Genomic DNA, 167703 nt, shown 5'->3' on the forward strand with positions numbered 1-167703 from the left:
ATAAACGGCCGGGCCCGCTACAGCATAGCGGGCCCGGCCGTTTATATATGCTCAGATATATATAACTTGCGGAAAGCATGGCATCAGAAATGAAAGACAAGAAATACAGCCCGGCACCCTGGAAGGTGCTGAAATCAGAGATGGTGGTGGACGAGAAGTGGTACAAACTGCGCCGCGACCACGTGGCGCTGCCCAATGGCCTCGAGATGGACGACTACTATGTGAGTGTGCGCCCGAACGTGGTGCTCACTTTTCCGCTCACCGAAGACAACCACGTGATATTTGTGCGGCAGTACAAACACGCAGCCGGCGGCATTTTTGTGGAACTTCCCGGTGGCGTGGTGGATGAGCATGAAATGGACCCCGCCGAATCCGCCAAACGGGAGATGCTGGAGGAAACGGGCTATACTTCCGATGAGGTGGAGTTGCTGCTGGAGGTAACCGACAACCCCACCAAGGACACCAACAGGATGTACTATTTCCTGGCCCGCAATGTGCGCAAAGTGGCTGAGCAGGACCTGGACGAATCGGAGGCGATAGAGGTGCTGAAGGTGCCGCTGCATGAGGTGGAGCAGATGATCCTGAACGGGCAGTTACAGGTGGCGGGCACCATCGCCCTGTGCCTGCTGGCGTTGCGGAAGTTAGGGGAATAATAGGCCCGGGAAAGATCAAAAACAGACGTTAATGTTTTGTCATTCCTGAAAAGCTCTACCAGAAGCGGAGAATGCGCGGCGGCAGCAGGGGTATATATACCGCTATTCAAAGCCACCGGGCATTGGGGCCTTTCTATCCGGTACGCCTGATCATTATTTCATTCTGATGGCCTTCTCATTTATGAACAAGCTGCTAGGCGGCTTGTTGTTAGGAGTAAAACCGTGGTAGTTTATATAGGCCTTTAAATTTTTAACTCTCTTGGCCAGGGTATCTCTATAAAAAATACAGCGTCAGGAACATTCAATAAAAAAACAGGCGTTATGTAGACACATTAAATGTATGTACATATAATTGTGCTACCTTTGCGTATATATAGCCAGTGTGCAGCGCTGGTGGAAGCTATATGAGCCTTTGTATAATTTAAGATGATGATAACGACAGAAAATAAAATCGCGATAAATAATTTGATTGAAGAGCGCAGAAGCCCCCGTGCTTTTGAGGACAGGGAAGTAACGGAAGAGCAGCTGGAGTTACTTTTCGAGGCGGCACGTTGGGCGCCGTCTGCCATGAACGAACAGCCGTGGCGGTTTATATATGCCACAAAGGAAGACACCGTAAACTTCAACCGTTTGTTCAGCTGCCTCGTGGAAGGAAACAGCTGGGCCGAGAAAGCCTCCGCCCTGTTTGTTACGGTGGCAAAGCAGACCTATGATGCGAGTGGAAAGCCAAACAGCCATGCCTGGCACGATGTAGGTCTGGCAACCGGCAATCTGCTGCTTCAGGCTACAGATTTAGGGCTGCACGTGCACCTGATGGGCGGCTACAATGCAGCCAAAGCGCGCGAGGTACTCGGCATTCCGGAAGGGTATGAGCCGGTAGCGATGGGTGCCGTAGGCTACGCCGGAGACCCGGAGACTCTTACGGATGCCCTGAAGGCGCGCGAAGTGGCCCCGCGCACCCGCAAGCCGCTGGACGAGCTAGTTTTTAAAGGCAGCTGGAAGCAGCAGTAAGAGCCGTTCTCTCTATTAAAAGGAAGTGTTTTCAACACCTGGATCACGCTATAGAAGCCGCGTCCGATTAAGAAATGCTGAAATAAATTTCTCTCATTGATGAAGCAAAAGCGCCCCGGCCTATAGCCAGGGCGCTTTGCTCTAGCGGTGGTGCCGCATCACGGCAAAGGGAAGCGGAGCCCACAAGGCTGCTTTTACGCCTGCGGCCTTTAGTGCTTGATTCACCCAGTTGTTGCAGTTCTTCAGGATATAAAATTTGCCGTGCGCCTCGTAAAACGTGTCCTGCCCGGAGTAGCCGGAGGCGGTGATGTGGCGGTAATTTCCATTCCCTTCCTGGAAAGAGGCATCGATGTACTGCACCAGTTGCCGGTACTGCTGCGGCGAGAGCAGGATGGGCCGCTGCCGTTTGGTGGGCACCAGTTCGGTGGCGATATACGCCACGTGCATGGCAGATGGCGTTGGCCAGAGCGTGGCGCGCAGTGCCACTCCTAAGGTCAGGTCACTCCATGCGGGGGTTTTCATGTAAAACTCCCGGTCCCCCCAACCAAAGGAAAGATGGGTGTAGCTGCTGTCTGCGCTGGCAAAATGCCTTAGCGGCACCTTCTCCCGCCAGTCTATATAGGGAGTGGCCACGGGCAGCACAAGATCGGTGTGCACGCCGTTCGAGGTCACGAATATCTCTACCTGCCCGTCGTCTGGCGGAGCCTGGGCAAAACTGCTGTTCACAGGGATGCTGCTCAACACGAAGGCAGATAGGAGGAAGAGTAGCGCCGCACCCGCCACACCCCCGGCCGCCCAGAGCAGGAAGGACAGTATTTGATTAAGCATCCGCCTCATATAGCAGCATACGGGAAGTGCGCCACTTTGAGATTAGGAACCAAGGATAACCTGTGCCGTGGCGGGTGCCGGAACCGTCTTATTTGCCAAATTCAGCATTTTTATAGAGATTGTAACTTATTTCAAACGCAGGATTACCTTTCCTTAATCAAAGAGAATATGATAGACACGCTAAAGCGAAACCTCGCTTTGCTATTCGTGCTGTTGTGCGTGCAGGTGGCCCAGGCACAGGGGCAGTTACAGTCTCCTGCGCAGTTTCTGGGCTACCCGCTGGGTAAGCAGTTCACCACCCACAGCCGCATTCTGGACTATGTAAATTACCTCTCCGCGCAGGCACCGAACCGGATGAAGGTGCAGCCTTACGGGGAGACTTACGAAGGCCGCCCGCTGGTGCTGGCCTATGTCGCCTCGGACCAGAACCTGCCCCGCCTGGAGCAGATCCGGGAGAATAACCTGCGCCAGGCAGGACTGGAGAGCGGGCAGGTGCAGGGAGACCAGCCGGCGGTGGTGTGGCTCAGCTACAACATCCACGGAAACGAATCGGTGAGCTCGGAGGCGGTGATGCAGGTGCTGTTTGACCTGGTGGACCCGGGCAATGCGCAATCGAAGGAATGGCTGCAGAATACGGTGGTGATACTGGACCCGGTGGTGAACCCAGATGGGCGCGAACGCTATGTGCAGTGGTACAAGCAAGCGTCTAACCGGGGCGGAAACGCCTCCCGTTATGCCTGGGAGCACTACGAGCCGTGGCCGGGCGGCAGGCCCAACCACTATTACTTCGACCTGAACCGTGACTGGGCCTGGCAAACGCAGATAGAATCGAAACAGCGCCTGCAGGTATATAACAACTGGCTACCCCAGGTGCACGCCGACTTCCACGAGATGGGGGCCGAGGCTCCGTATTACTTCTCGCCGGCAGCGAGGCCATTCCATGAAAGTATCACGCCCTGGCAGCGCCAGTTCCAGAACACCATCGGCGAGTACAACCGGCAGTCGTTTGACAAAAACAACTGGCTGTACTTCACCCGTGAGAGCTTCGACCTGTTTTACCCAAGCTACGGCGACACCTACCCCACCTACAACGGGGCCATCGGGATGACCTATGAGCAGGGCGGTTCTGGCAGAGCCGGGTTAGCCTATCATAAAGAAGACGGCGACACGCTTACGCTGACAGACCGCATCGCGCACCATGTGGCAGCCAGCCGGGCCACCATTCAGGCAACGTCCGAAAAGGCCGACCAGCTGAAGCAGGAGTTCCGTAAGTACTACGAGAACAGCCTGCAAAGACCGGGCGGTGACTACAAAGCCTTCGTGATGAAAGCGGGCAACGGAAGCGACGGAAACCTGAAAGCGCTGACCGAATACCTCGACCGGCAGGGTATCCGGTACGGCTACGCCGGCAAAAGCAACTCCGTGAAAGGCTACAACTACAGCAACGGCAAAACAGAGAACGTGCGGCTCGCCCCGCAGGACGTCGTGATCAGCATGTACCAGCCCAAGTCGACGCTGGTGAAGGTGCTGTTTGAGCCGAACGCCCGCCTCGAGGACTCCCTGACATATGATATCACGTCCTGGGCCTTGCCCTATGCCTACGGCGTGCAGACCTACGCCCTGAAGAACCGCATCGACGTGAATACCAGCAAGCCAGCCGCTCCGGCTACGGATGCTATCACCATCGCACAGCCCTATGCCTACCTGGCCCGCTGGACAAACCTGCAGGACCTGAAGTTCCTGACGGCGCTGCTGCAGCAGGATGTGAAAGTGCGGCAGGCAGAGAAGCCTTTCGAAACCGAAGGGCAGCAATACGGGCCGGGTACCCTCATCATCACCCGAAACGGGAACGAGGCCATGGGGGATAAGCTGGATACTGTTGTACGGCAGCTGGCACAGCAGTATGGCGTAACCCTTGGCGCCACCGGCACCGGCTTTGTGAGCAGCGGGTCTGACTTCGGTTCCGGGAATGTGCGCTTCCTGAAGCAGCCTAAAGTAGCCTTGCTCTCCGGGGAGGGTGTTTCTGCCTATGGCTTTGGCGAGGTATGGCACTTTTTCGAGCAGCAGATTGGATATCCCGTCACGGTGCTCAACACGTCCTACTTTAACACGGTGCCGCTCCACGAATTTGACGTCCTGATTCTGCCGACCGGCTCCTATGGCCGGGTGCTGGACGAAGAGACACTGGGGAAAGTGAAGGACTGGGTAAGCGCCGGCGGCAAGCTGATTGCCATGGAAAGCGCAGCGGGTTTCCTGGCGGGGAAAAAGGATTTCAACCTGAAAAAGAAAAGCAAGGAAGAAGACAGCAGCAAGGAAAAAGCAAAGGCCAAAGAGGAAGACCCCTACAAGCACCTGCGCACCTGGGGGGAGCGCGAACGTGAATCGCTGCAGGGAGAAGTGCAGGGCAGCATTTTCAGGGTAGACCTGGACAAGACCCACCCGCTGGCCTTCGGCTACGGCGATACCTATTATGCCCTGATCCGGTCTGCTGACACATTCAGCTTCCTTGAAAACGGATGGAATGTGGGCGTGCTGAAAAAGGACAACTACGCCACAGGTTTTGTAGGGGCCAACACCAAGACAAAACTACAGGACGCCCTGATTCTGGGAACGCAGGACATGGGCCGGGGGCAGGTCGTTTATTTAGCCGATAACCCCTTGTTTCGCGGGTTCTGGCATGGCGGCAAGCTGCTGTTCGGCAATGCCGTGTTCCTGGTGGGGCAGTAAAGGTTTGATAGGTTTATCGGTTGAGAGGCGCTCGGTACATGTTCCGGATAGCTTACCATATAGGGCTTTCCACTAACCTTCCCGCTTGTCTTTCGGCCTAAACGTGTGAAGCGGCAGAAGCATGCCCCCCGAACGGGTGCTGCGTTAAAAGTGGCGATCTTCGTCTTTTATACCGTAACTATATGCATTTGATTATCACCCAGCCGGAGGCTACAGAGCACAACAGTTTTTTCAGCACCTATGTGACGTTGGCCCAGACCAATGATTTAATAGAAGGGCTCACCGCCAGCTCTGTCTATAGCATGGGCATGTTGGAGGGGCTGTCGGAGGAGCAACTGCTGTACCGGTATGCAAAAGGGAAATGGAGCATCAAGGAGGTAATGGTGCACCTGATGGACACCGAGCGGATTTTCGCATACCGTGCCCTGCGTTTCGCCCGCGGGGACAAGACCGAACTGCCGGGCTTTGAGCAGGATTTATATATAAACCCCTCACAGGCAGACGCCCGCCCTGTAAACGACGTACTGGCAGAGTACATCGCCGTGCGTAACGCCACCATCGCGCTTTTTAAAAGCTTCAGCGAAGAAGCCCTTATGCAGACTGGGATCGGTAGCGGCATAAAAATGAGCGTGCGCGCTCTGGGCTTTGCTATCCTGGGCCACGAGGTGCACCACCTGAAAATCATCCGGGAACGTTATTTGGCATCCAGAGGCAATGGTCTGCTTGATAATCGCAACGCCTATATATAACGGGTAAAACATTATGTATATAGATTGCCAAAACCTGAAAACGTTAAAGGAATCCTTAAAACAAGGGATTAATCCGGCTACGGCGCTCAAACAAGCCTTTATAAGCTGAAGCGACGACGGTATCTGATATAAGCCAAAAAAACATGCCCGTTACCACCTCTCACATGCCACAATCCAAGCGCAGAATTTACCTTATCGTAGGGATTGGTTTAGTAGTGTGCGTAAGCGCCCTCATATACCTACTCTTTTCTGATGCCCGCTCTGTAGATTGGACGGTGCATTACAAAGGAGTAGGCACCGGTTCTTCTCCCAGGTTGGTGGACCTGAACCGGGACGGGATTCTCGATGTGGTGATGGGGGCGGGGGGAGCAGAGAACCAGCCAACCGATACAGCTGTTGTTGCCCTGGACGGTGACACAGGCAGGTTACTCTGGCATGTTGCCGGCCGGAATCAGGTAGTGGGTTCGCCGCTTTTTTATGATGTATCGGGAGACGGAGTGCCGGAAGTGTTCATAGGTGGGCGCACAGCTGAATTGATGGCCATAAACGGGGAAACCGGAGAGGTGCTGTGGCGTTTTTTCCCTTATGACAATGCCGTGAATCCAGCTGATTCGGGCATCTATAACTTCTATAACCCGCAGCTTATCCCGGACCAGGACCTTGACGCCAAAAAAGACCTGCTGATCTCAAACGGCGGCGATTACACTGTGAAAGCCCATGACGCCCGGAGGCCTGCAGGCAAGCTGATGGTGATCAGTAGCGGAAATGGCAAAATCCTGGCGGAGGCGGAAGTGCCGGACGGCAGGGAAACATACCTCTCGGTGGTGAAGGCAAGCCTGAAAAACAACGGAACGCAGGACATTATCTTCGGAACAGGAGGAGAGACCATGGGTGGAAACCTCTATAGGACTACCTTAAACGATGTGCTCAAAGGCGATATCTCGGGTGCGGTGGTGCTGGCCACCGCTGAACACAAAGGCTTCATCGCCCCGCCTGCGCTGGCCGACCTCAACGGAGACGGTATATATGATATCATCGTGAACTCAGTGGATGGAAGAACCATGGCCATAAACGGGGATACGGATTCGCTGCTTTGGAGCGTGGCGCTGCCAGGCACGGAAATTTACTCCAGCCCGGCCATCGGTTATTTTAATGGGGATGAGGTGCCGGATGTTTTCACCAACTACAGCATCGGGGTGTGGCCCATGATCAAGCGGTCTACCCAGCGGATGCTGGACGGGAAATCAGGGGAAGTGCTGGCCACCGATACCCTGGGGATTTTCTCATATGCTTCTCCGGTGGTGGCTGACTTTAATAACGATGGGTATGATGATGTGCTGATGAGTGTCAACAGCCTGATCCGCCTGCACCTTTACAACCCTAATAAGAACCACATCAGCCAACTGACGGTCTTCGATTTTCAGGAGGACGTTACTTACCAGGTGGGCGACACCTTGTTTGGCAGTAACGTGGCCAGCACGCCCTGGCTCGGGGACGCGGACGGAGACGGCAAAATGGAAATCGTGACCAGCACCATAGAACTGAACGGGCAGCACAACGAAATCGACTTACCCACCAACCTGCGGGTGTTCCATATCGAAACCCCTTACTCCGTCAGGAAAGAGATCAAGTGGGGAAGCTATATGGGGAGCAACTTCGATGGCGTTTTCAAGAAGGAATAGAAAGCAGCCAGACCCACCGCTCACAGAGAGGAAGTGCTGCCCGAGCCTATATAGGTTATATATAATATAGCTGCTGAAAAAGGGGCAGTCCATGGCTTCAGTGTCCGCAACCCTAAAGCCGGGTAGCGAGACAGACTTCTTTGGAACAGCCTGGAATAAGGCAAGGCCATATTTAGCAGAAGTATCCTTATATTGTCTTTTTATGATGCTAAAAAACTGACGCCCGATGCACCTGACGCGTAGAAACTCTGGCCTGCTACTGGCACCCCTGCTGGCCCTGCTGGTTTGGTGGCTGACACCAGTTTTAGCCTATGAGGCACGTACGGTTGCCACCATCATGGCTCTCTGCCTCGTCTTCTGGATGACCGAGGTCATCCCGCTTTCCATGACCGCTTTCCTGGGCGTGCTGCTGGCGGTGCTGGTAGGCGTAGCCGATATAAACACCGCTTTTCAAAACCTGGGCCATCCCATCATCCTGCTGTTTATCGGCAGTTTTCTGCTGGCCCGCTCCATGACGCGCCACGGCCTCGACAAGCGCATTGCCTTGTTTATCCTGTCGCGCCCTTTTTTCCAGAAGAGCCTGTTCCGGCTGTTTCTGGGCTTCTCCTCTATTTCTTTCCTGCTCTCGATGTGGGTGAGCAACTCAGTGACGGTCGCCATGCTGCTGCCGCTGATGCTGGGGGTGACGCAGCTGGTATGCCAGCCAGAAAAGGGGAGGAGCCCAGCCGTGTTCTTCCTGTTGGGCATTGCGTACAGTGCCTCCATCGGGGGGATCAGCACCATCATCGGCTCTCCACCCAACCTGATTGGCGTCAACTACCTCGAGCAGCAAGGCATTACCATCGATTTCCTGCAGTGGATGCTGCTGGCGCTGCCCATTTCCCTGAGCATGTATGGGGTGATGGTGGTTTATATGCACTACTTTCTGAAGAAATGCAGTTACAACCAGAGCACCGTGCAGGTTTATGTGGCGAAGCATCAGCAGGAACGCCAGAGGCTGATGAAGGGCGAAAAAGTGACGATGGGCGTGTTCCTGCTGGCTGTTGTGCTGTGGCTCTCTCCGGGCGTACTTAACCTGCTGGGTCTGGAGCGCGGTTATGCGTTCATGAGCACCTACTTTGCTGAAAGCACAGTGGCCATCCTGGCCGCACTGCTGCTCTTCCTGATTCCGCCGGGAAAGGAGAACAACGGCGAAGGGACGCTTACAGCAGGAGATTTGGTAAAGATTGACTGGGATACCATTCTCCTGTTCGGCGGCGGCATGGCCTTGGGGCAGCTGGTGGTTACCTCCGGGCTGGCTGATGTTATCGGCCGCAGCATCACCTCGTTTGTCGATCCTGAACAACAGGTGCTGCTCGTGTTTGCGCTGGTAGCAATGGTGCTGCTCCTGACGGAGGTAAGCTCCAACACGGCAATTGCCATCACGTTCGTGCCCATCATTATCGGGGTGTTGCAAGGACTCGGTTTGCCGCTGCTCTACCCGGTGCTGGGAGTGGTGGTGGCTTGTAGCTTTGCCTTTATGTTGCCTATTGCCACGCCCCCGAATGCCATTGTTTATGGCAGCAAGCAGGTGCCTATCGGTGATATGGTTCGGGTGGGCGTACTGCTGAATGCTGTCGGGGCTATAATTATCACCGGCTGGGTGCTGCTCTATATGGGCTGAGCAAAACAGCAGAAGTTATGTATTATGGCAGCTGATGTACCTTTCGTTCAGAATATGTATAGCTTTACGCTTCAACCTTAATGCTCATCTTTGCAAGCTCTATATGCAAAACCGCCGGATTTACCGTATTGTCGTGACTGTTGCCTGTTTCCTCTTCGCAGGGCTCAACGCATATGAAATTATAAAGGGGGATTACACTGCCTTAGATGTCTTCCTGCTGGTCGTTTTCCTTGTTTTCGGCATTACCTATACCTATATACTCCTGCGGAAAGACAAAGGGATTTGAGGAATTTATAATTTAGCGGGCATAAAAGAAAAACCTGAGAGTCTACACTGTTCCTTCTGAACAACCAGACCCTCAGGTTTTCAACTTTTAGCCAAAGGTATCTATTTGTACGGAAGCTGCTTAGGCGTGGTTGCATTCCTTTATAAAATGAATAAATTTTTGTTGCCTGTTACAAAGCCGGTGATTTAAATTGAATAGACGCTCTATATACAACACCATGCTTCCTGTTGCCCCTGCCTATTTAAGATTACATGTTATGGAGCAATATTATATATAGTCGTACCTGTACTTTGGTACAGTTTCTAAGATGCTTCGTTTACAGGGGCGTATTTATTCCTTCTATAGGAACTGTAGCATCACAGTAAGCAGGAGATAAATAATTTCGGGGTACGGATTTTTAAGTATAATTATAGTGCATGACATAAACTATTGCTGAAAAGCCAGCCTATAACTGGTCAAAGTAAGAAGAAACTGGTTTTTCTTCTGCATGAAGTTATGTCACTGTCTATAAATTATTTTATTCATTATAAATCTATATCTGAGCTTTATAGGACATAAAAATTGGCTGAAATATTATTTCAACAGTATAATATAATATTAATTTAAAATTGTAATTTTTACTTAAGAAAAGGTCTATGTCCCTATCAGAGCTATATGAAACCGATAACTATTGCTTCCTTAAAAGATAAGTTCAGGAAAAACTATTATGATTTATTAGGTAAATCAGCTGATTATGGCCCTTTTCAGCAGAGAATCAGGCACAGGCATACCACATTCTGGAATGCCCGTGACGCAGAGACGGTCCGCAATTCCGCTGTTTCCGCGGGTGACCCGCTGGAGAAGTGGCGGGACGTGGAGCACTGGCAGCGCAAGCTGAGCAACAAGCGCAACTCGCGCGAGTTCGCCCGGATGCACGGCTGCCGGGTGCCCGAACTCTACTGGGGGGGGCGGGAGCCTGAGGCACTGGACTTCTCCGCCCTGCCCGACCGGTATGTGATCCGGCCCACTATCGGGCACTCCTCGGGCCTGGTGTTCCTGATGGACCGGGGGGTGAACCTGATGGACAAGAAGGCCTACAGCCCCGGGACGGTCCGGGGCATCCTGAAAGAGGCGCTGCGGCAGAACGCGGACCTCGAGTTCCTGGTGGAGGAGTTCCTGCGGGACGAGCGGGGGGAGTACCGCATCCCCGACGACTACAAGTTCTACACCTTCAACGGGGAGGTGGCCAGCATACAGGTCATCAACCGGCTCGGGCCGGCAAAAGGGTTTGACAGTTGCTATGACGAGCATTGGAATCAAATTCCGAACATCAGCACCTATTATCCGCAGGCAGAAACCCAGCCGCCTCCCGCGTGCCTGCACGAGCTCCTCCAACAGGCGAAGCTGCTGAGCAGGTCCTACGGCATCTTTGTCAGGTCAGATTTCTATTCAACAGACAAGGGACCTGTTTTTGGCGAATTTACGCCGACCCCTGGCTTGGGAAGGACCTTTACTCCGGCAGCTGAAAAGTTGTTCGTGGACTATTGGGAAAAGTATTGCCCAGGCATGATTTAAGCTGCTTAGCTAAAACCTATACCGGGTCCACGTCGGCCACCACCCGGATGCCTTTGAAATCGGGGAGAAGCTTGAGGTTGAAGATCGCCTGCGCCACCTGGTGCTTGGCGGCTTTGAGGTTGGTGTTCTCCCGCGGCAGCTTGATGTGGATCTCCTGCAGAAACAGGTTCCGGATCTTGAAAATATACGGCACCTCCGGCCCCAGCACCTGCTGCTTGCCCATGCGGTCCGACAGGTCTTTGGCCAGCACGATGGCGGCATTTTCTGCGATAGGCTCCTCGGCATGCTTCACTGTGATCTTGATCATGCGCACGAAGGGCGGGTAGCTGAAACGCAGGCGCTCCTCAATCTCGTGCTCGTACAGGCTCAGGTAATCGTTGTTGCGCACCTTCCGGAAGATCGGCTGCAGCGGGTCGCGCGTCTGGATGATCACAGCGCCGGGCTTGCTCTTGCGGCCAGCGCGGCCGCTTACCTGCACAAACAACTGGTACGCCCGCTCATGCGCCCTGTAATCCGGGAAGTTAATGATGGTGTCTGCGTTCAGGATGCCCACCAAGCTCACGTTCTCAAAGTCAAGGCCTTTGGTGACCATCTGCGTGCCCACCAGCACGTTGGTGCGGCCCGTCTCAAAATCCGCGATGATCTGCTGGTAGCTGTTCTTTTTCTTAGTAGTGTCCAGGTCCATGCGCTGCACTTCGGCTTTGGGCAGCAGCAATTTCAGCTCGTCCTCCACTTTCTCTGTGCCGAAGCCCATGCTTTTGAGCGTGGTGGCCCCGCAGGCGGGGCAGTCGTGCGGCATGCGCTCGTGGTATCCGCAGTAGTGGCAGCGCAGTTCGCTGTTGTATTTGTGGTAGGAGAGGCTCACGGCGCAGAACTTGCACTTGGGTATCCAGGAGCACTCGTCGCAGGAGATGAACGGGGCGTAGCCGCGGCGGTTTTGGAACAGGATCACCTGCTCGTGGCGCTGCAGCCGCTCCTCGATGGCCGTGAGCAGCTTGCCTGAGAAGTGGCTGTGCATGGCCTTGCGCTGCTGTTCCTCGCGCACGTTCACCAGCTCGATCTCCGGCATCTGGGCCTGCCCGAAGCGCTTGCTCATGGTCACCAGGCCCCAGCGGCCGGTCTTGCAGTTGTAGTAGCTTTCGATGGAAGGCGTGGCCGAGCCGAGCAACGTTTTGGCACCCTGCAGGTTGGCCATCACCAAGGAGGTTTCGCGGGCATTGTAGCGCGGGGCCGGATCGTATTGCTTGTAGCTGGCCTCGTGCTCCTCGTCCACGATCACCAGGGACAGGCTGTGGAAAGGCAGGAAGATAGACGACCGCACACCCACCACCACCTGGAAGCGCCCCGACAGAATGCCCTGCCATACCTCGGCCCGCTCGTTGTCGGAGAACTTAGAGTGGTACACGCCCAGTTTCTCTCCGAACACCTTCATCAGGCGCGTCACGATCTGGGCGGTGAGCGCAATCTCGGGCAGCAGGTACAATACCTGTCCGCCGCCTTCCAGCGCGTGCTTGATCAGATCTATATATACCTCGGTTTTGCCGCTGCCCGTTACGCCGTGCAGCAGCACCGTGTCTTTCTCCTTGAACAGCCCCAGTATCTCGTCCTTCGCCTGCAACTGGTGCTCCGAAAGCGCCATCGGTAACTGCTGCGGTTCGTTGTCCAGCGGGAAGCGCGACACAATCTGGTCGAACTGCTCCAGCACGCCTTTTTTGATGAGCGTGTTGATGGAGGAGGCGGAGAGATGCGGGTTTCCGGTAAGTTCGCTTTTCTCGATGCCCCTGTAGTTCAGGTGGATGTCCTGGTGCACCGGCACCTTCTGCAGGTAGTTCAGCAGGATGTCGAGTTGCTTGGGCTGCGGCGTGAGCTGGTTGAACAACTCCTCCAGCATGCCTTCTTCCTGCACAAAATGCTCCGTCAGGCGCACTTTCTTCACCACCTTCGGTGAGAACTTGTCGCTGACCTGCTCATATATGATGATCGCTTCTTTCTGAATCAGCGACTTGATGAACTTATGGTAGTTCCGGAGCTGCAGCAGGTTGCCCACTTCTGTAAACGTGAGCGCCTGGTTCTGCTGCAGCGCGAAGATGATCTTCTCCTCCTGCGGGGCAAAGATGATCTCGTCCTCCTCGGGGTTGTAGTGCGGGTGCAGCTGTATCCGCGACTCGCTGCTCAGCTTCAGGGCTGAGGGCAGCGCGGCGTTGATTACCTCGCCCAGCGTGCACATATAGTAGTCGGCCATCCACTTGAAGAGCTTCAGCTGCGGGCCGGTCACGATAGGGGTGTCGTCGAGCACATCCAGTATATACTTGGCCTGGTAGTCAGCGGGGGCGTTTTCGTGGATGTCGGCCACAATGCAGCTCAGCACCTTCTTGGCTCCAAACTGCACGATCACCCGCACGCCCACCAGCACCTCGTCGTTCATCTCGAACGGGATGCGGTAGGTATATAGCTTGGGCAGCGGCAGCGGCAGGATCACATCGGCAAACAAGGTGACACGGTCCGTGGCCGGCTCGGGCGGAAAGTTGAAGTTCAGTAGCTCTGACAAGGGTGAATCTGTTTGGCCTTCTTATACAAAGGTCGGAAAAAATGGCGACAGTGTAGCATCTCATTCTGCCCGAAAGGCAGGGCCGGTAGATGATCAAAAAGTCTTATCTTTAGGAGGAAAGGGTGGGGCTGGGAACGGTTCATGAGATCAATCAACCTAAATATATAGAAGACTATGTTCAGGAAAACTTTGTTTACGGCGATTTTTTTGCTGCTGAGCCTGTGCAATGCCCTGCTCGCGCAGACGAACACGCTGCGGGTGGCGACCTACAACATCCGCTACGACAATAAAAGCGACACTGTGAATGCCTGGGCCAAACGCCTGCCCGTGATCGCGGACCTGGTGCGGTTTCACGAATTTGAGCTATTCGGGACGCAGGAAGTGCAGCACCACCAGTTGCTGGGTGTGGCCAAAGCGCTGCCAGCGTACGGCTATATCGGGGTGGGGCGCGATGACGGGAAGCAAAAAGGCGAATACGCGGCTGTTTTTTACCAGAGGGATAAGTTCGACTTGCTGAAGCAGGGGCACTTCTGGCTCTCCGAAACACCGGATAAGCCGGGCAAAGGCTGGGACGCGGATTATCCGCGCGTGTGCACCTGGGGCCAGTTTAAGGAAAAAGACACGGGCTTCAGCTTCTACTTTTTCAACGTGCACTTCGACCATATGGGGGAACTGGCGCGAAAGGAGAGCGTCAAGCTGATGCTTCAGAAGGTAAAGGAGATAGCCGGTACTGCACCTGTGATTCTGCTGGGGGATTTCAACTTCAGCCAGAAAGATGAGAAGTACGCAGCCATGAGTGCTTCGGGATTCTTTAAAGACGCTTACCAGCTGGCAGACGTGCGTTTAGCGCCAAGGGGCACCTTCAACAATTTCGAAGCTGACGCGAATACCGACGAACGGATTGACCATATATGGCTGAGCGAAGAATTCGGAGTGAACCGCTACGGCATCCTGACCGCAACCTACGGCGATGGCAGGTTTCCCTCCGATCATTTCCCGGTGATGGTGGAGGTGACTTATAAGGCAAAGAAGTAGTTAAGTGTTGGCGGCGCTAAAACGGGCAGAGGCGCCAGATAGGACGCTTCTGCCCGTTTATATATGGCTTCTTGATTTTGTATAGGGTATGATATACCTGTACTTTCTTCTTGAATAAATTTAGTGTTTCTGCAGGATAAGGGTCAGAATTCTGGGAAGCTGGCTTCTGTCGTTGTCGTCAAAATACTCGTTGATGTCTACCAGCGACAGGCCGTGTTGCTTTGCGGCCTGCACAAAATCCGAGACGTGGTGGATGAAACAAGTGACTACCTGCCGCCCCGCTTCGGTATCGAATCTTGCTTTGGTGCCAGCGTATTGTTTAAACGGATGCAGCTCGCCAATATATACATACCCACCTGCATGCAGCGCATTGGATGCTTCGTGGAAAATGTGACCGAGGTTTTCGATATGCTCCAGCACCAGGCTGAAGCTTACGAGGTCATATAAGCTGTCTGCGAAGGACCAAGCCTGCGTAACGTCGGCCTGCACGAAATGAACGCGGTTAGAGTTGATCTTCGCCTTCGCCTTTGCCAGCATTTCTTCTGATAAATCTACAGCCGTTACCTGCTTTGCCTGCTCCAGCAGCCACAAAGTGTTCTTCCCGGTGCCGCAGCCGATCTCCAGGCAGTTCTCAAAAGTGATTTCAGCTAAAGACGTGCGCAACGCGTGCCCTTCCAAATCCCTTGTCTTGTTCTGGTTGGTGTCGTACTGGGCAGCCCATATATTGTAGGCTTTTTTTGGGTCCATAGGGGGTAAAGAGTTATGTTTTTGTGAAATGGAGGCCTATTACTTGCAAGGGAAAACACTTGCAAGTACTTAGAAAGTAATCAGTTAAATTGAGTATTAGTCATAAATTCAATCAATTTTTTATCTAACTCTACAAGTTTCTTTCTGTTGTCTGTGTACAATTGATTTAAGATACATTCAAGGGTTTCCAGCATGAAAACTAATTTCTCTCTTGTCAAATTTTCTCTTGGATGACTTCCTATATTTCCTAATTTTCTTAGATTATTGAGTACAGCTTTTAAATCTTCATTAGGATACTTATCATGAAACAACTCAATGCGTTCGTATAAATTATAAGTTGTTACTTTACCTTTATTTTTTCCACTCATCGGTATATGAGTTTTATCAATACCATTATCATCCATTACAACTTCCAAAACTGAACGTATTTTCATGCCACAGCAATCAGCATTTCTCCAGAATATACTGAAAGCTTCCTCCAATTCTCCTTCCAAAGCGCTTGCTTCAGCTTTAAATGAATAGCTTTTAATATCAAACAAATTTAGTGTTGGAATTATGTCGTAAATAGTTATTTTGTCATGATGCACAGGAAACTGAGTTACCTTTCCTTGACAAATTCCTTCTTCAAGCTTTAGTACAGAATTTTTATCACCAACAAATATTGAAATATCTCCGCATTCCGGATTTGAGCAAATAAACCCTGCTGAGAATCTTCTGTGAATCTTTGTCTTAAACCCATTAACTTCTTCTGTAAATTCACTCCGTGAGAATTCTGATTCTGATTCAAAATATTTGCTTTGGTCCAATAATTTTACACCTTTCTTGCAGCACTCACACCTGAATGTTAAATGCTCAATTTTTGAAAGGTTATCTAATAAGATGTCTTTTTCTATCATTGCACAGATTCTCTAATATATCTATTTAGAGCTTATTACCAGCTACCTTATTTCAGCATCATTTGTTTAATGAGTCTATATATAAGCCCTACTTCACCTGCGCTTTATCTACCCGCATTGGTGTGTCCTCTCCGTTGACCACGCCTTCTGAGGCGAGGGCGATGGCTTTGATCATGTTGGTGAGGTGGGCCATGTCCAGTTGTTCCAGCTCGTCGTTCACGGTGTGGTACGTTTTATCCTGGTCTATCTGCACCGAGGATATGGTGTGGGCCGGCACACCCAGGCGCGCCAGCGTGGCGTTGTCGGAGCGGTAAAACAGGTTTTGCTCAAGGTAAGGGTCCGGGTGGATGCTGTAGGCGGTGCCCTCCAGCCTTTTCTGCATCAGCTGGCCCAGGTCGGAGCGCTCGAAGCCGGTGAGGTAGGCGGTGTTCGGTCCGAACTTAGAGGGCTTTCCCACCATTTCGATGTTGAACATGGCCACGATCTGATCCGGGTTCAGCTGCTCCGAGAAGTATTTGGAGCCGAAGCCGCCCATCTCTTCTGCCGCGAAGGCCACAAACAGCAAGGTGCGCTCCGGTTGCGGTTGCTGCCTGTAATACTCTGCCAGCAGCATCATGGCGGTGGTGCCGGCGGCATCGTCATCCGCGCCGTTGGCGATGCTGTCGCCATCCAGCGCTTCCTGAATCCCGATATGGTCGTAGTGCGCCGAGAACACGACGTATTCGTCTTTGCGCTTCCCCTCAATCATACCCCCGACGTTGGTAAGCTGCAGCTTTTCAATTTTGTTCTCCACTTCAACCGCGTAGCTGGAGGCGGTTTTCTGATCGGTCAGGATAAACACTTTGCTGCCGCCCTCGCCGAGCTGCTGTTTCACGCTGCCGCTGCCCAGGTAGTGCTGGTAACGGCCGAATAGCTCCTCGTGCTTCGGGTGCACCAGCACCAGCACATCCTCCGGAGCGTCACTCAACTCACCCATTACAGCCCTTAAATCGTCCTGCGCGCTCACCGTCACCACTTTCTGTTTTCCCTTCTTCGGCCACTCCAGCTCTTCTTTGTCGGTGATGGCGAAGACGTGTTCCGGCTTCAGCTTTTTGCCGTTCAGTTTTACTTCCTTTTCCTGTGGCATTACGCGGTACATAGCAAAAGTCTGCTTCAGATCAGTCTCGCCAGGCAGGGGTTTTAAGCCGATGCGCTTGAACTCAGCCTGAATAAAGTCGGCAGCTTTCTCAATCCCGGACGTGAAAGAAGCGCGGCCCTGCATGTCGTCTGCGCTAAGGGTCTGCACGATACGGGTTGCCTCGGCTTGCGTAATGGGAGCCAGGTCCTGAGCAGAGGCGGCAGTGGTGAAGCCGCAGGCAAGCGCAAGCAGGCAAACTCTAAAAATGTTCATGTTAAATAGGTCTAAAGCGGATGAAAAATCGGGACCGTCCAAAGATGCCCGAAAAAAAACAGGAAGTTCTTTCGTGTTGAGTATGATACAGTAAAAGCCATATCCCCGTGGTTGCCTTGCACGATATTCCTGTATAGTGCCGGAGTCAAAGCATATCTTATTACAGACGCCAGGCATGCACAAAAAGCTGGCTTTATATGTTTCTATAAATGGGCCGCTACTGCTCCTCTTGCTGCAGCCACTCCCGCTGCAGCAGGCTATATACCTCCAGGTCGTGGAAGCGCCCGTTGAGGTACTCGCCATCCCGCTGCACCCCTTCCAGGGTGAAGCCCAGTTTCCGGGGAATGTTGCTGCTCCGGAAGTTGCCGGCCCCGGCCTTTATCTGAACACGGTTCATGCCCATCTCCCCGAAAGCATATTGCAGCAGCGCTTTGCAGGAGCGACGCATGATGCCGCGGCCTTGCAGGTCGCCGGAGAGCCAGTATCCAAGTTCCGATTTGCGGTTTATATGGTCGATGCCCTTAAACCCGACAATGCCCGCTATGCTTTTCTGATACAGGATCACATACACTTCCTCTGCAATATTCTTGGTGTCCGTCACGGCCCTCAGGTACGCCTTCGTGTCTAGCACCGACTGGCTGAAGTCGATAAAGGGAAGCCACTCGCGGAGGTAGGCCCGGTGCGTGTCGATGATGCGGTATAAAAAGGGGGCATCCTCGACGGAGGCCAGTCGCAGGTAAAGGTTATTGTCCACGGCGATCGTGGTGGTATGCGGGCTTATTTTCATAGGTTTGGGCGGGTATCGGGTTTTTGTCTACAGCCAAAGCATTACTGCAATTTATATAGCGACACGATAAATGGCGCATGGCTTCATCCTCTATATTGCTTCATCCTATATAACCACAGATTCAGGGCATCTAGTTTGTCGATACAGGAGCAACGGGTCATTACAGGTTCTGCTTTTTCAGCTCGGAAACGGCATGGTTGGCGGCTCTCGCCGTCAGGGCCATATATAAGATGGATGGGCTCTGGTTGCCGGTGCTCGTCATGCAGGCGCCGTCGGTCACATACACATTTTTGCAGTGGTGTAGCTGGTTCCATTCGTTCAGCAGGGAGTTCTTCGGGTCTTTCCCCATGCGCACGCCGCCCATTTCATGGATGTCCAGCCCGGGGGCCTGCTTGCTGTCGTGTGTGCTGATGTCGGTGCAGCCTGCCTTCTCCAACATCTCCCGGCTTTGGGTCAGGAAGTCCTTTATCATCTTCTCATCGTTGTCGTCATACCCCACTGAAGTCACGAGCAGAGGAATTCCCCACTGGTCTTTCTTGTCGCTGCTTAAGCGCACATGGTTGCTTTCCTTCATGATGGTTTCGCCCTGCATGTACATATAGACCCGCCAGTCGGCAGCGGGCTGCGTCAGCAGTTCCTTGTAGTCTGCCCCAATGCCCACCTCTTCCGGCACCTGGCTGGTGCGCGGCCTGTACCCGCTCATGAACGTGGTAAAGCCCCCGACGTAATCCGTGTCCTGCTGGTGCAGGTTCCGGTAGTTGGCGATGATCGGCTCGGTGGGGTTGCGGCCATAGTAGTACTTGTCTTCGAACCCGGGCACGGCGGCACCCGCGCTTCCCCGGTATATATGGAAGCCGACGTGCTTTCCCAGCAGCCCGTTGTCGTTGCCCAGGCCAGCCGGGAAGCGGTTGCTGGTGGAGTTGAGCAGGATGAGGTTGCTGTTCAGCGCGGAGGCGTTCAGGAAAATAACCTTGGCGAAATATTCCGTGACTTCTTTGGTGTTCGTGTCGATCACCCGCACACCGCTGGCTTTTCCTTTCTGCTCGTCATATATAAGCGAGTGCACCACCGAGAAAGGGCGTATGGTGAGGTTACCTGTTTTGGCCGCCCAGGGCAGTGTGGAGGACACCGAACTGAAGTAGCCGCCGTACGGGCAGCCGCGCATGCACAGGTTTCGGGCCAGGCACTTGCCGCGGCCCTGCTGCAGGTGGATGTCCTGTGGCTGCGAGAGGTGCGCCCACCGGCCCTGCACCAGGTAACGGTTGCCGTAATGCGCCAGAAATCTCTTCTGCAGTGCCTTCTCCACGCAGTTCAACTCAAAAGGAGGGAGGAACTCTCCATCCGGCATGGCCGCCACGCCGTCGTCGTTGCCGCAAACCCCGATAAATTTCTCGACATGAGAGTACCACGGCGCTACATCGTTGTAGCGGATGGGCCAGTCGAGGCCGTAGCCAAAGCGGGCGGGGCCTGTGAATTCGAAGTCGCTCCAACGCTGGCAGGCGCGGCCCCAAGTAAGCGATTTTCCACCCACCTGGTACCCCCTGATCCAATCGAAAGGTTTTTCCTGGACATAGGGATGGTCTTTGTCTTTGATGAAAAAGTGGGCGGTGTCTTCCCCGAATCCGGCGGCCTTGCTGATCAGCGGGTTGTCCTCCAGGAACTCCCTTGTCATTCTGCCGCGGTGCTCAAACTCCCAGGGGTGCATGGTGGCCGTGGGATAGTCTTTGTTGTGTTCGATGTCCCTTCCGCGCTCCAGCACCAGGGTTTTCAGCCCCTTTTCACACAGCTCCTTGGCAGCCCATCCGCCGCTGATGCCCGATCCGATGACGATGGCGTCGTATGTCTGCTGCGCGGCACCGGGACCGTTCACGTTGACTTTATCTATAGTTTCCTGCATTAACTGCTTTCCTTTTCAGTTTATCACCCTGGTTTGCTTCAGGTAAAAGCATAAAGTAAAAAAATATTGCCGGATTATGTATGTTTTGAACCCGGAATTGTTGCGCACCGCCATCCTTGCCCGTTTCGGTGACGGCTGCGTATAGGCTTTCGAGGACGCAGGCAGTCACATTTATATATAAAGTTACATGGATATGAGACCGAACATCTTGATTGTGCCCGGCCTGGGAAACTCCGGCCCGCAGCACTGGCAAACGCTGTGGGAGCAGCAGCACCCGGCATTTTTGCGCGTAGAGCAGCACGATTGGGAAATGCCTGCCTGCAGGGACTGGGTCGCTGCCCTGGATGAGGCAGTGATGCGGCACGAACCGGCGCAGGTTGTCCTGGTTGCGCACAGCCTGGCCTGCGTGGCGGTAGCTTTCTGGGCGAATCAACACAAGCGCCCGATCAGGGCTGCCATGCTCGTGGCGCCCGCTGACTCGGAGGCCGATGGCTTCCCGGCAGGGAGCACGGGGTTTACGCCCATTCCGCTGGCGCCGCTCCCCTTTCGGAGCCTGGTGGTGGCGAGCACCACCGACCCCTATATAACTGACGTGCGGGCCCGGCAGCTGGCGCAGGCCTGGGGCAGCGACTTTGTCAGCATCGGCGCGGCAGGCCACATCAACGCCGATGCCGGATTTGGGGAATGGGAGGAGGGGCTGGAATTACTGCAGCGGATTAGTTAAGTACCAACACATCAACAAACAGCAGGCATACCTTTGTCTCTGCGGGAGCAGTATCCAAGGGGTGTGGATATATCAGTTTATCTGCTTCCGGAAACCGCCCTGGCCGCCCCGCTTTCCCTTGTCGCTGCCGGGCGTTCTGCTTCTGAAGCCGCTGTTGCTGCCTTTCGAACTGCCTCCCTTGGCCGCTATCGCCTTTAGCTGTGTTATTTCCTCGGGCGTCAACTCGCGGTATTCCCCTGGCTGCAGACCGCCAAGGTGCAGCGGCCCGATAGCAGGGCGAATGAGGCGCAGGGTGGGGTACCCGACGGCGGCAGTCATGCGGCGCACCTGCCGGTTCATGCCCTGAGCTATTTTGATCTCCACCCAGCAGGTGGGAATGTTCGCCCGGAAGCGGATGGGGGTGGAACGCTCCCACACCTGCGGCTCCTCCTCTAAAAGCCGCACTTTGGCCGGGGCTGTTTTTGTCTCCTTGATGCGCACCCCCAGGCGCAGCCTGGTCAGAGCTTCCTCCGTCGGGATGCCCTCTACCTGCACCCAGTAGGTTTTCTCCACTTTAAACTGTGGGTCTGAGAGGCGGTGCTGCAGCGTTTTGTCATCGGTGAGCAGCACGAGGCCCTCGCTGTCGTAATCGAGACGGCCGACGGGGTATATATCGGGTACCTCCACGTAATCTTTCAGCGTGGCGCGGCCGGCCTCGTCTGTAAACTGCGTGAGCACCTCGTACGGTTTGTTCAGGATGTAGTATTTCAAGCAATTAGAAATTAGGAATGAGAGATTATGAATTAGGCTGCGCCTGCTGTTGCACCCAGGTTGCCTTCAGCGCCTCGAACTCGGGGAGCAGCAGCGAGAAAAGCACCGAGTCTTCCAGCACGTCGTTCACCATATAGTGGTTCCGGAGGAGGCCTTCTTTTTGAAAGCCGTAGCGCTTGAGGAGCTGCAGCGACGGCACGTTGCGTGGCGAAACCAGCGCTTCCACCCGGTACAGGCCCATGTGCTCAAACCCGAAGGCAAGCACCGCGCGCAGGGCCTCCGTCATCAGGCCTTTGTTCTTGTGCGCGTCGCTTGTCATGGTATAGTCCACTTCCGCTCTTCTGTGCGAGGGCACCCAGGTATGGAAATCGCAGCGCCCGACCACCTGGCTATCCCGCTTGTCCAGCAGGTGAAAGTTTTTGAAGGAGGTGAAATATGTGGTTGTCCCTTCGTCGAAGCGCCGTTTCGCCTCCTTGAATTCCGCCTCGGTTGCCAGGCCGAGGTAAGCCTTGATTCCCCGCTCGCTGCACGACCTGAACAGCTTGTTATATATAGCAGGGGTCAATTCCCGGAGAATCAGGCGCTCTGTTTCGAGCAGCGTAGGGGGCGGAAGCATTGTCAGCATTTGGGTAAAGGGACAAAAAAAGCAGGGCACATGCGTTGAATAATAAGTAGGGTCAGGCTCATATTACGGCTATAACCTGTGATTCAAACCAAAAGGGCATATAGCATTCAAATGAATGTGGTTGCGCTAATCGGGAAAAACCAACAGCCGTTTGATATGTAACACGAGCATTAAATGAACCATGAAGCCGTTCAACCACCCAAACCATCAATAACTGCCATTGTACTTTCGCACGAACCACTCCACGCACACCAGCCCCAGGATCAGGAAAAACAACCACTTCAGGTCTACCAGGTCAACCAGCTCTTCGGAGCTGTAGATCACGTCTTTGTGATCAGAATTCCGGATATCCTCCTCCAGCTGCTGCAGTTGGGAGGGGTAATATAAATTAGAGTTCGTGTTGCTCGCCAGCTGGAAGAGCAGGTTATGGTCGGCCACGGCGTTCAGTGCTTCCAGTTGCAGTTCCTCCACTACAAACTCGCCCTTGTCCTGCTGCTGCTGCCCGTTTATGCTGGCCGAGGCCGTATAGGTGTAGCGCCCTCCGGAGAGGGTGCCGATGTTCACCCCCGACTGGTTCTCGCCGTTCGCAAAATTAAAGCTCCTTGTTTCGTTGTCTTCACCCGTGATGCGGAGCGTGATGTTCTGGCCATATATAGGTTCCAGCGCCTCGTTGTAGGCCTCCGCGTTGAACAGGATCTCGTCGGAGCTGGTGTATTCCTCCTGCGTCGGGTATACGTTCAGGCGCTTTTTGTTGCGGGGCGCGCTCAGCAACTGAATCAGGTTGGTAACGAGCTTATTATATACCTCGGGCTGCTCGTTGTTGGCGGCCTCCGTAATGCGCCACTGCCAGGTGCCGGAAGCAAGCAGGGTAGCGTTGCGCTTGTCGCCGGAGGTTTGCACCGCCAGCAGCGGCTTGCTGGTGCGCACCCTGCCCACCTGCTGATAGAGCACCACTTCGGTGTTCGGGGCGACGCGCACCTCTCCGTACGGCACGTGTGCCGGCGGGTACTGCAGCAATCTTTCGGAGGCGGCCTCAGGCAGCTTAAAGGTCGTGAAGTTGCCGCTGGCCACCGCCGTCACCTCGTCTGTCTGGCCACTGGCGCTGATGTTCAGCCCCACGTTCAGGCGGTTGTAGGCGTTCAGGTCGCTTTGCGGCCCAAGGATGTAGAGGGCGGGCAGGTTTTTCTGGCGCACCAGGGCAAGGGCGTCCTCGCCACCCACGGCGCGGCCAGGCAACTGGTGCAGCACCGCCACATCATAATCCTGCTGCTTGAGCGTGTTGAGCCCGGGTATATAGAGCTCGGTTTCGTAGTTTTCGTTCGTCTCGATGGCCGCCCGCAGCGCACTGATGTCGGGGTGCGGGGCGGCGGCGGCGATCAGTACTTTTATCTTGCCTTTCACCACGTCTATATAGGCGTGCTTGGTGTTGTTGAGGGTGGTGAACTCTGCCTGGAGCGGTATCACCTGCACCTCGTAATGGCGCTTGCCCAGCCCGGCGGCCAGCACCTGAAACGGCACTTGCTGCACCGGCTGGTTGGGGGCGAGGGTTACGGTTTTGCGGTCGATGGTTTTGCCGTTTTCCTGCAGCACCACGGTCGCGGCCGTGCCACCGAAGCCTTCCTGCTGCAGTTCCACCTCCAGCGGAAAGCGGCTGCCACTGTAGTTTACCTTGTTGTAGCGCAGCGATGCCACCAGCACGTCCTTCTTCGGCACGGTGTCGCCCACGGCCACCGGGTAAAGGGTGAAATTGTAGTTGGCGTAGGCGGGGGAGATTCCCTGGTTCACGATGCCATCCGACAGCAGCACCACGCCTGCCAGGTTCTGCTCCGCAAAATCGTCCTGCACCTCTGACAGCAGCTGGCTGAGGTTGCTTGTTTCGGCGGCGTACTCGATCTCCGTGATGTCCTGCGGGCTTTGCCCTGCCGCCAGGGTGCGTACCTGCGTCAGGTAGCCTTCGCGCTGGAGTTTTTCACGCAGGGCCTGCAGCCCCTGTGTCGCCTGCTGCAGCTGCACAGAGTCAGAGAACAGGGAAACCGACTGCGAGTTATCCACGGCGAAAACAATGGTGGGCTCTACCGTGGTGTTGGCCACATAGCGCACCAGCGGCCCCAGCAGCAGAAAACAAAGGAAGCTGACCACCGCAAAGCGCAGCCCGGCCAGCATATAATTGATGGCCTTCGGCCAGGGCGTGCGCTTGCTATATAGCAGCCATGCATAGAGCAGGCCGGCAGCCAGGCAAGCCAGCAGCAACCAGGGCGAGTACGTGGTGATGAGTTTGAAGGAATTCAATTTTTATGAATTACGAGTTCCGAATGAGTTTTGCTTTGTGCCATACAATGGCTTGGGCCCTATATAACGGGAGAGCCATGATTCTATTTTCTCGCCTAAAAATACGGACTGTGTACAGGAAGCGGAAAGGATATTTATATACGGATACTAAAGATAAAAGAAAAAGACCAATGCTGCTAACGCAAATGTCAGCGCATCGGTCTTTCATATGCCCCAATCGGGTGGAGGCGATAAACCACCTCTCCTTCATTATCCCAATTCGTAATTCGTAATTAATTTCGTAATTCGTAATTAATTAGGTCAGCATGCCGCCATCTACCTGCAGCACCTGGCCGCTGATATAGGAGGACTGGTCGGAGGCCAGGAAAACCGCCGCGTTGGCCACATCCTCCGGCGAACCGCCGCGCTTGAGCGGGATCGCCTTGCGCCACTCGTCCACCACCTTCTGGTCCAGTTCGGCGGTCATCTCGGTTTCGATGAAGCCCGGGGCGATGGCGTTGCAGCGGATGTTGCGGGAGCCAAGCTCCAGCGCCACCGATTTGGTGAAGCCGATAATGCCAGCCTTGGAGGCGGCATAGTTGGCCTGGCCTGCGTTGCCCTTGATGCCCACCACCGAGGTGATGTTGATCAGGGAGCCTTGCTTGGCGCGCATCATATGCTTGGTGGCGGCCTTGGTCACGTTGAACACCGACTTCAGGTTGGTGTTGATCACCGCATCCCATTGCTCCTCGTTCATGCGCATCAGCAGCCCGTCGCGGGTGATGCCGGCGTTGTTGACCACGATGTCCAGCTTGCCGAACTCCTTTACCACGTCCTCCACCAGCTGCTCTGCCTGGGCGGTGTTCGCGGCGTCGGAGCGGTAACCTTTCGCCCTGCCGCCGCCTGCCGACAGCTCCTGCTCCAGTTGCTGGCCTTTCTCGACGCTGGAGAGGTAGGTGAACGCCACCTGGGCACCCGCCTCCACAAATTTTTGCGCGATGGCACGGCCTATCCCTTTGGATGCCCCGGTTACCAGGGCCACTTTTCCTTCTAATGCTTTCATAGGGGCCAAAGATATAAAAGTTTTCATTATTTGGCAGGCGCAGAAAAATACGGGCGGGATTAAGTTTTAACTGGCTGGGGATTTGATTCTTACAGCTCCGGTTACGTTATTATATATACCCGGGAGTTGTGCGTGCAGTGCTATCATGTATAGCGGAAGCTATATGTTAACCTGTTTATAATCTGAATATTGTCTTTGGCTATGTTTTTATTTGTAATGGTTAAAGCCTATTTTCGTGACAGTTTTTCAACCAAAGGTATTACGTGATGTTAAAAAGCAGCAAAGGACTTGCCATCCTCATCGCTTTGTTGGTGTTGGTTTTTTTTACGGCGGAATATACGCTGCAATTCAGTACCGAGCGCCTGATGGCCCAACCGCAGGAAGCCGCGCCTGAGCCAGAAGCAGACGTGGTTGAGGAAGAGAAAGCGCCGGCCCCCGTTATCTACGGTATCCCCACCGATTCGCTTGAGATTGTAGAGGCTGAGATAAAGCGCGGCGAAAGCCTCTCTGCCATTCTCTCGGGCTACAACATTTCCCCTGTGCAGATAGACAAGCTGGCCAGAAAGTCGAAAGAGGTGTTTAACCTGCGCCGCATCGCTGCCAGGCGCAGCTATATCCTGCTCCACGGCCTCGATTCCGCCCAAACCGCCCAGTACTTTATATATGAGCCAAACCAGCTGGAGTACATTATATATGACCTGCGCGGCGACATGTGCGTGACGAAGGTGAAGCGGGAGATGGAGGTGCTGGAGCGGACGCTGGCAGGCGAAATCCAAAGCTCGCTTTTCGAGTCGATCGTGGCGGCGGGGGGCTCGCCCCAACTGGTGAACAAGTTCGCGGACATCTACGCATGGCGCCTCAACCTGAACCGCATCCAGCCCGGCGACAAGTTCAAGCTTATATATGACGAGAAGGTGGTAAACGGTGCCACCATCGGTTTCAGCAACCTGAAGGCCGCTTATTTCGAGCACAACGGCAAGCCGCTCTACGCCATCGCCTTCGACCAGGGAGACGGCACCAGCTATTACGACGAGAACGGGACGAGCATGAAAAAGGCGTTCCTGAAGGAACCGCTGGAATACACCCGCATCAGTTCGCGCTACACTAAAAGGCGCTTCCACCCGGTGCAGAAGCGCTACAAAGCACACCTGGGCACTGACTATGCCGCCCCGCGCGGCACCCCTATCCGCACGGTGGGCGACGGCGTGGTGCTGGAGGCGCGGTATACCCGCGGCAACGGCTACTACGTCAAAATCAAGCACAACAAGACGTATACCACCCAGTACCTGCACATGTCTAAGTTTGCGAAGGGCATGCGGCCCGGCAGGCGCGTGAAGATGGGCCAGACGATCGGCTATGTGGGCAGCACGGGTCTGGCCACCGGCCCGCACCTCTGCTACCGGTTCTGGCAGAACGGCCGCCAGGTAGATGCCCTGCGCGTGAAACTGCCGCTGGCCGAGCCCATCAGAAAGAAACATGAAGCAGCATTTGCAGCCGTGAAAGAAGAGACAGTGAAGCGGATGGAGGCAATTGATCCGGACGGCGGCGGGCAGAATCTGCTTGCAACCGGAAGCGCAGCGCAGCCGGATGGGGTATAGAATAGCCGGGGTATAGGAAGCAATAAGAGGCGCAAACAAATGCGCCTCTTTCTTTTTTTACCGCCTTCGGAACAAACGTTTTCTGCTGCTGCAGCTCACCAGCAGCAGATTTAGTAGCATTCTCCACACCCAACTCCACGCATTCAGTTAAAAGCCGGGGCCCGTAACGCCGTGGGTTTTGCAGTGTTAGGATTTAGGTTTATTTTTGCTCAATCAACTATATAAAAAGAGACTATGGCATCAAAATACGATTTAGTAGTGGTTGGTAGTGGCCCGGGAGGCTACGTGGCGGCTATCCGTGCGTCGCAGCTGGGCCTGAAGGTGGGCGTTATCGAGCGTGAGTCGCTGGGTGGTATCTGCCTGAACTGGGGCTGTATCCCGACCAAGGCACTGCTAAAGAGCGCAAATGTTTTTGAATATATCAATCATGCCGCTGATTATGGCATTACCGTAGGAGATGCGTCTGTAGACTTCGGTGCGGTGATAAAGCGAAGCCGCGGCGTGGCCGACGGCATGAGCAAAGGCATCCAGTTCCTGTTCCGCAAAAACAAGATCGATGCGATCATGGGCACCGGCAAGGTAACAGGCAAAGGCAAAGTTGAGGTGACGAACGCCGACGGCAAAAAGGAAACGATAGAGGCAACCAACATCATACTGGCAACAGGAGCCCGCTCGCGCGAGCTGCCGAACCTGCCCATCGACGGCAAGAAGATTATCGGGTACCGTCAGGCGATGGCGCTCGACAAACTCCCGGAGTCAATGGTCGTGGTGGGTTCCGGGGCGATCGGAGTGGAGTTTGCCTACTTCTACAACGCCATGGGCACCAAAGTGACCGTGGTGGAGTTTCTTCCGAACATTGTGCCGGTAGAGGACGAAGAAGTTTCCCGCCAGCTGGCAAAGTCTTTCAAGAAGGTGGGCATCGACATCATGACAGATTCTGAGGTGGCCTCTGTGGACACGAGCGGCAAGCTCTGCAAAGTGAAGGTCAAATCAGCCAAAGGCGAGCAGACCCTGGAGGCGGAGATCGTGCTTTCGGCGGTAGGCATCCAGACAAACCTTGAGAACATCGGCATCGAGGAACTGGGCATTAAAGTAGACCGTGGCCGAATAGTGGTGGACGAGTTCTACAAAACAAACGTGGACGGCATTTACGCGATCGGTGACATTGTGCCGGGGCCGGCGCTGGCGCACGTGGCCTCCGCGGAAGGCATTATCTGCGTGGAGAAAATAGCGGGTCACCATCCGGAGCCCTTAAACTACGGCAATATCCCGGGCTGTACGTACTGCTCGCCCGAGATCGCGTCAGTGGGTATGACAGAGAAAGCAGCCCGTGAGCAGGGGCTGGATATAAAAGTAGGCAAGTTTCCGTTCTCAGCCTCTGGTAAAGCCAGCGCGGGCGGCGTGAAAGACGGCTTTGTGAAAGTGATTTTCGACGCCAAGTACGGGGAGTTCCTGGGCGCGCACATGATCGGGGCGAACGTGACCGAGATGATTGCCGAGGTAGTGGTTGCCCGAAAACTGGAGACAACCGGCCACGAGATCATAAAGTCGGTGCACCCGCACCCAACCATGAGCGAGGCAATCATGGAAGCCGCCGCCGCCGCATACGACGAGGTGATACACCTATAGCAAGGGATATATAAATTCAGCAGCGAGGCTGGTCAATGTTTTGACCAGCCTCTTTTGTTGAGCCAGCCGGTTTTCCAACTAACAGTGGCAGCTTAAAGAGCTACTGACAAGGCAGGCAAGCACTTTTAGACAATGATTCCATACTTTTACGTACTTTTCCAGTCACATTTGTATGAATTCATGTATACGGTCCGTATAAATATGTGCACAACAGATAGCATTCTAAGTATTTATTACTATTTCTGACAGCTTTATCTGAACTTAAAGCTGCAGCTTACTCTTTTACAGTAACTATACCCTCTCACTCCACTTCGCCTACAGCACGGGTCGTGGTTGGTTTTTTTCTCGCACACAAGCACCCCATATGAGTCTCAAAGGCAAAGTAAAATTCGTATCCAAAGATAAAAATCTCTTTTTCGCCACCTTGCGCAAACGGGTAGACAATTACTTCGAGGAGAACAAGATATCGAAGACAGCCAACACGGCCATGGTGGTGAAAAGCGTGGTGCTGCTGCTTTGCTATATACTGCCCTTTGTGGCGCTCCTGGTTTTTCAGCCGGCGTTGCCGCTGAGCCTCCTGCTCTGGTTCATAATGGGTTTGGGCGTGGCTGGCATTGGGATGAGTGTGATGCACGATGCCAACCACGGCGCTTTTTCGAGCAGCAAACGCGTAAATTCCCTGATGGGGAGTACCCTGAACCTGGTGGGCGGCTCTACCTTCAACTGGAAGCTGCAGCACAACATCCTGCACCATACCTACACCAATGTGGTGGAGATGGACGAGGATATACAGGACAGGCTGGTGCTGCGTTTCTCACCGCACACACGGGTGAAATTCTTCCATCAGGTGCAGTGGCTGTATGCCTTCCTGTTCTATGGGCTGCTGACGCTGTACTGGGTGCTGGCGAAGGACTTTGTGCAGTATAGCCTCTTTATCAGAAACGGGGTAAATGCAAACTCAGCCGCTGAAAACAGAAGCTGGCTCCTGAAGCTCATCACCATGAAAGTGCTTTATTTTTCCGTGATGTTTGCGTTGCCGGTGTTTATCCTGGGTATCCCATTCCTGGAGGTGTTGCTTGGCTTCCTGTTGATGCATTTCGTGGCGGGCATTATCCTGACGGTGGTATTCCAACTGGCGCACACGGTGGAGGGCACAAGCCACCCAAGGCCTGATGCGAACGGAAACATCGAGAACGACTGGGCCATACACCAGATGAACACGACCGTGAATTTTTCGCGCAAAAGCAAGTTTATCTCGTGGTATGTGGGCGGCCTAAACTTCCAGATCGAGCACCACCTGTTCCCGCGCGTCTGCCATGTGCACTACCCCGCCATTGCCGACATCGTGAAAGAAACAGCGGCCGAGTACGGGGTCCCTTACCTCGAAAATGAAACATTCGGACAGGCGGTTCGCTCGCACATCGCCACCCTGCACCGTTTCGGCAGGCTCCCGGATCTAAACGAGGCCATTGGCTAATTAGCGGGCGAAACAGAGACTTTGGAAAAGCCGGTGCCTGAAAACCTGCTTCACCGCAACCATACGGTAGGCTGTGGCGCTGCTGCTTTTACAATCTGATGGGAGCATGCAGGAAGCTACCGCTTGTTCTGCAGAACTAACAGTTGTAGGTGCCCGTTTGCAGGCAAGGGCCGGGAAGATATCCCTGAACTTATCTTCCCTTCGCTGGTTTGCACACCGGGCGTGCCTGTTTAGAATTCATTTCTCTGCTGGCAACCCGTTTTTCTAATATATCAAGCATATTTAAATGAAGCTTAAAGGCAAAGTAAAATTCGTAAACAAAGACAAAAGCCTGTTTTTCCCAACGCTACGCAAGCGTGTAGACGCTTACTTTACAGAAAACAACCTTTCCAAAACAGGAAACTCCCAGATACTGACAAAGAGCATCGTCCTGCTGCTTTTATATATCGTGCCATTTGTACTCTTGCTTGCCTTTACACCAAACCTGGGCGCCAGCCTTATGTTGTGGTTCGTGATGGGAATAGGGGTTTCAGGTATTGCCATGAGCGTGATGCATGACGCCAACCACGGCGCCTTCTCCAAAAGCAAGACACTTAATTACCTGATGGCGCATTCAGTAAACCTGCTGGGTGCCTCTGCCTTCAACTGGAAACTGCAGCATAACATCCTGCACCATACTTATACCAATGTGGTGGAGATGGACGAGGATATAGACGACATGGTATTCATGCGCTTCTCGCCGCACACCAACGTGAGGTTTTACCATAAGCTGCAATGGGCCTACGCGTTCTTGTTCTATGGGCTGCTGACGCTGTACTGGGTGCTGCTGAAAGATTTCTTGCAGTTCTTCCGCTTCATCAGGAGCGGCGTGAATGCAAACTCCAAGGCGCAGAACAGAATAGCTTTCACGAAGATACTGGCCTTTAAGGTGCTGTATTTCTTTTCGATCCTGGTGGCGCCAACGCTACTGTTTGGCATTCCTATCTGGGAGGTTGCCGTGGGCTTTCTGCTGATGCACTTCGTAAGCGGTATTATCCTCTCTACTGTGTTCCAGTTGGCACATACCGTGGAGGGCACAAGCCACCCGCTGCCCTGTGAAAGCGGTATCATTGAGAATGACTGGGCGATACACCAAATGAACACCACGGCGAACTTTTCGCGCAAAAGCAGGCTTCTCTCGTGGTATGTGGGCGGCTTGAACTTCCAGATCGAGCACCACCTGTTCCCGCGTATATGCCACGTGCATTACCCTAACATTGCCGATATCGTGAAAGAAACAGCCGCAGAGCACGGCATTCCCTACCTTGAGAGCGAGACGCTGGCGCAGGCGGTACGGTCGCACCTGAGCACGCTGCACCGCTTCGGCAGGCTGCAAATGCCCAACCTGAACGAAGTGATGGCTTAAACGGGACCCTATAGAACAGCAGCGGCGGAGAGTAAACCTCTCCGCCGCTGCTGTTCTTATCAATAGGTTCCTGCGTTGTGCGCAGCTTCTTCTGTTTCAACGTGTAATCTCACGCGTTACCTATCGTCATTCTTTCTGTCGTTGTAACGTTCGTACCGTTTTCGGTCCTTCTTCTTGTCTTTTTTACGGCCTATGGCGCCACCTGCAGCAGTACCGGCGGCCCCACCTATAATTGCACCGCTGGTGCCCCCGACAGCAGCGCCTGCAGCGGCACCGGTGGCCCCGCCAACGGCCGCGCCTTTGGCTTTTCTACTCCAGCCATCCCCGCCGGCACAACCAACCAGCAGGAAAATTGAAAGCAACATAGCTATCGGGAATCGTAAGTTTTTCATAGGGCGTCTGTTCTGAGGATTAGATACTTTTACGTTTCTTTCAAAGCAGTTGTTTTTACTGTTTGCTATATAAATACTTGGCAGACAGGTTTTAACGGTGAATGGGAGGGCGAGTGGGTTTTCGCTTAGGGGAGAAGAAGCTACGCTTCTTAACAAGCTTGAAATTATGCTAAAACGCCTGGTTTCAGCGCTTAGGTTATCGGGCAGATACCGGGGCAATACATAACTTCTGGCAAGTTATATACACGAATTCTGTAATGCTGTGTAGCTTTGCATCATGAATAGCGTAACCGTTTCTCCCTGCACCGAGGCAGATTTGCATACCCTGCAGGACATCGCCATCAACGCCTACGGCGACCACTACCTCTACCTCTGGTACGATGGCGGCAAGTGGTACATTGAGAAGTGCTTTAGCGATGCCGCCCTAAAAGCGGAACTGGCCGACCCGAACGCCGCTTTTTTCCTCATTTACATGAAAGGGGAGTTAGCCGGTTTCCTGAAGCTGAACGTAGACAAGGCTTTTGAAGGCGGAAGCGCCGAAGAGTGCCTGGAAATGGAAAGGATTTACCTCACAAAAAGTGCCTCGGGCAAAGGCGTGGGCAGGCAGGCGGTTGAGTTTACAGTGGATTTTGCCAGGCGGCGAAACAAGCGCAGGATATGGCTGAAGGCCATGGACAGCAGCAAGTCGGTGGACTTTTACGAGCAGAACGGCTTTGAGAAGTGCGGCACTTATCGCCTCGACTTTGAAGCTATGAAACCGGAATACAGGGGTATGTACGTGATGCAGCGCTGCCTGTAAGAATATAAAACCTTGATGCGCCGCTGCGTGTTATAACTACTACGTATGACTACAAGCTTACCAGGAAAGCGAACTGTATTGGACAACATACTCGACATTTTCATCATCGGCGCAGGCCCCATCGGGCTGGCCTGCGGGCTGGAGGCACAGCGGGCAGGGCTAAGCTACCTGATCATAGACAAGGGCACCCTCGTGAACTCAATCTATCACTATCCCCTGAACATGACCTTTTTCTCCACCTCCGACAGGCTCGAGATAGGCGGCATCCCCTTTGTATCCATTCACCCCAAGCCGAACCGGATGGAGGCGATGGAATACTACCGCCGCGTTGCCGATTCGCAGCAGTTGAAAGTGCAGCTGTTTGAGGAGGTGCGTCACCTGGAGCAGGAAGGTGAACTCTACCGCATCAGCACGAGCAAAGGGACGTATATGGCGCGGCACGTCATTATTGCCGTGGGCTTTTACGGCCTCCCGAACATGCTCCACATTCCCGGCGAGGACCTGCCCAAGGTACGGCACTATTACTTCGATCCGCACTATTACTTCCGCCAGAAGGTGGTGGTGATCGGAGCCAACAACTCCTCGGCGGATGCGGGCCTGGAAACCTGGCGCAAAGGAGCCGACGTGACGCTGGTGGTACGCCAGCCAACCCTGGGCAGCATCAAGTACTGGACCAAGCCCGACCTTGAGAACCGCATCAAGGAAGGTTCAATTAAATGCTACTTTTCCTCCAGCCTCACCGAGATACGGGAGCGGGAGGTGGATATTCAGACACCGGAAGGGAAGATCACGATTGAGAACGATTTTGTGCTGGCCATGACGGGTTACCAGCCCGACTTCAGCTTTCTGCAGAAAATCGGGGTGCGGCTGTCTGATGACGAGAAATGCTACCCGCAGCACGACCCGGAGACGATGGAGACGAACCTCCCCCATGTTTACCTGGCCGGCGTGATCTGCGGCGGCATGGACACGCATGTCTGGTTTATCGAAAACTCCCGGGAGCATGCCGTAAAAATCGTAAAGCATATCGCCCGGAAGGCGAGAGCGGAAGAACAACACCCACAAATATAAACAGCACTAACTGCAATTATAGACAACTGAAACATACAGAGCATATGAAAATAGCCATTATAGGTGCCAGCGGAAACATCGGTTCCCGGATAACACAGGAAGCCTTGAGCAGGGGGCATGATGTGACTGCCATTGTCCGTAACCCTGAGAAAGTAACAGAAGAGAGCGTGAGCCTGACCGTGAAGGAAGGGGACGTGCAGGACGTGGATGGAATGGCCGGATTGCTGAAGGGCCATGATGCCGTGGTGGTGTCTTACAGCCCGGGATGGGAGCCAGGCACCGATTTCAGCCAGCACGTGGAAGTGGCACAGAAGGTGCTGCAGGCCACAAAACTGGCAGGCGTGAAGCGTATACTGAATGTAGGCGGCGCCGGTAGCCTGTACGCCGACCCGGAGCAGGGCATACAACTGGTGGACACCGAAGAGTTCCCGGAGGCCTGGAGAGGCGGTGCAGCGGCACAGCGGGACTCGCTGAACGTGTACCAGGAAGAGCGGGAACTGGACTGGACTTTCCTCAGCCCTGCCATTATCATTGAGCCGGGCGAGCGCACGGGCAAGTTTCGCTACAATACCGATAGCCCTGTGTTTGATGAGCGGGGCGAGAGCAGGATTTCGCGGCAGGATTTTGCCGTCGCCGTGCTGAACGAACTGGAGGAGCCACAGTATATCCGGCAGCGCTTCACGGTAGGGTACTAAGACTGTCGCTGCGATTTATATATGACGGGGCAACCTGTTGCAAAGGACCACCCATTGCATCTCCTATATAGGTATAGGGGGATCAAAGGTGGTCCTTTTGCGGTTATACCATGATTTTGATTTACACCCGATTATGGGGTGTGGTCTCGCGGCCGCAAATGAAGCCCTTGCCGTTCCTGCGCCTGAAAAAAGAGCAGTAGGATGTGACGCAGCAGTAGTGTACCTTTGTGTTCTTCAACAGCTGAATAGAACTATATCCCCGTTTTATGAGTTGAGGTAGAAACACAGGTCGGGAATGGCCCTTGTGCCTATATAAACATATCAGAGGCACTTCTTCAGATTCCGGCCAATCACCGTAAAGGCAGCGCACAAAGTGCTGCGCGGTTTCTTTTGAAAAACCAATTAATGACATTCGAGAATCTTAACCTCATTGAGCCAATCCTAAAAGCTCTTAAAACAGAAGGATATACCACCCCAACGCCTATCCAGGAAAAATCAATACCGCTCATACTCCAGAGAAGAGATATTTTGGGCTGCGCCCAGACGGGAACAGGTAAAACGGCTGCTTTCTCTATTCCGATCCTGCAGTTGCTGTCAGAAAACGGCGGACAGCAGGAGCGGGGAACGCGCAAGATAAAGGCGCTTATCCTGACGCCGACACGCGAACTGGCCCTGCAGATTGCCGATAGCCTGACGTCTTACGGCAAACACACAGGCCTGAAGCACACTGTCGTTTTTGGTGGCGTGCCACAGCGGCCGCAGACCGACGCTTTGCGTGCCGGAATAGACATACTGGTGGCCACACCAGGCCGCTTACTCGACCTGATGGCGCAGAAATACGTGCACCTGAGCCAGATCGAGATGTTCGTGCTGGACGAGGCGGACCGTATGCTGGATATGGGTTTCATAAACGACGTGAAGAAGGTGCTGAAAGTGCTGCCGGAGAAAAAGCAGACGCTGTTCTTCTCGGCCACCATGGCACCGGAAATAAAGAAACTGGCCGATACTATTCTGGTGAACCCGGCGCAGGTGGAGGTTACCCCGGTTTCTTCCACAGCCCACACCATCAAGCAGGCAGTTTACTATGTGAAGAAAGGCGATAAAAAAGACCTGCTCATTCACCTGCTGAAGGATGGCGCTATCGACCGCGCCCTGGTATTTACACGCACCAAGCACGGAGCTGACCGTGTAGCCCGCGATGTAAGCAAGGCCGGTGTGCAGGCAGAGGCCATTCATGGCAACAAGTCGCAGAACGCACGCGTGCGTGCCCTGAATAACTTTAAGAACAGCCAGACACGTGTGCTTGTCGCGACGGATATAGCCGCCCGCGGCATCGATGTGGACGATCTCTCGCATGTGATCAACTATGAGTTGCCGAACGAGCCGGAGACCTATGTGCACCGCATTGGCCGGACAGGCAGGGCGGGAGCCAGTGGCGTTGCCCTGTCTTTTTGCGATGGCGAGGAAACATCTTACCTGGTGAGCATCCAGAAGCTGATCTCTAAGTCGGTTCCGGTCATCGACAACCATCCGTACCCGATGACAGCCAAAGACTTTGCCGAGGCAGCCAACGCAGCAAAGCAGCAGAAGAAAGGCGGCGGTGGTGGCCGACGTCCTTCCGGTGGCGGTGGCGGCCGGCCAGCCGGCGGGCCGCGAAACGGAGGCGGCAATAGCCAGGGCAACCGAAGCGGTGCGCCCCGAAGCGAAAACCGCAGCCGAAACAGCTTTGCCAGGTCAAACTAATAAAGCATACTGAACCACATTAAACAAAGAAAGCCTGCCAGTTTTAAACTGGCAGGCTTTCTTTGTTTAATGTGGTGGCGCCAATTGCTCAAAAGATAAACTTATCCCCGGCTAAAGTTCTCACAGATAGAGAATGTGTTGTAAAGGGAAAGGCGTTGTGCTGGTAAAACACAGTTAAAATTACTTAGGTGAGGGAACAATAAAACCTGTCATGTTTTACGAAGACCTATCATAAAATCTATTATCTCTAAATCCATCGGGTTGATTATTGACTACGTTTAAGATTACTTTCACCCTTGCCGAATGCCTCTATATTAGTATTTTATCTATATATGAATCTTGTTTACCAACTATAAGTATATTAAAATTATAAAAAATTATATTTTTTCTTTGCCTGTTTAATAGTATTGGTAAAGATTTAACTTTTTCTACTCTCCTTACTAAAGCAACTTTCTTCGATTTGTTTTAGTCGCCTCTTCTAAACTGGTTATTTGATTCTCTTCGATTTAAACTTGTCTATAGATGATGAAAACAAATCTAATTCATATTAAAATGTTGTTTAAACAACATCCTTTTTTGCTCGTCTTTCTGCTTTTAATTGTCTATTCCCATATAGCTGTAGCCCAACCAGATTGTGGTTGGGTAGATGGTATAAATAACCAACCTGTAAGTTGCATGGGTGAGAACGTAACAGAAGATTTCAATTTGGATGACGGTGGGTTTACCTCCGATGACTTTGTATGGAACGCTTCTGAGGGTTACTGGGAAGCAATAATTGACAGGCCTATTAGTCGTAGTGAACCAGATACGTACACGATTACATCAGGCGTCTATACCATTACCGAGGATGGTTATGTCAATTACGGATTTATTTTTTCTGGGCCAAATAGAATAGGCATTTCAATTATAGATGCTAACACAGGTGAGGTCCTTGCCGGTTGTGATCCTACCGGGGGCATTCTTTACAATGACCAAAGAGGATACTTTATTACGTGTTTAAGATTTCCATACCCAGGAACAGATGATGACTTATATGCGGGTAGGGAAATCCAATTTGTAACAACTTTTCATGTTTATGGTAGAGGGTTCACAAGAGGAAGAAGCATTATCTACGACAATTTTTCTGTAGGGGGTAGTGCGACGGAAGTAGGGGGTGCTTCTGCTCTTTTAAGCAACGCCACCAGTAGAAGCCTGTTGCAGAAGAAAGGTTTATCGCAGGCAACAGGTGAACTCGCCGATTTTACTTTATACCCTAACCCGGTGAATGACCGGGCGACATTATCATTCGATAAACAACTTTCCGTAAGCGCAGTTTTATCTTTGATCAGGGCCGATGGAGTTCTGCTCCGGACGCTTAAGTTAGAGAAAGGCGCGGTTACCACCCAACTGGATCTTTCAAGCGAAAAGCCAGGTTTATATATTGTAACGCTGCAGGATGCAAGCGGCAGAAGAACCGTCAGCAAATTGTTTAAATACGACTAAAGGGAAATAATTAATAGCTTTCAGTGATTAAAAATCCGGAGACAGCTTTCTCCAAAGAAAATTAGCGACTTGCATAAAATGACAATAATCATAATAATATGATTATTGTCATTTTATATTTAATAATTTACACATACCTTCAGCTTGATGATTCTTCTTTAAACAGGCATCTCCTGTTTTTTTCTGCTCGCATATGTAAATATATTTTAGCTATGAGTCATGAAGCATCCTTTCCACAATACCATTCGCAATACAATAGCATTATTGTTAGCATTTCTGCTAATAAGACCACCTCTCTATGGACAGGAATTATTAGAACCTGATGATATACCTAAGTTTGTTAATCCTTTACCAATTCCTTCTGTTATTGATGCTACTAACGCTGGCAATAAATCTCTTGCTATAACCATTTCTCAGTTTAAGCAGGACCTTGGCTTGGGGCTGAAAGACGAAGATGGCAACCCTGTGCTGACCACCGTATGGGGGTACAACGGCCAGTATCCGGGTCCTACCATTCTCGCCAAAAAAGACCAGCCTATAAATGTGAAATGGCTGAACAGACTGGTGAACGAGGCCGGAGCGCCTTTGCCGCATTTACTACCGGTCGACAAGTCCATTCATTGGGCAGACCCGGGAGGGCCAGGCGTGCCTATTGTTACTCACCTGCATGGCGGACACACAGAGTCAGAGAGCGACGGCTTGCCCGGCGCCTGGTATACCCCATATGCCCAAAACAAAGGGCCTCAGTTCATTAAAGGCGAGCACATCCCTTACCATTATGACAATGACCAGGAGGCGGCCACGCTGTGGTACCATGACCATGCACTGGGTATCACACGCCTAAACGTATACGCAGGCCTGGCAGGCTTTTACCTGCTGACTGATGGCTTTGAGAACGGTTTGAGGAAAAGCAAAAAGCTGCCGGACCCTCTTTACGACATAGGGTTGGCCATACAGGATCGTATGTTCACCACTGACGGCCAATTGTTCTATCCCTCTGACCCTGAAGAGGGTGGCGAAAACGCTATGTCAGGAGCAAATCATTCGTCACAGGAGCATGATGTACCTAATCCCAGCGTTTTACCGGAGTTTTTTGGTGATGTGATACTGGTGAATGGCAAAGCCTGGCCCATATTAAATGTTGAGCCACGGCAATATCGCTTCCGTCTGCTGAACGGTTCAGACTCCAGGTTTTATAACCTGAAACTGACGGAAGGAGTGAAGATATGGCAGATTGGGTCTGATCAAGGCTTCCTTAACAAGCCAGTGGAGCATGATGCATTGTTAATTTCACCCGGTGAGCGCATGGATGTGGTGATTGATTTCTCAGGTGCAAACCTGTGGAAGAAAACCATCATTATCACAAACGATGCCAGTACGCCATTCCCGGATGGAGATCCTGTTGACTCGGATGACAGCCCGGTACAGATCATGGCCTTCAAGGTTGATGTTCCCTTGAATAAAGCATACCCACTAACCCATATACCGGCATCGTTTCACAAACCGCTTCCCAAAATACCGACTGCCACCAATGTCAGAAAGCTGATCTTGTTTGAAGGAACGGATGAATATGGCAGGCTCAAACCTATGCTCGGCACTGTGGAGGACGGTGCCATGGAGTTTATGGACCCGATCACAGAAAACCCTGCCCTGAACGGCTCAGAAATATGGGAAATACATAACCTCACCCCCGATGCCCATCCTATTCACCTGCACCTGGTCTTCTTCAGGGTACTCAACTCTCAGGAGTTCACGGGCGATGTAGACGATACAGGACGTCTTGCAAACATAGAACTCGTTGGGCCGCTTATAAAGCCGGAGCCAGGGCAGGACGGAAAGAAAGACACCTATCCGATCGCACCCGGAGAAGTGACCAGGCTGATCGCCACATTTGATCGTGAGGGGCATTATGTCTGGCACTGCCACATCCTGTCGCATGAAGATCACGAGATGATGCGGCCGTATTATGTGGGCAATTTGCCAGATAACTTGCTGGCCAGCCAGAGCCACGAACTAAAAGTCTTGCATGAGGACGACTCCGGCATTGGCGTGTTCAGTGTATACCCAAACCCTTTCTTCGACTCAGCGACCTTGCAATTCAAAATGACTGAGTCGAGTGCAGTAGCGGTTCGCATATTTGACCTGAGTGGCCGACTGGTGCGGGAGGTGCCGGAACAGCAATTGCCTATAGGTCAACACCAGCTTGAGCTAAGTGGCGTGGGTATGCAGGCAGGCATATATGTATGCGAGGTAGAGGTAAATAACAAGTTATACCGCAGCAGGCTCGTGCTGGCTAAATAGCTAGTGTATCCTAAAGATGGAAAGCCCCTTATAGAGGGCTTCCCATCTTTATCTCAATTGTTAGCCCCTGCTTTGACTGCCGTGTGCTGCCGTGTCCGGCTCACCATATAGACCCCGGCAAAGATCAGCAGCGCGTACAGACCTTTCTGCAGCGTGAAGACATCCTTCCCAAAACCGATCGCTATCAGGATGGCCAGTACAGGCTGCAGGTATATATAGGCCCCGACCAGTGAAGCGTTGGCGTAGCGCAGGGCCCACGTGTTGAGCAGGTAGGCCAGGATGGTGACGGCCAAAACCATAAACGCGATCGCGAGCCAGATGGAGGTGGGGAAGGTGCCATAGGCAGGGGCGAGGAGCTGCCGCCAGCCGAATGGCACCACAATCACGGCGCCTACCGCGAAGATGCGGCTGACGATGGTAACAGCCTTGTATTTCTGCATCAGCGGTTTCACCAGCACCAGGTACATCCCGAAGGAGACGGCATTGAGAATAATCAGCAAATCGCCGTAGATGTTGCCTGGGGTGCCCTCTCCACGGGAATTATTGATGAGAAGCAGGGCGCCCAGGCATGCTGTCACGATGCCGGTTACTTTACGCCAGCCGACCCTTTCCTTGAGGAGCACCGCCGAGAAAAGGAGCACCGCCACCGGGCTGATGACCATCAGCAGCGCCGCGTTGATGGGCGCTGTCAGGTTGAGGCCCCCGAAAAAACAGAGCTGGTTGATGGCGATGCCCGTCACGCCGCAGGCAATGGACCGCAGGTTGTCGGCCCGGCCCACTATTTTCTCCTTCACGACCAGCCTTGAAAACACACCGAAAAACAGCGCCGCCGACACCACCCGAATCACAATCAACCCGAACGGCCCTACATAAAAAGGCATTACTTCCTTGGCGATGCTATAGTTGCTCCCGTAGATCAGCGCCACCAGCAGCAGCGCCCCATGCACCTGCACTTGTTTATTCATGCCGTAAAGGTAAGTGCTTTTGCTTTTGGGCCGTATACAGGGGCATTATGAATGCTAAACTCTTCAAATCATGCTAAAAGGAATACCGCTGACGGTGCGGAGATCAATAGAGATTATGGGGCTGTTCTTTTTGGGGTGGCTCATCGTGTTGGGGAAAGGCATCCTGGCCCCGTTGCTCATGGCTTTTTTCCTGAGCATCATGCTGCTGCCCATTTACCGTTTTTTCCGGGCAAAGCGTTTTCCTGAGTCGCTCTCCATTGGCACCAGCCTGTTCGTGCTCATATTGGTGTTGGGTCTCATTATCTGGTTTTTCTCCTATCAAATCAGTAACCTGGTATCCGATTTCCCGGTCATACAGGAGAACGTGACGCAGCACCTGAAGGCTCTCAGCGCCTGGATTGAAGACATCTCACCGGTGTCTACAGAGGAGCAGACAAGCTTTATAAGCGAGCAGAGCAACCGGATTCTGAGTTATGCCGGTAACATGCTCAGCGGGGCCGCCCTTTCCATCACGGGCATTTTTGTATTCCTGGGCCTGGTGCCCATCTATATCTTCCTGCTGCTCTTCTACAAAAACCTGCTGCTGCGCTTTGTCTTTTTCTGGTTCCCCAAGGAAAACCACGAGAAGGTAGAGGGGGCCATGCGGGAGATGGAAGTCATCATCAAAAGCTACCTTTTTGGGCTTCTGATCCAGATCAGCTATATAACCGTGCTGCTCGGTGGTATCCTGATGATCATCGGCATCAAGCACGCGCTGCTGATCGGGGTGATATTCGCCTTCCTGAACCTGATCCCGTATGTAGGCGCCTTGCTGGGCAACATTATCGGGGTGCTGATCACGCTGGCCTCCTCTTCAGAGCTCTGGCCCATCGTCACGGTGCTGGGTGTGATCGCGGCGGTACAGTTCCTGGACAACAATATCCTTATGCCACGCATCGTGGGGTCCAAGGTGAAGATAAACGCGCTGGCGTCCATCGTCGGGGTGATCGTGGCCGGGGAAATCGCGGGGGTGATCGGCATGTTCCTCTCGTTACCCATTATCGCCGTGCTTAAAATCATATTTGACCGAGCCGAGAACTTCAAGCAGTGGGGAGTCCTTTTTGGGGATGAGCGACCTTCCCGCAGCCCGATGGAGGTACCCGCCCTGCGGCAGGACAGCGAGCAGGTAGACCGGCAACTGGAACGGGAAAATGATATAGAGCCGTCTGCTAAAACAAAAAGCTAAGTTCTCCTATCAGAGGGAGTTGCCGGGACGAGCGATCCGTTTTCTTTTCAGATCAAAAGAAAGCATGTGAATGAACCTGCGCCGGTGTTGCTATATATCAGGCACAGCAGTAGGGGATATATAAACAGCAGGAACAGGGCCTGATCTGGCACCGTTTCCTGCGCTTTATATATCCCCTTCGCTCTATGGAATTTACTTGCTGGACAGCTGGCTCTCCATAATAGCCTGGTAGACCAGCACCCTGAATTTGTCGCTCAGGTCGCCGTAGCTGTTCGGGAATTTGTTGGTGTAGAGCAAAGCCACGATCCCTTCTTTCGGGTCTACCCAGTAGGTGGTGCCGAAGATACCGCCCCAGTCGTAAGTGCCTACCGAAACCGGTAACTGGGCGGCGCCTTTTGCCGTGGCAATGCCGAAGCCTAAGCCAAACTTATTATCGCCCATGTTCAGTTCCCCGATTTGGTTAGTGGTCATGAGCTGCACTGTAGCGGGGCTTAACAGGCGCTTCCCGTTGTACGTCCCTTTGTTTAGCAGCATCTGCAAAAACACTGCGTAGTCATATATAGTGGAGGACAGGCCTGCTCCCCCGGAATAGTACGACCCTTCCTCCTTTGGGAAGTCAGGCGATAAACGGCCCTGCGCGGCCGTCGGCTTCAGGGTTTTGTTATCGCCTTCAGTGTAGAGCTTCACCAGCCGGTTCTCCTTTTCATCAGGCAGGTAGAACCAAGTGTCATTCATGCCGAGCGGGTCAAAGATGCGCGCCCTGAGAAACTGATCAAGCGGTTGCCCGGAAACTACTTCTATCAGATGGCCAAGTACATCCGTGTTCAGGCCATAGGTAAATCGTTCGCCGGGCTGGTGCACGAGCGGCACCTTGGCCAACGCCGCCATGGCATCGGAAAGCTTGTCGTGCGGGGTGCCGATGCCGCTGGGGATAGCGTGCTTGGCGTAGATGGCCACTGCCTCGGCGCCCCCGATGCCAGGGTAGCTGATGCCGGAGGTATGGGTGAGCAGGTCCCGGATCGTGATCTGCCGTTTGGCCGGCACCGAAGTAAATGTGGTGTCCTCCTTGTTGAACGTGTCCAGCACTTTCATGTCCCGGAAGGCCGGGAGGTATTTCGAAATGGGGTCATCGAGCAGAAACTTTCCCTCCTCAAACAGCATCATCACCCCTACGCTAGTGATGGCCTTGGTCTGGGACGCGATCCGGAAAATGTCGTCGCGATCAAGCTTGTTCTTTGCTTCAGCGTCGCTGTACCCCACGCTTTTATAATAAACAATCTTGCCGTCACGGGCAATCAGCGCCACGGCGCCCGGTATATAATTCTTGTCCACATATTCCTGCAGTACCCGGTCCAGGCGTTGCAGGCGCTCTGCGCTTATGCCCGATTTCCCGGGTTTGGCCTCCTGTAAAACGGATTTGGCGGGCTTTTGGGCAAAGGAAAGGCTGATGCTCAAACAGAGCGCCAGCGTCAGGGCGGGTTTATGTAACATCTAGCTTCATTATATAGGTGATATCAGAGGTAAGATAAGGATAAATAGCGCATACTTTCAGTTTACATTTTGAATTTTTGGTGTGCTTGCTATGCAGCTTGGGCTGATCAGTAATGCCTTGGCACCGACTTACTGACGAGGCACAGCATCTCCTCTTGAAACAAGAGGCCCTCATCCCTTACCTCTTTGCCTTCAAATCCGTAGCTTTGTCTTTCACCGAACCCGGAGTTTTAGACAGCCGATGAACCATCCGAACATACCGCTTGCCGAGCGCATGCGCCCCCATAACCTGGACCAGTACTACGGCCAGAAGCACCTTGTTGGCCCCAGCGGCATCCTGCGCCGCTATATAGAGGGCGGCGTGATCCCGAGCATGATTTTGTGGGGCCCGCCCGGCGTGGGCAAAACTACATTGGCCAACATCATTGCCAACCAGATGAAGGTGCCGTTTGTAGCCCTGAGTGCTATCAACTCCGGCGTGAAAGACATCCGCGAGGTGATTGAGCAGGCCCGGAAGCGGCAGGGCACGGTGCTGTTCATTGACGAGATTCACCGCTTCAACAAGTCGCAGCAGGACGCGCTGCTGGGTGCCGTGGAGAAAGGAACGGTTACGCTGGTGGGTGCCACCACCGAGAACCCCTCGTTTGAGGTGATCTCTGCTTTGCTCTCGCGCTGCCAGGTATATATACTCAAGCATTTAACAAAGGACGAACTGGTCGAACTGGTGGACAAGGCGCTGGAGCAGGACGAGTGGATCCGGCACCGCAACGTGCGGATTGAGGAGTACGAGGCGCTGCTGACCATCTCCGGGGGCGATGCGCGTAAGCTGCTGAACCTGCTCGAGATCGTGGCCGAAGCCCAGGCAGGCGATGAGGTGGTGCTGACAAACGAACTGGTGAAGCAGGTGGCGCAGCAAAACATCGTCATGTACGACAAATCGGGGGAGATGCACTACGACCTGGTGTCGGCCTACATAAAGTCCATCCGGGGCTCTGACCCGAACGCGGCCGTGTACTGGCTGGCCCGCATGATCGAGGGCGGCGAAGACCCCAAGTTCATTGCCCGCCGCCTGCTCATCGCTGCCTCCGAGGACATTGGGCTGGCCAACTCCAACGCGCTGCTCATGGCCACGTCCTGCTTCCAGGCGGTGCAGATGATCGGCTATCCCGAGGCGGAAATCATCCTGTCGCAATGCACCGTTTACCTGGCCACCTCGCCCAAGAGCAATGCCTCCTACAAGGCCATCAAGCAGGCGCGGGCGCTGGTGCAGCAAACGGGCAACCTGCCGGTGCCGCTGCACATCCGCAACGCGCCCACCAAGCTGATGAAGGAGATCGGCTACGGCAACAACTACAAATACGCCCACGACTACGAAGGCAATTTCGTGCAGCAGGAGTTTATGCCGCAAGAGCTCAGCAGCACCGCCTTTTACCAGCCCGGCCAGAACGGCCGCGAGAACGAGATGCGCAAGCAGCTGCAGGCGCAGTGGGGGAAGAAGTATGGGTATTAGAAGTTAAAGAGTTATAGAGTTAGAAAGTTGAAAAGTTAGAAAGCTGTAAGCGTGTTGATTTGAAGTGTGAGGGAAGGGCGCAGTTTATATATAAGCCGTGTACGTATCAGGTACTAACCTCTCTAACTCTCTAAATTTTTAAATTTTTAACTTTCCCACGTTTGTCTATAAAAAGGGAGGGTTGGTCGAGAAGGTGTGATTCGGCTGAACAAATTGCCTTATTTTTGTATATTGCTATGGAGACGCACTGCATTCCGTCTTAAAAACCGTACAAATAATTAACCCATATACAACATGCTAAGTTTTCTGAAATATGTGCTGGGCACGATAGTAGGCCTGTTCATATTCTTTTTTATCAGTTTCCTGATTTTACTCGGTATTGCCGCCAGCTCGGCCTCCGCTGATGAAGTAACCGTGGCCGAAGGCTCTGTGCTGGAACTGAAGCTGGACAAACCCATCTCGGAGCGCGACCCTGATAACCCCCTGGCTGAGCTTGGCTTCTCGTTCGGCGCTTTCGCCAGCACCGATGGGCTGGACCAGATAAAAGCAGCTATCCGGCGCGCGAAGACGGACGATAACATCGAGGGTATTTTCCTGAATATGACCTTTGTGGATGCCGGCATGGCGAAACTGGAGGAGATCCGGAACGAGCTGATCGAGTTCAAGAAGTCCGGCAAGTTCGTCGTGTCCTACACCGACCTGGCGACCGAGAAGGCGTATTATGTAGCGTCCGTGTCCGACAAAATCTACCTCAACCCCATGGGGACTGTGGAGTTTAACGGCATGAGCTCCGAAATGTATTTCTTCAAGCGCCTGCTGGACAAGCTGGACATTGAGGCCCAGATCTTCAAAGTGGGTACGTACAAAAGCGCCGTGGAGCCTTTCTTCTTAGAGAAGGCCAGCGACGCGAACCGGGAGCAGCTGAACTCCTTCCTGAACTCCATCAACAATTACCAACTGGAGCAGATCGCCAAATCACGCGGTGTGGAGATGGCAGAGCTGAAGAACGTGCAGGACAACCTGCTGGTGCGCGACCCGGAGGACGCCCGGAAGTACAAGCTGATAACCGATATCGGGTACTTCGACCAGGCGATCAGCTTCATGAAAGAGAAAACCGGCATCGAAGACGAAGATAAAATAGAGCTGGTGCAGCTCGATAAGTACAAAAAAGTAAAAGATAACATCAAGGTAAGCACATCCAAGAACCGCATCGCCGTGATATATGCCGAGGGCGACATCGTGGACGGGGAAGGCGACGAAGGCAATATCGGTAGCCGCCGTTTTGCCGATGCGCTGCGCAACGCCCGCCTGGACGAGAACGTGAAGGCGGTGGTCCTACGCATCAGCTCCCCGGGCGGCAGCGCCCTGGCATCGGACGTTATCTGGCGCGAGGTGCAGCTTACCAAAGAAAAGAAGCCGGTCATTGCCTCTATGTCTGATGTGGCTGCCTCAGGCGGGTATTATATCGCCATGGGCTGCGATACCATCGTGGCGCATCCCAACACGATTACCGGCAGCATCGGAGTGTTCGGCGTTATCCCGAACATGCAGGGCTTTCTGAATGACAAAATGGGCATCACCGTGGACCACGTGAACACGGGTAAGTTCTCTGACACCCCGACGATTACCCGCCCCATGACGGCGCAGGAGCAGGAGATCGTGCAGACGCAGATCGACCAGATATACGAGACTTTCACCAGCAAGGCAGCCAAGGGCCGGAACATGACCCAGGACAAGTTGAAAGAGTACGCATCCGGCCGCGTCTGGTCTGGCATCGAGGCGAAGCAGCGCAACCTGGTGGACGTTTACGGCGGCCTGGAGGAAGCCATCGCCATTGCCGCTAAAAAAGCCAATGTAGAGGATGATTACCGCCTGAAACCACTGCCCGCCCGCAAGTCATTCTTCGATGAGATATTCAGCAGCTTTGGGGCGCAGGCAAAGGAGCAGTCGATCAAGTTGGAGCTTGGCGAGCTGTACCCGTACTATAAGCTGTACAAAAAGGTGAGCAACCTGCACGGGATACAGGCCCGTATGCCTTACGACCTGAGCGTGGAGTAATCAATTTATAGATTATTGCATGCCGGGAAACCGGATTTGCATAAGCATTTCATTCAACCAGTTCAGTAAAACAACAGAAGCTGTAAAACCGCTCCCAGGCATGATGCCCGGGAGCGGTTTTTTAATTTTAAGTCAGCGCTATTTTTTGCAATTTTGGCCGCGCCTCAAACGTTTGGATGCCGGTTACAGGACCTAAGTCCATCTAACTTCGTCGCTTTAGGGTTCACTTGTTCAGCATTTTTTATTATAAAATCATATATGATGCAGCAGTTACACGCCACCACTACCTATATACAAGAAAACACAGGCGGCTTTGTGCCTGAATTCGGAATCATACTGGGCACGGGCTTAGGAGCGCTGGTGAAGGATGTGGAGGTACAGTATGCCTTGTCCTATGCCGATATCCCGCACTTCCCGGTTTCTACGGTAGAGAGCCATTCTGGCAAGCTGATCCTGGGGCTGCTGGCTGGCCGGAAGGTGGTGGTCATGCAGGGGCGCTTCCACTATTACGAGGGCTATACCATGGAGCAGGTGGTGTTCCCGGTGCGCGTGATGAAACTGCTGGGCGTACGGCAACTGATTGTTTCGAATGCAGCAGGAGGCCTAAACCCAAGTTTCAGCACTAGCGACCTGATGGTGCTGACAGACCATATTAACCTGCTGCCCACCAACCCGCTGATCGGGCAGAACCTGGATGAACTGGGCCCGCGCTTCCCGGACATGAGCGAGGTTTATGATGAGCACCTGGTGCGGGAGGCCATGGTGGTGGCCGAAGACAACGGCATCTTGCTGCAGGAGGGCGTGTATGTGAGCGTGCCGGGGCCGATGCTGGAGACAAAAGCGGAGTACCGGTACCTGCGCACGATCGGGGCTGACGCGGTCGGCATGTCTACCGTGCCGGAGGTGATTGCGGCGCGGCATATGGACATGCCGGTGTTTGCCATTTCCGTGATCACGGATATGTGTACCCCCGATAGAATTAAAAAGGTGGCGCTGTCAGACATTCTGAAAGCCGCCGCCTTAGCCGAACCCCGCATGACCCTGCTCATCCGGGAGCTGATCAAGCGGATTTGACGCAGGAAATTGCTGCGGCCATATATAAGTCAAGCGTAAGGATGTATCCTGCAGACCCCGCGTCGTGCGTAGCTCCCGCGAGCGTCCGAAGCTACAATCCTGACTCGCGGGAGCTGCGCACGACGCGAGGTTTTTCATATTGTTATTTGATAATGACAACCTTTCGGTCGAACGCGAGATTTGTGAAGATACCCATGCCACCCTGCACAGACGACCTGATTTTTGATGGCTGCGCGAAGGGGTTCCCGTTGGCGTCCTTCGCGTTGGAGGTGGAGACCAGGAAATCATAATACTGTTTCTCCATGTTATACAGCGTAACGATCACCGTGTCACCCGGATCATAGAAGTAAGTAGACCCAAAGGAGACGCGCGTGCCGTTGGTCAGGTTGTCAGAGGTTTTGATATCCTGCTCCGTGCCGTTGTTCAGGCTGTCGCGGTTGGTCATATAGCGATAGTAATTGCTGGTGCTGCCATCGTCGTAGAAAGATGTGAGCAACAGCGCCTCTTCGTCATCCTCATCAAAGCGCCATTCGATGGTATCGATGGGCACAGCAGGCAGTATGGTGGTGATGCCTGTGATCCTGCGGCCCTTGTCGTCCGAAACCTCCAGGCTATACACGTCTCCGGGCTTTCCTTCCATCACCTCCGAGGCACTGTGGGTATATATAAAATTAGCCTGCTCGTCCAGCTTCGGCTTGTACTCTAACTCAATGCGGCGCCCGTTGTGGGTAATATAGGCCTTTGCGTCCGGCACGAGCGGGGCTGTAGGAGGGTCGAAGTAACCGGAGCTCTCGTGCACCGCAATGCGGTAGGGCTCGCCCGGCACAAGGTAACCCTCCACAATCAGCACGGGTTCATGCGCCGGCAAGGCAACGTCTATATCCTTGTTTAAGTCGCAGCCATAGAGGAGGGCCGCAAGCGGCAGCAGCGCGTAAAGCAGGTGCTTTGGGTTCATCAGAATTTGAAATTATAGGTAACAGAGGGTATGATGGGGAACAGCGACACCTGCTTTGCCTGGAAACGCACCACGTCCCGCCTTTCCTTGTCTTTTACCTGGTCGAAATACACAAAGTAGGGGTTGCGCCGGTTGTAGGCATTATATACGCTGAAAGTCAGGTCGGCCTCACCACGCTTTGGCCTTAGTTTCAGCACAGCACTCAGGTCGAGGCGGTGGTAAGAGCTGAGCCTGTAGGAGTTGCGGTCTTCGTATATCGGCACAATGGAAGTGCCCTTGCCCTCCACATCCTGAAAGGCCATGCGGGCAACCGGTATGGAGTAAGGGTTACCGGAACTGAAAACAAAGCTCCCCGTCAGGCTCAGGCGCTTGTTCAGCTGGTGCAGCAGCACCAGGCTCAGGTCGTGGCGGCGGTCGTAGCGGGTCGGGAACCAATTGCCGTCGTTGATGTCGTCGAGGTCGTTGCTCCCGTCAAACTTGCGGTAAGTCCAAGAGAGGGTGTAGCCCACCCAGCCCGTCGTCTTGCCCTTTATCTTCTCCAGGTAAATCTCGTTGCCGTAGCTGCGCCCCAGGCCGAACAGGAATTCTTTCTGCAGGCTGTCGTTCACAAACAGGTTAGCTCCGTCCCTGAAGTCCAGCTGGTTGCGCATCCATTTATAGTAGACCTCGTTTGTGAGCAGGTACCGGCCCCGGCCGAATAACTTGCTGAACCCGGCCGCCACCTGTTGCGAGCGCTGTGGGGCTACCCCTGCGGTAGAGGGGTACCAGACGTCGGTGGGAAGCGACGCGCCCGAGTTAGAAACCAGGTGGATGTACTGCTTCATGCTGGCGAAGCTGGCCTTGACGGAGGTGCTTTCGTTGAGGTTGTACTTGACGGCGGTACGCGGCTCAAAGGCTATATAGGTGGTGTCGCTGCGGAAGCCTGACAGGCGCAAGCCATAATTAACCGACAGTCTGGCGTTTACCTGGTAATCGTCGGAGGCGTAGGCGCCAAACTCCACGCCGCTATAGGTAGTGCCAGCCCCTAAGTTAAGGGTGCTGTCCGAGGCCTGGAAACTAAGGCGGCCGACCGTGAAATGGTGGTGGGTGGCCATGGCCCCGAACTTAACGCTGTGCCCGCCCTTCAGAAACAAGTCGAAGTCTGTTTTAAAAGTGTAGTCCCGGACTGCGGAAGTGAGGCTCAGATTAAACACATCGATCTCATTTTTGATGCTGTATTGGTAGCGGGTGGTTTGAACGGAGGAGGTGGCGTACAGGCTGTTGTTAAACTTATGGCGCCAGCGCAGGGTGCCCATGGTGTTGCCCCAGTCAAAGCCAAACTTGAAGTCATCGTCGTTAAACCCGAAGAAGTCGCGCCCGTAGTACCCGCTAAGGCTCAGTTCATCGTTCCGCCCGAGTTTATAAGTGAGTTTTGCGTTGAGGTCATAGAAGTAGTAGTCCGGGATGGGGCTGTAGTCTTCCTTGCCTTCGCTGAGGCGGTTTATCTGGCGCGTGAAAATGTCGGCATAGGTGCGGCGGCCGGATACGACGAAACGGAGCTTGTCTTTGATGATGGGGCCGTCTACCGTCAGGCGCGAGGCGATGAGGCCTAGGCCGCCGTTTGCCCGTACGCCCTGGTTATTCCCATCGTTCAGCTTCACCTCCATTACCGAAGAGAGCCTGCCCCCGTACTGGGCCGGAAAACCGCCCTTGTACAGTTCCACGCTTTCCACTGCGTCCGGGTTAAACACGCTGAAAAAGCCGAAGAGGTGGGAGGGGTTATATATAACAGCGTCATCTAACAGCACCAGGTTCTGGTCAGGTCCGCCGCCACGCACATACAGGCCCGAGGTGCCTTCCCCACCGGATTGGACGCCGGGCTTCAGCTGCAGCACTTTCACCAGGTCCACCTCCCCGAAGAGGGCGGGTAGCAGCTTTGCCTCGCGCGCAGTGAGGCGCTCTACGCTCATGCGGGTATCGTTGAGCTTCTGGCGGAGCGTATTGGTCTCTACCTGCACCTCTCTCAGCTCTGTGTTGGTGGGCTCCAGCGAAAAGTTCAGGCGCTGCTGCTGTTCTGTGTCCGTTATACGCACCTGCCGGGTATGGCTGGCGTAGCCAAGGTAGGAAGCATGCACCTCATGTTCGCCAGCAGGCAGGGTGAGGGTGTAAGAGCCATTTTCGTTCGTGATGGTGCCCAGGTTCAGCGCCGGAACGGCTACCGTGGCTCCTATAAGAATCTCCCCGTCAGTGGTTCCCCGCACAACTCCCCGCACCACGGCTTTCTGGGCGAAGCAGTGTGCAGAAAGAAACAGAAGCATGCAGGTGAGCGAAAGGTGAAAAAACCGCATCAGGGCCGGTGGTTAAAGGTGCTTGGCTGTAAATTTACGAAACTCATTATCGAGCTAAAAAAGTTTGTTAAAGTACAGTTTTTACACATATAAGTTGCAATTGGTTTACCATATGTCTTAAAATCCAGGTGCGTTCAGAAAAAAAAGCCGCCCCAAGGGAGCGGCTTCTGAAACAGCGGATTAGCGGCAAATGTGCCTAACCCTGGTAAAGCTCCAGAATGCGCCGTTTGAAATAGTACTCGCACTTACTTTGTAACAGCTCCGCCTGCGCCTTGTTTTTGTTGTTGAGGGATTCCATATAGGAGAAAAAGTCCACTGTGCCCGCTTCGTACTTCCGCTTCGCTGATTCAAAGGCTTTCTCGGTATACTCCAGGTTGGCTGTCACGGTGTTGTACTTCTCGCGGGCGGCCAGCACATCCTGGTAGGCCTGCTCCACCGTCTGGCGCAGGGCATTTTGTGCTGCTGCATAGTCCAGCTCGGCGTTATGCAGGTCCACCCGCGCCGACTGTGCCTCAAAATGCCTGCTCAGCCCGTTGAACACAGGTATCCGAAGGTTCAGCTGCACGATCTTCTGCTGGTTCAGGTCCAGCTGGTCTACATACCGGATCTGCTCCATCTGCTGCGTCTCCGGGTTTTGCTGGAGGATGTTGCTTGAGAAGTTAGAGCCGATGATGCCCTGCAGGCTGAGAGTGGGGGCAAAACCGCTGCGCACTACTTTTAAGCTGCTCCTGGTGGCCTCCAGCGTGGCCGCAGAGGCTTTGAGCTGCGGCGAGAAACTAGTTGCCCGCTCCAGGACGCGCTCCAGCGTGGGCAGTTCCGCGGTGATGTCTACGGGCGTGGCGGGCACCTCTAACTCAAAGTCCGTGCTGCTGCCTGCGTTCATCTGCTGCCCCAGTGCGAGCATGGCCTGGCGGTAGCTGTTCGTGTGCGTGATCAGGTTAAGCTTCTCGGTGGCGAGCTGGGCCTTCAGCTGGTATATATCGTCCTGGGTGCGCACACCGGCCTGCTCCAGCTTCTCCATCTTACCCAGTTGCTGCTCCAGCAGCTGTATGCGCTCCTGGGCAATAGTCACGTTCTCCCGGTCCAGCACTGCCTGCAGAAAATAGCCCGTGACCGCTGCTTCCAGCTCGATGTCCGTCTGCTGCTCCGTGTATTTGGTGGCCTGCGCCTGCTGTTTTGCCCGCTTCAGTTCGTAGAGTTTCGAAAGGCCGTCGAAAAGCACCAGCTCGCCCACCATATAGGGGTTAGAGGAGGTGGTGGTGCCCCGCTTCAGCTGCCCCGACACGTTATCGAAGGTCAGGCCGTTTATGCGGCTGACGTCGGTGTTGGCCGTGAGCACGGGCAAATAGCCAAACTTGTTTCGACGCAGGTTAATGTCTGCCTTGGTGCTGCTGTAGCGGGCCTGGCGCAGCGTCACGTTGTGCTGGCGGGCCAGTTCGAGGCTGCGGTCGAGTGTCAGGGATTCCTGTGCCTGTGCGGCAAATGCTAAACTGAGGCAAAAGGCCAGCCCTCCCAGCTTTTTCAGCAGGGCTGCAGATGTTAATCTTTTCATGGTTTTATTTTATACTAGTGGCGGTTTAATTGCTGTTGCTGATCGCTTCTTGTTGATTGTTAAAATAATCTATCGGAAACACGTAAGGCTAATTTTTTTAATTATTAGGCTGTAGACATATATAGTTGCCTTATATGCCTGCGCTATTTCGGCACTTCATGGTTTTGATTTATTCTCTATATATGGATGCGGTGTTATCTGTGAGTTTAAAAGAGGAACAACCATAAAGACGTGTAGCATATCAACAATTAACAATAAGCAATTAACTTATTTCTCATCATTCAGCCAGGCGGCACGCAGCGCTTTCTGCTCCGGCGTTGCGTTCGGGTCGGGCTCCAGCACGTGCATTTGCTGGCGCTCCACGGCGGTGGCCCTGCCTTTCAGCTTCTTCTTCTTTAGCTTGCCTTTGCCATTCATGCGGCCCACCGTGATAGTTATTTTCTCGCCCGGCTCCAACTGCTGCAATTGGTCCCCGATCACCTCCCGGATGTTCTGGGGCGTAATGTCCGTGCCGTTCAACTCCAGCAACTGGTCATCAACCTGAAAGCCCATTTTCCTTCCGAAGGCATCCATGTCCTCGGTTTCGGCCACGGTGATTTTCCCGGCCTCCTGGTCAAAGCCTGGAATGAAACCGCCGTAAGAGATTACCTGCGCTGTGGCCACCGGCTCATACCGGATGCCCACTTTCCGGAACGTCTCTTCCAGCGGCAGCGGCTCCGGGCCTTCCACGTGCTTTGCGAAAAACTCCCGCACCTCGGGGTAGGTAAGCTCCGCGATTTTGTCGAAAAGCTCCCCGTCTTTGAAGGCGTTATCCTTGCCATAGGTTTTGGAGAGGTCCAGCATCAGGTCGCGCAGGCCATACTTGCCGTCCGAGAGGTCCCTGAGCGTCACATCCAGCACCAGCCCGATCAGCGCGCCTTTCTGGTATACATTGGGATACTCATCCTCGTACTTTGTCAGCACCTCGGCGCTCATCTCTGTAAAAGGCAGCGTGTCGTTGTAATATACTTTTGAGGTGAGGATATACTCCCGCACTTTATCAAGGAACGCTTCCAGGTCGTACAGCCCTTCGAAGACCTGCACATGCGAGGCGAAATACTCGGTGACGCCCTCATACAGCCACAGGTGCCGCGACATCTTCGGGTTGATATAATCAAAGTTGCCGATTTCCTCGGAATGGATGCTCAGCGGCGTTACGATATGGAAAAACTCGTGCGCGGCCACGTCCCGGATGGTGCTGCTGAACTGCTCCTCCGGCATTTCCGGGAGAAAGTAGACAGAAGAGTAGGAGTGCTCCAGCGCACCGTAGGAGCCTGACTTGCCCACGCGTTCCGGCACATAGATGATAAAGGCGTATTTCTCAACGGGCAGGGTGCCACCCAAGTAGCTGCGCTGCGCCTCCAGTATGCTTTTCACCGTGGCCGCGACAGGCCCGGAGGTCACATTGCCCGAAGGGGAGTACACCGACACCAGCACTTCTGTTTCGCCCATCTCCAGCACGGTGGTATCGGGGCGGTTGTACATCAGCGGCGAATCGGCCAGGTCCATATAGTTGGGCACGAGGTAGCAGTCAGAGGAGTCGGTGGAGGCGACGGCCTGCAGGGCGGTAGAGCCGTAGAAGCCCGGTGGCTTGGTGATGTTCAGCGCGTAGGGCACTTGCTTCATGTCTTCAAAATAGCCGACAAAGCCGAAGGTGTTCAGCAGGAAATTCTTGTCTGCCTCTATGTTGGTGCCGCCCGGCTCGAACAGCACATCCTCGCGCTTGGCCGCATCAAAGGTGTCATCCACCCAGTAGGTGATCCTTGCGAGCGACTGCGCGTTGCTGATCTTCCAGCGGTTGGCGTCCAGTTGCTGCACAGCAAGCGCTTTGCCTTTGGCGTCGTAGGCAGCGAAATCAGATATAAACTTACCGAAGTCAGAGACGGAGTAGGTACCCGGCACAATCTTGGGCATTATGTATATAATCTCGCTCTTGCTGATGGGCGGCGCCTGCAGCGTGACCTGCACCTTGTCGTCTTTCACCCGTGTCAGGTCGATGGTAAAGTCGTATCGCGCTGCAGTGCTGTCCTGCTGGCTGGCGTAGCCGGAGATTGTAAGGTTCAGTACCAGGCCAAGCAGCAGAAATGTCTTTTTTAACGTCATGTCTTGTTTTTTGTGGAATGCAGTCGGTTCGTTAACAGCCAAACGGCTGATCTGTTGTTTACGGCTACGGGATATATAGGTATCCGCCGGGGCGGGTCCTACGCCCAAAACAAAAAGCCGACGGCTGTTAATTGAGACGCAGGGTAATACTGCGGAAACGACTGCTCGGTCTGTACAATCAGGTTGGCCGCCGAGCAGTTGATGAGAAGCAGCCCGATGAGCCTTCCGTAAATCCCGGAACTCCGGCATCCTGGCCCGGCAAACAAATTGTCCTGCACGCCAAGGGCGCTGTGTCGGCAGAAAGAGGAATTCAGGCTTCGGATCATATATGGGAGCAAACGTACGCTGGTTCTTTGAAAAGCTGGCTGCTTTCAAGGCTTGCCCCAGCTATGGTTTTTTGCTTTCTGTGAAGATAGCTTTTCAGGGGATCTGATTGGAGCTTATTCGACTAACGGGCGGGATTCATATATAAACTACCACAAGGCGTCAGCGGCAAGTTGCAAAATAGCCTCCCAATGGAGGATGTTCCGCCTGTCGCCTGGCACTTACCCGCTGCGCCTCGCCGATGCCACAGGAAAATGCCGCGCTGGGTACTGCCTCTTACAGGAATCTCCTGTCCACCAGTTTGAATAGTCCCTCACTCCTGTTCAGTAAGCCGCCGCTGGCAAGGCGAAAGGGCGCGGCATAGGCTAACTGAAGCGGCTGCGTTCGGTCCGTTGCCCGCAAAAGCCTCTTCAGGAAGGTGCCAGGTAAGATGCGCTTTATACTGGCGGAGACCTCAGTGCGGGAAACGTCTGCCTTAAAATCTGCTTCTTCTTTGGTGTTCTGCTTCCTGTTAGGGCAAGCGGGCTTTTTGGTTGCGCCGTCTATCTCCCGAGGAGTGCGCGGATGTAACTCTTCGTTTGCCTGGGCTATATGCTGCACCGATACATCCTCTCCTATGAAAAGATTCAGCACAGTAGTTGCAGCTGGCAATGGGATGGTCAGGCTGAAGGCACTGACTGCGAGCGAGGTAAGGAAAACAGCTGGGGTACTTTTCATAGTTTATATCTTTATTTTCAAAGATGATGCTTCAGACAGTAAGGTTGCTTCAGCCGTGATAAAATTTTGCTGTCTGGCTGCAAACCACCTGAAAAGCACCTCTGGTCTAAGTGATCAAAATTTCAGGAACACCAAGCACTTCTAAGGGATGTCAGCGTTTGAAAGGATGAAAACGATCTACTCTGCCGCTCAAGTGAATATATAAATGGTGTCATTTCTCTAAACCATACTTCTGCGCCCGTCTCAGTTCTCGGTGGCTACTCGTCCTGCAGCACGCTGATACTGCCCAGCCCGCCTGCCACCGTAATGTCAATCACGTGCTTGCTTTTGCCCAGCGCCGCGTTCACGTAGGCGTTGCCTTCCTGGTGCAGCCCTTTCATGTTTCTGCTGCCGAGGCCGCTGCTTTTCACGCGCACACCAGTGCCTTTAGGCACCCGGATGCGCACATCGCCGATGCCGCCGGACACGTCCACGTCCACGTCGTGGTCCCATTTGCCCCGCAGGTCCAGGTTCACTTCGCCCACACCGGCATTCACGGTCACGTCGCTTACCTTGCTGCCGCGCAGGTCTATGTCGGAGCCCACGGCGCCGGCGTCCATCGTGAGTTTGTTGACGTGGCTGTTCTGCAGGTCCAGCGTAGACTTGCCCGCGCCCATTTTTATATATAGATCAAGGGGAGTGGTTTTGCTCAGGTTTATATTCCACTCGTTCTTCACGTCTTTGCCGTTGTTGTCAGACATCTCCTTTTGCCGGATGCTTACCTCGGGCTCCGTTTTACTGTTGTTGCTGGCGAACACCGGCAGCCACGAAGCCTTGGTGTACTGCACCTGCGCGTCCATCAGCGAAGTCCCGTCGGCATTTACCTGCAGCTCGCCTGCCGGAATTTCCAGCGTGACCGTGCCTTTTTTTGCGCCGCTCGCCGAGGTGGTTTTTTTAAACACGAACTCCTGCTGCGCCAGCAGTGCCTGCAATGGGAAGAAGAGGAGGAGTCCGAAAACAGTTATCTTTTTCATATGTCTTGTATAGGTGTGAAATCAGCTGTTTATATAAAGCTATTGCGTCCGAAGCGATTTTACAGGGTCTGCGAACGCCGCCTTCATGGCCTGCAGGCTCACGGTAAGCAGTGCAATGGCCATGGCAGAAACGCCTGCCACCACAAACACCCACCAGCTCAGCTCGGCGCGGTAAGCGAAATCCTGGAGCCACCTGCTCATGCCGTACCAGGCAACCGGGCTTGCCAGCAAGATGGCCACCAGCACCAGCAGGGCGAAGTCTTTCGACAGCAGCATGACAATGCTGCCGGTAGAGGAGCCCAGCACTTTGCGGATGCCTATCTCTTTGGTGCGTTGCTCTGCGGTGTAAGAGGCCAGGCCAAACAGGCCGAGGCAGGCAATCAGGATGGTGAGGCCCGCGAAATAGCCGAACACCGTCAGCATTTTCTCCTCGGCCCGGTACTGCTCGTCGAAATGCTCGTCCAGGAAAAAATACTCCATGGGGTGCCTGGAGTCGAAGTTGCGCCACTCGCTTTCCACAAAGCTGATGGTAGCGGGCATTTCCTGCGGCTTGATGCGCGCCAGCAGGTAACCGGCAGAAGAAGGCCGGAGCGCCAGTATCAGCGGCTCCACCTCCGTGTGCAGCGACTTCACGTGGAAGTCGTTCACCACACCGATGATTTTGGCGTCCCAGTCAGCCATCTGCATGCGCTTGCCTATCGGTTCCGACCAGCCCAGCCATTTGGCGGCTGCTTCGTTGATGATCAGCCCGCCCTTCAGGTCCGTTTTCATTTCGCGGCTGTAGTTGCGGCCCTCTTTCATTCCGATGCCCAGCACATCCAGAAAATCGTAGTCCACGAACATCACGTTCAGGGCCCTCTCCACCATTTTATCGTCTACCTCAGACAGTGTCATCAGCTTCGACAACGACTCTGCCGGTATATCGTTAGTGTTCGAAACCAACTCCACATTCGGGTTGCGCAGGAGCTGGTGCTTTAAAGTCGGGAGGCGCTGCACCAGAGTTGAGTCGTTGTTAGGGATGTCGATAACCATCACCTGCTCTTTGTTGAAGCCCAGATCCTGGCTGCGCAAGTAATGCATCTGCGTGAACACCACAATGGTGCCGATGATCAGGATGAGCGAAATGGTGAACTGCGCCACCACCAGCCCCCTCCGCAGCGACACGCTGCCGCTCTTCGGGGCTTTATCTGACTTCAGCACATCGATGGGCTTGAAACCGGAGAGGAAGAAGGCCGGGTAGCTGCCTGCCACCACCCCCACAAACACCACAATAGCCAGCACCACCAGCAGAAACTCCCACTGGAAAAGGAAGCTGGAAGCGAAGTTTTTGTCTGTCAGCGCATTGAATGTCGGGATCAGCATCTGCACGATGCCAAGCGCCAGCACCACGGCAATCAGCGTTATCAGCACCGACTCGCCTATGAACTGGCGGATGATCTGGCTGCGGTAGGCGCCCACCACTTTGCGCAGGCCCACTTCTTTGGCGCGCCTGGCCGAGCGGGCGGTGGCCAGATTCATATAGTTGATGCAGGCGATGAGCAGGATAAAGACAGCCACGGCCGCAAAGATGTACACGTAGGAGATGTTCCCGGCAGGGCTAATGTCGGCGCCATACTCTGTGTCGAAGTGAATGGATTTGAGCGGCTGCAGCACAAACTTCATAGTTGCGTTCAGCTCATTCTCCTTTATCCAGGGTGTAACAGTGCTGGCGGTGAAGGCGTCCAATTTTTCTTTGAAGGCGGGTAACTGCTCGGGGTTTTGCAGCAGGGCGTAGGTATACCGGTTCAGGGCAAACCACTGGTTGGTGCGGGTGTCCGCATCCAGGGAGGCATCGTAGGCGCTCCGCGAAATAAAGGCGCTTGCCTTGATGTGGGAATGCTTCGGGTCGCGGTAAACACCGGTCACATTGTAAGATACATTGCCGACTTTCAACAACTCGCCCGGCGCGTTCTCCACCTCCCCGAAATATTTTTCGGCCATATCCTCGCTTACCACCATCGTCAGCGGTTCGTCCAGTACGGTGTTAGGGTCGCCGGCCAGGAGTTCATAATCAAACACCTGAAACAAGGAACTGTCGGCAAAGACCATGTCTTTCTCGTTGAAGCTTTTCTCCTCGTACCACACCGTCTGGGTGCGGGCGGGCAGCAACTGCGTCACGTTGTCTATTTCCGGGAACTCCCGGCGCAGGGCAGGCTCCAGGGCAGCAGGCGAGAGGGCAAACTTATTCGGCTCCTGGCTCTCAAACTTTATCTCGCCGGCCAGGCGCACAATGCGGTCTGCCTTTGTAAAATGGCTTTCATAACTCAACTCATCCTGCACGTACAGAAAGATCAGAACACAGGACGCCACCCCGATGGCCAGCCCGCCAATGTTGATGGCCGAGTAGACTTTGTTGCGGGCAAAGTTGCGGAACGCGATCTTCAGGTAGTTGTACAGCATATCGGTGTATATAAGAGGCTTCAGGAATCAGCAAGGGTATTCACAGGCGAGCACCATGGCAGCGCCATTTTGGGGCACGGGCAGAGGAAGTTGTTTTAGATGATCATAAACCTGGCTCTAAAAATTCAGAGCATCCTATATGCCGTTTTCTCTTCGGGAATGAAGCCGTTGGGTGATCAAGGCATGCTTCACGCGGCCTGAGACGCTGGCTCTACAGGCGCAGCAAAAGAGAGGTTTGTAAAGGTAGGCGTCAACAGCCGTCCACGCCTACACTGCTATTACAAACAACGTTTCTTCTATATAAATCGCCTACAGCAACTCGGCTGCGTGGCGCTTCACGTTCAGGTTTTCCGTCACAATCTGGCCATCGAACAGGTTCACAATGCGGTGGGCGTACTCGGCGTCGGAAGGCGAGTGCGTCACCATCACAACGGTGGTGCCGGCCTCGTTCAACTCCGACAACAGCGCCATCACCTCCCGGCCATGCACCGAGTCGAGGTTACCGGTCGGTTCATCGGCCAGGATCAGGCTGGGGTTGGAGACCGTGGCGCGGGCAATGGCTACCCGCTGCTGCTGGCCGCCCGACAGTTGCTGCGGGAAGTGGTTGCGGCGGTGCGCGATGCCCATGCGCTCCATGGCCGCCTGCACGCGCTTGTTCGTCTCGTCTTTCGAAACCCCCAGGTAAGCAAGCGGCAAGCCAATGTTCTCCGACACGGTCAGCTCGTCGATCAGGTTGAAGCTCTGGAACACGAAACCCAGGTTCTCCTTGCGCAGCTTGGCGCGTTGCCGCTCGGTTGCGTTGCTGATGTCCTGGCCCAGGAAGTTGAAGCTACCGGACGAAGGGCTGTCGAGCATGCCCAGGATGTTGAGCAGCGTGGACTTGCCGCAGCCAGACGGGCCCATGATGGCCACAAACTCGCCCTTGGCAATTTTCAGGTCAACACCGGCGAGGGCGGTGGTCTCCACCGTGTCCGTTACGTATTTCTTCTGCAGGTTCTGCGTTTCGATAATCAAATCTTCCTTGTTCATGTTTTTGTCTTTGTGATGTGAGAGTTCTTTGTAGTTTTATTTTGTACTAATGGTGGCTGATTGTTGGTTGTTGATTGTCAATTGTTGAAGGACTTAATTTTGAAATGGTTGTTTCTCAGTTGCTTTATTTATTTAATTAGCTATTTAAGGTATAGGCTGATGAGGTTGTTTATATATAGCTTCATACTAAAATATTTCAAACATGTAGCCATTCAACCATTCAATCATTTAACAATCAGCAACTAAAAACCAGCAATTACTTCAACTCCAGCCTGTCGATGTCGCCGTAGCTGTCGTAGGACGAGAGCACTACTTTTTCGCCGGGCTGCAGGCCGTCCAGCACTTCGTAATGGTTCGGGTTCTGGCGGCCCAATTTAATGTTGCGCTTCGTGGCATAGTTACCGGACTCATCCACCACAAACACCCAGTTGCCGCCCGTGCTCTGGTAGAAGCCGCCACGAGGCACCAGCACCGCCTTGCCGCCATCGTTCAGGTTCAGCTTCAGCTGCAGCGTCTGGCCGCGGCGGATGCCTTCCGGCGCGGCGCCGGCAAACTCCATATCCACTTTAAAAGTGTTGTTCTGCACCTCCGGGAACACCTTGGCGATCTTCACTTCGTGGGTCTTGCCGTTGAAGTCGAAAGTGCCGGTGAGGCCCTCATATACCCGGGAGATATAATGCTGGTCGATGTTGGCAGAAACCTTATAGCCGCTCAGGTTATCGACCTGGCCAATGTTCTCGCCCGCCCCCTTCGACTCGCCTACCTCCGCCTTCAGCGTGGAGAGCTGCCCGGCTATCGGGGCGGTTATATATAAATTGTCGAGGGTGTTGCGGGCCATGTCGATGTTGGCGCTCATGCGGGAGATGGAGAGGTCCAGCTGGCGCAGGCGGTCGTTCATCAACTGGGCATCCTGCTTCACAGAGCGCTCCGCCAGGGTTTTGCGCTTGGTCAGGTAGTTAAACTCATCCTGTGACGCCTGGAATTCCTCCTGCGGGATCACCTTCTCAGCGATCAGCATCTTGTTCCGATCGTAGCTGCGCTTGGCCTGGGCCAGGTTGTATTCAATCTCCGCCAGCTCGTTCTCCTTCCGGATCAGGTCCTGCTTCATCGTGATCTCTGAGTTCTGGCGCTCGTTCATCAGGTCATATAGCTGCGACTCGCGCGTCATGAAGTCAATTTGCAGGGTCGTGTTCGAAAGTTTCAGAATGGTGTCACCGACCTCCACGGTTTGTCCGTCCTCGGTATAGATCTGCTCCACACGTCCGCCTTCTGCAATGTCGAGGTAAAATGTTTTGAGCGGTTCCACAGAGCCGTCAATGGCAATGAACTCCTGAAAAACGCCTTCCTTCACGCTCCCGAGTGTCACGCGCTCACTGTCCACGTTCAGCTTGGAGGTATGCTCTGCGAAAAGCAGGTTATAGATGATCAGCACAAGCACAGCTGCAGCGCCTGCTATAAGAGCAATTCGTTTCGGCGTGTTCGTTTTCTTCTCAATTACTCGGTCCATTTCAGAGGTATGTGTTAGGTCGTATGGAATTTATCGTACTGTCTGTTTTGCATTTGCCAATAAGTATGCCATGTTTATTATGTTATTGTATATCAGATATTTATGTGTATTCATATAAAAATGCCTATGTCTTTAGTGTCCGCTTCCGAACACCTGAGTGTCTGCATCCGAACAACCCCTGGAACAAGTGCCTCGCCCCCATCAGGAGAATTGTGCTAAGGATCGTATTCTTAGGCACAGGCATGGCAAAAGCCATATAAAAACGTATTTTTACAAGACAAACTCCTGTATATGCGCACGCAACTATGACTAAAATTCCCTGCAACATACTGGTAGTAGACGACCAGGAAGATATCCTGACGGCGGGCAGGTTGTTGCTGAAGCAGCATTTTACCGCTGTCCAAACCACCTCAGACCCCTATCAGATACCCACGCTGCTGCAGGAGCGGGTAGTGGACGTGGTGCTGCTGGATATGAACTACAGCACCGGGGCCACGTCCAGCAAGGAAGGGTTGCACTGGCTGAAGCAGATTCGGCAGATTTCACCTGCCACGAGCGTGATTCTGATGACGGCCTACGGGGACATCGAGCTGGCGGTGCGCGCGCTGAAGGAAGGGGCGGCGGATTTTGTGCTGAAGCCCTGGCAGAACGAGAAGCTGGTGGCAATCCTGAAATCGGCGTGCCGGAAGAAAAGCAGCGAGGAGGTACGGACAGCCGAGGCGGCGGTGCAGCAAAACACCGCCTACCATTACGGCGAGTTCATCGGGGTGTCGCCGGCCATGCAGCGGGTGTACCAGACGATTGAGAAAGTGGCCGGCACCGACGCCAACGTGCTCATATTGGGCGAGAACGGCACCGGCAAAGAAGTGGCCGCGCGGGCGCTTCATCAAAAGTCGAAGCGCGCCAAAGAGGTTTTCGAGAAAGTGGACCTGGGCGCCGTGAGTACCACCCTGTTTGAGAGCGAGCTGTTCGGTCACGCCAAAGGGGCCTATACCGATGCCAAGGAAGACCGTGCGGGCCGGTTTGAGGCAGCCACCGGCGGCACGCTGTTCCTCGACGAGATCGGCAACCTGTCGCTGGCGTTGCAGGCCAAGCTGCTGACGGTGCTGCAGAGCCGGCAGGTGATCCGGCTGGGCACCAACAAACCCCGGCCCATCAACATCCGGCTGATCTGCGCCACCAACATGCCCCTGTACGAGATGGTGCGCGAGGGCAGCTTCCGGCAGGACCTGCTGTACCGCATCAACACCGTGGAGATACACCTCCCGCCCTTGCGGGAGCGGCGCGAGGATATAAAACTGCTGGCCCAGCACTTCCTGAAGATCTACAGCCAGAAGTACGACCGCCCTGACCTGAAATTAAACCCGGCCACGCTGCGCCGCCTGGGCGAGTACCACTGGCCCGGCAACATCCGCGAGCTGGACCATGCCCTGGAGCGGGCCGTGATCCTGTGTGACGGGGACGAACTGCAGGCCGATGACTTTTATTTCGCCCCAGCAGGTGCTTCTCCGGAGCAGCAGCAAAGGGCCACCGACATCACCGGAAATGATTACACCCTGGACGCGCTGGAGAAGATGATGGTGCAGAAGGCACTGGTAAAACACAGCGGCAACATCACGCACGCGGCCAAAGAACTGGGCATTACCCGCACCGCCCTCTACCGCAGAATCGAGAAACATGGTCTTTAATGGCTTTAAGGCGAAGCTGCTGCTGCGCCTGCTGCTGCTGGTAGCCGTTATCGTGGTGGCCATCTTCGTAGTTTACCGCACCGACTGGTATATCACCGCCTTCTGCCTGCTCCTGCTGGCGGTGTTCCAGCTGTATGACATGCTTTTTTTCGTGGAGCGCACCAACCGCGATATCAGCAGTTTCCTGGAGGCTATCAAACACTCTGATTTTACCCAGCGCTTTGCCGCAGAAGGCACAAATTCTTCTTTCCGGGACCTGTATGGCAGCTTCAACGATATTTCAGAGGCTTTCCAGCGGGTGAAGACGGAGCAGCAGGCGCACCACCACTACCTGCAGACGATTGTAGAGCAGGTCGGGATCGGTATCCTCACATACGACGCCGAAGGGGAGGTGCAACTGGTGAACCAGGTGTTTAAGGACCTGCTGCGCGTGCCGTACCTGCGCCATGTGCAGTCACTGGAGCGGGTGAGTCCGGATCTGGTGCGGGCCCTGTGGCAGACGCCGCACAACGAGAAGACGCTGGTGACGGTGGCGCTGGAGCAGGAGCAGCTGCTGCTGAACCTGCACGTGACGGAGCTGCTCTTGCAGGGGCAGCTGCTCCGGATCGTGACGATGCAGAACATACAATCGGAACTGGAGGAGCAGGAGCTGCAGACATGGCAGAAGGTGATCCGGGTGCTCACACACGAGATCATGAACTCCGTGACTCCCGTTATCTCGCTTACCTCGACAGTGGCCGGTTTGCTGGAAACGGAGGTGATCGCGAAGCAGGCGGCAGGGGAGGCGATTGAGGAGGAGGTGCTGGAGGACATGCAGGCGGGTCTGCAAACCATCGAGAAACGCAGCGCCGGGATGCTCAGCTTTGTGAAGAACTACCGCCGCCTGATGCGCCTGCCGGCTTCGGAGCTCCGGCCGGTAAAGGTCAGGGAGCTGCTGCAGAATGTGAGGCGGCTGCTGCAACCTAGCATGCAGACACAGCGCATCAGCCTGAAGCTATATATGCCGGATGAAAAACTAACGCTGCTCGGTGATGCGGAGCAACTGGAACAGGTGCTGATTAACCTCATCAAGAATGGCATGGAAGCCTGCGAGGCAGTGGCGAAACCCTGCGTGGAGGTGCTGGCCTATATACCGGAGCAGGAAAAGAGTAAAGTCAGGATTGACGTCACCGATAACGGCGCCGGCATCCCGGAGGATGTGCTGGATAAGATTTTTCTCCCCTTTTACACCACCAAAAAGCAGGGTTCCGGCATTGGCCTCAGCCTGTCGAAGCAGATCCTGCGCCAGCACGGTGGCAGCATCCGGGTCAGTTCGCAGCTTGGCGGCCCCACCGTCTTCAGCCTGCAGCTGAAGGCAATCGCTGAATGACTGACTTTTGAATAGTTGAATCAGTAAATTGAAAGAATTCAGAGATTGCCTTCAAACTCAGACAAGCGCCTGCTGCACGGCTTGCGAGAGCACGTTAGCGGGCATTGCGCCGGACTGCCGCCACACCTGCTGGCCCTGCTTGAAGAGGATGAATGTGGGCACGCCCTGTACCCTGAACTGTGCCGCGGCCGCCTGGTTGTTGTCTATGTTCACCTTGATCACCTTCAGCTTGCCGTTGTACTGGCTCGCCACCTGCTCCACAACAGGCGACATTGCCTTGCACGGCCCGCACCAGTCCGCGTAAAAATCTACCAGCACCGGCATGCCCGGGCTATTGATCAGTTCCTGAAATGATTTTTTAGGCATAATTCTGTGTTTTTATATATAAACTGAATACGGCGGCGGCCTGAGCAGGGGTTACACGAGCTGCGCACGGGGTATTGGTTTATATATACGGGGCAGCCGGCTGTCAGGGAAGGGGTTTCGTCGCTTTGATGGAGTAAAGCAGCGGAATTTTGTCCCGCAGGTGTTCAATGCGCCAGTTGCCGTCGTCGCCCTGCACCATGTGCTGGAAGCAGTTATAGGGCGAATACGGAAACTCGTGCAGGAACTCCAGGCGCAGGCCGGTGGCGGTGAGGGAGGAGATAATTTCGCTTAACCCATGGTTCCAGCCGTATTCTTTGTGCGGGGCATGGCCGCTGCCGTCGGTATAGCTGTGGTCCGATTCCGTCACAATGGGCTCGAAGGTATTGTGGTAGGGATATATGATTTTCTCAAACTCGTCGTCAAACATCCAGGCCACCGGGTGAAAGTCCACCATGTAAAACGTGCCGCCCGGCTGCAGGAAGTGCGCGATGGTGCCAGCCCATTTCTCCAGGTCCGGCAACCAGCCGATGGTGCCGTAGGAGGTAAACACCACCTCGAACTGCCCGTGCAGGTTTTCTTGCAGGTTATATATGTTCGACTGTACAAACAGGGCGTCCAGCCCCAGTTGCCGGTTCAGGCGGCGGGCCTCCTCCACAGCGGCGTCTGAAAGGTCAATACCGGTCGCTTTGGCCCCCAGCCGCGCCCACGACAGCGTGTCCAGCCCGAAGTGGCACTGCAGGTGCAGCAGCGATTTGCCGCGCACATCGCCCAGTTCTTCCAGTTCGATCCTGTTCAGCGAAGTTGCGCCCTCCATGAAGGCTGGCACACGGTAGAAGGCAGACTTCCGGTGAAGCGGGGTGCGGAGGTTCCACAGCTGCCTGTTGCTTTCGAAGTAGTTTTCAAGATCTTCCATATAGGATAATTTTTTCCTCACTTTAATTCTGTGTAAGAAAATATGATTGATATTAAATTTATTATATATTTGGAAAAGAAAAACTAAAGTTAGAAAGTTAATGTCTTATTTCGACGGATCAGAGGGCGAAGCCATTCCTTTAGACGAAGCGGCCGCTTTTACAGCTAACTACAGAAGAAGTCACGGAGATAAGGCCGAGACAGTGAAAGCGCACTTCTTTGGGCGAGACATCCTTCAAAAAATACTGGAGCAGGAGGGATGTGCGGGTATCCGGATGTACTATGGGCTGGATGGCAGCGGAGAGAAGCAACTGGTGCTGGTAGGGGTGGATGCAGATGGGCAGGATATGGAGGATGGCTTGGTCGCCGACAGATCCAGGGTTTGCCCGCCCGACTGCGCTGTGGGTGCGTTAAACGGCTAATGGAGGTCTTTTTTAGTAAATACTATTACTGGCTGTCGTATACGTCATCTTTCAGCGTACTGGTGCCGTTGCTCGCCAGCCTGATCCTGTTGAAGCAGTTTGGCCGCCCCGGCAAAGTATTCTGGGGCGTTTTCCTGTATATAGTGTTTCTGGCGATAGTGGAAACGCTTGGATTTTTAAGCGTGTACTTATGGTCTGGCAGCAATTTGTGGATCTCGTACTTATATGTGCCTATCGAGTATGCTTTGCTGTCATGGATTTACTATATGAGCTTTGAGCAGAAGCAGATCAAGTCCGGCATCATCATCTCGGTCATCGTTTTTCTGCTCGCCTGTATCGCTGAAGCCTTCTGGGGGGCAGGCACGCACAATATGAACTCCTACTCAAGGGTAATGGAGAGCACGATACTGATCGCACTGGCGCTTCTGTACCTGTTTGTGCTCTATAAAGACCTGAACTACGTGTACCTGGAGCAGGACCCTATGTTCGTGCTGAGTTGTGGTGTGATGATATTTTTCGCGGGCACGGCCATGGCATACGGCATGTTCAACAAAGCGCTGGCGATATCAGATAACATGGCGCGCGTCTGTATGACAATTACCTATGTATTAAATATCTCGTTTAACTGTGTGTTAGTGTTAGTGCAGCGCAGAGCAGTGACCGCATGAACGTACTCCAGCCTTTACTCATCATCACGCCGATCCTGCTGCTGTTGGTGCTAGGGGTGATTGTGTTTGTATTGCTGTACCAGAAGCGCCTGCTGCAGCACAAGGAACAGGTGCAGCGGCTGCAGACCACCAAGCAGTACCAACTGCTGGAAGCCACCATGCAGGCACAGGAGGAGGAGCGCCGCAGGGTGGCCCGTGATCTGCACGACGAGGTGGGCTCCATGCTGTCGCTGGTGCGGCTGAACCTGCACCAACTGGTGGCAGGGATAGACGGGGCAAACGAAGAAGTGCGCCATGCGGAGCAGACTATTAAGAAACTGCTGGATGAGGTAATCGGCAGCGTACGCCGCATCTCGCACGACCTAATGCCAGTCGTGCTGGACAAAATGGGGCTGGCGCAGGCGCTGGAGGCCTTGCGCCGGTCGGTGCCGGCCACCGCCAAAGTTGCCGTCACCTACGAGTGCAACGACAAAAGCAGGCGCCTGGAGCCAAAGCTGGAACTGATCCTGTACCGGATGGTGCAGGAACTTTTGAACAATACTTTAAAGCATGCCCATGCAACCCTTGTGCATGTAAAGCTGCTCTTTACAGATGACGAGGTGACACTGCACTTTGAGGACGACGGCGTAGGCTTTGACTACGCCGCCCATTTGCAGGCCGCTTCACAGGGCGTGGGGGTCGTGAGCCTGAGAAGCCGCGTGAACCTGCTGAACGGGAAATTGAACATACAATCTGAGGCCGGGGTGGGGACCCGGGTCGAAATAACAGTGCCGACTAAACAACACAATCAACAAACTTTATATCAGCTATAGTTATGGCTTATCAAACACTAACATTGGCTATTGCCGATGATCATATTCTGTTCCGAAAGGGGGTTTTGGAATTATTAAAGGCTTTTCCGGAGATATCGTTAGTCGCGGACGCCAGCAACGGCGCCGAGCTGCTGGATAAAATCGAGGAAGACCTGCCGGATGTGATCATGCTGGACCTGGAAATGCCCGAGATGGATGGGGTGCAGACGTCGCGTTACCTGCTGTCGAAGTATCCCGATATCAACATCCTGATCATGTCGACATACGGAGACGAGGCTTTGGTGGAGAACCTGATGGAGGAAGGCGTGAAGGGGTATCTGCTCAAGAACGCCGAACCTACGGAGCTGCGCGAGGCCCTGCAGGAACTGAAGGGCGGCAACCGCTATTTCTCGCAGGCCATCAACAGCGCCAGCCTCTGAATATAAGGTGCTGTAGCAGTACAGGCTGGGTTCAGCATCTGAACGCAGGCTGCACTGTGGCTTAACTCACCTGCTTCAGGTGTGGCACCACCCATATCGCCGCCAGGGTAATGGCGCAGGCCACAAACCCCACCCAGTTGAAGTGCAGCAAGCTGCCCGTGGCAGATTCCTGTACGATGTAACCTGCGCCAAACGAGGCAAGGCCGGCACTCAGCTGCTGCACCGACGAATTGATGCTCATGAAACTGCCGCGTAGCTTCGGCTCTACGGTGGAGGTGATCAGGGCCATGGCGGGCACAAAGCGCGCCCCGAAGAAGATAAAGAAGAACGTGGTGACGATGAGGGCAGCGTAGTGGGGCACCGGCGGCAGGTTCGTGATCACCAGGATCGGCAGCACCGACAGCAGCGCGCTGATGGCGAACACCCGCTTCTTTCCGTGCCGATCGGCCAGGCGCCCCGCCCACTGCGAGGTAAACACGGTGGCAAGCCCCCCGAATAAGTAGATATAGCTGAGCTCTGCTTCCTCAAACCCCACATTCGCAACCATATAGGGGCTGATGAAGGGTATCACAAAAAAGCCAGCCATGGTGAGGGTAACGGTAAGGGCCATGGCCCAACGCAGGTTCTGCCTGCGCAGGATATCGCCGATCACCAGGAAGGGACTGTGGCGGGTGGCGCTGCTCAGGTGCCCGCGCATGGCAGGCAGGAAAAACATCCCCACCAGCAGCACAATAAAACTCAAAGCGGCTAACAGGTAAAAAGGCGCATGCCAGCTCGTGACGCTCGCCAGGTACAGCCCCACCGGGATGCCTGCGATGGAGGCCACAGAGAAAGCAGCCATCACCTGTCCGGTGGCGGCGCCCCGCCGCTGCTCCGGAATTGCGTCTCCGATTATGGCCAGCACCAACGCGCCCAGCACCCCGCCAAATGCACCGGCAGCCACCCGTGCCGCCAGCAGCATCCCAAAGGAGGGGGCCATAGCGCAGGCAAGCGTTCCCAGGGCGAAGCCCAGGTATAGCCCGAGCAGGGCATGCTTCCTGTCGAAGCGGTCGATGAAGAGGGCGCTGAGAAAGCCAGCCACTGCCGCGCTGAACGTATACGCCGACACCAACAGGCCAAACTCCTGGGGCGTGATGTCGAACACGCGCATCAGTTGCGGGCCAAGCGGCATCATGATCACGAAATCCATCATGTGCGTGAACTGAATGGCGGCCAGCAGAAAAATCAACAGGTCCTCCCGGATGACGGTTTTCGGGACTGCCTCCTCCGCTGATGCGACAGGTGCAGGTTCTTCGGGGGATATTTTCATGTATATATGTCTGTTTAATCGGGGTAACCTGTGACGGTATTCAGCGCCTGGGTAAGCTTTTCTTGTATTCAGAGAAGCTCTTTAAACCATCAGCCGCCCTGTTTTGTTTTCCATTTTTGGAAGAATAAAGTACAGGGAACGGGAATAGTGGCAAAGAAGCAGAACGAAGCAGTTTGTGCGCTCTGTGGCCGGGAGGGGCAGAGCCTGTCGCGGCATCACCTGGTGCCAAGGGAGGAGGGAGGCCGCTACGGTGCCACCGCCGAACTCTGCCAGCCATGCCACAGCACCGTCCATCTTACCTTCACCAACCGCGAGCTGGCCATCCTCTACAACAGCATCCCTGCCCTGCAACAGGCAGAAGCCCTTCAGAAATACCTGCGCTGGGTACGCACCAAACGCATCCAGCGCATCTCCAACAGCAGGGGGAAACGGAAGTGAAACGAGCTTCCAAGGGGAGCCAGTTAACCGATCATACAGCAGAAAGCGTGGCTCTCCGGTAGAGTTTTTGCCTGCACCCTATATATAAATCACCCTCATCCAGATCCTGACCGGCTTTAGGGGCGCCCTCGTGTTTAAATTCCTGATCAGGAAAACATATATCTATCATATTTATATAGCAATCAGGGCCAAAACTATATATAGCGCATAATGGCACCCGGTTTATATATAGCCAGCGCTCCCGTCACTCACCGCGTAATCGCAGGATCAAATCTAGTTTGTATTGATGCAGACTCCCCTCTAGACCGGCAGGATAACTGTGCGGGTTCAGGTAGCGTCGGATACTTTCGTGCAGGCTGTCGAGCTGGGCCTTTGTTCTTGCTTTTATCGTGAGCAGGTCCGGCAAATCATATATAAGAGTGCCGTCTTTAAAAACCGGTAACAGGAGATCTTCGAAAGCAGTACCCGGCGGGATGCTCTTGCGGCGCGTGCTGTCGAGCGGGTCCACGACCTGCGTATGCTCCGGCAGGCTTTCCAGCTCATTGTAAATCATGTCGGCAATAAACACCCCGTCCCTAAACCGGCGCACCTGCAGCATGCCGGGCGTAGAGGTTTTCGCCCGCTGCTCCGACAGCTTCACTTTGTATTCCCATGCGCCGTCCAGCTGCCGGATCGCGGCCAGCTTATATACCCCACCCAGGGCAGGCTGGTCGTAGGCCGTCACCATTTTGGTGCCGACACCCCACACGTTTATTTTGGCACCCTCCTGTTTCAGGCTGGTGATGATGTGCTCGTCCAGGTCATTGCTGGCCACGATGTTGGCTTCGGTAAAGCCCGCTGCATCAAGTAGCTTACGCGCCTCTTTGCTGAGGTAGGTCAGGTCGCCGGAGTCGAGGCGGATGCCCCCGAAGGTAAAGCCGGAAGGCTGCAGTTGCTTCGCAACCTTTATGGCGTTTTTCACGCCTTCCAGCGTATCGTAGGTGTCAACCAGAAAAACGGAATCGTGCGGGAACGCCTGCCCATAGGCAAGGAACGCCTCTTCCTCTGTGTCGAATGCCTGCACCCAGCTGTGCGCGTGCGTGCCTTTTACAGGGATGTCATACAGCTGGCCAGCCAGCAGGTTGGATGTGGCGGCGGCACCCCCTATATATGCTGCCCTGGAAGCTGACAAAGCTCCGTCGATGCCCTGCGCACGGCGCATCCCGAACTCGATCACCGTGTCTCCTTTGGCGGCGTCGGCAATGCGGGCCGCCTTGGTGGCGATCAGGGTTTCGAAGTTGACGATCGTGAGGAGTGGTGTCTCCACCAGCTGCGCCTGTAGCAACGGACCCCGCACCCGCACCAGCGGTTCCCCCGGAAACACGGCTGTTCCCTCCGGGATGGCATCCACACTGCAGGAAAAACGCATTTCGCGCAGGTATTCCACAAACGCCTGCTCAAACAGCGGCTGCCCCTGGCCTCCTCTCAAGCCGGCTATATAGGCCAGGTCCTCGTCTGTGAAGTGTAACTCCTGCAGGAACTGCACGGCATGCTCCAGACCGGCGGCAATCGTATAGCCCCCCTGAAAAGGGTTTTTTCGGAAGTAGAGATGAAAAACCGCTTCCTGCTCCGCCATGCCTTTTTTCCAGTAACCGTAGGCCATCGTGAGCTGGTACAGGTCCGTCAGCAGGGAAAGGGAGGTTGCGTATATATCTTTTAAAGCCATGCCTGAAAATTAACGATTAAGCGGCAGATTCGCTTCTTGTTTTTTCTGAAGAAGCTCCGCCAGCCATACGAGCGTAATTGAGCAGGGAAAACCCTTGCGACTTTGCCCGCGCGTGAGCAACTTTAAGCCATGCAGAAACGACAATTTATCCCATTCGCGGCCGTCAAAAGCCAGAAAGCCATTGTAGTAGACAGTACCCACGCCAACGGCGTGATGTTATCGCACTGGCGGGGCGCCCCCACGCCCGCCGAGATCCGGGACAACACCAGCGCCGCTATTGTGCTGCACGCCCTGCGGCAGCGCCTGCCCCAACTGGACCTGCCGTATGTGTCGGCGAATCATTTTGATATAGATGGCTTTGTGGGCGTTTGGGCGTTGCTTAACCCGGAACGGGCGCTGGAAAACGAGGAACTGCTGCGGCAGATGGCCGTGATCGGGGATTTCAGGGAGCTGGACCTGAACCACCCGCTGGCTGGCGAGGCCCTGAAATTGGTTTGCTGGATTAACGCCAAAGAGCGGGAGCTGTTTTACAAACCCTTTGCCGCCGACCAGGCCGATGAGAAGGAGGCCGCACAGTGCGTGCAGAAGTTCAGGTACTTTCTGCGGGAGTTCGGCCATGTGCTGCAGGACCCGGACTGGGAAAGAGGCGCCTGGGAGGAAGAGGTGGGAAGCGTGCTGCTAGGCTACCGCGACATATACAAGCCCGACACCAAACTCACGCGGCACCCGGAGATCGGCCTGATCATCGTGGAGACGCCGCACCCGGTGCACTACTACGCCCTTTTCAGCCGTACCCAGGGGTTTGACATGGTGCTGGCCTGCTACGGGCAGAACCGCTACGAGCTGGAGTACAAGTACACCACCTGGGTCGACCTTGCCTCCCGGCCTACGCTGCCCCGCCTTACGCTGGCGCCGCTGGCCGGGCGCCTGAACCAACTGGAAAAGTCCGGCCGCCGCTGGACCCACGACTCCGTGACGGATACCGGCCCTTTGCTGCGCCTCGACGGCGACCGGCTTACCCGCACCGAGGCCTACGACAACCCCACTGACCGGGAGATATACAGCTCGTCCATCCCGGTGGGGCAACTCATTGAGGAAGTGGTTAACCATTACAGAAAGGGTTATAGCGGCATCCAGCCAAAATACAACTGGACGTGGAAGGAAGTGAGGGAAATACAGCCGGGGATATAAGCCGCAGCAGGGCGCGCTGCCAGGTCGGGCAACAGTGGCCAAGGAAGAGGGGATTGATACTGGCAAAAGAGGTTTATTGTGCTGGTTATGATTGGTTTAGTTATTTATATGGTTTACTGTAAAGGGCCAAAACATGCTTTCTGATTATGTAATGCACGATTTCGAAGTTAACTTTCTATTACTTTTAATTCTTTCCGTATACATCGACAAAACGTGATACGATCACATGCGCAACCAAACAACACAACTTACTTTATGGAAAGAATTCTATGTCCGATTGACTTCTCGAGCACATCGGCGAAGGCAGTTGACTACGCTGTCTACATTGCCCAGCACGCAGGTGCGCACCTGTCGTTGATGCACGTGCTGCACCTGCCAATCGTAGACACTTCTGAGACTGCTTTAGTGGCGAGCGAACTGCTGGGGGAGCAGATGCGGGATGCCGCCGAGAAGCTGAAAGCCCTGTGCAGGCAATTAGAGGAAAGACATGGCGCAAACCGTGACGGCGGCTTCACCTGCGATTATATACTGAGAGAGGCCCTCTTGACGGACCTGGCATCGGAGTTAACCGCACATGGCGGTTACAACCTGATTGTGATGGGAACAACAGGCTTAGACAATACTATGGAGGAATTGCTGATAGGCAGCAATACTGAAGCGGTGATAGAGGAGGTGAAGTGCCCGGTGCTGTCGGTGCCAGGCACTGCGCCGTCGCCAGCACTCGAGAGGATTATATATGCCACCGATTACAGCACAGAAGACATGTACGCCCTGAAACAGGTTGTGCAGCTGGGTAGCTTTTTCGGTTCCCATATAGATGTGGTGCATGTGGTGAAACCAAATGCCAGGAGCAGCAGCGAGGAGGCGGAGCATTTCTGGGGGGAGCTGCAGCAAAAGTTTCCGGGTGTGCCCCTCAGTTTCCATGAGATCACCAACAAGCACCGCGACGAAGGGCTGAAGAATTACCTGAAGAAGACAGGCGGCGAGGTGCTGGCCGTTGTTCGCAGGCGAAAGGGATTCCTGAAGGAGCTCTTCTCACAGAGCCTGGCAGAGCGGCTAACCTATCAGGCGGAGGTGCCGCTGCTGGTGCTGCAGGGCGAGAAAGCAACCACTACCTGAAGAACCGCCAGTCACAGAGAAGGCTCCGCTACCGCAGCGGAGCCTTCTCTGTGACTGGCGGTTAACGGACCTTATTTTCGTCGAAGATGTGATCAAGTTCCCGGCTGCACTCCTGGCAGTTATAGCGGCCGAAGTCTTCGATGGCCCGGACAAGCGTCAGGTTCCGGAAGGTGCCCTTGCACGGCACCAGCAACGGGCAGTCGTTTTTGGTATGGAAAAGGTTCGCTGACTCATCCATGCAAATCCAGACGCGGTTTTTTGCCATGTCCGGAGGAATCAGGAAAAATTCTGGGGCGGGCCTGGCCTTTGGCTGTGTGCCTGCTACTGCAACGGCAGTCTCTGCCTGAGAAGCGGCAGTTTTTTCATCAGTATGCTGGCAGCTAAGCAGGGTGCCGGCAAACACCAGCAGCAGCAGTGACCTGCGGCCTTGTCTAAGTAGGGTGATCTTCATCTTCTAATTGTAACGAACAGCGTGGTCCGGTAAATTTAGCATTCTACATCATGAATCCCCAATGCCTGCCGGGGCGATTCAGAAGCTATATATAATTTGGTTTAGGATCCATTCCGCTTTTCATGCTCTTGCTGGATTCAGGGGTTGCTGCAGGTTTTATCCGCTCTGCGGTTGTACACGCGGATGGCGGCCTCTTCTGTAATGGCGAGCATTTCCTGTTTGCAGCGTTTGAGCACGTGGCAGTCTCTGGTGAGGTGGTAGACACCGGAACTGGTGCTGTTGCATATATAAACCGTGCGTTTGGAGGCCCCGGCTGGCAGCGGCGCTTTCGTTTGCTTTGCACTGCCGCCGCTGCGCTTATCTTTCCTGAAATCCCAGGGTGCTACCGGGTTGGCGTCCTGCCACAACCCCCGTTTATAGCGGCGGGCGTCGCTTTCCAGGTTGGCCAGCTTCAGATCGTTGGAGTATGCTTTGTAATGCCAGGCGTAGCCGTTGCGCACCAGTTCTTCGTTAAGGCTGCGGCCGTCGGGCAGAATGATGGTGCCCACGGTGCGGCCGTAGCGGTCGGTGTTGTTAACGATCAGGCGCACGGTTTTGCCGAACACCAGGTCGGAGGTGAACTGCCTGGCCCGCTGCCCGTACGCCTGCGTTTTCTCCGGGGTATCCACACCAAAAAGCCGGATTGTTTCTGTTTTCCCGTTCCGTAGCAGCTCAATGGTGTCGCCGTCTTTCACCCCGACTACCTTGTCCCCGGCCGTAGTGGCCGGTTTAGCGGGTGCATTTTGGGGTTCATCTGCTTCGGAAAGAGACGGTTCATCGGCAAGGCTGTCGGCAGGAGCGGGTGTGGACGGTTGGCCGCGTTCCAGCACCGCCTGCTGCCGTTGCCTGAACTGCTCCTGTGCCTCTTCGCGGCTGCTTTGCTTGCAGGCAACAGCGGTGCACAGGGTGAGGATGAGAAGCAGGTAATAACGGATTTTTTTCATACGCTTGCATTGCTGCTAGGAGGACAGAAGGAGGCGAAAGCCTTATGCGGCCGGGATATGGTCATGCATCAGCAAAAAGAAAAACAGAACCCCGGTGGTCAAACGCAGGGGTTCTGTTTTGGGGCTTAATGCTGTTGCAGCGACGCGGGCACCTCGTCTGTTGTGGCAGTGGTGTCCTCGGTTCCTGTAGCCGCGGGAGCGGTGGACTCTTCTGTGTCCTCCATTTCCTCGTGGTTGCCCTGGCTGCAGGAAACGCCTGCAAAGAGGCAAAAAACGAAAAGAAGCTTAAATAGGTTGTTCCGCATTGTTTCTTATATATGATGATAAAGTATATACGAAAGCTGTAGATTTAAAGCATTTTTGCAAGGCTTTGTTTAAGAAGGAACGCCATATATGATCAGCGAACCGTTTTCTGATCCTATATACGCATAGCCGCTTAGTAGCCGATCACCTCAACCTTACTCACGCCGCCTGCCTTTTTCTGCACGCGAATCTGGGTGCCGATGCGTTCTTTCAGGGCCTCCACATGGGAGATGATGCCGATCATTTTGCCGCTGGCCTGCAGGTTCTCCAAGGTAGAGATGGCGGCATCGAGCGTCTCCGCATCCAGGGTGCCGAAGCCCTCGTCAATAAACAGCGAGTTGATCTGTGTGCGTCGGCCGGCAAGGTCGGAGAGGCCGAGTGCCAGGGCCAGGCTCACCAGGAAGCTTTCGCCGCCAGACAGGGTGTTCATGGGGCGCACAGCCTCTGCCTGGTACGTGTCCACGATCAGCAACTCCAGGTCTTCTTCCGTGGATTTGAGAATGCGGTAGCGGTCGTTAAGCTTTTGCAGATGGCGGTTCGCCAACTCTACCAGCCTTGCCAGTGTAAGCCCCTGCGCAAAGCGGCTGAATTTATTGCCGTCGGCTGAGCCGATCAGGTCTGCCAGCTGATTCCAGCGATGGCACACCAGTTGCTGCGTCTGCAGTTGCTGTGCCAGCTCCTTGTTCTTGGCGCGTTGCTCGGCGTCCTGCTCCAACAGTTGCTGGATGCGCGCGCGCCGGGCAATCAGCTCGCCGTGCGTCTGTGTCTTTTCGGCATATGCGTTTTGCAGGTTTTCCGCGGTTTCAGACGTTAGCTGCCTTGTTTGCGTCGTTTCCAGTTCCTGCCGCACATCGCTGAGGCTTTTGCGCAGCTCCGTCAGGTGTTTTTCGGTCTGCGCTTTCAGGTTTGCCAGCCGGTCAGCCTCGTCCCGTTCGAGCAGCATCTGGCTGAGCGCCTCAATGGTGGCAATGCCTCGCTTTTGCAGCACCTGCAGCAGGCCGTCGCGCAGCGCATCCAGCACCGATTTGCTTTTCTGATGGGTGGAGGTGCATTCAGCCTGGCGCTGACGGGCCTCCCGCAGTTCCTGCTGCTTTTGCAGGTGCCGGGCGCGCGCTTCCTCGGCCTGCCGGGCGCGGCTGTCGAGCTCCTGCCGGGCCAGCTGCCGTTCCCGTTGCGGTTGTTTGTCCCCGAAAAGCTGCTCGCGCGCTTCCTTCAGTTCCGTTAGTTTGATATGCTCCAGTCTCAGGTTTTCCTGTCGCCCCTGCAGTTCTTTCTCTTTCTCCTGCACCCGTTCTGTCAGGTGCTTCACCTCTGTGTTCACCTGGGCATACTCTTCCCGCATCTGAAGCAGGGCCTGCTGTTTCTGCTGATAGGTGGAGGCCTGCTGTATCAGCTGCTGCACGAGTTCCTGCCGTTCAGAAGGGTTATAGGTGTGGCCATATGCCGCCGCAAACGATTCGGCTGTCCCGGAATGCGCCTTGTGCTGTTCCTGCTCATCCTGCAGGCTGACCTGCAGCTTCTGCAAACTCTCCTGCCGGTGCTGCGCCGCCTGTTGCAGCTTCCCCAGGCGCAACTGAACCTGCAACTGCTCCTCCCGGTTTTGCTGCGCCTGCTGGTTTATATGCTCCAGTTCACGGCCAAGGGAGCGGGCCTGCGTGAGCGCCTGTTGCACTTGCCCGAGCGCCAGTTGCTGTGCCTTTAAGGATTGCTCCAGGCGCTCTGTTTCTTCAATTTTAAGGTCTGCGTCTGCCGCAGCGGCTGAGAAAGCGTGTTGCAGGCGGCGCAATTCGAGTTCTGCCTCCGTTTTAGCCACAATGGTTGCCTGTTGCTTTTGCTGCAAAGTGCTCACCTGCACTTGCAGCGTGTGCACCGCCTGCAGCAACTCTTTTACCAGCGCCTGCTGCCTGTCCCGTTTCTGCTCTTCTTCCGGGATGTTGATGCTATAGATGCCTTCCACAAAAGGATGGTGCTCCGACCCGCAAAGCGGACAGGGCTGCTGTGGCTGCAGCGTGTGCCGTGCCTCTTCGTACTTCTGTATCTGCTGCTGCAACAACACGAGCTTTTGCAGGTCCTCGAGGCGCTCCGTTGCCTCCCCGTGCCGTTGCAGGGAATCTGCCAGCTGCGTTTCCTGCGTCTTTATTTCCTGCTCCAGCTGTGAGAGCTGCTGGATGAGTTCCCGGTGCTTATGCGTTTGCTGCTTATGCTGCCACGAAAATTCGAGCAGCTTCTCGTGCCGCGCCAGCAGCAGCGGTTGCTCCTGCGCCGACTGCTCCAGTTCATCCACCGTCTTATCCGAAAGCAGTGTTTGCAACTGTGCCAGCTTTTCCTGCTTCAGGGCATGGAGTTTTTGCCGCTGCGTTTCGTGCTGTTGCTGCGCTGTCTGTAGCTGCTCTTGCAGCAGCGCCTCCTGTTGCTGCTGTGCCTGTAGCGCCTGCTGTTCCTGCTGGCAGCGTTTGATGCGTTGCTCCGCTTCCTGCAGGGAGTTTACTGCGCTTTTGAGCTCATGCAGGTTTTCCTGCAGGTCCTGCAAGCGCTGCTGCGCTGCCAGCCATTTCTTGATGCTGGTTGCCTCCTGTGTCAGTTTAGAAAGGTGCTCTTGCCTGGTTTGCTGCTGCTCCTTTTCCTGCTTCAGCGCCTCCTCTACCTGCACATAGGAATCCTTGTCTTTTTTATAATCCTGCCGGAGGGTATATAACTGATGATCGAGCTGGGTAACCCGCTCCAGCAGTGGCTCCAGTTTGTGGAGCGCCTCTTCCTGTTCCTGGTGTGCCCTGCCTGCGGCTGCCGCTAACTGTCCGGCCTGCTCTAGTTCGGTTTCCAGCGCAGGCAATTGCTTTTCCAGTGTCTGGAGTTGCTCCTGTACCTCCACCACCTTACTGCTCGCGTTCCGGATCTCCGTCAGTTCCCCCACATACTGGTGCGCCTGCTCATGCTGCTGCAGTTTCCGGAACTCCGGTTGCAGCCGGGCCAGTTTCTGATCCTGCAGCTGCAGCGCCTCCTCGTGCTGTTGCTTCCTGGATCGTAACTGCTGTAACTGCTGTAGCCACTGCAGCTGCTCCCGCACCGCATGCATATCCTTCTGAAGCATCGCTTCCTGCTCCTGCAGCTCCGCCACGCTTTGCGCGTATGCCTGCCGCTGCTCCTCTGGCAACAACTGGCTGTCCTGGAGCCGGCGCTCCAGGTCCTCCTGTCTCTGGCGCTCGGTCTTTGCCTTTTCGTAAGCAGATTTGGAGATCTCAGAATAGATGCCGGTGTCGGTTATTTTCTCCAGCAGGCTGCTGCGCTCGTTGGGGCTTGCCTTTAGGAAACGCGCAAAGTCACCCTGCGACAGCATGACGGAGCGCAGAAACTGGCTGTAGTCCAGCCCACAGACCTCGGCTACCTTTTCCGGCACCTGGCTTGGCTTCAGGTCAAATGGTTTGTCATCGGCCAGGTCGCAGAGCTCCATGTGCACAGGCTGCATGTTGCCGTCTGCTTTGCCCCGGCTGCGGCGGATGTGCCACCGGGAGCGGTAGCGCCTGCCCCCGGCCTCAAACTCCACCTCCGAGAAAGACTCCGCCGTGTGGCGCGTCATCAGCTCCAGCGGCTTGTCGTTGCTGTGGCGGTGCACCAGCCCATATAGCCCCACCGTGATCGCATCCAGGATCGTGGTTTTGCCCGCACCCGTCTGCCCCGTTATCGCAAAAAGTCCTGCATCCGCCAATGGGCTCCTGTCGAAGCGGATCTCATGCTCACCTTTCAGCGAGTTCAGGTTGAGGAAGCGGACAGAGAGGATTTTCATTAGATAAGTTTATATATAAAAACCAGTTGTGATAATGACTTCGCGGAGTCCGACGGTCCCGCGAGGGTATTGAAGTTTCAGACACTCGCAGGGGCTGCGCACACTGCGAGGTAGGTTCGGGCGCTGCTTCGGTTAGCTTTCTTCCGCCTGCCCCATCAGTTCCAGCAATTCTGAGAAAGTAGCCAGCAGTCCGGCGTGGTCGCTCTCGGGGAAGGCGCTTTCGCAGCGTTTGAGGAACACTTCTTTTTCGCGCAAGGTGTGCAGGTCAGCTTCCTCCTGTACCTGTTGCTCCAGCGCTTGCCGCGCCGATTTAATGATGGGCGGGCGGTGGATGAGTAACTGCAGCTCCGGCTTCAGCTGAAGGATCTCCTCCAACTGCTGGTTCAGGTCGGGGAGGGGCGCATCCAGTTCTACCTGCAGCTCGGCCCAGGCTGTTAATGCGTAGCCGCTGTTGTCATATATAGCCAGCTGCTGCTTCACTTTCTCCAGCGGACCTTTAAAGCGCACCAGCTTGCGGTGGCAGGGAATCTCCAGTTCACGCAGTTCGGCCAGTTTGCCGCCTTCAAAATCAAGTATATAGTTTACCTTTTTATCCGTCACTTCGCTGAAGCTGAGTGGTATAGGAGAACCGGAGTAGCGGATATGGTGCTGGTTGTTTACCTTTTGCGGGCGGTGCAGGTGGCCGAGCGCCACATAATTAAACTCCTTTGGGAACTGCTCGGCGCCGATCTGCCCTAGGTTGCCCACATGTATTTCTTTCTCGCTTTCGGAGGCTGTCGCCCCGGCGGCAAATAAATGCCCGGTGGCCACCACCGGTATATGCTGGGCTTTGTATTGTTGGATATTCGGCACAAAAGCTGCATAATGCGCGGCAATGCCCTGTTTCAGACGCTGCTCCCGCTCTTCATAGCTTTCGCCCGCCACCGAGAGCCGCACGTCGCGGTCGCGAAGGAAGGGCACGGCGCACACCACCAGCTCTATATCCCCTTTTTCATTTTTCAGCTCAATCAATTCGTCCAGTGGGTCATTCGTCGCACCCCCGATCACATAGATGTTGAAGCACTCCAGCAACTCCCGCGGGGCGTTCAAGGTAGCGACAGAGTCGTGGTTACCGCCCGTAATGATGACATGGCGGCAGCAGGTGGCACAGACCCGGCGCAGGAAGTCGTAGTATAGTTTGAGGGCGGTGTTGGAGGGGGCGCCGTTGTCGAACACATCGCCCGCCATGATGAGGGCCTCTACCTGCTCCTGCTCAATGGTTTGCAGCAGCCAGTTCAGGAAGTGCTGGTGTTCTTCCGTCCGTTCGAGGTTAACGAGGCGCTGGCCGAGGTGCCAGTCTGAAGTGTGTAGTACGCGCATATCCCTGTCCTTTCTTCCTTTACTGCTTCTAAGATACAGTAAGATATAGCGATATTACAAGCTGACGGGAAAGGATTTTGAAGAAGATCTAACAGTTAATCTGTAAGGCGGTGTGCGTGGCCGGAATGCTGATTCGGCTCCCTGGCCAGGCGGGAGAGTAAAAGAGTGGCTTTTATATAAAACCTCCGCTCAGAACCGTGCCTTCTGTTGCTCCAGCCGGGAAATCTTTTCTAATATTCCCCATCGCCCTGTTCTGTGGGGAAGCCGGCTTCCTTCAGGTCTGTGAAGCCGCCGACATTATAGATATACTTGAAGCCCGCTTCTTTGAGCAGTTCTGCGGCTTTGCCGCTTCTGTTCCCGGACGCGCAGTAGAGGTAATAAACTTTGTCTTTGTCCCAGTTCTCCATTTCCTGTGCAAACGCGCCGCCGCGGAAATCCGAGTTGACAGCTCCGTCGAGGTGGCCGTCGGCAAACTCCTCCGGCGTGCGAACATCCACCAAGATAGTTTTGCGGCCCATCCGCTCGCCCTTAAACTGCTGCGGCGTCAGGTTCTGCACCTGTGCGGGAGTACTCTGCTGCGGCCCTGCACAACCCGCAAGGAAAAGTAAAGAAACGGCTATCACAATGGCTCTCATAATATACGGCTTGGCGTTCGCTGACTTTAAAACAAATATATAAAAATGCGGTCCTGGTTTTCTGTTCCTGCCAATTAATTTATGGGTAACAGCTTTTTAGCAGGATGATCTCAAAACGTCTTGCTGCCCTGGATACAGGCAATGATGTTGGAGATGCTCTTGTCGGCAAGGAAGTAGTAGATGTTTTTGCCCTCTCGGTGTGTACCCAGAATGCCTTTGTCGCGCATGTTGGTGAGGTGGTGCGACAACAGCGACTGTTCTATCTTCAGCACTTCCTGCAACTGGCTCACCGTTAGACGTTCGCGCTGCTCCAGCAAATCTATAATGCCGAGGCGCATGGGGTGCGCCATGCATTTGAGAACGTAGGCGGCTCTTTCTAACTTCTTCTGCTCAACCCTGACTTTTAAGCTGCTCATGCTCCGGTTCGTTATGGGTGGTCGTTATTTATATATGCAGATGTGTTCATATATAAATAAAGAGACAATTAAACGGCTTCTGAAGTTCCTGCAATTTCATCAAGGCAACACCCGTCCACGCTTGCCGGGTCCACCATCAATGTGAACACATGGGCAGAGCGCCGCGCCGCCTGCTCTATATACCGCAGGGAATGCGCTTGTAGTGAATTATATATAGGCAAAGCATTTTCTAAAGCGAAAAGCAGCGCCAGCAAGGCTGGCGCTGCTTTTCGCTTTAGAAAAATGTCAGAAGGTAATTCTCTAGTTCAGTTGCATGGAGCCAGCGTGCTGCGTTACGTCTATGCCCAGCCCCTGCGCCACGCGCATACCCAGGCCCACATCAGCCCGGAAGAAGTGGCACAACTGGCGATTGATGATCAGGCCGCGCTTCTCGCCGCTGATGCCACTCATGGCGCCCACAATATTGCTGATCGTATGCTGCTGCGCTTCCGGGGGCATCAGCCGGAACAGGTCGCCTGGCTGTGTGTAATGGTCGTTCTCGCCGGGGGCGTTGCGGTCGTAGGAGTCAGCGTACACGCTCTTCCCGAGGTACTCGGCGGGCTGTTTGTAGCGGTCGTCCGCGTACGCATCGTCGAAGCTGTTGGGGAAGTAGTTAGGTTTGCTGCCGCCGTTTCCGTCCACGCGCATGGCGCCGTCGCGCTGGTAGTTGTTCACGGCAAAGGGGCATCGGTTCACCGGTATCTGCTCGTAGTTGGCACCCAGGCGGTAGCGCTGCGCATCAGGGTAGCCCAGGATGCGACCCTGAAGCATTTTGTCCGGCGAGAAAGCGATGCCGTCCACGATGTGCGCCGGGGCAAAGGCCGCCTGCTCCACATGTGCAAAATAGTTATCCGGGTTCTCATTCAGTTCCAGCACGCCCACGTCCAGCAGCGGAAAATCTTTTTGCGACCACACTTTGGTCACATCAAACGGATTCCATTTATAGGTGGCGGCCTCTTCCTCTGTCATGATCTGCACTCTTACCGCCCAGCGCGGGAAGTCGCCCCGGTCAATGGCCTCCACCAGGTCGCGCTGCGCCTGGTCCGGGTCAATGCCTTTCATGCGGGTCGCTTCAGCATCGGTGAAGTTCCGGATGCCCTGTAGCGTTTTAAAGTGGAATTTCACGAACACGCGCTCATTCGCCGCATTGATAAAGGAGAAAGTGTGACTCCCGAAGCCGTGCATATGGCGGTAAGAGACGGGTGTGCCGCGGTCGCTCATCAGGATTATCACCTGGTGCAGGCTCTCCGGGTTCAGGCTCCAGAAATCCCAGACCATGGTGGGGTTTTTGGTGTTGGTGTAAGGGTCGCGCTTTTGGGTATGTATAAAATCGGGAAATTTCTTCGGGTCCTTGATGAAGAAAACAGGCGTATTGTTGCCCACCAGGTCCCAGTTCCCGTCTTCGGTGTAAAATTTCAGGGCAAAGCCACGCGGGTCGCGCTCGCTGTCGGCGCTGCCCTTCTCGCCGCCCACCGTGGAGAAGCGCAGGAACACGCGGGTTTCTTTGCCTACCTCGCTGAAGACTTTTGCACGGGTGTAGTTTGTAATGTCGTGGGTAACGGTGAAGGTGCCGTAGGCACCGGAGCCTTTGGCGTGCACCACCCGCTCGGGGATGCGCTCGCGGTTGAAATGGGCGAGTTTCTCGTGTAAAAAGAAATCCTGCAGCAAAAGCGGGCCGCGCGGGCCAGCCGACTGGCTGTCTTCGTAATCATATACCGGTTTGCCGGAGGCAGTCGTGATGCGGGTGTTTTTCTCTTTGTCGCTCATGTGGGTTGGCTTTAATTTGATGTAGATTCTTTTTCAAAACTACAGCCTGAGCAATCATCAATCAAATCGATTAAAATGATGTCGTTATAAATATTGTCTATGATTCGCCTATAGATGCTTCAAACTATATAGCTTTCAACATTAACTACCGTGCATTTTATATATTTAGGTTATATAATTAGCAGCAGAGATCAGGGTAACTCCTTGTGTGTGCATGGTAAATGGCGTTGCTTGAAATAGCATGACAATTCCGGGCGCTTCTCCTGAAACGCCTGGATGGGTGATTATTGACAGGTGGTATATGAGGGGAAAGCAATACGGATGATATGAAACCACTATGACGGGCATATACCGCGGCCTTGCTCAAAAGGCCTCTCCGATGACGATGTAAAAGTTACTGCCTTCGCGGCCGTAGCCCACATCCACCCGAATGTTCAGCTTCTGCTCTTTGTTGAGGGCGTAGCGCAGGCCGGAACCGACTGAGTACTTGATGTTGGAGAAGCGCACGTCCGATGGCTGGTCAAACACATCGCCTACACCGGCAAAGGCAGCCATACCAAAGCGGCGGTACAGCGGGAAGCGGTATTCTGCCTGCACCCCGGCGAAGTTATCGTCCAGGAAGCGGTTCTTGGCATAGCCCCGCAGAATCCTGTCGCCGCCGGCAGGGGCCAGCCGCATCACCGGTACTTCACCGTTGTTCAGGTTCAGCGCCGCGTTAAACGCCAGTATCCGACTGGGGCGCAACGCGATATACTTGCTGAAGTTCAGGTTCATGTTGCGGTAATCGAAATCGCCGCCGAGCATTTTCCCGAAGTTATAGAGAGAGGCTTCAAATAGAATACCCTGGCTGGCAAAGGCGGTGTTGTCGCGGGTGTCGATCAGGAAAATAATACCTGCGCCGCTGTTCAAACCGCCCATATAGCCCGGTACCTGCTGTGCCCGCAGCAGGTTCTCGCGGTCAACCCCTATCGAGTCGATGCTCAGGTCGTAGTAGTTCGTCAGCTGAAAATCGAGCCCCAGGAACACACGCCGCCCAAGGTTCTTCAGCGCGCCAATTTTGGCGCCCACATAGGAGTACTTATACTTGCCATCATCTTCATCCCGGGTGTTGTTGCCGATGCCGTAAAACCGGTCGGTATATACGCGGTGGCGCAATTCGCCGCGCAAAAGGTATTTTTCCTCCCGGGTAAATACTTCCCACAGCAACTGCTGGTCCATCTGCTTGTTCAGGGTATAATCAGCCAAAAGGCGCGCAGTGGAGAGACGGGTATAGCTGGAGTCGGTGTGGCTTTTGAGGCGGATGTAGCCGATCACGGCGGCACCCAGGCCTAGGTTCGTGTCGGGCGTGTAGTATATAACTGGTATCGGGATCAGGCCTTTCACACTCTCCGGAGGCGTGGCTGCGCCGGTCGCGGCTGTATCCGGTTGTACTTGCGCCGCGGCGGTGTGGCCCAAAGCCAGTAAGCCTGTCAGCAGCAGAAGGGAGAGGTGCTTTTTCATGATCAGACAGCTAATAATTTATAGGGAAGGACTGAGACTGAAAACCTATATATGGCCTGGGTTATTTTTATAGCAGTTAAATATAAACCATAGGTACCCGATCTCCTATAGCGCCCGCCGCTATTTATAAAATAAAAATCTGGTAGTAGAAACTATGTTGCGGCCTGCCTATATTTGAAAAGCAATCAAACTTACTCACAATTTACCTGATGAAGAAAATCTTTACCATTGCAGCCTGCCTTGCCCTTGGCGCAGGCAACGTAATGGCGCAGGATACATTTCCGCGCAACGGGGTATATGACGAACGCTCCGGCCTGGTGGCGTTCACCCATGCCACCGTCCATACCGATTATAAAACCACACTCCCCGATGCAACCCTCGTAATCCGGAACGGCAAAGTGGAGGCCGTGGGCGCCAACTTGAAAGTGCCCGCGGGCGCGGTGGTCGTAGATGCCCGGGGCAAGCATATATATCCCGGCCTTGTGGACATGTTCAGCAGCTACGGACTGCCGGAGGTGAAGAGCGAGCGCCGCTCCTACAGCTCACCGCCGCAACCTGAGTCTGAAAAGCAGGGCGCCTACAACTGGAACCAGGCCATCCGCCCGGAGACCAACGCCGTGGAGCTGTTCAAAGTTGACAAGAAGCAGGCGGCGGAATTGCGCAAACTGGGTTTTGGAACCGTACTGTCGGTGCACCGCGATGGCATTGCCCGTGGCACGGCGGCACTGGTAACACTGGCGGAAGAGCGTGAAAACGAGGTGGTGGTGCTGGATAAAGCGGCCGGCACGCTGTCGTTTGACCGGGGATCGTCGAAGCAGGACTACCCGAACTCGCTGATGGGGGCCATTGCCCTGCTGCGCCAGACCTACCTCGATGCCCAGTGGAATGCCCGTAACCAGGAGAAGGAGCAGAACATTTCTCTGAAGGCGTTTGAAGAGGCAAACCAGTATCCGCAGATTTTTGAAGCAGACAACAAGCTGAACGTGCTGCGAGCCGACAAGGTAGGCGACGAGTTCGGCAAACAGTATATCATCAAAGGAGCTGGAGACGAATACCAGATGCTGCAGCAGGTAAAAGCCTCGAATGCGCCGATCATCCTGTCGCTGAACTTCCCGGATGCCTATAACGTGGAGGACCCCTTTGATGCGCGCCGTGTGTCGCTGGAGGATATGAAACACTGGGAGATGGCGGCTGCCAACGCGGCCATGCTGCAGAAAGCCGGTGTCACCATCGCGTTTACCGCCTCTGATCTGAAAGACAAAAAGGATTTCCTGCCGAACATGCGCAAAGCCATCGAGTACGGACTGCCGGAGGAGGAGGCGCTAAAAGCGCTGACCGTCACGCCAGCCCGACTGCTGAAGGCGGAGAACAAAGTAGGCAGCCTGAACAAGGGATTGCTAGCTAACTTCATCATCACCAGCGATGCCCTTTTTGCAAAGGAGAGTGTGATACTGGAGAACTGGGTGCAGGGCCATCAATATAAAGTGTCGGAGGTGCCTTCTGATTACCGCGGAGTATATACCCTGAAGATAGCGAACCAGCCGGACCGCAAGCTGCTGATTGCCGGGACACCTGAAAAACCGGAGCTGAAAGTAGTGGCGCAGGACACCGTGAATGGTAAAGTCTCCTTTAACGGCAACCTCGTGACCCTCTCTTTCAACAAGGATAAGAAGAGCAACGAAAGCATCCGGCTGAGCGGTTGGCTGGCCGACAAGAACCTGCAGGGCGAGGGCCAGTTGCCAGACGCTACTTCCGTGAAATGGACGGCCACGTTCTCAGAGGCGATGAGCCAGAAAGCGAAAGCCGACAGCACCAAAACGGCCAAACCCGTTGCACTTGGTGAGATGTTATATCCTTTTAAGGCCTTTGGTGCTGCTGAGTTGCCGAAGCAGGAAACGGTGCTGATTAAGAATGCGACTGTCTGGACCAGTGAGAAAGAAGGCAAACTGGACAACACCGATGTTCTGCTGAAAAACGGCAAGATCGCGAAAGTAGGCAAGAACCTGAGCGAATCCGGCGCCCGCGTGATCGACGGAACAGGCAAGCACGTCACGCCCGGCATCATCGACGAGCACTCCCATATAGCCCTGGACGGTGTGAACGAGGGTACGCAATCCGTAACCGCTGAAGTGCGCATGGCCGATGTCGTGAACCCAGCAGATATTAATATATACCGCCAGTTGGCCGGTGGCGTCACTACCTCGCAATTGCTGCACGGTTCTGCCAACCCGATCGGGGGGCAGTCAGCGGTGGTGAAGCTGCGCTGGGGCAAAAGCGCCGACGAGATGCTGATCAAAGACGCCAAGTATATCAAATTTGCGTTGGGCGAGAACGTGAAGCACTCCAATCGCAGCAACCTGCACAGCATCCGTTTCCCGCAGTCCCGCATGGGCGTGGAGCAGGTATATATAGACGCCTTTACCCGCGCCAAAGAATATGAGCAGGCCTGGAAGGACTATAACAAACTGAGTAAGCGGGCGCAAGCTAAAACCCCGCCTCCCCGCCGCGACCTGGAACTGGATGCGCTGGTAGAGATCCTGAACAACGAGCGCTTCATTACCTGCCACTCCTATGTGCAGTCCGAGATCAACATGATGATCAAAGTGGCTGACCAGATGGGCTTTAAGGTGAACACGTTCACGCACATCCTGGAAGGATATAAAGTTGCCGACAAGATGGTGGAGCATGGCGTGGGTGCCGGTACTTTCTCAGATTGGTGGGCCTATAAAATGGAGGTGAAGGATGCCATCCCACAGAATGCGGGCATCATGAACAAGGTGGGCGTCGTGACGGCCATTAACTCCGATGACGCCGAGATGGCCCGCCGTCTGAACCAGGAAGCTGCCAAGAGCGTGAAATACGCGGGCGTTAGCGAAGAGGATGCCATCAAGATGATCACCCTGAACCCGGCCAAACTCATGCACCTCGATGACAGAACCGGCAGCCTGAAGGCAGGAAAAGACGCCGACGTGGTGCTTTGGAACGACCATCCGCTCTCCATCTATGCCAAGCCGCTGAAGACCTTTGTGGACGGTGTGGCCTATTACGACCTGGAGCGCGACGAGCAGATGCGGGTGGAACTGGGGAAAGAGCGCATGCGCCTCGTGCAGAAAATGCTGAACGAGAAAGCAAGCGGTGCCAAAACACAGGCTCCTGTCAGCAAGAAAGCACGCGTGCTGCACTGCGAAGAGGTGGAAGTGAGCGAGGAAGAGGCTTACCTGGCGAATTAATTGTTGATTGCTAATTGTCAATCGTTAACCTCAAAAACAATCAACAAACATCAATCAACAATATTAAGAAAAGTCAAAGAAGATGAAACTGAAAAAAACATATATGGCTGCAGCGCTTTCGGCTTTGCTGGCTTTGCCTGCCCTTGCGCAGGTTCCGGCACCCGCGCCGAAGCAGAGCAGGCCGATGCTCCTGAAAGGGGCCACGCTGCACGTGGGCAACGGTACAGTCATAGAGAATGCCGCCGTGGGTTTTGACAATGGCAAGATCACCTATGCAGGTCCGCAGAACGGTGCGAACCTGAGTGGTTATGAAGTGGTGGACGTAACAGGGCAGCATATATATCCCGGCTTGATCCACTCTAACTCCACCCTGGGTTTGAATGAAGTGGAAAGCGTGCGTGCCACCATCGACTGGCGCGAGGTGGGGGAGTTCAACCCCAACGTGCGCTCCATCATTGCTTACAACACTGATTCCGATATCATCCCGACAGTGCGGACGAACGGCGTGCTGATGACGCAACTGACGCCGGTAGGCGGCACGATCTCAGGCATGTCTACGGTGGTGCAGCTGGATGCCTGGAACTGGGAGGACGCCGTGGTGAAGGCGGATGAGGGCATTCACCTGAATTGGCCGAACATGCTGATCGAGACGGGCAACAGCAGCGACGAGGCAAGGCTGAAGACCATGGCCGAGACGCGCAAGCAAACGCTGGCCGAGCTGACAGCCCTCCTGCGCGATGCGGCGGTATATAAAGCCGGCCAGCACGACAGCGAAAATCTGAAGCTGGCGGCTATGGCCGGTTTGTTCGATGGGTCTAAGAAGCTGTACATCCACGCGGACTATGGTAAGGAGATCATTGAGTCTGTGAACTTTGCCAGGCAGCACGGCGTGAAAGACATCGTGGTAGTAGGTGCCGGGGACGCGCTGGCCGTGGCTGATTTCCTGAAAGCGAATAACATTGCCGTGATCTATTCGGGTGTACACGCCTTGCCTTCACGGGCCGAGGAAGACGTGGACATGCCTTATAAAACGCCGTACCTGTTGCACAAGGCAGGTATTCCGTTTGCGCTGGATTATAACACCAGCATCCATGGAATCCGGAACCTGCCGTTTATTGCCGGTACCGCCGCCGCCTATGGCCTGGACAAAGAGCATGCGCTGGCTTCTGTTACGCTAAATGCCGCCAGAATCTTGGGCGTGGACAAGCAGGTGGGGTCTGTGGAAGTAGGGAAAGACGCGACCCTGGTTGTTTCTGCCGGAGACCTGCTGGATATGCGCACCAACAACGTGACGCACGCCTATATACAGGGCCGCAACCTGGACCTCAGCAACAAGCAGAAGTACCTGTACGAGAAGTTCGACAACAAATACAAGGCGCAGGAAAAGTCAGTGGAGCCAACTACCTCCCTGCAGCCTTGATTTATATATAGCGAAGGTAATGAAGCAGAGCCGCCGGATTTCCGGCGGCTCTGCTTGTTTTGGTGCCGGCGTGGTCTTCACTGGCTTCTATCCACTTTCCCAGACTTTTAGCGGAGGGCACATATAGCACCGGGGCACCATCTATAAATCCTGCTGAGGGAGAGCAAAAGGAGGCTTGGCAGATCAAATAATAAGCTTCTCTTCCAGCAGTACCTGGTTCTCTTCTCCCCGGATTTGCAGGAGGATGGCGGTGTAGTCGCTTTGCCAGTAAATATCAAGGATGCCGAAATTAAGCGCGCCCACCTGTTCCCCGACACGGTAGATGTTGCCGCCTGCCCGGGGTTCGCGGTGGTGCGTCATGCCGCTGGACGTGATTTCGTAGATGGGAGCATTGTACCCCTTCAAATCAATTTTGGCCAGTTCTGCTACATGCCGGTCTCCGGAAAGGATGATGGGTGTGGCGGCCTGCGCCTTTTCCAGGAGCCGGAACAGCCGCTCCCGCGCCTGCGGAAACGCAGCCCAGTTGGTGTAGGATTGGCCGGTGGGAAGTACCTGTATGCCGCTCACGATCAGGTGGAGTTTGGCGTCACTGTCGGTGAGCTCCTGCTCCAGCCATTGCCACTGCTCCTCTCCCAGCACATCGCCCGTCTCGTTGGGCATATAGAGGCCGAAGACGGAATTGAGCCTGTCGCGGTGGTAGCGCACATCCAGCAGCAGGATCTTTATTTTCCGGTCGCCTTCGCCCACGGTATAGCTGCGGTATATGCCTTCCTGCTCACGCACGGGGGCGTTTTTGGGCACCCCCATAAAGTTGAGGAAAAGCTGCTGGCTCTGCGCCTTCTTTTCAAACTCCTTGCCCGCCCCGTCATAAGCATAGTCGTGGTCGTCCCAGGTGCCGGTCACGGGCGTGTTCTGCAGCAACTGCCGGTAGCCGGGGTGCCGTAACTGCTGCGCGTAAGATTTGGCCATCTCAGCCATTTCCCTCGTGTCGGCATAGATGTTATCCCCCAGCCACACCCACAGGTCGGGTTTGGCAGCTACGATGCTTTGCCAGAGCGGTTGCGGCTCCAACTGACTGTTGCAGGAGCCAAAGGCAATGCGGGTACGGGAACTGTCAGGTGCTGTGCCCGGAAGGGCGGCGGCAGGTAAGCAAAGGCAAATGAGGCACAGCAGCAGGGTGTGCTGTAGCAGGATTCGTTTATGGAGCATAGCCCCTCTATACTGGATGTTGCGAAATCAGGTTATGGATTTCAGGCCAGCAGAAAAAAGGAAACCCCTGGCTAGGGCGCAGGGGCTTGATCAGGAAATTACAAACAAACAATTAAATTCTTCAGGGAGCGCACCCTGTACTGGCAGGGCGGGTCCTATGCATATGCTTTGTGCTGATGGCGTAGTTACCTTTCCGAAGATGAGGCATATAAGTTATCACCGAGATGGCTGTGTGGCCCGGGCTTATATCCTTTCTCTCGTTTACGCGCTTCAAACAGGTGGTCACTGGGTTGCGTTTTCATTTTCATTAGCTTGGAACAGACCGTATCTTGTTTTAAAACTATGAAACTCCCTAGCCATCACCTAATGAAATAGATTAACTCCCCAAACAACTCGACCATCAGGACCAATTAACCCTTTACTCCTGCAGATAATGCTGAACAGGACAGACTGTATATATAAAAGGGAGGCCGCATCTTGTGCGGCCTCCCTTTTATAAAATCAAATGAAGCCTTTTAGTATGGCTTCGCAGAGTGCGAGTCGCTCTGGGCCTGCTCCACGGCTTCTTCGCCAGTGGTATTGCCAGATGGGCCGTCAGTACCTGCTATCTTATCGTGTTTCATCATCATCTTCAGCTCCTTAGTGGCCCGCTCGATGCTTTCCCTTACCCTGCGGCCATAATCCTCATCGGCTTGCGTAAAGTATTCCAGCATCTTGTCCTGGATGCGCTTGTCACACTTGGCCAGGTCGTTACCCAGGTTCATGATCAGTTCATCTCGCTCCCAGTCCTCAAAGTTGCGGTAAGTTTCGCCGGCTTGCCCGAAGGGATTCGGCCGGTCTATCTTCTGGCGCACCAGGTTGGCTTCATAGCGCGGGGTATATTCTTTGCCTGTTTTCGTAGCTTCCCGGAGTCCGCCTAAAATGGACGGCTCGTAATTAACATGGATGTTTTGCCCTTCGGCAAAATCTGTGCTAAAGGCCATCTGGCCGCCCCGCTGGTTAGTCGCCACATGGGTTTTCGCTGCGTTTATCGGCAGCTGCAGATAGTTGGCGCCCACCCGGTAACGCTGCGTGTCGGAGTAGGAGAAGGTTCGGCCCTGCAGCATTTTATCGTCTGAGAAATCAAGCCCGTCAACCAGCACACCGGTGCCGAAAGCCGAAAGCTCCACTTCGTTAAAGTAATCGACAGGGTTTCTGTTCAGGGTCATTTTGCCGACAGGGTACCAAGGGAACTGCTCTTTTGGCCACAGCTTGGTGTCATCCAGCGGGTCGAAATCCAGTTCCGGGTGCTCGTCGTCGCTCATGATCTGCACGTTCAGTTCCCACTCCGGGAAGTCGCCGCGCTCAATGGCTTCGTACAGGTCCTGGGTGGCGTGGTTGAAGTTTTTGCCTTGTATCTCCTGGGCCTCTTTCTGGGTGAGGTTACGGATGCCCTGTTTCATCGGCTCCCAATGGTATTTCACGATAACGGCCTCTCCGTCTTTGTTCACCCACTTATAGGTGTTCACGCCGGAGCCCTGCATCTGGCGGTAGCTGGCCGGGATGCCCCATGGCGAGTAAAGGAAGGTGACCATATGGGTTGCCTCGGGCGTACCGGAGAAAAAGTCGAAAATGCGCTCTGCACTCTGGATGTTCGTTACCGGGTCTGGCTTCTGCGAGTGGATCAGGTCCGGGAACTTCATGGCGTCCCGGATAAAGAAAATCTTCAGGTTGTTGCCCACCAGGTCCCAATTGCCGTCTTCGGTGTAAAACTTCACCGCGAAACCGCGTGGGTCGCGGAGCGTTTCCGGCGAGCCTGAAGGATGGCCTACCGTAGAGAAACGAACGAACACGGGCGTCTGCTTGCCCTTTTCCTGGAACAGCTTGGCGCGGGTGTATTTTGAGATGGGTTCATCGCCGACTTTGCCGTAGGCTTCAAAAACACCGTGCGCACCTGCGCCCCTGGCATGCACCACGCGCTCAGGAACACGCTCGCGGTCAAAGTGCGATATCTTCTCGATGAAATGGTAATTCTCCATCGTGGCTGGCCCGCGGTTGCCCACCGTCCGGATGTTCTGGTTGTCCGTTACCGGGTGCCCCTGCCGGGTTGTCAGGATATTGCCTTTCCCATCCTGGCCGTTCCCGGATTTCAAGGATTTTCCACCCGCTTTCTTATTCCCATTTTCGCTTTTTTCTTTCATGTTTTCCCTATATAAATTTTTTATTAGAAGACGTGCTTAATCTATGCTATACTTTATAAAGTCTTCTTTTGGTTATTGATTTTATCTATCACTTATCTGTTGCCTTTATAAAGTACAGGCCGGGGGCAGGCGCCTGAAATGCAGGAGAGGCATTCCGGGTATTGGGATTTCGGTAGGGGCACTTTATACTTTTACGTCTTGGGAAGGTTAGGAGGTGTTATACGGATCACACGCCTGCTACTGGATTAGCTCGGTTCATTCGCTTCTTCGTGTATTTCAGCGTGTGCCAGCCTGAGATGCGTATTTCTAGATGGAGGCAGGGCAGAGGCAGGCGCCGAAAGAGCCAATCGCAATGCGCGGATTTGTGGCAGGAAAAACGTTGCCTGCTTATGCTCGTTTAAAGAGGTATCAAAAACAATTTTTAAACCGATATACCTATGGAAAGAGACCACGAATATTATAACCGGAATTCACGCAATAGCGACCAGCAGGGCCGGCAGGGCAACGAGCAATTCGAAAACTACAGAGACCGTTACAGTAACCGCGGCAACTATTATGGCATGCGGGACGAAGACAATGCCTACCGCAACGTGCGCAGCTCAGGCAGTAATAATTATGGTTCCGGGCCGTCAGGGGGATATGGCGCCAGCAGCCACCGCTCCGTACCGGGAACCGGCAGTAACCAGGACCATTACCACTACGGTGATCCGAACCCCTATATGGAGAACGACCGCAACGGGGGCTATAACCGCACTCGGGGTACCGGATGGCGCGACAACAACGACAGGTACAGCAACTACGGAAGCTCCCGCACCAACGACAGGGAGAACTACGACCGGCAGGACAACAGCTACCAGTACGGCGACCAGGGGCAGGGCAGGCGCTACAGCGACTTCGGCCGCGACGAGGGCAGAACCTACAACCGGAGCACGAACCGGGGCTACAACGCCGGAACAGAGGACAGTTTCTATGACCGTTCGGACTTCAAGCACGACAGGTCAGAAAACGACTACCGTGGCGGACGCCGCAACAGCGGGGAGTGGGATGACCATAACAATAGCAGGGAGGATTTCCGCTACAGTGGCCGCATCCAGGATTCCCGCAGTAGCCGGGACGACAACTATGCCACCGGGCTATATGCCTCGAACCGCGCCTATAACAGCGACCATCCCTCAAACAGCGACGGAGACCGCTCCAGCAGCCGCCAGAGACGCAGCGGCAGGTCCGGACCTGATTACACCAGCCGCTCCTCTATCAGTGACTACGGCACCGGAGAATACCGCGGATAAGTAACGCGCAGCATGATAAACCAGAAAGCCCACTGCATCAGGTGGGCTTTTTGCTGCGCCGCATTCCAGGAATTGCCGCACGTACAGCGGAAGTCTCCTGATTTTGCGTATACCTAAAACCAGGGTTTTCCTTACTCATAATATGAATTACATGAACTATCGAAACATCATTTTGCCTGTTGCCCTGCTGCTGCTTTTAAGTGGCGGTTCGTCGTGCACCCTACAGCCCAAAGACCTCGCGTTAGAGAAAGATAACATCAAAGACGCATATTGGGTGCTGATGTCGCTGGAGGGCCAGGAAGTGCAGCCGCTGAACGACACGCGCACGGCCTATATCCGTCTCGAGGAAAACGAGAACGATGTGGACGGCTTCACGGGTTGTAACAAAATCTCCGGTAGTTACAGCTTAGACGACACCCGCTTGCAACTTTCACAACTCAGAACAACCAGGATGGCTTGCCCGGGGATGGAGGAAGAAAACAAGCTGATGGATGTGCTGGGCCGCGTGAACAACTACAAGTTGTCAGGGGATCTGCTGACGCTTTTTGAAGGCGATAAAGCGGTGGCCACCTTCATGACCGGCAACCCGGAGATGATGAGGAAGCAAGTGGAAGACAGGTTACACATCGAAATCACAGAATAAGTATATCGGTAGATAGAATGTTTTCTGGTTCGTTGTATTAGTGCGTTACACCCACACCAGTATAGCAGCTGCATCAAAGTGCCAACTCTCATTCCCCAACCACTGGAAAGTTGCTGCTGTGAACTACCAGACTACTTACACCTTCTTAACCCGGGAAGTTGCCCTTTCTCTTCTCCGGTCTTCTGTTTCTGACCAACTGATGTTGATATAGCGCGAAAGCTACTGCGTTTATATCTCTTCAGGCTTTAGCTACTATTTTTCAGCAGAAATGCCTGGATACTTTGCTGAAGTATCTGAGTTCTGAAATCGCAATACCTGATCGTTTTATTTGCTGAATTATTAATAGTATTGTGAAAATATGTTTTGTTTGTATTGATAATTTATATTAATTGCAAATACAGCAAATGGTATTGTGCTGATTTTGTGGTTCTGAAAGCACTTAAAAAAGTAGTTTGGTTGGCGAGGCGGGATGGGTAAGTCATGGATGCGTCAGGCGGCGCTTCTATATCGGTTCGTAAGATATTGACTACGCTGGGGCATATAGGAACCTGGGAAGGCCGGGGCTTTGCCCGATAGCTGCTTGTATGGGTACTTGTTTTAGCGTAAGGAACCCCCTGTACAGGCTGAAGCACATAGGTGGGGAATGGATTTCCAGACATACATGAGGTTGCAGGCGAAGCGACACGCGTTTACATATATAACGCGATGGTTCCCCTTCATCGGGAGCAAGCGCTGCATTGACAGCATTTTGGATAGCTAAAGATAATAGAGCATTGCATGCAAGCATTCTTACCCATACTTTTCGCTTCCCTGGTAGGTGTCGGACATGCGTTCGAGGCAGACCATTTGCTGGCCATTAGCCACATTGTCTCCAAAAGGAATAGCGTGCTGCTGGCCGCTAAGGACGGCTTGTTCTGGGGGTTGGGCCATACCACTACCATTGTGGTGGTAGGGGCTGTGATTATCCTGAGCAGGGCCACCTTCCTTACCTCAGGCTATTTTGAGGCAGTGGTGGGGGCAATGCTGATCATAATGGGTGTCAGCAGGCTGGCCAACAAAGGAAACTTTACCAAAACGACGCGCTATGTCACCCCCGGTCGTTACCAGCATGGGCTGGCCTACACCCTGGGCCTAGTGCATGGCCTGGCTGGAAGCGGGGCGCTTGTGCTGCTGGTGATGAGCGAAATGAGTGACGCGCTGCTGAGCATTACCTACCTGCTGGTCTTCGGCATTGGCTCTGTTATCGGGATGCTGCTGGCCGCCGGGCTGCTCAGTATCCCGTTTACCAGGCGCATGAAAATCAGCAGAGTCTTTCGGACAATCATTGTGCTCATATCCTCTGTTGTCTGTATCCTGTATGGAGGCTGGATGGTATATGATGTGGTTGGTTAGCTGGCCCTGTCCGCCCCCTGCGGGCTACACAAGGCAACGGGGTGATATTCTTTGGAGTAGCAGTTTATACGGCTGCAAAAGCCACGAAGTGCCCTTGTTTCTTAGCGTAACATACTTTTTAAGACCAACCCGACTCCACGATGCACCTCTCTCCCAAAGACATTGACAAGCTGGTACTCCACAACGCCGGTTTTGTGGCCCAGAAACGGTATGCCCGCGGGCTGCGCCTGAATTATCCGGAAGCCGTGGCGCTCATCGCGACCCAATTGCTGGAGTTTATACGCGACGGGGAGCGGGTGGCCACCCTGATGGACAAAGGCAAAAAGCTACTGGGGCTGGCGGACGTGATGGAGGGCGTGGCCGGTATGATTCACGAGGTGCAGGTGGAGGGCACTTTCCCGGATGGCACGAAGCTGGTGACGGTGCACCACCCGGTTTGCCGGGAGCAGGGTTCCCCGGAGCTGGCGCTGTACGGAACGGGCCTGACCAGAACACAGGCCCTGCAGGGACCGGATAACCTCGGTGATCCTAACCCAGGGGAGTATGTGCTTGCCTCCGGGGAACTGACCCTGAACGATGGCCGCGAAACGATCGAGTTGGAAGTAACCAACATGGGCGACCGGCCCGTGCAGGTGGGCTCGCATTATCCGTTCTTCGAGACAAATGCCTCCCTTGATTTTGACCGGGAGAAAGCCTTTGGTTTCCGCCTCCACATTCCGGCGGGCACTGCTGTCCGGTTCGAGCCGGGCGAGCGCAAAAAGGTTGCGCTGGTCGCACTGGCCGGGGAGCGAACAGTATATGGCGGCAATAACCTGATCGGGGGGGCGCTGGACGAGCAGCGCAAAGCAGACGCCCTGGCGAAGGCAAAGGCGGGAGGCTTTCTGCATACCAGCTAACAGGGAAACCAATACTTCCATCACACAAAATATATAACCTATGAGCAGTAAGATAGACCGGCGTGCTTATGCAGACATGTATGGCCCCACCGTGGGAGACAAGGTGCGGCTGGGCGACACCGACCTGGTGGTGGAGGTGGAGAAAGACTATTGTGTGTATGGGGAGGAGTGTAAGTTCGGGGGAGGGAAGGTGTTGCGCGACGGCATGGGGCAGGCGGCCGGCATTCCGCAGGCCGAGGCGCTGGACATGATCATTACGAACGCGCTGGTGATCGACTACACGGGCATCTATAAAGCCGACATCGGGATAAAGGCCGGTCGTATCGCAGGCATCGGGAAGGGAGGCAACCCGCACATTATGCCGGGCGTTACGCCAGGGATGGTGGTAGGCGTGACCACGGAAGCGGTTGCCGGCGAAGGGCTCCTGCTGACCGCCGGCGGCATAGACGCCCATATCCATTTCATTTGCCCGCAGCAGATTCCGGAGGCCCTGGCCTCCGGCGTAACAACAATGGTCGGCGGCGGCACCGGGCCGGCTTCCGGCACCAATGCCACCACCTGCACGCCGGGCGCTTTTTTCATCGAGATGATGCTGAAAGCCACCGAGGCTTTCCCGATGAATTTTGGTTTTCTGGGCAAAGGCAACTCCTCCAGGCCGGAAGGGCTAATCGAACAGGTGGAGGCTGGCGCGCTGGGGTTCAAGTTGCACGAAGACTGGGGCTCTACTCCAGCCGCCATCGATACCTGCCTGCGTATTGCCGACCAGTATGATGTGCAGGTGTGCATCCACACCGACACCCTGAACGAAAGCGGCTTTGTGGAGACTTCCACGCGCGCTTTCAAAGGCAGAACCATCCATGCGTACCATACCGAGGGGGCGGGAGGGGGCCACGCGCCGGATATCATCAGGATCTGCGGCGAACCGAATGTGCTCCCCTCCTCCACGAACCCGACCCGGCCTTTCACGGTGAACACCATCGATGAGCACCTCGACATGCTCATGGTATGCCACCACCTGGACAAGAACATTCCGGAGGACGTGGCCTTCGCAGAGAGCCGCATCCGGGGCGAGACGATTGCCGCCGAGGACATCCTGCACGACATGGGCGCGCTTTCGATCATCGCCTCCGACTCCCAGGCCATGGGCCGGGTGGGGGAGGTGATTACCCGTACCTGGCAGACGGCCCACAAAATGAAAGTGCAGCGCAAGGCACTTCCCGAGGATGAGGCGGCAGGAAACAACGCCGACAACTTCCGGGTGAAGCGCTATATAGCCAAGTATACCATTAATCCGGCCCGGGCACACGGCTTTTCGGAAGAAACAGGCTCTGTGGAACAGGGTAAGCTGGCCGATCTGGTGCTGTGGAAACCGGCCTTCTTCGGTTCCAGGCCGGAGATGGTGATCAAGGGGGGGATTATCGTGCAGTCGCAGATGGGAGACGCCAACGCCTCTATTCCCACGCCGCAGCCAGCCTTCTCCCGGCCTATGTTCGGTGCCTACGGCTCTGCTGTCGGGAAGACGTCGATGGCCTTTGTCTCGCAGGCGTCCCTGGAGCACGTCAGACAGCATTACGGGCTCCACAAGCAGGTGGTGGCGGTGAAGAACTGCCGCAGTGTGTCGAAAAAGGATATGGCGCTGAACGATTACCTGCCGGATATAGACGTGGACCCGGAAACGTATAAAGTGACTGTGAACGGAGAGCATATCACCTGCGCACCGGCCGACAAGCTTCCGCTGGCACAGCTATATAACCTGTTTTAGGGTATGATGGGTATATCAGTAGCCGGAAAGCCCGGGCAGCAACGGCCGCTGCCGCACATTTTCTCCCCGGCGTTTAAATCAAGTTTCAAGTGCCATAACTAAAACTCCCTTTGAATCTTTTGGCCCATGTCAAAATTTGCCCGCCTGCTGCACCTGATAGATTCCTCGATTCCGACGGGCGCATTCGCGTATTCCTATGGGCTGGAGAGCAGCATCACATTCGGGTTGGTTAAGAACCAGTTTCAGCTGAGAAACTACCTATACGCTTATCTGCAGCAGGTTACGAGCATGGAGTTTCCTTTTATGAATTCCTGCTACAGGTTGGCGCAGCCCGACCTGAACGCTGCACTGGGCGCGATGGCGGAGGCCTATGATGCCATGATGCTGGTGCCTGCCCTGCACAGGGCGAGCCTGGTGCAGGCTAAAAACTGGCTCCGGTTGCTGGCGTCTTTTTACCCGGAGGCAGGCATGGGAACGGTCGCGGACTGGTTTACGGCTCAGGGAATCCCGCTGCACTTCGTGCTAGCTTTTGCGCTGTGCCTGAAGCGTGCCGGCTTTGCTTTGCCGGAGGTGCAGGAAATGTACCTGCACATGGCCCTGCGCGACCAATTGAGCGCCGCCATTCGGCTGGGCTTTGTCGGCCCGATGGAGGGGCACAGGCTGCAGCACGATTTCTACGCGATCTTTGAGAACCTGATGGCCGGGCATGCGGAGAAGGAATATGCGGACGCTTTCAGGTCAGCCTATATGCTGGATGTCTCGCAGGTCCTGCACGAGGAGGTATACTCAAAGTTGTTTCAGAACTAAAGATCCTATAGCTATATAACTCAAGTTGCGCTATACTTACAAAGTCGAAACATGACTCACCCCCGCCCCTCCGAGGAGGGGAATTTTTCACAAACGGAATTTTTATTCCCCTCTTGGGAGGAGTAGGGGTGGGTTTTCACTCAGCAGAATTATATATAGCAACTTAGGATATACAAGAAACTGCAAAAGTAAAATGACTAACGTAAAACCAACGAAGTGTCTGTTTATATATCTCTATTTGTGATTGAGTCAAAATTGCTAAACTCTCAAACTAAATCCCGGCTACTTATATATGGCGTACAAAATTATGTTACACCTTGCCTGTCTGATTAGCAGGCATACTTCCCCCTTTCAAAGACTATGGCATTTGTAGATAAGTTAGCCCTCCTGCTCCAGGGCCACACCCACGATCTATACGACTCACCGGGGGATTACAGGGAGCGTGCCACCCGAAAGCTGCCTTCTTACCGCAACTTTCGGAAAAGAGCATTCACTGTCGGCATTGGTGGCCCGGTCGGCACAGGCAAGACGGCGTTGCTCAAAGCGCTTTGCGAGCGGCTGCGGAATGAGCATGAACTGGGTGTCGTGACAAATGATATCTTCACGCGGGAGGATGCGGAGTTCCTCGTCCGGGAGAGCGCCCTGAGTGAAGACCGGATCGTAGGGGTGGAGACCGGCGGGTGCCCCCATGCCGCCATCCGGGAGGATATCTCGCTCAACATGGATGCACTGGAGGGCCTGATGTCCCGCTTCCAGTATAAGCTGGATTACCTGTTTGTGGAAAGCGGCGGCGACAACCTGGCCGCCCACTTCAGCCGGGAGCTGGTAGATTATTCGATTTATGTGATCGATGTTTCCGGCGGCGACAAGATCCCCCGGAAGGGTGGCCCAGGCATCACGCAGTCTGACCTGTTGGTGATCAATAAAATAGACCTGGCCACCTTCGTGCGGGCAGACCTGGGTGTGATGGAGCGGGACTCCAGGAAAATGCGCGGGGAAGGGCCGTTCATCTTCGCCAGAGCCCTGGACGGGCATGGCCTCGACGGGATCATCGGGCATATCAAAGCAGCAAAAGAACAGGCGCTTCTGTCGGTGCGGGAGGATAGGAGATAGACGAATGGCCTTTTCTGGCTGGTTGCTTGAAAGCCATATATAGCGGATAGGAGCCTAGTATTTTCGCTTCCACGGATGAAAGCCCAGGTATGAATCAGTGGCCAGTTCCGTTAAAAGCGCGTCACAAAGCGCTAGCAGGTCGATGCGGCTTTCGGCCATGGCTCTCAGGATATAAACCCCCTCTTTCACCCGCGACGCAGACAGGATAACGGCTTGCTGCGCCAAGTCGAAATGCGGGGAGGCTCCTTCTGCCATCTTGAGCTGCAGCAGCTTCTCTGCCAGCCGGATAAATCGCTCCTCTTCCGGATTACCGACCAGGTAGGCCGAGAACATGGTCTGGTACCTGTCGAAATTGGCGGGAGAGGCGGCGATGTTTTCGGCAGGGCTGAAAGCGAAGCGGTCCAGTAAAACTACTTTGCCGGCTATACTTACTTTCAACTCAGAAAGGAAAGAAGTAAAAACAAATTTTTCGCCCCTGTCCATCCGGCCGGAGTGGAACCAGTCGACTACGAACAGGAGTGCGTCGGGCTTCAGATGCCAGTGCTGCACCTGCCTGTACCTGCTATCCTCCTGCAGCACGACCGGGTCCGGGAAAACAACGGCCAGGCTTTTCTCCTCCAGTTCCCCGACGATGAACTGCTCCGCGGCGGCACCGTCCGAGGAGCGGAAGACTTTGGTGTTGGACTGCGTACCCAGGAAGAGCCGGGTGTTTCTGCCGCACGCAACTCGGAGCCTGATCTTGTCGCCGGACACCATTCCCCCGCCGTAGGTCGACAATACTGCGTGACAACTGCCGGAGTGGGTGCCGGGGTTGAGGATCTTCAGCGGCTGAAGGTTCTTCAGCGTGATGAGTGTTGACTTCTCCTGGATTTCGGCGACCTCTAGTTCACTCCACTCTGATGCCTCTTTCATTTTATGTTAAATCCTGTGATGCGCGCTGCCTGCCCGCCGGGTTTTCTGAGCTGGCTATATGGTTAGTTCTAAAAAGCTAACTGTCTTTTATATATAATTCGCTCAAGTTTAAACATCCTACACAATCCTGCAAACGCTTTTGTGAATAATTTTGTCTGGTCAGCGCTATAAATCATGTGCTTTTCACTCCCGTAGCTGTTGTCTCCTTTGCCATGTAACTTACTATATATAGCTGAGGGTAAGGAGTACATGGGGATGTAATGAAAATAAGCAATGTAGCATCCAGCACTGGCCACCTTATTCAGGGCGAGGCCAGTCAGCCTTCAGCGCAGGCGTAGTTGGGCAAGCGAGGCGCAGACGTTTCCTCCGCCTATATCCGGTGTGATGCTAAGCTCCAGTGCACTCACCCCGTGGAGCTCCACAGCATACTCCTCTAATTCCGTCGTGGCATGCGGGGGGCTGAAGTTGTATTGCTGCCGGACAATCTCCCGGTAGGGTTGCTCCCCTTCAGGCAGCCAGCGCAGCACAAACTCCTGCGTGCGCTCCCGGTCTTTTTCCTCGAACAGAACCTTAATCCGGGTGATCGTTTGCGGCTCATCAAAGAGAAGGCGTATGGTCTGCTTTCCGGGTTGCGAAGCTTTCCAGCCAGCCTCACCCTGCGCTGCATCTTTGAACGCAGCCTCAATGGGATGGGCCTCGTGTTCGGAGGTTACTTCAACCAGGGCGTGTTGCTGCAGGTCTAACCAGCCTTGCCGGTCTGTGGCTGACTGCTCAAGTTCCTGAGGAATAATTCGTTTGCGCATATACTTGTATTTTGAGGAGGCAAGCTCCCGGTGTGAATTCAATTGTTGCCGATGCTTTGTCGGTCACGCCCCTCGTGCGGGTCCAAAGGAGCGGTGGAGGCATTGGTAATGGGTGTGTGGGAAATAGCATTCAGAAAAAAACGAGGTCATGCTGTTCTTCCACTCTTGAACTGCTGCTACAGGCTGGAAAGCTGACGTACCCATGGCGCCCTGCAGTTTCGCCCAAAGGAATACGAGAAGGAAAGAATATAAAAAAGTGGTACTCTAAAAAGTGCGATTTACGAAGCGTCTCACCACCCGCCTCATTCCTGGATTCACCTTGAAATGCATAATACATCCTTCTACATATAGCAATCACCTTAGTGATATACGCAAGGGAGAAACAACAGAGGGAAGTAAGAGCCCGTTTATGCGGCCTGGCCCAGTGAAATGATCTTTCTTCTCCCATATCCTTTCAAAATCCATGGGCCTAATGATGTAGGTTGCTGCTCATTTCAAAGGCTCCTTTTCAAGAATCTGCTTTATCCTTTTCAAATCCTTGGTGTTTGCCTTTCGCATCATCGTTGCCATGAGTGGGGCGAACAGTTTTGAGAAACCTGCGGGCTCCCCGGCATTGCGTAGCATCATACGCGTTTGCTGCTGGTTGATGGCTTCCCAGGTATATGTTGTCTCCATCGGGAAGGGCCCCTCCTCCGTGCCCATGACAAGCCTTTGGCCAGGGATATACTCCCGGATCCTGTAAGTGTAGGCAAGCTGGCGCCCAAGGAAGTGCGCAGTGAAGGCAACCTGTGACCCCACCTGCAAGGGCTTGGGTGTCTTCCACACGGCGGCTCTGATGTTCTCATACCATTCCGGTGCGTTATCCGGGTTAGCTGCGTATGCGGCGACCTCAGCCAGCGGCCTGTCGATTACTGTTTCTGTTAAGATATCTACCATCGCTAAAAGCCTCGTTTTGTTCCTGCCCTGGCACAACTTCCTTTAGACTAATGCGCGCCAAGGGAAGTCGGAGTGCTGCTCTTCGGTTTCCCAGCGCAAGATACGGACTCTCCGCTATAGTGCCGCCCCACTGGCGCGGCGCCCGCTACCACCTACAGGCTCACCGGCAAAAAGCCCTGCCACTGCTGTTAGAAAAAGAGATACAGGGGTGACTTTCAGGGGCCAGTCTGAAACCAGGATGCGCAACCACAGCTGCCATTCCTCAGTTTTCCCGGGTGCCTGTTTTAGTGCTTTTACCTTTGTCTTTTTACCACTCACAACAAAATAAACAGAGGTTTTTAGTTTTTGCGATTAAATTTATAAATTAACTTGTAAATATTCAATTAGAGTTGGTGGGCAATGGCAGCCAGACGATAGCGGTGGTGCTACTGTCCCCGCTGGTGCCAACTAACCGTGCAGCATAATAGCCGTCAATTCCCGCTGACAAGGTCGGCCAGGGCGGCAGAGGGGTATATACAGGCGCGCTGTTCGCAGCGATACCCAGGATGAATTAGAAAAGCAAGCCATTACTCCAAACGCACATGCCATGCAAAACAAACTCTCCTCCTGCCTTTTTCTGCTTCTGCTTGCCTGCACGACAGGCTGTGAGTACCTGCCTGACCTGGTGGACGTGGATGACCCATAAAAAATAAGCCAAAGGTCACTGCCTTTGTTTCCGGCCTGACGGCGCCGTTGGGGGTGGAGTCAGACGCAAAGGGGCCGTTGTGGGTGAATGACCTTTGATGGTGAAATAAAGAAAGTAGTATTTTGATCAGCCACCTCTATATAAATCTATACAGCATGATCAACACACCCGGCTTAAGGCTGAAACAGATATGAGCAGGACGCATGGAAATTCTGCGCTGGTGATCGGGGGGAGCCTGGCGGGCCTGCTGACCGCCCGCATCCTCAGTGACCACTTCGCGCAGGTGACGATCCTGGAGCGCGACCCGGTGCAGGACGTGCCGGAGTCACGCAAGGGGCAGGCCCACACGCGGCACCTGCATGGCCTGCTTGCGCAAGGACAGCACATCATGGAACAATACTTCCCTGACCTTGGGGTAGGGCTGCAGAGTGGGGGGAACCCCTTCGTGGATATGGGCCAGAGCATGCGGTGGTTTTGCTACGGGGGCTACCGTGCCAGGTTCGAATTCGGGATGAAAGGCATCGTGACAAGCCGCCCTTTTCTGGAGTGGCACATCCGCCGCCGGGTGATGGCGCTCCCCAATGTTACCCTCAGGGACAGCTGTGTTGTGGAGGGGCTGCTGGCAGGCGAAAACAACAGCCGGATAGTTGGTTTACGGCTAGCACAGGCGGACAAAGGCAGCGGGACCCAAGACCTCTTTGCCGATTTAGTGGTGGATGCCGGCGGGCGCGGCTCCCGCTCACCGAAGTGGCTGGAGGAACTGGGCTACAGCAAAGCCGAAGAGAGCACCGTTACCTGTGGCGCCGGTTACGCGACGCGCATTTACCAGCGCGATGCCGCCCAACCCGGAAGCCAGGATTGGATACTGATTACACCGGAAGCACCCCGGGAATACAGGTCAGGCGGTGCCCTTCCGATTGAGCAGGGAAGGTGGATGGTATCACTGGGGGGATGGCATGGTCACCACGCCCCAACAGACGAGGAGGGATTCATGGCATTTGCCAAAAGCCTGCCCGCGCCAGATGTGTATAACATCATTGCCAACGCTACCCCCCTGTCAGGCATCTTCAGCTACAAATTCCCGTTCAGCCTGCGCTGCCATTATGAAAAGCTGGAGGACTTTCCGGAAGGGTACCTGGTGCTGGGGGATGCCGTGTGCAGTTTTAACCCGCTATATGGGCAGGGCATGACCTCCGCCGCCATGCAAGCAGCCGCACTGGACAAACTGCTGCAGGAGCGGCCAAGCCTGCTGGGGCTTCGAAAGCCTTATTTCAGGCAGGTAGCGAAGGTTGTTGCGAACCCCTGGAGGACAGCCGTGGGCGAGGACTTTCGCTTCCCGGAGACCAGGGGCGAGAAAGCACCCGGCACGGACCTCATCAACGCCTATATAGACCAGGTGCACCGGGCAACTCACCAGGATTCCGCCATCGGGGCGGCGTTTCTTAAGGTAATGAACATGATCGCGCCTCCGGCCAGTTTAATGAGCCCACCGGTCATGTGGCGCGTTATCCGAAACATGGCGCGAAGGCGCCTGGCCTGAGGACAAGCATTGGCCTGATGAAGAGGCCAATGGCAGCGCGTGCATCCTTGACTCCATGATAGTTAAATCAACAGAGAAACGAAGACAAATCCCTCAAGGGACGCTATAATTATTGAGCAGCTATATATAAAGGATTTAGGATAATGGTGAAGTGTTGGTCTTCCGCATTGTAAAGTGTAGACATATGGCTACTTGAAGCGCCTCTTCTTTTTCTTCTTAACGTGTGGCTAAGTCCTTCAAGAAACGAACCTCTCGTCCCTCTTTTGCTTTCGCAGGCTTGAATGACGGCTTTAGAGTCGATCACCTTTGAGTTTTGTTATGTTGAGCACCATATCATAGCATCTCAGGCGTCTGAACTTTTTCCTCGTCCTTACTGGGTTCTGGTTCCTCTTCAACTCCCGTAAAACGAGGGCCGGAGCCGCGCCTGCTGCCCCTTGGGTTTGCACGACGCTTTCTTGTTTTGCAGAAGCAGCCAAAATTGGTAACATTATCCTTGGTTACGCTGTTGTGGTTGAAATTTTTGAAAAACAAGCATGGCAGAAGACAACAATACATCGTTGAACGGGCAGACCGTCATTTTGGCCGGGGCCACCGGTAACCTTGGCGGGCGCATCGCCCGGTCACTTCTCGGGCGGGGAGCCAGCGTGCGGGCGATCGTTCGCCCGGGCAGCGCCCGCGACGAGGTAGCGGCACTGCAGGCCCATGGCGCCGCAATAGTTATATCTGATTTCAAAAGTGTCTCTGAACTCGCCAAAGCGTGCGTGGGAGGGGACTGCGTAATTTCCGCCCTTTCGGGCCTGGAGGAAGTGATCCTGGAGGCGCAGCGGGTGCTGCTGCATGCGGCGGTGGAGGCAGGGGTGCCCCGCTTTATCCCCTCTGACTTCGCGATAGATTTCACTAAACTCCAGCGGGGCGGCAACCGCAACCTAGACCTCCGCCTGGCGTTCAGTGAACGCCTCGACAGCGCGCCGATCGCGGCCACCTCCGTGCTCAACGGCATGTTCACGGACCTGCTGACGGGAGAGGCCCCGCTTATTCTTTTCCCGCTCCGGCGGGTAATCTACTGGGGGGACGCTGACCAGCCGCTGGACTTCACGACGGTCAGCGACACGGCTGCTTTCGCCGCCGCCGCCCTGGATCCGTCCGCCCCGCGTTACCTGCGCATTGCCGGAGACACGCTTAGCGCCCGCGGGTTGGTAGAGGCCGCAAGCGAGGCCACGGGCAAGGAGTTCCGCCTGTTCCGCGTGGGGGGGCTGGGAACGCTCGGAACCATGATCAAGGCTACCCGCCTGCTCATGCCAAAGAGTAAGGAGGTATTTCCGCCCTGGCAGGGCATGCAGTACCTGCGCGACATGTTCAGCGGCCAAGCTAAACTAGAGCCGCTGGACAATAACCGCTACCCGGAGATGGCGTGGACAACCGTGCGGCAGGTGCTTGCGCAGCACGTGAAGCACAGCCAGGAATGATTCTAACTGGCCAACCATGGCTCTTTTTGGGTTGAACCAAAAAGAGCCATGGTGAAATTGCAAATGGCGGGGAGGACTGAAAGCACTCCGGCGTAAGCTAATGGACTCCCGGACCCCATTTCGCGTACTACTGAATCAAAATTGAATTCCTGTCTTGAGAAGAGTAGCGTTCTGACTTATTTGCTCTGGGAGGTTTTTAGGAGCAGTTCGTTAAAGTTTTCAAGCAGCGCGATGTATTTTTGCTGCAGCTTTACAAGTTCCTGCTCACATTCTTTCATGTTATTGGGTTTGTAAGGCTCCTGGGGGCCTCCATCGAATGGCAGCAGCAGGTTGTTGCTGGAAGGTGCCTGAGGCTTGGGAGCCTCTTTCTTTACAGTTTTACCCAAATGCGGGAATTCATTGGCGAAATCGTGGTGGATTACCTCACCCAATTTGAGGATAAAGCTATACGGGATGCTGGATTCTTTGAATTTATTGTAAAGCGTTTTGCGGCTGATACCTAGCTTTTCGGCTACCACACCTACGGCCACTCCACTTGCTTTGATGGCCTCTTTTATCGTCTCGCCCCTGTGAAGGCCTGTTTTTGTCTCTGTCTGCTGCATGCTACTCGTCTTTTGTAGAGGTCTGTACTGTTACAAATATAGGTAACGTGTGCACGCGATCTGTGAATGTGGACAAATTTTACACGTTTACACAAAGCAGGTGTGGCGCGTCTTGTTGTATATGCCTGATAATTAGTACGCGAATGCTGTATTTAGCCTAGCGCCTGGGCCTGTCAACAGCTGCTTATACACACATTATCCACAGCTGCTTTAGTTGATTTTGCCCTTATTTGCCTGACTCGACCCTCGGCAACAGCCGCAAATGCAATCGTGCTGTGTACCGGTTTCTGAATTGCCATTAAATTGTGTAGCAGCAGGGAAGCAAACCGGGTTAAAGCGCCTCTGCACCGGGATGTACGGGGAACCTATAACGGAATGATGGAGAAGGTAAAATTTAGCACGAGCGGTTAACATCGTAACAACACCCGGTGCTGGTCATGCATTATATGTTTTTGAATTATAAAGCAGCCCAGATTTTAGTGGAGTTAAAGCTGCTGCTGCAGATAAATTTACACGTTAGAGCAAACAATAGCAGCCAAAACCGTACTTCTTAGTGTTTGTTTTCTCTAACTGATGGGGTCATGTTAAAAAACAGTGCTAAAAAAGCGGTAGAGGATGTGTTAAGCATAGCGCTCGGCGAAAAAGAGTCGCAGGAGTTATATTACAGCATATGCAATTACCTTATTGATCATGATGACACCTGCTATATAGGCGTTATCAGGTTTAAATACACATTGCTCTGTGATGGCATCGACAGCAACGTTAGCGATTACTTTATCATGGAGTATATGTTAGAGAAAATGAGAAAAAAACACCCCTTGATGCTGATGGCACTTACCAATATCGTGATTAGTAAATCTTAATGCGCTTGTACGTTCAATTGTAGTGCTGAAGCAACACCTTGCGTTTCCTAATCGATATGCAGTGTGCTATTATCAGTTTCACTTCTTTGCCTGCCCTTGCTTTACTGCCAGCAATGGGTTTCCCTTCAGTAGCCTCCATACAAATTTTACTAATTCGTGTTCCTGGTCGCGGCAGCCACTGTGGCCTCTTTCTGTTTCCGTTGGCGTTTTTGAGCGGGAGCCACGGGTAAGGCAACATAAGCAACCAGATGGAGCAGAATATGCTGGTGTGATACTGAAAAGAAGCTGCTCCGGAAAGCTGCCTTCGCACATTATGACCATGTTATAGCTTCCTTTTTCTCATATGATATGATATATGACTAAACCTGTAACAGGTTAACAATTCATTATGGATTTGGAAGGATTCATCTCCTGACAGTGCCTGTTTTGTAACCTTACGGTAAAAATTAAGTAATATGAAAAATTTGTCGGGCAGTTACTGCAGATTTTAACACAGGAGAAGTTGCGGAAGGTGGGGCAGTAAGCGTAGTTGAGCTCGTTATATATGCCCTTGGATCAGCAGCAGCAGGGGTTTTAAATATTTCTTTCGTTATTTAGAAATACTTTAAGTCGTTTAAGAAAAATACGTATAAATACTTATATTGGTAAGTGTTTGTAACATAGCTGCAGCAAATGAGTTTTAGTAACTACATGTACTTATACCGGAACAGCCTTTTTCAAAATGAAGCGGGTTGTTGTAAAGTAAACAGGACATGTATTTTGTCACAGAAGCATGGTGTTGAATAATGAATGAGTTAATAGATTTTTCGGAGAAGTTGTCTACCTGTGATTTTATTGCGATTACCCCCGTTAGCCAGGACCGCATGTACTGCCGGTTTTACGCAGACGGCCTTTACGTCGACAGGATGTTTATTTCACACCTGAGCCTGTTGGAGGACTTGATTCTCCTAAGCAAGGACGATGAGGTGATCGAGGAAAATGGTATTTCCCGATTGAAGAACAAATACGCTGAGATCCCCAAAACAAACGATGAGGAAAGCTGCTCGGAGCCTTCAAATTTTGAGTAATGGTTTAAGCTTTCCCACGCCTATATAGTCTCTATCCTGTTCAAAAGGGAATAGGTGGGCAAAGTTGTGCCGTGCGTTGGCGCATGTATGAGTGCGTTGCGCCCGCTATACCTGCTCGCGGAAGATAATTCCTTTTATTCTAACAGTTTCCGGTAATCTGTGTGCTGCCTCAAAAACGCAGCGACAATAGGGCAGGTGGCCATCACTTTAAAGTCGTTTTGTTCCGCATAGCGCAAGCCTTCCCTTATAAGTTTGTTAGCAATACCACGCCCCCGCGCGTTTTCCGGCACGAAGGTGTGCGTAAAGTTTATCTCTCCCGCCGCAGGGAGGGCATAAGCCAGCTCCGCTTCCTCCTCGCCTAAGGCTACAGTAAACTGCTGATACTTCTCTTCGTGGACAATGTTGATCTCCATAACAATTGAACTTTTGTGAGCGTCGACTCAGGTTGGTGATGGTGTTAGAAACGATACGATCTATAAAATTAAGTGTACCGTCGCTTCTTTGGCATCCGCCTGATTTTCAGAGATGCCCTTGCTTAAGTTTAAATAAATGACCAGCATATAGCCCTATAGCGGCAGCCTGTAAAATAAGTTGCCTTTGAGGTAAACCTAAAAGAAGGCCTCTTTGTTAACGAGTGTTATAACTTTGAGTAGAAGAATTAATGACGCGAAAACAGCATTTTATCATCATACTTATATTGGGATCGCTGGCGACGATCAGTCCTTTTTCCATTGACATGTATCTGCCGGGCTTTCCGGCTATTGCAGAAGATCTGAACACATCCATTGCGCAGGTGCAGCTGTCGCTCACCAGTTACCTGGTGGGTATATCTGCCGGGCAGTTGCTCTACGGGCCGCTGCTGGATCGGTATGGACGGAAAACCCCGCTCTATGCAGGCCTGGTTGTGTACCTGCTGGCATCACTGGCGTGTGCATTCACCACGTCCGTTGATTCGCTGATCGCGATGCGGTTTCTGCAGGCCGTGGGCGGGTGCGCCGGCATGGTGGCGGCGCAGGCACTGGTACGCGACCTGTTCCCTGTGAACAAAACGGCGCAGGTGTTCTCCCTCATCACCCTCGTGATCGCCGTGTCCCCGATGATCGCCCCCACCGTGGGTGGCTATGTGACGGCTGCGTTCGGCTGGCACGTTGTATTCCTTATCCTGGCGGCGATCACGGCGCTTATCCTGGTGGCGATCCATTTTGCGCTGCCGGAAGGCAAGCAGCCGGACACCACGATGTCGCTTCGGCCAAAGCCGGTGCTGCAGAACTTCCTGGCCGTGCTGAAGCAGCCGCAGTTCCTCGTTTACGCGCTGGTGGGGGGCATTGCCACGGCGGCACCCTTTGCCTATATAGCCGGTTCTGCCGATGTGTTCATGAACCTGTACCACGTGAGCGAGCAGGTGTATGGGTGGATTTTCGCTTTCCTGGCCTTCGCCATGATCGGGACAACGCAGCTGAACCATTTCCTGCTGAAGCGGTTCACGAGCCAGCAGATCATCAACTTCACCTTGTTCTATCAGACGGCCGTCGGCTTGCTGCTGGTGATAGGGACGTGGTATGGCTGGTTTGGCATGTACAGCCTTATTTTGCTGATGTTCGTCTTCCTGACAGGGCAGGGGCTGACGAACCCCAATGCCACGGCGCTCTCTCTGGCACCCTTCTCGAAGCACGCCGGCAGCGCCTCCGCGCTGATGGGGAGTTTCAGGATGGCCATGGGAGGGCTGGTGTCCGCTGCTGTCAGTATTTTTCATAACAACACCGCCATGCCCATGATCAGCGTGATGATGGCCTGTGCGCTGGGCGGTTTGGTTATTCTCCTGGTCAGCAAAAGAAACGTACGGTATAAAGCCAGCCAGCTGCAGGTAGAAGAAGACACCTCCGTTGTGGTATAAACCGCTTCTGCCATATATAAATTTAGACAAAGCCCCTGCAGAACGCCGGGGCTTTGTGCTTTTTAGCCCGAATTCACAGCTTTTGTGCTGTAATATTTGCTATACACCGTATAAACCGGCTACTTTAGGATATGAGCGGAAAACAAGGGCACCCCTGAAAGTGCCTGCAGCACCCAGTCGGTTGAGTAGCTGCCGGCCCTGGTGCCCGGGTATATATAACCCGTGATCGTTCCCCGATATATAACGTGAACCAGAACCCCACATGAAGCAAGAGGCTATAATCGGTATGGATATCGGTACGACGAGTACCAAAGCAGTGGCCTTCGACAGCGCAGGTAACGTACTTTGCCAGGCTGCTGTGGAGTACCCCATTATCAGCACGCAGCCTTCATATGCCGAGCAGGACCCGGAGGTGGTGCTGCAGGCGGTGCTGGACGCTTTCCGATCAGTTTCCAGCAGACTGAACGCCGCGGGCCACAGCATCGGGGGCGCCTGCTTCAGCAGTGCCATGCATAGCCTGATTGCCGTTGACACACAGGGGAAGGCACTCACCAACTGCATCATCTGGGCCGATACGCGCAGCATGGAGCAGGCAGCCGACCTGAAGGAAAGCGTGATCGGGCACGATGTTTACCTGCACACGGGCACGCCGCTGCACCCCATGTCGCCGCTGCCGAAGCTGTGCTGGCTGCGGGAGCACGAGCCGCTTATCTTCCAGAGCGCCTATAAATTCATCGGCATCAAGGAGTACGTCTTCTTCAGGCTATTTGGGGAATATAAAATTGACTACTCTATCGCCTCGGCCACCGGCCTGTTTAACATCTTCTCTTTTGAGTGGCACACGGATGCCCTGGAGTTGGCAGGCATCACGGCAGATAAGCTTTCGGAGCCGGTTCCGTCCGACCACGTGTTCCGTCATCTGGCGCCTGCTTACGCCACCCTGCTGGGCATTCCGGCCACGCTGCCTTTCGTGATTGGGGCAAGCGACGGGTGCCTTGCCAATCTGGGTTCCAACGCGGTCAGGCCCGGCGATGCAGTGGTCACCATCGGCACCAGCGGCGCGATCCGGGTGATGGCGAAGAAACCTGCCACAGATAAAAAGGAGCGGATCTTCAGTTATATCCTGACCGAGGAGCGCTTCGTGCTGGGCGGTGCCGTGAACAACGGGGGGGTGGTGCTGCGCTGGTTCCGGGACAATTTCTACTCCTCAGAGGCGGCCGCTGCCCTGTTGGAGCAGACGGACGTGTACGATCTGCTCAATAAAAAGGCCGCTGCCGTACCGGCCGGCGCTGACGGGTTGGTGTTCCTGCCGTACCTGCTGGGGGAGCGGGCGCCCATATGGGATCCCTTGGCAAAGGCTTGCTTCTTCGGCGTGGAGTATAACCATACGCGTGAGCATTTTCTGCGGGCGCTGATGGAAGGCGTGATCTTCGGCATGTACAGTGTAGGGCTGGCGCTGGAGCAAACTGTGGGCCCAGTGACGGCTATATATGCCAACGGCGGTTTTTCGCGCTCCAGCCTGTGGGTGCAGATGCTGGCCGACGTGTTCAACAAAGAAGTGCACCTCACCGATACGCATGAGGGGTCTGCCTTTGGCGCGGCCATTATGGGCATGTATGCCCTGGGCCTTATCTCCGATCTCGAAGAAGCCAAGGACATGGTCCGGGTGAAGCAAACGTATGTACCTGATCCGCAGCTGCACGCACGATATATGCAGAACTACGCCCAGTTCGATGCGCTGTACCCTATCCTGAAGGACGGCTTCCGGAAGGAGTAGCACTTTCATGGCCCCGGAAACCGCCTTCTAGAAAAAAATCTATATATTATGATTTGGCATGCGGCAGGCTGCTTGCCATGATTACTTTCTGCTTCTCCAAACCTATAAACTATGTCGCTCCTCATTGTCTTTCTGGGTGTAATCGCACTGCTTATTTTAACGCTCCTCTTCCGGTTGAATGCCTTTATTGCGCTGGTGCTGGTGGCGCTGGGCGTCGGGGTGGCCGAGGGCATGGCCGTGAAAGATGCGCTGGCATCGCTGCAGAAAGGCATAGGCGACACCCTGGGGTCGCTGGTGCTGATCCTGGGATTTGGGGCGATGCTGGGCAACCTGCTCTCAGAGAGTGGGGCGGCGCAGCGCATCACGTATGGCCTGATCCAGCGCTTCGGCAAGCGGAACATCCAGTGGGCCATGGTGCTCACGGGCTTTATCGTGGGCCTGCCGATGTTTTACAATGCCGGCTTCGTGGTAATCATTCCGCTCGTTTTTGCCGTGGCCGTGTCTGCGGAGCTGCCGCTGTTGTATGTGGGCATCCCGGCGGCGGCGGCGCTTTCCGTCACGCACGGCTTTCTTCCGCCGCACCCGGGGCCAACCGCCATCGCGGTCATTTTCGGCGCCGACATTACCCTCACGCTCCTATATGGCCTGGTGCTGGCGGTGCCGACAATTGTGATAGCCGGGCCGGTTTTCACGCGCTTCCTCACTAAAATCAAAACAGACCCTCCGCAGAACCTCTTCGTGTTGAAGCCGCTGGCTGAGGCCGACATGCCCGGCTACGGTGTCAGCGTGTTCACGGCGCTGGTGCCGATAGGCCTGATGGCCACCTCGGCGGTGCTTTCCATCGTGCTGCCGGCTGTGTCGCCGGTAAGGCAACTGTTTGAGTTTATTGGCGATCCGGTGATGGCGCTACTTATCTCGGTGCTGGTGGCCATTGTGACGCTGGGCCTGAGCAGGGGAAAAAAGATGCCTGCCGTGATGAAAGTGTGTACAGACTCGATCGCGAGCATCGCCATGATTTTGCTTATCATCGGCGGCGGCGGTGCGCTGAAGCAGGTTCTGGTGGACAGTGGCGTCGGGAACGAGGTGACGGCCCTGCTCAGCGGCACCAATTACTCGCCCCTTTTTCTGGCCTGGCTTATTACGGCGCTGCTGCGGGTTAGCCTCGGTTCGGCAACTGTTGCGGCCATCACAGGGGCCGGCATCGTGTTGCCGCTCGTAACAAGCGCCGGCGTGAGCCCGGAGCTGATGGTGTTGTCTATCGGGGCGGGCAGCCTCATGTTTTCGCACGTCAACGACCCCGGCTTCTGGATGTTCAAAGAATACTTCAACCTGACGATTCCGCAAACTTTAGCCACCTGGTCTATCATGGAGACGCTTGTCTCCGTATTGGGATTAATCGGCGTGCTCTTGCTGGAGCCCTTCGTATAGGAGTTAATATTCCCGCAGCAAGGGCTGTGGGTTGGGTGATTTATATATAAAACACGAACAAATGCAAATAGGACTGATCGGATTAGGGAAAATGGGCTATAACCTCGCCCTTAACCTCCAAGACCATGGCCATGGCGTAGTAGCCTTCGACATAGCCAAAGAAAACATTGACGCGATTGCGGCAGACGGTGTGACTCCAGCTTATACCATACCGGAACTGGCGCAGAAACTCTCGGGCCGCAAGGCGGTCTGGGTGATGGTGCCTGCCGGCGCACCCATGGATGCCGTGATCGCCGAGCTCGTGCCGCACCTTAGTAAGGGCGATATCATCATCGACGGCGGCAACTCGAACTACAAGGATTCTGTGGCAAGAGCCGAAAAGCTGGCTACTTCCGGTATCTACCTGCTGGACTGCGGCACCAGTGGCGGCCTGGACGGTGCCCGGAACGGTGCCTGCACCATGATCGGCGGAGATCCGCAGGCCTTTGCCTATTGCGAGCAGATTTTCAAGGATGTCTCAGTGGAGAAAGGCTATCTGTATGTGGGCGCGCCAGGCAGCGGGCACTATGTGAAGATGATTCACAATGGCGTGGAATACGGCATGATGCAGGCGATTGCCGAAGGCTTTGAGGTGCTGCATAAAAGCGAGTACGACATTAATTACAAAGAAGTGGCCCGTGTATGGAACCATGGCTCGGTGGTGCGCAGCTGGCTGATGGAGTTGGTGGAGAACGCCTTCAGCAAAGACCCTGAACTCTCCGGCATCAAAGGTATCATGCACTCGTCCGGCGAAGGGAAATGGACGCTGGAAACTGCCCTTGACATGCAGGTGGCCACGCCGGTGATCGCCATGTCGGTGCTGATGCGTTACCGGTCTTTCGAGTCCGACACATTTTCGGGTAAAGTGGTGGCCGCCCTACGAAACGAGTTTGGCGGGCATAAAGTAGAGAAAGCCGATTAACTCAGGTAAAGCCGGCATGGCGGCTGTTCGAGACACGGCTCCGTTTGGAAGAGCTCGGAAAGGCACGTGTTTGAAATTTCGCGGCACTACCTGATGAAATGATAGAGGAGATCGTTTACCTCGTCCGGTTTTTCGTGGTGCAGCCAGTGGGTGGCGTCATCTAAAAAAATGAGCTGGCCCCTGGTGCACTTCTCGATGCTTGGCTGAGCCATTGTGTGGCTTAAAAAGGCGTCTTTCCTGCCCCAGATCATCAAGGTTGTCACAGTTACCTCCCGCCTTGTGTCCATGGAGATGTATTTGATGGCGCGGTACCAGTTCAGCATCGCCGTGATTGCCTCCGGCTGACGCCACGCGGCTTTGTAGCAGGCTATTTCTGCCTCTGAGAAAGTGCCGGGCCTGGCCGATGCCGTCATGCTCTTCTCTAGTACTTTGAAGTTAAAAGTCTTGCTGACGATTTCCGGAAGCATCGGGAGTTGAAAGAAGCCCATGTACCAACTCTTGCGGAGTTGCTTTGGGTTTGTCCTGAGGTGGTGTTGCATCACCTCCAGGTGCGGCATGTTCAGGATAACGAGCTTTTCCAGCAGGTGCGGATAATGTTGTGCCACCGCCCAGGCCACCGCGCCTCCCCAATCGTGCCCCACCAGGTATACTTTCTTTTGGACGACCTGCTGAATAAGGTCAGCTATATCGGCAGTTAACGCTGTCATTTTATAAGCTTTCACACGACGAGGTTTGCTGCTGCTGTTGTACCCGCGCTGGTCGGGCGCCAGTACACGGTAGCCTGTGGAAGCGAAAAATTCGATTTGCCTGCGCCAGCCGTACCAGAACTCCGGAAACCCGTGCAGGAACAGGATCACTTCACCCTCTGGCGCCCCTGCCTCGGCTACGTGCAGTTGTATCCCGTTGACGGCATAGTATTTATCGCGTATTTCCATATACCCTCATACTTCAAAGAGCCGCTCCAGGATATGCTCGAAGGACCATAAGTAGAGAGGCAGCAGAGATTTTATACCCATATCCGTTGGTTCATGCGCCATGCCTTTTACAGAACTGAAGATTCCCCTCCGTGGAGGGGCAGGTGCTGTCGTACAGCTCCGTATGCAGGTGATGGCGGTATCAAGGTCCTTTTGAAACTACAGAGGAGCAAAAATACAAGCGGCCCACATCTGCATGTGGGCCGCTTGTATTAAGATATATGAATGGTATTTTAGCGCTTGATGAGCCTGAAGGTATGCTTGCTGCCACCATCGACTACACTAAGAAAGTACATGCCGGTTGCTTTGGCTGCCGTTACGTCCACTGCCAGGTTAAAATAACCTTCCTCTACCTGCGCCTGCTGCTGCATGACTACCTGTCCCATAGCGTTTGTCAGCACGAGGCTAACCTGCCGATCCGTACCGGGTGCTAACTGCACGGCAACCTGCTGGCCTTCAGCGAACGGGTTCGGGTAAGCTTTCACCGCCACTGGACCAGCCTCCAGGCTTACTGCCTTAATATTAGAGTAAGTAGTAGTGCCATCCAGGTCTACCTGTGCAAGGCGGTAATAGCGGGTGCCGGAGGCGAGTGTCGAGTTGTCGGTATAGCTGTAGCGCTGCTTCACAGCGGAGTTGACTACTTTGCTCTCTACAAAAGCCAGGTCGCTGAATCTTTTACCGTCTGTTGATACCTGCACGTTAAAGCCTTTATTCTCTTTTTCAGAGGCAGTCTCCCAGGATAGCAGTACACCTTGTCCCTGGCGCTGTGCCTTAAACCAGGCAAGTTCTACGGGGAGGATGGTTGGAGGGGCAGCGATCGTGTACCTCCCCAACTCACTTACATTCGACAAGCTATACCTGTAGCTCAGGGTGGCGTTATCATTTGTATAGGGCGCCGATTCTCTTAAAAACCAGTCACCTTTGATATCTTTGCGGTAGACAGCATACTTCTCTATGGATTCCACTAACTCATGCTGCAGGAAACTCAACTCTACCACCAGATTAGGAATTTCGGCCAAAGTGCCAGCTGTTATATCAAATAAACGCGATGCACTTTGCTTTCCTTCAAACTGCTCGTTTTCACCTGTGATGCGGACCACGGTTATAGGAACATTAGGAGCAGTGGAGGAAGTCGTAAAGCGGATGCCTATGTTTCCAAAAAGCTCCGCCACTGAGGTTCCAGTAGATCCGTTACTGATTGTGCGATCAGCGGCAACCTTTCCCACAATATATTGGGTTGCGGTCTCACTTCTGGCTAAGGAACCAGTTGTACTGAAATCTACTCTGTAAGCATCAGTAAGTAACTTGTTCTCAGTAGTTGAAATATTATCGAGATCCAAAATTCCTTTTACATAGACATTGCTCAGTAACTTCTTGGATCCGTTGCTGATGGTGAGGTTGTTAAACGCGTTTGTTACTGAACTTGTGCTCACTGTGGAGATCGTTTTGGAAGAACCATCCGCATTGACTGCCCCGTTCATCACCACAGTGGAGGTGCTGCCGGTGAAGGTGCCAGCGTTTGTCCAGTTACCGGAGACAGTGTGGGTGAAGCTTCCGGCATTAAAAGTCGAACCACTTTTGATATTCAGGTTGCCCCTGATGCTAAGTCCGGCGGCCGGTGTTTTTACACCTGATCCGCCCAGAATCAAATTAGCATATGCAGTAGAGGCTGCAGATTCTGTGTTACCTGCTATGGGATAGAAATTGAATAAAGTTTGAGCCGAAGTACCTCTATACTCAATAGTGCTTGCGGTGTTAAAACTGTAATGTATCTTGGTATGATCAGCGGTATTATCGGTTTGATTCTGACCAACACTGCTGATTTTTGATATGCCTCCCGAAACTGCTAGGTATCCTGTGGCACCCATCTTCAATGCGGCCCGCTGCTTTGGAGTTCCATTCGCAATTTCAAATTTTAAATCGGTCAGGCTTAGTTTCCCAACTCCCGTATTCCCGATCTCAATTTGACCACCGGTCGGATCATTACCTGTTTTACCTGCTTCTATGACAAGCGTATTGCAAGTGGCGCCTTCACTATTGACCGTAACGGTGTGGCCTTGCATGATTTGAACGTTATCGGTCGCGCTTGGGAGTCTTGTTGCAACTGTGGTGCCGTTCCCAACCGCATTTCTATATACCCAGGTTCCTACTGTACTCCAGGGGCCATTGTTCGCAGACTGAAAAGTAACAGATAGAGCAGCATCCTGCCCATAGCTGCCAAAACTCAGCAGGAGCAGACCGAACACCAGAAGTATTGTTTGTTTTTTCAGGCTGCCACATCGGATGCTGGAGGCAACTATGGCAGGTTGTGCCCGTAAGAGGGTAGAATTGATAAAGTAAAAGTTTTTCATATAATAATTTAGGTTAAAGGGGTATATGATTTTCTGAATAAAATAGTGCTGAATTGTATTTTTTTGGCAATAAAGTTCCTGTACAAAAAATGTCATTTTTTGCTTTTTTGTAGGTAATGCTGGATTCATTCCTGAATTCCTTTTTAGAAGGCAATAGATTTCCTATTGCTACTTTTTATAGCATTTACCAAATGGCAATATTTCCTGTTAATTTATCCTGTGTTTTTGCTACTCTTAAAATTTGTGTTGGTATGAAGCAATATTACATATAACGTATATTAAATACTAAAGCTTTTTTAGGAAAATTTTGCCGTAGGTGGGCCTTTCCTGCTGCTGGAGGTAGTTTTTATGGCTATGCAAATAGTATAAAAACATATCAGATAGAGTCAAAAATGAATTAACATGTCACGTATATATAATTAATACGTTATATACTTAAATAAAAATATTGACGTATTTTTATTTAAAATAAGGATATAGGAAGTGGATTTCAGAGGGTATTTATACCTTAACGGACCCAATTATAGTTGTGATAGCCATCCTGATAACTCCATCAAATATAATTTTCCGGCAAAGCGTGTTCTCCTTTCCTGCTACTCTTGCTCTTTGTTCAGCTCACCAAAAAATCTTCTGTTCAAGATCAGCTATCCTCTGCTTTCTGCTCGAAAGGCGGTCAGGGCCAACTGAGCTTTGAGTGCTCAAAAAAGGAAGTGTTCTCTGGATCTATATAGGGAGCGAAACTTCTTCAGAGGGCTATATCAAAGCAATGCATTAGAAATACTTTCTCAGCATTGGTGTGATCTTGATGCGATGCTTTGCACCCGCCGATCTGCCGCCGCAATAGCGCATCATGCCAGCTTTCATGGAGGCGTCAGCCAGTGTCATTTGGCTCCGTTGGAAAATTTTAGTAATATGTTGCCAAATGTGAAAGGAACTTTTCAGAAGGTTGAAATCTTAGATAATCAAGTCGCGGAACGCTAGAAATGGAGGAGCAGAGTTGGCAGTTGCAGGCGGCATCAAGCGCTGATTCTTTTGCTGGTAGAGTAACAAGCTTTTGCCCGTTTGCATCATTAAGGACGACGCTGCCTCCGAAGAGGATTACCAATCTTAGAAATCAGCGCGTTTTAGGGTTCCCTATACCTTGGCGCTGACATTATATAAAGTAAATAACAGATCATCAAAATAAGCAGATTGCCCGAATGAACAGACGAGTAGTGATTCGAAATATGGCTTTGGCCGTTTCCGGCCTGGTGCTTCTGCCGGGCTGCGACCTGAGCAGCAAGAAAGCAACGGCACAGGACCTGGAGGCATTTCTGTCGCCGAGCCAGGAAGACCTGTTGGCGCAGGTGGTGGATACCATTATCCCGGCCACCGACACCCCCGGTGCCAGGGACCTGAACGTGCACCTGTTCGTCCAGAAAATGGTGACCGACTGCTACGAAAAGGAAGCGCAGGAGAACCTGGTAAAAGGACTGCAGGCGCTGAAGGCGAAGGCGAAACAACAGCATGGCAAGGTGTTCAAAGCCTGCAGCACAGAAGAGCGCATTGCGCTGCTGCGCGCCATGGAGCAGTCGGGCGATACCGCCGCGCAGGAGTTTTACAAGCTGGTGAAGGGGCTGACCGTGCGCGGCTACATGAACTCGGAGTACGTGATGATGAACCTAACCCATTATGAAGCAGTGCCCGGCCATTACTATGGCTGCGTACCTGTTGATTCTATAACCCTTTCTTAAGACAACATGGCGAATTTAGCGGTAGACGCGGTAAAAGACATGACCTATGATGCCATCGTGATCGGTTCCGGCATCAGCGGAGGCTGGGCGGCAAAAGAGCTGACCGGGTACGGCCTCAAAACCCTTGTGCTGGAGCGGGGCAAGGAGGTGAAGCATATAAAAGACTATCCCACTACCACCAAAAACCCGTGGGAGTTTGAGCACCGGGGGCAGTTGCCGCTCGAGGTAAAAAACCAGAACCCCATCATTAGCAAATGCTATGCGTTTTACGAAGGCACCGAGCACTTTTTTGTGAAGGACGCGGAGCACCCTTACGTGCAGGAAAAGCCTTTCGACTGGATACGCGGTTACCAGGTGGGCGGGAAATCGCTGCTTTGGGCGCGGCAGACGCAGCGCTGGAGCGATTTCGACTTTGAGGGCCCGGCCCGCGACGGCTTTGCCGTGGACTGGCCGATCCGCTACGCCGACATCGCGCCTTGGTACAGCTACGTGGAGAAATTTGCGGGCATCTCCGGCAACAAGGACGGCGTGCCGCAACTGCCGGACGGGGAGTTTCTGCCACCGCATGAGATGAACTGCGTGGAAAGCTTTTTCCAGAAGCAGGTAGCCAGCAAGTACAAAGACCGCCAGGTGATCATGGGCCGCGCCGCGCACATCACGGCGCCGCAGCCTATCCACCTGGAGCAGGGCCGCGCCAAGTGCCAGCACCGCACCATCTGTGAGCGCGGTTGCCCGTTTGGCGGCTACTTCAGCAGCAATGCCTCCACCATCCCGTGGGCGGCAAAAACGGGTCTCATGACCCTGCGCCCCGACTCGGTGGTGCACTCGCTTATATATGACGAGGCGAAGGGCAAGGCGACCGGCGTACGCGCGATAGACGCCAACACCAAAGAGGAGATGGAGTTTTATGCCAAGATTATTTTTGTGAATGCCGCGGCGCTGAACACTAACCTGATTTTGCTGAACTCGACCTCCAGCCGCTTCCCGAACGGCCTCGGCAACGACAACGGGCTGATGGGCAAGTACGTTGCTTTCCATAACTACCGCGCCCGCGTGTCTGCCGACTACGACGGCCACCTCGACTCCACCACGGACGGACGCCGGCCGAACAGCCCCTATATCCCGCGCTTCCGGAATGTGTACAAGCAGGAGACGGGCTTCCTGAGGGGCTACGCAGCCGGTTTCAATGCCCGACGCAACAACGTCACGAACCAGGATGGCTTAGGCGCGGACCTGAAAAACAGCCTGCTGAACCCTTCGCTGGGCGGTTGGTCGGTTGGCTCGCATATGATGGGCGAGACCATCCCGAAAGAGAGCAATTACGTGGCCCTGGACAAATCAAAGACTGACCCGTACGGTATGCCGCAGCTCAAGATCTCCATCGACTATGATGCGAACGATGAGAAAATGACGCAGGACTATATCGAGCAGATGACAGAGATGTTCGCCAACGCGGGCTTCACGAATATCCAGGCAAAAGACTCGAAACAGGCACCTGGCTTGGATATACACGAGATGGGCGGCGTGCGCATGGGCAACGACCCGAAGACGTCGCTGCTGAACAAGTGGAACCAGTTGCACGCCTGCAACAACGTGTTTGTGACGGACGGTGCCTCCATGACCTCCACCTCCACCCAAAACCCGTCCCTGACCTATATGGCCTTCACGGCCCGCGCCGTGGATTATGCCGTTAAGGAAATGAAGAAGATGAATTTGTAGAAAGCGGGTTATATATAGCCTCGGCACATTTTAAGGCAGAACAGCCGGCGCTTGCGCCGGCTGTTCTGCCTTTGTTGTTTCACCGCTGTCGTTTGCCGCGCATTGGACGACAATCATTTAAGTCACGCGCTTTTATGAAGTTAAGCGGCACTTTAATGGCGGCGCTTTTTCAGGGGCTCCAGCAGGTAGGTCAGGCCGTTTATTTTGATTTCGTAGAGTGTGGCCAGTTGCATGCCCAGTTTTCCCGCCGGGAAACCTTCCCGCTGAAACCACTCGAGGTAAGATACCGGCAGGTCGCAGAGGAGGGTGTCTTTGTACTTGCCGAAAGGCATGCGGTGTTTCACCAGTTCCAGTAAAATCCCGGAGTCAGGTTGTGCTTGATCAGCCATGGGAGGGGAGGTTTATAGCGGTGTGAGAAGATGCCGGTGCTGGTTTGGTCATTTCGATGTGGTCGATCCCGTCCTCATCATATACCTCCCCGGACTGCACGAAACCGAATGACTCGTAGAATTTCCGGGCGTAGAGCTGCGCGCCAATCTTTATCGGGCCGTTGCCATACAGGTCGTGGCAGGCGTCAATGGCCATGTCCAGCAGCTGTTTCCCGACCCCGGTTCCCCTGACCTGCATCCGCGTGATAATCCTCCCGATCGACATCTCGGAAGGGTACGATACGCCAGGAGGCACCAGCCGCGCATAGGCCACCAGCGCTCCGGCAGCATCGTAGAGCAGCACGTGGTGGCACTTCTGGTCCTTGTTGTCGAGGTCCTGGAATATGCAGTTTTGCTCCACCACAAACACCTCGCTCCGCAACCGGAGCAACGCATATAGCTCCTGCGGCGTAAGCGCATCAAAATCTTTGCAAGCTTTGGCAAGCGTCATCCTCATCTTATATATAAAACCCGCATCATGCAGGCCAACGCCCAAACTGTGTGTATTGGCAGACCGTGCGGTAACTGCGAAGGCAAGCAGATCAACAGGGGATTTTACCCCCAGGGCTTTGCTCAGGTGCAAATATAGCGGAGCCATTCCGAAGATGGTATATCCCGGCAGACAAGATGCGGCGCAGGGGCAGATAAACTGTAACGGGGCGAGGTACTGAGGGGCATATACAAGCTAAGCCCCCAACATCGGTTTGGTTCAGGTAAAGGAAGGATAGGGAAAATGCCTGAAAGCATATCAAAACATAGGCTGTATGGTCAGGTAAATGCGGATTTTTTAAGAATGTGCCGTTAAAACTCAAAATTTTTGTTGGCATTTGCGTAAATTCAAACCATCACATATAATTATATATACTTATGAAATTTAAAAATTTAAACCTACTCGCCCTGTGCTTGCTGGCAGTGCTATGGGGATTGAATGTTATGCCAGCCTATAGCCAGGCAAAAAAGGCTACCTATCATTTGCTGAAGGTATATCACCTGGACGACGAAAGCCAGGAAGCCGGTTTGGACAAATACCTGGAGCAGGCATACCTGCCAGCTTTGCATCGCGCTGGTATTAGTAAAGTTGGCGTATTTAAGCCCGCCGAAAACTCACCAGCCAACGCCGGTGATACAACCCAAAAGGTGTACGTATTCATCCCGCTTACCTCACAAAGCCAGTTCTTTAGCCTGGATGAGACGCTTGCGAAAGACAAACAATACCTTACGGCCGGGAAAGAGTACATAGAGGCCACACAGGACAAGCCGCTTTACAGCAGCTTCGAGAACATCCTGATTGAAGGCTTTACCGGCATGCCTGGCACAAGCGTCCCCAAATTGAAAGGACCGAAGCAGGACAGGATATATGAATTGCGCAGCTACGAGTCGGCCAGCGAGAAACTGCACCTGAACAAGGTGGACATGTTTAACAAAGGCGAGATCGATATTTTTAACAACCTCGGATTCAACGCTGTATTTTACGGACGTGTGCTGGCCGGTAGTAAAATGCCGAACCTGATGTACATGACCACTTTCGAGAACAAGGAAGAACGTGACAAGCATTGGAAGGCATTCAGCGCGGACCCTAACTGGAAAAAGATGAGTTCTGATCCGAAGTATGCCAAGAATGTGTCTCATAATGACACCTATTTTTTGTACCCTACAGAATATTCAGATTTCTAAGCAAAGAGCGATTAACATTCGATATACTAAAAGTATAAAGTGGAATACTTATGTTAAGTAGAGTGTTTTGTCTCTGATATTCTTGAAGACTTCTTAAGTTTGCTTGCAGATAGATTCATGTATCAAGAGAAAGCCCGGGCTCCATTAAAGGAGGGCCCGGGCTTTCTGTTTATATATGGTGTTTTGCCTGCGCCTATATACTCAGCTTCTGGAGGTAGTTGTAATTGTGCTTCACGCTGTCCATCGCCGTGCCGGCGTACTCTTCCTGCTCTACAAAGAAGTACTTCATGCCTGACTTGTCCGCCACCTGCAGCATCTTTTTGATGTCGATAGCGCCTTTGCCAAACTCGGTACTTTCCTGTTTCGCCTTGTCCATATCCTTCAGGTGCCACAGCGGGAAACGGCCGGGGTAGCGGTTGAAATAATCCACGGGGTCGTTACCCGTCAGGATCGCCCAGCCCAGGTCCATTTCCATCTTCACCAGTTCGGGGTCCGTGTTGTCCAGCAGCACATCGTATAGCACCTGCCCGTTCTCTTTCTCGAACTCATACTCGTGGTTGTGGTACCCGAAAATCATGCCCGCCTTCCTGCAGTCCTCGGCAGCTTTTGTGAACATGTCTGCCACATGCTTGTAATTCGACACGGTCTGCCCGTTCGACGGCAGCGAGGAGCATATCAGGTAGTCCTGGCCTGTTTCGGCGGCGGCAGCCACAGTGCTGTCCCAGTCTTTGTCGATGTGCACATGGCCGCTGCGTAGCGTCATGCCCAGGTCTTCGGTTATCTTTTTAATTTCCTTCGGTTGCAGGCCATAATACAGCCCTTTCTCGCTGCGCGCCGACTCCAGCTCTTTGTACCCGATTTTGGCGAGTTGCTTCAGTGTGCCGGTGGCATCGGCCAGCATCTCTTTGCGAACGGTATATAGCTGGATGCCCACATTTTTCACTTTGATTTTTTCATTTGCCATCGCCGCTAAATTGGGGGCGAGGAGCGCGCCAAGGGCCAATGCGCCTGAGCTTTTAATGAAATTGCGTCTTGAGTTTATCATTTCGATTTTTGATTTTAGGCTATTGCTTTATCTTCATGCTTTTTAAATAGGCTCGTTTAGATGCTTTCAGTCTGCGCCGAACCTATTTTCTTGGCTTATTTCAGCTGTTCCTCCGTAAAGTCTGAGTTGCTGATAAACGCCACTTTCTTGCTGTCCGGTGACCAGGAAGGGGTGTTGATGGTGCCCTGCCCGCCATAGACATAGGCGATCACTTTCGGCTCGCCTCCGCTAATGGGCATCATCCGCAGGTAAACGTGCTTGTAAAAGGGGTGGTCTCCGGGCTCCACCTCCTCTTTCAGGAACGATACGAACACCAGCCACTTCCCGTCCGGCGACACATGCGGGAACCAGTCGTGAAAATCGCCGTTCGTAACAGCCTCCTGCTCACTCCCGTCGGCTTTCATGCGCCAGATTTGCATGGGGCCGTTGCGGTTGGAGTTAAAGTATATATACTTACCGTCAGGGGTGTACTCCGAGCCGTCGTCCAGGCCTTTGGCAGTGGTCAGGCGCACTTCCTTGCCGCCTTTTGAGGGTACGGCATAGATATCCCACTCCCCGTTGCGCTCTGCTGTAAAGGTCAGCCACTTGTTGTCTGGCGACCAGCTGTGCAGGTAGGAGGGGCCTTTGGGCGTGATCTGCTTTGGTGTTCCGCCCGTAACGGGCACGGTATAGATAATGGAGCCGCCCAGTTCCTCCACGCCGCTGCTGAGGCCCAGCATCTTGCCGTCGAAAGACAGCACGTGGTCGTTGTTGTTGTTTTTCACATTGCCGGTGTTCAGCACTTTGGGCTTGCGTGTAGCCAGGTCGAAGGTGTACATCAGCCCCTCGCTGTTGTAGATCAGGTTTTTGCCGTCCGGGGTCCAGTTGGGGGCCTGCAACGATTTGGGGGAGGTATATATAATCTCCCTGTCGCCGGTTTGCACGTCCAGGATCTCGAGGTTGCTGCCCAGGTACTGCCGGTACTGCACCAGGTCGTCGGGGGCGGGCACCGTGATGCGCACATCACTGTAAATGCCTTTCTCCAGCACATCTTTGTTATGTGAGCCCACAAACAGCCCCACATATACGTCGTCTCCCAGGTCCAGGTGCTGCACCTCCTCCGTCACAAACGGCTCCCCGAACCTGGCGACGCGCATGGTGTAGGTGTTGCCTTTCCTTTCCAGTTGGATCACATCCGCGCCTGTCAGCTCAGAGCGGATTTCCTTGGTGCTGTCGCCTTTGGCCTCCCGGTACTGGAGTGAGGTCAGCCCGTCGCCATGTACCACGGCGTTGATATGGGGTGCGTCCCCCTCCAGGTTTTTACGCACCATCCAACCCACTTTCCGGTGCGGGTCCACGCCTTCGCCCACGAACCTGGCGCGGGTGTAGAGGATAAAATCGCCCCTCATCTTTTTCCACAGGTAATGGAATTCATCCTTGTCGAACCAGATGTTATAGCCTGACCCAGCCACTTCATACTCTTCCGTTTTGGGGTTGAAGGTGGCAGAACCCTTTTTCAGCACGTTTCCGATATCGGTGCTTCCGTCAAATATGCCGATGGGCTTTTCCTGCGCGGAGGCGGGAAAGCAGAGGATCGCCAGAAGAGCCGCGCAAAGCAGGGAAACACTCCATGAATTATTTCTCATCCTGATTATTTTATATAAGTGACTACTCAATAGTATATCAAAATATGAAATTTAATCCATAGTAGGCCTATGGGTACTAATAATTCATGCTTATGATAAAAATGCATTGGTTTTAAGCGAAAGTGTGTGCGTGACAGCAATCATGTATCATCAAAAAGAGAACTATGTCAACCAGCGCGGCATAGGAGACACAATCAGGCGCCGGTATATAGGCAGGTGCCTTCGGAGCTGTCTGGAAAAAGGATACTTAGCTACAGCACCCCTCCCTTCCGCCTCTCCAGGGAGGGGAAGCTGCAGACAGGTGAGATGCAAGGCGCTGGAATCGACGGATGTTGGTATGCGCAGTGGGGAGGGCTGAAAAAGCGCATGCCGGAGCAGTCAAAGAGACTTGGAAGCAGAGACAGGCCTGTCCGGAAGGACCTATATACCAGCTATATAGTGGCTTGTAAGACATATAACCTGGGGTACATGATCAAACCTTTAGCAGGTTTCCGATAGCAGCCAATCCTGTGCGCTTTCAGCATCAAAAAATATTTCCATTTTGATGGTTCCATTAAAAGCCGGTTTGGATTTGCTGCATACGCTGTCAGCGATCAATTGCTGAAAGAGGTCTTTCTGCACCACGACGGCAAACTTGGTGAGGCTGGTTTGCGCCATCAGCGGATAGAACTCCCCCAGGAGCCACGTCTGGTCGCTCATGGTAGGGATATAATGCCTGGAAGCGGTGTAGAGCCAATGCACTATATGATGCTGCCCAATGACCTGGCATATATGCAGCAGGCTCTCCCGATACGTGGGGCTGTCGGTGCCACCTACCCATTCGCTCTGGATCATCCTGGTGCCGGGCTCGATGCAGTAGGAAAGATAGCTTTGAATTGCCTGCGGTTGCATAGGCCAGGGTGTTTTCGATACGGGATCAGGAATTTCAGATCATGTGCTTCAACTCTAAAAAGTTACCGTGAGGATGCCCCGCTGAAAGGGGTAACGGGGGCTGCCACCATAGCTGCGGTGCAAGCCTTCGTCAGGAAGTGCCGGTAGAATAGGCTTTTTGCTTCTGAAAAAGCTTCCAGCCGCCGCCCCGCCACTACACTCATATATTCATATACGAAAGACACAGACCAATGTACGTGATTCGATGTCTCCTGAGAATCGCATTAGTGTGGATTTATACTTACGGATTTATACTATAAATGTGCGGAAAGGGCAGGGACCACTACTGATTTTAAAAAGGATGAGGCGAAAGGTACGCGGGGATTGCGTATGTTATGTTTCGGAGCCAGCCTGTGAGACGGACTGTCTCTACATTACCGGAATAATGGCAAGGCGATGAATTCGATTAATAGAATATTGCTTGTGGATGACGATAAGATATACCTCTACACCACGGAGCGTCTTTTAAAGCGTGTTTTTACTGATGTGGAGATTCTCTCGGCCCCGCACGGGGCAGCGGCCCTGGCAATGCTGCGCGACGGCGCTGATGCAGGGCAGTTGCCCCAGCTTATTATCTCCGACATCGATATGCCGTTGATGGATGGTCTGGCCTTCATCAGAGAGTTGGAACGGCTGAAACTTATTGATTTTAACAGCACAAAGCTGGTTCTCAACAGTAATAGCCATATATACCGGTATGCGGACAAGGCAGGAGTGAACACGGCCGTGACTTATATACAAAAACCAATCACAAAGGAGAATCTGCTCAGTTTCCTTGGCTGAGGAAAGGGAATAGCCTTCGTCAGGAACCGGCAGCCAAGCCCGCCACGTCCCGTCGCCTTTTTGAAATCTACAGGTTATATCCAGGTCACCTTCTGCAGCCTAATCCTCCAAAATATCAGCAGTTGGGTCTAATCCGCGTTCATCACTTTGCTTTCGCGGTGAATCCTCCTATAGAGAAGTTATAGTACTGATGGTCTTTTTTGCCGGAAGCACATGAGAAGGAGCGCCTTTATGGAACAACTCAGCTGTTCCGTAAAGGCGCTCCTCCATGACCTGACAGGCGAAAGGGGCAATGTGGTTACTGCACCGGATTCACTGTTTCCCGGAGCAACTCCTCCACCTGCTGCGTCTCCACCACCAGGTGGTCGCGCTGTCCCTCCGCTGCGTTCTTCGCTGGCTTTCCCGTCGGCGATTTACAGATGATATACCGGTAGTCTAATTCCAGTTTGGTGGCGATGTCGTAAAAAGGCTCGATCACGAAACCCTCGTTGAAGATCTCTACCAGCTTGGTGCCTGGTTGGCAGAAAAGGATGCTGATCAGGCCCGCCCCCGTGGGCGACATCACGAACCTGGCCCTGGAGAACAGGCGGATCTTATCCAGAATGGAGTACCCGCTGGAGACGATGGTGTTGAAGCCGTACCTGCCCAGCACCCCCTGGAGTTCCTCCTCGTTGAGGACGTTGCGGATGCTGGAGTCGCGGCGGCTGATGTAGAGGAAAGGCCCCTCAGCCTCCACGCTGCCGACTTCCGGGCCTGGTGCCTGGTGCTTCAGGAACGCTCCCCGCATGTAGTCCAGCAGCCAGCGGGGCACCAGCGTGTGCCGGCCGCGCGGCGCGGTCGAGGCGATGACGCGGTCTGCCACAACGTGCGGGTGTTCCTCACTGGAGATGATCTTATGGCTCGGGATGCCCAGCAAGGCCAGTGTCTCGGTCTGGTAGCTGTAGCGGGTGCTCGGCACCAGGAACCAGTCCACTTCGCCCAGGAGGCCGCTCCGCTCCAGCAAGTGAAGGCGCGGCAGCACGTCCAGGAACCAGTGGCCGATGTTGTTCACCCCCGCCCCGCCCGAGAGCAGGGTGAACACGGTGCCCTTCAGCCGGTGGGGCTCGGAAAAGTAGCGTTGGCGGAAGATGTTGTTTTGTGCATCGTCGCACACCTTACCGTCCTGCAGGCTGAGTGACACGTTCGTCACTACCCGGTTGTCCCGGCTGATGACGGCCACGCTGCTCTCGCTGTCGGTGTGGATGCGCCCCTCCGGCACCTCCACCACCACGTAGTCGGTCACCACGCTTCGCTGGGGCTTCCAGTAGGCCGAGCAGGCCCGGTACAGTTCCTCTGAAATATCGAGGGTGGTGACCAGCTGCGGGTAGATGGGGTGCACCACCACCGTTGTCGGGTCCTGTGCACCGGTCTCTTCCACTCGCCAGATGCCGGTGGGGCGGTAGTGCAGGTTGTGCGGGATAGAGCGGCGGGCCACCTTTCGCAGCCTGTTGAGAATCTTATGTAAAACTATACTTGTCTTCATGTTGTTTGGGAACAGTAGTTCAGCTTGCGGGGCGGTTCGACAGGGAACCAACAGGTCATCTTTCTGACATTGACAGCACCATTGCGCAGAAACATGTGAATGCTGTGCTAGTACAACACAGCCGGGACACGCATTCTGCTTTCGCATGAAATCGGGAGGGGCTGTGCCATCGCGGAAAGGGACTTATCGGAGGGGCACCTTGAGCTGATGGAAGAGGAGGTATAGCCATCTGGCAGTACTGCCTACGCCTGTGGGGGAGCGCATGGGCAGGGGCGTAAGCAGCGGCGCGGCAAGGAAAAGACTGAGCAGGGGAACCTGGAAGTGGAGTAACTGGCCTTTTACTTTCCCTTCCTCGGCGTCCAGGTCGAGCACGTAGCCGGTTCCCGCTTTCTTGCCAGCCGGTTCACCGTCCGGCCTGGTAAGGTAGGCGCCGCTGACCGCGGACAGGCAGATGAGGAATGCCACAGACACCATCATCAACCGGACCATGAAATGCTGAACAGGGCTCATATGCTTACTTTTGGAATAGGCCTTGGAGGCTGTAAATGGGAAAGTGTTTGAACATAGATGAATACGGTTGCTGCAGCAAAGTAGTTATAGCGATTTTCGCATATTTAAATATAACCAGGGACGATAGCGTATTTTAGTTTGAAAGTTTTGCCATATATCCAAACCGCGCGCAAAGCACATAAACACAACATAAGTTGCCAATGGTTCCTGGGCGCTTCTTTTAGGCTTTTCCGGCTTCATGGTCAAGTAACAAGACCAACGGCGTAACGGGCGCTGCCCTGAACAGCACGGTCCCCGTTTTCCCGTTGTGTAAGATAGCCGTAATTTTTAAAATTTCAATCTATCCCCACATCAGGTCGCCAGCACCTGATGCTTGCCTGAGCCGGTTGCCCTGGGCATGGAGCAAGTACAGCTGTAAGTTACTTGAGGCGTTGGCCCTGGAGCGTGGAAAGGGCATCAACTGCGCCTGAAGCCCGTGCTGGTGGCGGATATAGCCCGGCGCATCTCTCATCCTCACTACTACTTTGTGACAATTTATATGAGAGCAGGCTGGGAGAAGCTTGTAGGGAACGAAGGGGAGGCGCCACGTGGGCAGCGTTCAGTTACTCGGCGGTGGGTAACATGAAATGAATACCGGCTTTTCTGACAACGGAAAGAAAACAATTCCCGAAGAAAGAATAAACCGCTATAGTCTGTTCTGCCAGGGCTCGTGCGGATTTCGGGCTACTTAGACCCAAAACCTACAAAAGGCACTGGAAGAACAACTATATATGGTATAACACTGGGGTTATATATAAACGTGCCAGCCCATCTACAGGCCAGCACCAAACAAACCTTATGCGCTTATTGCGACCACGCCGTAGGCTCACGGTCCCAGCGGTGCTGCTTCAGTTCATTCAACAGACTTTCCGGCAGCCCCTTGCCATCGCTGGCGCTGAGGTTTGCCTTTACGTGCCCGGCTTTGCGCATGCCCGGGATAGTGGTGCTCACATCGGGGTTACTGAGGATAAAGCGCAGCGCCATCTCGGGCAATGTCATGCCCTGGGGCACGAGTGGCTTCAGGCGGTCAGCGTGCTCTACGCTGGAGTTCAGGTTCTCGGGCACGAAGTAGGTGCTGCGCCAGTCTTCTTTCGGGAAGGTGGTTTCCTTGGTGAACGTTCCGGTCAGGGTGCCCTCATCGAACGGCACACGGGCGATGGTAGCGACGTCTAACTCCCGGCAAAGCGGGAAAAGCGTGTCTTCGGGGGCCTGGTCAAATATGTTGTAGATGACCTGCACACTGCTGATATGGCCGGTGCGGAGCGTGTTCAGTACGTTCTCCGGCTCCCAGCGGTTTACGCTCACACCCATATGCTGGATCTTCCCGTCGGCTTTCAGCTTCTCCACGGCGCGTTGCCACTCCTCGTTATCAGCCCAACCGTCTTCCCACACATGAAACTGCTGCAGGTCCATGGTTTCCACACCCAGGTTTTTCAGGCTTTTTTCGGTGTATTCGATAATGTGCTCTGCCGGGAAGCAATCCTCCAGTTTATACTCCGGCTTCGACGGCCACTTCATGTTCTTGGGCGGTATCTTCGTGGCGATATAAAGCCGCTTATCGGGGTGGCGCCTTAGCAGGCGGCCCAGGATCTGCTCGCTTTTGCCTGCGCCGTAGCCCCAGGCCGTGTCGAAAAAGTTGCAGCCGCCTTCCACGGCAATGTCCAGGGAGCGGTCTGATTCTGTGTCGTCGGAGTTTGTCCATCCTGCCATGCCCCACATGCCATACCCGATTTCACTTACGTTCCAGCCCGTGCGGCCAAATCTTCTGTATTCCATAGTTTTCTTTAAAAGTGTAGAAGTAAAAATAGCTAAAGCCTTCTGCTTTTCAGAAAGCCCTGTTCAAAACATACGCAGTAAAAGGCAAACACGGTTACTCCTTCGGCAAGGGAGCAGGGGCCAGTCATCTAAACCAGGAACGAATGGCGCGAAGAGCACCTACAGCCTATAGCCCACACTGAGGCTGAAGTTGGCGCTGTTCATAGGCTGATGGAACTGATCTGTAGCTCCCTGCTGGTTCTTCACCTCAAGCGAGGGGCGCATAAAAAGCAGGCTGGTTTCGATGCCGATCACGATCCGGTTCTGTTCTCCTTTTAATCCGGTGGTGGCGCCGAAAGTCGGGGTAACGCGCTTGTCGCTGCTGCGGCTGATGGTGCCATAGGGTGTCTGTACCTGCAGGGAAGCAGCGCGGATAAAAGCGCCACCCGCCGAACCGCGGATAAAGGCCATGCCGTTGCGGCCCAGCGGCGCTTGCACCTGCACATCTGCCAGCACATACCCTGTCTGCCACGGCTTGCTCTTCAGTTCCTGCACCAGTTCGTCGCCGGGGGCGGCAAACTCCTCTTCCAGAAAAGGGTTTCTTCGGTAACCGGCTGTGGCACCCAAGGCGATATGCGGTTTAAGAGATTGCGTATAGTTTAACTGGATGAAAGTGCCGACGTCAGCAAACGCAGGATATTCTCTGTCGAAACTGGTGCTGGAGAAGCTTCCTAAAGGCAGGGCCGGTCCAACAGAAAACAACAGATGAGACGCGAAGGGTGCAGAATCCTGGGACATGGCTGCTGTTCCACAGCCAAAATGGATGAGCAGTAGCAGGAGCTTCTTCATATCAAAAAGCAGGTGCATAGGAAAAGCGCTCGCCCGGTTTGAGGTGCAGGATCTCAGTCGTTTCAGTGGTGGTGCCGTTCCGGGTCCGGGTGATGCGCAGGGTGAGCGGCTGGTTTGCTGGTACGGGAACAGGCTGTTGGGCATTATTACTACCGGCGAAGCCAAAAAGCGAGCTGCAGCTCTCCGCATTGTCAATGCCGCTTGTAAACTCCAGGTTGATCGCAAAAGCGTCTCCGGCCTGCATTGCCTGTAGGTTTTTCGGTGCTATATCCAGCAACGCTTTTTGGGGGAGGTTGTAGTCCAGCGTGGTGGTGGTACTGCGCTTCAGCTCAAAAGACTTGAAAATGAAATCCAACCCGCCGCAGATAAAATATTGGTTTTCCTCGAGAACAGGGGACACTACGATATACCCCTCATAATTTTGCTGCGCGTTTAGTTCATCATCGCGGAGCAGAAAGCGAAGTTCGAAGTTCCCGTCCGGATCAGTGATGGCTACGGCCTTGCGGCGCTCTGCATAGCCAATTTTGAACGTGCCCCGATCACTGCGCCAGTATGCATTCAGCTTCACGCCAGCCAGTGGTTGGGTTCCCTCATCAGTGGTTAGCCTGCCTTTGATGACCGTGCAGGAGCCGGGGCAGTATTTGCTGATAAAATCATCTTCATGGGAAACACAGCCGCCAAGCAGCAGCAGGAGCAGCAGGGGCAGCAGCAGGTTTGTTTTCATAGGTTCGGAGGGCGATGTCCTAATAATATTATTGAATTCAAACGGCAATAGCAAGTGTAGCATCAGAACTATATAGCTATAAACTTATTCTAATAGGCTATATATGAATCAAGCCTGGCATGGCTGGCATATATACAGGCGTTCACCGGAATCCCCTAAACGATCAGGTTGTTTTTGGAGCGTATCCAACTTTACCGGTACCTTTGCCTTGATCCCATATATCCCACACATGCACCGACACTTTATCCTTTTCAAACCCTATGGCTACGTCAGCCAGTTTGTGAGCGAGACGAAGAAGAAAAAAGTGTTGGGCGGGCTGTATGATTTCCCGGCGGGAACAATGGCCATTGGCCGGTTGGATGAAGCGAGCGAAGGGCTGCTGCTCCTGACCACCGACGGGAAGGCCAGCGAACTGGTGCGCAGCGGCAAAGTGGAAAAGGAGTATTACGCGCAGGTGGATGGCCTGATCACGGAGGAGGCGTTGCGAAAGTTGCGGGAGGGCATCGAGATACGGGCGGAGAAGGAACTGCACCGGACAAAGCCCTGCCAGGTGCGGAAACTGGATGCCATACCTGTGTTGCCGGAGCGTGGCCGAAAGATCCGGGACGAGCGCCACGGCACCACCAGTTGGGTTTCCATCACGCTCACCGAAGGCAAGAACCGCCAGGTGCGCAAAATGACCGCTGCCGCCGGCTTCCCGACACTGCGGCTGGTGCGCGTCCGGATCGGGAACTTGTCGGCAATGGGCATGGCGGTTGGCGAAGTGCTGGAAGTAAATAACTTTGATCTGGGTATTCCGGCTTGGCAGGGCCAGGAGAAAGATATATAAAGGATGAGTTTTTCAGGCAACTGCATTTTATATCATTTATATATAGTCTCCAATTCTGCGTCTTTATATAGCAGTAACCTATAGCAAACCAATCCTATGAGAGAAAAGAAAAAAGCGCGCAGTATCCGGTCCGGCATCATCGCCTTTATGCTGCTTTCGGGCCTTCTTGCCGGTTGCCAGCAACCCGCCGACAGCACAGATACCGCCAGGGTCGCTGCGCAGGAGCTTACAGCGGAACTGTGGCTGACCAATCCGGACAAATCCGCTTTGTTTGAATTGCAGCAGGAGCCGTTGTTATTCAGCGACAGCACGAACCAACACCCTGTCATCACGGTGGAGGAGGCAGAGGCTTTCCAGGAGATGGATGGCTTTGGCTACACCCTTACCGGGGGCAGCGCCATGCTGCTGCACCAGATGGATGCGGCTGCGCGTGCTGCATTGTTACAGGAACTTTTCGGCACCGCAGGCAACAGCATTGGCGTCAGTTACCTGCGCCTCAGCATCGGGGCCTCTGACCTGGACGACCGGGTTTTCTCCTACATCGACCTTCCTGCCGGCGAAACTGATCCGGCAATGGCTAAATTCAGCCTGGAGCCGGACCGTGCGCACCTCATCCCGATCCTGAAAGAGATACTTGCCATATACCCCGCACTGAAGCTGATGGGGTCGCCGTGGTCGCCGCCAACCTGGATGAAGACGAACAACAACTCCAAAGGCGGGAGCCTGAAGCCAGCGTTTTACGATGCCTACGCGCAGTACTTCGTGAAGTACATTCAGGGCATGGCGGCGGAGGGCATCACCATCGACGCGATCACCATCCAGAACGAGCCGCTGCACCCCGGCAACAACCCTAGCCTGCTGATGCTGCCGGAAGAACAGGCCGCCTTTATCCGGGAAAGCCTGGGCCCTGCGTTCGAAGCGGCTGGCATCAAAACCAAAATCGTTATATATGACCATAACGCTGACCGCCCCGACTACCCGATCACGGTGCTCGACGACCCGGAAGCCAGGAAGTATATAGACGGTGCCGCGTTCCACTTATATGGCGGCGAGATTGAGGCGCTCTCGCAGGTGCATGCCGCGTATCCGGGCAAGAACCTTTATTTTACAGAGCAGTGGATCGGGGCGCCGGGTAATTTCGCGGGAGACCTGGCCTGGCATGTCAAGAACCTTGTGATCAAGGGGCCGCGCAACTGGGCGAAAACGGTGCTGGAGTGGAACCTGGCCGCTGACCCTGCCCAGCGACCGCACACGGAAGGCGGCTGCACCCAATGCCTTGGCGCCCTCACCATCGACGGCAACACCATCACCCGCAACCCCGCTTACTATATTATTGCGCATGCCTCTAAATTCGTGCGGCCCGGCTCTGTCCGCCTCGGGAGTAACCTGCCAGACAGCCTGCCCAATGTGGCCTACAGAACACCCGACGGGCAGCGGGTGCTGCTCGTGCTGAACGAGGGCAAAGCGCCCCAGGCGTTCAACATCAGCTATAAAGGTAAAAACCTAACTACCACCCTTGGCAGCGGCGCGGTCGGGACATACGTTTGGCGAGGGGAGGGCCAGTAGTTGTCCGAGAAGAAGTCCATCATCCTGGCAGGCGGCTGAAACTGCTTTGGGTAAAGCTATATACTGGGCTATACCATGTATAAAAAAGAGGGGCCGTGTCAGTTAAAACACGGCCCCTCTTTATATATAGTCAAGCTGTTGTTGGCTTATTTATCGGCATGCACGATGCGGCGGATGCTTTCCTGTACGGCTTCATCCTTCTCATATGCCTGCAGAATGGTTTCGTATTTTTCAACGGTGAGGCCTTCGTCTTTGATGGCCTGCTCAATCTTAGTCTTCGTCTCCGGCTGGATTTTCACGACTGCCTGTGCTGCCTTGCTGAAAGCGGCTACTTCCTCGGGGTTCTTCGCTACAGCATCCAGTTTTTTCTGCTGGTGTGCTTTCACCAGTTCATTGAAACGGTCAGAGGTGAGGTTGTTTTCCTCAATGGCAGCCACCACCGCCTCACGGCTCTGTTTCTGCAACTCGGTAGCCTTTGTGTTTGCTGCGATAAAGCTTTTGAGTTCTTCGTCCGAAAACTTTTGCTCTGCCTGCGCCTGTGCAGTTTCTGTGGAGGAAGCAGTTGCCTGCTGAGAGAAAGCTGCAGGGCCGAAGCACATAGACGCCGCTACAAATGCGGCTGCAATACTCCCTTTCTTCATTAGTACCATAAGTGGTTTTGTTAGGATTGGGTTAGAAATTTATTTAACAATTTATGCCCGGTTTAAAACGGAAGCATAAGAGATAAAGCTGCAAAAAACCGTCGAAAGATGGCGTTTACAAGCTTACCCGTTGTTAAATTTAACCAATTACAATGCCAAAGGCAAATCTGAGCAGCTTTTTCGGTGGCAATACGTCACCTGAACAGCCGGTGCAGGAAGCTGCACAGGGGTTTGAATACCAGCCACAGGACGTAGAGATAGCTTTTCCTGAGATAAAAATTAAGTGGATTTATTATATAAAACTGTTCAAATTGTTTCAGCCGGTGCCTTTCGCTCCTTGCGTTTCGTTTTGTTCAAATCAAGCGCGTCGTTGCCCGGCGGCTGCTGGACCATGCGGATCTGTGAAAACACCCCTGCGCCGATGGCCAGTATGCCGGCGGCCAGCAACACTACTTCGGCCCCGAATAAATCGCTGAAGAGTCCGGCCGCAACGGCACCGCCCACGTAGCCGAAATCGCGCCAGAACCGGAAGATGCCCAGACTCTGCGATCGTTGCCGGGGATGCGTGTTGTCCGCCACCAACGTCAGGAAAGTAGGGTATACCATGGCGGTACCGGCACCCACGGCAGCTAACGCGAGCAGCAGCAGGAGATAGGAGCCTGTAAAATAAAGCGCGGCGATGGCCACCCCCTGTACCAGCATGCCCAGGCACAACATTTGCTTCCTGGAAAAGCTATCGCCCAGTCTGCCTGTAAAAAGCTGCCCGACTCCCCAGACGGCGGGATAAACACCGGCGAGCAACCCGATCTCCACCAGCGAGTAGCCTTTGAGGGCAAGCACAACCGGCAGCAGCCCCCACAGCACCCCATCGTTGATTTTGGTTACAAAGCCGTTCAGGGTGACAGGACCCAGGTTGGTGTGGCGCCAGGTGGTGTCCTTCCAGACGCTCGGCAGCAAGGCAACCAGGCTTTTCGCCGACTCTGCCTGCACATGGGCATGTGTGTCGCGCACCACGAACAGCGTCAGCGCTACGCCTGCCAGCGAGAACCCGATGCCCGGCAGAAAGGCATAGGTTATCTCGCCGGTGGTGGAGGCAATATAACCGGCCAGGAAGGAAGCCAGCCCCACGGCGAGGTAGCCGGCAAATTCGTTGATGCCCATTGCCAGCCCTCGGTTCTTCTCGCCCACAAGGTCAATGGTCATTACAATGCTGGAGGTCCAGGCGAGGCCCTGGTTAATGCCCAGCAGCAGGTTGGCAACTATCACCCACCACCAGTTGCCGGCATATAGCAGGAGCCAGGGCACCGGCAGCGCGAAAAGCCAGCCTGCCAGCAGCAACTGCTTGCGCGTGTACCGCACCGAGAGTTGCCCCATCAGCAGGTTGGCCACCGACTTCGCAAGGCCGAAAGCCACAATAAATGAAAGGACGGCCGTATGCCCGTTCATGCCAAAAACGGTTTCGGCAAGCGTGGGTATCACAGCGCGCTCCAGCCCGACCATCGACCCCACAAATCCGGTAATCAGCATGAGCAGCCAGAATTGCCCGGCATTCTCCTTCAGGCCCGATTGGGCGCTTCCATTCGTCATTTTTCAGATAGATTGATACTGCAACAGTTTTCCTGAGCTTCAACTGGTATATAGTTGCCGAGCGTATAACGCAGAATAAACCTCAAAACTAAGGTATTAAGTCCGGACATGAAAGGTTTCTGTTTCACAGGCCCGCTCGCAACGGGAACCCGGGGAAGCTGCTGGCGCTAAAACAGTAACAGTAAGTTGCTTTTTTACGTGGTATAAGGGTGGCGCGTACCGCTGGTTTATAGTATCTTCGCTTGCGCCCGGCCACAGGTGGCGGGTGTACCTGACCAACATATAAACATACTAAATAATGACTTCAACGATTTCCTCTCTTATATCCGGGCTGCAGAACCGGCAATCGGCAGTTGACTGGCAGCAACTCCTCACCGAAATCATCACCGCCTTTGGTTGCTCCACCGGCACTATCCATATCCTCGACCAGGACACGAAGCTGCTGAAGCTGCAGGCGCAGCAGGGTATCCCGGAGTTTCTGCTTCCGAAGATGGCCGCCATACCGATCGGGAAAGGCATGGCTGGCATTGCCGCCGAACGTCGGCAACCCGTGGAGATGTGTAACCTGCAGACCGACGAGTCGGGCGTGGCGCGCCCTGCCGCCAAGGAAACAAAGGTGGAAGGCTCTATGGCGGCGCCGCTGCTGCTGGATGGGGAACTATATGGCGTGGTGGGGATTGCGAAGCCCGTGCCCTATGATTTCACGGATGAGGAGACGCAAAACCTGCTACGGATAGGAGAGGAGATGAGCCGCTATATACGCGAAAATGGCATACAGCCTGCTTAGCCCTTTCAACCTGAGGAGGCAGGTGAGTTTATCTTGGCTGGTTCTGCCTGCCTTGCATGGCTACACCGTAGCGAAGGCACGCCTGTATTCAGCCATAACCAACAGCGCATGAACAAAAGAGGAGCCACCATACGGCAGCTCCTCTTTTAATTCCTGTCACCGGAAGCGTAGGGATATATAACTTATCTCTTTGACTGCTCCGAAGGCACCGGGAAACCGCGGTCCCGCATCAGCGCGTCAATTTTCGCGTCGCGGCCACGGAACAGCTTATAGGCCTCGGCCGGGTCCATGGAGTTTCGGGGGGCAAAGAGGTATTTCACCAGCCTGGCCGCCACTTCTTTGTCGTAGAAGCCGCCGGGCGCTTCCTCAAACGCCTCCGCCGCATCCGACGTCAGCACATCCGCCCAGAGGTAGCCATAATAACCCGTGGCGTACCCTTCGCCGGAGAACACGTGCCCGAAGTGCGGCGATCGGTGACGCATCACGATCTCCTCCGGCATGTTCAGCGCCTGCAGGGTTTCCCGCTCAAACTTATCAGGATCCATGCCTGCGGGGTCCACGGTGTGGAACTTCATGTCCATCAGGGCAGACGCCAGGAATTCCGTTGTCTCAAAGCCCTGGTTGAAGGTAGAGGCTTTCTTGATTTTGGCGACCAGGGGTGCCGGGATCACTTCCCCGGTTTCGTGGTGCTTCAGGAACTGGTTGATCACCTTGTCAGTAGAGAGCCAGCGCTCCAGCAACTGCGACTGGAACTCGGTGTAGTCCCGCACGCCGCTGTTCAGGGTCGGGTATTTTACGTTGGATGCAAAGAAGTGCAGGGCGTGCCCGAACTCGTGGAAAAACGTGGTGGCATCATCCCAGGAAACCAACAGCGGCTCGCCGGGGGCCGGCTTCACAAAGTTTGAGTTGTTCGAGGCCAGCACCGTCTCTTTGCCCTCAAACGTGGTATGGCTGCGGTAGGTGGTGGCCCAGGCACCCGAGCGTTTGCCCTGGCGAGCGAACGGGTCGAGGTACCAGAGGCCGATATGCTCACCGGTTGTCTTGTCAGTAACTTCCCATACCTTCACATCCTCATGAAACACGGGAACTGAGCCTTCGGGCACGGGCGTGAAGCTGAAATTGAACAGTTCCCCCGCGGTAAAGAACAAGGCCTGGGTCAGGTTATCGAGCTGCAGGTACTGTTTCACCTCGTCGGAGTCCAGGTCGTATTTTTGCTGGCGCACTTTCTCGGCGTAGTAGCGGTAGTCCCAGGGGGCGATGGTTATCTTTTTCCCGCTGGCGTCCGCGATGGCCTGCATGTCGGCCACTTCTTCCTCCACCCTGGCCAAAGCTGCCGGCCACACGGCGTTCATCAGTTCCATGGCGCGCTCCGGGGTCTTGGCCATCCGGTTTTGCAGGCGCCACTGGGCATAATTGTCGTAGCCCAGCAGGGCGACGCGCTCATCGCGCAGCTTCAGGATCTTAGCGATATTCCCGTTGTTGTCGCTTGCGTCGCCGTTGTCGGCGCGGGAGTAGTACGTGTTCCACACTTTCTCGCGCAGCGCTCTTTCATCGGAGTACGTCAGGAACTGGTCCATCGACGAGCGGGTGTTGGTGACGGCGTACTTGCTTTCCTGTCCGCGGTCGGCCGCGGCTTTGGCTGCTGCTTTCACAAAAGACTCCGGCAGGCCGCTGAGCTGGTCCTTGGTCAGGTACACCACATAGTTCTCTTCGTCTGCCAGGATGTTGTTCGAGAAAGCGGTATATAACGAAGACAGTTCTTTGTTGATGGCGGCATAGCGCGCTTTGGCTGCGGCGTCCAGGTTAGCGCCTTCCATGGCGAAGTCCTCATACACCAGTTGCACCACGCGCTGCTGATCGGCGGGAAGTGGGTTTTTCCGGGCGTTTTCATAAACCGTTTTCACGCGCTGGAACAGTTTCTCGTTCTGTGAAATCTTGGATCTGAACTCAGACAGCTTCGGCGCCAGTTCTTCCTGTATCTTTCTGAATTCAGGAGACGACATGTTGCTGCCCCATATACCGTAGTAAGTCAAAGCCCTGCTCAGTTCTTCGCCCGCGGCCTCCATCGGCACGATGGTGTTCTCAAAAGTAGCCGGCTCCGGGTTGCCGGCAATTACCTCGATCTCAGCCAGGTGCAGGGCCATGCCTTTTTCAATGGCGGGCTGCAGGTCAGCCAGGTTCATTTTGTCGAAAGCGGGGACGCCGCCGTAAGGGCCGGTCCATTCGGCCAGCAGCAGGTTCGTCTCGCCTGTTTCCTGCGCTGTAACTGCCTGTGGCTGCTGCGTGTTTGGCTGCGTTTGGGTAGCGGTGCAGCCTGCCAGGGCCAGGAAAAGAAACAAGCCCGACTTCCTGCCGGTAGATAAAAAAGTAGTTGCCATGTAAGCGTTATAATGTAGTTGAAAAGGCCCTCGTACGGACCCTGTTGGTGGTAATGAAGCCGCAAGTTACTAAAAACCGGAAAGACAGCTGAAGGTTTATTTTCCGGCACACAAGGCCAATACCATTTGCCGGAGAGCTGTTATATATAGAAGGAGGCGTTACCTCCCTATATAAGTAAGCATCTTCAGAAACGCTGCGTCCGGCGTCAGCACCACCGATGTCGTTCAGACTTCCTGCGCTCCTGCCTGGCAATCTAAAACTGTGCCACACGCCATCCGATTGTATTCGATTTGTTTATATAGCAAGAAGGAGCAGAAGGATCGATTCAAAATAGCGCCATAGTATAGCAGGCATCGAAACAGAATGAAGCGCTTCTGTTAAAAAGCACGGCCATCATATAGCTTGCCTACTTATACCGCCTTGCAAGAAACCCGAATTTATATATGCGTACTTAACATATATAATCAACTGTGGATTTATATATGCAACTGGGTTTTTTTCAGCAGTGCTGTCTATTAAACCGCTTAATCAGAAAACACGGAACCGACACGGCTAATACCACTATCAGTTGGTTCATGCGCATTGCAATTTGCCTGTCTGCACATTCCCCTCCTCGGAGGGGCAGGGGTGGGTTCTATAGAATATCCTCGTGCGCAGTATTCAGTTGATAATGGTATAGATTGCACCAAACCTAAGCCAGGGCCAACTTGCCTATATATGGGATGTGGAAGGGCAAAGCATTGAATGCACAAGCCCTGGCTAAGGAACCTCATGTCTTAGAAGTTCTTTTTGCCAGGGCTTGTGCATCCATCTGAAAATATTTACCTGGAAAGCAGTTAAATGCTATCTTTCCCTTTCTCTTTTCCAGCCAACACGAGTTTGAAGACCTTGCCGGTGCTGCCACTTGGCCCTAACATGGTAGAGGCTGTCACATAAATTTCTCCCTCCAGGTCCTGTCCGAAGCCTTTCAGGTAGTGCCCGATGTCACCAGGGCTGCCGGCCAGTTCAATTTCCTGAAATGACCATAACCCGGGGCCGGCGGGGTTTGCGATAAACAGCTCCCCGTTTGGCGCAGAGAAGTTCTGGGCAAACGACCCAAAAATGTACTTGCCCTGAAAGCCGGGAATAGCGTTGCCGCGGTACACATTGCCACCGATGATGGTGATCGTTCTGCCGCCCGCCGGGTTTCTGAGGTTTTTCATTTCAATCACCGGATCGATCAGCCGGTTCCCATATATGTCTACTTCGGGGCAGGAGGCTAATACCTGCAGCGGATTTGCTGCATCAAAGCAATGGGTTCCCTCTTTCACGTTCCAGCCGTAGTTGCCTCCTTTTTCAACCACGCTGATTTCCTCCCACAGGTTCTGCCCTGCATCTCCGGCAAACAAGCGGCGGGAGCCGCTCATGTCAAACGAGAAACGGAAGGGGTTCCTGAAACCATAGGCATAGATCTCATCCAGGCCGGGCTTGCCGACGAACGGGTTATCCGCCGGGATGCTGTAAGGGCTGCCGCTGTTCACATCTATCCGCAGGATATTGCCCAGCAGGTTGGCCTCAATGTCCTGCCCGTTACCGCCTTCATTTACCGGGTACCAATCCGGCACGTGGCCCGGCGCCACATCGTTGGCGCCGCCGCCATCACCGATCGAGATATACAGATAGCCGTCCGGACCGAAGGCGATGGTGCCGCCCTCATGGTTTCCCTGCGGCTGATCTACCTCTAATATGATTTTCTCAGAGCCCATGCTTGCCTTATTCGCATCGGAAGCTGAGACCCTGAACTCCGAGATACGGCTTATGTTGTTCCAGGAAGCATCGGGTACAGGCCCACCGGCACGGGGCGGGGCAGTGTAATAAAGAAAGAACCGGCCGTTCCTTTCATAGTCGGGGTGAAAGGCCAGGCCCAGCAATCCCCGCTCATCATAAAATGGACTGAGGCTTACCATCAGAGGGCTTACATCGATGAAAGGTTCGGATAATTTGATGCCCGCCGCGTCTATGATCCATATTTTACCGATCTGGTCTATCACGAACAACCTTTTGCTCTTATCCGGAGCGGCGACAAGGCCGATCGGCGAAACCATGTTATCCGCCACAAGCTGCAGATCCACAGACTTGGTTTTGAATAATGCCTCTGATTCCGCATTGAGTTTGGAGGCAGGCGCCGCTACATCCATATCCGGTTCGCAGCCCTGCAACAGGATTGTGACGCAGAGCAGGAGCACCGTGAGAAGGGCAGGTGTTGGCGTGCTGCGGCGAGGGTTCGCCTGCCCGCCGAGCTGCCTTCTAAAGTTCTGAAAGCGAGGGAAGCTCTCAGGAAAAGTGCTGTCCGATAGATACATTGTTCGTTTCATAATCAAAGATTTATATGGTTGAAAAAGATTGACTGCGCAATAGGGTCAACTCATGGTGGGTGCGGAGCATTGAGAAGAAAATGCATGGTGGCACAGGGCTATTTCCCGGTTTGGCTTATCCCTTTCAGAGCGAATAAGAACAAACACAGGAAGCTACAGGGATGGCCTTAGACGGGGGTGAGGAGTCTAAGGCACACTTCCTTGCTATGATTTCAGAAATCCGGGTGCGAACCCATCACGGAGAGAATTTTGGAATGGTTGCCTGCGGCGCCGGGAAATTCGGGGATGAATTTTGATGACCGCTTGTTTTGCTCCTCATTCGCGTAAGGTGCAGCAGCTTGCGCCAGGTTATAAAAAGCTGAGGAATTTTCTGCAATACAGGCCTGGTGAAGGCGGCGTACAGCACTTTCGGCAGGAGCCAAGGAGATGGCGTTGAAGCAGGGAAAGCTTGTTTCGCAGGAGATAGAGCAGCACAGCGATACAGTCAAGGTATTGGGAAACTATCCTCTGCGTGCTGAAAATAGCCAGACCTTAAACCGGGGCAAGGATGGAGTGCACCGGGATAACAGAAGTACCGGTAGATGTACAGCGGGATATGTGGTACCACAGCCAGCCAGCACAGTAGAGAAAACATGTAAAGGCTAACGCTATTTATTTTCTGAAACGAAGTGCTTCTGTATGGCGCTAAATAACGGGGGTATATGGGGCTTGTCTTGTGCTGCAGTTACAACCTTCCTGGCTGGGGAGCTTTGCCCACCTGCTTTAGAAGACCTCCGTCACTTTGGGTTTCAGGTATACGATAAATTCTGATCCTTCGCCAACAGTGCTGTGGACAATGATCTCCCCGCCTGCGTTTTCGATTATTTTCTTTACCAGGTACAGCCCGATTCCAGTGCCTTCCTTGTCTTTTTCAAAGCGGGTGAAGGGCGTGAAGATCAGGTCTTTTTTGTCCTCGCTGATGCCCAGGCCGTTGTCTTTTACTGAAACCTGTACAAACCCATTCTCCTTCACGGTTCTGATCTGTATTTCGGGGGTTCTGTCCGGCGACTTGTATTTGATGGCATTGCTTAGCAGGTTGTAGAGGATACTTCGCAGGTTCTTCCTTGAAAATTCGATGGAGGGCTCTTCTACAGCGTACCGGATAGAGGCTTTACTTTCGATGATGTTATCCTTGATCGTCATTTCCACTTGCCTGAGGATACTTTCGAAGTGCACCGTCTCGACCGTTTCCTTGTAGTTGCCCTCAATTTTAGCGATTTCGGCCAACTCTTCAATGATACCTCGCATAGACTTCACGGATTTATCAAGCATCGCTGCCACCGTTCTTTGTTCCGTGTTATCTGCTGCGCAATTTTCCAAGAGTTTCCCGGATACCTGGTTCAAATGCTGCACCAACCCTTCAATGTTGGCGAGTGGCGCTTTCAGGTCATGGGACACCGAGTATATGAATGTTTCATGAGAGGCATTCAGCTTCTCCAGGTCGCGCAGCACTTTCATCCGGTCTGTGATGTCGACAAAAGTGATGATGACGCCATTCGTCCTGTTTCCCCGTTTGATTAGGTACGGAATAATGTTCATCTGGAACCAGCGCAGATCCGTTGTCTGTATCTCCTTTTCGAAAATCTCCCCGGATTTGATTACTTCGCTGATGTTTTCGATGATCGTGGAGTACCGGATATTGTCGATCAGTTCTTCCATCGGTCTTCCGATATGGCAGCCCGCAAGGTTAAACTGCTTCATGGCCGGGGGAGTAAACTTGCGCAGGATCAGATCAGCATCTACAAAGAGCTGCGGAATAATGGTATTCCGGAAATAGTTCTCCAGTTCATCATTCAGCTCAATCAGTTCTTTTAATTTCCGACTTTCCTTCTTGCCAGTTCGAGGTTCAATCATGTTCGCAGCGGGGTCAGGTGTTGTAATGTTCATGTATATGGTTAATGCCTGCGATTGCTTCTTTTAAAATCAGTATAAAAGGTGGTGCCATCCGGCTTTGCACGTAATTTACTGATTTATAATTTAGCAATCTTTGAGGGGCAATGCGCTGAAAAGGAAAAAGGCTGCCTGCTATGCCCCAGACAGCCTCATTGAAATAATATTTAAGTAGTGCTCTTCCAAGGCTGCTGTTTCTGCCGCACTCAGCACTACTTTTTCTAATCACTTTCCCATTTTACCTCTTCTCTTCACGATGAAGCTTAAAGGCTCCATTAGTCTTATAAACTTAATTGGAGGAACATCATGCTGCAGTTGTATTATTATAGCTGTTTTGGAAGTGTTGGGGGCATAAGTAGCATCTTGTTGATATATATTATTTTATATGATTTTATTATATAATACAACTACAAATGAGATCTGTCGTAATTTAATTCAGGTTATATAGTAATGCTTTATATATCAAAGCATTACCTCTTAAAAGCCTGTCATAGATGAGGAAACCATGCTACTTCCATCCCATGAGAACGATATGGATTCGTTCCGGGAGCGTGTTAGTTATAGCAGTAAGTTTAGTCACTGCTATGTTCTTTGAAAGCCTTGCACAAACAGTAGCGCCCCCCTCATCACTTCCAAACATAAGATACCATTTAACAGCAAGACCCTGGCATCCTCTAAATATCCCAAGGTCTGCTTATCTCGAAAAAGTGGAGGGAGTTGTGCGGGAAGTAGCTAAGTTTCAGAACCAGCGCGGGGCTATAATAGACCCATACCGTCGTAGCGAGGTGCAGTACACCACGCCTTATTTCGCCTATGCGGTAGGGACGCTGATCTCTGCAGGGCGCGGCGAAGACTTACTGGATGCAGGGATTGCGGCCATGAACAGTGCCACTGGCAAAGTAGCCAAAGGATCAGCCGGTATTCCGGACAATCATGGAGAGTTTTTTCTAGCCCCCCTGGCTGCGGCTATCCCACTTTACAGCAACCACGTGCCAGAAAAAGTGCTGGAAATTTGGAAGGCACGCCTGCAGAAGTCCGTTAAACTTGTACTTAGAGGCTATACCCACAACTGGAGAACCTACGCTATGAAGGGCGAATGGTACCGGGCAATGAACGGTTATGTGGATAAAGCCACGGCTGTTGAATGGCTCGAGGAAAGCTGGATGAGTTCTCAGAAATCCCGGTTTACTAACAACCCATGGAATTTTTACCACGATCAATCCAGCGATCCTGATACATGGCCTTACGAGTCAGCGGCGCGTGGTAATTTAGTGGCAATGATTGCAGACGGGTATGATGGCGCCTCAAGGAAGGAAATATGGTCAATTCTAAAAAAAGGGACTCGAGCAAGCCTTCTACTGCAGGATCCATCGGGTCAGGGCGTAGCGGGAGGACGCAGTGGCAACCACACCTGGAATGATATTGTGTTGGCCAACGGTTATGAAACAATGGCAGAAATTGCCCATAAGGCAGGCGATACCCGCCAGGCTGGCCAGTACCGCCGGGCCGCTGCCCTGGGCTTCAAGAGCGTGCAGCGGTGGAGAAGGTCAGACGGCACCTACTCTGTTACCAAAAATCATTTTGACCCTTCTGACAGGGTTGGGTTTGCCACATATAGTTATTTTACCAACTACAATGGCTACATGATGTACCATATGTCAGAAAACTATAATCGCCATGTTTCACAAATACAGGAACAACCTGCCCCTAATGAAATAGGGGGGTATACGCTTGTGAGTGGCGGAAACCTGGCTACAGCCGTCGCAAATGCAGGCGGAATGCACATGCAGGCAAACCTACGTGGGGCCACAAAACCGGCATATAGTAAATACTGGACCACGTTGGGAGTAGTGCGCTTCGGAAGAACAGGCTGGGACTCCCGCCTGGGGCCTTCGGATGGGGTAAGGGAAACTAAATATGGGTTAGGGGTGTCATTTGCGCCTACTTTTTTAGAAGGCGATACCTGGGTGAGGTTAGCAAGTCTACCGGACCGCTATGAAGCCATCTTTACAACTCAGTTCAAACACCCTTTGCTGGTGCGTTGCCGCATTGAATACAAGCCAAAGGTCGGCCAAGAGGGGCCCATTTTTACAAATGATTTTGTGATCACTCCAGATGGCATCCTTTCAACACTGACTACCAGTTCTGTGACAACAGAATATGGCGTTACTTGGCCAGTTTTAACATTTGATGGCGCCTCCAATTTTAGCAACAGTTTAACTTCACACATCGCAAGCATATCCATTCCGGGTGAAGCCGATCAGCAGAACTTTATCTCCTTACATCCCACGCCAGAAATCACGGCCAATGATGCAGTCAGGAGAGGGGCCTATGGAGACCTTCTACCAGTAAGAATGGTATCAGGAGCCTCTACCAACGCTACTTTTATATATCCGCGCAGCCCGGGAGACCCCACCGCTGAGGCTGTAAGGAAAAGCTATGTTAGTTCTACGGACGGCTTTTCTACACTAGTAGGAAGTGTGGCGGGAAACACTTACATAGGCAGAACGTCGGCCGGAGGAGAAGGAAAGGCGATTGATTTGAACGGGGACAGCTTCCCGGATGCGATCTTTAGCGCAAACTGCGGTTTTGTGCTGCAGCTAAGAAACGGCTCAGTATTCAGGGCAGAGGCAAACATGGCTGTAACTGCCTTTATACAGGGCCAGACTGTACAACTTGAGCCCTATACGCCTGTAAATATTTATCCAAATGCTCCGCTCAACACCCGTGTCAATGTTGGTGGCCCCGCCTTCACTGATAGTCAATCGCGCACCTGGATCGCAGACGCTTATTTTTCCGGTGGCGTTGCTTCTTCCAAGGTATTCGATGTAGCGGGCACTGCCGATGACAGTCTTTACCTGCGATACAGATACGACACCCCAAAGGCGCCTCTCCAGTACGCAATTCCAGTACGTGATGTGGGGCATTACAGGGTGAGGCTGCACTTCGTAGAGCCTTATTTCGGAATGGCTGAAAAGATGGAACTGACTAAAGTAGGAGCCAGGGTGTTCCATGTAGATATGGAGGGAGAGCAAGTGCTCAGCAACTTCGACCTATTCAGTGAAGTAGGGGCGGGGAAAGCCGTGGTAAAGGAATTCGGGAAAATAGCGGTCAATGACGGGACACTCCACATCAGCTTTAATTCTGTTATAAACAACGCGATCATATCAGCCATAGAAGTAGATAAAGTTTCAGAAACAACTCCCCTAACAGAAATGGATTCAACTGCACGTTCTATAAAAACCATTGAAGCACATAAAGGGAATGGTCTGGAACTGAAAGTCTACCCGAATCCAGTTGTGGCGAATAAAATTTATGTTGAAGTAAAAAGTCTTAGCAGAAACGAAGCTGTAACAGTTACACTGCAGGATGCAGTTGGCCGTGTCCTAAAAGAAGTGTTGATAGTAACTGGTGCGCAAGACACTCCAAAAGCGGAAGTTGAGATAAAACATCACATGAGCCGGGGCATATATTTAATAAAAGCAAGTGGGGCGTCGGGTAATAGGCAGTCAAAGCTAATAGTTAAGTAGGTTTTTTTGTCCTCAGCATTATCAACCATTTCCAATAAGATAAAGCCAGTGATCAGAAAACCAATTCGTTGCAATCTTCCAAGGTCTTCTGACAACCAGCCTCAAGCAAGTCTAATATAATGTCTTTTATAACGGAACAATATTTTGATGCCGCCTCCGTATGAAAGATCCTACTCCGTTCCGAAGCGTCAGATATATCAAATAGGTAGACCAAACAAGGGGATTAGATGGGGCATTTTGATCAACTTTCATCAGAAACAATCTCAGTGCTTCAAGCAGAGGGTGAAGGAGGACTCTCGCAGGCAAGGCACCCAAACTTAACTACTTCTGCGTCGCAACGATTTATTTCTACGGGTAAACAGAACGGGAAATGAAAATCTAAATGGAATTCAGTTGCTGGATAAGCGGATAAAATTTATGGTACTGATCAGATAAAAATCCTGCAGAACTAGAGCCGCTACAGCAGCATATTATAATCGATATCATTAATAGTTTATTTTTTAAGTTCCTTTTCTAGCAGCTTAACCTGATTCTATGATCAATCACCCTCTTTCACAGGCACATTTTATCCTGCGATATATAGAAAAAGAGTTAAATTAAGGCGTCTGATTATTCCTTACCTACTCTTTTTATGCCATGACTAATTTATATACAAGCCGCCGCAACACCCTAAAGGCTTTGGGAGCATCCATCGGAGTGGCCTTGCTGCCAGGAGAAGTTGGTGCGATGCCAGCTGCGAAGCCTGCTCCCAAGCCTAACTTTATATACTGCCTGAATCTGAGCACGATCAAGGGCCATAAACTGGGATTCGTGAAAGAACTGGAAGTAGCCTCCAAGGCCGGTTTCCGATCCGTCGAGATATGGATGGATTCCCTGCAGGCTTTTCTGGATGGCGGCGGTAAGCTGGCAGAGGCGCGGAGGCTCCTGGATGGATTAGGCTTGAAAGTTGAGAATGCCATTGGCTTTGCCCAGTGGATCGTGGACGACGACGCTGCCCGCAGAAAGGGTGTGGAGCAGCTGAAGCGCGAAATGGAGATGCTGTCAGAAATAGGCTGCCGCCGTACGGCCGCACCGCCCAGCGGCGCAACCCAAAACCCGGGCCTTGACCTGAAGCGGGCTGCCGAGCGCTACCGCGCTATCTTGGAGTTAGGCGAGCAAACTGGCGTAACTCCACAACTGGAGATGTGGGGGTTTTCCCAAAACCTGAGCCGCCTGAGCGAAGTCCTCTATGTGGCGGTGGAAAGCGGCCATCCGTCCGCCCGGCTGCTGCTCGATGTCTATCACCTTTACCGGGGCGGTTCCGGCCTGGACAGCCTGCCGCTGGTGGGCAAAGCGGCGATAGAGGTATTTCACGTGAATGACTATCCTGCCAACACGCCTTCTGCAACCATCACCGATGCAGACCGGGTTTTCACCGGGGACGGGGTTGCTCCGCTCCAGCGCATTTTGCAAACCATCCAGAACCCTGAGCGGCCCGTGGTGCTCTCCCTGGAGGTTTTTAACAAAGGCTATTATGCGCAGGATGCCCTTACAGTGGCTCAGAACGGGTTAGCCAAAATGAAATCCGCCACCCGGAACCTTTAATCTCGAGAGCAAATAGGTAGATGCCTGTCCTTCAATTAAAGGTTGCTATGCACACGACAGACCCAACTGTGAATATTGGCATGCCATACGCGGCGCGGCAGGCGCGCAACTTGGGAGTGTGAGTCACCTCCACATCGTTTAGGCTATGTGGAGATGATCTTTTATTTAGAACATGGTTGCAGTATAAAAGGCACCTATCTCTCCACGACCAGTTTTGCTGTCTGCACCTTTTCTCCAGTGGTGAGGCGGGCCAGGTAGAGACCCCTGCCCATATCTTCCACTGAAAACTCTTGCTCGTAGCGTCTGCCAGCCTCTGCGGATCCTGAGGCTATATGCCTTACGAGTGCCCCCTTCGTGTCATATATCTCCAGGGCATACTCGCTGGCACTCTCCAACGAGAAGCTCACGGTGGCCCTGTCGGAAACTGCGGTGGGGTAGACCCGCAGGCCCTGCGCCGTCGGCTCCGCTGCGGCGGTGGCCAGCAGGTCGCTGACGCTGCGGAGGCCCCCTCGGTGGATGACGATCGAGCCCTTGTCGATCTGCTGGCAGGCTGGGGCGTTGTCCTCGAGGCTGGCGGAAGCGCAGCCCAGCTGGCTGTCGTAGGCTACCGCCCCCGGGCTGCCGTCCCCGTTCATCACCCATATCCTGAGGAGCAGCCTATCTTCCTCCCGCAGCCCTTCCAACTGCCCGTCTATGGCCGACAGGAGGTAGGCGAAGCGGCGGGGATCGGTCACAAGCCCACCCGAGCCCCGGCGGGTGAGGGTGCCGGAACCGGTGAAGTAGGCCCGCTCGCCAGCGATAACCAGCGATCCCTCCTCCACGGAGGTGGTGCGGAAGGCCTGGCCGCTCTCGAGCACCAGCAGCAGCGCGCCCTGCACCGGGTCACCCGCGCTGCCGCCGGGCCTGCTCTCCTTATACCTGGCAACGAAGGCCCAGTAGGCGCGGCCTTTCTGCTGCATGAGCTCGTAGTCCGTATTGACAGGAGAATCGCTCCAGCCCCCGCCGGTGACGAAGCCGGCATGAGTGTCATAAACATAGACGTACTTGGTGGAGGTGGTGGCGGGGCAGCCCGCGCCGGCGGAATAAGAGACGCTCACCTTGTACACATCAGGGGCATCGGGCCAGTCCACCAAGATGGCCGGGGTGCCCTGGCCGGAGAAGGCTGAGTAAGGGGAGCCGTCGGGGGGGGTGATCTGCCAGACAAAGGTGGTGGCCCCCGGGACTTCAACAGAGTAGCTGGCGCCGGCAAGGCCGGAGGAGACGGTAGTATAGCCGGTGATGGCGGCCTCCGCTATGTCCGGGCACTGGTACAGCTGGCTGTACTTGATGGTGATGAAGTCATAGCCTGTCTCAGCACCACCGTTACGATAGCCCGTGATGATGAGGTTTCCCTGGCTGTCAATGGCCATGTCCACGGCCTCGTCTTCTTCGCTGCCTGTGCTGTTGTAGCCCTCCACCCAGGTCTGCCCACCCGTGGCCGCGTCATAGCGCACTGTGCCGATGTATTTACGATCGTCAAGCGTTTCGTAAGAAGTCCCGGTGACGTAGACGCCCCCCTTGTTATCGGTGGCGATGGCCCTGGGCTCGTTCCTGCCTCCGGTGAGGCCGCTGGCTTTATTCACCCAGGCCTGCTCACCGGTGGCGGCCTGGTAGCGGAGGGTGACGTAGCTGGATAACAAGTATTCATCGGGTTCCGGGTATTCATATTCGTAATGGAGACGCCCAGTGACGTAAACGCCGCCCTGGTCGTCGACGGCGATGGCCCTGGCGTATTCTGTGCTGTAGAGGAGGAATGGGAACTCTCCTTTGCCATCTTCATAAGCCTCGTTATAACGCTTGGCCCAGGTTTCATCACCGGTGGCGGCCTCGTAGCGGACGGTGGCGAAATCGGAGCCGTTTTCACCGTAGCTTGAGCCGGTGACGTAGACGCCGCCCCGGTTGTCGACGGCGATGGCTGCAGCGTTGTCAGAGCTGCCGCCGTCGTAGCGGCTGGCCCATGTCTGCTGGCCGGTGGTGGCCTCGAAGCGGACGGTGGCATAATCGTTGTTGCTGGTTCCGGTGACGTATATACCCCGGGTGCTGTCGACGGCAATGGCTGAGGCGGTCACATCTTCATGAAGTGTGGCCCATGTCTGCTCCCCCGTAACAGCATCGTAGCGGGCAGTGGATAGACCAGTCACATACACACCTCCGGTGTTGTCCACAGCGATGGCGGCGCCTCCTGCCTGCACCCAGGTCTGCTCTCCTGTGGCGGCGTCATAGCGGACAGTGGCCGATCCGGTAACATAGACGCCACCACTACTGTCAACGGCAATGGCCGTGGCATTTGAGTTAGCCTCGAACTGCGCTGCCCAGACCTGCTGGCCGGCGTGATCGTACTTGACAGTTGCTATTCTTTGCTGGTCTGAAGCCTGGCTGGTTCCCGTGACGTAACTGTTGCCTGCCGCGTCCACGGCTACAGCTACGGACTTGTCATCTGTGCCTATTTTAGCTATACCATTGAACCGCATTACCCATGCCTCCTCTCCCGTAGTGGCGATATAGCGGAGGGTGACATAATCACCAAAAGTGCCGCTGTTGCTGATGCTTGAACCCGTTACATACACGCCGCCGGTGTTGTCAACCGCAATAGCGGAGGCCCAGTCTTCACTATAATCTCCTTCTTCGGAGTCATAGCGACTGACCCATGTCTGCTGGCCTGTCGCGGCTTCGTAACGGATTGTGGCAATGTCGGCATAAGCGCCGCCGATGCCGATGCTGGTGCCGGTGACATAAACGCCCCCATTATTGTCTACCGTAATGGAAGCAACCCCTTCTTCGCTGGTTTCAGGGCCATCATACCGACTAAACCAATCTAATTGGCCTGTGGCAGCCGCGTAGCGGACGGTAACAACGTCTGTGGCGCCGTCAATACCACTCGTGTTGCCGGTTACATAGACCCCACCAGCATTGTCCACGGCAATCGCTTTCACATCATCATAGCCGTCAATAGATCCGTTATCCCGTTGTACCCAGATTTGTTGGCCTGTAGCGGCTTCGTAGCGGATAGTGGCAAAGTCGGCGGTGGTGCTTTCACCGAAGCTTAGACCCGTGACGTAAACATTGCCGGAGTTGTCAGTAGCGATGGCTCTTGCCCAATCAAAATTACTGCCTTCCCCTTCGTATCTGCTGACCCAGGCCTGCTGGCCCGTGGCTGCATCGTAGCGCACGGTGGCAAAGTCGGAGGTGCCGTCGCTTCTGTTGCTTGTACCCGTCACAACAACCCCACCCTCGTTGTCAATCGCAATGGCTGCGGCTGCATCGCCGCTGTTATCCTGCCCGTTGTATCGCTGTACCCACACCTGTTGGCCAGTGGCAGCATCGTACCGGATGGTAGCGTAATCCTCACTCGTACTGCTGCTGCTGACAAATCCGGTAACGAAGACGCCCCCGGCACCGTCCACAGCGATAGCTGTGGCTTGGGCAAAGCTGATGTCAGGGGCGTTAAACGGCCGGGACCAAATCTCTTCACCCGTTGCGCCGTCGTATCGGACCGTGAGGTAACCACCCGGGATGCTGCCTGTGATGTATATACCGCCGTTATTGTCTACTGCGATAGCTTTTGCGCTTGAGTTTTCTAAAGACTGCACCGCCCAAAGTTGCTGGCCGGAGGGAGCGTATTTGACAGTCGTCATTCTTGCTGAACCGGTACCTGTTACATAGCTGTTACCCGCAGCGTCCACAGCAACCGCCACTGCCCTTTCGTCTGTATTTAATGTGGGGCCTTGACTGTTGTACAGACTCACCCATTCTTGATAGGGTTGCTGTGCCAAGGCACCTGTCATGCAGCAGAGGCAGGAAATTAAAAGTTGTAAGAGACGTTTCATAGGTCTACGGTTAAATTATGCGCTTTCTTTAATTCGGACTGTTTCTCTCGCAGTATATGCAAGCTTAGGAATAATGGGCAGGGCGTTTCAAAGATGCTGGTAGGATGGGTAGAGGATATAGCTTATTTATTTTACGCAATTATTTATATTATATTTATAAATTATTTAATAAAATCATTAAAAATTAGTGTGGTTTTGCAGGAGCTGTGTCAAGCAACAGAAACTGATAGGGAACTTAGGAGATAACAGCATACTAAAATTAATATTCAAAGCTTTATGCAATACCTGCAAGTTATCTGCTACCATCACCGATGCGGACCGGGTTTTCACCGGGGACGGGGTTGCTCCGCTCCAGCGCATTTTGCAAACCATCCAGAACCCTGAGCGGCCAGTGGTGCTCTCCCTGGAGGTTTTTAACAAAGACTATTATGCACAGGATGCCCTTAAAGTGGCGCAGAACGGGTTATCCAAAATGAAATCCGCCACCCGGAACCTTTGAAAGTAGACTGAGTAAGGATGTTTTATGACAGTGAGCCATACCATATAAATTTAATTAAAAACTCCTGTAAGGGGGTTTGATGACCAGCGGCCCGGAGATGTGAGAGCTTTGAACTGGCCTGACAGTGCGCAAATTCACGACTTCCAGGCAACTGGGCCAACGATACCGCTGTCCCCTGCATCCTGCGCACGAGGCTGTTCTACAGCACCCACCCCTCCAGTAAAGGAAAGCTTCAGACAGCTTAAATGCAAAGCGCATGAACCCACTGACATGGGTATAACCACCTTGTTTCTTGGAAGGTATCGGCCAAATAGAAACGCATCTTCTGCGTATTCTCAAGCACGCAGGAAGATCCTTTGATGAGCCAGAAGACGATCATATGGAGAGCACATAGGGCCTGCAGCCAGAACCATTCATAAAAGCTCAAAGGTGATTTTTTCAATTTCTGCGACATTCCCTCCTCGGTTTTTCTCAGAATTTAAAGAACTTAAATTTTCTTTCATGGTAAAAATTAAATAGGTAAAGTGCTAAATTTAAACTTGGTAAGCATATAACCGTGAGGCACTTGCAGCATTATAGAAGGATGCCCCACCTTCTATTGATCTCTTATTCTCCAGTTAATGAAGGTCTGACGGTGCAGAACCTGCATAAGTTATCTTTAATTTAATTTTTAAGCCATGAACGAAACAACCACGCAGAAGCTAACTCTCTACGAGAGGCTGGGAAAGAAAGAAGGGATTACCGCACTGGTAGATGATATAGTCGAGGCGCACATGAAAAACCCCATTGTAAAACCTCGTTTTCAACCCTACCGGGAGCAGGCGGATAACCTCAAACAGATCAAGGAGCATACGGTCGACTTTTTTTGTGCGGGCACCGGAGGCCTGGAACAGTATACTGGAAGGGACATGCTGGCGGCACACAAAGGAATGAATATCAGCGAGCAGGAATTTATAGCAGTGCTGGATGACATACTGCATGTATTGGATCAGCACGGCGTAGATGAGGAGTCAAGGAAGGACGTGCTGGCCATTGCCTATTCCCTCAAAGATAATATCATCCGGGTTTAGCGCAGCTAATGCTTCTTCCAAAGCAGAGACGCTGCCTCCTATATGGCAATAGCAAGCCTTGGTCTGGCGTGCAGGAGTCTTTTAAATTATAGAGGGAGAGCTACGGCTTTTATTGTTTTTAAATGGTCCTCCAGGAGTAGGGTAGTACTTCTCTCCTAAACAAACGGTGGCCAAGTGGAGAACCCCGTTTCAGGCCTTGGCCTTCTTGCGCCATGTCCCCGCCTATCCTGGAAATAGGTTTCTTTTATACATCAGGTACGGTAGCCAATTCCCCGCAGCGCCTACTATACTCTCGTCAGCTTATTACGCAATCTCATTTTCCCGCCCCGCGTATTGCCTGCCTTTCAGTTTTTAAAATGCAGCAGCTTCGCCTATATATAAACAGGAGCGGCAGCCTTTTCACCATTTAGAAAGTGGCAAAAGAAGCTACTGCATACCGGTAGAGGGGCATGTGACTTATCGCGCCTGATTACGTAAATAAATAGAAGATCCCGTTCTGTTTATGATAAGAAGCCATGACTGATGTGCGGCTGCCTGATAACCTGACGGCCGTGAAGCCTTTGATAAAGAAAAGGCTCATATCGCTTTCAAGAGTAGCCAGTGTGCTGGTCATTGTATCAGGTTTGCTCGTGCTGTCAGGGTGGCTCCTGGAGATAGAAAGGCTTAAACGGGTGGGAGCAGACTATGTGGCCATGAACCCGCTGACTGCCATCTGCTTCATCTTGTCCGGCATCAGCCTGTGGCTACTGAAGAATCCCTCCAAATCCGACTTAAGGGTAGCGAATACCATCAGCCTGATCGTGCTCTTCGTCTGCACGCTCAAGTTCGTTTCCGTGATTATTTTGTGGGATTTTCCACTTGACCGCCTGTTGTTCCCCCTTCAACTCCGGGAAGAAAGCCACGGCCTGTACAACCGGATGGCACCCAATACGGCTTTTTGCTTTATGCTGGCTTCTCTTGCCGCCCTGCTGATCGATGTGGAGACCTCACGGAAACAAAGACCGGCGCAGTACTTGAGCATCATCATCACTTTAGTGGCGCTGCTTTCGCTGTACGGCTATATATATGGGGTAAGTTACCTGATCGGCGTTGCCGCCTATATCCCCATGGCTTTGCATACAGCCCTGGTTTTCCTTGTTCTGGCAATGGGCCTGCTGTTCGCCCGCCCCGACAAGGGAATCATGCTGCTGGTGTTCTGCGAAGACACCGGCGAGAAGCTGTTTTCACGGCTGATGGCCCTAGGGCTCCCGCTGTTGGTCGGCTGGCTGAAGCTGCAGGGAGAATATGCCGGTTATTATTCGGAGGAATTCGGTACTGCCGTTTTTGCGCTGCTGACCTATGCTGTCTCCATGTTCCTGCTGGGCCGCAATGCCGTGGAACGGCACCGTGCCAGGAAGGAAAGATACAGGGCAGACCTGATCTTCCGGGAGAATGCCCAGAAGCTCCAGTCCATCCTCGACAACACGGCCACCCCCATCTATATAAAGGACACAAGCGGATCTTTTGAACTGGTGAACGCGGAGTTTGAGCGTATCTTCCATGTTACAGCAGAAGAGGTCAGGGGTAAGTCTGACATGGAAATTTTTCCCGATGAGATTGCCGCAACCATCGAGGAACATGACCGCGAGGTACTGAAACTGGGAGAAACCAAATCCATGGAAGAAGTATTTCAGCTTGACCCGGCAGAGCGGACTTACCTCACGGTGAAGTTCCCTTTGCGAGACACGGAAGGGCAGATTAATGCGCTGTGCAGCATTGCAACCGATATAACGGAGCGGAAGAAGGCCGAAAAGCAGCTGCTGGAGAGTGAGCAAAAGCTCAAGGCTATCCTGGCCAGCCTCGGCGAGGGCGTTGTGGTGTCGGATGCCAGCGGCAGGTTTACCTACTTTAATGACATTGCGGAGGAAATTCTTGGGCTCGGCATGACAGATACCCCCCTTTCGGACTGGTCGGCCCGCTACGGTTCCTTCAGACCGGACGGGGTGACGCTTTACCCGCCGGAAGAACTGCCCCTGGCCAGAGGCCTGAAAGGGGAAGAAACAAACGAAGTGGAGCTATATGTCAGGAACGACAAGATCCCGGAGGGGAGGTCCATCAAAGTAACCGGAAGGCCTATTCTTGATGACCAAAAAAATATCATAGGCAGTGTGGTGGTGTGCCGGGACATCACGCACGAGAAGGCCTTGGAGGCCCTGATCCGGGAAAACGAGGAAAGGCTGAAGACGGTGATTGCCAGTATCGGCGAGGGCATCGTGGTGGCTGATAATCAGGGGAAATTCATCCTGTTCAATAAAAACGCGGAGGAAATCTTAGGATTAGGGGCAGCGGAGATCAGCATGAGCGAATGGTCGTCCAGGTACGGGGTGTTCCGGTTGGACGGTAAAACGCCGTTCCCTCCGCATGAACTCCCTCTTGCCAAAGCGCTGAAGGGCGAGGCTTCCGATGACGTGGAGATGCTGATCCGGAACAGCAGGTTTCCGAAGGGCAGGTTTATCAGCGTTACGGGGCGGCCCGTTTCTGATGAAAAAGGGAATATCACAGCTGGAGTGGTGGACTTCAGGGACGTGACGGAAGTGAAAAGACTGGAAAAAATGTTGAGAGAACTCAGGGAGAGGTATAAAAAAGTGCTTCAACGATATAAAAGCTGAGAGTTGCCAGCACCAAATCCATCTATAAGGCGGGAAGGCGCTCAGTCAACAAGCCTCATGTTCATATATCACTTTGAGTCGCGGTTTCCTTACTTTCTTAAAACATGACCTGCCTCTCCCGGGATGTGCAGGGGTGAGCTTTAGTTATCCAAATAATTCACAACATATGTCGCAACCTGGGTTATATAAACGGATGAACTAAGGTCCGGGCAGGACTGAAAAAAGTGAACGCTGGGATATAAGGGACAGTCTTATAAAACAGAAAGGGGCACGTAACGTGTCCCTTTCCTTAAAGCTAATCCAAATGTTCCGGATTTAGCTTCTGTTTATATATACGGCCATTCAAAAGCAATGTTACTCTGTCATATATAGTTTTTTAGCTTAAATATCCCTTGTGGTGCTTTTAACTTAAGCGGCGGAGCGCTGCGCCGGCTGAAACAGTGCGTTAAGCTGATGCAGGGAAACGGGCAAACATTTAAAACATTACAGGAGGCAGATACAAAGGTCTGCGCTGGGGCTATTACTGCCGCCACAGGTGCCTTAACGGGTGTGTGAACGGTGCTTGCCTTAGCCGCCAGCCAGCAGCCAGTCCTCTGCGCTTTGCGCGTCGTGGAAGGTTTTCATCCGGATACTGCCCTCAAATACATCGATGGATTTTCTGCACAGTTCCTCTGCAACCGTCTGCAGGAAGACGTCCCAGGTTATGACCACAGCGATCCTCCGAAGCTTTGTCTGGGCGAGCAGCGGGAAGAACTCCTCCAGGATCCACTTTTGGTCACTGGCGTCAGGAGAGTAGTAACTGGATACGTGGTAGAGCAGGCGGACAATCATTTTCTGGCTCACTTGCTCACACAGTTGCAGCATGCCTTCTCGATAGCTGTTGCTGTCGTCGCCCATCAGCCAATGGCTTCTCATGAGATGCGATTCAGGCGCTATGCTGTAGGAAAGGTAAGATTGAGTTGCCTGTTCTTTCATAACCAGAAGATTTTATATATACTATCACAATTGCAGGTCAAAAAGGCACGTCCCCGTACGGGGGAGAGGTGGAGGATGCGGACATCTGCAAGGCACCAAAGGCATTACATGGCCAGTAGCTGGTCACCCCATCACGTCGTCAGTTAGCTCCATGAGGTAAGAACTGGCGATTTCCTGTTACTCCTGAAGAGGCATGGCCATTTTCTCGGGCAGTGGAGGCAGCGCAGTTAACAGTTCGTAATGCGCATAGCAATCTAACCGACTCCTGTGGTCCTGCTAAAGATAAAATAACGCAGAACCCCTTCCAACTGATGCCCGGCTATTACTGGTTTTCTATCAAGTATAAACACGTAATTTTTTCGGGTAGGTTTATATATAACTCAAGCCGCGCTATATAAATCTTCTCTACATCTGCTGACTGAAAACCCGCCCCCAATAAGGAATAAAAATTCTCTTCTGCGAAATTCACCTACAGGGGTCGCGGCCCCTTTTCAGCGCAGGGGCGGGGCATGATTAGATATGGCAAGTGTATCGCAACATGGGCTATCTAATGGAAAGCCTAGGGAAAATCTAAACAGCATGTGAACTGATAAGACGTTCAGGGGAACAGCAATATACATCACCTAAAGTCTAAACTAAATATTTTGCTGTTTAATATTATAAATTATATTCGAATAATAATCTTTATTTAAGCTCAAAACGTATATTCTCCATAGACCAATTCATGACTCTCCTTTAAACAGGATGATTTCCTGTTTATCCCTGGGCTTTCGATCGTGCTTTCATCATATTAGAGCAGAGCCCACAGATTCTTTTTTCTTAGGATAATCAAGCGCATCGGTTTTTCTATTATGGGATTCAATAAAACATGATAATTATGAACAGCACAGAAAACAGCACGGAGATGTGCGCACATTGCGATGTGCCAACGGAGCTGCACGGCGCTGCCTGCGGTTGGGAAAATGCCAGTTGGATCATGTACCCTATTAACCAGCAACAGAACAAGTGGAGCCGGAAGTGGATCAAGGCGCACCCCGGCTCCTATCCGCGGTTCCGCAACAGGAATATGCCCCAGAACCCCTAGCCACTATTTGAGACAGCGTACGCGCCCTATGAATAAGGGGACCTGCCGGACGCAAAGCCTGGTGTATGGATGAATTTTACATTTTTACAACTCGTCGGGTAGTCTGGTTTTCCCCATACTTCACCTTTAGCAGGTATACCCCGGGTTTAACTGCACTTAAATCAAAGTCATCTGAGAATACCTTTACAGGCGCAACGGTAACCGCATGAACTGTGCGGCCAGTTATATCCAGTATAGCGATTTCCAATGGCATTTCGGCTGGTAAGTGCACCGTTACGCTTACGTGATCTCTTGCCGGATTGGGAAACGTTAAGACAATGGGCGATGAGCTCCCGGCTAAACGGGTGTTTTGCATCACAGAGGAGGTAAGTTCTGCGGCACCTGCTGTGTTTGTTACCAGGCATACCCAGTCTTGTCCGTCATTTGCGGGCGGGTTTCCGATGGATTGATTACCTGCGCCTGTTATTTGCTGAATGCTCCCGTTTTGCAAGTACCCGCCCTCGCGCGGGTTATACCATTTCACCTGGTAGGAGCTGCTGGTGGTGCCTAAAGTCAGGGCGGTGGTGCCGCCCGCTGGTAGGTAGATGGCATATACTTTTCCTGGCAAGGCAAAACAATAGTCGCTGGTGCTGGAAGTTAAACCATTGTTGTTTTTCATCTGGTGGAAAGGAAGGTACTGGTGAAAAAAAGCAAGGGCATAGCGCGTTAAGTCCCACATATGGTCACGGGAGCGCCAGTCCTGCGCTGTTCGATCGCCATTGGGGTAATTATACCCGAAGTACCATTCCACACCGCCACCCCCAGCCATCAGGTTGCCCCACAAGGCTGACTTGCGCACGGCATTGTGGGCGTAATCATAGGCATCTGGTAAAACCCCATCACCCGGAGGGCCGATTTCATCCAGGTTAACAACCCACTTCCGGCCACTCGAGGCGGACTGCTCGACCCAACTCAACGTCTCCTTGTGGACATCGGCCACATTGGCAACCTGGAGGGATGCGCCGTCCAGGGTTGCATACCCAAGCAGCGGAGTAAAAACAGTGGATTTTTGCCCGGGATAGGTATGCACGTTCAGGAAGCTGTCATAGGGGTCGAGGCTTTTGATATAATTTGCAAATTCTTTGCGCTGGGCATCCGTGTTGGTGTTTTCTTCTCCCAGGTTCCAGTTTATGGCCAGGTGGTGGCCAAACCGTGCGATCAGCTCCCTGTAATATAGCTTCCGCTGCACGCCTAAGGCTCCGCCATCCAGCAGCTGGTCGTTTTCCTGTTCCTGTGTCACCACGTGCAGCATCAGGCCAAGCTTGTCCATCTGGGTAAAAACCACCTCCCACTGGTCAAGTTTGGAGACATCAAACCGGTATCGCTCCGTATGGGAAGTCCAGGGCCACACGTCTTTTCCATCCCCGTTCACGTTCATGGTCAGGAAATAGACTGCGTTCATTCCTTTGGAGGCAAGGTAGTTTACAGCTCCGATAATACCCTTCCCTTTCCCGCTTTTCCAGGTGGGGTCACCGCTCTTCCAATCGCCCACATGGGGGGTATACGTTTTGATATAATTGGCACTGCCGGAACTGTAGGTGCCATCAAAGTCCTGGTAAGCCAGGAAGTTTTCCGGGCTGTCCGCACCTCCTTTCAGAAAATACTCCCCCGTCTGGGCAAAACGGAGATAGTGCGCCCCTACGTACTGCAGCCGGCCTTTAGCCCTGAAGTCCCTGCCTGTTTTATCGCTGGGCCCGACACTGAAACTCCCGGTAGCACCGTCAAAAGCCACTGGGCTGCCGGCCGTCAGGCTGCTGCTTACCGCGATGTTCGTACCGGTCCGAAAAGAGGCTTTGTAAGACCAGGTTCCTTCCTCATCCGGTGTAAACAGCACCTGCCATTTATTTCCGGCGGTGGCGCCCGATTCCTTTGCATTACCGTCGGCGGCGAAATAACCGGGTACCACCAGTTGCCGGCTGCCTTTGCTAAAGGTCACGTTCAAGCGGTAATTCAGAAAAGGGTTTGTCGTTGCCGTTTCGGAGGTTGCCGGCCCGGTAAAGGTGACGGCAATTTTATGCCACTTCTTTAGCTCGCCAGTAACGACGCTTTGGGACGAGTTGTTTACGACGGCGAAACTTATGCTCAAGGCCGTTCCCGCCGTGCCACCCGCCCTGGACGCGGAATATGGAGTTGCCTTCAAGGTATAGCTGCCCACCGTTGGCACCCAGGATCCGTTGTCGCCCATCAGGTCGTAAGGATTAATGTTTTCAGTCGCGGATTTGCTCTGCGCACCGCTCAGCGTAAACACCACGCTGCCGACTGTACTCGGGCTCGTGTTGGCACGGATGTTCAGGTATGTGGCCGGGAGAGTGGCCAGGTTCAGCGTTGCTCCGTTGCTGAGCGTCATGATCGCCGTTTTAGTTGCGGCATCAAACAAAGTGAAACTTACCACCTGTTGTGTGCTTGCCTGGTTAACGACGGTGAAGCTTACGCTCAGCGTAGTTCCGGCTGTGCCGCCTGCCCGGGACGCGGAGTAGGGCGTCGCCTTCAGGGTGTAGCTGCCTACAGCAGGCGTCCAGGGCTTAAAGTCGCCGTTTGTGTCGCCGAACAGGGCGTAAGGCAGAATGTTTTCTGTCTGGTTGTGGCTTTGTGTGCCACTCAGGACAAACACCACACTCCCGATTGTAGCAGGAGACGTGTTTGCCCGCACAGAGAGATTTTTGGTAGGCAAAGCAGCTAAATTGATGGTGGCGCCACTGGTGAGCGTCTGGATAGGCTGGTCTGTATCGGCATTGATCAAGGTGAAGCTGACTATTTCTTCACCAGCCAATCCCGTGGCTTTATTATCGGCAGAAAGGCCGCTGGCCAGCGAGGCACCGGAAAGCAGGCAAGAGATTATGCCTGCCAGTAGTATATATGTTCGCTTGAATAAGATTAAGCCTTCCGTAGTAGTAGCTTTTGACTCCATGTGCAATAGGTTCATGTTTTTGAGAAGATGTGGATATTCCTGCATGTAGAAAGCATGCTTTGCAGGGAAAAACCAGTAGGCAGAGCTACAAGTACGGGGGGAGGCAATCGCTAAAGAAAAGTAAAGAAGTCTGGCAGAAATCATTGCCTGTGCCAACAAATGAATGTTTCGTTACTTTATTCAGGGATACACTGTGTCTGATGCGTACGGAAAATGATTTCGTTAAAGTCTTAATTATGAATGATCTTGCAGTAAGAACCGAGCGGTGATGCCAAGGGGAAAAGCTGACTTTTGGCGTCGTAGCGGATGCGCGTAGGGTGGGATGCGGCAACGATTTTCTGTGTTGCTTTCTACGGTATGCGGAAAGAAAAGTGGCGTTGCGACTGAAAGGATTTGTTAGGTTTGGCTGTACTATGCCGTGAAGGCCCTGGCTTGCATTTTAGCAATGCAGCAGATGCCTTGAAAGTTAAAAATTCTCCTCTACCCAGAGCTTCCGGGCAACCCCAATGCCCAGCAAGTTTCCATTGCCGCCGCCTCTGAGCAAGATCGCCACATTTTGCCCCTGTCGCAGTTCGCTCAGGCTGATGGATTGCCCGTCGATGCCGATGATCTGCGTGATTGGCTCCACGAGCACATAGGCCCGGTTGTAGCGGGAGTTTTGCGAAGGGAAGCCTTCCACTTCCAGCATCACCTGCCCCTGGTCATATTGGCTCCTGATGATGCTTCCTCTGATATCCACCCGTTGGGGCGCCAGGGTGTTACTTTCTGTAGTGGCTGTATTGGCGGAAGTGCTGGCCTGGCAACCCGTCAGGCACAGGCTGGCCAGGAAGCAAAAGGCGAGCAAGCCTTGGTATATATATTTCATTCCCATTCGTTTATCTTTTGCGTCTGTCTTTTTTATAACGATGTAAAGCCGATGGGGGATATAGTTGCTTGCCTACTTAAGGGGGCAGGGCGTGTGGGTTGCTGGGAGGGAGCCAGATAATGTTAGAACAAGAAGAAGATTAACCAGAAAATTAAGTGTAAAGCTAAAATTGTTCACCCTTTTTGCATATATGTGTTATTCTAACTGCAGACTTATCTTTGCAGGAAATGCGGAGGAGTAAAAGACGAGTTCAGTTATGGAGAGCAACCAACTGAGGAGCAATTACAATGGAAGGAAAAAGTCTATTGGAAGTCATAGACTTTTTCCTTTACTGTCCCTGCTGTGAAGAGTACTCCGAATTATTTAAAACTGAAGAATCTTGAAAAAGAATTAGTTAGTACCAGTTCTTCGTTTTGATATTAATCTGTATATATTGAGTTTTTTTATATGAGGATTTTCTATAGCTTTAAGATATGATTTTTATTATTTAAGAGGCTGTTTTGATTTCATTTAGATAATTTCTCAAGCATGATATGTATCATGGTAATCTGAATCATGGTCTCAGCTGATTT

The 167703-nt window shown here is 53.6% G+C and carries 128 protein-coding genes; 62 read left to right on the forward strand and 66 right to left on the reverse strand.

What is annotated here, in order from left to right; all coding sequences use genetic code 11:
- Positions 1-77: 77 nt before the first annotated feature.
- The gene (locus tag ABD920_RS08105; protein ID WP_345158170.1) at positions 78-653 is read left to right on the forward strand and encodes an NUDIX hydrolase; all 576 of its coding nucleotides are present in this window, start codon (positions 78-80) and stop codon (positions 651-653) included.
- Between the two features lie 426 nt (positions 654-1079).
- Positions 1080-1664: a nitroreductase family protein gene (locus tag ABD920_RS08110; RefSeq protein ID WP_345158172.1), complete on the forward strand. Its 585-nt coding sequence runs from the start codon at positions 1080-1082 to the stop codon at positions 1662-1664.
- 141 nt (positions 1665-1805) lie between these two features.
- On the opposite strand, the gene ABD920_RS08115 is transcribed toward ABD920_RS08110, so the two are convergent.
- Positions 1806-2492 carry a TIGR02117 family protein gene (locus ABD920_RS08115; RefSeq protein WP_345158174.1) on the reverse strand — a complete coding sequence of 229 codons (687 nt, stop codon included), beginning with the start codon at positions 2490-2492 and terminating at the stop codon, positions 1806-1808.
- Between the two features lie 168 nt (positions 2493-2660).
- Between ABD920_RS08115 and ABD920_RS08120 the strand changes: the two genes are divergently transcribed.
- The 6 genes from ABD920_RS08120 (at position 2661) to ABD920_RS08145 (ending at position 11153) form a co-directional block, all read left to right on the forward strand.
- Positions 2661-5219 (forward strand): M14 family zinc carboxypeptidase, encoded by a 2559-nt coding sequence (locus ABD920_RS08120; RefSeq protein WP_345158175.1) that lies wholly within the window; start codon positions 2661-2663, stop codon positions 5217-5219.
- Positions 5220-5401: 182 nt separating this feature from the next.
- Positions 5402-5968, forward strand: coding sequence for a DinB family protein (locus ABD920_RS08125; RefSeq protein WP_345158176.1), 567 nt, complete (start codon positions 5402-5404; stop codon positions 5966-5968).
- Between the two features lie 143 nt (positions 5969-6111).
- Positions 6112-7650: an outer membrane protein assembly factor BamB family protein gene (locus tag ABD920_RS08130; RefSeq protein ID WP_345158178.1), complete on the forward strand. Its 1539-nt coding sequence runs from the start codon at positions 6112-6114 to the stop codon at positions 7648-7650.
- 226 nt (positions 7651-7876) lie between these two features.
- Positions 7877-9313: an SLC13 family permease gene (locus ABD920_RS08135; RefSeq protein ID WP_345158179.1), complete on the forward strand. Its 1437-nt coding sequence runs from the start codon at positions 7877-7879 to the stop codon at positions 9311-9313.
- A 103-nt stretch (positions 9314-9416) separates the two neighbouring features.
- The gene (locus ABD920_RS08140; protein ID WP_345158180.1) at positions 9417-9599 is read left to right on the forward strand and encodes a hypothetical protein; all 183 of its coding nucleotides are present in this window, start codon (positions 9417-9419) and stop codon (positions 9597-9599) included.
- Positions 9600-10253: 654 nt separating this feature from the next.
- Positions 10254-11153, forward strand: a complete 900-nt coding sequence (locus tag ABD920_RS08145; RefSeq protein WP_345158182.1) for an ATP-grasp fold amidoligase family protein — start codon at positions 10254-10256, stop codon at positions 11151-11153.
- A 16-nt stretch (positions 11154-11169) separates the two neighbouring features.
- Here the strand turns inward: ABD920_RS08145 and priA are convergent, their stop codons facing one another.
- Positions 11170-13701, reverse strand: a complete 2532-nt coding sequence (priA, locus tag ABD920_RS08150) for a replication restart helicase PriA (RefSeq protein WP_345158183.1) — start codon at positions 13699-13701, stop codon at positions 11170-11172.
- A gap of 174 nt (positions 13702-13875) precedes the next feature.
- On the opposite strand from priA, the gene ABD920_RS08155 reads away from it, so the two are divergent.
- A complete protein-coding gene (locus tag ABD920_RS08155; protein WP_345158185.1) occupies positions 13876-14736 on the forward strand; it encodes an endonuclease/exonuclease/phosphatase family protein in 861 nt (286 codons plus the stop codon).
- Between the two features lie 120 nt (positions 14737-14856).
- On the opposite strand, the gene ABD920_RS08160 is transcribed toward ABD920_RS08155, so the two are convergent.
- From ABD920_RS08160 to ABD920_RS08180, 5 genes are all read right to left on the reverse strand, one after another.
- Positions 14857-15483: a class I SAM-dependent methyltransferase gene (locus tag ABD920_RS08160; protein WP_345158187.1), complete on the reverse strand. Its 627-nt coding sequence runs from the start codon at positions 15481-15483 to the stop codon at positions 14857-14859.
- 80 nt (positions 15484-15563) lie between these two features.
- A complete protein-coding gene (locus ABD920_RS08165) occupies positions 15564-16379 on the reverse strand; it encodes a DUF4145 domain-containing protein (protein WP_345158188.1) in 816 nt (271 codons plus the stop codon).
- 88 nt (positions 16380-16467) lie between these two features.
- Positions 16468-17769: a M20/M25/M40 family metallo-hydrolase gene (locus ABD920_RS08170; protein WP_345158189.1), complete on the reverse strand. Its 1302-nt coding sequence runs from the start codon at positions 17767-17769 to the stop codon at positions 16468-16470.
- Between the two features lie 217 nt (positions 17770-17986).
- Positions 17987-18556 carry a GNAT family N-acetyltransferase gene (locus ABD920_RS08175; RefSeq protein WP_345158190.1) on the reverse strand — a complete coding sequence of 190 codons (570 nt, stop codon included), beginning with the start codon at positions 18554-18556 and terminating at the stop codon, positions 17987-17989.
- Between the two features lie 160 nt (positions 18557-18716).
- Complete coding sequence (locus ABD920_RS08180; RefSeq protein WP_345158191.1) at positions 18717-20453, reverse strand: GMC oxidoreductase; 1737 nt, start codon at positions 20451-20453, stop codon at positions 18717-18719.
- A gap of 193 nt (positions 20454-20646) precedes the next feature.
- On the opposite strand from ABD920_RS08180, the gene ABD920_RS08185 reads away from it, so the two are divergent.
- On the forward strand, positions 20647-21177 hold the full coding sequence (locus ABD920_RS08185) for an RBBP9/YdeN family alpha/beta hydrolase (RefSeq protein ID WP_345158193.1): 531 nt from the start codon (positions 20647-20649) through the stop codon (positions 21175-21177).
- A gap of 72 nt (positions 21178-21249) precedes the next feature.
- Here the strand turns inward: ABD920_RS08185 and ABD920_RS08190 are convergent, their stop codons facing one another.
- The 4 genes from ABD920_RS08190 to fabG form a co-directional block, all read right to left on the reverse strand.
- Positions 21250-21927: a pseudouridine synthase gene (locus tag ABD920_RS08190; protein WP_345158195.1), complete on the reverse strand. Its 678-nt coding sequence runs from the start codon at positions 21925-21927 to the stop codon at positions 21250-21252.
- 25 nt (positions 21928-21952) lie between these two features.
- A complete protein-coding gene (locus ABD920_RS08195) occupies positions 21953-22552 on the reverse strand; it encodes a GNAT family N-acetyltransferase (RefSeq protein ID WP_345158197.1) in 600 nt (199 codons plus the stop codon).
- Positions 22553-22759: 207 nt separating this feature from the next.
- Positions 22760-24841: a VWA domain-containing protein gene (locus ABD920_RS08200; protein ID WP_345158199.1), complete on the reverse strand. Its 2082-nt coding sequence runs from the start codon at positions 24839-24841 to the stop codon at positions 22760-22762.
- A 295-nt stretch (positions 24842-25136) separates the two neighbouring features.
- On the reverse strand, positions 25137-25883 hold the full coding sequence (gene fabG, locus ABD920_RS08205) for a 3-oxoacyl-[acyl-carrier-protein] reductase (protein ID WP_345158200.1): 747 nt from the start codon (positions 25881-25883) through the stop codon (positions 25137-25139).
- Positions 25884-26149: 266 nt separating this feature from the next.
- On the opposite strand from fabG, the gene ABD920_RS08210 reads away from it, so the two are divergent.
- The 4 genes from ABD920_RS08210 to ABD920_RS08225 all read left to right on the forward strand — a co-directional run bounded on the left by ABD920_RS08210 (position 26150) and on the right by ABD920_RS08225 (position 31992).
- Entirely contained in the window at positions 26150-27481 is a 1332-nt protein-coding gene (locus tag ABD920_RS08210) for a peptidoglycan DD-metalloendopeptidase family protein (protein WP_345158201.1), read from the forward strand.
- A gap of 234 nt (positions 27482-27715) precedes the next feature.
- Complete coding sequence (lpdA, locus tag ABD920_RS08215; RefSeq protein WP_345158202.1) at positions 27716-29110, forward strand: dihydrolipoyl dehydrogenase; 1395 nt, start codon at positions 27716-27718, stop codon at positions 29108-29110.
- Positions 29111-29474: 364 nt separating this feature from the next.
- Positions 29475-30587, forward strand: coding sequence for a fatty acid desaturase family protein (locus ABD920_RS08220; protein WP_345158203.1), 1113 nt, complete (start codon positions 29475-29477; stop codon positions 30585-30587).
- 286 nt (positions 30588-30873) lie between these two features.
- A complete protein-coding gene (locus ABD920_RS08225; RefSeq protein WP_345158205.1) occupies positions 30874-31992 on the forward strand; it encodes a fatty acid desaturase family protein in 1119 nt (372 codons plus the stop codon).
- 116 nt (positions 31993-32108) lie between these two features.
- Here ABD920_RS08225 and ABD920_RS08230 read toward each other — a convergent pair whose 3' ends face one another.
- Positions 32109-32384, reverse strand: coding sequence for a glycine zipper domain-containing protein (locus ABD920_RS08230; protein ID WP_345158207.1), 276 nt, complete (start codon positions 32382-32384; stop codon positions 32109-32111).
- A 277-nt stretch (positions 32385-32661) separates the two neighbouring features.
- On the opposite strand from ABD920_RS08230, the gene ABD920_RS08235 reads away from it, so the two are divergent.
- The 6 genes from ABD920_RS08235 to ABD920_RS08260 all read left to right on the forward strand — a co-directional run bounded on the left by ABD920_RS08235 (position 32662) and on the right by ABD920_RS08260 (position 40475).
- The gene (locus tag ABD920_RS08235) at positions 32662-33183 is read left to right on the forward strand and encodes a GNAT family N-acetyltransferase (protein ID WP_345158208.1); all 522 of its coding nucleotides are present in this window, start codon (positions 32662-32664) and stop codon (positions 33181-33183) included.
- A gap of 45 nt (positions 33184-33228) precedes the next feature.
- Entirely contained in the window at positions 33229-34254 is a 1026-nt protein-coding gene (locus ABD920_RS08240; protein ID WP_345158210.1) for a YpdA family putative bacillithiol disulfide reductase, read from the forward strand.
- 44 nt (positions 34255-34298) lie between these two features.
- Positions 34299-34949 carry an NAD(P)-dependent oxidoreductase gene (locus ABD920_RS08245; protein ID WP_345158212.1) on the forward strand — a complete coding sequence of 217 codons (651 nt, stop codon included), beginning with the start codon at positions 34299-34301 and terminating at the stop codon, positions 34947-34949.
- A 405-nt stretch (positions 34950-35354) separates the two neighbouring features.
- Complete coding sequence (locus ABD920_RS08250; RefSeq protein ID WP_345158213.1) at positions 35355-36692, forward strand: DEAD/DEAH box helicase; 1338 nt, start codon at positions 35355-35357, stop codon at positions 36690-36692.
- Between the two features lie 522 nt (positions 36693-37214).
- The gene (locus ABD920_RS08255; protein WP_345158214.1) at positions 37215-38174 is read left to right on the forward strand and encodes a T9SS type A sorting domain-containing protein; all 960 of its coding nucleotides are present in this window, start codon (positions 37215-37217) and stop codon (positions 38172-38174) included.
- Positions 38175-38609: 435 nt separating this feature from the next.
- Positions 38610-40475, forward strand: coding sequence for a multicopper oxidase domain-containing protein (locus ABD920_RS08260; protein WP_345158216.1), 1866 nt, complete (start codon positions 38610-38612; stop codon positions 40473-40475).
- Positions 40476-40528: 53 nt separating this feature from the next.
- On the opposite strand, the gene ABD920_RS08265 is transcribed toward ABD920_RS08260, so the two are convergent.
- Positions 40529-41440: a DMT family transporter gene (locus ABD920_RS08265; RefSeq protein WP_345158217.1), complete on the reverse strand. Its 912-nt coding sequence runs from the start codon at positions 41438-41440 to the stop codon at positions 40529-40531.
- Between the two features lie 70 nt (positions 41441-41510).
- On the opposite strand from ABD920_RS08265, the gene ABD920_RS08270 reads away from it, so the two are divergent.
- Positions 41511-42665 (forward strand): AI-2E family transporter, encoded by a 1155-nt coding sequence (locus tag ABD920_RS08270; protein WP_345158218.1) that lies wholly within the window; start codon positions 41511-41513, stop codon positions 42663-42665.
- 192 nt (positions 42666-42857) lie between these two features.
- On the opposite strand, the gene ABD920_RS08275 is transcribed toward ABD920_RS08270, so the two are convergent.
- Positions 42858-44156, reverse strand: a complete 1299-nt coding sequence (locus ABD920_RS08275) for a serine hydrolase domain-containing protein (RefSeq protein WP_345158220.1) — start codon at positions 44154-44156, stop codon at positions 42858-42860.
- Between the two features lie 241 nt (positions 44157-44397).
- Here ABD920_RS08275 and ABD920_RS08280 point away from each other — a divergent pair, with 241 nt between their 5' ends.
- From ABD920_RS08280 to ABD920_RS08290, 3 genes are all read left to right on the forward strand, one after another.
- A complete protein-coding gene (locus ABD920_RS08280; RefSeq protein ID WP_345158223.1) occupies positions 44398-45666 on the forward strand; it encodes a replication-associated recombination protein A in 1269 nt (422 codons plus the stop codon).
- A 294-nt stretch (positions 45667-45960) separates the two neighbouring features.
- Positions 45961-47724, forward strand: a complete 1764-nt coding sequence (sppA, locus tag ABD920_RS08285) for a signal peptide peptidase SppA (RefSeq protein WP_345158225.1) — start codon at positions 45961-45963, stop codon at positions 47722-47724.
- A 258-nt stretch (positions 47725-47982) separates the two neighbouring features.
- Positions 47983-48798 (forward strand): purine-nucleoside phosphorylase, encoded by an 816-nt coding sequence (locus ABD920_RS08290; RefSeq protein WP_345158226.1) that lies wholly within the window; start codon positions 47983-47985, stop codon positions 48796-48798.
- A 142-nt stretch (positions 48799-48940) separates the two neighbouring features.
- On the opposite strand, the gene ABD920_RS08295 is transcribed toward ABD920_RS08290, so the two are convergent.
- From ABD920_RS08295 to ABD920_RS08340, 10 genes are all read right to left on the reverse strand, one after another.
- Complete coding sequence (locus ABD920_RS08295; RefSeq protein ID WP_345158227.1) at positions 48941-49753, reverse strand: DUF4249 domain-containing protein; 813 nt, start codon at positions 49751-49753, stop codon at positions 48941-48943.
- A complete protein-coding gene (locus tag ABD920_RS08300; RefSeq protein WP_345158228.1) occupies positions 49753-52050 on the reverse strand; it encodes a TonB-dependent receptor in 2298 nt (765 codons plus the stop codon). The genes ABD920_RS08295 and ABD920_RS08300 overlap by 1 nt, the downstream gene beginning before the upstream one ends.
- A gap of 226 nt (positions 52051-52276) precedes the next feature.
- A complete protein-coding gene (locus ABD920_RS08305; RefSeq protein WP_345158229.1) occupies positions 52277-53632 on the reverse strand; it encodes a TolC family protein in 1356 nt (451 codons plus the stop codon).
- Between the two features lie 267 nt (positions 53633-53899).
- Entirely contained in the window at positions 53900-55774 is a 1875-nt protein-coding gene (locus ABD920_RS08310) for a M61 family metallopeptidase (protein WP_345158231.1), read from the reverse strand.
- A 98-nt stretch (positions 55775-55872) separates the two neighbouring features.
- Positions 55873-56100: a hypothetical protein gene (locus ABD920_RS08315; RefSeq protein ID WP_345158233.1), complete on the reverse strand. Its 228-nt coding sequence runs from the start codon at positions 56098-56100 to the stop codon at positions 55873-55875.
- A 274-nt stretch (positions 56101-56374) separates the two neighbouring features.
- Positions 56375-56815: a hypothetical protein gene (locus tag ABD920_RS08320; RefSeq protein ID WP_345158234.1), complete on the reverse strand. Its 441-nt coding sequence runs from the start codon at positions 56813-56815 to the stop codon at positions 56375-56377.
- A 257-nt stretch (positions 56816-57072) separates the two neighbouring features.
- Entirely contained in the window at positions 57073-57828 is a 756-nt protein-coding gene (locus ABD920_RS08325) for a toast rack family protein (RefSeq protein WP_345158235.1), read from the reverse strand.
- A 39-nt stretch (positions 57829-57867) separates the two neighbouring features.
- The gene (locus ABD920_RS08330) at positions 57868-60267 is read right to left on the reverse strand and encodes an ABC transporter permease (protein ID WP_345158237.1); all 2400 of its coding nucleotides are present in this window, start codon (positions 60265-60267) and stop codon (positions 57868-57870) included.
- A gap of 309 nt (positions 60268-60576) precedes the next feature.
- Positions 60577-61296, reverse strand: a complete 720-nt coding sequence (locus tag ABD920_RS08335) for an ABC transporter ATP-binding protein (RefSeq protein WP_345158238.1) — start codon at positions 61294-61296, stop codon at positions 60577-60579.
- 256 nt (positions 61297-61552) lie between these two features.
- Complete coding sequence (locus ABD920_RS08340; protein ID WP_345158239.1) at positions 61553-62803, reverse strand: efflux RND transporter periplasmic adaptor subunit; 1251 nt, start codon at positions 62801-62803, stop codon at positions 61553-61555.
- Between the two features lie 305 nt (positions 62804-63108).
- On the opposite strand from ABD920_RS08340, the gene ABD920_RS08345 reads away from it, so the two are divergent.
- Entirely contained in the window at positions 63109-64491 is a 1383-nt protein-coding gene (locus ABD920_RS08345; protein ID WP_345158240.1) for a sigma-54-dependent transcriptional regulator, read from the forward strand.
- On the forward strand, positions 64481-65860 hold the full coding sequence (locus ABD920_RS08350; RefSeq protein ID WP_345158241.1) for a sensor histidine kinase: 1380 nt from the start codon (positions 64481-64483) through the stop codon (positions 65858-65860). Before ABD920_RS08345 ends, ABD920_RS08350 begins: the two co-directional genes overlap by 11 nt.
- 57 nt (positions 65861-65917) lie before the next feature.
- Here the strand turns inward: ABD920_RS08350 and trxA are convergent, their stop codons facing one another.
- Together trxA and ABD920_RS08360 are read right to left on the reverse strand one after the other, a co-directional pair.
- The gene (trxA, locus tag ABD920_RS08355) at positions 65918-66226 is read right to left on the reverse strand and encodes a thioredoxin (RefSeq protein ID WP_345158242.1); all 309 of its coding nucleotides are present in this window, start codon (positions 66224-66226) and stop codon (positions 65918-65920) included.
- Positions 66227-66329: 103 nt separating this feature from the next.
- A complete protein-coding gene (locus ABD920_RS08360; RefSeq protein WP_345158243.1) occupies positions 66330-67139 on the reverse strand; it encodes a class I SAM-dependent methyltransferase in 810 nt (269 codons plus the stop codon).
- A 100-nt stretch (positions 67140-67239) separates the two neighbouring features.
- Between ABD920_RS08360 and ABD920_RS08365 the strand changes: the two genes are divergently transcribed.
- Genes ABD920_RS08365 through ABD920_RS08380 form a run of 4 tightly spaced genes read left to right on the forward strand, consistent with a single transcriptional unit; the run spans position 67240 to position 69459 of the window.
- Positions 67240-67560, forward strand: coding sequence for a hypothetical protein (locus ABD920_RS08365; RefSeq protein ID WP_345158244.1), 321 nt, complete (start codon positions 67240-67242; stop codon positions 67558-67560).
- Positions 67560-68228 carry a hypothetical protein gene (locus ABD920_RS08370; RefSeq protein WP_345158245.1) on the forward strand — a complete coding sequence of 223 codons (669 nt, stop codon included), beginning with the start codon at positions 67560-67562 and terminating at the stop codon, positions 68226-68228. The genes ABD920_RS08365 and ABD920_RS08370 overlap by 1 nt, the downstream gene beginning before the upstream one ends.
- On the forward strand, positions 68225-69040 hold the full coding sequence (locus ABD920_RS08375; RefSeq protein ID WP_345158246.1) for a sensor histidine kinase: 816 nt from the start codon (positions 68225-68227) through the stop codon (positions 69038-69040). The genes ABD920_RS08370 and ABD920_RS08375 overlap by 4 nt, the downstream gene beginning before the upstream one ends.
- Positions 69041-69042: 2 nt before the next feature.
- Positions 69043-69459, forward strand: coding sequence for a response regulator (locus ABD920_RS08380; protein ID WP_345158247.1), 417 nt, complete (start codon positions 69043-69045; stop codon positions 69457-69459).
- A 61-nt stretch (positions 69460-69520) separates the two neighbouring features.
- Here the strand turns inward: ABD920_RS08380 and ABD920_RS08385 are convergent, their stop codons facing one another.
- Positions 69521-70768 carry an MFS transporter gene (locus tag ABD920_RS08385; protein WP_345158248.1) on the reverse strand — a complete coding sequence of 416 codons (1248 nt, stop codon included), beginning with the start codon at positions 70766-70768 and terminating at the stop codon, positions 69521-69523.
- Positions 70769-70915: 147 nt separating this feature from the next.
- Here ABD920_RS08385 and ABD920_RS08390 point away from each other — a divergent pair, with 147 nt between their 5' ends.
- Entirely contained in the window at positions 70916-71206 is a 291-nt protein-coding gene (locus tag ABD920_RS08390; protein ID WP_345158249.1) for an HNH endonuclease, read from the forward strand.
- A gap of 244 nt (positions 71207-71450) precedes the next feature.
- Here the strand turns inward: ABD920_RS08390 and ABD920_RS08395 are convergent, their stop codons facing one another.
- A complete protein-coding gene (locus ABD920_RS08395; protein WP_345158250.1) occupies positions 71451-72911 on the reverse strand; it encodes a nicotinate phosphoribosyltransferase in 1461 nt (486 codons plus the stop codon).
- A 129-nt stretch (positions 72912-73040) separates the two neighbouring features.
- Here ABD920_RS08395 and ABD920_RS08400 point away from each other — a divergent pair, with 129 nt between their 5' ends.
- Complete coding sequence (locus ABD920_RS08400) at positions 73041-74102, forward strand: DUF6687 family protein (protein ID WP_345158251.1); 1062 nt, start codon at positions 73041-73043, stop codon at positions 74100-74102.
- Between the two features lie 255 nt (positions 74103-74357).
- Positions 74358-75221: a universal stress protein gene (locus tag ABD920_RS08405; protein WP_345158252.1), complete on the forward strand. Its 864-nt coding sequence runs from the start codon at positions 74358-74360 to the stop codon at positions 75219-75221.
- Positions 75222-75282: 61 nt separating this feature from the next.
- Here the strand turns inward: ABD920_RS08405 and ABD920_RS08410 are convergent, their stop codons facing one another.
- The 9 genes from ABD920_RS08410 to ABD920_RS08450 all read right to left on the reverse strand — a co-directional run bounded on the left by ABD920_RS08410 (position 75283) and on the right by ABD920_RS08450 (position 86455).
- The gene (locus ABD920_RS08410; protein ID WP_345158253.1) at positions 75283-75672 is read right to left on the reverse strand and encodes a hypothetical protein; all 390 of its coding nucleotides are present in this window, start codon (positions 75670-75672) and stop codon (positions 75283-75285) included.
- Positions 75673-75809: 137 nt separating this feature from the next.
- Positions 75810-76655: a thermonuclease family protein gene (locus ABD920_RS08415; RefSeq protein WP_345158254.1), complete on the reverse strand. Its 846-nt coding sequence runs from the start codon at positions 76653-76655 to the stop codon at positions 75810-75812.
- A gap of 125 nt (positions 76656-76780) precedes the next feature.
- The gene (locus ABD920_RS08420) at positions 76781-76960 is read right to left on the reverse strand and encodes a hypothetical protein (RefSeq protein ID WP_345158255.1); all 180 of its coding nucleotides are present in this window, start codon (positions 76958-76960) and stop codon (positions 76781-76783) included.
- A gap of 131 nt (positions 76961-77091) precedes the next feature.
- Positions 77092-80739, reverse strand: a complete 3648-nt coding sequence (locus tag ABD920_RS08425) for an AAA family ATPase (protein WP_345158256.1) — start codon at positions 80737-80739, stop codon at positions 77092-77094.
- Between the two features lie 132 nt (positions 80740-80871).
- Complete coding sequence (locus tag ABD920_RS08430; RefSeq protein ID WP_345158257.1) at positions 80872-82098, reverse strand: exonuclease SbcCD subunit D C-terminal domain-containing protein; 1227 nt, start codon at positions 82096-82098, stop codon at positions 80872-80874.
- A 230-nt stretch (positions 82099-82328) separates the two neighbouring features.
- The gene (locus ABD920_RS08435) at positions 82329-82733 is read right to left on the reverse strand and encodes a rhodanese-like domain-containing protein (RefSeq protein WP_345158258.1); all 405 of its coding nucleotides are present in this window, start codon (positions 82731-82733) and stop codon (positions 82329-82331) included.
- 110 nt (positions 82734-82843) lie between these two features.
- Positions 82844-83149 (reverse strand): ArsR/SmtB family transcription factor, encoded by a 306-nt coding sequence (locus ABD920_RS08440; protein ID WP_345158259.1) that lies wholly within the window; start codon positions 83147-83149, stop codon positions 82844-82846.
- Positions 83150-83449: 300 nt separating this feature from the next.
- Positions 83450-84955: a catalase gene (locus ABD920_RS08445; RefSeq protein WP_345158261.1), complete on the reverse strand. Its 1506-nt coding sequence runs from the start codon at positions 84953-84955 to the stop codon at positions 83450-83452.
- Positions 84956-85318: 363 nt separating this feature from the next.
- Complete coding sequence (locus ABD920_RS08450; RefSeq protein ID WP_345158262.1) at positions 85319-86455, reverse strand: BamA/TamA family outer membrane protein; 1137 nt, start codon at positions 86453-86455, stop codon at positions 85319-85321.
- Positions 86456-86664: 209 nt separating this feature from the next.
- Here ABD920_RS08450 and ABD920_RS08455 point away from each other — a divergent pair, with 209 nt between their 5' ends.
- Both ABD920_RS08455 and ABD920_RS08460 read left to right on the forward strand, forming a co-directional pair.
- Positions 86665-89685 carry an amidohydrolase family protein gene (locus ABD920_RS08455; protein WP_345158264.1) on the forward strand — a complete coding sequence of 1007 codons (3021 nt, stop codon included), beginning with the start codon at positions 86665-86667 and terminating at the stop codon, positions 89683-89685.
- Positions 89686-89788: 103 nt separating this feature from the next.
- Complete coding sequence (locus tag ABD920_RS08460) at positions 89789-91105, forward strand: amidohydrolase family protein (protein ID WP_345158266.1); 1317 nt, start codon at positions 89789-89791, stop codon at positions 91103-91105.
- A gap of 183 nt (positions 91106-91288) precedes the next feature.
- Here ABD920_RS08460 and ABD920_RS08465 read toward each other — a convergent pair whose 3' ends face one another.
- Positions 91289-92314, reverse strand: coding sequence for an alkaline phosphatase D family protein (locus tag ABD920_RS08465; protein WP_345158268.1), 1026 nt, complete (start codon positions 92312-92314; stop codon positions 91289-91291).
- 515 nt (positions 92315-92829) lie between these two features.
- The gene (locus ABD920_RS08470) at positions 92830-94494 is read right to left on the reverse strand and encodes a catalase (RefSeq protein WP_345158270.1); all 1665 of its coding nucleotides are present in this window, start codon (positions 94492-94494) and stop codon (positions 92830-92832) included.
- Between the two features lie 437 nt (positions 94495-94931).
- Here ABD920_RS08470 and ABD920_RS08475 point away from each other — a divergent pair, with 437 nt between their 5' ends.
- From ABD920_RS08475 to ureG, 7 genes are all read left to right on the forward strand, one after another.
- Complete coding sequence (locus ABD920_RS08475) at positions 94932-95783, forward strand: hypothetical protein (RefSeq protein WP_345158273.1); 852 nt, start codon at positions 94932-94934, stop codon at positions 95781-95783.
- A gap of 151 nt (positions 95784-95934) precedes the next feature.
- Positions 95935-96426, forward strand: a complete 492-nt coding sequence (locus tag ABD920_RS08480) for an META domain-containing protein (protein WP_345158275.1) — start codon at positions 95935-95937, stop codon at positions 96424-96426.
- Between the two features lie 777 nt (positions 96427-97203).
- On the forward strand, positions 97204-97818 hold the full coding sequence (locus ABD920_RS08485) for an urease accessory protein (RefSeq protein WP_345158276.1): 615 nt from the start codon (positions 97204-97206) through the stop codon (positions 97816-97818).
- 140 nt (positions 97819-97958) lie between these two features.
- Complete coding sequence (locus tag ABD920_RS08490) at positions 97959-98714, forward strand: urease subunit beta (RefSeq protein ID WP_345158277.1); 756 nt, start codon at positions 97959-97961, stop codon at positions 98712-98714.
- Between the two features lie 40 nt (positions 98715-98754).
- Complete coding sequence (gene ureC, locus ABD920_RS08495; RefSeq protein ID WP_345158279.1) at positions 98755-100476, forward strand: urease subunit alpha; 1722 nt, start codon at positions 98755-98757, stop codon at positions 100474-100476.
- Positions 100477-100602: 126 nt separating this feature from the next.
- Positions 100603-101283, forward strand: a complete 681-nt coding sequence (locus ABD920_RS08500; RefSeq protein ID WP_345158281.1) for an urease accessory protein UreF — start codon at positions 100603-100605, stop codon at positions 101281-101283.
- A 360-nt stretch (positions 101284-101643) separates the two neighbouring features.
- The gene (gene ureG / locus ABD920_RS08505) at positions 101644-102396 is read left to right on the forward strand and encodes an urease accessory protein UreG (protein WP_345158283.1); all 753 of its coding nucleotides are present in this window, start codon (positions 101644-101646) and stop codon (positions 102394-102396) included.
- Between the two features lie 54 nt (positions 102397-102450).
- On the opposite strand, the gene ABD920_RS08510 is transcribed toward ureG, so the two are convergent.
- From ABD920_RS08510 to ABD920_RS08520, 3 genes are all read right to left on the reverse strand, one after another.
- The gene (locus ABD920_RS08510) at positions 102451-103308 is read right to left on the reverse strand and encodes an urease accessory protein UreD (protein WP_345158285.1); all 858 of its coding nucleotides are present in this window, start codon (positions 103306-103308) and stop codon (positions 102451-102453) included.
- A gap of 323 nt (positions 103309-103631) precedes the next feature.
- Positions 103632-104111, reverse strand: a complete 480-nt coding sequence (locus ABD920_RS08515) for a hypothetical protein (RefSeq protein ID WP_345158287.1) — start codon at positions 104109-104111, stop codon at positions 103632-103634.
- Positions 104112-104600: 489 nt separating this feature from the next.
- Complete coding sequence (locus ABD920_RS08520; protein WP_345158288.1) at positions 104601-105047, reverse strand: SRPBCC family protein; 447 nt, start codon at positions 105045-105047, stop codon at positions 104601-104603.
- Between the two features lie 875 nt (positions 105048-105922).
- On the opposite strand from ABD920_RS08520, the gene ABD920_RS08525 reads away from it, so the two are divergent.
- The gene (locus ABD920_RS08525) at positions 105923-107272 is read left to right on the forward strand and encodes an FAD-dependent oxidoreductase (RefSeq protein ID WP_345158289.1); all 1350 of its coding nucleotides are present in this window, start codon (positions 105923-105925) and stop codon (positions 107270-107272) included.
- A 533-nt stretch (positions 107273-107805) separates the two neighbouring features.
- Entirely contained in the window at positions 107806-108738 is a 933-nt protein-coding gene (locus ABD920_RS08530) for an NmrA family NAD(P)-binding protein (protein WP_345158291.1), read from the forward strand.
- 176 nt (positions 108739-108914) lie between these two features.
- Here ABD920_RS08530 and ABD920_RS08535 read toward each other — a convergent pair whose 3' ends face one another.
- Positions 108915-109340: a helix-turn-helix domain-containing protein gene (locus tag ABD920_RS08535; RefSeq protein ID WP_345158293.1), complete on the reverse strand. Its 426-nt coding sequence runs from the start codon at positions 109338-109340 to the stop codon at positions 108915-108917.
- Positions 109341-110988: 1648 nt separating this feature from the next.
- Between ABD920_RS08535 and ABD920_RS08540 the strand changes: the two genes are divergently transcribed.
- Complete coding sequence (locus ABD920_RS08540) at positions 110989-111270, forward strand: hypothetical protein (RefSeq protein ID WP_345158294.1); 282 nt, start codon at positions 110989-110991, stop codon at positions 111268-111270.
- Between the two features lie 134 nt (positions 111271-111404).
- Here ABD920_RS08540 and ABD920_RS08545 read toward each other — a convergent pair whose 3' ends face one another.
- Positions 111405-111683 (reverse strand): GNAT family N-acetyltransferase, encoded by a 279-nt coding sequence (locus ABD920_RS08545; RefSeq protein WP_345158295.1) that lies wholly within the window; start codon positions 111681-111683, stop codon positions 111405-111407.
- Positions 111684-111931: 248 nt separating this feature from the next.
- Between ABD920_RS08545 and ABD920_RS08550 the strand changes: the two genes are divergently transcribed.
- From ABD920_RS08550 to gnd, 4 genes are all read left to right on the forward strand, one after another.
- A complete protein-coding gene (locus ABD920_RS08550) occupies positions 111932-113164 on the forward strand; it encodes a Bcr/CflA family multidrug efflux MFS transporter (protein WP_345158297.1) in 1233 nt (410 codons plus the stop codon).
- Between the two features lie 262 nt (positions 113165-113426).
- On the forward strand, positions 113427-114941 hold the full coding sequence (locus tag ABD920_RS08555) for a gluconokinase (RefSeq protein WP_345158299.1): 1515 nt from the start codon (positions 113427-113429) through the stop codon (positions 114939-114941).
- Positions 114942-115052: 111 nt separating this feature from the next.
- A complete protein-coding gene (locus tag ABD920_RS08560) occupies positions 115053-116369 on the forward strand; it encodes a gluconate:H+ symporter (protein ID WP_345158301.1) in 1317 nt (438 codons plus the stop codon).
- A gap of 61 nt (positions 116370-116430) precedes the next feature.
- Positions 116431-117330, forward strand: a complete 900-nt coding sequence (gnd, locus tag ABD920_RS08565) for a phosphogluconate dehydrogenase (NAD(+)-dependent, decarboxylating) (RefSeq protein ID WP_345158302.1) — start codon at positions 116431-116433, stop codon at positions 117328-117330.
- 86 nt (positions 117331-117416) lie between these two features.
- On the opposite strand, the gene ABD920_RS08570 is transcribed toward gnd, so the two are convergent.
- The gene (locus ABD920_RS08570; protein WP_345158304.1) at positions 117417-118265 is read right to left on the reverse strand and encodes an alpha/beta fold hydrolase; all 849 of its coding nucleotides are present in this window, start codon (positions 118263-118265) and stop codon (positions 117417-117419) included.
- A gap of 272 nt (positions 118266-118537) precedes the next feature.
- Positions 118538-120784, reverse strand: a complete 2247-nt coding sequence (locus ABD920_RS08575) for a T9SS type A sorting domain-containing protein (RefSeq protein ID WP_345158305.1) — start codon at positions 120782-120784, stop codon at positions 118538-118540.
- Between the two features lie 1070 nt (positions 120785-121854).
- Between ABD920_RS08575 and ABD920_RS08580 the strand changes: the two genes are divergently transcribed.
- Entirely contained in the window at positions 121855-122388 is a 534-nt protein-coding gene (locus ABD920_RS08580; protein ID WP_345158307.1) for a gluconate 2-dehydrogenase subunit 3 family protein, read from the forward strand.
- Between the two features lie 6 nt (positions 122389-122394).
- Positions 122395-124107, forward strand: a complete 1713-nt coding sequence (locus tag ABD920_RS08585) for a GMC oxidoreductase (RefSeq protein ID WP_345158309.1) — start codon at positions 122395-122397, stop codon at positions 124105-124107.
- A 152-nt stretch (positions 124108-124259) separates the two neighbouring features.
- Here the strand turns inward: ABD920_RS08585 and ABD920_RS08590 are convergent, their stop codons facing one another.
- Together ABD920_RS08590 and ABD920_RS08595 are read right to left on the reverse strand one after the other, a co-directional pair.
- The gene (locus ABD920_RS08590; protein ID WP_345158311.1) at positions 124260-124496 is read right to left on the reverse strand and encodes a DUF3820 family protein; all 237 of its coding nucleotides are present in this window, start codon (positions 124494-124496) and stop codon (positions 124260-124262) included.
- On the reverse strand, positions 124489-125133 hold the full coding sequence (locus tag ABD920_RS08595) for a GNAT family N-acetyltransferase (RefSeq protein ID WP_345158313.1): 645 nt from the start codon (positions 125131-125133) through the stop codon (positions 124489-124491). Before ABD920_RS08595 ends, ABD920_RS08590 begins: the two co-directional genes overlap by 8 nt.
- A gap of 335 nt (positions 125134-125468) precedes the next feature.
- On the opposite strand from ABD920_RS08595, the gene ABD920_RS08600 reads away from it, so the two are divergent.
- Positions 125469-126209, forward strand: a complete 741-nt coding sequence (locus ABD920_RS08600; RefSeq protein ID WP_345158315.1) for an NIPSNAP family protein — start codon at positions 125469-125471, stop codon at positions 126207-126209.
- A gap of 193 nt (positions 126210-126402) precedes the next feature.
- Here the strand turns inward: ABD920_RS08600 and ABD920_RS08605 are convergent, their stop codons facing one another.
- From ABD920_RS08605 to ABD920_RS08615, 3 genes are all read right to left on the reverse strand, one after another.
- The gene (locus ABD920_RS08605) at positions 126403-127254 is read right to left on the reverse strand and encodes a sugar phosphate isomerase/epimerase family protein (protein ID WP_345158317.1); all 852 of its coding nucleotides are present in this window, start codon (positions 127252-127254) and stop codon (positions 126403-126405) included.
- Between the two features lie 95 nt (positions 127255-127349).
- Positions 127350-128879 carry a biopolymer transporter TolR gene (locus ABD920_RS08610; protein ID WP_345158318.1) on the reverse strand — a complete coding sequence of 510 codons (1530 nt, stop codon included), beginning with the start codon at positions 128877-128879 and terminating at the stop codon, positions 127350-127352.
- Positions 128880-129359: 480 nt separating this feature from the next.
- Positions 129360-129770 (reverse strand): hypothetical protein, encoded by a 411-nt coding sequence (locus ABD920_RS08615; RefSeq protein ID WP_345158320.1) that lies wholly within the window; start codon positions 129768-129770, stop codon positions 129360-129362.
- Between the two features lie 435 nt (positions 129771-130205).
- On the opposite strand from ABD920_RS08615, the gene ABD920_RS08620 reads away from it, so the two are divergent.
- Positions 130206-130592 carry a response regulator gene (locus ABD920_RS08620; protein WP_345158321.1) on the forward strand — a complete coding sequence of 129 codons (387 nt, stop codon included), beginning with the start codon at positions 130206-130208 and terminating at the stop codon, positions 130590-130592.
- 298 nt (positions 130593-130890) lie between these two features.
- On the opposite strand, the gene ABD920_RS08625 is transcribed toward ABD920_RS08620, so the two are convergent.
- The 5 genes from ABD920_RS08625 to ABD920_RS08645 all read right to left on the reverse strand — a co-directional run bounded on the left by ABD920_RS08625 (position 130891) and on the right by ABD920_RS08645 (position 135991).
- Positions 130891-132114, reverse strand: coding sequence for a glycosyltransferase family 61 protein (locus ABD920_RS08625; protein WP_345158323.1), 1224 nt, complete (start codon positions 132112-132114; stop codon positions 130891-130893).
- Between the two features lie 183 nt (positions 132115-132297).
- The gene (locus ABD920_RS08630; protein WP_345158325.1) at positions 132298-132624 is read right to left on the reverse strand and encodes a hypothetical protein; all 327 of its coding nucleotides are present in this window, start codon (positions 132622-132624) and stop codon (positions 132298-132300) included.
- A gap of 843 nt (positions 132625-133467) precedes the next feature.
- The gene (locus tag ABD920_RS08635; protein WP_345158327.1) at positions 133468-134439 is read right to left on the reverse strand and encodes an aldo/keto reductase; all 972 of its coding nucleotides are present in this window, start codon (positions 134437-134439) and stop codon (positions 133468-133470) included.
- Positions 134440-134598: 159 nt separating this feature from the next.
- Positions 134599-135267, reverse strand: a complete 669-nt coding sequence (locus ABD920_RS08640) for a hypothetical protein (protein ID WP_345158329.1) — start codon at positions 135265-135267, stop codon at positions 134599-134601.
- Position 135268: 1 nt separating this feature from the next.
- On the reverse strand, positions 135269-135991 hold the full coding sequence (locus ABD920_RS08645) for a hypothetical protein (RefSeq protein WP_345158330.1): 723 nt from the start codon (positions 135989-135991) through the stop codon (positions 135269-135271).
- Positions 135992-136220: 229 nt separating this feature from the next.
- Here ABD920_RS08645 and ABD920_RS08650 point away from each other — a divergent pair, with 229 nt between their 5' ends.
- Positions 136221-136820, forward strand: coding sequence for a pseudouridine synthase (locus ABD920_RS08650; RefSeq protein ID WP_345158332.1), 600 nt, complete (start codon positions 136221-136223; stop codon positions 136818-136820).
- A 96-nt stretch (positions 136821-136916) separates the two neighbouring features.
- On the forward strand, positions 136917-138386 hold the full coding sequence (locus ABD920_RS08655; protein WP_345158334.1) for a glycoside hydrolase family 30 protein: 1470 nt from the start codon (positions 136917-136919) through the stop codon (positions 138384-138386).
- Positions 138387-138532: 146 nt separating this feature from the next.
- Here ABD920_RS08655 and ABD920_RS08660 read toward each other — a convergent pair whose 3' ends face one another.
- Positions 138533-139036: a DUF4168 domain-containing protein gene (locus tag ABD920_RS08660; protein WP_345158335.1), complete on the reverse strand. Its 504-nt coding sequence runs from the start codon at positions 139034-139036 to the stop codon at positions 138533-138535.
- A 297-nt stretch (positions 139037-139333) separates the two neighbouring features.
- Positions 139334-140614 carry an MFS transporter gene (locus tag ABD920_RS08665; RefSeq protein ID WP_345158337.1) on the reverse strand — a complete coding sequence of 427 codons (1281 nt, stop codon included), beginning with the start codon at positions 140612-140614 and terminating at the stop codon, positions 139334-139336.
- A 298-nt stretch (positions 140615-140912) separates the two neighbouring features.
- On the opposite strand from ABD920_RS08665, the gene ABD920_RS08670 reads away from it, so the two are divergent.
- A complete protein-coding gene (locus tag ABD920_RS08670; RefSeq protein ID WP_345158338.1) occupies positions 140913-141401 on the forward strand; it encodes a GAF domain-containing protein in 489 nt (162 codons plus the stop codon).
- 182 nt (positions 141402-141583) lie between these two features.
- Here ABD920_RS08670 and ABD920_RS08675 read toward each other — a convergent pair whose 3' ends face one another.
- From ABD920_RS08675 to ABD920_RS08690, 4 genes are all read right to left on the reverse strand, one after another.
- On the reverse strand, positions 141584-143779 hold the full coding sequence (locus tag ABD920_RS08675) for a M3 family metallopeptidase (protein WP_345158339.1): 2196 nt from the start codon (positions 143777-143779) through the stop codon (positions 141584-141586).
- Between the two features lie 837 nt (positions 143780-144616).
- Positions 144617-146134, reverse strand: coding sequence for a PQQ-dependent sugar dehydrogenase (locus ABD920_RS08680; protein WP_345158340.1), 1518 nt, complete (start codon positions 146132-146134; stop codon positions 144617-144619).
- 212 nt (positions 146135-146346) lie between these two features.
- Positions 146347-146622: a hypothetical protein gene (locus ABD920_RS08685; RefSeq protein ID WP_345158341.1), complete on the reverse strand. Its 276-nt coding sequence runs from the start codon at positions 146620-146622 to the stop codon at positions 146347-146349.
- Between the two features lie 274 nt (positions 146623-146896).
- On the reverse strand, positions 146897-148060 hold the full coding sequence (locus ABD920_RS08690; RefSeq protein WP_345158342.1) for a sensor histidine kinase: 1164 nt from the start codon (positions 148058-148060) through the stop codon (positions 146897-146899).
- Between the two features lie 587 nt (positions 148061-148647).
- On the opposite strand from ABD920_RS08690, the gene ABD920_RS08695 reads away from it, so the two are divergent.
- Positions 148648-151593 carry a malectin domain-containing carbohydrate-binding protein gene (locus ABD920_RS08695; protein ID WP_345158343.1) on the forward strand — a complete coding sequence of 982 codons (2946 nt, stop codon included), beginning with the start codon at positions 148648-148650 and terminating at the stop codon, positions 151591-151593.
- Positions 151594-152229: 636 nt separating this feature from the next.
- Entirely contained in the window at positions 152230-153177 is a 948-nt protein-coding gene (locus ABD920_RS08700) for a sugar phosphate isomerase/epimerase family protein (protein WP_345158344.1), read from the forward strand.
- A gap of 194 nt (positions 153178-153371) precedes the next feature.
- Here the strand turns inward: ABD920_RS08700 and ABD920_RS08705 are convergent, their stop codons facing one another.
- Positions 153372-156851 (reverse strand): SBBP repeat-containing protein, encoded by a 3480-nt coding sequence (locus ABD920_RS08705; protein WP_345158346.1) that lies wholly within the window; start codon positions 156849-156851, stop codon positions 153372-153374.
- Between the two features lie 553 nt (positions 156852-157404).
- On the opposite strand from ABD920_RS08705, the gene ABD920_RS08710 reads away from it, so the two are divergent.
- The 3 genes from ABD920_RS08710 (at position 157405) to ABD920_RS08720 (ending at position 161260) form a co-directional block, all read left to right on the forward strand.
- Positions 157405-157542 (forward strand): hypothetical protein, encoded by a 138-nt coding sequence (locus ABD920_RS08710; RefSeq protein WP_345158347.1) that lies wholly within the window; start codon positions 157405-157407, stop codon positions 157540-157542.
- Between the two features lie 677 nt (positions 157543-158219).
- A complete protein-coding gene (locus tag ABD920_RS08715; protein WP_345158348.1) occupies positions 158220-158612 on the forward strand; it encodes a group I truncated hemoglobin in 393 nt (130 codons plus the stop codon).
- Positions 158613-159127: 515 nt separating this feature from the next.
- Positions 159128-161260 carry a PAS domain-containing protein gene (locus ABD920_RS08720; RefSeq protein WP_345158349.1) on the forward strand — a complete coding sequence of 711 codons (2133 nt, stop codon included), beginning with the start codon at positions 159128-159130 and terminating at the stop codon, positions 161258-161260.
- Positions 161261-161827: 567 nt separating this feature from the next.
- Here ABD920_RS08720 and ABD920_RS08725 read toward each other — a convergent pair.
- A complete protein-coding gene (locus ABD920_RS08725) occupies positions 161828-162175 on the reverse strand; it encodes a hypothetical protein (protein WP_345158350.1) in 348 nt (115 codons plus the stop codon).
- Between the two features lie 937 nt (positions 162176-163112).
- Between ABD920_RS08725 and ABD920_RS08730 the strand changes: the two genes are divergently transcribed.
- The gene (locus tag ABD920_RS08730; RefSeq protein WP_345158352.1) at positions 163113-163319 is read left to right on the forward strand and encodes a hypothetical protein; all 207 of its coding nucleotides are present in this window, start codon (positions 163113-163115) and stop codon (positions 163317-163319) included.
- A gap of 76 nt (positions 163320-163395) precedes the next feature.
- Here the strand turns inward: ABD920_RS08730 and ABD920_RS08735 are convergent, their stop codons facing one another.
- Positions 163396-166266 (reverse strand): DUF5060 domain-containing protein, encoded by a 2871-nt coding sequence (locus ABD920_RS08735; protein WP_345158354.1) that lies wholly within the window; start codon positions 166264-166266, stop codon positions 163396-163398.
- 466 nt (positions 166267-166732) lie between these two features.
- Positions 166733-167131 carry a hypothetical protein gene (locus ABD920_RS08740; protein ID WP_345158355.1) on the reverse strand — a complete coding sequence of 133 codons (399 nt, stop codon included), beginning with the start codon at positions 167129-167131 and terminating at the stop codon, positions 166733-166735.
- Positions 167132-167703 lie beyond the last annotated feature (572 nt).

The organism is Pontibacter saemangeumensis, from assembly GCF_039541895.1.
In the GTDB taxonomy this organism is placed as follows: Bacteria; Bacteroidota; Bacteroidia; order Cytophagales; family Hymenobacteraceae; genus Pontibacter; species Pontibacter saemangeumensis.

Excerpts from the sequence above, each read along its gene's own strand:
- ABD920_RS08475 (WP_345158273.1), top strand. The coding sequence starts at position 94,932 with ATGGAAAGAGACCACGAATATTATAACCGGAATTCACGCAATAGCGAC.
- ABD920_RS08445 (WP_345158261.1), bottom strand. The coding sequence starts at position 84,955 with ATGAGCGACAAAGAGAAAAACACCCGCATCACGACTGCCTCCGGCAAA.
- ABD920_RS08580 (WP_345158307.1), top strand. The coding sequence starts at position 121,855 with ATGAACAGACGAGTAGTGATTCGAAATATGGCTTTGGCCGTTTCCGGC.
- ABD920_RS08595 (WP_345158313.1), bottom strand. The coding sequence starts at position 125,133 with ATGGCTCCGCTATATTTGCACCTGAGCAAAGCCCTGGGGGTAAAATCC.
- ABD920_RS08250 (WP_345158213.1), top strand. The coding sequence starts at position 35,355 with ATGACATTCGAGAATCTTAACCTCATTGAGCCAATCCTAAAAGCTCTT.
- ABD920_RS08375 (WP_345158246.1), top strand. The coding sequence starts at position 68,225 with ATGAACGTACTCCAGCCTTTACTCATCATCACGCCGATCCTGCTGCTG.
- ABD920_RS08110 (WP_345158172.1), top strand. The coding sequence starts at position 1,080 with ATGATGATAACGACAGAAAATAAAATCGCGATAAATAATTTGATTGAA.
- ABD920_RS08230 (WP_345158207.1), bottom strand. The coding sequence starts at position 32,384 with ATGAAAAACTTACGATTCCCGATAGCTATGTTGCTTTCAATTTTCCTG.
- ABD920_RS08460 (WP_345158266.1), top strand. The coding sequence starts at position 89,789 with ATGGCTGCAGCGCTTTCGGCTTTGCTGGCTTTGCCTGCCCTTGCGCAG.
- ABD920_RS08165 (WP_345158188.1), bottom strand. The coding sequence starts at position 16,379 with ATGATAGAAAAAGACATCTTATTAGATAACCTTTCAAAAATTGAGCAT.
- ABD920_RS08705 (WP_345158346.1), bottom strand. The coding sequence starts at position 156,851 with ATGACGACTGTCAAATACGCTCCCTCCGGCCAGCAACTTTGGGCGGTG.
- ABD920_RS08405 (WP_345158252.1), top strand. The coding sequence starts at position 74,358 with ATGGAAAGAATTCTATGTCCGATTGACTTCTCGAGCACATCGGCGAAG.
- ABD920_RS08740 (WP_345158355.1), bottom strand. The coding sequence starts at position 167,131 with ATGAAATATATATACCAAGGCTTGCTCGCCTTTTGCTTCCTGGCCAGC.
- ureC (WP_345158279.1), top strand. The coding sequence starts at position 98,755 with ATGAGCAGTAAGATAGACCGGCGTGCTTATGCAGACATGTATGGCCCC.
- ABD920_RS08125 (WP_345158176.1), top strand. The coding sequence starts at position 5,402 with ATGCATTTGATTATCACCCAGCCGGAGGCTACAGAGCACAACAGTTTT.
- ABD920_RS08680 (WP_345158340.1), bottom strand. The coding sequence starts at position 146,134 with ATGAAACGAACAATGTATCTATCGGACAGCACTTTTCCTGAGAGCTTC.
- ABD920_RS08700 (WP_345158344.1), top strand. The coding sequence starts at position 152,230 with ATGACTAATTTATATACAAGCCGCCGCAACACCCTAAAGGCTTTGGGA.
- ABD920_RS08655 (WP_345158334.1), top strand. The coding sequence starts at position 136,917 with ATGAGAGAAAAGAAAAAAGCGCGCAGTATCCGGTCCGGCATCATCGCC.
- ABD920_RS08695 (WP_345158343.1), top strand. The coding sequence starts at position 148,648 with ATGTTCTTTGAAAGCCTTGCACAAACAGTAGCGCCCCCCTCATCACTT.
- ABD920_RS08560 (WP_345158301.1), top strand. The coding sequence starts at position 115,053 with ATGTCGCTCCTCATTGTCTTTCTGGGTGTAATCGCACTGCTTATTTTA.
- ABD920_RS08385 (WP_345158248.1), bottom strand. The coding sequence starts at position 70,768 with ATGAAAATATCCCCCGAAGAACCTGCACCTGTCGCATCAGCGGAGGAG.
- ABD920_RS08590 (WP_345158311.1), bottom strand. The coding sequence starts at position 124,496 with ATGGCTGATCAAGCACAACCTGACTCCGGGATTTTACTGGAACTGGTG.
- ABD920_RS08365 (WP_345158244.1), top strand. The coding sequence starts at position 67,240 with ATGTCTTATTTCGACGGATCAGAGGGCGAAGCCATTCCTTTAGACGAA.
- gnd (WP_345158302.1), top strand. The coding sequence starts at position 116,431 with ATGCAAATAGGACTGATCGGATTAGGGAAAATGGGCTATAACCTCGCC.
- ABD920_RS08265 (WP_345158217.1), bottom strand. The coding sequence starts at position 41,440 with ATGAATAAACAAGTGCAGGTGCATGGGGCGCTGCTGCTGGTGGCGCTG.
- ABD920_RS08510 (WP_345158285.1), bottom strand. The coding sequence starts at position 103,308 with ATGAAAGAGGCATCAGAGTGGAGTGAACTAGAGGTCGCCGAAATCCAG.
- ABD920_RS08690 (WP_345158342.1), bottom strand. The coding sequence starts at position 148,060 with ATGAACATTACAACACCTGACCCCGCTGCGAACATGATTGAACCTCGA.
- ABD920_RS08465 (WP_345158268.1), bottom strand. The coding sequence starts at position 92,314 with ATGCTCCATAAACGAATCCTGCTACAGCACACCCTGCTGCTGTGCCTC.
- ABD920_RS08180 (WP_345158191.1), bottom strand. The coding sequence starts at position 20,453 with ATGCAGGAAACTATAGATAAAGTCAACGTGAACGGTCCCGGTGCCGCG.
- ABD920_RS08730 (WP_345158352.1), top strand. The coding sequence starts at position 163,113 with ATGAACAGCACAGAAAACAGCACGGAGATGTGCGCACATTGCGATGTG.
- ABD920_RS08535 (WP_345158293.1), bottom strand. The coding sequence starts at position 109,340 with ATGCAGCAGACAGAGACAAAAACAGGCCTTCACAGGGGCGAGACGATA.
- ABD920_RS08155 (WP_345158185.1), top strand. The coding sequence starts at position 13,876 with ATGTTCAGGAAAACTTTGTTTACGGCGATTTTTTTGCTGCTGAGCCTG.
- ABD920_RS08660 (WP_345158335.1), bottom strand. The coding sequence starts at position 139,036 with ATGGTACTAATGAAGAAAGGGAGTATTGCAGCCGCATTTGTAGCGGCG.
- ABD920_RS08395 (WP_345158250.1), bottom strand. The coding sequence starts at position 72,911 with ATGGCTTTAAAAGATATATACGCAACCTCCCTTTCCCTGCTGACGGAC.
- ABD920_RS08220 (WP_345158203.1), top strand. The coding sequence starts at position 29,475 with ATGAGTCTCAAAGGCAAAGTAAAATTCGTATCCAAAGATAAAAATCTC.
- ABD920_RS08290 (WP_345158226.1), top strand. The coding sequence starts at position 47,983 with ATGATGCAGCAGTTACACGCCACCACTACCTATATACAAGAAAACACA.
- ABD920_RS08340 (WP_345158239.1), bottom strand. The coding sequence starts at position 62,803 with ATGGACCGAGTAATTGAGAAGAAAACGAACACGCCGAAACGAATTGCT.
- ABD920_RS08485 (WP_345158276.1), top strand. The coding sequence starts at position 97,204 with ATGCAAGCATTCTTACCCATACTTTTCGCTTCCCTGGTAGGTGTCGGA.
- ABD920_RS08360 (WP_345158243.1), bottom strand. The coding sequence starts at position 67,139 with ATGGAAGATCTTGAAAACTACTTCGAAAGCAACAGGCAGCTGTGGAAC.
- ABD920_RS08540 (WP_345158294.1), top strand. The coding sequence starts at position 110,989 with ATGAATGAGTTAATAGATTTTTCGGAGAAGTTGTCTACCTGTGATTTT.
- ABD920_RS08625 (WP_345158323.1), bottom strand. The coding sequence starts at position 132,114 with ATGAAGACAAGTATAGTTTTACATAAGATTCTCAACAGGCTGCGAAAG.
- ABD920_RS08310 (WP_345158231.1), bottom strand. The coding sequence starts at position 55,774 with ATGACGTTAAAAAAGACATTTCTGCTGCTTGGCCTGGTACTGAACCTT.
- ABD920_RS08415 (WP_345158254.1), bottom strand. The coding sequence starts at position 76,655 with ATGAAAAAAATCCGTTATTACCTGCTTCTCATCCTCACCCTGTGCACC.
- ABD920_RS08350 (WP_345158241.1), top strand. The coding sequence starts at position 64,481 with ATGGTCTTTAATGGCTTTAAGGCGAAGCTGCTGCTGCGCCTGCTGCTG.
- ABD920_RS08585 (WP_345158309.1), top strand. The coding sequence starts at position 122,395 with ATGGCGAATTTAGCGGTAGACGCGGTAAAAGACATGACCTATGATGCC.
- ABD920_RS08245 (WP_345158212.1), top strand. The coding sequence starts at position 34,299 with ATGAAAATAGCCATTATAGGTGCCAGCGGAAACATCGGTTCCCGGATA.
- ABD920_RS08725 (WP_345158350.1), bottom strand. The coding sequence starts at position 162,175 with ATGAGAAGCCATTGGCTGATGGGCGACGACAGCAACAGCTATCGAGAA.
- ABD920_RS08315 (WP_345158233.1), bottom strand. The coding sequence starts at position 56,100 with ATGATCCGAAGCCTGAATTCCTCTTTCTGCCGACACAGCGCCCTTGGC.
- ABD920_RS08145 (WP_345158182.1), top strand. The coding sequence starts at position 10,254 with ATGAAACCGATAACTATTGCTTCCTTAAAAGATAAGTTCAGGAAAAAC.
- ABD920_RS08185 (WP_345158193.1), top strand. The coding sequence starts at position 20,647 with ATGAGACCGAACATCTTGATTGTGCCCGGCCTGGGAAACTCCGGCCCG.
- ABD920_RS08140 (WP_345158180.1), top strand. The coding sequence starts at position 9,417 with ATGCAAAACCGCCGGATTTACCGTATTGTCGTGACTGTTGCCTGTTTC.
- ABD920_RS08410 (WP_345158253.1), bottom strand. The coding sequence starts at position 75,672 with ATGAAGATCACCCTACTTAGACAAGGCCGCAGGTCACTGCTGCTGCTG.
- ABD920_RS08130 (WP_345158178.1), top strand. The coding sequence starts at position 6,112 with ATGCCCGTTACCACCTCTCACATGCCACAATCCAAGCGCAGAATTTAC.
- sppA (WP_345158225.1), top strand. The coding sequence starts at position 45,961 with ATGCTAAGTTTTCTGAAATATGTGCTGGGCACGATAGTAGGCCTGTTC.
- ABD920_RS08345 (WP_345158240.1), top strand. The coding sequence starts at position 63,109 with ATGACTAAAATTCCCTGCAACATACTGGTAGTAGACGACCAGGAAGAT.
- ABD920_RS08275 (WP_345158220.1), bottom strand. The coding sequence starts at position 44,156 with ATGTTACATAAACCCGCCCTGACGCTGGCGCTCTGTTTGAGCATCAGC.
- ABD920_RS08195 (WP_345158197.1), bottom strand. The coding sequence starts at position 22,552 with ATGCTGACAATGCTTCCGCCCCCTACGCTGCTCGAAACAGAGCGCCTG.
- ABD920_RS08570 (WP_345158304.1), bottom strand. The coding sequence starts at position 118,265 with ATGGAAATACGCGATAAATACTATGCCGTCAACGGGATACAACTGCAC.
- ABD920_RS08430 (WP_345158257.1), bottom strand. The coding sequence starts at position 82,098 with ATGCGCGTACTACACACTTCAGACTGGCACCTCGGCCAGCGCCTCGTT.
- ABD920_RS08225 (WP_345158205.1), top strand. The coding sequence starts at position 30,874 with ATGAAGCTTAAAGGCAAAGTAAAATTCGTAAACAAAGACAAAAGCCTG.
- ABD920_RS08650 (WP_345158332.1), top strand. The coding sequence starts at position 136,221 with ATGCACCGACACTTTATCCTTTTCAAACCCTATGGCTACGTCAGCCAG.
- ABD920_RS08420 (WP_345158255.1), bottom strand. The coding sequence starts at position 76,960 with ATGCGGAACAACCTATTTAAGCTTCTTTTCGTTTTTTGCCTCTTTGCA.
- ABD920_RS08210 (WP_345158201.1), top strand. The coding sequence starts at position 26,150 with ATGTTAAAAAGCAGCAAAGGACTTGCCATCCTCATCGCTTTGTTGGTG.
- ABD920_RS08630 (WP_345158325.1), bottom strand. The coding sequence starts at position 132,624 with ATGAGCCCTGTTCAGCATTTCATGGTCCGGTTGATGATGGTGTCTGTG.
- fabG (WP_345158200.1), bottom strand. The coding sequence starts at position 25,883 with ATGAAAGCATTAGAAGGAAAAGTGGCCCTGGTAACCGGGGCATCCAAA.
- ABD920_RS08720 (WP_345158349.1), top strand. The coding sequence starts at position 159,128 with ATGACTGATGTGCGGCTGCCTGATAACCTGACGGCCGTGAAGCCTTTG.
- ABD920_RS08170 (WP_345158189.1), bottom strand. The coding sequence starts at position 17,769 with ATGAACATTTTTAGAGTTTGCCTGCTTGCGCTTGCCTGCGGCTTCACC.
- ABD920_RS08500 (WP_345158281.1), top strand. The coding sequence starts at position 100,603 with ATGTCAAAATTTGCCCGCCTGCTGCACCTGATAGATTCCTCGATTCCG.
- ABD920_RS08525 (WP_345158289.1), top strand. The coding sequence starts at position 105,923 with ATGAGCAGGACGCATGGAAATTCTGCGCTGGTGATCGGGGGGAGCCTG.
- ABD920_RS08255 (WP_345158214.1), top strand. The coding sequence starts at position 37,215 with ATGATGAAAACAAATCTAATTCATATTAAAATGTTGTTTAAACAACAT.
- ABD920_RS08490 (WP_345158277.1), top strand. The coding sequence starts at position 97,959 with ATGCACCTCTCTCCCAAAGACATTGACAAGCTGGTACTCCACAACGCC.
- ABD920_RS08440 (WP_345158259.1), bottom strand. The coding sequence starts at position 83,149 with ATGAGCAGCTTAAAAGTCAGGGTTGAGCAGAAGAAGTTAGAAAGAGCC.
- ABD920_RS08280 (WP_345158223.1), top strand. The coding sequence starts at position 44,398 with ATGAACCATCCGAACATACCGCTTGCCGAGCGCATGCGCCCCCATAAC.
- ABD920_RS08295 (WP_345158227.1), bottom strand. The coding sequence starts at position 49,753 with ATGAACCCAAAGCACCTGCTTTACGCGCTGCTGCCGCTTGCGGCCCTC.
- ABD920_RS08645 (WP_345158330.1), bottom strand. The coding sequence starts at position 135,991 with ATGAAAACAAACCTGCTGCTGCCCCTGCTGCTCCTGCTGCTGCTTGGC.
- ABD920_RS08370 (WP_345158245.1), top strand. The coding sequence starts at position 67,560 with ATGGAGGTCTTTTTTAGTAAATACTATTACTGGCTGTCGTATACGTCA.
- ABD920_RS08715 (WP_345158348.1), top strand. The coding sequence starts at position 158,220 with ATGAACGAAACAACCACGCAGAAGCTAACTCTCTACGAGAGGCTGGGA.
- lpdA (WP_345158202.1), top strand. The coding sequence starts at position 27,716 with ATGGCATCAAAATACGATTTAGTAGTGGTTGGTAGTGGCCCGGGAGGC.
- trxA (WP_345158242.1), bottom strand. The coding sequence starts at position 66,226 with ATGCCTAAAAAATCATTTCAGGAACTGATCAATAGCCCGGGCATGCCG.
- ABD920_RS08160 (WP_345158187.1), bottom strand. The coding sequence starts at position 15,483 with ATGGACCCAAAAAAAGCCTACAATATATGGGCTGCCCAGTACGACACC.
- ABD920_RS08470 (WP_345158270.1), bottom strand. The coding sequence starts at position 94,494 with ATGAAAGAAAAAAGCGAAAATGGGAATAAGAAAGCGGGTGGAAAATCC.
- ABD920_RS08455 (WP_345158264.1), top strand. The coding sequence starts at position 86,665 with ATGAAGAAAATCTTTACCATTGCAGCCTGCCTTGCCCTTGGCGCAGGC.
- ABD920_RS08175 (WP_345158190.1), bottom strand. The coding sequence starts at position 18,556 with ATGAAAATAAGCCCGCATACCACCACGATCGCCGTGGACAATAACCTT.
- ABD920_RS08550 (WP_345158297.1), top strand. The coding sequence starts at position 111,932 with ATGACGCGAAAACAGCATTTTATCATCATACTTATATTGGGATCGCTG.
- ABD920_RS08235 (WP_345158208.1), top strand. The coding sequence starts at position 32,662 with ATGAATAGCGTAACCGTTTCTCCCTGCACCGAGGCAGATTTGCATACC.
- ABD920_RS08665 (WP_345158337.1), bottom strand. The coding sequence starts at position 140,614 with ATGACGAATGGAAGCGCCCAATCGGGCCTGAAGGAGAATGCCGGGCAA.
- ABD920_RS08480 (WP_345158275.1), top strand. The coding sequence starts at position 95,935 with ATGAACTATCGAAACATCATTTTGCCTGTTGCCCTGCTGCTGCTTTTA.
- ABD920_RS08425 (WP_345158256.1), bottom strand. The coding sequence starts at position 80,739 with ATGAAAATCCTCTCTGTCCGCTTCCTCAACCTGAACTCGCTGAAAGGT.
- ABD920_RS08115 (WP_345158174.1), bottom strand. The coding sequence starts at position 2,492 with ATGCTTAATCAAATACTGTCCTTCCTGCTCTGGGCGGCCGGGGGTGTG.
- ABD920_RS08450 (WP_345158262.1), bottom strand. The coding sequence starts at position 86,455 with ATGAAAAAGCACCTCTCCCTTCTGCTGCTGACAGGCTTACTGGCTTTG.
- ABD920_RS08400 (WP_345158251.1), top strand. The coding sequence starts at position 73,041 with ATGCAGAAACGACAATTTATCCCATTCGCGGCCGTCAAAAGCCAGAAA.
- ABD920_RS08300 (WP_345158228.1), bottom strand. The coding sequence starts at position 52,050 with ATGCTTCTGTTTCTTTCTGCACACTGCTTCGCCCAGAAAGCCGTGGTG.
- ABD920_RS08305 (WP_345158229.1), bottom strand. The coding sequence starts at position 53,632 with ATGAAAAGATTAACATCTGCAGCCCTGCTGAAAAAGCTGGGAGGGCTG.
- ABD920_RS08135 (WP_345158179.1), top strand. The coding sequence starts at position 7,877 with ATGCACCTGACGCGTAGAAACTCTGGCCTGCTACTGGCACCCCTGCTG.
- ABD920_RS08335 (WP_345158238.1), bottom strand. The coding sequence starts at position 61,296 with ATGAACAAGGAAGATTTGATTATCGAAACGCAGAACCTGCAGAAGAAA.
- ABD920_RS08615 (WP_345158320.1), bottom strand. The coding sequence starts at position 129,770 with ATGCAACCGCAGGCAATTCAAAGCTATCTTTCCTACTGCATCGAGCCC.
- ABD920_RS08735 (WP_345158354.1), bottom strand. The coding sequence starts at position 166,266 with ATGGAGTCAAAAGCTACTACTACGGAAGGCTTAATCTTATTCAAGCGA.
- ureG (WP_345158283.1), top strand. The coding sequence starts at position 101,644 with ATGGCATTTGTAGATAAGTTAGCCCTCCTGCTCCAGGGCCACACCCAC.
- ABD920_RS08555 (WP_345158299.1), top strand. The coding sequence starts at position 113,427 with ATGAAGCAAGAGGCTATAATCGGTATGGATATCGGTACGACGAGTACC.
- ABD920_RS08640 (WP_345158329.1), bottom strand. The coding sequence starts at position 135,267 with ATGAAGAAGCTCCTGCTACTGCTCATCCATTTTGGCTGTGGAACAGCA.
- ABD920_RS08435 (WP_345158258.1), bottom strand. The coding sequence starts at position 82,733 with ATGAGAGCCATTGTGATAGCCGTTTCTTTACTTTTCCTTGCGGGTTGT.
- ABD920_RS08120 (WP_345158175.1), top strand. The coding sequence starts at position 2,661 with ATGATAGACACGCTAAAGCGAAACCTCGCTTTGCTATTCGTGCTGTTG.
- ABD920_RS08380 (WP_345158247.1), top strand. The coding sequence starts at position 69,043 with ATGGCTTATCAAACACTAACATTGGCTATTGCCGATGATCATATTCTG.
- ABD920_RS08545 (WP_345158295.1), bottom strand. The coding sequence starts at position 111,683 with ATGGAGATCAACATTGTCCACGAAGAGAAGTATCAGCAGTTTACTGTA.
- ABD920_RS08530 (WP_345158291.1), top strand. The coding sequence starts at position 107,806 with ATGGCAGAAGACAACAATACATCGTTGAACGGGCAGACCGTCATTTTG.
- ABD920_RS08610 (WP_345158318.1), bottom strand. The coding sequence starts at position 128,879 with ATGAGAAATAATTCATGGAGTGTTTCCCTGCTTTGCGCGGCTCTTCTG.
- ABD920_RS08320 (WP_345158234.1), bottom strand. The coding sequence starts at position 56,815 with ATGAAAAGTACCCCAGCTGTTTTCCTTACCTCGCTCGCAGTCAGTGCC.
- ABD920_RS08515 (WP_345158287.1), bottom strand. The coding sequence starts at position 104,111 with ATGCGCAAACGAATTATTCCTCAGGAACTTGAGCAGTCAGCCACAGAC.
- ABD920_RS08635 (WP_345158327.1), bottom strand. The coding sequence starts at position 134,439 with ATGGAATACAGAAGATTTGGCCGCACGGGCTGGAACGTAAGTGAAATC.
- ABD920_RS08325 (WP_345158235.1), bottom strand. The coding sequence starts at position 57,828 with ATGAAAAAGATAACTGTTTTCGGACTCCTCCTCTTCTTCCCATTGCAG.
- ABD920_RS08620 (WP_345158321.1), top strand. The coding sequence starts at position 130,206 with ATGAATTCGATTAATAGAATATTGCTTGTGGATGACGATAAGATATAC.
- ABD920_RS08270 (WP_345158218.1), top strand. The coding sequence starts at position 41,511 with ATGCTAAAAGGAATACCGCTGACGGTGCGGAGATCAATAGAGATTATG.
- ABD920_RS08670 (WP_345158338.1), top strand. The coding sequence starts at position 140,913 with ATGACTTCAACGATTTCCTCTCTTATATCCGGGCTGCAGAACCGGCAA.
- ABD920_RS08600 (WP_345158315.1), top strand. The coding sequence starts at position 125,469 with ATGCCAGCCTATAGCCAGGCAAAAAAGGCTACCTATCATTTGCTGAAG.
- ABD920_RS08605 (WP_345158317.1), bottom strand. The coding sequence starts at position 127,254 with ATGATAAACTCAAGACGCAATTTCATTAAAAGCTCAGGCGCATTGGCC.
- ABD920_RS08330 (WP_345158237.1), bottom strand. The coding sequence starts at position 60,267 with ATGCTGTACAACTACCTGAAGATCGCGTTCCGCAACTTTGCCCGCAAC.
- ABD920_RS08105 (WP_345158170.1), top strand. The coding sequence starts at position 78 with ATGGCATCAGAAATGAAAGACAAGAAATACAGCCCGGCACCCTGGAAG.
- ABD920_RS08575 (WP_345158305.1), bottom strand. The coding sequence starts at position 120,784 with ATGAATCCAGCATTACCTACAAAAAAGCAAAAAATGACATTTTTTGTA.
- ABD920_RS08240 (WP_345158210.1), top strand. The coding sequence starts at position 33,229 with ATGACTACAAGCTTACCAGGAAAGCGAACTGTATTGGACAACATACTC.
- ABD920_RS08675 (WP_345158339.1), bottom strand. The coding sequence starts at position 143,779 with ATGGCAACTACTTTTTTATCTACCGGCAGGAAGTCGGGCTTGTTTCTT.
- ABD920_RS08520 (WP_345158288.1), bottom strand. The coding sequence starts at position 105,047 with ATGGTAGATATCTTAACAGAAACAGTAATCGACAGGCCGCTGGCTGAG.